The 230,686-nt window shown below is 31.3% G+C and carries 248 protein-coding genes, 1 pseudogene, 4 riboswitches and 2 other annotated features (2 of these 255 running past the window's edge); of the genes and pseudogenes, 30 read left to right on the plus strand and 219 right to left on the minus strand.

Annotation, left to right across the window (positions count from 1 at the left end):
• Nucleotides 1-452: the 5' portion of a response regulator transcription factor gene (locus G9F72_RS23385; protein ID WP_164958071.1), read on the minus strand. It extends 229 nt beyond the left edge of the window; 452 of the gene's 681 nt are visible here — the first part of the coding sequence; the start codon lies at nucleotides 450-452; the stop codon falls past the left edge of the window.
• Nucleotides 453-649: 197 nt separating this feature from the next.
• On the opposite strand from G9F72_RS23385, the gene G9F72_RS23390 reads away from it, so the two are divergent.
• Nucleotides 650-868, plus strand: coding sequence for a DUF1450 domain-containing protein (locus G9F72_RS23390; protein WP_164958070.1), 219 nt, complete (start codon nucleotides 650-652; stop codon nucleotides 866-868).
• A gap of 168 nt (nucleotides 869-1,036) precedes the next feature.
• Here G9F72_RS23390 and G9F72_RS23395 read toward each other — a convergent pair whose 3' ends face one another.
• Both G9F72_RS23395 and G9F72_RS23400 read right to left on the minus strand, forming a co-directional pair.
• Entirely contained in the window at nucleotides 1,037-2,119 is a 1,083-nt protein-coding gene (locus G9F72_RS23395) for an NlpC/P60 family protein (RefSeq protein WP_164958069.1), read from the minus strand.
• A 372-nt stretch (nucleotides 2,120-2,491) separates the two neighbouring features.
• Nucleotides 2,492-4,615, minus strand: coding sequence for a putative bifunctional diguanylate cyclase/phosphodiesterase (locus tag G9F72_RS23400; RefSeq protein WP_164958068.1), 2,124 nt, complete (start codon nucleotides 4,613-4,615; stop codon nucleotides 2,492-2,494).
• 388 nt (nucleotides 4,616-5,003) lie between these two features.
• Between G9F72_RS23400 and G9F72_RS23405 the strand changes: the two genes are divergently transcribed.
• The 3 genes from G9F72_RS23405 (at nucleotide 5,004) to thrS (ending at nucleotide 8,630) form a co-directional block, all read left to right on the plus strand.
• Nucleotides 5,004-5,246 (plus strand): hypothetical protein, encoded by a 243-nt coding sequence (locus G9F72_RS23405; protein ID WP_164958067.1) that lies wholly within the window; start codon nucleotides 5,004-5,006, stop codon nucleotides 5,244-5,246.
• A 71-nt stretch (nucleotides 5,247-5,317) separates the two neighbouring features.
• Nucleotides 5,318-6,229, plus strand: coding sequence for a polysaccharide deacetylase family protein (locus G9F72_RS23410; RefSeq protein WP_164958066.1), 912 nt, complete (start codon nucleotides 5,318-5,320; stop codon nucleotides 6,227-6,229).
• Nucleotides 6,230-6,355: 126 nt separating this feature from the next.
• Nucleotides 6,356-6,559: a binding site (T-box leader), on the plus strand.
• A 133-nt stretch (nucleotides 6,560-6,692) separates the two neighbouring features.
• A complete protein-coding gene (gene thrS / locus G9F72_RS23415) occupies nucleotides 6,693-8,630 on the plus strand; it encodes a threonine--tRNA ligase (RefSeq protein WP_164958065.1) in 1,938 nt (645 codons plus the stop codon).
• A 50-nt stretch (nucleotides 8,631-8,680) separates the two neighbouring features.
• Here thrS and G9F72_RS23420 read toward each other — a convergent pair whose 3' ends face one another.
• The 4 genes from G9F72_RS23420 to G9F72_RS23435 form a co-directional block, all read right to left on the minus strand.
• Nucleotides 8,681-10,333 (minus strand): glutamine--tRNA ligase/YqeY domain fusion protein, encoded by a 1,653-nt coding sequence (locus G9F72_RS23420; protein WP_164958064.1) that lies wholly within the window; start codon nucleotides 10,331-10,333, stop codon nucleotides 8,681-8,683.
• 98 nt (nucleotides 10,334-10,431) lie between these two features.
• Nucleotides 10,432-10,788, minus strand: a complete 357-nt coding sequence (locus tag G9F72_RS23425; RefSeq protein WP_164958063.1) for an ASKHA domain-containing protein — start codon at nucleotides 10,786-10,788, stop codon at nucleotides 10,432-10,434.
• Nucleotides 10,763-11,434 carry a corrinoid protein gene (locus tag G9F72_RS23430; protein WP_164958062.1) on the minus strand — a complete coding sequence of 224 codons (672 nt, stop codon included), beginning with the start codon at nucleotides 11,432-11,434 and terminating at the stop codon, nucleotides 10,763-10,765. The genes G9F72_RS23425 and G9F72_RS23430 overlap by 26 nt, the downstream gene beginning before the upstream one ends.
• Nucleotides 11,435-11,562: 128 nt before the next feature.
• Entirely contained in the window at nucleotides 11,563-12,618 is a 1,056-nt protein-coding gene (locus G9F72_RS23435; RefSeq protein WP_224676229.1) for a uroporphyrinogen decarboxylase family protein, read from the minus strand.
• Nucleotides 12,619-12,964: 346 nt separating this feature from the next.
• Here G9F72_RS23435 and G9F72_RS23440 point away from each other — a divergent pair, with 346 nt between their 5' ends.
• From G9F72_RS23440 to G9F72_RS23460, 5 genes are all read left to right on the plus strand, one after another.
• Entirely contained in the window at nucleotides 12,965-14,338 is a 1,374-nt protein-coding gene (locus G9F72_RS23440) for a sodium-dependent transporter (protein WP_164958061.1), read from the plus strand.
• A 1,056-nt stretch (nucleotides 14,339-15,394) separates the two neighbouring features.
• Nucleotides 15,395-15,685, plus strand: a complete 291-nt coding sequence (locus G9F72_RS23445; protein WP_164958060.1) for a CD3324 family protein — start codon at nucleotides 15,395-15,397, stop codon at nucleotides 15,683-15,685.
• Nucleotides 15,686-15,691: 6 nt separating this feature from the next.
• Nucleotides 15,692-16,756, plus strand: coding sequence for a ribosome small subunit-dependent GTPase A (gene rsgA / locus G9F72_RS23450; RefSeq protein WP_164958059.1), 1,065 nt, complete (start codon nucleotides 15,692-15,694; stop codon nucleotides 16,754-16,756).
• Nucleotides 16,757-17,288: 532 nt separating this feature from the next.
• Nucleotides 17,289-17,492: a DUF1648 domain-containing protein gene (locus tag G9F72_RS23455; protein ID WP_164958058.1), complete on the plus strand. Its 204-nt coding sequence runs from the start codon at nucleotides 17,289-17,291 to the stop codon at nucleotides 17,490-17,492.
• 110 nt (nucleotides 17,493-17,602) lie between these two features.
• Entirely contained in the window at nucleotides 17,603-18,214 is a 612-nt protein-coding gene (locus tag G9F72_RS23460) for a type 1 glutamine amidotransferase family protein (protein WP_164958057.1), read from the plus strand.
• 172 nt (nucleotides 18,215-18,386) lie between these two features.
• On the opposite strand, the gene G9F72_RS23465 is transcribed toward G9F72_RS23460, so the two are convergent.
• A complete protein-coding gene (locus tag G9F72_RS23465) occupies nucleotides 18,387-19,148 on the minus strand; it encodes a DeoR/GlpR family DNA-binding transcription regulator (RefSeq protein WP_164958056.1) in 762 nt (253 codons plus the stop codon).
• Nucleotides 19,149-19,468: 320 nt separating this feature from the next.
• On the minus strand, nucleotides 19,469-20,353 hold the full coding sequence (locus tag G9F72_RS23470) for a GGDEF domain-containing protein (RefSeq protein WP_164958055.1): 885 nt from the start codon (nucleotides 20,351-20,353) through the stop codon (nucleotides 19,469-19,471).
• Between the two features lie 315 nt (nucleotides 20,354-20,668).
• On the opposite strand from G9F72_RS23470, the gene G9F72_RS23475 reads away from it, so the two are divergent.
• Nucleotides 20,669-21,949: an MFS transporter gene (locus tag G9F72_RS23475; RefSeq protein WP_164958054.1), complete on the plus strand. Its 1,281-nt coding sequence runs from the start codon at nucleotides 20,669-20,671 to the stop codon at nucleotides 21,947-21,949.
• Nucleotides 21,950-22,089: 140 nt separating this feature from the next.
• Here G9F72_RS23475 and G9F72_RS23480 read toward each other — a convergent pair whose 3' ends face one another.
• The 20 genes from G9F72_RS23480 to G9F72_RS23570 form a co-directional block, all read right to left on the minus strand.
• Nucleotides 22,090-23,292, minus strand: coding sequence for an EAL and HDOD domain-containing protein (locus tag G9F72_RS23480; protein WP_164958053.1), 1,203 nt, complete (start codon nucleotides 23,290-23,292; stop codon nucleotides 22,090-22,092).
• A gap of 100 nt (nucleotides 23,293-23,392) precedes the next feature.
• Nucleotides 23,393-23,578: a Spo0E family sporulation regulatory protein-aspartic acid phosphatase gene (locus G9F72_RS23485; RefSeq protein ID WP_164958052.1), complete on the minus strand. Its 186-nt coding sequence runs from the start codon at nucleotides 23,576-23,578 to the stop codon at nucleotides 23,393-23,395.
• Nucleotides 23,579-23,886: 308 nt separating this feature from the next.
• The gene (locus tag G9F72_RS23490; protein ID WP_164958051.1) at nucleotides 23,887-25,578 is read right to left on the minus strand and encodes a ribonuclease J; all 1,692 of its coding nucleotides are present in this window, start codon (nucleotides 25,576-25,578) and stop codon (nucleotides 23,887-23,889) included.
• A 441-nt stretch (nucleotides 25,579-26,019) separates the two neighbouring features.
• The gene (locus G9F72_RS23495) at nucleotides 26,020-26,163 is read right to left on the minus strand and encodes a helix-turn-helix domain-containing protein (RefSeq protein ID WP_164958050.1); all 144 of its coding nucleotides are present in this window, start codon (nucleotides 26,161-26,163) and stop codon (nucleotides 26,020-26,022) included.
• A gap of 339 nt (nucleotides 26,164-26,502) precedes the next feature.
• Nucleotides 26,503-26,616: an ArsA family ATPase gene (locus G9F72_RS27695; protein ID WP_164958049.1), complete on the minus strand. Its 114-nt coding sequence runs from the start codon at nucleotides 26,614-26,616 to the stop codon at nucleotides 26,503-26,505.
• A 51-nt stretch (nucleotides 26,617-26,667) separates the two neighbouring features.
• Nucleotides 26,668-26,793 carry a hypothetical protein gene (locus G9F72_RS27235; protein WP_263487047.1) on the minus strand — a complete coding sequence of 42 codons (126 nt, stop codon included), beginning with the start codon at nucleotides 26,791-26,793 and terminating at the stop codon, nucleotides 26,668-26,670.
• A 164-nt stretch (nucleotides 26,794-26,957) separates the two neighbouring features.
• A complete protein-coding gene (locus G9F72_RS23505; RefSeq protein ID WP_164958048.1) occupies nucleotides 26,958-27,203 on the minus strand; it encodes a hypothetical protein in 246 nt (81 codons plus the stop codon).
• Between the two features lie 336 nt (nucleotides 27,204-27,539).
• Nucleotides 27,540-27,893, minus strand: coding sequence for a fluoride efflux transporter CrcB (gene crcB / locus G9F72_RS23510; RefSeq protein WP_164958047.1), 354 nt, complete (start codon nucleotides 27,891-27,893; stop codon nucleotides 27,540-27,542).
• Nucleotides 27,894-27,897: 4 nt separating this feature from the next.
• Nucleotides 27,898-28,338 carry a fluoride efflux transporter CrcB gene (gene crcB, locus G9F72_RS23515; protein ID WP_164958046.1) on the minus strand — a complete coding sequence of 147 codons (441 nt, stop codon included), beginning with the start codon at nucleotides 28,336-28,338 and terminating at the stop codon, nucleotides 27,898-27,900.
• A 100-nt stretch (nucleotides 28,339-28,438) separates the two neighbouring features.
• A riboswitch (Fluoride riboswitch) is annotated at nucleotides 28,439-28,504 on the minus strand.
• Between the two features lie 101 nt (nucleotides 28,505-28,605).
• Nucleotides 28,606-29,685, minus strand: coding sequence for a C40 family peptidase (locus G9F72_RS23520; protein ID WP_164958045.1), 1,080 nt, complete (start codon nucleotides 29,683-29,685; stop codon nucleotides 28,606-28,608).
• 375 nt (nucleotides 29,686-30,060) lie between these two features.
• Nucleotides 30,061-31,803: an arsenical pump-driving ATPase gene (arsA, locus tag G9F72_RS23525; RefSeq protein WP_164958044.1), complete on the minus strand. Its 1,743-nt coding sequence runs from the start codon at nucleotides 31,801-31,803 to the stop codon at nucleotides 30,061-30,063.
• Between the two features lies 1 nt (nucleotide 31,804).
• On the minus strand, nucleotides 31,805-32,173 hold the full coding sequence (gene arsD, locus G9F72_RS23530) for an arsenite efflux transporter metallochaperone ArsD (protein WP_164958043.1): 369 nt from the start codon (nucleotides 32,171-32,173) through the stop codon (nucleotides 31,805-31,807).
• Between the two features lie 70 nt (nucleotides 32,174-32,243).
• On the minus strand, nucleotides 32,244-33,311 hold the full coding sequence (gene arsB / locus G9F72_RS23535) for an ACR3 family arsenite efflux transporter (protein WP_164958042.1): 1,068 nt from the start codon (nucleotides 33,309-33,311) through the stop codon (nucleotides 32,244-32,246).
• A gap of 37 nt (nucleotides 33,312-33,348) precedes the next feature.
• A complete protein-coding gene (locus G9F72_RS23540) occupies nucleotides 33,349-33,693 on the minus strand; it encodes an ArsR/SmtB family transcription factor (RefSeq protein ID WP_224676230.1) in 345 nt (114 codons plus the stop codon).
• A gap of 72 nt (nucleotides 33,694-33,765) precedes the next feature.
• Nucleotides 33,766-34,194 (minus strand): arsenate reductase ArsC, encoded by a 429-nt coding sequence (locus G9F72_RS23545; protein ID WP_164958041.1) that lies wholly within the window; start codon nucleotides 34,192-34,194, stop codon nucleotides 33,766-33,768.
• 218 nt (nucleotides 34,195-34,412) lie between these two features.
• Entirely contained in the window at nucleotides 34,413-35,105 is a 693-nt protein-coding gene (locus G9F72_RS23550; protein ID WP_164958040.1) for a cytochrome c biogenesis CcdA family protein, read from the minus strand.
• Nucleotides 35,102-35,638, minus strand: a complete 537-nt coding sequence (locus tag G9F72_RS23555; protein ID WP_164958039.1) for a thioredoxin family protein — start codon at nucleotides 35,636-35,638, stop codon at nucleotides 35,102-35,104. The genes G9F72_RS23550 and G9F72_RS23555 overlap by 4 nt, the downstream gene beginning before the upstream one ends.
• 402 nt (nucleotides 35,639-36,040) lie before the next feature.
• Nucleotides 36,041-36,268, minus strand: a complete 228-nt coding sequence (locus G9F72_RS23560) for a thioredoxin family protein (protein ID WP_164946691.1) — start codon at nucleotides 36,266-36,268, stop codon at nucleotides 36,041-36,043.
• A gap of 27 nt (nucleotides 36,269-36,295) precedes the next feature.
• Nucleotides 36,296-37,312 (minus strand): permease, encoded by a 1,017-nt coding sequence (locus tag G9F72_RS23565; protein WP_164958038.1) that lies wholly within the window; start codon nucleotides 37,310-37,312, stop codon nucleotides 36,296-36,298.
• 91 nt (nucleotides 37,313-37,403) lie between these two features.
• Entirely contained in the window at nucleotides 37,404-37,799 is a 396-nt protein-coding gene (locus tag G9F72_RS23570; RefSeq protein ID WP_224676231.1) for an ArsR/SmtB family transcription factor, read from the minus strand.
• Nucleotides 37,800-38,042: 243 nt separating this feature from the next.
• On the opposite strand from G9F72_RS23570, the gene G9F72_RS23575 reads away from it, so the two are divergent.
• Nucleotides 38,043-38,573 carry a DUF1003 domain-containing protein gene (locus G9F72_RS23575; RefSeq protein WP_164958036.1) on the plus strand — a complete coding sequence of 177 codons (531 nt, stop codon included), beginning with the start codon at nucleotides 38,043-38,045 and terminating at the stop codon, nucleotides 38,571-38,573.
• A gap of 67 nt (nucleotides 38,574-38,640) precedes the next feature.
• On the opposite strand, the gene G9F72_RS23580 is transcribed toward G9F72_RS23575, so the two are convergent.
• Genes G9F72_RS23580 through cbiM form a run of 3 tightly spaced genes read right to left on the minus strand, consistent with a single transcriptional unit; the run spans nucleotide 38,641 to nucleotide 41,165 of the window.
• Nucleotides 38,641-39,369 (minus strand): energy-coupling factor ABC transporter ATP-binding protein, encoded by a 729-nt coding sequence (locus tag G9F72_RS23580; RefSeq protein ID WP_164958035.1) that lies wholly within the window; start codon nucleotides 39,367-39,369, stop codon nucleotides 38,641-38,643.
• 5 nt (nucleotides 39,370-39,374) lie between these two features.
• Nucleotides 39,375-40,169 (minus strand): energy-coupling factor transporter transmembrane component T, encoded by a 795-nt coding sequence (locus G9F72_RS23585; RefSeq protein WP_164958034.1) that lies wholly within the window; start codon nucleotides 40,167-40,169, stop codon nucleotides 39,375-39,377.
• On the minus strand, nucleotides 40,170-41,165 hold the full coding sequence (cbiM, locus tag G9F72_RS23590; RefSeq protein ID WP_164958033.1) for a cobalt transporter CbiM: 996 nt from the start codon (nucleotides 41,163-41,165) through the stop codon (nucleotides 40,170-40,172). It lies immediately after the preceding gene.
• A 373-nt stretch (nucleotides 41,166-41,538) separates the two neighbouring features.
• On the opposite strand from cbiM, the gene G9F72_RS23595 reads away from it, so the two are divergent.
• Nucleotides 41,539-44,094 carry an EAL domain-containing protein gene (locus G9F72_RS23595; protein ID WP_224676232.1) on the plus strand — a complete coding sequence of 852 codons (2,556 nt, stop codon included), beginning with the start codon at nucleotides 41,539-41,541 and terminating at the stop codon, nucleotides 44,092-44,094.
• A 69-nt stretch (nucleotides 44,095-44,163) separates the two neighbouring features.
• Here G9F72_RS23595 and rbr read toward each other — a convergent pair whose 3' ends face one another.
• From rbr to G9F72_RS23660, 13 genes are all read right to left on the minus strand, one after another.
• Nucleotides 44,164-44,748, minus strand: a complete 585-nt coding sequence (gene rbr / locus G9F72_RS23600) for a rubrerythrin (protein ID WP_164958031.1) — start codon at nucleotides 44,746-44,748, stop codon at nucleotides 44,164-44,166.
• 164 nt (nucleotides 44,749-44,912) lie between these two features.
• Nucleotides 44,913-45,734 (minus strand): MetQ/NlpA family ABC transporter substrate-binding protein, encoded by an 822-nt coding sequence (locus G9F72_RS23605; protein ID WP_164958168.1) that lies wholly within the window; start codon nucleotides 45,732-45,734, stop codon nucleotides 44,913-44,915.
• Between the two features lie 72 nt (nucleotides 45,735-45,806).
• Nucleotides 45,807-46,451 (minus strand): methionine ABC transporter permease, encoded by a 645-nt coding sequence (locus G9F72_RS23610; protein WP_164958030.1) that lies wholly within the window; start codon nucleotides 46,449-46,451, stop codon nucleotides 45,807-45,809.
• Complete coding sequence (locus G9F72_RS23615; RefSeq protein WP_164958029.1) at nucleotides 46,441-47,451, minus strand: methionine ABC transporter ATP-binding protein; 1,011 nt, start codon at nucleotides 47,449-47,451, stop codon at nucleotides 46,441-46,443. The genes G9F72_RS23610 and G9F72_RS23615 overlap by 11 nt, the downstream gene beginning before the upstream one ends.
• Before the next feature lie 128 nt (nucleotides 47,452-47,579).
• Nucleotides 47,580-47,684, minus strand: a riboswitch (SAM riboswitch).
• 92 nt (nucleotides 47,685-47,776) lie between these two features.
• Nucleotides 47,777-47,897, minus strand: a riboswitch (SAM riboswitch).
• Between the two features lie 116 nt (nucleotides 47,898-48,013).
• Nucleotides 48,014-50,809 (minus strand): endo-beta-N-acetylglucosaminidase, encoded by a 2,796-nt coding sequence (locus tag G9F72_RS23620; protein WP_224676233.1) that lies wholly within the window; start codon nucleotides 50,807-50,809, stop codon nucleotides 48,014-48,016.
• A 282-nt stretch (nucleotides 50,810-51,091) separates the two neighbouring features.
• On the minus strand, nucleotides 51,092-52,042 hold the full coding sequence (locus G9F72_RS23625; protein ID WP_164958028.1) for an ROK family protein: 951 nt from the start codon (nucleotides 52,040-52,042) through the stop codon (nucleotides 51,092-51,094).
• A gap of 17 nt (nucleotides 52,043-52,059) precedes the next feature.
• A complete protein-coding gene (locus tag G9F72_RS23630) occupies nucleotides 52,060-53,469 on the minus strand; it encodes a glycoside hydrolase family 1 protein (RefSeq protein WP_411955944.1) in 1,410 nt (469 codons plus the stop codon).
• A 74-nt stretch (nucleotides 53,470-53,543) separates the two neighbouring features.
• Nucleotides 53,544-54,995, minus strand: a complete 1,452-nt coding sequence (locus G9F72_RS23635) for an ABC transporter substrate-binding protein (protein WP_187356075.1) — start codon at nucleotides 54,993-54,995, stop codon at nucleotides 53,544-53,546.
• A 183-nt stretch (nucleotides 54,996-55,178) separates the two neighbouring features.
• On the minus strand, nucleotides 55,179-58,310 hold the full coding sequence (locus G9F72_RS23640; protein WP_164958026.1) for an alpha-mannosidase: 3,132 nt from the start codon (nucleotides 58,308-58,310) through the stop codon (nucleotides 55,179-55,181).
• 78 nt (nucleotides 58,311-58,388) lie between these two features.
• Nucleotides 58,389-59,357, minus strand: coding sequence for a carbohydrate ABC transporter permease (locus tag G9F72_RS23645; RefSeq protein ID WP_164958025.1), 969 nt, complete (start codon nucleotides 59,355-59,357; stop codon nucleotides 58,389-58,391).
• A 20-nt stretch (nucleotides 59,358-59,377) separates the two neighbouring features.
• Entirely contained in the window at nucleotides 59,378-60,337 is a 960-nt protein-coding gene (locus tag G9F72_RS23650) for an ABC transporter permease (RefSeq protein ID WP_164958024.1), read from the minus strand.
• Between the two features lie 186 nt (nucleotides 60,338-60,523).
• Entirely contained in the window at nucleotides 60,524-62,041 is a 1,518-nt protein-coding gene (locus G9F72_RS23655) for a response regulator transcription factor (RefSeq protein ID WP_164958023.1), read from the minus strand.
• Nucleotides 62,034-63,776, minus strand: coding sequence for a sensor histidine kinase (locus G9F72_RS23660; RefSeq protein ID WP_164958022.1), 1,743 nt, complete (start codon nucleotides 63,774-63,776; stop codon nucleotides 62,034-62,036). The genes G9F72_RS23655 and G9F72_RS23660 overlap by 8 nt, the downstream gene beginning before the upstream one ends.
• A 286-nt stretch (nucleotides 63,777-64,062) precedes the next feature.
• Here G9F72_RS23660 and G9F72_RS23665 point away from each other — a divergent pair.
• Nucleotides 64,063-64,263, plus strand: a pseudogene (locus G9F72_RS23665) (DUF624 domain-containing protein); the annotation flags it as partial.
• A 50-nt stretch (nucleotides 64,264-64,313) separates the two neighbouring features.
• On the opposite strand, the gene G9F72_RS23670 reads toward G9F72_RS23665, so the two are convergent.
• A complete protein-coding gene (locus G9F72_RS23670; RefSeq protein WP_224676326.1) occupies nucleotides 64,314-64,526 on the minus strand; it encodes a hypothetical protein in 213 nt (70 codons plus the stop codon).
• Nucleotides 64,527-64,757: 231 nt separating this feature from the next.
• Here G9F72_RS23670 and G9F72_RS23675 point away from each other — a divergent pair, with 231 nt between their 5' ends.
• Entirely contained in the window at nucleotides 64,758-66,062 is a 1,305-nt protein-coding gene (locus G9F72_RS23675) for a glycoside hydrolase family 125 protein (protein ID WP_164958020.1), read from the plus strand.
• A gap of 92 nt (nucleotides 66,063-66,154) precedes the next feature.
• Here the strand turns inward: G9F72_RS23675 and G9F72_RS23680 are convergent, their stop codons facing one another.
• The 4 genes from G9F72_RS23680 to G9F72_RS23695 form a co-directional block, all read right to left on the minus strand.
• Nucleotides 66,155-67,048: an ROK family protein gene (locus G9F72_RS23680; RefSeq protein ID WP_164958019.1), complete on the minus strand. Its 894-nt coding sequence runs from the start codon at nucleotides 67,046-67,048 to the stop codon at nucleotides 66,155-66,157.
• A 335-nt stretch (nucleotides 67,049-67,383) separates the two neighbouring features.
• On the minus strand, nucleotides 67,384-67,653 hold the full coding sequence (locus tag G9F72_RS23685) for a MazG nucleotide pyrophosphohydrolase domain-containing protein (RefSeq protein WP_164958018.1): 270 nt from the start codon (nucleotides 67,651-67,653) through the stop codon (nucleotides 67,384-67,386).
• A 251-nt stretch (nucleotides 67,654-67,904) separates the two neighbouring features.
• Complete coding sequence (gene hcp, locus G9F72_RS23690; RefSeq protein WP_164958017.1) at nucleotides 67,905-69,551, minus strand: hydroxylamine reductase; 1,647 nt, start codon at nucleotides 69,549-69,551, stop codon at nucleotides 67,905-67,907.
• A gap of 153 nt (nucleotides 69,552-69,704) precedes the next feature.
• Nucleotides 69,705-70,205 (minus strand): GNAT family N-acetyltransferase, encoded by a 501-nt coding sequence (locus G9F72_RS23695; RefSeq protein WP_164958016.1) that lies wholly within the window; start codon nucleotides 70,203-70,205, stop codon nucleotides 69,705-69,707.
• Between the two features lie 287 nt (nucleotides 70,206-70,492).
• On the opposite strand from G9F72_RS23695, the gene G9F72_RS23700 reads away from it, so the two are divergent.
• Nucleotides 70,493-71,503: a L,D-transpeptidase family protein gene (locus G9F72_RS23700; RefSeq protein WP_164958015.1), complete on the plus strand. Its 1,011-nt coding sequence runs from the start codon at nucleotides 70,493-70,495 to the stop codon at nucleotides 71,501-71,503.
• Here the strand turns inward: G9F72_RS23700 and G9F72_RS23705 are convergent.
• Genes G9F72_RS23705 through G9F72_RS23715 form a run of 3 tightly spaced genes read right to left on the minus strand, consistent with a single transcriptional unit; the run spans nucleotide 71,470 to nucleotide 72,942 of the window.
• Nucleotides 71,470-71,703, minus strand: coding sequence for a hypothetical protein (locus tag G9F72_RS23705; RefSeq protein WP_164958014.1), 234 nt, complete (start codon nucleotides 71,701-71,703; stop codon nucleotides 71,470-71,472). The two genes, G9F72_RS23700 and G9F72_RS23705, sit on opposite strands and share 34 nt — an antisense overlap.
• 59 nt (nucleotides 71,704-71,762) lie before the next feature.
• Nucleotides 71,763-72,368 (minus strand): histidine phosphatase family protein, encoded by a 606-nt coding sequence (locus tag G9F72_RS23710; RefSeq protein ID WP_164958013.1) that lies wholly within the window; start codon nucleotides 72,366-72,368, stop codon nucleotides 71,763-71,765.
• A gap of 49 nt (nucleotides 72,369-72,417) precedes the next feature.
• Nucleotides 72,418-72,942, minus strand: a complete 525-nt coding sequence (locus G9F72_RS23715) for an NUDIX domain-containing protein (protein WP_164958012.1) — start codon at nucleotides 72,940-72,942, stop codon at nucleotides 72,418-72,420.
• A gap of 304 nt (nucleotides 72,943-73,246) precedes the next feature.
• Here G9F72_RS23715 and G9F72_RS23720 point away from each other — a divergent pair, with 304 nt between their 5' ends.
• A complete protein-coding gene (locus G9F72_RS23720) occupies nucleotides 73,247-73,810 on the plus strand; it encodes a signal peptidase II (protein WP_164958011.1) in 564 nt (187 codons plus the stop codon).
• On the opposite strand, the gene G9F72_RS23725 is transcribed toward G9F72_RS23720, so the two are convergent.
• The 8 genes from G9F72_RS23725 to G9F72_RS23765 all read right to left on the minus strand — a co-directional run bounded on the left by G9F72_RS23725 (nucleotide 73,784) and on the right by G9F72_RS23765 (nucleotide 78,271).
• Nucleotides 73,784-74,320, minus strand: coding sequence for a DNA topology modulation protein (locus tag G9F72_RS23725; protein WP_164958010.1), 537 nt, complete (start codon nucleotides 74,318-74,320; stop codon nucleotides 73,784-73,786). The two genes, G9F72_RS23720 and G9F72_RS23725, sit on opposite strands and share 27 nt — an antisense overlap.
• 54 nt (nucleotides 74,321-74,374) lie before the next feature.
• Nucleotides 74,375-74,932 (minus strand): histidine phosphatase family protein, encoded by a 558-nt coding sequence (locus G9F72_RS23730; RefSeq protein WP_164958009.1) that lies wholly within the window; start codon nucleotides 74,930-74,932, stop codon nucleotides 74,375-74,377.
• A gap of 8 nt (nucleotides 74,933-74,940) precedes the next feature.
• Nucleotides 74,941-75,432: an NUDIX hydrolase gene (locus G9F72_RS23735; protein WP_164958008.1), complete on the minus strand. Its 492-nt coding sequence runs from the start codon at nucleotides 75,430-75,432 to the stop codon at nucleotides 74,941-74,943.
• Nucleotides 75,433-75,445: 13 nt separating this feature from the next.
• Entirely contained in the window at nucleotides 75,446-75,808 is a 363-nt protein-coding gene (locus G9F72_RS23740; protein ID WP_164958007.1) for a VOC family protein, read from the minus strand.
• 5 nt (nucleotides 75,809-75,813) lie between these two features.
• A complete protein-coding gene (locus G9F72_RS27490) occupies nucleotides 75,814-76,809 on the minus strand; it encodes an HD domain-containing protein (RefSeq protein ID WP_164958006.1) in 996 nt (331 codons plus the stop codon).
• Nucleotides 76,810-77,046: 237 nt separating this feature from the next.
• Complete coding sequence (locus tag G9F72_RS23755) at nucleotides 77,047-77,496, minus strand: GNAT family N-acetyltransferase (RefSeq protein ID WP_224676234.1); 450 nt, start codon at nucleotides 77,494-77,496, stop codon at nucleotides 77,047-77,049.
• Between the two features lie 116 nt (nucleotides 77,497-77,612).
• Nucleotides 77,613-77,750: a hypothetical protein gene (locus G9F72_RS23760; protein ID WP_224676235.1), complete on the minus strand. Its 138-nt coding sequence runs from the start codon at nucleotides 77,748-77,750 to the stop codon at nucleotides 77,613-77,615.
• Nucleotides 77,747-78,271, minus strand: coding sequence for a 2'-5' RNA ligase family protein (locus tag G9F72_RS23765; protein WP_164958005.1), 525 nt, complete (start codon nucleotides 78,269-78,271; stop codon nucleotides 77,747-77,749). Before G9F72_RS23765 ends, G9F72_RS23760 begins: the two co-directional genes overlap by 4 nt.
• Nucleotides 78,272-78,588: 317 nt before the next feature.
• Here G9F72_RS23765 and G9F72_RS23770 point away from each other — a divergent pair, with 317 nt between their 5' ends.
• Nucleotides 78,589-79,032, plus strand: coding sequence for a GGDEF domain-containing protein (locus G9F72_RS23770; RefSeq protein ID WP_224676319.1), 444 nt, complete (start codon nucleotides 78,589-78,591; stop codon nucleotides 79,030-79,032).
• Between the two features lie 44 nt (nucleotides 79,033-79,076).
• Here G9F72_RS23770 and G9F72_RS23775 read toward each other — a convergent pair whose 3' ends face one another.
• From G9F72_RS23775 to G9F72_RS23805, 8 genes are all read right to left on the minus strand, one after another.
• The gene (locus tag G9F72_RS23775; protein WP_164958004.1) at nucleotides 79,077-80,288 is read right to left on the minus strand and encodes a nuclear transport factor 2 family protein; all 1,212 of its coding nucleotides are present in this window, start codon (nucleotides 80,286-80,288) and stop codon (nucleotides 79,077-79,079) included.
• A 540-nt stretch (nucleotides 80,289-80,828) separates the two neighbouring features.
• Nucleotides 80,829-81,299 carry an HIT family protein gene (locus tag G9F72_RS23780; RefSeq protein ID WP_164958003.1) on the minus strand — a complete coding sequence of 157 codons (471 nt, stop codon included), beginning with the start codon at nucleotides 81,297-81,299 and terminating at the stop codon, nucleotides 80,829-80,831.
• 39 nt (nucleotides 81,300-81,338) lie between these two features.
• On the minus strand, nucleotides 81,339-81,695 hold the full coding sequence (locus G9F72_RS23785; RefSeq protein ID WP_164958002.1) for an inorganic pyrophosphatase: 357 nt from the start codon (nucleotides 81,693-81,695) through the stop codon (nucleotides 81,339-81,341).
• Nucleotides 81,696-81,922: 227 nt separating this feature from the next.
• Nucleotides 81,923-82,381 (minus strand): NUDIX hydrolase, encoded by a 459-nt coding sequence (locus G9F72_RS23790; RefSeq protein ID WP_164958001.1) that lies wholly within the window; start codon nucleotides 82,379-82,381, stop codon nucleotides 81,923-81,925.
• 319 nt (nucleotides 82,382-82,700) lie between these two features.
• Nucleotides 82,701-82,823: a hypothetical protein gene (locus tag G9F72_RS27240; protein ID WP_263487058.1), complete on the minus strand. Its 123-nt coding sequence runs from the start codon at nucleotides 82,821-82,823 to the stop codon at nucleotides 82,701-82,703.
• Between the two features lie 364 nt (nucleotides 82,824-83,187).
• Nucleotides 83,188-84,300, minus strand: coding sequence for a stage II sporulation protein P (locus G9F72_RS23795; protein WP_164958000.1), 1,113 nt, complete (start codon nucleotides 84,298-84,300; stop codon nucleotides 83,188-83,190).
• A gap of 91 nt (nucleotides 84,301-84,391) precedes the next feature.
• Nucleotides 84,392-86,149, minus strand: coding sequence for a M56 family metallopeptidase (locus G9F72_RS23800; protein WP_164957999.1), 1,758 nt, complete (start codon nucleotides 86,147-86,149; stop codon nucleotides 84,392-84,394).
• Nucleotides 86,150-86,154: 5 nt separating this feature from the next.
• Nucleotides 86,155-86,538, minus strand: coding sequence for a BlaI/MecI/CopY family transcriptional regulator (locus G9F72_RS23805; protein ID WP_164957998.1), 384 nt, complete (start codon nucleotides 86,536-86,538; stop codon nucleotides 86,155-86,157).
• 597 nt (nucleotides 86,539-87,135) lie between these two features.
• Between G9F72_RS23805 and G9F72_RS23810 the strand changes: the two genes are divergently transcribed.
• On the plus strand, nucleotides 87,136-87,525 hold the full coding sequence (locus G9F72_RS23810; protein ID WP_164957997.1) for a VOC family protein: 390 nt from the start codon (nucleotides 87,136-87,138) through the stop codon (nucleotides 87,523-87,525).
• Between the two features lie 65 nt (nucleotides 87,526-87,590).
• Here the strand turns inward: G9F72_RS23810 and G9F72_RS23815 are convergent, their stop codons facing one another.
• The 9 genes from G9F72_RS23815 to G9F72_RS23855 all read right to left on the minus strand — a co-directional run bounded on the left by G9F72_RS23815 (nucleotide 87,591) and on the right by G9F72_RS23855 (nucleotide 95,527).
• Nucleotides 87,591-88,094: a tyrosine-type recombinase/integrase gene (locus tag G9F72_RS23815; protein WP_164957996.1), complete on the minus strand. Its 504-nt coding sequence runs from the start codon at nucleotides 88,092-88,094 to the stop codon at nucleotides 87,591-87,593.
• A 75-nt stretch (nucleotides 88,095-88,169) separates the two neighbouring features.
• Entirely contained in the window at nucleotides 88,170-88,346 is a 177-nt protein-coding gene (locus tag G9F72_RS23820; RefSeq protein WP_224676236.1) for a hypothetical protein, read from the minus strand.
• A gap of 265 nt (nucleotides 88,347-88,611) precedes the next feature.
• A complete protein-coding gene (locus G9F72_RS23825; protein WP_224676237.1) occupies nucleotides 88,612-89,049 on the minus strand; it encodes a tyrosine-type recombinase/integrase in 438 nt (145 codons plus the stop codon).
• A 135-nt stretch (nucleotides 89,050-89,184) separates the two neighbouring features.
• Complete coding sequence (locus G9F72_RS23830; RefSeq protein WP_164957995.1) at nucleotides 89,185-90,213, minus strand: hypothetical protein; 1,029 nt, start codon at nucleotides 90,211-90,213, stop codon at nucleotides 89,185-89,187.
• 47 nt (nucleotides 90,214-90,260) lie between these two features.
• Nucleotides 90,261-91,271: a phosphodiester glycosidase family protein gene (locus G9F72_RS23835; RefSeq protein ID WP_164957994.1), complete on the minus strand. Its 1,011-nt coding sequence runs from the start codon at nucleotides 91,269-91,271 to the stop codon at nucleotides 90,261-90,263.
• A 99-nt stretch (nucleotides 91,272-91,370) separates the two neighbouring features.
• Nucleotides 91,371-93,224: a M56 family metallopeptidase gene (locus G9F72_RS23840; RefSeq protein ID WP_224676238.1), complete on the minus strand. Its 1,854-nt coding sequence runs from the start codon at nucleotides 93,222-93,224 to the stop codon at nucleotides 91,371-91,373.
• 13 nt (nucleotides 93,225-93,237) lie between these two features.
• The gene (locus G9F72_RS23845; RefSeq protein ID WP_164957993.1) at nucleotides 93,238-93,621 is read right to left on the minus strand and encodes a BlaI/MecI/CopY family transcriptional regulator; all 384 of its coding nucleotides are present in this window, start codon (nucleotides 93,619-93,621) and stop codon (nucleotides 93,238-93,240) included.
• Nucleotides 93,622-94,249: 628 nt separating this feature from the next.
• Nucleotides 94,250-94,975 carry a CD3324 family protein gene (locus G9F72_RS23850; protein ID WP_164957992.1) on the minus strand — a complete coding sequence of 242 codons (726 nt, stop codon included), beginning with the start codon at nucleotides 94,973-94,975 and terminating at the stop codon, nucleotides 94,250-94,252.
• A 381-nt stretch (nucleotides 94,976-95,356) separates the two neighbouring features.
• Nucleotides 95,357-95,527, minus strand: a complete 171-nt coding sequence (locus G9F72_RS23855; RefSeq protein WP_164957991.1) for a hypothetical protein — start codon at nucleotides 95,525-95,527, stop codon at nucleotides 95,357-95,359.
• Nucleotides 95,528-96,034: 507 nt separating this feature from the next.
• Here G9F72_RS23855 and G9F72_RS27245 point away from each other — a divergent pair.
• Nucleotides 96,035-96,169: a hypothetical protein gene (locus tag G9F72_RS27245; protein ID WP_263487059.1), complete on the plus strand. Its 135-nt coding sequence runs from the start codon at nucleotides 96,035-96,037 to the stop codon at nucleotides 96,167-96,169.
• A gap of 520 nt (nucleotides 96,170-96,689) precedes the next feature.
• Here the strand turns inward: G9F72_RS27245 and G9F72_RS23860 are convergent.
• The 32 genes from G9F72_RS23860 to G9F72_RS24015 form a co-directional block, all read right to left on the minus strand.
• Nucleotides 96,690-98,075 (minus strand): hypothetical protein, encoded by a 1,386-nt coding sequence (locus G9F72_RS23860; RefSeq protein ID WP_164959876.1) that lies wholly within the window; start codon nucleotides 98,073-98,075, stop codon nucleotides 96,690-96,692.
• An 18-nt stretch (nucleotides 98,076-98,093) separates the two neighbouring features.
• Entirely contained in the window at nucleotides 98,094-99,653 is a 1,560-nt protein-coding gene (locus G9F72_RS23865; RefSeq protein ID WP_164959875.1) for an AAA family ATPase, read from the minus strand.
• Between the two features lie 19 nt (nucleotides 99,654-99,672).
• A complete protein-coding gene (locus G9F72_RS23870; RefSeq protein WP_164959874.1) occupies nucleotides 99,673-100,986 on the minus strand; it encodes a hypothetical protein in 1,314 nt (437 codons plus the stop codon).
• A 180-nt stretch (nucleotides 100,987-101,166) separates the two neighbouring features.
• Complete coding sequence (locus tag G9F72_RS23875; protein ID WP_164959873.1) at nucleotides 101,167-103,050, minus strand: TnsD family Tn7-like transposition protein; 1,884 nt, start codon at nucleotides 103,048-103,050, stop codon at nucleotides 101,167-101,169.
• Between the two features lie 6 nt (nucleotides 103,051-103,056).
• Nucleotides 103,057-104,724 carry an AAA family ATPase gene (locus G9F72_RS23880; RefSeq protein ID WP_164959872.1) on the minus strand — a complete coding sequence of 556 codons (1,668 nt, stop codon included), beginning with the start codon at nucleotides 104,722-104,724 and terminating at the stop codon, nucleotides 103,057-103,059.
• Nucleotides 104,708-106,870 carry a Mu transposase C-terminal domain-containing protein gene (locus tag G9F72_RS23885; protein WP_224676239.1) on the minus strand — a complete coding sequence of 721 codons (2,163 nt, stop codon included), beginning with the start codon at nucleotides 106,868-106,870 and terminating at the stop codon, nucleotides 104,708-104,710. The genes G9F72_RS23880 and G9F72_RS23885 overlap by 17 nt, the downstream gene beginning before the upstream one ends.
• Nucleotides 106,848-107,696: a TnsA endonuclease C-terminal domain-containing protein gene (locus G9F72_RS23890; protein WP_164959871.1), complete on the minus strand. Its 849-nt coding sequence runs from the start codon at nucleotides 107,694-107,696 to the stop codon at nucleotides 106,848-106,850. The genes G9F72_RS23885 and G9F72_RS23890 overlap by 23 nt, the downstream gene beginning before the upstream one ends.
• A 135-nt stretch (nucleotides 107,697-107,831) precedes the next feature.
• Complete coding sequence (locus tag G9F72_RS23895; protein WP_164959870.1) at nucleotides 107,832-109,163, minus strand: protein kinase domain-containing protein; 1,332 nt, start codon at nucleotides 109,161-109,163, stop codon at nucleotides 107,832-107,834.
• A gap of 54 nt (nucleotides 109,164-109,217) precedes the next feature.
• Entirely contained in the window at nucleotides 109,218-109,784 is a 567-nt protein-coding gene (locus tag G9F72_RS23900; RefSeq protein ID WP_164959869.1) for a site-specific integrase, read from the minus strand.
• A gap of 31 nt (nucleotides 109,785-109,815) precedes the next feature.
• Nucleotides 109,816-109,965 carry a hypothetical protein gene (locus G9F72_RS23905; protein WP_164959868.1) on the minus strand — a complete coding sequence of 50 codons (150 nt, stop codon included), beginning with the start codon at nucleotides 109,963-109,965 and terminating at the stop codon, nucleotides 109,816-109,818.
• Nucleotides 109,966-110,217: 252 nt separating this feature from the next.
• Nucleotides 110,218-112,170, minus strand: coding sequence for a P-loop NTPase fold protein (locus G9F72_RS23910; RefSeq protein WP_164959867.1), 1,953 nt, complete (start codon nucleotides 112,168-112,170; stop codon nucleotides 110,218-110,220).
• Between the two features lie 1,165 nt (nucleotides 112,171-113,335).
• Nucleotides 113,336-113,944, minus strand: coding sequence for an HD domain-containing protein (locus G9F72_RS23915; RefSeq protein WP_164959866.1), 609 nt, complete (start codon nucleotides 113,942-113,944; stop codon nucleotides 113,336-113,338).
• Nucleotides 113,945-114,096: 152 nt separating this feature from the next.
• A complete protein-coding gene (locus G9F72_RS23920) occupies nucleotides 114,097-114,759 on the minus strand; it encodes a hypothetical protein (protein WP_164959865.1) in 663 nt (220 codons plus the stop codon).
• 49 nt (nucleotides 114,760-114,808) lie between these two features.
• On the minus strand, nucleotides 114,809-114,976 hold the full coding sequence (locus tag G9F72_RS23925) for a hypothetical protein (RefSeq protein WP_164959864.1): 168 nt from the start codon (nucleotides 114,974-114,976) through the stop codon (nucleotides 114,809-114,811).
• A 138-nt stretch (nucleotides 114,977-115,114) separates the two neighbouring features.
• Entirely contained in the window at nucleotides 115,115-115,561 is a 447-nt protein-coding gene (locus tag G9F72_RS23930; protein ID WP_224676240.1) for a dihydrofolate reductase family protein, read from the minus strand.
• 192 nt (nucleotides 115,562-115,753) lie between these two features.
• On the minus strand, nucleotides 115,754-116,035 hold the full coding sequence (locus G9F72_RS23935) for a hypothetical protein (RefSeq protein ID WP_164959863.1): 282 nt from the start codon (nucleotides 116,033-116,035) through the stop codon (nucleotides 115,754-115,756).
• A gap of 69 nt (nucleotides 116,036-116,104) precedes the next feature.
• Nucleotides 116,105-116,680 carry a GNAT family N-acetyltransferase gene (locus tag G9F72_RS23940; RefSeq protein ID WP_164959862.1) on the minus strand — a complete coding sequence of 192 codons (576 nt, stop codon included), beginning with the start codon at nucleotides 116,678-116,680 and terminating at the stop codon, nucleotides 116,105-116,107.
• A gap of 56 nt (nucleotides 116,681-116,736) precedes the next feature.
• A complete protein-coding gene (locus G9F72_RS23945; protein WP_224676241.1) occupies nucleotides 116,737-116,901 on the minus strand; it encodes a hypothetical protein in 165 nt (54 codons plus the stop codon).
• 260 nt (nucleotides 116,902-117,161) lie between these two features.
• Nucleotides 117,162-117,572 carry an HIT family protein gene (locus tag G9F72_RS23950; RefSeq protein WP_164959861.1) on the minus strand — a complete coding sequence of 137 codons (411 nt, stop codon included), beginning with the start codon at nucleotides 117,570-117,572 and terminating at the stop codon, nucleotides 117,162-117,164.
• A gap of 123 nt (nucleotides 117,573-117,695) precedes the next feature.
• Nucleotides 117,696-118,196: an NAD(+) diphosphatase gene (locus tag G9F72_RS23955; RefSeq protein ID WP_164959860.1), complete on the minus strand. Its 501-nt coding sequence runs from the start codon at nucleotides 118,194-118,196 to the stop codon at nucleotides 117,696-117,698.
• Between the two features lie 112 nt (nucleotides 118,197-118,308).
• Complete coding sequence (locus G9F72_RS23960; RefSeq protein WP_164959859.1) at nucleotides 118,309-118,974, minus strand: nucleotidyltransferase domain-containing protein; 666 nt, start codon at nucleotides 118,972-118,974, stop codon at nucleotides 118,309-118,311.
• Between the two features lie 97 nt (nucleotides 118,975-119,071).
• Nucleotides 119,072-120,232 carry a MerR family transcriptional regulator gene (locus G9F72_RS23965; RefSeq protein WP_164959858.1) on the minus strand — a complete coding sequence of 387 codons (1,161 nt, stop codon included), beginning with the start codon at nucleotides 120,230-120,232 and terminating at the stop codon, nucleotides 119,072-119,074.
• 104 nt (nucleotides 120,233-120,336) lie between these two features.
• Nucleotides 120,337-121,125 carry a sugar phosphate isomerase/epimerase family protein gene (locus G9F72_RS23970; protein ID WP_164959857.1) on the minus strand — a complete coding sequence of 263 codons (789 nt, stop codon included), beginning with the start codon at nucleotides 121,123-121,125 and terminating at the stop codon, nucleotides 120,337-120,339.
• Nucleotides 121,126-121,142: 17 nt separating this feature from the next.
• A complete protein-coding gene (locus G9F72_RS23975) occupies nucleotides 121,143-121,502 on the minus strand; it encodes an inorganic pyrophosphatase (RefSeq protein ID WP_318010966.1) in 360 nt (119 codons plus the stop codon).
• A gap of 103 nt (nucleotides 121,503-121,605) precedes the next feature.
• Nucleotides 121,606-122,547 carry an adenosine deaminase gene (locus G9F72_RS23980; RefSeq protein WP_164959856.1) on the minus strand — a complete coding sequence of 314 codons (942 nt, stop codon included), beginning with the start codon at nucleotides 122,545-122,547 and terminating at the stop codon, nucleotides 121,606-121,608.
• A gap of 43 nt (nucleotides 122,548-122,590) precedes the next feature.
• Nucleotides 122,591-123,049, minus strand: coding sequence for an NUDIX hydrolase (locus G9F72_RS23985; protein WP_164959855.1), 459 nt, complete (start codon nucleotides 123,047-123,049; stop codon nucleotides 122,591-122,593).
• A 272-nt stretch (nucleotides 123,050-123,321) separates the two neighbouring features.
• Nucleotides 123,322-123,534, minus strand: coding sequence for a hypothetical protein (locus G9F72_RS23990; RefSeq protein ID WP_164959854.1), 213 nt, complete (start codon nucleotides 123,532-123,534; stop codon nucleotides 123,322-123,324).
• Nucleotides 123,535-123,612: 78 nt separating this feature from the next.
• Entirely contained in the window at nucleotides 123,613-123,945 is a 333-nt protein-coding gene (locus G9F72_RS23995; RefSeq protein WP_164959853.1) for a hypothetical protein, read from the minus strand.
• A 26-nt stretch (nucleotides 123,946-123,971) separates the two neighbouring features.
• Nucleotides 123,972-124,256 (minus strand): DUF2442 domain-containing protein, encoded by a 285-nt coding sequence (locus G9F72_RS24000; protein WP_164959852.1) that lies wholly within the window; start codon nucleotides 124,254-124,256, stop codon nucleotides 123,972-123,974.
• A gap of 14 nt (nucleotides 124,257-124,270) precedes the next feature.
• The gene (locus G9F72_RS24005; protein ID WP_164959851.1) at nucleotides 124,271-124,552 is read right to left on the minus strand and encodes a DUF4160 domain-containing protein; all 282 of its coding nucleotides are present in this window, start codon (nucleotides 124,550-124,552) and stop codon (nucleotides 124,271-124,273) included.
• 85 nt (nucleotides 124,553-124,637) lie between these two features.
• Complete coding sequence (locus G9F72_RS24010) at nucleotides 124,638-124,847, minus strand: hypothetical protein (protein WP_164959850.1); 210 nt, start codon at nucleotides 124,845-124,847, stop codon at nucleotides 124,638-124,640.
• A gap of 22 nt (nucleotides 124,848-124,869) precedes the next feature.
• Nucleotides 124,870-125,253: a hypothetical protein gene (locus tag G9F72_RS24015; RefSeq protein ID WP_164959849.1), complete on the minus strand. Its 384-nt coding sequence runs from the start codon at nucleotides 125,251-125,253 to the stop codon at nucleotides 124,870-124,872.
• A gap of 499 nt (nucleotides 125,254-125,752) precedes the next feature.
• Between G9F72_RS24015 and G9F72_RS24020 the strand changes: the two genes are divergently transcribed.
• From G9F72_RS24020 to G9F72_RS24030, 3 genes are all read left to right on the plus strand, one after another.
• Nucleotides 125,753-126,736: a ParM/StbA family protein gene (locus G9F72_RS24020; RefSeq protein ID WP_164959848.1), complete on the plus strand. Its 984-nt coding sequence runs from the start codon at nucleotides 125,753-125,755 to the stop codon at nucleotides 126,734-126,736.
• Nucleotides 126,723-127,004 (plus strand): hypothetical protein, encoded by a 282-nt coding sequence (locus G9F72_RS24025; protein ID WP_164959847.1) that lies wholly within the window; start codon nucleotides 126,723-126,725, stop codon nucleotides 127,002-127,004. The genes G9F72_RS24020 and G9F72_RS24025 overlap by 14 nt, the downstream gene beginning before the upstream one ends.
• Nucleotides 127,005-127,268: 264 nt before the next feature.
• Nucleotides 127,269-127,964, plus strand: a complete 696-nt coding sequence (locus tag G9F72_RS24030; protein WP_164959846.1) for a class I SAM-dependent methyltransferase — start codon at nucleotides 127,269-127,271, stop codon at nucleotides 127,962-127,964.
• Between the two features lie 177 nt (nucleotides 127,965-128,141).
• Here G9F72_RS24030 and G9F72_RS24035 read toward each other — a convergent pair whose 3' ends face one another.
• From G9F72_RS24035 to G9F72_RS24095, 13 genes are all read right to left on the minus strand, one after another.
• Nucleotides 128,142-129,113, minus strand: a complete 972-nt coding sequence (locus G9F72_RS24035) for a hypothetical protein (RefSeq protein ID WP_164959845.1) — start codon at nucleotides 129,111-129,113, stop codon at nucleotides 128,142-128,144.
• A gap of 28 nt (nucleotides 129,114-129,141) precedes the next feature.
• Nucleotides 129,142-130,065 carry a restriction endonuclease gene (locus tag G9F72_RS24040; RefSeq protein ID WP_164959844.1) on the minus strand — a complete coding sequence of 308 codons (924 nt, stop codon included), beginning with the start codon at nucleotides 130,063-130,065 and terminating at the stop codon, nucleotides 129,142-129,144.
• A 314-nt stretch (nucleotides 130,066-130,379) separates the two neighbouring features.
• Entirely contained in the window at nucleotides 130,380-130,697 is a 318-nt protein-coding gene (locus G9F72_RS24045; RefSeq protein WP_164959843.1) for a hypothetical protein, read from the minus strand.
• Between the two features lie 132 nt (nucleotides 130,698-130,829).
• Nucleotides 130,830-131,582, minus strand: a complete 753-nt coding sequence (locus tag G9F72_RS24050) for a hypothetical protein (RefSeq protein WP_164959842.1) — start codon at nucleotides 131,580-131,582, stop codon at nucleotides 130,830-130,832.
• 69 nt (nucleotides 131,583-131,651) lie between these two features.
• Nucleotides 131,652-131,930, minus strand: coding sequence for a hypothetical protein (locus tag G9F72_RS24055; RefSeq protein WP_164959841.1), 279 nt, complete (start codon nucleotides 131,928-131,930; stop codon nucleotides 131,652-131,654).
• Between the two features lie 140 nt (nucleotides 131,931-132,070).
• The gene (locus G9F72_RS24060) at nucleotides 132,071-132,580 is read right to left on the minus strand and encodes a hypothetical protein (RefSeq protein ID WP_164959840.1); all 510 of its coding nucleotides are present in this window, start codon (nucleotides 132,578-132,580) and stop codon (nucleotides 132,071-132,073) included.
• A gap of 183 nt (nucleotides 132,581-132,763) precedes the next feature.
• Nucleotides 132,764-133,318 (minus strand): hypothetical protein, encoded by a 555-nt coding sequence (locus tag G9F72_RS24065; protein WP_164959839.1) that lies wholly within the window; start codon nucleotides 133,316-133,318, stop codon nucleotides 132,764-132,766.
• Nucleotides 133,319-133,769: 451 nt separating this feature from the next.
• Nucleotides 133,770-134,585, minus strand: a complete 816-nt coding sequence (locus G9F72_RS24070) for a four helix bundle protein (protein ID WP_164959838.1) — start codon at nucleotides 134,583-134,585, stop codon at nucleotides 133,770-133,772.
• A gap of 93 nt (nucleotides 134,586-134,678) precedes the next feature.
• A complete protein-coding gene (locus G9F72_RS24075) occupies nucleotides 134,679-136,445 on the minus strand; it encodes an ATP-dependent RecD-like DNA helicase (protein WP_164959837.1) in 1,767 nt (588 codons plus the stop codon).
• A gap of 119 nt (nucleotides 136,446-136,564) precedes the next feature.
• Nucleotides 136,565-137,761 carry a hypothetical protein gene (locus G9F72_RS24080; RefSeq protein WP_164959836.1) on the minus strand — a complete coding sequence of 399 codons (1,197 nt, stop codon included), beginning with the start codon at nucleotides 137,759-137,761 and terminating at the stop codon, nucleotides 136,565-136,567.
• A 540-nt stretch (nucleotides 137,762-138,301) separates the two neighbouring features.
• Nucleotides 138,302-139,237 (minus strand): DUF3991 and TOPRIM domain-containing protein, encoded by a 936-nt coding sequence (locus G9F72_RS24085; protein WP_164959835.1) that lies wholly within the window; start codon nucleotides 139,235-139,237, stop codon nucleotides 138,302-138,304.
• Between the two features lie 999 nt (nucleotides 139,238-140,236).
• Nucleotides 140,237-140,431: a hypothetical protein gene (locus G9F72_RS24090; RefSeq protein ID WP_164959834.1), complete on the minus strand. Its 195-nt coding sequence runs from the start codon at nucleotides 140,429-140,431 to the stop codon at nucleotides 140,237-140,239.
• A 28-nt stretch (nucleotides 140,432-140,459) separates the two neighbouring features.
• On the minus strand, nucleotides 140,460-140,630 hold the full coding sequence (locus G9F72_RS24095; protein ID WP_224676242.1) for a hypothetical protein: 171 nt from the start codon (nucleotides 140,628-140,630) through the stop codon (nucleotides 140,460-140,462).
• A 306-nt stretch (nucleotides 140,631-140,936) separates the two neighbouring features.
• On the opposite strand from G9F72_RS24095, the gene G9F72_RS24100 reads away from it, so the two are divergent.
• Nucleotides 140,937-141,230 carry a hypothetical protein gene (locus G9F72_RS24100; protein ID WP_164959832.1) on the plus strand — a complete coding sequence of 98 codons (294 nt, stop codon included), beginning with the start codon at nucleotides 140,937-140,939 and terminating at the stop codon, nucleotides 141,228-141,230.
• 283 nt (nucleotides 141,231-141,513) lie between these two features.
• On the opposite strand, the gene G9F72_RS24105 is transcribed toward G9F72_RS24100, so the two are convergent.
• From G9F72_RS24105 to G9F72_RS24140, 8 genes are all read right to left on the minus strand, one after another.
• The gene (locus tag G9F72_RS24105) at nucleotides 141,514-142,500 is read right to left on the minus strand and encodes a hypothetical protein (RefSeq protein WP_164959831.1); all 987 of its coding nucleotides are present in this window, start codon (nucleotides 142,498-142,500) and stop codon (nucleotides 141,514-141,516) included.
• Between the two features lie 53 nt (nucleotides 142,501-142,553).
• Nucleotides 142,554-142,991: a helix-turn-helix domain-containing protein gene (locus G9F72_RS24110; protein WP_164959830.1), complete on the minus strand. Its 438-nt coding sequence runs from the start codon at nucleotides 142,989-142,991 to the stop codon at nucleotides 142,554-142,556.
• Nucleotides 142,992-143,240: 249 nt separating this feature from the next.
• A complete protein-coding gene (locus tag G9F72_RS24115; protein WP_164959829.1) occupies nucleotides 143,241-143,705 on the minus strand; it encodes a hypothetical protein in 465 nt (154 codons plus the stop codon).
• Nucleotides 143,706-143,730: 25 nt separating this feature from the next.
• Nucleotides 143,731-144,114, minus strand: coding sequence for a hypothetical protein (locus G9F72_RS24120; RefSeq protein ID WP_164959828.1), 384 nt, complete (start codon nucleotides 144,112-144,114; stop codon nucleotides 143,731-143,733).
• A gap of 177 nt (nucleotides 144,115-144,291) precedes the next feature.
• Complete coding sequence (locus tag G9F72_RS24125) at nucleotides 144,292-146,226, minus strand: DUF4041 domain-containing protein (RefSeq protein WP_164959827.1); 1,935 nt, start codon at nucleotides 146,224-146,226, stop codon at nucleotides 144,292-144,294.
• 635 nt (nucleotides 146,227-146,861) lie between these two features.
• On the minus strand, nucleotides 146,862-147,038 hold the full coding sequence (locus tag G9F72_RS24130; protein ID WP_164959826.1) for a hypothetical protein: 177 nt from the start codon (nucleotides 147,036-147,038) through the stop codon (nucleotides 146,862-146,864).
• Between the two features lie 12 nt (nucleotides 147,039-147,050).
• Nucleotides 147,051-147,326 (minus strand): hypothetical protein, encoded by a 276-nt coding sequence (locus tag G9F72_RS24135; RefSeq protein WP_164959825.1) that lies wholly within the window; start codon nucleotides 147,324-147,326, stop codon nucleotides 147,051-147,053.
• 29 nt (nucleotides 147,327-147,355) lie between these two features.
• Complete coding sequence (locus G9F72_RS24140) at nucleotides 147,356-147,907, minus strand: hypothetical protein (RefSeq protein WP_164959824.1); 552 nt, start codon at nucleotides 147,905-147,907, stop codon at nucleotides 147,356-147,358.
• A gap of 855 nt (nucleotides 147,908-148,762) precedes the next feature.
• Here G9F72_RS24140 and G9F72_RS27250 point away from each other — a divergent pair.
• A complete protein-coding gene (locus G9F72_RS27250; RefSeq protein ID WP_263487059.1) occupies nucleotides 148,763-148,897 on the plus strand; it encodes a hypothetical protein in 135 nt (44 codons plus the stop codon).
• 453 nt (nucleotides 148,898-149,350) lie between these two features.
• On the opposite strand, the gene glmS (G9F72_RS24145) is transcribed toward G9F72_RS27250, so the two are convergent.
• The 8 genes from glmS (G9F72_RS24145) to G9F72_RS24180 all read right to left on the minus strand — a co-directional run bounded on the left by glmS (G9F72_RS24145) (nucleotide 149,351) and on the right by G9F72_RS24180 (nucleotide 157,705).
• Nucleotides 149,351-151,177: a glutamine--fructose-6-phosphate transaminase (isomerizing) gene (gene glmS, locus G9F72_RS24145; protein WP_164959190.1), complete on the minus strand. Its 1,827-nt coding sequence runs from the start codon at nucleotides 151,175-151,177 to the stop codon at nucleotides 149,351-149,353.
• 520 nt (nucleotides 151,178-151,697) lie between these two features.
• The gene (gene glmM, locus G9F72_RS24150; RefSeq protein ID WP_164959191.1) at nucleotides 151,698-153,047 is read right to left on the minus strand and encodes a phosphoglucosamine mutase; all 1,350 of its coding nucleotides are present in this window, start codon (nucleotides 153,045-153,047) and stop codon (nucleotides 151,698-151,700) included.
• A 465-nt stretch (nucleotides 153,048-153,512) separates the two neighbouring features.
• Complete coding sequence (locus tag G9F72_RS24155) at nucleotides 153,513-154,859, minus strand: MFS transporter (protein WP_164959192.1); 1,347 nt, start codon at nucleotides 154,857-154,859, stop codon at nucleotides 153,513-153,515.
• A 171-nt stretch (nucleotides 154,860-155,030) separates the two neighbouring features.
• Nucleotides 155,031-155,285 carry a hypothetical protein gene (locus tag G9F72_RS24160; RefSeq protein WP_164959193.1) on the minus strand — a complete coding sequence of 85 codons (255 nt, stop codon included), beginning with the start codon at nucleotides 155,283-155,285 and terminating at the stop codon, nucleotides 155,031-155,033.
• Nucleotides 155,286-155,308: 23 nt separating this feature from the next.
• Nucleotides 155,309-155,722: an SHOCT-like domain-containing protein gene (locus tag G9F72_RS24165; protein WP_164959194.1), complete on the minus strand. Its 414-nt coding sequence runs from the start codon at nucleotides 155,720-155,722 to the stop codon at nucleotides 155,309-155,311.
• Between the two features lie 47 nt (nucleotides 155,723-155,769).
• Nucleotides 155,770-156,138 carry a DUF2089 domain-containing protein gene (locus tag G9F72_RS24170; RefSeq protein ID WP_164959195.1) on the minus strand — a complete coding sequence of 123 codons (369 nt, stop codon included), beginning with the start codon at nucleotides 156,136-156,138 and terminating at the stop codon, nucleotides 155,770-155,772.
• Between the two features lie 171 nt (nucleotides 156,139-156,309).
• Nucleotides 156,310-157,044: a polymer-forming cytoskeletal protein gene (locus G9F72_RS24175; protein ID WP_164959196.1), complete on the minus strand. Its 735-nt coding sequence runs from the start codon at nucleotides 157,042-157,044 to the stop codon at nucleotides 156,310-156,312.
• 40 nt (nucleotides 157,045-157,084) lie between these two features.
• Entirely contained in the window at nucleotides 157,085-157,705 is a 621-nt protein-coding gene (locus tag G9F72_RS24180; protein WP_164959197.1) for a YhbD family protein, read from the minus strand.
• A 320-nt stretch (nucleotides 157,706-158,025) separates the two neighbouring features.
• Here G9F72_RS24180 and G9F72_RS24185 point away from each other — a divergent pair, with 320 nt between their 5' ends.
• On the plus strand, nucleotides 158,026-158,349 hold the full coding sequence (locus G9F72_RS24185; RefSeq protein WP_164959198.1) for a PadR family transcriptional regulator: 324 nt from the start codon (nucleotides 158,026-158,028) through the stop codon (nucleotides 158,347-158,349).
• Nucleotides 158,349-158,888, plus strand: a complete 540-nt coding sequence (locus tag G9F72_RS24190; RefSeq protein WP_164959199.1) for a DUF2812 domain-containing protein — start codon at nucleotides 158,349-158,351, stop codon at nucleotides 158,886-158,888. Before G9F72_RS24185 ends, G9F72_RS24190 begins: the two co-directional genes overlap by 1 nt.
• Nucleotides 158,889-159,241: 353 nt before the next feature.
• On the opposite strand, the gene G9F72_RS24195 is transcribed toward G9F72_RS24190, so the two are convergent.
• The 11 genes from G9F72_RS24195 to cdaA all read right to left on the minus strand — a co-directional run bounded on the left by G9F72_RS24195 (nucleotide 159,242) and on the right by cdaA (nucleotide 169,638).
• On the minus strand, nucleotides 159,242-159,772 hold the full coding sequence (locus G9F72_RS24195; RefSeq protein WP_164959200.1) for a 2-oxoacid:acceptor oxidoreductase family protein: 531 nt from the start codon (nucleotides 159,770-159,772) through the stop codon (nucleotides 159,242-159,244).
• Between the two features lies 1 nt (nucleotide 159,773).
• Nucleotides 159,774-160,523 carry a thiamine pyrophosphate-dependent enzyme gene (locus tag G9F72_RS24200; protein ID WP_164959201.1) on the minus strand — a complete coding sequence of 250 codons (750 nt, stop codon included), beginning with the start codon at nucleotides 160,521-160,523 and terminating at the stop codon, nucleotides 159,774-159,776.
• Nucleotides 160,523-161,593 carry a 3-methyl-2-oxobutanoate dehydrogenase subunit VorB gene (locus tag G9F72_RS24205; protein ID WP_164959202.1) on the minus strand — a complete coding sequence of 357 codons (1,071 nt, stop codon included), beginning with the start codon at nucleotides 161,591-161,593 and terminating at the stop codon, nucleotides 160,523-160,525. Before G9F72_RS24205 ends, G9F72_RS24200 begins: the two co-directional genes overlap by 1 nt.
• Before the next feature lie 19 nt (nucleotides 161,594-161,612).
• Nucleotides 161,613-161,822, minus strand: a complete 210-nt coding sequence (locus tag G9F72_RS24210) for a 4Fe-4S dicluster domain-containing protein (RefSeq protein WP_164959203.1) — start codon at nucleotides 161,820-161,822, stop codon at nucleotides 161,613-161,615.
• 109 nt (nucleotides 161,823-161,931) lie between these two features.
• The gene (locus G9F72_RS24215; RefSeq protein WP_164959204.1) at nucleotides 161,932-162,594 is read right to left on the minus strand and encodes a MinD/ParA family protein; all 663 of its coding nucleotides are present in this window, start codon (nucleotides 162,592-162,594) and stop codon (nucleotides 161,932-161,934) included.
• A gap of 140 nt (nucleotides 162,595-162,734) precedes the next feature.
• The gene (gene buk / locus G9F72_RS24220) at nucleotides 162,735-163,805 is read right to left on the minus strand and encodes a butyrate kinase (protein ID WP_164959205.1); all 1,071 of its coding nucleotides are present in this window, start codon (nucleotides 163,803-163,805) and stop codon (nucleotides 162,735-162,737) included.
• A 25-nt stretch (nucleotides 163,806-163,830) separates the two neighbouring features.
• A complete protein-coding gene (gene ptb, locus G9F72_RS24225; protein ID WP_164959206.1) occupies nucleotides 163,831-164,739 on the minus strand; it encodes a phosphate butyryltransferase in 909 nt (302 codons plus the stop codon).
• A gap of 27 nt (nucleotides 164,740-164,766) precedes the next feature.
• The gene (gene buk / locus G9F72_RS24230; RefSeq protein ID WP_164959207.1) at nucleotides 164,767-165,852 is read right to left on the minus strand and encodes a butyrate kinase; all 1,086 of its coding nucleotides are present in this window, start codon (nucleotides 165,850-165,852) and stop codon (nucleotides 164,767-164,769) included.
• 132 nt (nucleotides 165,853-165,984) lie between these two features.
• Nucleotides 165,985-167,583 (minus strand): NAD(P)/FAD-dependent oxidoreductase, encoded by a 1,599-nt coding sequence (locus G9F72_RS24235; RefSeq protein WP_164959208.1) that lies wholly within the window; start codon nucleotides 167,581-167,583, stop codon nucleotides 165,985-165,987.
• A complete protein-coding gene (locus tag G9F72_RS24240) occupies nucleotides 167,573-168,820 on the minus strand; it encodes a YbbR-like domain-containing protein (protein ID WP_164959209.1) in 1,248 nt (415 codons plus the stop codon). The genes G9F72_RS24235 and G9F72_RS24240 overlap by 11 nt, the downstream gene beginning before the upstream one ends.
• Nucleotides 168,793-169,638, minus strand: coding sequence for a diadenylate cyclase CdaA (cdaA, locus tag G9F72_RS24245; RefSeq protein WP_164959210.1), 846 nt, complete (start codon nucleotides 169,636-169,638; stop codon nucleotides 168,793-168,795). The genes G9F72_RS24240 and cdaA overlap by 28 nt, the downstream gene beginning before the upstream one ends.
• A gap of 265 nt (nucleotides 169,639-169,903) precedes the next feature.
• On the opposite strand from cdaA, the gene G9F72_RS24250 reads away from it, so the two are divergent.
• Both G9F72_RS24250 and G9F72_RS24255 read left to right on the plus strand, forming a co-directional pair.
• The gene (locus G9F72_RS24250) at nucleotides 169,904-170,929 is read left to right on the plus strand and encodes a hypothetical protein (protein WP_164959211.1); all 1,026 of its coding nucleotides are present in this window, start codon (nucleotides 169,904-169,906) and stop codon (nucleotides 170,927-170,929) included.
• 30 nt (nucleotides 170,930-170,959) lie between these two features.
• A riboswitch (cyclic di-AMP (ydaO/yuaA leader) is annotated at nucleotides 170,960-171,082 on the plus strand.
• A gap of 1 nt (nucleotide 171,083) precedes the next feature.
• Nucleotides 171,084-171,638 (plus strand): cell wall hydrolase, encoded by a 555-nt coding sequence (locus G9F72_RS24255; protein ID WP_164959212.1) that lies wholly within the window; start codon nucleotides 171,084-171,086, stop codon nucleotides 171,636-171,638.
• A 72-nt stretch (nucleotides 171,639-171,710) separates the two neighbouring features.
• Here the strand turns inward: G9F72_RS24255 and G9F72_RS24260 are convergent, their stop codons facing one another.
• The 10 genes from G9F72_RS24260 to G9F72_RS24305 form a co-directional block, all read right to left on the minus strand.
• Nucleotides 171,711-172,574, minus strand: a complete 864-nt coding sequence (locus G9F72_RS24260) for an NAD(P)/FAD-dependent oxidoreductase (protein ID WP_164959213.1) — start codon at nucleotides 172,572-172,574, stop codon at nucleotides 171,711-171,713.
• Between the two features lie 99 nt (nucleotides 172,575-172,673).
• Nucleotides 172,674-173,012 carry a thioredoxin gene (gene trxA, locus G9F72_RS24265; RefSeq protein WP_318010985.1) on the minus strand — a complete coding sequence of 113 codons (339 nt, stop codon included), beginning with the start codon at nucleotides 173,010-173,012 and terminating at the stop codon, nucleotides 172,674-172,676.
• A 177-nt stretch (nucleotides 173,013-173,189) separates the two neighbouring features.
• Nucleotides 173,190-174,437, minus strand: a complete 1,248-nt coding sequence (locus tag G9F72_RS24270; RefSeq protein ID WP_164959215.1) for a tetratricopeptide repeat protein — start codon at nucleotides 174,435-174,437, stop codon at nucleotides 173,190-173,192.
• Between the two features lie 455 nt (nucleotides 174,438-174,892).
• Entirely contained in the window at nucleotides 174,893-175,930 is a 1,038-nt protein-coding gene (locus G9F72_RS24275; protein WP_164959292.1) for a DUF4652 domain-containing protein, read from the minus strand.
• Complete coding sequence (locus tag G9F72_RS24280) at nucleotides 175,930-176,481, minus strand: RNA polymerase sigma factor (RefSeq protein ID WP_164959216.1); 552 nt, start codon at nucleotides 176,479-176,481, stop codon at nucleotides 175,930-175,932. Before G9F72_RS24280 ends, G9F72_RS24275 begins: the two co-directional genes overlap by 1 nt.
• 620 nt (nucleotides 176,482-177,101) lie before the next feature.
• On the minus strand, nucleotides 177,102-177,977 hold the full coding sequence (gene citG, locus G9F72_RS24285) for a triphosphoribosyl-dephospho-CoA synthase CitG (RefSeq protein ID WP_164959217.1): 876 nt from the start codon (nucleotides 177,975-177,977) through the stop codon (nucleotides 177,102-177,104).
• Nucleotides 177,967-178,479, minus strand: coding sequence for a citrate lyase holo-[acyl-carrier protein] synthase (gene citX, locus G9F72_RS24290; RefSeq protein WP_224676243.1), 513 nt, complete (start codon nucleotides 178,477-178,479; stop codon nucleotides 177,967-177,969). Before citX ends, citG begins: the two co-directional genes overlap by 11 nt.
• Before the next feature lie 6 nt (nucleotides 178,480-178,485).
• Nucleotides 178,486-179,529 carry a [citrate (pro-3S)-lyase] ligase gene (gene citC, locus G9F72_RS24295; RefSeq protein WP_164959219.1) on the minus strand — a complete coding sequence of 348 codons (1,044 nt, stop codon included), beginning with the start codon at nucleotides 179,527-179,529 and terminating at the stop codon, nucleotides 178,486-178,488.
• 274 nt (nucleotides 179,530-179,803) lie between these two features.
• Complete coding sequence (locus tag G9F72_RS24300; protein ID WP_202054892.1) at nucleotides 179,804-181,570, minus strand: glycoside hydrolase family 36 protein; 1,767 nt, start codon at nucleotides 181,568-181,570, stop codon at nucleotides 179,804-179,806.
• A gap of 125 nt (nucleotides 181,571-181,695) precedes the next feature.
• Entirely contained in the window at nucleotides 181,696-182,994 is a 1,299-nt protein-coding gene (locus tag G9F72_RS24305) for an alpha-glucosidase/alpha-galactosidase (RefSeq protein WP_164959221.1), read from the minus strand.
• A 143-nt stretch (nucleotides 182,995-183,137) separates the two neighbouring features.
• Here G9F72_RS24305 and G9F72_RS24310 point away from each other — a divergent pair, with 143 nt between their 5' ends.
• Complete coding sequence (locus G9F72_RS24310) at nucleotides 183,138-183,971, plus strand: AraC family transcriptional regulator (RefSeq protein ID WP_224676244.1); 834 nt, start codon at nucleotides 183,138-183,140, stop codon at nucleotides 183,969-183,971.
• A gap of 485 nt (nucleotides 183,972-184,456) precedes the next feature.
• On the opposite strand, the gene citF is transcribed toward G9F72_RS24310, so the two are convergent.
• The 10 genes from citF to G9F72_RS24360 form a co-directional block, all read right to left on the minus strand.
• On the minus strand, nucleotides 184,457-185,995 hold the full coding sequence (gene citF / locus G9F72_RS24315) for a citrate lyase subunit alpha (RefSeq protein WP_164959222.1): 1,539 nt from the start codon (nucleotides 185,993-185,995) through the stop codon (nucleotides 184,457-184,459).
• A 62-nt stretch (nucleotides 185,996-186,057) separates the two neighbouring features.
• Nucleotides 186,058-186,930: an HpcH/HpaI aldolase/citrate lyase family protein gene (locus tag G9F72_RS24320; RefSeq protein WP_164959223.1), complete on the minus strand. Its 873-nt coding sequence runs from the start codon at nucleotides 186,928-186,930 to the stop codon at nucleotides 186,058-186,060.
• 12 nt (nucleotides 186,931-186,942) lie between these two features.
• Entirely contained in the window at nucleotides 186,943-187,206 is a 264-nt protein-coding gene (citD, locus tag G9F72_RS24325; RefSeq protein WP_164959224.1) for a citrate lyase acyl carrier protein, read from the minus strand.
• A 31-nt stretch (nucleotides 187,207-187,237) separates the two neighbouring features.
• The gene (locus tag G9F72_RS24330) at nucleotides 187,238-187,795 is read right to left on the minus strand and encodes a Fe-S-containing hydro-lyase (protein ID WP_164959225.1); all 558 of its coding nucleotides are present in this window, start codon (nucleotides 187,793-187,795) and stop codon (nucleotides 187,238-187,240) included.
• A 24-nt stretch (nucleotides 187,796-187,819) separates the two neighbouring features.
• Nucleotides 187,820-188,662, minus strand: coding sequence for a fumarate hydratase (locus tag G9F72_RS24335; protein ID WP_164959226.1), 843 nt, complete (start codon nucleotides 188,660-188,662; stop codon nucleotides 187,820-187,822).
• Nucleotides 188,663-188,804: 142 nt separating this feature from the next.
• A complete protein-coding gene (locus tag G9F72_RS24340) occupies nucleotides 188,805-190,046 on the minus strand; it encodes a methylaspartate ammonia-lyase (protein WP_164959227.1) in 1,242 nt (413 codons plus the stop codon).
• Between the two features lie 48 nt (nucleotides 190,047-190,094).
• Nucleotides 190,095-191,552 (minus strand): methylaspartate mutase subunit E, encoded by a 1,458-nt coding sequence (locus G9F72_RS24345; RefSeq protein WP_164959228.1) that lies wholly within the window; start codon nucleotides 191,550-191,552, stop codon nucleotides 190,095-190,097.
• Nucleotides 191,553-191,571: 19 nt separating this feature from the next.
• Nucleotides 191,572-192,966, minus strand: coding sequence for a methylaspartate mutase accessory protein GlmL (gene glmL, locus G9F72_RS24350; RefSeq protein ID WP_164959229.1), 1,395 nt, complete (start codon nucleotides 192,964-192,966; stop codon nucleotides 191,572-191,574).
• 40 nt (nucleotides 192,967-193,006) lie between these two features.
• A complete protein-coding gene (gene glmS, locus G9F72_RS24355) occupies nucleotides 193,007-193,420 on the minus strand; it encodes a methylaspartate mutase subunit S (protein ID WP_164959230.1) in 414 nt (137 codons plus the stop codon).
• A 34-nt stretch (nucleotides 193,421-193,454) separates the two neighbouring features.
• Nucleotides 193,455-194,438: a GntR family transcriptional regulator gene (locus G9F72_RS24360; protein ID WP_263487066.1), complete on the minus strand. Its 984-nt coding sequence runs from the start codon at nucleotides 194,436-194,438 to the stop codon at nucleotides 193,455-193,457.
• 249 nt (nucleotides 194,439-194,687) lie between these two features.
• On the opposite strand from G9F72_RS24360, the gene G9F72_RS24365 reads away from it, so the two are divergent.
• Nucleotides 194,688-195,464, plus strand: coding sequence for a DUF3048 C-terminal domain-containing protein (locus tag G9F72_RS24365; protein WP_164959232.1), 777 nt, complete (start codon nucleotides 194,688-194,690; stop codon nucleotides 195,462-195,464).
• 101 nt (nucleotides 195,465-195,565) lie between these two features.
• On the opposite strand, the gene cwlD is transcribed toward G9F72_RS24365, so the two are convergent.
• From cwlD to rplA, 49 genes are all read right to left on the minus strand, one after another.
• Nucleotides 195,566-196,288 (minus strand): N-acetylmuramoyl-L-alanine amidase CwlD, encoded by a 723-nt coding sequence (cwlD, locus tag G9F72_RS24370; protein ID WP_164959233.1) that lies wholly within the window; start codon nucleotides 196,286-196,288, stop codon nucleotides 195,566-195,568.
• A gap of 244 nt (nucleotides 196,289-196,532) precedes the next feature.
• Entirely contained in the window at nucleotides 196,533-196,925 is a 393-nt protein-coding gene (gene rpsI / locus G9F72_RS24375; RefSeq protein WP_125002924.1) for a 30S ribosomal protein S9, read from the minus strand.
• A 24-nt stretch (nucleotides 196,926-196,949) separates the two neighbouring features.
• The gene (rplM, locus tag G9F72_RS24380) at nucleotides 196,950-197,390 is read right to left on the minus strand and encodes a 50S ribosomal protein L13 (protein WP_164959234.1); all 441 of its coding nucleotides are present in this window, start codon (nucleotides 197,388-197,390) and stop codon (nucleotides 196,950-196,952) included.
• 164 nt (nucleotides 197,391-197,554) lie between these two features.
• The gene (gene truA, locus G9F72_RS24385) at nucleotides 197,555-198,289 is read right to left on the minus strand and encodes a tRNA pseudouridine(38-40) synthase TruA (protein ID WP_164959235.1); all 735 of its coding nucleotides are present in this window, start codon (nucleotides 198,287-198,289) and stop codon (nucleotides 197,555-197,557) included.
• A gap of 31 nt (nucleotides 198,290-198,320) precedes the next feature.
• On the minus strand, nucleotides 198,321-199,118 hold the full coding sequence (locus G9F72_RS24390) for an energy-coupling factor transporter transmembrane component T family protein (protein ID WP_164959236.1): 798 nt from the start codon (nucleotides 199,116-199,118) through the stop codon (nucleotides 198,321-198,323).
• A gap of 74 nt (nucleotides 199,119-199,192) precedes the next feature.
• On the minus strand, nucleotides 199,193-200,050 hold the full coding sequence (locus G9F72_RS24395) for an energy-coupling factor transporter ATPase (RefSeq protein ID WP_164959237.1): 858 nt from the start codon (nucleotides 200,048-200,050) through the stop codon (nucleotides 199,193-199,195).
• The gene (locus tag G9F72_RS24400; RefSeq protein ID WP_164959238.1) at nucleotides 200,035-200,880 is read right to left on the minus strand and encodes an energy-coupling factor transporter ATPase; all 846 of its coding nucleotides are present in this window, start codon (nucleotides 200,878-200,880) and stop codon (nucleotides 200,035-200,037) included. Before G9F72_RS24400 ends, G9F72_RS24395 begins: the two co-directional genes overlap by 16 nt.
• Nucleotides 200,881-200,960: 80 nt before the next feature.
• A complete protein-coding gene (rplQ, locus tag G9F72_RS24405; RefSeq protein ID WP_071614605.1) occupies nucleotides 200,961-201,302 on the minus strand; it encodes a 50S ribosomal protein L17 in 342 nt (113 codons plus the stop codon).
• Between the two features lie 12 nt (nucleotides 201,303-201,314).
• Complete coding sequence (locus tag G9F72_RS24410; protein WP_164959239.1) at nucleotides 201,315-202,262, minus strand: DNA-directed RNA polymerase subunit alpha; 948 nt, start codon at nucleotides 202,260-202,262, stop codon at nucleotides 201,315-201,317.
• A gap of 63 nt (nucleotides 202,263-202,325) precedes the next feature.
• Nucleotides 202,326-202,946, minus strand: a complete 621-nt coding sequence (rpsD, locus tag G9F72_RS24415; RefSeq protein ID WP_164959240.1) for a 30S ribosomal protein S4 — start codon at nucleotides 202,944-202,946, stop codon at nucleotides 202,326-202,328.
• Nucleotides 202,947-202,967: 21 nt separating this feature from the next.
• Complete coding sequence (gene rpsK, locus G9F72_RS24420) at nucleotides 202,968-203,360, minus strand: 30S ribosomal protein S11 (RefSeq protein ID WP_125002908.1); 393 nt, start codon at nucleotides 203,358-203,360, stop codon at nucleotides 202,968-202,970.
• Between the two features lie 15 nt (nucleotides 203,361-203,375).
• Entirely contained in the window at nucleotides 203,376-203,744 is a 369-nt protein-coding gene (gene rpsM, locus G9F72_RS24425; protein WP_164959241.1) for a 30S ribosomal protein S13, read from the minus strand.
• Nucleotides 203,745-203,884: 140 nt separating this feature from the next.
• Nucleotides 203,885-203,998, minus strand: a complete 114-nt coding sequence (rpmJ, locus tag G9F72_RS24430; protein ID WP_021122033.1) for a 50S ribosomal protein L36 — start codon at nucleotides 203,996-203,998, stop codon at nucleotides 203,885-203,887.
• Nucleotides 203,999-204,013: 15 nt separating this feature from the next.
• Nucleotides 204,014-204,232, minus strand: a complete 219-nt coding sequence (gene infA, locus G9F72_RS24435; protein ID WP_125002904.1) for a translation initiation factor IF-1 — start codon at nucleotides 204,230-204,232, stop codon at nucleotides 204,014-204,016.
• Nucleotides 204,233-204,239: 7 nt separating this feature from the next.
• A complete protein-coding gene (locus tag G9F72_RS24440; protein WP_224676245.1) occupies nucleotides 204,240-204,521 on the minus strand; it encodes a KOW domain-containing RNA-binding protein in 282 nt (93 codons plus the stop codon).
• Nucleotides 204,522-204,535: 14 nt separating this feature from the next.
• The gene (gene map, locus G9F72_RS24445) at nucleotides 204,536-205,282 is read right to left on the minus strand and encodes a type I methionyl aminopeptidase (RefSeq protein WP_164959242.1); all 747 of its coding nucleotides are present in this window, start codon (nucleotides 205,280-205,282) and stop codon (nucleotides 204,536-204,538) included.
• Between the two features lie 2 nt (nucleotides 205,283-205,284).
• The gene (locus G9F72_RS24450) at nucleotides 205,285-205,932 is read right to left on the minus strand and encodes an adenylate kinase (protein WP_164959243.1); all 648 of its coding nucleotides are present in this window, start codon (nucleotides 205,930-205,932) and stop codon (nucleotides 205,285-205,287) included.
• Between the two features lie 22 nt (nucleotides 205,933-205,954).
• Nucleotides 205,955-207,235 carry a preprotein translocase subunit SecY gene (gene secY, locus G9F72_RS24455; protein WP_164959244.1) on the minus strand — a complete coding sequence of 427 codons (1,281 nt, stop codon included), beginning with the start codon at nucleotides 207,233-207,235 and terminating at the stop codon, nucleotides 205,955-205,957.
• Nucleotides 207,236-207,676 (minus strand): 50S ribosomal protein L15, encoded by a 441-nt coding sequence (gene rplO / locus G9F72_RS24460; RefSeq protein WP_164959245.1) that lies wholly within the window; start codon nucleotides 207,674-207,676, stop codon nucleotides 207,236-207,238. It lies immediately after the preceding gene.
• 18 nt (nucleotides 207,677-207,694) lie between these two features.
• Nucleotides 207,695-207,874 carry a 50S ribosomal protein L30 gene (gene rpmD / locus G9F72_RS24465; RefSeq protein ID WP_164959246.1) on the minus strand — a complete coding sequence of 60 codons (180 nt, stop codon included), beginning with the start codon at nucleotides 207,872-207,874 and terminating at the stop codon, nucleotides 207,695-207,697.
• Between the two features lie 12 nt (nucleotides 207,875-207,886).
• Nucleotides 207,887-208,384 (minus strand): 30S ribosomal protein S5, encoded by a 498-nt coding sequence (gene rpsE, locus G9F72_RS24470; RefSeq protein WP_164959247.1) that lies wholly within the window; start codon nucleotides 208,382-208,384, stop codon nucleotides 207,887-207,889.
• 17 nt (nucleotides 208,385-208,401) lie between these two features.
• Nucleotides 208,402-208,764: a 50S ribosomal protein L18 gene (rplR, locus tag G9F72_RS24475; protein WP_164959248.1), complete on the minus strand. Its 363-nt coding sequence runs from the start codon at nucleotides 208,762-208,764 to the stop codon at nucleotides 208,402-208,404.
• Between the two features lie 19 nt (nucleotides 208,765-208,783).
• Complete coding sequence (gene rplF, locus G9F72_RS24480; protein ID WP_164959249.1) at nucleotides 208,784-209,323, minus strand: 50S ribosomal protein L6; 540 nt, start codon at nucleotides 209,321-209,323, stop codon at nucleotides 208,784-208,786.
• Nucleotides 209,324-209,524: 201 nt separating this feature from the next.
• Nucleotides 209,525-209,923 (minus strand): 30S ribosomal protein S8, encoded by a 399-nt coding sequence (gene rpsH / locus G9F72_RS24485; RefSeq protein ID WP_164959250.1) that lies wholly within the window; start codon nucleotides 209,921-209,923, stop codon nucleotides 209,525-209,527.
• A 32-nt stretch (nucleotides 209,924-209,955) separates the two neighbouring features.
• Nucleotides 209,956-210,141: a type Z 30S ribosomal protein S14 gene (locus G9F72_RS24490; protein ID WP_125002882.1), complete on the minus strand. Its 186-nt coding sequence runs from the start codon at nucleotides 210,139-210,141 to the stop codon at nucleotides 209,956-209,958.
• Nucleotides 210,142-210,156: 15 nt separating this feature from the next.
• Nucleotides 210,157-210,699 (minus strand): 50S ribosomal protein L5, encoded by a 543-nt coding sequence (rplE, locus tag G9F72_RS24495; protein ID WP_164959251.1) that lies wholly within the window; start codon nucleotides 210,697-210,699, stop codon nucleotides 210,157-210,159.
• 22 nt (nucleotides 210,700-210,721) lie between these two features.
• Nucleotides 210,722-211,045, minus strand: a complete 324-nt coding sequence (gene rplX, locus G9F72_RS24500) for a 50S ribosomal protein L24 (RefSeq protein ID WP_216300933.1) — start codon at nucleotides 211,043-211,045, stop codon at nucleotides 210,722-210,724.
• 17 nt (nucleotides 211,046-211,062) lie between these two features.
• Nucleotides 211,063-211,431 carry a 50S ribosomal protein L14 gene (rplN, locus tag G9F72_RS24505; protein ID WP_164959252.1) on the minus strand — a complete coding sequence of 123 codons (369 nt, stop codon included), beginning with the start codon at nucleotides 211,429-211,431 and terminating at the stop codon, nucleotides 211,063-211,065.
• Nucleotides 211,432-211,467: 36 nt separating this feature from the next.
• Nucleotides 211,468-211,722, minus strand: a complete 255-nt coding sequence (rpsQ, locus tag G9F72_RS24510) for a 30S ribosomal protein S17 (RefSeq protein ID WP_125002874.1) — start codon at nucleotides 211,720-211,722, stop codon at nucleotides 211,468-211,470.
• Nucleotides 211,723-211,743: 21 nt separating this feature from the next.
• Nucleotides 211,744-211,956, minus strand: coding sequence for a 50S ribosomal protein L29 (gene rpmC, locus G9F72_RS24515; RefSeq protein ID WP_164951487.1), 213 nt, complete (start codon nucleotides 211,954-211,956; stop codon nucleotides 211,744-211,746).
• The gene (gene rplP, locus G9F72_RS24520) at nucleotides 211,946-212,389 is read right to left on the minus strand and encodes a 50S ribosomal protein L16 (protein ID WP_164946781.1); all 444 of its coding nucleotides are present in this window, start codon (nucleotides 212,387-212,389) and stop codon (nucleotides 211,946-211,948) included. Before rplP ends, rpmC begins: the two co-directional genes overlap by 11 nt.
• A 25-nt stretch (nucleotides 212,390-212,414) precedes the next feature.
• Nucleotides 212,415-213,080, minus strand: a complete 666-nt coding sequence (gene rpsC, locus G9F72_RS24525; RefSeq protein WP_164959253.1) for a 30S ribosomal protein S3 — start codon at nucleotides 213,078-213,080, stop codon at nucleotides 212,415-212,417.
• A 16-nt stretch (nucleotides 213,081-213,096) separates the two neighbouring features.
• Complete coding sequence (gene rplV / locus G9F72_RS24530; RefSeq protein ID WP_164959254.1) at nucleotides 213,097-213,432, minus strand: 50S ribosomal protein L22; 336 nt, start codon at nucleotides 213,430-213,432, stop codon at nucleotides 213,097-213,099.
• Between the two features lie 21 nt (nucleotides 213,433-213,453).
• The gene (gene rpsS, locus G9F72_RS24535; RefSeq protein WP_164959255.1) at nucleotides 213,454-213,735 is read right to left on the minus strand and encodes a 30S ribosomal protein S19; all 282 of its coding nucleotides are present in this window, start codon (nucleotides 213,733-213,735) and stop codon (nucleotides 213,454-213,456) included.
• 63 nt (nucleotides 213,736-213,798) lie between these two features.
• Nucleotides 213,799-214,632 carry a 50S ribosomal protein L2 gene (gene rplB / locus G9F72_RS24540; protein WP_164959256.1) on the minus strand — a complete coding sequence of 278 codons (834 nt, stop codon included), beginning with the start codon at nucleotides 214,630-214,632 and terminating at the stop codon, nucleotides 213,799-213,801.
• Between the two features lie 56 nt (nucleotides 214,633-214,688).
• The gene (rplW, locus tag G9F72_RS24545; protein WP_164959257.1) at nucleotides 214,689-214,982 is read right to left on the minus strand and encodes a 50S ribosomal protein L23; all 294 of its coding nucleotides are present in this window, start codon (nucleotides 214,980-214,982) and stop codon (nucleotides 214,689-214,691) included.
• Complete coding sequence (rplD, locus tag G9F72_RS24550; RefSeq protein WP_164959258.1) at nucleotides 214,982-215,602, minus strand: 50S ribosomal protein L4; 621 nt, start codon at nucleotides 215,600-215,602, stop codon at nucleotides 214,982-214,984. Before rplD ends, rplW begins: the two co-directional genes overlap by 1 nt.
• A gap of 24 nt (nucleotides 215,603-215,626) precedes the next feature.
• Nucleotides 215,627-216,256: a 50S ribosomal protein L3 gene (gene rplC / locus G9F72_RS24555; RefSeq protein ID WP_164959259.1), complete on the minus strand. Its 630-nt coding sequence runs from the start codon at nucleotides 216,254-216,256 to the stop codon at nucleotides 215,627-215,629.
• A 119-nt stretch (nucleotides 216,257-216,375) separates the two neighbouring features.
• The gene (gene rpsJ, locus G9F72_RS24560) at nucleotides 216,376-216,684 is read right to left on the minus strand and encodes a 30S ribosomal protein S10 (protein WP_071614633.1); all 309 of its coding nucleotides are present in this window, start codon (nucleotides 216,682-216,684) and stop codon (nucleotides 216,376-216,378) included.
• A gap of 409 nt (nucleotides 216,685-217,093) precedes the next feature.
• Nucleotides 217,094-218,287, minus strand: a complete 1,194-nt coding sequence (gene tuf, locus G9F72_RS24565; RefSeq protein WP_164959260.1) for an elongation factor Tu — start codon at nucleotides 218,285-218,287, stop codon at nucleotides 217,094-217,096.
• Between the two features lie 46 nt (nucleotides 218,288-218,333).
• The gene (gene fusA, locus G9F72_RS24570) at nucleotides 218,334-220,397 is read right to left on the minus strand and encodes an elongation factor G (RefSeq protein ID WP_164959261.1); all 2,064 of its coding nucleotides are present in this window, start codon (nucleotides 220,395-220,397) and stop codon (nucleotides 218,334-218,336) included.
• A 75-nt stretch (nucleotides 220,398-220,472) separates the two neighbouring features.
• Nucleotides 220,473-220,943, minus strand: a complete 471-nt coding sequence (gene rpsG / locus G9F72_RS24575; protein WP_164959262.1) for a 30S ribosomal protein S7 — start codon at nucleotides 220,941-220,943, stop codon at nucleotides 220,473-220,475.
• Nucleotides 220,944-221,087: 144 nt separating this feature from the next.
• Complete coding sequence (gene rpsL, locus G9F72_RS24580; RefSeq protein ID WP_164959263.1) at nucleotides 221,088-221,468, minus strand: 30S ribosomal protein S12; 381 nt, start codon at nucleotides 221,466-221,468, stop codon at nucleotides 221,088-221,090.
• A gap of 98 nt (nucleotides 221,469-221,566) precedes the next feature.
• Nucleotides 221,567-221,827 carry a ribosomal L7Ae/L30e/S12e/Gadd45 family protein gene (locus G9F72_RS24585; protein WP_164959264.1) on the minus strand — a complete coding sequence of 87 codons (261 nt, stop codon included), beginning with the start codon at nucleotides 221,825-221,827 and terminating at the stop codon, nucleotides 221,567-221,569.
• A gap of 121 nt (nucleotides 221,828-221,948) precedes the next feature.
• On the minus strand, nucleotides 221,949-225,482 hold the full coding sequence (gene rpoC, locus G9F72_RS24590; protein WP_164959265.1) for a DNA-directed RNA polymerase subunit beta': 3,534 nt from the start codon (nucleotides 225,480-225,482) through the stop codon (nucleotides 221,949-221,951).
• Nucleotides 225,483-225,502: 20 nt separating this feature from the next.
• Complete coding sequence (rpoB, locus tag G9F72_RS24595; RefSeq protein WP_164959266.1) at nucleotides 225,503-229,216, minus strand: DNA-directed RNA polymerase subunit beta; 3,714 nt, start codon at nucleotides 229,214-229,216, stop codon at nucleotides 225,503-225,505.
• 264 nt (nucleotides 229,217-229,480) lie between these two features.
• On the minus strand, nucleotides 229,481-229,840 hold the full coding sequence (rplL, locus tag G9F72_RS24600) for a 50S ribosomal protein L7/L12 (RefSeq protein ID WP_164959267.1): 360 nt from the start codon (nucleotides 229,838-229,840) through the stop codon (nucleotides 229,481-229,483).
• 95 nt (nucleotides 229,841-229,935) lie between these two features.
• Complete coding sequence (gene rplJ, locus G9F72_RS24605) at nucleotides 229,936-230,436, minus strand: 50S ribosomal protein L10 (RefSeq protein WP_164959268.1); 501 nt, start codon at nucleotides 230,434-230,436, stop codon at nucleotides 229,936-229,938.
• A gap of 33 nt (nucleotides 230,437-230,469) precedes the next feature.
• Nucleotides 230,470-230,606, minus strand: a sequence feature (ribosomal protein L10 leader region).
• 37 nt (nucleotides 230,607-230,643) lie between these two features.
• Nucleotides 230,644-230,686, minus strand: the final stretch of a protein-coding gene (rplA, locus tag G9F72_RS24610; RefSeq protein WP_164959269.1) for a 50S ribosomal protein L1. 647 nt of this gene lie beyond the right edge of the window; 43 of the gene's 690 nt are visible here — the last part of the coding sequence; its start codon lies off the right edge, out of view — the gene reads right to left on this strand; its stop codon occupies nucleotides 230,644-230,646.

A 230,686-nucleotide genomic window follows, 5' to 3' on the forward strand; every position in this document is an offset into this window, starting at 1 on the left:
GGTATCTCTGCGCCGTGTACCTTAACTATTCTTTTCTCATAATTGATTTCCAAATCGCCATTATTATACACTCTTGTTTCAGACTCATGTATATTAAGCCTTCTAAATAGTGCATTTACTCTTGCAGTTAGTTCTCGTGGGCTAAAAGGCTTAACTAAATACTCATCTGCCCCAAGATTTAATCCTTCTATCCTATTTTCTAAGGTACTCTTTGCTGTAAGCATAAATATGTGGACCTCAGAAATTTTTCTTATAATGCTACATACTTCTTCACCAGATATGTCCGGTAACATTAGGTCTAATATAACTAAGCTGAATGGTATTTTCTCGAAAAGCTTTATTCCTTCCATACCCTTGGTAGTGCAATAAACACTATATCCTGCTTTTTCAAGATATGCTTTTTGTATTTCTGAAACCTTTTCTTCATCCTCAATAATTAAAATATTATCCATGTTTAATTTACTCCTCTTAAAATTAAGTTTACAATTATAAGTTTTCATGAAAATAGAAGCGAATTAATTGTTAACCGTCCCTACTTATTTTAGTTGTCTAATTTACTCTCAGGATTATATTCCCCAAAAATCTAGCATAGAATATAGATATGTATTCTTTTCATCTTATAATCGCTATATTTTAAGGAGTTGATAATATGAAGGTTAAATTCTGTAAGCATAATCAATGGAATGATGCTGTTATTACTATGATAACTGAAACACACCCTAATATAAAGATATCCATGAAAAAATGTTTTGGAAAGTGTCATAAATGTAAGTCTCATCCGATAGCCATGGTTGGCAAGGAACTATTAGTGGGTACGGATGAAGAAAATCTATATAATAATATAATCAGCAAATTATTAATCCCTTAGGCGCCTCAAAATAAATAACAAGTCAAAATTCTAAGGACAGTGACTTTTTGTTTGTTTAGGGTAGGGGACGGTTAACAACTATTTGATATTTAGAATTTTAAAAGTATATTAATTGTTAACTGTCCCCGCTATTTAAAAGTGTATTAATTGTTAACCGTCCCTGCTATTTTATTTTACTCGTCTACCCGTTATATAATCTCCTCTTGTCATAGCTGAAACTTTAATTACATCTCCTGTACGAGGAGAATGAATATAATTATTATTCCCAGCGTATATACCTGTATGCTGAGGATTATTCCCGCTTCCAAAAAACACCAAATCCCCTGGTTGAAGATCATTTTTAGCTACTCGTATACCATCATTTATCTGATCATATGTGGCTCTTCCTATTGATATTCCAAAATGGCTATATACATATTGAGTAAATCCTGAGCAGTCAAACCCTGTAGAAGGCGATGCTCCACCCCATGAATATGGTGTGCCAAGGAAGTTAGAAGCAAAGGCTATTATAGAATCTTGTGATAAATTAGTTGAGCCTCTTGAAGGAGTATATTTAGCTACTAAATTTTGCACTCCACTTGCTTTTATCGCGCTTTTATTGACTGATGCTTGTGGGTTACTTATTCCAGCTATAAGAAGGTTTTCCTTGATGTCTAACTGAGTTATTAATTTGTTTTGTGCTTCTTTAGCCAGGATTATCTTTTCTAACTTTAGCTTGTTATCTGCCTGCAAATTAAGTAATGCAACCTTCGTATTATTTAAACTATCCTGTTTTTCATTTAATTTATTTTGGATGGCTGCAAAGTCACCCATTATTTTTTCATCAAACTGCATTATGATTCTTATGTTTTCTACTCTTGATATAAAATCTCCGAAGCTCTCTGAATTTAGTAAAATGCTGGTATACCCATCAAACCCATTTATGTACATGGTTCGCATTCTACTATCAAATAATTCTTGTTCCTTTTGTGCTTCATTTTCAACCTTATTTATCTCTTCTGCTGCGCTTTTAATTGCCTTTTCTGTTTGTAATATTTTAATTTTATTCTCCTGGGTTTTAGCCATATTTTTTTCAATTTCATTATCAAATTGTTCTATTTTTCTTTCAATTGCTTGACTTTCAGTTTGAATTCTAGTTAATGAATCCTTCTGCGGTTGTAATTTACCATTTGCTTTAACCGCCAATGCAGTTACATTTAAAGTAAAAATTAAGGTTGTCACAACTGCCATATTTCTCAAAACATGCTTCATTTTTACATCCCCCCGTTATTTTAGGATTTTAAAATAAACCATAAGCAAAATGTATCAAAAACTTATGTAGTTTATGTGAAGATTATTTTCTATGAAAATTAATATATTACTTAATTATACATTTATGTATTATTGTAGCATAAATATTTTCTATTGAACATACCCTATTAATATTAATTATTTTTTTTAACACAAAGAGCTGTGATTTCAAAAATCACAGCTCTTTGTGTTAGCGACATTTCAGAAGGATGTGTCTACTCCCATTGTGGTAATCAATATTAAAATAAAAAAACTCCAGTAGGAGCGTACACGCCTTCTGAAGTCTTTCATATTGCAGCATGGTCTAAGATGAACAACTGCGAAGGTGATGATTTAATTATAAGGCTCAATCCAATTAGTTTTTAAGAATTTCTCTTCAATTTCATCTGGTGGAAGAGGTTTACTGAAATAATAGCCTTGTATCTGATTGCATCCCATGCCTTGAAGTAGTTTAATTTGTTCCTTTGTTTCTACTCCTTCTGCAATAACGTCTAAGTCAATTTTTTGTGCAAGTTGTATTATTCCATCTACTATGGCTTTTTCTCTTTCATTTGTAACAATATTATCTATAAAGGACTTATCTATTTTCAATGTATTTATAGGTAGCTGTTTTAAATAACTAAGCGAAGAGTATCCTGTACCAAAGTCATCTAAGGCAATATTTATCCCCAAGTTTCTAATCTCCGTAAGTAGCTTAACACTCTTTTCGAAATCCTTCATTAGAATACTTTCCGTAATTTCCAGCTCCACAAACCTCGGATTAACCTCTGTTTCAGTTATAATCCTTTTTAGATTTTCTTCAAATTTGTCATTTTGCAGTTGAACTGCAGATAAGTTTATTGCAATAGTATCATATATATATCCTTTGCTTTTCCACAAATTATTTTGTAGGAATGTAGTTTTTATAATCCAATCACCCATAGGAATTATTAATCCACTTTTCTCTGCCACAGGTATGAACTCTGCGGGTGATATTCTTCCTAGCTCGGAATTGTTCCACCTTAAAAGTGCTTCAAAACCTTTTATTTTATTGTTTATAATGTCTATCTGTGGTTGATAATAGATTTCAAACTCATCATTTTCAAGTGCATGCCTTAAGCCTTTTTCTATTTCAACTCTTCTTACCACTATATCACTCATATTCTTATTAAAGTAAGAATATTTAGCTTTACCATTGTATTTTGCACTGTACATTGCAGTATCGGCATTTTTTAATAGTATATTAGTTTCATTACCATCATCTGGGAAAACAGTAATTCCAATACTTGCTGAAGTATATACTTGTTTACCAGCTACATTTATTTCACAGTTTAGTATGCATAATAATTTTTCACACAAGTTACTAATGACTGTGTAATCCTCAATATTTTTCATTAAAATAAAAAATTCGTCTCCACCTACTCTTGAAACAATATCACCTTGTCTAATAGAAGCCTTTAGAGATATTGCAACATTTTTCAGTAATTCATCACCATAATCATGACCTAGTGTATCATTAATTTCTTTAAAATTATCTAAATCAATAAACAATACAGCATGCTTAACGACTTTATCCATCCCCTTAATAATCTCGTTCTCCAGGGTATTAATAAACAGTCTCCTGTTAGGTATGTCCGTTAATATATCATAGTACTTCAATTTATTAATTTTATCTTCAAAATGCTTTTTTCCAGTAATGTCTGTAACAGAGCCAGAAACTTTAGTTGCTACGCCCTTTTTATTTCTCAGACACTTCCCTCTGACTAAAACCCATTTGTCTCCGCCTCCATTAAACATAATTTTAAGACTGCTTTGATAATATAATGTTCTACCACTAATATGATCATTAAAATCATCTAATGCAATTTTTCTATCTTCCTTCGCAACTAGGTTTATCAAATCATTTAATGAGGTTATAGCATCTTTATCATACCCCGTAATATCACTAATTTTATCTGAAGAAAAAAATTCTTTAGTTATAAGGTCAATTTCAAATATAGCGTCATTTGAACCTTCCAAAGCCAATTTATATCTTTCTTCACTTTTTTCAATTATTGCTTGTTTTTCATTTAATTCATCAAATTGTGCCCGAAGCTCCTCTTCTGCAGCTATTAATTGCTCATAGGTAGCTTGAATTTCTTGATAATTTTCTTTTATTGTATGAGACCAAGCCTTACTTTTCTTAGTAAATTCACTAATTAAATAATATATTATAAAAGATGATATTAAAACATAAGCCCATCCTTTGATGGTTTGTATCCGTACCATTAAAGATTTACTTTCAATTAGAAGGTTTAAAATTCTATCTGAAAATAATATCCAAAGTCCACCAATTAAGGCATAAACCAAAGTTACTTTAAGTGGCATCTTTTTAAGTCCAAAATCATCTTGAAATAACCAATCAATATTAATCCCCTCAGCATTAATCTTTAATTCTTTTTTTGCGAATTTATTTAAGTCAATTTTTTTTCCATTCACCTAGATTCCTCCCATTAATATTTACAAAATAATTCATCCGTTTTATATTATATTTTCACTTTAAGATTAACCTTTATAATTATCGTCAAATTATGATTTTTACAAATAGTTTTTCTCAATTTATATTTAAAATTTTCATATTTTTTTGTCGCATTTTTATAATTTGAAAATTTTGAATTTTACCATTAATTATAACAAATATAATTATACAATATAAACCATAATCCTGTATATATTTATATAATAAATTATTTTTTTTTAAAATACATCCTATATCTTAGTTAATATTGTTAAAATTTATGTTTGTAACTTTATCGTAATATATTATAATGTATTATAGCGTATTATATTATATATAGATAAATTTTTTAATAAAGGAGCCTTTAAAATGAAAAAAAACAATATAATTGTCACTATGCTTTTTAGCATCTTATTTTTAAGTTCCATATGTTTTCATTTTATAAATAATAATAAAATTAAAAATACTACAATAAAAAATAATAGTTTAAAAATTGAATTTCAGTCACTAAAATCAGAAAATCAGTCTTTAAGAGAACTGAATAATCAGCTTCTTGAAACAAATTCAAATGTTGCAGAAAAGGTTAGTAAATTAAAAATTACTATAAATTAATATAAATAATTTAACCATATAAATTAAATAATTTATTGGAATAAAAATAAATAAAAGAGGAAGGTCGTACTATGAGAAACACAAGAAAAAAGAAAAAGCGCTCATTAGCACTTCTATTAGTAAAAATTTTCATTCTTACTTTGTTTGTTTCTTCAATTGTGAAAGCAGCCGTTGGAGAAGCAACCGTTGTAAGAAGTGAAAATGAAAGTACAATATTACAACAGGAAATAACGCAAATGCATTACCATAATGAGAAGTTAAAATCAGAAAATACAAATCTTCAAAGCAAAATTAAAAAAAGTGAAATATCCTATAAACAAATCTCAACTAGATCAAAAACAGCTAAAATTAAAATAGCTTATTTAACCTTTGATGATGGTCCATCAAAAAACACTTTAGACATATTAAGAATCTTAAAACAATATGATATTAAAGCTACTTTTTTCGTAAATGGTCATCCTGCTTTAAGTGACTTGTATAAACAGATTTCTGATGATGGACATGTTTTGGCAAATCATACTTACAGTCATGATTATAAAAATATCTATTCATCAGCCGATAATTTTAAAAAAGATGTTGAAAAATTGGATACCTTCCTTACTGAAATAACTGGAAAGGAACCTGCTCATATTTTAAGATACCCAGGTGGATCTAATAATAATATCTCAGTTCAATATGGTGGTATGGAAATAATGAACTCTATAATTAAAGAAATGAATGCATCAGGCTATAAATACTTTGATTGGAATGTTGATTCTAGTGATGCATCCACATATCGCCAAAACAAAGATGTTATTGTACAAGCAGTTTTGAATCAAAGTAGTCAAATTAAGCATCCCATTATATTAATGCATGATTTAGACCCAAAAACCACAACCGTACAAGCCTTACCGGAAATCATTGTGGGTCTCAAGAAACAAGGATTTATCTTTGACGTATTGTCTAACGATATTTATGCACCACAATTTAAAGTAATTAAATAGCAAACATAATTTTTACTTTGTACTTTGAAGGCTTAGAACCATCAACGTCGTATTACACTATATAATAATATTATTAGTACCTTGACATTTTTATTGTAGGTGCTATAATTATGGATAATTAAATAATTTAATACTACGAAGAGAAAAGTATGCCATGTCCCATTTACAGAGAGAAAATACAATAGCTGAAAGTATTTTTAAATGGAAGTAGCTGAAGACTACCTCTGAGTGACTCCAATAAAGTCCGGTAATTCCGTTATAATTAGTAAGTGGTTTATTTTTATAAACAATTTGGGTGGAACCGCGGGAAATTATAATCTCGTCCCTTTTCTATAGTTAGAATTGAGATGAGGTTTTTTTTGTTTTATAAAAAAATATGTTTTTATAAACTTGTGCATAATATTGTGTGCTGGTTATTTTTTAATATACCTTGAATAGAGAAAAAGAGAGGGGAGTAATATATATGATAAATATTAAATTAAAAGATGGTTCAATGAAATCTTATGAATCTGGAATGACTGTAATCGAAATTGCGAAAGATATTAGCGAGGGACTTGCGAGAGTTGCTTGTGCTGGCACAGTCAATGGTAAAACTGTAGATTTACGTTTCATAATTACTGAGGACTCTGAACTTAGTATATTAACTTTTGATGATGAGGAAGGTAAAAGAGCCTTTAGACATACTGCTACTCACATTTTAGCTCAAGCAGTAAAAAGATTATTCCCTGATACAAAACTTGCCATAGGACCTGCTATAGATGGAGGTTTCTACTACGATTTTGATAAACAAAATTCTTTCTCTGCTGAGGAAATTAAACAAATAGAAGAAGAAATGAAGAAAATTGTTAAAGAAGATTTGCCAATAGAAAGATTTGAACTTTCAAGAGTTGAAGCTATAGCTTTAATGGAAGCGCAAGATGAAAATTTCAAAGTTCAATTAATTGAAGATCTACCAGAGGATGCAATTTTATCCTTCTACAAACATGGTGAATTTACAGATCTTTGTGCAGGTCCCCATTTAATGTCTACAAGATACGTAAAAGCCTTCAAACTTACTCAAGTTGCAGGAGCATACTGGAGAGGTAGCGAGAAAAATAAAATGCTTAGTCGTATATATGGAACTGCCTTCACAAAGAAATCTGATTTAGATGCTCATATAGAAAGAGTGGAAGAAGCTAAAAAAAGAGACCATAACAAGCTTGGACGTGAACTAAAAATGTTTACAACTTCTGATGTTATAGGTCAAGGTTTACCTCTACTTATGCCAAATGGTGCAAGGGTAATCCAGTTATTACAACGTTTTGTTGAAGACGAGGAAGAAAGAAGAGGCTATGTTATAACTAAAACTCCTCTTATGGCTAAGAGCGATTTATATAAAATGTCTGGCCACTGGGACCATTATAAAGAAGGAATGTTTGTCCTTGGAGATGAATCTAAAGATGAGGAAGTTTTGGCACTTCGCCCAATGACATGCCCATTCCAATTTACAATTTATAATAATGATCAAAAGAGTTATCGTGATCTTCCAATTAGATATGCAGAAACTTCAACATTGTTTAGAAATGAGTCTTCAGGTGAAATGCATGGTCTTATGAGAGTACGTCAATTTACTATTTCAGAGGGTCATTTGGTTGTTAGACCTGATCAATTAGAAGATGAATTTAAAGGAGTTATAAACTTAATTAATTATATAATGGTTACACTTGGAATCGAAAATGATATCACTTACAGATTCTCTAAAGGTGATCCTAATGATAAGGAAAAATATATTGACAACCCAGAAGCTTGGGCGGATACTGAAACTAAGATGAAGGATATACTAGACCACTTAGGAATAAACTATAAAACAGCTGTTGGCGAAGCTGCTTTCTACGGCCCTAAGCTTGACCTTCAATTCAAAAATGTTCATGGTAAAGAAGATACTATAATTACTGTACAAATTGACTTCGCACTACCAGAAAGATTTGACATGACTTATGTTGATAAAGATGGCTCTAAAAAACGCCCATATGTTATCCATAGAACTTCTATTGGTTGCTACGAGAGAACACTTGCAATGCTTATAGAAAAATATGCGGGAGCTTTCCCAACTTGGCTTGCACCGCTACAAGTTAAGGTATTACCTATTTCTGAAAAGTATCATGATTATGCAGATATGGTAGTAGCTAAGCTAAAGGCAGCTAACATTAGAGTCGAGGGAGACTTTAGAGCAGAAAAAATCGGATACAAAATCCGTGAAGCTCGTAATGAAAGAGCACCTTTCATGCTAATAGTTGGTGAAAAAGAAGCTGAGCTAAATGAAGTTTCTGTTAGAAGTAGAAGAAATGATGATGAAGGTGCAATTGCACTTGATTCCTTTATTGCACGAATTAAAAATGAAATAGAAACTAGACTATTATAATAAAAAAATCCAGTACAAGATTTAATCTTGTACTGGATTTTTTATACTTTTTAAATTTTGAAAGAACTTTTTAAAGACACTATTCTGTTAAACACTAATTTTTCTTCTGTAGTGTATCTAGAATCCACATTGAAATATCCATGTCTGAAAAATTGGAATTTATCCTGTGGTTTTGAACCTTCCATATTTGGTTCTACAAATCCTTGAAGGATTTCTATAGAATTTGGATTTATTTGATTTAAGAAAGTTTTTCCTTCTTCTTGCTCTTCATCTAAAATCAGTGGTTCAAATAATCTAAATTCTGCTGGCACTGCATTTGTTGAATCTACAAAGTGGATTGTTCCTTTAACTTTTCTTCCTTCAAATCCACTACCGCTCTTAGTTTCAATATCATAAGTACAATGTATTTCGGTTATATTTCCCTCAGCATCTTTAACAAAATCATTACATTTTATAAAATATGCTCCCTTGAGTCTTACTTCATTTCCAGGAAACAATCTAAAATATTTCTTTGGTGGATTTTCCATAAAATCTTCTTGTTCTATATATATTTCTTTTGAGAAAGACACTTGGCGAGTTCCCATAGATGCATCATCTTGATTATTCTCAATTTCTAGCACTTCCACTTGAGCTTCTGGGTAGTTTGTAATAACCACTTTTAATGGTTTTAAAATTGCCATAGTTCTAAGTGTTTTAGGACTTAAATCTTCTCTTATAAAATGCTCAAGCATTTGGCCATCTACTGTACTGTTAGCTTTTGCAACTCCAATTTCTCTGCAAAAATTACGTATAGCGTTTGCAGTGTATCCACGACGCCTAAGTCCAGCTATAGTTGGCATACGAGGATCATCCCAAGCATCTACAATTCCCTCGTCTACTAATTGCTTAAGATTTCTTTTACTCATTACAGTATTTGTTATATTTAATCTTGCGAACTCAATTTGTCTTGGTTTATTTTCCATTTCACAATTATTTATAACCCAATCATATAGTGGACGATGATCTTCAAATTCTAAGGTGCAAATTGAATGTGTAATTCCTTCAATTGCATCTTCAATTGGATGAGCATAATCGTACATAGGATAAATACACCATTTATCTCCTGTGTTGTGATGAACCGCATGAGACATACGATAAATTATTGGATCTCTCATGTTTATATTAGGAGAGCTCATATCGATTTTAGCTCTTAGAACCTTTTCTCCGTCCGCGAATTCACCTTTTCTCATACGATCAAATAGGTCTAAGTTTTCCTCTACGGTTCTATTTTTGTATGGGCTTTCTTTACCTGGTTCTCTTAGTGTTCCTCTGTATTCTTTCATTTGCTCAGCTGTTAAATCACAAACATAAGCTTTATTATTTTTTATTAATAATACAGCTCGGTCATACATTTCATCAAAATAGTTTGATGCAAAAAATAGTTCATCCCACTTATATCCAAGCCATTTTATGTCCTCTTCTATGGAATTAACGTACTCTTTATCTTCCTTTGCTGGGTTAGTATCATCAAAACGTAAGTTTGTCTTACCTTTAAATTCATCTGCCAGTTCAAAATTTAATATAATTGATTTTGCATGCCCAATGTGCAAATATCCATTTGGTTCTGGTGGAAAACGAGTTATGATTTCACCGTGTTTTCCGCTTTCTAAATCTTCCATAACAATATTTCTTATAAAATTTGATGAAGTAGTTTTGTTTTCCATATTTGTCACCTTCCTTAAGTTCGCGTTTACTAACGTAAGCTAGCTTATGTTAGTAAACGCACTTGCTTGTAAATTTTCTCTATATTCTAATAAATATATCACAAAAACAGATTTTTTTCTAGGATTTTTTTGACAGATACCACCCACGTGGCAAAGCCGCTGGTATGATAACATATAACCGCTCCAGATTTAGAGGAGTTACCCACATATGTTACTTTCGTTCTTAAAGCATCCGGAATTACACCTATATGGATTAAACTGTCCACATTTAAATATTTGCCAAATTGTCCTATAATAATCACTCTTTGTAAATCTAATATATCTATTTTCATTAAAGTCAGTAACACATAAAAGCCAGATGAAATAGCACCTTCTACTAGTTTCACCTGACGAGTATCCTTTTGTGTTATTCTTATTTCCTTTGGGTAATCATATTTTAAGGTCTTCCTTTGCACTATTAACCAATTCCTTTGCCGTTTTAGCTGCTCTAGATGCATCAGAAGTATATACATCTGCCCCTATTTTTTCAGCAAAGCTAGATGATACTGGGCCCCCACCTATCATAACTATAATTTTATCTCTTAAATTTTCATTTTTTAATATTTTAATAACTTCTTCCATACCACACATAGTTGTAGTCATAAGAGTAGATAAGCATATAATATCCGCATTTATTTCCACTGCTTTTTCTACAAATTTTATAGCAGGCACATCTCTTCCTAAATCTTCTACATAAAAGCCCTCAGTTTCCATCATGATTTTAACCAAGTTTTTACCTATATCATGGGTATCCCCTTCTACTACTCCTATAACTACCTTATGTTTTTTATCCCCATCCTTACTTTTTAAATGAGGTTTTAATATTTCCAGCCCCCCGTACATAGCATCTGAACAAATTAATAATTCCGGAATATAATATTCTTCCTCATCGTATAACTGTCCTGCTCTACGCATTCCATGAGCAAGTCCCTTATCAATACCCTCATAAGCATCAAAATTATTTTCAATGAATTGTTTAGTAATTTCTATAGTTTTTTCCTCTTCCATGTCTACAACAGAATCAGAAATTGCTTGTAATAATTTTTCTTTTAAATCTGACATATATTATTACTGGTTTCTTAAATCTAAGTATATGTGAACATTTAAATTTAAAAACCAGTATTCACCTCGCCTTCTATTTTTAACATTTATGAAAAACCTACAACTTGCCACTTGCCACGTGGATGGCACTAGCTCTTTTGACCATATATTCTTGCTGAATCCATAAGTGCTATTATTTTATCTGGATGGGTTCCAATAGGTATATCACAACCTGAGCTTAAAACAAATCCTTTTGGACTGTCATATGCTTTGCTTATACATAGCTTACCTGCATTATGTATTTCTTCTATAGTTCCTCTAAGTATAGTCTCAACTGGAGCTACATTTCCTATTAAACAAACTTTATCCCCAAATTGCTTCTTAAGTTCTCCTATGTCGTCTATATTATCCAAGCTTAAATTTGCAATACCTACTTCTACCATATCACCCCATATCTTTTTAGTTGTTCCACAGATGTGTAGGGTGCTTCCACTTCCTCGCCTTTCAATAATTCTATCCATACATTTTTTCAAATATGGCTTTGCAAATTCTCTGAAGGTTTTAGCACTAATCATAGTACCAGAAGCAACAGGTTCAGCAATACTTGGACTTAACCCTAAATCGCATACTGCATCAATATAGTTAATAACACTTTGGGTGGATATTTCTAGCAGCCTATGTACCATTTCAGGGTTTCTAGTTATATCCTTAAGAAAATCCTCTGTACCTCTTAAAAAAGCAGCCGTGGTAAATGGTCCTCCCATAGAACTTCCTACAAATACTTCATGCCCAATTCTTCCACTCGTTACTTTAAGTGCTTCAAGAAAATATGATATTCTCCCATCTTTATAAGGATCTAAAGGTGATAGTTTGCCTATATCCTTATAGTCCTTTAATATAGCTTTACTAAAGTAAGGTGTACCATTTTCTGGGAACTTAAATTCACTTCCCATAGCCTCAGGTATTCCCTGAAGTCCTGGACCAACACCTATGCTATCTGGTCTGATTGTTTCAAAGCTTTTCACTGCTACATCTATAATTACTTCTGTTGAAAAATTATGTTCTTTAATTGTATGTCCAAAAAGTGGTGCACAGGCTTCCCCTAAAAATGGACTACAAGGAATTCTATCAATTTGTTTTCCTGCTGAAAAAGCTTCCATTCTTTCTCTTGGTGTCATTTGGTCTGGCTTTATAATTTGATTCATCTTAATTCCTCCTTAGAAAATTGGGATTAAATATTTTTGGGCATAGAAAAAAATAACATATTAAATTGCTATTTTCTCAAAAATCCTTATACGATTACATAATTATTATAGTATTTTAATCATTAAAAAGGTTAACTATACCTTTTACGAATACTTGATTTAGTACACATAAAGTTTACACTCTACTTTAATCTTATGCAAATCAGTTTTTCAAATAGGTTTTACCTTACCTATAGCTATTGTGCATCTTCGTTGACTTAATAATATATACATGATATTTTGTTAAAGGCATGAAATACATGTCTATTTTTTTGTATTTAATTAAATATATAGGGGAGTGATTTATGTGTCGGAGAAAAAAAAGAGAGAGACCTTTTCATCAGGATTTGCAGTTTTTTTCGCAACATTAGGTTCAGCAGTAGGTTTAGGTAATATATGGAAAGTTCCTTATCTAACAGGAGCTAATGGCGGAGGAGCTTTTCTCTTAATATATATTTTATGTGTTGCATTAGTTGGTATTCCAATTATGGTGTGTGAATTTTACATTGGTAGAAAATCAAGAAAAAATGCAGTGGGAGCTTTTGAAGAGTTAAAGGCTGCTAAAGGTTGGAAAAGCATTGGATTTATAGGGGTAGTTTCAGCATTTCTAATTATGTTTTTTTATAGTTGTGTTGCCGGTTGGGTTTATTCTTATGTCTTCAAAGCAATAAAAGGCGATTTCACGGGGGTTACCTCAGCTACATCTTCAGCAAAATTCATGTCAACACTGGTTGGACCAATGCCTCCACTTGTATGGCAGTTTATAGTTCTTGCCATAGTTTCGCTAGTCTTACTTGCAGGAGTTAAAAATGGAATTGAAAGAATAACAAAAACACTTATGCCTGTATTATTCATACTAATTCTTATATGTGATGTAACGGCATTAACACTTCCAGAGGCATCACAAGGATTAAAGTTTTTATTCCATGTGGACTTTTCACAGATAAATGGAGCTGTTATATTAACTGCTCTTGGTTTGGCATTTTTCAAATTATCATTGGGAATGGGAATAATGATTACCTATGGAAGTTATTTTACACAAAATAATAATATGATAGCAACTTCAGCAAGGGTTGCAATGTCTGACACACTAGTTTCAATACTAGCCGGAATTGCAATATTCCCAGCTGTATTCTCTTTTGGTATGAAACCTAGTGAAGGTGCTGGGCTATTATTTAAAACAATCCCGCTTGTATTCTCAAAAATGCCTTTTGGAAATATATTATTAGTAGCATTTTTCTTATTAACTGCTATTGCAGCTACAACAGCAATGATATCAAATGTCCAAGTTCCAGTTGCGTATTTTACGGAAGAAAAGGGTATGGGGAGAAAGAGTGCAGTGTTACTTACAACAGGTATAATGATGTCCATTGGAATACTAGCAACATTATCCGCTCATCCCTCAAGTGTCCTTGGTAATATTCATATATTAGGACAGAAGGGATTTTTCGATTCATTTGATTACGTATCGTCAAATATATTACTTCCAGTAGGCGGACTTTTAACAGCAATTTTCGTTGGATACTTTGTTAAAAAGGAAGATTTTAAATTAGAGCTTTCAAATCAAGGAACTTTAAATAATGGTGCTGCAATAAATGTTTTGTACATATTTATTAAATTTATAACACCTATTCTACTTGTAATTGTTTTCTTGAATTCAATAGGGATAATTAAATTATAAATAAAGAAGAACAGTAAACCTTATAAGTTACGCTAGTCTCTAAACTATTTCGCCTTATTAAGCTACAATAATCAATTATTAAAAAGTTAAATCTCAGTTCCACCCTTAACAAGCTTTATATCTGAATTCATAGCTTCAGTAGTTAGATAAGTTATACCCTGCAGATAATCTTTATCGCCATCTTCTGATAGCATAATTTTAGAGATTATATTATTCGCTGCGTAAGTCTACCATTCCCATTTCTATAAATACAACTGTTTAATTATTTATTGCTCATATTTGATTGTATATACCCTTATAGGAAAAAACAATTATAATAATTCTTTAACTTGAGAATACAATACACAATATGTAATAATATAACTAACCAGTAATCTAGTGAAAGGAGATGGTAATATTGATCATAACTAGGAGGTGGCTTTTGGCCTAAAAAGGTTAAAAGTTTACCATTAAATATGAAGTAGCTCGCAATTAATAATTGTTAGCTACTTCATATGAATATTAGGAGGCACACTGCCTCCTTTTATATTAACTTGCCACGAGGATGGCACCACTTGTTATTGACATAAAAAGGTTTTTATAATAAAATGAAATTGTGTGAATAATCAATTTAAATAAAAATAATTCAGATGAAGGAGATGTTGATATATGATGAATTTAATTGTAGCTTTTGAGGTGCTTGTTCAATAACTAAATATTATTCGAAGGCAGTATAAAATTTTGTAGTGTGTTTTTTATATTATATCTATAAAATGTGAAATTGGGTTTATTGACCCTTTATTTTGTGTGCTTTCGAAATGTAATTAATAACCGTCATCTGAAACGTTAAAATGAATTTAAAGTTTGGCAGAATGCACGAAGTTATCGTGTTTTTTTTATTGCCTTTTTTAATATTCCCGTGGATGGTTTTTATATCCACGGGATTTTTCTATAGAAAAACAAATAGGGCATGCAATCATAATTGTTATCCCTACAAATAAATACAGGAGGTGGTTTCAATGAAAATTTCTAATACTTTATTAAATATCAGTGAAAATAAAGAGGAGGAATTTTATATTGTGTTACAAGAATGGGAAGGATGTATTGCCAGCAGCGCTTTTAAAGGAGCTGCAAAAGTATATTCAAGGAGAAATTATATATATTCCAAAAGAGGATAATGTGCGAAAGGCTTGGGGTGAAAATAATGGTACCCGAAAGCTACTGCGAAAGCGGAATCTGGAAATATATAAATTTTATAAAGATGGAACTACAATTATTAAACTTACAGAATCTTATAATCTGTCAGAGGATAGCATCAGAAAGATAATTTTTAATATGAATAATGAAAAGTTAAAATTAAATGCATAGGAGAGGATGTTTATTTATAGTTTAAAACAATTAGGTTGGGACGAATTCTATAAAGAAGAATTTGACACTTTTATAGAAGATGGTTATACCATAGCAAGAGTTTTCGCAGAGCATAAGCATATTTATAAACTTTATACAGAATACGGGGAGATGCTTTCCGAGATCTCAGGCAAACTACGACATGAGGCAATGAATGATGAAGAATTCCCAACAGTTGGAGACTTTGTAGTAGCAAGTCTTAGAACTTCTGAAATGAAAGCTACTATTCACAAGGTGCTTCCTAGAAAAAGCAAGTTCTCCAGAAAGGTTGCTGGCATCAATACTAAGGAACAAATAGTGGCTTCAAATATAGATACAATTTTTCTTGTCAATTCCTTAAATAAGGATTTTAACGTGAGAAGAATAGAGAGATATTTAATTATGGCCTGGGAAAGCGGCGCAAGTCCAGTTATCCTGCTTAGCAAAGCTGATTTGTGTGAAGATTTAGCCGAAAAACTAAGTCAAACAGAAAGAGCGGCCGCTTTCGTGCCAATTCATATAATAAGTGCCATTGATAAGAGAGGTATGGATGATTTAAATCAGTATTTACAGCCCGGTAAAACCATTGCATTACTAGGTTCCTCAGGGGTTGGGAAATCCACCTTGCTCAATTACCTAGCAGGAGAAGTGGTTCAAGAAACAAAGGAAGTACGCGAGTATGATGATAGGGGCAGACATACTTCAACCTCTAGGGAGATGTTTATTTTAGACAGTGGAGCTATTATGATAGATACTCCAGGAATGAGAGAGCTACAGCTATGGGGTGGCACCGAAGGTATAAGTGAAGCCTTTGAAGATATAGAAGCATTAGCAACCCAATGTAGGTTCTCTGATTGCATGCATAAAAAAGAGCCAGGGTGCGCCATAAAGCAAGCTATTGAAGATGGCATTATTGATGAAAAAAGATTTAAAAGCTATTCTACTCTGCAAAAGGAAGCCAAAATGCTTGAAAGAAAACAGAATGATATAAATAGAATAGCTGGGAATAAAAAGAGTAAAGAATATATAGACCATAAGTATCGGGGGCTTTAATTTCATTGCTATATATAAAAAATAGTGAAAGTATCAAATTTCACCTACGTGCCTTGCAAACGAACTTGAAACTGGAAATTCGATTAAGAAATTCTAATCTTTTGCTCCTATAAAATTCTCTAACGCTCACATTCGGCGTCCTGCCTCAGGTTCGCTAGCCTGGCGTCCTGGCAGGCTTACGAGAATTTTATATCCGCAAAAGAAGAATTTCTAAATCAAATTTCAATAGCTTCATCGTCTCGTATTGCAAGTCACTTCGGAGAAATTTCATACTTTTTAATCTTATCTAATCATGCAACTCCCACTTATAGAAGTATGAGTCTGATAGATAGTAGAGCATTCTTTACAGCCTCTAAGTTTATCCCTTAAAAAATTCCTCTTATAGTCGTTAGGCTGCGAGTTTTACCTGTCATTCCCTTGAAGATAAATATATATAAGTATATGAACTATTGGTATTAACATAAATCTCATATATACTAATAAGTACATACTTGTATTTATTATGTAGTTTTATAAAAATGGGGGCTATTAAATGAAAATCAATATAAAAGACATATTAATCTTAATAATACCAGTGGTTATTTCCATTTTACTCATACCTGTTCTACCGGATAAAATTCCTATGCAATGGAGTTTAAACGGTACTGTGAATTGGTATTTAGATAAGAAATTTTCTTTTATTATTGGAATTTTTCCATTTGTAGTATATGAATTAATAAAACTCCGCCATAAATAATATAATTGTTTACTTTAGAGGTTCAAAAGAAAAAAATACAATAAATTTATAGCGAACACCTGTAGAATAATGTAAAATAAACATAATTTATTTTCGAGGAGGAAAAGATAATGAAAAAGACAGTATTATTATTTTTATTAAGCAATTACGCCGATTGGGAAGCCGGTTATGTCGCTGCTGAATTGAATTCTGACGAGGATAGCAATCCTTACTGCATTAAAACCATCAGTATATCCAATGAGCCGGTACATTCAATGGGAGGATTGAGGGTCTTGACGGATTATTCTTTGGAGACGGTACCTGAAGAGTATGAAGCTCTGATACTAATTGGCGGTACGGGCTGGAGGGCATCTGAGTCTAAACAAATTGTCCCTTTGGTCAAAGCTACATTACAAAAGAACAAGCTTGTTTCTGGAATTTGTGACGGTTCTGTTTTTCTGGCAAAGCATGGGTTCCTTAATGATGTTAGGCATACTTCAAACAGTTTGGAGGACTTAAAAAAATACGCTACCAATGAATATACCAATGCACAAGATTATGTAAATGAACCCGCTGTGGCGGATGGGAACATTATAACAGCTAATGGAACATCACCTCTTGAATTCGCCAGACTCGTTTTTACCAAGCTCCATCTGGATTCTGAGCAAGTGATAAAGCAGTGGTATGATTTTCATAAACTCGGTGAAATTGAGGCCAACAAAATATATGGTACTGATTTGTAGGAGATTTGAATATTAGCCTAAGCAAACTTATTATAGATTAGTTATGACACAATATTCATATATGTTTCATTGATGCTTAAATAATCAAATGTAAAAAACTATGCTAAACTTATAAATTAGCATAGTTTTTTTGTTGCAAAAGTACACATAGGAGAAATTTCATACTTCCCTCCTAAATCAGTTCTACTCTAACTTTTTCCAGTTCTTCACAAATTTTTTCATCTGGCTTTTCATCTACAATAATTGCATCTACATCATAAATATCTGCAAATTTATATGTTCCATCATATTGAAATTTCTTATTTTCCATCACTAGATAAACTTTTTTACCTGAGTGAATAATGGCTTTCTTTGTATTACCATCTTCCAAATCAAAAGTTGTAACACTTTTATCAAACATGTTCACTCCACAGCTGCCTATAAAAGCTCTATTTACTTTGTGCCTAGAAATACTCTCTATAGCTGTGGATCCTACAAATCCATTTAATTCTTTGTTAAACACTCCACCAGTACCTATTACGTCTACATGGTTACATTTTGAAAAGGTTCTAAAAATATCAATCATATTAGTTATAACTATGAGCTTTTTATTTCCTTTTGCAATTTTTTCTGCAATTAGTATATTTATGGACGATATATCTAAAAAAATTGTTTCTCTTGCCTTTATAAGTTCAAAAGCCTTTTCTGCAATTTTTATTTTACCTTGTGAATTAATATTCACTCTGCTTAAAATATCATTATGTGGGGCGGACTGCCTAATTAATACTCCTCCTCCATAAGTTCTTTTAATAATTCCTCGTTTTTCTAAGGTTTTTAAATCCTTTCTTATACAATCCTCTGTTACATTAAAGGTTTTACTAAGGTCCTTTACAATTACCTTTTCATTTTCATTTAATAGCTGAATGATTTTTTCTGCTCTTTCCTCTGCAAACATATTATCTCCACCTTATTTTATAGAATATATACATATATGATGTAGGACAAAATATTATTTTTTATATGACTTTTCTTACATTTAGAATAAACTTACGTGAGCCAGTTGCTAGAATGTATTAAAATACGTTCATTAGAATACATATTTAAATTTATAAACATAAAGTCCCCTTATTTTTAGTATTTATCTTATTTCAATTATATAACAAGATAAAACAATAAACAATGATAATCAACAATAAATATAATTACTTGTTTGGAATAGTAAAAATCCTCTATAAAAAAAGTAACATAACCCTTTTAAAGTTTATGTTACTTTTTTTATAAATTAATAATTGTTTTGTTTCTACCGCTATTTTTCGCCAAATATAAATTTTTATCTGCTTCATTTATAAGTTCATCAATAGTAATCTTCTCGCTTATAATGCTATATCCACCAAAACTTGCTGTTATTTTAATTTTTATATCCTTATAGTCAAAAATATTTTCTTGTAAAAATTTTCTGATTTTCTCTATTACTTTAAATGCATTAGCGCCATCAGTATTCCTTAGCACTATTAGAAATTCTTCCCCACCATATCTACCAACCCAATCTGAGTCACTTCTTACAGAAGTTGAAAGAATCTTTGCAAAATCCTTTAACACAGAGTCTCCTACAACATGTCCATAATTATCATTTACATCTTTAAAAAAATCTAAATCTGCCATAACTACGCATAGTGGCTTATTACTAATCACGCTGTCATTTATATCTGATTGAAGTCTTTCATTTATATATCTTCTATTATACATTCCCGTAAGTTCGTCTTTAATGGCAGCATCATTCATCTCTTTTATTAAGCTCTCAATATTAATTATGCTTTTTTCATTATTAATTATGCTTCCCGTTTGTGTTACATCCTTTAATATTTCTACAATATATACTTTATTTTCTATAGTAACAGGAGATGAAATAACAAGAAAAACTTTCCCTCCAGTAACCTCCATTTTTATAAAAGTATCATTTTCAAGGTAAGCTCTCATGGAAATGCAGTTTTTGCAATATCCCTCTGTTTTCCAAAACCTAAAACATGATTCTTCTACTACTTCAGTTTCATCTTCTTCAAATTTCATAACTTTCTTATTAATTGGATCTATGATTCTTACTGTATCATATAAATTTTTAAATATTGACAATTTTTCTTTGATTATTTCGATAATTTCCATAGCAAGACTCCTTTATAGCTCCTCGTGTATAGTCAAAAATTTCTCATTGTTTGTCCAATTTTTTATCATTTATCAAGGATTATTCATAATTTTCAATTATATGCGAATGAGCTGTACGCTATTCTATATAAGACTAATCATATATATTATACAATATTTTTAGTTTAATGCAATGTATTTTGTTTCTATAATATAGAAAATATTCAAAATAATATTTTTAAATAAGTATTGCATTTATGAACGTTGTTCATTATACTATATATATAGATAAAATTTCTTAGTTAATAATAAATATTTTATAAAGGAGTGATTAATTTGAAAAATAAAAAATTCACCATACTGCCCATATTTTTTACTGTATTTTTAGATTTGCTAGGTCTTGGTATTGTAATTCCCATATTACCCGCGGTTCTAATCGATCCACGCTCTGCAGTATTACCTTTTAGTTATGATTTCGCGACAAGGACATTGATATACGGGTTTTTGATAGCCTCTTACCCCTTGGCTCAATTTTTTGGGGCACCTATATTAGGTACCTTAGCTGATCAAAAAGGAAGAAAAAAACTATTAACTATTTCATTACTAGGAACGCTTTTGGGCTATATTTTATTTGCTCTTGGAATAATATATAATAATATATATCTTTTATTTATTGGTAGAATCTTAGATGGCTTTACTGGTGGTAACATCTCCATTGCACAATCTGCTATAGCTGATATTAGTACACCGGAAACAAAATCTAGAAATTTCGGACTTATTGGTATGGCTTTTGGGTTAGGTTTTATTATTGGACCGTACATTGGTGGGAAGCTTGCAGATCCTTCTATTGTAAGCTGGTTTACTTATGCTACACCATTTTGGCTTTCCGTTATTTTAACTTCTATAAACATATTGTTAGTATTGTTGTATTTCCCAGAAACTTTAGTTAATGCAGCAAAGGCAACTAAAGTTAGTGCCTTTACAGGTTTTAGGAATATTAAAAAAGCTTTCACTTATAAAGATCTAAGAACTATGTTTTTAGTTACCTTCCTTTTAACTGTAGGCTTTAATTTTTTCACCCAGTTTTTTCAAGTATTTCTAATAGGTAAATTTCAATTTAATCAGTCAAAAATAGGTGATTTATTTGCTTATATGGGTCTTTGGATTGCAGTAACTCAAGGTGCAATTTTACGTCCCTTATCTAAAAAATATAAGCCCATAAGCATCTTAAGTGTTTCCATAATATTATTAGCTTTAACACTCCCTTTGTTGTTAATACCTACTAAAGCTATTTGGATTTATGTAATAATTCCTTTTATAGCTATATTCCAAGGACTTACTCAACCAAACAGTACTGCCATTATTTCTAATTTGGCAAACAAGGATAAACAAGGAGAAATCTTAGGCATAAACCAATCTATTTTATCCCTTGCTCAAGCTATACCTCCAATTATTGCAGGTTTTATAACTTCTATAAGTATAAATCTCCCTACAATATTTGCAGCTGGTAGTACTTTACTTGCATGGATTGTCTTTAGGGTATTCTTTATTAAAGAACAAAAACTTAAATATTCAAAGGTTCAAGATGTTGCTATGGATAGTGTCACTAAAGAATAGATTTTTCTACAATAAAAAAAAGGAATGGTTTGTAAATACAAACCATTCCTTTTTTTTATTAATTTAAACTTCATAACTTGCCACTTAATATGGCACTTGCCACTTAATGTGGCCCTTGCTACTTACTACCTGGATGGAACCTAAATTTTCGTAAAGAAAATAGCTTCATAGTATGCATTTGGCAGACAATTCTCATCTAAATTAAGTTCTTTTGAGGTTTTTGATACCTGATCCCATTGTCCATTTTCATAAGCCATAATTAAATCAAGTAATTTACTGTAGCTATTATCATTAATCCCATTTAAAGCATCCTTTACTTCAATTGGTATTAATAATTCTTGGAGAATTTCCTCTAATGGCCTATCTAAAAGCAAATCTATCATAGATAGCATTCCTAGCAAATAAGCATTAAAAGGGTTAAGCTTTTTCGCCATTTTACTAGCAATTGATTCTGAAAATCTTGCCCTTGTTAAGGAATTAATTATTAAAATTTCCGGTTTATCCTCTCCCATATTACGAAAAGCCATTAAATATAACCATTTTTTTATTTCTTTTTCTCCAAGAAGTGCCAATGCTTGTTTCATTGACTTTATTTCACTTACGAAACTATAATTTGCTGAATTTATAAGTTTTAATAGTTTAAAAGATAATGATACGTCTTTTTTTATTAAATTTTCTATACTATCTATGGCGAAATTGTTACTACTGATTTCATGCAATAATTTCATATAAACAGCCTTATTTTCTGGTATTCTTTTTCCTGAAAGTATTGTTGGTTTACTAAAATAGTAACCTTGAAAATATGTATATCCGAGTGATACCGCTTCATTAAAATCTTCCATAGTTTCAACTTTTTCCGCAAGAAACTTTATATGTTCTGAGTTTACCTGTTCCATTACTTTTTTTCTTTGGGCCCCTTTAGTCACTTGAAAATCCACCTTAATAATATCTGCTATCTCGATAAGCTTTCTATATTTATTAGAATAAACAAAATCATCTAAAGCTAAGGTATAACCTAGTACTTTCAATTTTTTACATAGTTCTAATACTTCCTCTGTAGGTTGTATATCCTCCAATATCTCAACTATAACTGATTGAGGGGGCAAAACCTCAAAAATATCGGATTTTAATATATTTTCGGTGAAGTTAATAAAAGCCTTTTTACCACCTGTTACTTTATCCATTCCTATATTTACAAAGCTATTTTTTATAACCGCAATAGTTGCTCTATCCCCATCATCACCTTGGTATATATTTTTTTCACTATCTCTAAATAGTAATTCATATCCAAATAATTTATCATCTCTATCAAGGATAGGTTGTCTCGCAAGAAAAATATCCATGTTTATCCTCCTAGTGAATCTATTATTTAATTCAATTTTCATCTTTATGACTTGCTCTTATAACTTGACACCAAGGTGTCACTTGACACCAAGGTGTCACCTATCTCTCAATTCTCATCATATATTTAACAATTAATTCATCTAAGTTTCTGCTTGTAATAAGCCTTTCCTCTTCCACTTCGGTATTTTGGTCTGTACAGCATATTTCGTTTAAGGTATCTCTTAATTCATTTATTCTTTTATTTAATTCTTCCATTGTAATATTATCAAGAGTTAGATTACTCATACACACCTCACCTCCAAAATAGTTTCAGTTATTGTTAACTCGATTATATATTTATTTAAATGTATAATACTAATAGTATACATTTATTTACACCTTTTTACAATATCTTATAGCAATTCGATATTTTCTTTATTTTTTTATATATTAAAGCCAAAATACAACATGGAGGGAATTCAAATTATTACCTTCTGCGCTATTGTAATATTTTGATAAAAAAATAAAAGCATGTATTAGTAAAATTGAATTGCTAATGCAATTTTACTAATACACACTTCTTTATATCTTATAGTATAAAAAATTAGTTTTTATTATATTTCCATTATTATTGGTATAATTATAGGTCTTCTCTTAGTTTTTATATATAAAAATTGGCCTAATGCATTTCTTATACATGATTTTATTACTGCCCATTCTTTAATTTTATTGTCTAAACATTGCTCTAACTCTTTTCTAACAATGTCCCTAGCTTCATTAATAAGTTCATTGGATTCTTTCATGTATACAAATCCTCTAGTTATTATATCCGGTCCAGCTAGAATACTATAAGTTTCTCTTTCTATAGTAACTACCACAGTAAGGATACCTTCTTCAGCTAAGTGTTTTCTATCTCTAAGTACGATATTCCCAACGTCTCCAACGCCAAGTCCATCTACCATTATAGCTCCGGTTTGTACTCTTCCAGCAAATTTACATTCATTTTGTGATACTTCTAATATTTGTCCTGTTTCTCCGATGAAAATATTATCAGGATTCATTCCTATCTTTTCTGCCAATTGTGCGTGTTGTTTTAAATGTCTATACTCACCATGTACTGGCATAAAAAATTTAGGGCGAACCAATGTGTGAATTAATTTTAATTCCTCTTGGCAAGCATGCCCAGATACATGAATTTCTTCAGTAGTATTATATATTACATTAGCACCCTTTTTGAATAATTCATTTATAACATTGTATATGAATTTTTCATTTCCAGGAATAGGTGATGCAGATATAATGATTAAATCACCCTTTTGTATTTCAATACTCCTATGTGTTGATGATGCCATTCTTGTTAATGCAGCAAGAGGCTCACCTTGGCTACCAGTAGTTACTATTGTTACCTTCTCATCAGGGTAATTATGAATCTCTGCCACAGTGATTATAGCTTCTGGTGGTATATGCAAATATCCTAGTTCAATAGCTACTTGTGATATTCTCTCCATACTTCTACCACTAAAGGCTATTTTTCTTCCAACTAAAATTGAAGCATTGGCAATTTGTTGTATTCTATGGATATTTGATGCAAAGGAAGCTACTATTATTCTACCATCTGCTTTTTGGAATAGTTTATTTAATGATTCTCCAATTACTTTCTCAGATATAGTAAATCCAGGACGTTCAACATTAGTACTATCAGCCATTAAAAGTAGTACTCCTTGACCACCTAATTTTGCAAATCGCTCTAAATCTATAACTTCTCCATCAATTGGAGTGTAATCAATTTTAAAGTCTCCTGTGTGTATAATCCTCCCGATAGGAGTATGTATACAAATAGAGCAGGCGTCTGCTATGCTATGACTAACTCTTATAAACTCTACACTGAGCTTTTCTAGCTTAACAATATCACCAGGTTTTACTACATTTAGCGTACAGTCTGCTATTATCCCATGTTCTTGCAATTTATTTTCTACAAGTCCTAGGGTTAAACGTGTCCCATATACTGGAATTTTGATTTGTTTTAGGATATAAGGTAACGCGCCTATGTGATCCTCATGACCGTGGGTTAGAAAAATTCCTTTTACCTTATCTCTATTCTCTAGAAGATATGTTACATCAGGAATAACTAAATCCACTCCATACATATCTGCATCTGGAAAGGAAATCCCACAATCTATTATAACAATTTCATCTTTATATTCTATTGCAGTAATATTCTTTCCAATTTCTCCAAGTCCACCTAGTGGAATGATTCTAATTTTGTTTTTAACTTTACTTTTATAATTATTATTATTATTATTCAATGTTTTCCCGATTTCTAAATATTAAGCAATCTATTCATCCAATATTTTCGTTCTGTCGACTAAACAGCATGGTGTATTACAGGATTCAGCTACTTAGGTTCGCTCTGTTATAATAGACCGTTTTGTTATACAAATAAGTCTATTATAATAGCACACTATTCCAAGTATTTTTTTCCTATTAACTAACCATAAATCAGGATTTTCACCTACCTTTTTTTTATATTTTTTATTAATTTAATGCTATTTTGCGAGAGAATAGTTTGTGTTCCCGATTCCATCGTCGGTTTCCGTTGTCAGCATTGCTTTCATTGTTATCTTGACTATTTTTTCCCTTGCATTGATAATTCTTTATCCATTTTTCAATGTTTAGCGAATTTGTTAAGATAATTATATCAAAATCTAGCCGGCCTATCTCTTTTAAACTCGTTTACCTTGCTTTAACTACTCAATGAAATCAGCTATATCACTTTTCTTTATTCTATAATGTTCTCCAATTCTAAAAGATGGAATTTCTCCGTCTTTTACCAATTTAATGATAATTTGTTCACTGATTTTAAGATATGCTGCGACTTCACCTATTGTCATAATTTCATCATCTTTAATGTTTTCAATCTTTTAAACTTCTACAGTTTCTTTCGTCTTTCCGACCATTTTCTCTCCTTTCTTAACATATTTAAATAAACCTATATTTCAAAGTGTTGCTTTTTAAGTAAACATCACTCTCTTTATCTATCTATATATTTTGTAATACTTTAATTATCTAACTAAATGTATTTAACTTCATTAACTTTATAAAGACTTCAATTATACTAATTAAATATAATTATACCATATTACATTTGATTATATTCGATTATAATATAATAAAGGTTGAGAAATAATTTCTCAACCTGAAAATTACACTTTTTACAGTGTTAAATATGCTTAAAAGATGCTCTCACCAATTTCTTTTAACATCTTTAAGCCCTTGACTTCCCTATCATACATTGGTACTTTTACTATTTTCGCCTTGTTAAAGATATTTTTTATTTCCATCATATATTTTTCTTACATATTTCTTATTTTTGAAGAAAGGTGTTGTAGCTTGCTCTAATTTACTGGTAGCTTTAAAAGTCTTATAGTATGCCCTGTTAGTGCTTCATCAAATAATTCTTTCATAGGCGCAGGTAGGCCTTTTTTATAATCCTGCGTAGACTTATCTGGATCACTCTCCATAGCATGTAAATTCTCTATACCCTTTATGTTAACAATGCTACTAAAATGTTTTCAAGCCATAGGAATAATTGTCTTTTCCATGACGCAAAAAAAGCAACTTGAAAGAAATATGGCACTTAATACTAGTGTGCATTATTTTCCCTGCAAATTGCATTTTATGTTATTTATTTCTCTATAATAAATTGCTTTTTGAATAGTCCACCTTGCTTAGTATAGTGCAAAATATACTCACTGTCGTAAACATTATGTATTTCTAAATTTGTAATTCCTTTTGTTTTTAAAACTAATTTCACTTTATTAAATTCATCAATTTCTTCTTTGTCAGTTAGCATTGTGGAGAAAAGCTTTTTTGAATAGGTAACCCAAGTCTCTAAAAGGTAGTCAATTGGTGTGTTTACATCTATATTCATTTATCTTCCTCCTTGTATAATATGGATAATATTATTATATAAACTGCATGTTTTTTCTTGTGCACTTCTATTATATATAATACATGATATATAATCAACTTACATTATAATTTATATTGATTTATGATATTTAGTTTGTTATAATATGTATATTTTAGAAACATGTAAAAAATATTACAGTCTTTTATAAGTATTAACCCGTTTACAAATTTTAATACATGAAGGAATAAATATTGAATATCCCATTGAAAGAATTATTCTTTTCCATATTTTACAACATCAATATCTGTAGTTATAATCAAGCATTCGTTTACCTCTTTTATCAAAGGAATCGCCTTAAATGCTACCTATTTTGGTTCCCAAAGCATATCCTATTACACCTAATATTAATGAACATAAAATATATATATAAGCATTGAGCTTTTCTCTTTCTTGAAAAAGATTAAATCCCTCATACATAAAGGTCGAAAAAGTTGTGTAAGCACCGAAAAAGCCATCCCCTAGAAGTAGCATCATATCATTGCTTACTCCAATTGTGCTTACAACACCGAGCATTATTGCCCCTGTAATATTTATTATAAAAGTTCCTATTGGAAATTCAGTACTTGACTTTTCACTTATAAATTTACCAAGGCTATATCGGACCAAGCTTCCAGCTGCTCCACCAACTGCAACTAGCACGTATGTCATTTAATCAACCCTCCTTTCCATCTTCCATTTGTACATCATCTGAGTCATTCTTATGGTGTACAAACTTCGAAACTACTTCCCTTGCTACTACCACGCCAAAGTAAGCTGCAGCAAGCCCTAAAATTGTTGTAAGCCCCATATAAGTTATAGCAGAGTAATAATCTCCTTGCACCATAAGATTTACAATTTCTTTGCATAATGTGGAAAAAGTTGTGTATGCCCCCAAAAATCCTGTGGCTATACCTAGTCTTAGGTCAGCATCAAATTGATAAATCTCAAATGAAACGGTTAGTATTAGTGCTAAGAGGAAGCTACCAGAAACATTAATTAACAAAGTGCTTATTGGTATAACTTCTTTATAATTATAAATATGTATATTCTTTATAAAATATCTTAATATAGCTCCTAGCATTCCACCTATGGCTATAAGTGTGTACTTTTTCATATGTGTTTGTCACTCCTTTTTCCAAAGTATATTGCTTATTTTGCCATGAAACACGATAAATATATCATGATAAAATAAAAAACTCCTACTCAAAGCCTAGCTCTAAGTAGGAGTCATTAATTGCAAAATCACAATAGTTAAGGTGAACTCCATCACCTATTTTATAAATTTATTATACTATATTTATAATTAAAATCAACAGTTATCCCAGAATATATAATATATATTCCTAATGACCAACTTTAATTAGTTTGTCCATACTTAACTTTACTTAACTCTTCTTGCAGTAAGGTAATCACTTCTTGTAAGTGCTGATATTTTAACCACATCCCCAGTACTAGGCGAGTGAATATATGAGTTGTTTCCTACATACATTCCAACATGATGCGGATTCGAGGATGATCCAAAGAAAATCAAATCCCCTGGCTCTAAATTTTCTCTTGATACATAGGACCCTTCATTTACCTGTGTTGAGGTAGATCTACTCATTGAGACTCCAAAATGAGCATATACATATTTCACAAAACCAGAACAATCAAAATTGCTAGGACCATTCGCACCCCAAGCATATGGTGTTCCTAAAAAATTACTTGCATAAGCAACTATGGCACTCGCGCTAAGCAATGATGCCCCTCTAGATGGTGTATACTTAGGCGCCCTATCTTTAATTTGATTTATTTGAGCCATAGCAACATTTACAATAGCTTGTCCATCACTAGTCTGGCTAGCGTATAATTGCTTTTGCACTTTAGCTTCAGCAATTAGTATTTTTTGTTCTTTCTTCTTATCTTCAAGCACTACTATTTTGCTTTTATTATCAGTTGTCAAAAGCACTAGCTTAGTTTTTTCAGCTTCTAGGGCTTGCCTTTGCTCCTCAATTCCATTTTTCTTATCTGTTAATTCTCCAATAATTTTATTATCATATTCTACAATCTTTTTGATGTTTTCAATTCTTGAAATAAGGTCTTCTATTCCATTTGAGTCTAATAAAATTTCTAAATAGCTATCCATACCATTCATATACATGCTTCGCATTCTCTTATTAAAAAGATCTTCTTCATCTTTAATATTATCTTCCGCAATTACTATATCTTTTGTTGTTGTGTCGATTTTTTTCTGAGTTTCTGCCATTTTAATTTTTGCTTCATCCATTTGCGCATAAATTTGTTCTATATTTGAATCTAATTTTTCAATAGAAATTTGTATATCCTCTACCTTGCTTTGTGCTCTATCATAAGAGTCCTTCTCATTTCCAGAATTATCTGATAATGGCTTTGCTAATATAGGCATACTTATCGTAGTAACTAGTCCAATTGTTACTATCAATGATATTATACTTTTACGCAACCAAATCCCCCCTAATCAATATATGTAAATATTTATAAAATGTAAACGTTCTTAAACCAATATTTTTATTGTATCACTATGTTATACCAGGCTTCAACAAAAAAACATAAATTAATTTGTAAAAATTATATATGTTCATATTGTAAATGAAAAATATAGGGTACTATACTATCAAAACAGAAATATGATTATACCATAAAAGAGGTTGAGAAATAATTATTTCTCAACCTCTTTTTTAATTTAGTATTTGCTCATATTTATACTTAAATAATAAAAATAATTAAGATTAAAATATACAAATCCTCCTCCAAGTGTTGTAGTATCGCCGATTGTTAAAATATTTCATAGTAGATTGGTCCATCATGTAATAAATTTTTATACTAGTAAATCTTTTAACTTATCTCCTTTTATTTCATCAGAGCTCCAAGGGATTACCGCAAATTTACCCTCTGCATGTGCGCAAACCTTGTTAATCCATTCAATTTCATTGCTTGCCTTTGCAGACAGCAATTTATTGGTAGTAGATGTGGCCTGCAGTGATGAATTGATAACCCACCATTTAGTGGCAATCTTTGCACGTTTTAAATCTTCCTCAAGTCGCATAGCTTCATATACAGGTGTAGGTTCAGCAAGAGTTACAATTATTACTTCAGTTTCATCGGTATTGCGGAGCCTTGGCAACAGTTTTTTCACAGATTCTGGGATATCTCCCTGTGAGCGCTTGATTTCTTGGTTATAACTTTGGGTTGAATCAAGTAGCAAGAGAGTATGACCAGTTGGAGCGGTGTCTATAACCACAATTTGATCTTCAGCACTATCTACTATTTGCGCAAAGGCTCTAAAAACTGCAATCTCCTGGGTACATGGAGAGCGCAAATCTTCCTCTACATAGGCAATATCCTCATCTGCCATAGTTTCTCTTGCCTTGGATAGCACTTCTTCCTTATATTCTTCTAGTTCAGCCTGCTCATCAATGTGACTCATAGTGATGTTGCTGCTTTCACTGATAACAAATTTTAGATGAGCTGCTGGGTCAGTTGTGGTAAGGTGTACCCTTTTGCCCTTTGCAGATAGTCCTAGTGCAATGGCCGCCGCAATTGTAGTTTTACCTACTCCACCCTTGCCCATGGTGAAGATTACTTTTTTATTGCTTTTGTACAAATCCTCAATAACATCTTTAAGCTGTGGAATGGTTTTCGCATTTATCTTTTCACTACTGACACTATAATTATCTTTGGTAAGCAATGCCCGCACATTTTCCATACCCGTTATATTGTAAGCTCTAAGTGGTACCATATAGGTGGTAATACCCTGTAACCCCTGCGGCATTTCATTAAGTGATTTTTGTTGTTTTTTATATAGGCTTTCTGATACGCTATCATCATAAGAACTCATCAAACCATTGATTATCATGGTTTGATTGTTTACCCCGATTTCAGAAAGTTCTTTTGATGCTCTTTCTGCTTCTTTAAGTGGTGTCATTTCAGGACGAGAAATAAGCATAATCGTTGTTAAAGCTCCATTACCTAAGGTTTCTACTGCTTTTTTATAGATTCCTCTTTTACTCTCCAGTCCAGATAGCTGACCTAAACAGGATGCGCCATGTGTGTTTTCGCTTATAAAATTACTCCAGGCTGATGGTAACTGAAGCATTCTAAGAGTATGACCAGTTGGTGCGGTATCAAATATAATATGGTCATATTCTTCCTGCACCCTTTCATCGGTTATGAATTTTGAAAATTCATTGAAGGCTGCAATCTCAACGGTACAAGATCCAGAAAGCTGCTCTTCCATATTATTAAGCACTGCCTCAGGCAATTTCCCACGGTAAGGGGCAATGACGCTCTCTCTATGTTCTGCCGCTGCCTTTATTGGGTCAAGATTAGCAACGAAAAGATTTGGCACCTCCACAATTGCAATACCGCAATTGGTAAGTTCTGTGTTAAAAACGTCCTGCAGATTTGATGCAGGATCTGTACTTATAAGAATCACTTTTTTCCCTCTATCAGCAAGGTTAACTGCTGTAGCGCAAGCTGTTGAAGTTTTACCTACGCCGCCCTTACCTGTATAAAATAAATATTTTGTAAGTTTAATATTTTGTGGATTAAAAATTTCCATGTTAATTACCTGATTTAGGGGCTGCTTTTATTTTAAAACTTTTAGGTTTTTCCCCTAAAAAGCTCATTGGAACATTTAAAAGCTTCATTAATTCTTTATTTGTTGGATATCTACCTATAAGCACTATTTCACCATCTAAGATAGTAATCGGCATCTCATCAATACCTTTTTCGTTAATGAACTTATTAATTACTTTATTATCCACAAACTCCTGCGGTGAACCTGAAAGGTTAAATCTGTCCACCTCAACACCATTCTTCTTTAATGCATTAAGAACAGTTGAAACCCTAAGAAGTTCAGGGTCAACCCCTACTCCACAAAGTCCTGTTGAGCAACACATTGCAGCTTCAAATATTTGCATTTTTTTCATAAATAATCTCTCCAATCATCTTTTATTACTTTAATACTCTTAGCATTTCTAATATTTTTAATACCCTTAATTATTTTTTGTTATTGTTTACTGTTTGTGGAAACCAATTAGATGTATTGTTTGCTATTTTTACAAGTATCAGCATTACTGGCACTTCAGTTAATACGCCTACAACTGTAGCTAGAGCTGCTGGAGAATCCATACCAAACAAAGCAATTGCAACAGCAACTGATAGTTCAAAGAAGTTTGATGCTCCAATCATTCCAGCAGGTGCAGCAATATCATGTGTTAGCTTTAACTTTCTACCAGCTAAATAAGCAATAAAGAAAATTAAGAAAGTTTGAATAGTTAGTGGCACCGCAATGAGTAAAATATGCAATGGATTGTTTAAAATGGTTTCACCTTGGAATGAGAATAACAATACTAACATTAGTAATAATCCAATAGTAGTTACATTATTAAATTTTTGGAGAAAAGTATTTTCAAAGTACTCGAGGCCTCTTTTCTTTGTCATCATGGTTCTAGTCAAAATGCCCGCTGCCAGAGGAATAACAACAAATAAAACCACTGATAAAATCAGCGTACTCCAAGGAACAGCAATGTTGCTAACACCGAGTAGAAGTTTAACTATAGGGATAAATGCAACCAATATAATTAAATCATTGGTGGCTACTTGTACAACAGTATAAGCAGGATTGCCTTTTGTAAGGGTGCTCCAAACAAATACCATAGCAGTACAGGGCGCAGCTCCTAGCAATATGGTTCCTGCAAGATATTGGGTAGCTAGCTCAGGCGCAATAAATGCTTTGAATACAACAAAAAAGAAAAATGAAGATATTGCATACATAGTAAATGGTTTTATAAGCCAATTTGTTACCCATGTTATATACAAGCCCTTTGGCTCCTTCCTAACATTCTTAATGCTTTGGAAGTCTACCTTCATCATCATAGGATAAATCATTACCCAAATAAGCATAGCTGTAGGTATGGAAACCTTCGCATACTCAAATTGATTTAAGAATTCAGGAATTCCTGGAATAAACTTGCCAATAAGGACGCCTACTACCATACAAGCTGCTACCCAAATCGTTAAGTACCTCGCGAAGAATCCAATCTCAGGTGTTTTAACTTCACTCATAATTGATCACTCCTTAATTTCTCTAAAATTACTTAAACTATAATTTCATTTTCACATCACATAAACATTGAAGTTTAGATTTAGCCAGTTTTTCACAATCACTTTTATAGGAAGATAATTGTTTCAGTTCTTTTGTTAAATAAGCAAATAGATCAGGGTTTTTTTCTATAAAGTTATTATCTATTTTGTAATACACCCATTGTGCTTTTTTGTAAGCCTTAAGTATTCCAGACTTTTTAAGTGCCGTTAGATGCCTAGAAACATTTGACTGGTTCATATCTAGACAATCCTCAATTTCACATACGCACATTTCACCTTCTATAAGCAGTGCCAATATGCGAAGTCTATTCTCTTCTGCTAATGCTTTAAATATATCAACCACTATTATCGACTCCTATCATATTTTTATATACTCATGTACTCATATAGTATGCCTTTAAAAATATCTTTGTTACTATATTTCCATTTCTCCACTTAAATCAATTTCATTATTTTCAATTCTTTTCTTTAAATCCTTTATTTTTTCTTCAATTATTTTTGCTGTCTTTATAAATTCATCATCTGATTTTCCAGTTGGGTCATCTAGTCCCCAATCTTCCTCATGCCTATTAGCCATTATTGGACAAATTACATTACATCCCATTTTTATTACAATATCAGCTTCTGGTATATCGTCAATTAATTTGGATGTATGAGTTTCATTCATGTCTATTTTATATAAATCCTTTATTATTCTCACCGCATCTTGGTTTATTTGAGGCTTAATTTCTGTACCTGCTGAATAAGATTCAAACACCTCTGACCCAAATATCACTCCCAGTGCTTCTGCCATCTGTGATCTACAAGAATTATGAACACATATAAATGCTACCTTTGGTTTCATAAAATAATCCTCCTTTTGTTTTATGTATTATTTTTAGTTTTAAAACATAAATCTTATATTCGTATATTCACTTATACTCATATTGTAATATTGACTACATGTTTTGTCAATATATTATTCTTATATTTTTTTAATTATTTGGAATCTGTCTTTTACATTAACGACCTTATATTCTCATTCCATAAATTATAATCACTCCTTCGTTATTTTATAGACTTCTAAAATCCCAAGTAAAACATATAAAAAGCAATAAGCAAAATAGCACTGCCCATAAGATATTTTAGAACTTTACTAAAAGCGCTGTATTTATCGTTTGAGGTAAGCCTTGTTACAAAAGCTACCGATGTTCCTGCTACTATAACTAGAAAGCTATGTCCTATTGAATATAATAGTAAAAGCAGTAATCCCCTTGCGATATCGCCTTCCTTTGCTACTATTGAAAGTAACACTACAAGTACTGGGGTTGCACAGGGTGATGAAAATATTCCTCCTAGGACTCCTGCTACAAAGGCCCCTATAAAACCTTTTTTAGGTTTATTGCTCCCTAAAGAGGTTGATGGTATAAAATTATATACCTCCCACACTTGAAGTGCCATAAGTACCATCAAAACACCTAGTGCGATATACCATAAAGAGCTTGATGTTCCCATAAGTTTACCTAGAATGGCCGCCATGGTGCCGAGAATTGTGAAAGTAACTGCCATCCCACTAGCAAAAACTATGGATAGCTTAAATGCTCTTTTTATATCATTATTTCCAGAGCCTCCTACATACCCAATTACAAGGGGCACACTTGTAATTGCACAGGGGGTAACTGAGGTTAAAACCCCTGCAAGTAGTGCAATAAATGGTGCAAGCCAAAAACTATCAGATATAAGCTTTGATAATATATCTAGCCATTCATTAATCATTCCACACCCATCTCCTTAAATACACTGAGGATTTGCTCCTTAGTCATCCCCCCCTCATGAGTAGTAAATGCATGCTCTTTTGTATCTTTTGAAGAATACATTTGCATTTGTGAGGCTTCTGGGTCTTTCGGGGTATAAGGTTTGCCATCCTTATCAAAAAAAATCTGTGTTGGGATTACACTGATGGGATAACCCTCTGCTAAACTTTGATATTTCCAGACATCAACAAATTTTATAATTACTTTCCCACGAAGCTCCTGGTTAAGCTGCTTTAAAACAGGAGCCATTTCCGTGCAGGGTATACAGGTATCAGCACCAAAATCAATCATAATGGGTAGTCCATAAGCTTTAAGCTTTTCAATATCTAAGCTATCCGTTACGTATAGATCAAAAGAGTGATTATCATCTATAACAATTGGTGTTTTATTAGAGCTTTTCAAATACCATATTGCTCCTATAGCTACAGCTATAAGTAAAGGTATTAATATTTTCGCCATATTCTTAGAAAACTTTACACCCTTTATTTTATCCATTATAAGCACACCCCTTAAATTTTCATCTATATCAATCTATGTATCATGTGATATGTTTATACATAGATTGTTTGTCAATGTGCTATTCCAAAAATGAAAATATAAAGGAGCTAATTGTATGTCAACTCCACCCATGAAACAGAATGCGTCCTCTAAATATTGCTAAATTAGTTAATGAAGTGATACTACCCAGTTATCTGCCATAACAATAAACCCTGCTAGTCCTAATGTAAAACAATACTATTTTTATTTAGACTTTTCTTTTCCATCTTAACCCTCCCATTTTTAATCGTTATATCTAAATATTAAGATATGTAATATATGTAATAAGGGCCTTATTTTTAGGCCCTTATTACAATTTTGTAGATTTGTAAATGTATCTTAATATACTAACTTACTTAATTATAAATATTTCTTAATTTCCTCAGCTGATGGTACTCTTCCCATTATCTTCACTTTCTCATCTACCACTAAAGCAGGTGTTTTCATAACTCCATAAGCCATGATTTGTTTAAAATCTTCAACCTTTTCTATAGTTGCCTCAATGCCTAACTCCTCTACTGCCTTTCTTGTGTTTTCCTCTAATTTCTTGCAACTTGAACATCCTGAACCCAAAACTTTTATTATCATAATAATTCCTCCTTTAAACTTATATTTTTAAACTAATAAAAATGAAAATGCATTAAATAAATATCCTATTATAACTATGCCTGTTGCAACTATAGCTACAAATATAGTTAATAATTTAGGTTTAACAACTTTACTAAGCATAATTATGGATGGAAGTGAAAGAGCAGTTACTGCCATCATAAAGGATAATACTGTACCAATTCCTACACCTTTACCAAATAGCGCTTCTGCTATTGGTAGCGTGCCGAATATGTCAGCATACATTGGTATACCTACAGCAGTAGCTAGTAATACTGCAAATGGATTGTTATTTCCAACTACGGTTTCTATTATTGATTGAGGTATCCAATTGTGAATGGCAGCGCCAACACCAACCCCGATTAAAACATATATCCAAACCTTATGAAATACGTCTTTGACCTGCTGCTTTGAATAAGATATTCGCTCGCCCTTTGTCATTTCAACTATCTCTGCGTCCACATTTTCTATTTCTTTAACATAACCTTCTACATACTCTTCAAGCCCTAATTTATCAATAATGGATCCACCGATAACTGCTAAAATTAGTCCTACAACAACATAGGCAATAGCAATCTTAGCACCAAAGAAAGACATTAAAATTAATAATGATGCCAAATCTACAAGTGGTGAAGATATAAGGAAGGAAAAGGTTATTCCAAGGGGTAGTCCCGCTGCGTTAAATCCTATAAATATTGGAATACTGGAGCAACTACAAAAAGGTGTAATAGTTCCAAGTAGCGCCCCTAATATATTTCCCTTAATGCCCTTTATATTCCCAAGAAGTTTTTTTGTTCTTTCTGGTGGAAAATAACTTTGAATATAGGATATAAGAAAAATCAGCACAGATAACAGTATAAATATTTTTATAGTGTCATAAATGAAAAAATGTATGCTGCCACCTAATCTTTCTTTGATTGATAATCCAAATAGATTTTCCACAAGACCCTTAATAAGATTCGAAAGCCAAGTCATTTTTAAAATCTCATTATTGATCCAACTAAATATTTGTGATATTACATTCATTCTTGTCACCTACCTGTATAATATTTTTTAAGTTCAAATTGTAAAATTAAATCATCACTTTTAGCTGTTCTTCATTTTCCATGCTATGTGGTTAATTACTAGGATTGCATCTATTTTTAAGCAGTTCCGTATACTCATCACCCTTTTGAAGGGTTTTCAAATCTTTACTTATGGTATCGTAATTTTCTGAACTTGCGATTATTTTCTCTAGTATGCCCCGAAGAAGCTCATTATCCTTATCTATGTAATAGTAAATAAATTGTTCTTGCCTTTCATCTTTTACAAAGCCCATGTCGCGAAGTTTACCTAAGTGCTTTGAAATTTTAGGCTGACCTTCTTCTAGTATTCCTTGAATCTGGCATACACAAAGTTTTTTGTGATATAGTAGCACTAAAATCCTCATCCGAGTTTCGTCAGATAGCACTTTAAATAAATTCAATAGTTTTTCCATCATCTCACTTCCTTTAAATAAAATAATACTATGCATATATATCCATATGGGTATATATGCATAGTATGCCTAAGTGGTGCTTTTGTCAACTCTTTTTTTAAAAAAGTGCCACCCACGTGGCAAGTGGCATGTGTGTGGTAATAAACATATAGAATAAAAAATTAGCCACCTATTTATAAGATGAAAAGTATAGTATAATTACTTAAATAAAGTCATGGATAACCAGGATTTTTTATGTAAAATTAAATTATAAACTAGTTATATAAGGAGGTCATTAATTTGGCTAATAAAATATCAGATACCGAAAAAATTGTAAATGAAATATTAGAACAAGGAGAGATTTTTAACGATATTGAAGAAGATTTATTGCATGAACTATTAGGAAATAAGATATCCAAAGATAACGTAATCACTCATGCACAGACCCTTACTTTCGGGAATAAAATGGCGGATAAAATAGCCGCATCAGTAGGAAGCTGGAGTTTTATAATAATTGCATTATCAATTATAGCAATATGGATAGTGGTTAATTCTATTTTTAAAAATTTATTCGATCCATTTCCATTTATACTTCTTAATCTAGTGCTATCTTGTACTGCCGCTATACAAGCTCCTGTAATTATGATGAGCCAGAATAGACAGGAAGATAAAGATAGAATAAAATCAACAAACGATTATAAAATAAATCTTAAATCAGAATTAATAATTCAAGATTTGCATAAGAAAATGGATACATTAATTGAAAATCAAAAGATATTAGTAGAAAATCAATCTAAAATGGTGAAATATATTGATAGTTTACCAAAATAAAGTGCCATCCACGTGGCAAGTGGCAAGTTTAAAACTTGCCACTTGCCACGTGGATGGCACCATTTGTTTAAATTATATTGTTGTTAAACAAAAACTCATTGTCTTCCATTATTTCCTTATAGCTACCATCTCTTATAATTGTATGATCCTTTGAAAATACAACAACTCTCTTAAATACACCTTTTACATATTCAAAATCATGAGTTGAACACAAAATTGTTTTTCCAGCATCATTTAATAAAATCATGAGTTCCCTTAAAAACCTTTTTGACTCAGGATCAAGTCCATTCATAGGTTCATCAAAAACAAGCACCTCTGGGTTCATGACAAGTACAGAGGCTATAGCTATTTTTCTTTTTTCTCCTCCACTTAGGTGATAAGGTTGTCTATGTTTTAAGTCTTCAACCTTTAAGAGTTTTAAAATATCTTCAACCCTTTTCTGAACCTCTTCTTCAGGCATTCCCATTTGTCTTATACCAAATGCTATTTCTTCATATACATTTGAGCAAAAAAGCTGTACCTCTGAATTTTGAAATACAAAACCGATTTTTTTATGAAAGCTCTTTAAAAACGAATCATTTTGGAGGTGTTTTGAAGTTATTTCTACCCCCTCAAAGCTATAGCTTCCACTACTAGGACTCACTAGTCCATTAATCAATTTCATAAGTGTAGATTTTCCACTTCCATTTGGGCCTATAAAAGCCACAGATTCACCTGCATTAATTTGTAAACTAACATCTTTAAGTGCGGTATCACCACTATCATATGAGTAATAAATATTTTCCATTTTGATCAATAAAATCACGCCCTAACAAAATAAAAATATGAAGCTATAAAACCTATGTTTATTATAATACAAAAGATATCATTTAGTCTAAATTTGTACTTGCTATGTAATTTATATTCTCCAGTGAACCCTCTGCATTCCATTGCTCCATACATTTCCTCAGCCATTTCCTTTGACTTTATAAACATAGTACCTATGATTCCTGATAGCGAGGTTGTTTTGTTTTTGTTTTTTCCTACAGACCTTAGTTTAAGAGCGTATAACATATTCAGTGAAAACTCTCCAAAAATAACAATATACTTTATAGTAATATCCAAAACTAAGATAAAAATATCTGGTATAAAGAATAGTTTTAATGTCTTAGTTATATCGTTCCATTGTGTAATTGCGGATGTGATATTAACCGCTGTTACCGTAGTTAGTGTTTTAATTACAATCAGTATACTATTATTTGTATTTCCCATAAGAAAAGAGGGAAGTAGAATAATAAGCGTAAAAATTGTTACTACTACCGCCAATTTGATTATGTGTTTTATTTCATCTGCTTTAAGTATGCTAATGATAAGTAGTAAATACACGTCTACTATTATAATAAAATTTAAACTTCTTGATAATGCTACAAGCATTATTAATAAAACTGCTGATATAAATTTAGTTATGGTATTTATTCCAAATCTATTAGATTTATACTTTGCGTTATATTTTAATTTTGTTAACATCTCTAAAATAGATAGAATGCTCTTGTTAATAAAGGTATTCTTTTCAGTGGAAGGAACATAATCATCTTTTTTCAAAAGCCATTCTGGCATTTAAAACTCCCTCTTTTCATGGCTTGCTTTACTATTAATTAGCTTAAAAATTATAATCACAATAGCAATTCCACCTATTGCTGAGAGTATATAACCCATAATTTCTGAGATTCCATTAACTGAATAATCCGGCATTAGTGCCTTAAAACTAAACCCCTTTTGCATTCCTTTTGGAATAAAACCTAATGTTTTACCCTTAGTTAATACATTATTAATTTCCTCTGGTGCCCACTCTCCCCATGCCGTTCCAGTTGCTAGTAGTCCAAGTGGAGAAAGGCAGACCATTCCAATAATGAGTCCATAAATCGGTTTCATCTTTATTTTTAAACCTTCATAAATAATTCCTGGTGAAGCCTGCTTAATAAATCCATATACACCAGCTGTAATAATTCCTTCTAGAACCCCTACAATAAGTAAATGGGGGATAAGCATTGCAGGAATTGAAACGTTTAATGGATATGGAGAATAAATTGGAAGTCCTGCTCCATCCACAAATAAAAGAGGTTGAATTCCAAATTCAATAGCTGTAAACATTGCAGCGGCATTAAGTGCTAAGTATGCTGAAATAAAAATTGCGGTGTAATTACCTTTATCTGTTTTAATTCTTTGCTTTATTAAATTGTAAGAATAATACCCTATAAAAGGTGCTATAAATGCCATATTAAAGCAATTTGCTCCAAATGCTAAAATACCACCATCTCCAAAGATAACCGCCTGCACGAGCAGTGCAATAGTTATTGATATGCAGGCTGCCCATGGTCCTAGCAGAAGTGCTATCAAAGTTGCTCCCACTGCATGTCCAGTAGTTCCTCCTGGAAGTGGGATATTAAACATCATAACCATAAAGGCAAACGCTGCTCCTATGCCCATGAGAGGTATTCTTTTTTTTGTTAATTCATTTTTAACCTTTTTTACAGCGATTTTCCATATTGGCACCATAACTGCACCCATAACTGCGCAGGTTGTTGGACTTAAATAATTATCTGGAATATGCATGAAAAACCTCCCTAGGCCTGCTCTAGTCTTTTAATTCTATATGCTATGTATTTTACACTGATTATTTATATATTACAACTTCTTGCTTATTAATAAATATCTTATCTTCTCTCAGTAATTGCTCGAATTCTAGTCTTATTTAATAATTTTATCATAATTTATCAGAATAGTACATATTTTGTCTAAGGTCATTTATGTCTTTGACTCAATTTTTCAAGTACTCTGACATTAAATTGTAACAACTCATAGTAGCAATATATTTACATTATAATGTATAATAATATTGTTAAATAATATTATTAAGTCTAAATTTATACAATTAAGTAGGAATAACAGTTTTTTGGGGAGAAAAATCATGCTGAAAATCTTTAAAATGAATAAAATTAGAAATAAGATACTTGTATCCATTATTGGCTGTGTTCTTATTATGAGTTTGGTAGTGGGAAGTGTTATTATTGCTCAAAGTACTATTAGCATCAGGCAAGAAGATATGCTAAGTACTAAAGCGCAAGCCATAATTAATGGTAAAAAATTAAATAGTACCTTTATTAGGGCTGAAACTATTGTAGGAGGATTAAATTCAACTATTAATCAATTGGTTGATCTTAATACATTAAGCACAAATCCTTCAAAATATGAAGAAACTTTAACACCTATAATTAATAAGCTAAATAGTACAAATAGAGATTTTATGGGTATATATGTTGCTTTTAATCCAGACATAACCAAGAATGTACATGAAATTTTTTTTGAAGATACATATGATTGTGGTATATATAAACGAATAGAAAATGACACATTAAGCAATTTTAATACAAATAACCCTGCAATGGAATGGTATTATAATGCCATTAAACAGAATAAAGGAGTATGGAGTAAGCCTTACTTTGATGAGCTAGATGGAAATATAAGAGTTGAGATGATATCTTACAGTGAACCAGTGTATAAAGACGGAATTTTAATAGGAGTAGTTGGAATAGATCTAAATTTTAATAAATATGTTGAAATGATAAATACTATTCAATCAATTAAAGGTAACGATGGATATGCATTTTTATTAAATGATAATTATAACTATATAGTCCATAAAAATTTTACCTCACAAGATAATCTTAAAGAAATCCAAGGTGGAAAATACAAGTACATTGCCGATGCAATGTTCAATAACGAATCTGGGTGTTTGGATATTGAGTTTGAAGGTCAAAAAAAACTTATAGGATATACTCACCTCATAAATCAATGGATTTTAGTAACAGTCATACCACAGAAAATGATTTTTAAAGATATGCAGTCTGGAATTTTTTATGCTCTAATTGCTATTATAATAGGATTAATATCATCTTCAAGAATAGCTATACAAATAAGCAGAAAAATATCTGAACCTGTTATCCTCGCAACCCACTTTGCTGAAGAACTTGCAATGGGAAATTTAGATGGAAAGATTTATATAACCTCTAGCGATGAAACAGCAATGCTTGGAAAGTCTTTAAATAAGGCTGCAGAAAATATTAGTATCCTAGTTGGGGATCTTAAATCAACTGAAGAGAAATTGATTTACCAAATAGGAGAATTACGAAAATCAGAGGAGACTATTAGTATATTGGCATATAAGCACCCTATTACAGGCATTAGAAATAGGAACTATTTATTAAAGAACATGCCCGGAGTTTTAAAGAACCTTAAAGATAATAATCATGAAGGTGCCTTGTTTCGTTTAAATATTGATAATTTCAAGATTATAAATGATACTTTAGGTCATAGTGTAGGTGATGAATTCCTAAGAAAAGTGTCTGAGATTTTAATGAGCCTTTTAAAAGGTCATGAATTATTATGCCATTTAGGCGCAGATGAATTCACTTTATTTCTTCCTAATATAAGTGGTCTTAATGAAATAGAAGCACTATCCGAAAAATTACTTAATGTTTTTAGACATCCTATTACAGCTAATGGATATGAAATACTTTATACTACAATTAGTTTAGGAATTTCACTATATCCATCACATGGTAATGATATTGAATCACTATTTAAAAATGCAGATATTGCATTAAATCACGTTAAAAACCTCGGCAAAAATACTTATAAAATCTTTGATGAAGCCATGAATTTGAAGATATCTGAAAAATTACAACTTGAAAATAGCTTAAGACTGGCAGTTGATAATAATGAATTCGAAGTATATTATCAGCCTAAAGTAAATGTTAAAACTGGTAAAACAACATCAATGGAAGCCTTAGTTAGATGGATAAGCCCCACACTTGGCATTGTTTCACCGGTAATATTCATACCACTAGCAGAAGAAATTGGCCTTATAGATTCTATAGGTGAATTTGTGTTAAGAGAGGCTTGTAGACAAAATAAAATTTGGCATGATAAGGGATTTACTACCCTTAAAGTTGCAGTTAACTTATCCGGTAAGCAATTGAAACAGGAGAATTTAATTCCAATCATAAACAATATACTTATGGAAACTTCATTAGCTCCAGAATGGCTAGGACTTGAGATAACAGAAAGCATTTTGATGGACAACTTCCAGAAGAATATTAAGATATTAAATGAACTAAAGAACATGGGTATTAGCATATACTTAGATGACTTTGGAACAGGTTATTCATCTTTAAATTATTTAAGAAAGTTACCTATAGACTTTATAAAAATTGATAAATCCTTTATTGATGAAATAACCATTAATTCAAAAGATAGTTTTATTGCATCATCTTTAATATCTCTAGCTCATGGTATAAATTTAAATGTTATAGCAGAGGGCGTTGAAACTTTAGAACAACTCAATTTATTAAAAAGCTATGACTGTGATGAAATCCAAGGATATTATTTTAGTAAACCATTAAACGCAAGCGACTTTGGGAGGTTTTTAAATACTAATGGCTTGTGTGACCCATTCAACCTCTTGAAAAGTAATAATCATTAAGGTAACAAAATAATGGGAAATGGATTGTTTTCACACTAATCCATTTCCCATTCCTATATCTACCTTTTATTAATAATTTTCAGCTAATATCTCAAAATATGCTTTTGGATGTGCACAGGCTGGGCATATTTCTGGAGCACTTTTTCCTTCAAAAATATAACCACAATTAGTACATTTCCAGTTAACTAAAGTATCTTTTTGGAATACTGTATTATTTTCTATATTGCTTAGTAATTTTCTGTATCTTTCATCATGACGCTTTTCAACCTCAACAATTTTTCTATAAACAAAAGCAACATCTGGAAAACCTTCTTCTTCAGCAACTCTTGCAAATTCTGGATAAAGTTCTGTCCATTCTTCTTTTTCGCCGTTTGCTGCCCATAATAGATTTGCTTTTGTATCCGATAAACCTACAGGATATGTAGCATTAATTTCTACAACTTCTCCATTTAAACTTGCGCTTAAAAATTTAAAAAATCTTTCTGCATGTTCTTTCTCATTTCCTGCAGTTTCTGTGAATATATTAGATATTTGTATATATCCCTCTTTTTTCGCTACAGACGCATAATAAGTATATCTATTTCTAGCTTGTGATTCACCCGCGAATGATTTCATAAGATTTTCAGCTGTCTTTGTACCTTTTAATATTTTCATAAAATGCCTCCTTTTATCTCCGAAGAGAAAATAATTGTATATATTAATGTATTCTCTAAATACAATAATTTTCCTCTTTTAAATCCTGTTGTTTTCAAAAAATTCATCCCTTGCAAGGTGGTTTCACCTTATACCAAAATTATTACTTGCCACGTGGATGGCACCTAAAAGGCGGGAATTACATTTCCTTTATATTTTTCCTCAATAAATTTTTTAACTTCTGGAGAATTTAAAGCCTTTGAAAGTGCCTCTATATAAGGTTTAGTTTTATCTTCACTTCTAACAGCAAGTACATTTGCATATGGAGAATCTTTTGATTCAATGGCTAATGAATCCGTTGTTGGATTTAATTTAGCTTCTATAGCGAAATTTGAATTTATAACTGCTGCATCTACATCTTTTAAAATTCTTGGAAGTTGAGGCGCATCAAGTTCAGTTATTTTAAATTTCTTTGGATTTTCCGTAATATCAAGCTTAGAAATAAGCTCTCCACTCTTTAATTTTAATAATCCAGCATTTTCAAGTACCCTAAGCGCCCTTGCTCCATTTGTAGGATCACTTGGAATAGCTATTTCAGCTCCATTTTTTAAATCGCTGAGTTTTTTGTATTTACTAGAGTACACTCCCATAGGTTCTAGATGAACCTTTACAGTATAATCAAGTTTAAGATTTTTTTCTTTACTGAAGGATTGCAAATAAGGTACATGTTGAAAGAAATTGGCATCTAGTTGCCCTTCGGCTAGTGCGGTGTTTGGTGTTACATAATCAGTAAATTCTACTATTTCAAGGGTATATCCCTCTTTTGCGAGCAACGGCTTTACCGCCTCTAATATTTCACTATGAGGCACGGGTGAGGCACCTACTTTAATTATTTTTTTCTCTGGCACAGCCTTTGCAGTTGTAGCCACATCTTTTTTTGATCCACAGCCACTTACTGTTAAAATCACAACTATTGTTAATAATACGCTTAATATTTTTTTCATTATTAATTTTCCCCCTTGTATTCCTAATTTGTACTTAATATTTATCAACTAATAAGCTACTTGTATTTTAAAAATCTATCTAATCATTTTTCTATATAATAAATTTCCTAAGGCTTGAATGATTTGCACAACTACAATTAAAATAATTACTGTGTATATCATGATGTCTGTTTTAAATCTATAGTAGCCATATTTCACTGCTACATCTCCAAGGCCACCTCCACCAATTGTTCCAGCCATAGCTGAGTAACCTATAATGTTTATTATGGTTAAAGTAACTCCAAGAACTATAGATGGCATTGCCTCTTTTACCATTACCCCAAATATAATTTGATAGGTTTTTGCACCGAAAGATTTAGCTGCCTCAATAATTCCATAATCCACCTCAAGTAGTGCAGTTTCAATTATTCTTGCAGCAAAAGGAGCTGCTCCTAGGGTTAATGGGACTATAGCTGCATTAGTACCTATGGTTGTCCCAGCAATAATCTTAGTTAATGGGAATATAGATATCATCAATATAATAAAAGGAAATGACCGAAGTATATTTACAACTAAATTTAAACTTTTATATATTAAAGCGTTTGGCCTTAGACCTTTAGGAGTGGTTATAATAAGCCCCACTGCTGTAATAAACCCTAAAATAATTGTAAAAATTGTGGATACTGATACCATATATATGGTGTCTATTAGTGCAGGTAGTAAAACATCTTTAAATAGCATTTATAATCCCCCCTTTCGTATACTGCTCATACTTAACTAAATAATTAATGAGTTCCCAGTCTATAGATTTTTTATTTAAATAGTTTAATATCTTTTCCTTATTCTCCTCACTTGCATTTATTATAAGACTGCCCATTACGTTATCTCTGAATTTTTCAAGCCTCCCCCATACTATTGAAAAATCTATATTTAATTCCCTGGCTATGGAAGTTATGACGCAACTCTGGCTAATTTCTTTCGGAAAAAATATTTTAATGTTATAGCCCGTGCTAGGTAATAATTCCTCCTCTCCCATAAGTGTTTTCATTTCACTTGTTGGCCTAATAAATAATTCATCTGTAATACCGCTACTTTTAATTTCACCCCCTTCTAAAAGAATAAATTTATTACAAATCTCTTTTACCACCTCCATTTGATGAGTAACTACAATAATTGTTATATTAAATTTATTATTGATATCTCTTAAAAGCTCCAATATGGACTTTGTAGTTTTAGGATCTAGTGCAGAAGTAGCTTCATCACAAAGTAATATTTTCGGATTTAAGGCCAAGGCCCTTGCTATTCCAACTCTTTGCTTTTGGCCTCCGCTAAGCTCGCATATATTGCTACTTACTTTGTCATTAAGTCCAACTAAATCTATTAAGCTATCTACTCTTTCTTTTATAGAATTTTTATCGGTGCCCCATACTTCCAGTGGAAAGGCTATATTTTCAAAAACATTTTTTCTATTAATCAAATTAAAACTTTGAAAAATAATACCTACATTTTTTCTAAATTCGCGGAGCTCTTTGGGGTTTAACTGCTTTACTTCACTACCCATTATATTAATGCTACCTGTATCATAGGATTCAAGCCCGTTAAAGCATCTAAGCAATGTGGATTTACCTGCACCGCTGTGACCAATAACACCATAAATATCGCCTTTATCCACTGTAAAAGAAACATTATTTAATACCTTCTCGCTGGAAAAACTTTTACTTACGTCACTAACTTTAATCATAATATTCCTTCTCCTTTTTATTACTTATTTTTTTTCATTGTTAATATTGTTGATATTGATATTAACAATTATTTTTTCTAAAAAAAAATAGAACCCAAGAATAAACTTGGGCTCTAATGCCAAACTTATTCTTATCTCGCAGCAATGCTGCAGGATTTAACACCATGTATCATAGATATGATACTGGTTGTCGGGTTTCATAGGGCCATTCCCTCCACCTCTCTTGATAAGACAATATTAAATTTTACTTTCAATCTATATCAAAACAAAAAACCTCTCCCATCAATATAAATGATGAAAGAGGTATGATATTACAAGGTCACCTCTCTCATCTTCCGCTAAATTCTAAGGAACTTAGCGCAGGAATTAGCACCTTTTCAGACAAATGATATCTGACGGTTGCCGAGGTGTCATAGGGCCAGTCCCTCTACCTCTCTTGATGAGAATTAATTGCTTTATTAAATTAAAGTTATGATATCACTATCTAGATGAAAAGTAAAGAATTTTTTAAAATAATAAAAACTTGCCACCTGGGGACCAAGTGGCAAGTTTCTATTATTATTTAAAGAGGACCATCTATTCCAAGAACATCTATTTCATATATTCTTGCCGCAGAATCTGCTCCTTGAGTTGGTTTTAACACAATGATTTTTACATATTTAGCTTGAGTTGCTTTAAATGTGTCAATAGTATTTGCAAGTGGATTTTTAAGAACTTCTAGCAATGGTGTAAATTTTACTCCATCTAAACTAGTTTCCACTGAATACCTTTGAGTATTCATATCAGGATTTTCGCCACCAGCCTCAGCGTGAGCCATCCGAATTTCACTTATTGTTTTAACACCACCAAGGTCTATTGTAATATCATGAGGTGCAGGACCTACTGCGCACCATTTTGTTTTCGTTTTTCCGTCTACAGCGAATTTAGGTGCTTCATTATCATTTGTAAAACCTGAAGCCGTAACTGTTTTGTTTTGTGAAAGGTTTGCAAGTTCTTTTTTAGCTTTACCAGTTACTGTTATAAGGTCTTTAATAACCTTAACATCTTTTCCTTCTTTATTCTTAGCTGTTAATGTAACTGAGTATACCCCTTCTTTAGCATAGCTAACAGTTGCTTTATTAGCTGTACCTTTTTCAACGCTTGCACCAGGTAGACTCCATTCTACACTTTCAGTAATTGCAGAGCTAAGACTTTCAAATGTTATTTCTTCACCAGGTGAAACTAATGTTTTTGATACTTTAAATTTTGCTTTAGGAATATTGTTTGCAGGCCATTTCATATCTACTTGACCTGATTTTCCTGAAATGTAATTTTTATTAATAGCAACTACTTCAAAGGTTGTTTTATCTAATTTATCATCTCTCTTAAGAGCGTTTACAAAGAACATATTATTTGGAGTGGCCCCCAAGAATGATTTTGTTTTATCATCATTAATTCTGTAAACTTCGTAATGATTAACATCTGCTTCGCTTCCTTTGTCCCAAGAAAGTCTTGCACCTACATACATATCATCTTCTTCAAATTTAGCATCATCAAGTTTTAAGTTACTAACAGAAACTTTTTTGCTAGATTTAGGGTCTTGTATTGTTATATTTCCTAAATTAAAAACTAAATTACTAATATCCTTTTCTGAAGACATTTTGTAAGATATTGTTTTAATTGATTTATCCGTAAACTTAGAAACATCATAATTTACAGTTGTCCATTCGGCTGTTATGCTCTTATCAGCTTTTATATTTGCAGTGGTTCCATCATGGAATTCTAAAACCAAATCAAGATTTACTTCTGCGCTTGATTTTGCTGAAGTAGTGAATTTTATACCTTTTTCAAGTTTAAGGTCAGCACTATAAAGTTTTACCGTAGAAGCTTTAGCAGCTTCTAATTTTCCCATGAATTTTATAGAATTTCCACCATAGAAGGCAGAAGCAAAATCTATAGAAGTATTTAATTTATTCTTACCTTCATTTTTAATTATCCATCTATAAGTTGGCATTATATCTTCAAGACTTCTATTATTCCAGTCACGTGAAGATACTTTTTCTCCATTAATAAAGAAGTTATATCCATTGCCTATATTGAAATTAGTTGTGAAAGGCAATGTATTTACAACTGATTTTTCAATAGCATAAGTTGAAATACCTTTCCACTCAGTTCCTTTAACCTCTGTAGGGATAGACGGATTTTTAAATTCATTTACCCACAGTCTATTTTCCTTATTTTCAAACTCTTCTATAGAATTTGAGGAGAAGAATGTCCAACTAGGAGCATAAAGTCCAAGAGATGTGAAGTTACTTTTAGCATCCTTTTCAAATAAGTCCCAACGAACCGGAGTACTTACACCATTAGCTTGAACATCTACTCCAGCATATATATCATATGGATTTACACCAACTTCTTCCGCTCTTTTATTTGAAGCCTTAAGCAATTCTTTCTCAACAAGTTTTTTATTAGTCCACCAGAAGTTTAGGAACATGCTATCAGCAACAGGCTTCTTATCTGCATCAACTAAGAAATAATCATTTTTCTCATTAAGCGCATTTTGCCAATCTACCTCACCGTCCTTTGTCATAGAGTCATACCACATTATCTCCGACTTGTCCTTAGCTTTGCTCTTATATTGTTTTATAAATTCTTGCATAAGAACGGCATGCTCCTTAGATACAGGTGCTTCTTTTGTACCTTCAGTTTCTTGGTTTATGAACCAACCATCGAAATTGTAAGTTTTAGAAACTTCTATAAGTTTATCAACCATAATGAAGTTACCGCTAGCATCTTTTTCTAGAAAATCATTAAGCCATTCTAACTTTCCGCCATAAGCTGCAGGAGGGAAGTATATTGTTCCTAAAACTGGAACACCATTTCTATGAGCCGAATCAGTAACATCAGCAGTTGGTGGAACTATTAACCCTTCACCTGAAGAACCGCCCCAATATACAAGTTTATCGATATATTGCCAATAAGAAAATGTATTAGATGCGAATTTGTTAGACCCCTGAGATGCATTCCCACTAGTACTAGCGTTCATTATTGAAATAGCAACAACCTTCATATCCTTGTTTTGTGATGCATTAACAGGATATAATTTGTTCTTATCCACTCTTTTAGCCAGCGGTACCGTACTCTTATTAAAATTAGCATTCTTGTCCTCTGTTGCTTTCCACTTTGAAAGTTCTTTTGGGAACCATTGAGATGATATAGGTTGATTTGCTATAACAAATTCACTAGCCTCCTCTGTTATACGATAGCTACTGCTTCCCGCACGCTCATTGCAAGAAACAAGACTAAAGCTAAATGTGATAGCTAAAAGTGCAGGAGCTAAAAGTTTTAGTTTTTTCATGTGTTTATTTTTTAAGTTCATATACTTACCCCCCCTAATTTTAAGAAGCCACCTGATAATTTTAAGACTTCTTTTTTATCTTAATTTAAGAGTGCTACATTTACTGCATACTCTTAAAATATAGATCAAATTTATTCATGCTAATCAACTAGTAAAACGATTACAATTAAACTTTAACACATCTAAAGTTCTAGGAACAAGTGTAGTAATTTTAGAAAAAGTGAATAAAATATACATATTATCCCCCACTTGTAGAAGTGGGGGACTTTCCTTCTGAAATGTCGTTAAACTTATCAAATAAAATTAGCTTTGTAGTATTGCTAAGGCAACTGCGCCTATAACTCCCGCATCTGTTCCTAGCTTTGCTGGTACTATTTCACAACCAGCAGTCATTGTTTTAAGTCCCCTTTCATTAACAACTTCTTTAACTTTATCAAAGATTATTTCACCAGCTTTTGAAACTCCCCCACCTATTACTACAATGTCTGGGTCAAAGGTATTAATAATATTTGTTACTCCAATACCTAAATATCTTAAAGCATTATCTCTTATAGAAATTGCAACTTTATCTCCATTTTCTGCTTCTTTAAACACTTCATATGCTGTTATTATTTCATATCCCTTTAAGCTTGTATTAATATTGCTTGACGCAGCATCTTTTGCCCTTTTAGCTATTGCTGTCCCTGACGCTAGAGCTTCTAAACAACCTAAATTACCACAATTGCATCTTGCACTACTAAATGGTTCTACAGTTGTATGGCCAATTTCTAGAGCATTTGTTGTTCTTCCCCTGTATACTTGTCCATTAAGAATAGCTCCCCCACCAATTCCAGTACTTACAGTTATGTAAATCATATTTTCTGTACCTTTTGCAGCACCAAACATAAACTCTCCAATGGCTGCTACACTGGCATCATTATCTAAGTAAACAGGAATATTAAACTTATCCACTATTGGCGTTACTAAATCAAAGTTTTTAAATGGAAGGTTTGCAGGCTCTACTATAATTCCTTTTCTAGCATCTAGCGGGCCTGGTGCACCTATCCCAATAGCCTTAATATCTTCTTTACTAGTATTTTTATTTAGCATGACTTTATCAATTACACTTATAATTCTATTTAATACTGCAATTTCACCTTCACTTGCATTAGTAGCAACTACTTGTATCTCAATTACTTTACCCGATAAATCTGCCAATGCACAACTTATTTTAGTTCCACCTAGATCTACCCCAATTACATACTTCATATTCATACCACTCCATTTCGATATTAGAAACCGTTATTTTTTGAAATTTCTTTCATCCAGTATCCTGATTTTTTAATAGTTTTCACTTGTGCTTCTAAATCTAAAGATATGAAACCATATCTATTTTTGTATGCATTATTCCATGACCAACAATCAATTGGCGTCCATAAATGATATCCAAAGCAGTTTGTCCCATCCTCAATTCCACTATGCAACCACTGTAAATGTTCTCTAATAAACTCTATTCTGTAATCATCTTCTATGATGCCTTCAGCATTCTTAAATCTAGATTCTCCTTCCACACCCATCCCATTTTCTGAAACATACCAAGGTATATTTTTATAATTATCCCTTATATTAATTGCCACATCATACATAGCCTCGGGGTATATTTCCCATCCTCTATAAGGATTCATTCTTTTTCCTGGCATATCATACCTTTCAAAGTATTTTTCTGGCATCCATCCATTACTTGTGTCAAATTCAGTTTCTCTTGCCATTATACGTGATGGTTGATAGTAGTTAACGCCTAGGTAATCTACTGTATTTTCTTTTATTATATTATTTTCCTCTTCTGTACATTTCCACATAATTTCATCATTTTTAAATATCTCCACTAATTCTTCTGGGAAAGTTCCATGTACAGCTGGGTCTAAAAACATTCTATTAAAGAACATATCTGCAATATTTGATGCTTTTAAATCTTCATCAGAATTACTTCTTGGATATGATGGTGTAAGATTTAATATTGTACATATTTTTCCACCATGCTTATGACATCCAAGCTCTTTAAATTCTTTAATTGCCTTAGCTGAAGCTAAAGCTAAATTATAAGAAGCTTGTACTGCTCTTCTGCCATCCACAACTTGTGGGTAATGGTGCTTATATAAATATTGTCCTTCAATTATAACTATAGGTTCGTTGAATGTTGCCCAATGCTTAACTCTATCACTAAACAGTTCAAATGCTTTTCTTGCAAACTTAGCAAATAAATCTACAACATGTTTTGATTCCCATCCACTATATTTTTCATATAATTCTACAGGTAAATCAAAATGATGTAAGTTCATAATGGGCGTAATTCCAAGACTTAAACACTTGTCTATTACATCATTATAGAATCTAACTCCATCCTCATCTACTTCACAAGTTTCTAAATCTTTTATAAGTCTTGTCCACTGGATTGAAGTTCTAAAAGAGTTTAATCCTATTTGTTTTAACATTTCTAAATCTGATCCGTAACTATTATAAAAGTTTGATGCTACATTTGGTCCAACCTTCTCAAAAAATTTATCTGGTGCTATATCAAACCAATAATCAAATACATTCTTATGTGCTTTATTAAATCTACCTTCTGACTGTGGACCTGATGTTGCAGCGCCCCACCAAAAATCCTTGGGGAAAATATTATTCATAGCTTTTAATTGTTTCATATGCATAGCCACTCCTATTTCATAAAAACAAACTCTATGTAAATACATAGAGTTTGTTTTCTGTTCCTATATTTTTACTTAGTTTTCTTCCATTCATCTATTTGTTTTTGCATTTCTTTTATAATTTTATCTATGCCTTGTTCTTTTAACTTGCTGTTTAATTTTGGTAAGTATTCATCAATATCAACTGAACCACTATATAGTGTTGCTTTAAATTCTTCTAAAACATTATTTACAGCTGCTATTTCATTACTTACTCCTGATCTATCAAATTTAAATCCTAAAGCTGGTGAACTTTTTGCTGCATCATTAAATTTTCTAAATATATCCCATTTGTCTTTTGGCTCATTACTTAAAACGTCTGTAATAAATAGGTTTCCTACTGTGTAATATCCAATTTCGTATTTTTTTCTGTTTGCTTCTATTATTTTAATTTGGCCTTCGCCCATTTTTGTATAGTGAGTACCTTCAATACCATAATTTATTAAGTTTCTTAAATATTTATCAGTATTTAAAAGGTTTAAGAATTCAACTGATTTTTCTTTGTTTTTAGAATTACTTGATACAGCTATCATTGATCCTGTTGTTGATCCATTTGTTATATATGAATCCATTATTGGTGTAGCTACTACTTCATAATTTAAGTCCTTAGACCAAAGTTTTTCTGCAAAAGGTTGCCCATCCCCTTTTGTTGTAAATCTCTTAACTGCTTTATCATCTTGCGCTGTAGCTGAATCTGCGTTTATATATCCTAATTTATAGTATTTTCTTAAAGTTTCTAAGTCACTCTTCATTTTATCTGTTTCAAACATATTCTTTATAGTTAAACTACTATCTCCATATTCCACTCCAACTGGGTCAACTAATTGATCAAAGTATTGTGGCCCTGAGAACCCTTTAGTTATATATAATGGCACTACATCTGGTTCCTTTTCTTTTATAATTTTTAACCAAGGTTCTAAATCTTGTAATGTATGAAGTTTTTCATAAGGTATCTTGTACTTATCTATATATTCTTTAGTAAATACCCACATTGGTGCTGTTGATATTTCCTTTTGGTTAGGTACTCCGTATATTTTACCATTAATAGTTGCTCCATCCCAAAATCTTTTGTCTATAGCATCATTCATACCCTTACCTGTTGTTTTTAAATAATCGTTTAATTCTAAGAAGCCACCCTTTACAGCATTACCTGAATAATCTCCAGCCCAGGAGCATGTAAATGCTAAATCAAAGTTTTCCCCTGAGTTTATTGTAACTCCTAATTTTTGAGTGTAATCTCCGTAATCTATAAACTGCATGTCAATAGTTGCATTCATCTTCTTCAATAAATATTTATTTGCCTCAGCTTCTACTAATTTTATATCCTTAGGCTCTGAACCAATTGTATACCACTTCAGTTTAACAGGTTCATTATTTTTACTTTGTGAAGAAGATCCACTACAACCAGCAAATATACTTGTTGATAGTATTGCACAAGCTGCTAAAGCTAATATTTTTTTCATTTTCATTTTTAGTCCCCCCATTCATTTTTGATGTTAAAAAACGTTTACAAGATGATTATAAGCCATATTTTTATGTTTTTATAGTGAACTTTTTCAATGTTTAGTTGACTTATTCTAATTAGTTCGCTCATTAATTTCATATTATCTTAATAATTATAAAAATATTATTAAGACAATATGAACTACCTACTAGTTGTTATATTTTTACTTTAGCTTAACTTTGAATGTCTTTATTTCATATGGCTTAATTGTAAAGTCAATTTTATTTCCGGTTTCAGAAATAGTTTCTAAATCTCTTTCCATTAAATTGCATTCACATATTTCTTCAATATCTTTAAAGAATTCTAATGTAGCATTTGTTCTTTTGTTATGAAATTCGTACAGTCTTACTATTAAGTGATCTGTATCTTCAGCCTTTTTAACAACTTCTATAATAATATTGCTTTTATTTACATTAACTAAGCTTACTTTTTCTTCTAATTTCCCTGCATGAGCTTCTTCAACCACCGTATATAGTGGTATATTTAATTCGTATGCTCTTTGAGCTGTATCTGCCTCTTTCCAAGTTCCAACATGAGTGTATAGTGAATAAGTGAAGTAATGTTCTTCTTTATCAGCGGCTGGGTTTGGATCTGAACTTGATTTAAGTAATGTCAATCTCATATTACCATCTTTAATATCGTGTCCATATTTACTATTGTTAAGTATTGATACTCCAAAATCACCTTCTGAAATGTCTGCCCATTTGTGTCCGCAAACTTCAAAGCTGGCAATTTCCCATGAAGTATTGTTATGCGTTGGTCTAGTAACATTTCCATATTGTATTTCATAAGTTGCTTCTGCAGCATTTGTATCAATTGGGAATGCTGCCTTTAACAATATATCTTGTTCTTTCCAATCAATGTATGTGTCAAAATCTATTCTTCCAAGGTCACTATAGACATAAATCTTCTGTATAATAATTGATTCTAAGAACTTTCTTTTAATTTGCAAAGTACTCCTTACTGGTCCTTCTTCTATAATCTCAATACCTTGAACATCATCTATTTTCCACATTTTTTCTTTATAATATATATCTATATCCCAGTTATCAAAGCACATAGGTTTATCTTCAAATGCTTGAATTTCATTTCCTATAGCTCCATTCTTTAATATTTCTCTTTTTGCTGCTTTATCAATGAAGGATATTATTTGTCCCTTATCATCAAATTTAATTGTAAAGAACTTGTTTTCTCCTTCACTAATACTTAGGCTCACTTTTTCTTCGTAAGCTATAGTAGCTTCAACTATTTTGAATGTTTTATGTCCATTAGCTGGAATACTGTTTGCAAAGAATATTGCCTTGTTATCTTCTATTCTTTGGCATACTATTTCTACTCCATTATTATCTACTATCGCGGGCCTAGTTATATCTTCTGGTACATCAAATGTAGCTATATCATTTCTTTCAAATCCTAAGGTATTTGCTACTACCACACTTCTATCTTTTATATTTATTTTAGAAGCTATATATTTTAAACCTTCATTAATTAATTTATTACCATTTTTAAGCAAAGTTTTATATTCAACTTCAGTTACATCATAAACTTCCTTAATTGAAGAACCCGGTATTATATCATGGAATTGATTTAATAAAACTGTTTCCCATGAATCTCTTATGCTATTATACGGATAATTCTTTCCAAGTAACATTGCTAATGAATTCACCTTTTCTGCTGCTGTATATATATTTTCACAAGCTCTATTATCTCTCTTGTTTCTAGCCATTGAAGTATATGTTCCTCTATGGTATTCAAGATATAATTCTCCAACCCACTTTGGTAACTTCTTGTTATCGCAAGCTTTTTCTTCTAATCTCTTAAAATAATCCAATGATGTTCCCATTTTAACTCTTGGAGCTCCAGGAATACCTTTAGCGAGTCTTCTTCCGTTTTCTAGCATTTCCAAAGTGGCACCACCACCACCATCTCCCCATCCAAATGAAACTAAAACATCATTATTTATGTTTTTGTTTTGGTATCTTCTCCAAGATCCCATTATTGCATCTGGTTGAATATGTCCATTATAAGTTGTGAAGTGAGATTCTTTATCTTGCCCAGGTCCAGTTGTAGTTATGAAATGAGTTAATACCTCTGTTCCATCAATTCCCTGCCACATAAATGTGTCATTTGGAATTTTATTAAATTGATTCCAAGCTATTTTTGTTGTCATAAAGTAGTTTACATCCGATTTCTTTAATATTTGAGGTAGTGCTGCTGAATAACCAAACACATCTGGTAACCAAAGCACTTCACTATCAACATTAAACTCTTCTTTAAAGAATCTTTTGCCATGTAATATTTGTCTTACTAACGACTCTCCTGATGTTACATTACAATCAGCTTCAAGCCACATAGCACCTTCTGGTTCCCAAACTCCCTGCGTAATTTTTGCTTTAACTTTTTCATAAAGTTTTGGATGATCTTCTTTTAAAAATTTATAAAGTTGTGGTTGTGATGACATAAACACATACTCTGGATACTCTTCCATTAATTTAAGAACTGTTGAAAAACTCCTTTCAACCTTTTCTCTTGTTTGTGCAACTGTCCATAACCAAGCAACATCTATATGAGTATGTCCAACACAGGTAGCAATTACATCCTCATGCCCACATAATGCACCGTAAAACTTTTCATTTAAATAATCATTAACAACTGTTACACTTTCATCATATTCCTTTGATTTTGGTCTTCTCAAATCAAGTAAATTTATAGCATCATTTAAAACTGTTATCATATCTATTCTATTTTTATCTTCTTTATCTAACTCCCTGCAAACTCCTACAGGTACTTTTAAGTTAAAGTATAGTTCTCTTGCAGCCATATCTACTACTACTAATTTACCATATAATGTAGCTTTCTTATCTGCAAGCATTCCTGCATATGCATATAAATCTATTTCATACACTGTTCCAGAAATTGCATTGTGAGTTAATATAACTTCTCTATGATTTATATCAAGCCCTTGTATTTGTTCTCCATTAACATATATACTAAATTGTGGGTTTGTTGCATCCCATCCTTCATCAAAAGTATGAAAGTTTAATGCTATAGTTTCTCCATGAAAGTTTTCTGGAACTTCTACTTGACATTTAAACCAACCATGACAATCCTTCCCACCCCAAAGATCCTCTGTTTTAAATTCTCTCCATCCATCTACTGGTGCCTTTTTAATTCCATCTATATCATGATAATTTCCATCTATATACATATAGTTTTCAAGATTAACGCTATCTCTATATACATGCTTTGCTATTTCTCCACAAGTCTTTTCTATTCTTTCTAATAAATAATACATATTATGCACCTCTTATACTGTTATTATTTTTACTGTTTTTACTATTTTTATAATTTAGTTTGCTATTATTAATTTATACTACTCTTTTACCGCTCCGATAGTTAATCCACCAACAAAATATTTTTGGAAGAAAGGATAGGCAAATAGAATTGGTAATGTGGTTATTACTACTATAGCCATTTTAGCTGTTTCTTTTGGCATTCTACTAGCTGCTTCTATTGCTCCTGTCCCCATAGTGGCTGCATTATTAGTTAAAAATTCCATTGAAGTTTCAATTCTTACAAGCAGATACTGTAGTGGTATTAAGCTATTGCTGTCAATGTATAACATAGCATTAAACCAGTCATTCCAAAACCCAAGTGTTAAGAATAATCCTATAGTTGCTATACCAGGTATAGATATAGGTAAAACTACTTTTAAAAATGTTACCCACTCCGAGGCTCCATCAATTTTTGCTGCTTCTATAATTGCATCTGGAACTGTTGTTTTGAAAAATGTTCTAAGCACTATTATATTAAATGAACTTACACATATAGGAAGTATAAGCGCTAATATATTGTCCTTTAATCCTAAACATTTTGTAACTACCAAGTAAGACGCAACCATACCACCTGAGAATAACATTGGTATGAATATTAACTTTGTAAAGAATTTTCTATAAATAAAACTCTTTCTTGATAGTGCATATGCATATGTTGACATTATTGCAAGGCCCAGTAATGTTCCTGCTACAGTTACTATTATAGTTATTCCATATGCTCTAGTTATTTGATTACCTGATGTGAAAATATATTTATAAGCATCTAAACTCCACTCCTTTGGCCAAAACTGATACCCGTGCATTTTAAGTGACTGCTCACTTGTTAATGAAATTATTAAAACAAATACAAACGGTATTATAGCCATAGCTGCTAATATAGAAAAGAATATATTAAATCCTATATTTGTCTTTTTTGATATACAATTAAATCTATTTATCTCTTCTAATGGCTCTTTATCTTTTCTTTTATTTATGAATAATGTTTTTTTATTTGATATCTTTAACATCCCATGCGCCACCTTTCATTCTAGAAGAATGCATTGTCATTATCAACCTTTCTAACTATACCGTTTGTTACTAGTATTAATATTAATCCTACTACTGATTGATATAATCCTGCTGCTGAACTCATTCCTATGTTACCTAAGTTCATTAAACCTCTATATACGTAAGTATCTATAACATTTGTTACAGGGAATAAGGCCCCTGAATTTTTAGGCAGTTGATAGAATAATCCCATATCCCCTCTAAACATTCCTCCAATTGAAGTTATAAACATTATTATTAATATTGGTTTTAATAATGGAACTGTTATAAACTTTATTTGTTGCCACTTAGTAGCGCCATCGATCATAGCTGCTTCGTAATATGTTTTATCTATACCACATATTGCTGCTAGATAAATAACTGTTCCATAACCTACAGCCTTCCATTGACTCATAAATATTATTATTGGTGGCCAATATTTGGATTGGGTGTACCATGATACTGGGTTCAGTCCTAAACTTTTTAATATTCCATTTGCTAGCCCTTGTCTTGGGCTTAAGAATGTATATAAGAAATAACTTACTACAACCCATGATAAGAAGTAAGGTAGGAACATTGCACTTTGATAAAACTTTGCTGCTCTTTTATTTAAAACTTCTTTTAATAATATAGCTAATGTTACTGGAAGTGCTAGTCCAAGTATTATGAATACAAGGTTATATGCAACTGTATTCCTGGTTATAAGCCATGCATCACTACTTTGGAATAAGAATTTGAAGTTATCAAATCCTACCCACTTACTAGTTAGTAAGCTTTGTAAAAATCCGCCATTTATTTTCCAATTCTTAAAAGCTACCACAACCCCAAACATTGGTAAATATGCAAATATTAAAAACCAAAGTGCTCCTGGAATTATTAAAATTAGAAGTTCCTTATTTTCTTTTAATTTCTTAAATCTTAACCTTCGATTATTCTTATTTATATTTACATCCTTATTCATGCTATCGCACACTCCCTTGTAAACGTTTGTTTCCATGTATAAACTATATCATATTTACTAGTTGATTTTAAAGTTGATTTTCTTTAGTTTTAGTGTATAAATTAGATATTTATTATTTTTCATTCTATAAATGCTTAAAACTCTTCACAATTAAAGTTATAATTCTTTAATTGTGGAGAGTTTTATTTAGTAATTTTTTATTTCTCTTAAAGTTGATGGGCACACCCCATAATACTTCTTGAATTTTCTATAAAAATAACTTGTATCCGAGAACCCTACAGCTTTAGCAATATCATTTATTTTCATATTAGTATTTAATATTAGCTCTTTAGCCTTCATGTTCTTAGTCCTATTTAAATATTCCGAGAAAGAAACCCCTATCTCTTTTGTAAATATTTGGCCTAAATATGAACTGTTTATATTATATTGATAAGCAAGTGTTTTTAAACTAAGCTCCTCGTAATATTTTTCATTAACACTGTTTATAATTTGCTGAATAACCGGGCTATATTTAATTGTGTTTATATTCATTAACCTTCCAAGCTCTTCAAGTTCACGAATTAGAAACGCCTTTACATTATCTCTAGTACTTTCATTACAAAGTTCTACTATAGTATTGCTGAGGCTATCTTTACTATATTTGGTATCAATTTCAAACTCTTCTGATATCTTATCTGTAAGGAATATTATCTTTATTGATAGATCATATATATTTTTAGGCGTTAATCTACAATCATCAAATAACTCTATTATATAATCTTGTAATTTCCCATTGTTTTTTTCTATTATTAACTTATTTATTAGTTCTATTTCTTTGGTAAAACTTCTTTTATTATCTTTTATTTTACTAATATCTTCCTTACATAAGCATATATTAAAACCTTCGGTTAAAATATACTTTTTAAGCTTATTTGCAACATTATAACTTTCTTTTAATTTATCTATACTATCCACTAAATCTCCTACTCCAATAAAAATATCAGTATCAAGTTCTTCCAATAATTTATCCTTTATACAATAAAAATAATTCATAACATCTTCCTTGGTACTATTTTCATTCCATGGATTTATTATTATTACTTGTCCATCGTAGTTTCGTATAATTTCACATTTACCATAAGTATTTCTCTCAATGATATCATTTATGTTACTACTTTCTTTATTACCCTTTTGAGCAATAGTTATGCTACTTACTGTATATCTTTTTTCATTTAATCCTATATTTATAACCTGCTGTATTTTACACAATTCACTCTTATCTATCTTACCATTTATAAATTGAATTAGTTTTCTATTTTTAGAGAGTAGCCTACTTTGTTTTTCTTTTTCTCTATGCATAGTATCTACAATTTTTATTAATGCTTGTTGTAACTCATCTTCATTAATTGGTTTTAATATATAATTTTCTACCCCATACTCTATAGCCGTCTTAGCATATGAAAATTCATCATATCCGCTTAGTATTATAAACTTAACCTGTTCATCTATGGATCTAATTTTCTTTATAAGCTCAAGCCCTGTTACTTTAGGCATATTTATATCCGTAATTACAATATTAACAGGTTTTTTTTCAAACATTTCTATTGCACTTATTGCATTATCGGCAGTTTCTGTCACTTCTAATCCGAGCTTATCCCATTCAATTATATTTAATAAACCTTGTACTATTAAATTCTCATCATCTACCAACATAACCTTATACATCTTTATCTGCCTCCTTGCATGGAAGTTTTACAACAACCATTATCCCTTTATCTTTATTTTCAATTAATTTTATTCCATAATTTTTTCCGTATTTTATTGTAATTCTTTCATGTGCATTTAAAAGTCCTATAGATTCGTCTAAATTAATTCTTTTTTCTAACATATCATTTAAACTTTTAATTCTTTCTTTTGATATCCCATTACCGTTATCCACTATATATATAATCATATCTTCATTTTCTCTTCTTACTTGTATGCTTAGCTTGTTGTCATTATTCTCAAGACTTATTCCATGAAAAAAATAATTCTCTATAAGTGGCTGAAGAGTAAATTTAATTATTTCTTTATCTAAAAGTTCCTCCTCACAATCCACACTATACTCAAATTTATCGTCAAACCTAAATTTAAATATTTCTAAGTATTTCTCACAATATTCTAATTCACTTTTAACAGTTATAATATTTTTTTCTTTTACTTGCTTTCTAAATAAAAATGCTAATGTATATATCATTTTGCCCACTTCTTTATCTCCATTACAAATAGCTTTCATTCTTATAGATTCTAATGTGTTATATAAAAAATGTGGATTAATCTGATTTTGAAGTGCTACCATTTCAGCATTTTTTTGATTTAGCTCTGCTAAATAGCTTTTTTCAATATATTGGTTTAGACTTTTACACATGTCATTAAAATTCTGGGAAATATAATTGATTTCATCATTTTCCTTAGTTATAGGAATTGAAATATCCAGTTCTCCATTCTTAACTTTTCCCATTGCCATTAGTATGGCATCCATTCTATCACTAAGTTTGTTAAGCTTTATATGAAGAACCCTTTCTACTATTATAAAAAGTAAAATGTTTATTAAAAATAAGGAGCTAAAAAATTTGCCTGGTAAGTCTGTGATTTTCACTTTTGGAGTTTTCACTATAGTTACTAATGTTGATGCATTCAAAGCTTTATTTATATAATAATTCTTATCTAATTGAACCTCTTGTCCATCTTTCATTACTTTCGAAAAGTAAGGATACTTTCGATATTCATATTCATTATTGGAATCGTACACAACATATCCACTATTATCTAAAACCATAACTTGATATTTTTCTTCATACTTATTAACAATATTTTTCAATCTATCTAAATCATATGTACATATTATTTCACCTTTAGACTGAAGAGTTTCCGGATCTCTTATCTCTCTAATATAACTTATAATATTTTTTTCACATACAATACTAGAAAAATTATAATTTTCGCCTAACTTATCCATTTTATTTTTTTTTACTTTTATTTGATTTAGCCTATTAAATGAGCTTGTTTCTGCTCTACTATAACTAACAAATGAAATATTACTCAAAGAGTCATTTATATTAAATGAAGACCTGGTAAAGCTTTCAACACCTTTATAAAAATAGTCCTTGCTACTCGAAAACCTATCTAATTTATATTTTAAATACGATACTCCATCCATATTTAAAAAGTTTACTACATCATTAATAATATAATTATCATTATACATATTTTTTATTATTGAATTTGTACTGTTATTTATGTTATTTATTTCTTCATTTACATCATAGGCGACTTTTGCATTTATATATAAACTATTTTCTTTAATATTAGATACTTCTTTTTTTATAAAATATATATCTAAGCTTGCTAGTAAAAAAAATATCATTAGCATGTTAATACTAAATATTCTTTTATATATCATTGATTTTTTTATACGCATTTACTCAGTCCCCTCATCCTTATGTATTTATGCTCACAGGTATATTTAAACATACTTTTAATTTTATGAAAAGTTTTCTGCACTTGATATTTTATTGTTTTACTGAACTTATTCTAGAATACTATGCAGTTCTACTACAAAACTTTGAATCTTCATACTATTTATATTATAATAAAAACAAACCTTTACAGAGGAGGATTTATTTATGTGGGAAATTTTCAGCTTAGACAGAATTTTAGATATATTTAATTATATATTTTGGTTCTTTTTATTAAATCTATTTTTTATGATCCTCAACATACCAATTGTTTCATTCCTTTTGTTTATAGGCATAAGCAATACTTTTTCATCCTTCCCTTTATTTTTAATATGCCTTATTCCCGTTGGTCCAGCATTAACAACATTATTATACTGCATGGGTAAATTAATTAGAAATAAGGATCTACATATTATAAAAGATTTTATTAAAGGTTTAAAATTAAACTTTAGACAATCCGCTTTTTTATGGTGTTGTGAATTAATAGTAGTATTTATACTTTATTCTAATATGAAATTCTTTTCTACTGCAAAGTATAGCTTAGTGTTAACATGCTTATTTGCATCACTAACAATTCTTACTTTATTAATAACACCATATATATACATATTAATAAGTAGATTTTCCATGAAAAATATGGATATTATTAGAGCTTCACTTATTCTAGCATTTACAAGACCAATCCTTACTCTATCCAATACATTAATATTCATAGTTTTACTTGCTTTATTTGAAATTGCTCCCAGTACAATAATATTATTTATTTCAAGTTTATTTGCATTTTCACTTAGCTTCGCTAATAAATCATTACTTCTTGAACTTGAAACATCTTACTCAAAATAGTAAGTCTAGATTATGATTAATTTTAAATATCATAATCCAGGCTTTTAATTTTATAATCTAATAAACAAACTTATAGAAACTATTATTTTAGGAGGACTTTTATGAATACTATAGCAAACACTGAATTAGAGGTTATTAAATCTACAGTAAGGAAAATAGGACAAGACTTATCTAGGTATATCGAAAATGAAAATCTTAGAACAATTTTTTTAAATTGTTTTATTAATACAATAGAAACTACAGTTGATGTTGCAGGCGATGATGCATTTGTAATAACAGGGGACATTCCTGCTATGTGGCTTCGTGATTCCACATCTCAAGTAGAACACTATCTACCTTTTGTTAAGGAGCACGCCGAACTTAAATGTATCTTTACAGGATTAATAAAAAGACAAATGAAATATATTCTTATAGATCCTTATGCAAATGCTTTTAACAAAGAAGCTAACGGTAAAAAGTGGGATAATGATTTAACAAAGGACAGTCCTTGGGTTTGGGAAAGAAAATATGAAATAGATTCATTATGTTACCCAGTTAGACTTATACACAAATATTGGAAACAATCGGGGGATGCCTCTTTCTTTGATAATAAAATAAAAAATGTTTTCAATATCATTATTGATTTATGGAAAACTGAGCAAAACCACTTTGAAAAATCTGATTACTCATTCCAAAGACTAAATTGCTCTCCAACTGATACTCTATGCAATAGCGGCCTGGGAAACCCTGTTGGATTTACTGGTATGACTTGGTCTGGTTTTAGGCCTAGTGATGATGCTTGCCAATATGGATACTTAGTTCCAGCAAACATGTTCGCTACTGTAGCCTTAAGATATATAGAAGAAATTTCTGAAGTTATATATAGTGATTCTATGCTTAAAGAAAGAGCTACCACACTAAGACTTCAAATTGAAGAAGGTATAGAAAAATTTGGTATAGTTCACAATGAAGAATTTGGAGATATCTACGCTTACGAAGTTGATGGCTTAGGTAGCTTTAACTTTATGGATGATGCTAATGTTCCAAGTCTTTTGTCAATTCCGTACTTAGAATTTAGAGGAATTGATGATGAAATTTATCAAAACACAAGAAAGTTCATATTAAGTAAAAACAATCCATTCTACTATGAAGGTACAGCTGCCCAAGGCATAGGTAGTCCACACACTCCCCCTGAATATATATGGCATATAGCTCTTTCAATGAGTGGGCTTACAACTAATAACACTGATGAAATAAAAGATTTAATAAGCACTTTAATATGCACTGATGCAGGAACTGGTTTCATGCATGAAGGATTCCACTGTAATGATCCAAAAAAATTCACAAGAGATTGGTTTGCTTGGTCTAACTCACTATTTGCTCACTTCATATACGATGCTATAATAGAGAAAAAAATAAAACTATAAGCCATATAAAAATAAATATGGACTAATTTAAAATGCTCTTATATAATTAAAAGCTAGATTGGATAAAATTTATCCAATCTAGCTTTTAACAATTAGTTTATAAAGTTATATACTGCACCTATTAAATTAGCATCATTTGAATAAACACATTTTTTAACATTTGGCATTATCTTAGTAATTTCTGCTTGCTTTAGTATAATTTCTAATTTTGTGTTTATACAATGGACCAAGTCTTCTCTAGCACTTATAGCTCCGCCAATAACAATTACTTCTGGGTCATATACGTATTGTAAATTAAATATTCCCAGTGCTAATTTATAATAGAATTTATCAATTGCTCTTAGACAATCTTTATCCCCTTCTTTTGCCATATCAAATATCTTCTTTCCATCAATTTTACTAGTAGCTATATTTTTGTATTCAGCCACTCTTCTAACAATAGAGAATGTAGATGCAACTTCACTATAATTTCTAACAGTTCCCTTTTCCATATCGCTTTCCATTATCATATATCCAAACTCTCCACCATGTAGGTTAACTCCTAAATGCAATTTCCTATCTTTTATAATTGCCCCCCCAATGCCTGTCCCACATATTAAAAATAGTACATTGTGGTTATCCTTTGCGGCGCCCTTCCAAACTTCTGCTAAAGCCGCACAGTTAGCGTCATTTTCCATAGCAACATCTAAATCTGTAGCTGCTTTTAATATGTTTCTAAAATTAGGCCCATGAATATATGGTACTGCTGATGCTCCGTATATTACACCTTCTTCATTATTAACAGCTCCTGGGCAACTTAATGCTATCCCCTCTAATTTCATATACTTTTTGTATGTATCTACAACCTCAACCATTTTTGTAAAAATCATATCCAATTCTTCTTTTGGTGTTTCAAATGCTCCTTTATCTAATATTTCTCCTTGTTCATTTATAATTCCAAATTTAACAGAAGATCCTCCGATATCAAAAGCAATATAATTTTTCATTTTGATTTCCCCTCATATCTTTTAAATATTTATTATGCCATTTTGTCTATTCACATATTTTTGATAAATATATTTAACTATTTATCACACATATCGTTTACATTATCTATTATAGGTTTTATTTTATTTAGTTTGTAGTGTATAAATTATACTTTCATTGTACAAACTCTACACTTATAAAGTAAGCACAACTACCCAGACATTATGAAGATAGTAGCTCCGGCCCAAGCGCGGGAGCTACTATCCTACTTTTTCTTATACTGTCCTTCATAATCTCTCTCCATATTACTCTCAAATTTTTTAATGTATGTACTTGAAAATTCTTCCGGAGTAATTTAAAATCTGTTTAATGTATCTGAATAATACATTAACACATCGCCTAGTTCTTCAATAAATCTTTCTCTTATCTTTGGGTCATTCATAATTCCATCTTCTGTTTTCTTCTTTATTATTGCAATTGCTTCTCCAATTTCTTCAATCATATAAAGAATGGAAATTTTGCCATGCGTAGGTTCCATTGGACTCCAGGTATCTTTGTGTTTTTCCCATAACTTATGGGACATCTCTAACATTTCTGATATTGATAAATCTACTTTACCAGCCATTCAACACTCTCCTTTTGCATTTTAAATTACAATTTTTATAATAAGTTTAATTCATGTTGATCATAAAGCATAATGCCTTCTATATTTTACCACATCATCACCAATAGCTCCAAAATCCTAGTATAAAAATCTGTGAATTAACTTTAGAAATAGTCCAAATCAGACAAAAAAAAAGAAGATATTAATCTATATTAAGAAAGGGCAATATAGCTTCATTAAAAGCTATATTGCCCTAGTTTAAATTTTCCATATTACCCCAATATCGTTTTTAAATCTTCATCTGGTGTAGATATTGGTTTAATATTGAACTTATCAATCAATACTTGAAGAACTTCTGGTGATATAAAAGCAGGTAGAGTTGGTCCAAGATAAATATCTTTTATTCCAAGTGATAATAAAGTAATTAATACACATACTGCTTTCTGTTCATACCAGGATAATATTATTGAAAGCGGTAGGTCATTTACCCCACATTTAAAGGCATCTGCAAGAGCCAATGCAATTTTAATTGCTCCATAAGAATCATTACATTGCCCAACGTCAAGTAATCTTGGAAATTCTCCGATCTTACCAAACTCCTTCTTATTAAATCTATATTTACCACAAGCAAGTGTTAAAATAATAGTATCCTTTGGAGTTTTTTCAGCAAATTCAGTAAAATAGTTTCTTCCTGGCCTTGCACCATCACAGCCTCCAATTAAGAAAAAGTGTTTTATCGCTCCATTTTTAACAGCCTCCACAATCTTACCCGCATTACTTAAAACTGCATCATGCCCAAACCCAACGATAATCTTCTTTTCTGCTTCATCTTCTGGAAAACCACCTAGTTGTAATGCTTTATTTATAATTAGTGAGAAATCCTTCTTACCATTCACTTCGTGAATGTGTGTTATCTCAGGCCAACCAACGATACTTGTTGTATATATTCTATCGTCGTAAGATTCTCTTGGTTTCTGCAAACAGTTTGTGGTCATTAGTATTGTGCCTGGTATCTTATCAAACTCCTGTTGTTGGTCTTGCCATGCCCCGCCAAAATTTCCCACTAAGTGCTTATATTTCTTTAACTGAGGATATCCATGTGCAGGAAGCATTTCACCATGAGTATAAATATTTACTCCTTTTCCTTCAGACTGTTCTAAAAGTTCTTTTAAATCTTTTAAATCATGTCCTGAGACAACTATGAATGGGCCTTTTTTCTTGGTGATACTAACTTCAGTTGGTGTTGGATTTCCATATGTTTCTGTATTTGCTTTATCAAGTAATTCAATGCATTTGAAATTTACTTGGCCAAACTCCATATTAAGGTTAATTAAGTCATCTACTGTTAGTTCATCATCTATTACTGCTGCGAACCCCTTATAAAAGAACTTACTTACCACCTCATCCTTATATCCTAATACATGAGCATGATGAGCGTATGCGGCCATACCTTTCATTCCAAAAATCAGCATTTGTCTTAATGAACGTATATTTGCATCCAAATTCTTATTATACATTATACCTGTTTTTTCTGCTTCTATGAGCATATCCTCCATTGATTCTGGCAATATGTATTGAGCTTCTTCTGGAATTTCATTTGAAGATTTTCCGAGCATTACTTTTAATAGATCTTTAATTTCTTGGGATTTTTTTAGATATTCAACAAATCGTTCATCATCAAAATTTGTATTTGTTAGTGTTGAAAATGATGCATCCATTACAAATTTATCTATTTCATCATCAATGTGAATACCTTTTTCAATTAGTTTTACTCCAAAATAACCTATTCCTTTTAGTTGATAAACCAACAAATCCTGAAGTCCAGCAATATCTGCATTTTTACCACAATTACCAGCCTTGGTACATCCTTTTCCTCCTATTGTTTGTTCACATTGATAGCAAAACATTTTATCTTCCATTAAAAACGCCTCCAATTTATTATAAATTACTATTTTCAGGCACTAGGTTATGTCTAATTTTACTTTTTAATATACTAAATCAGTAATAAAATGCCCTATTTAGTTTTATTTTATACAAATATTCAATTTTAGGCGTTCTGTGAAAATGGCAAATTAATCTATACCTACTACTTTACTTCTACGTTCCATTAAAACTACATCTAGCCAATTTTCATTATTCATTTTAGCAACCTTTTCTCTTATACCAATTTCTCTGAACCCACATTTTTTATGTAATGCTATACTCCAAGCATTTTCTCTAATAATTCCAGACTGCAAAGTCCAAAAACCATTTTCTTCGGATACTTTAATTAACTTTGTTAAAAGAACCTTTCCTATTCCTTGTCCTTTATATTTTTCACCAATATATAGGCTTACTTCTGCTACCCCCTTATAAACACATCTACTTGAGGTGGCACTCAGCACTCCCCACCCTAGAACATTATCACCTGAGCGAGCAACTAATCTGCATGAACTTATGTGATTATTATTCCAGTTTTCATAGGTAGGGACTTCACTCTGAAATGTTGCAATTCCTGTTTTAATACCTTGTAGATAAATATTTGCTACCTGCTGCCAATCTGCTGGTGTCATTTCTTCAATTTTATATTCCATTTTTTTCTCCCCCTATCAACGCTTATTTTTCTATACTCACTTCATCATATATAAATATCTTTGATCCATTATCACTGGACCACATGGTTATATAAAGCTACCATTATACATTTTAATACATTTTTATGCATTTATATAATCACCGTGTATTTTGTCGAAATTTCTGCTAAATAAACTTTAATGTATGCTATAATATCGACAATGGATAATTGCAGTTATATAAATTATCTATTTTATTAATATTATCACGTTTTTTCTATTAAAATCCATATTTTTAGGAGATGACTATGAAATTATCAAGAAAATCATATATAATTATATCTATATTGATATTGCTCGCAATTATTGCAATTGCAGTCTATGCTAAATCAAATTCTATTCCCAAAAAAAACCAGTTGAAAATTTCCACTGAAATTGCAGAAAATAAAAATACTAAACTACTTGAAGAGCAGCATAGACTAGAGAAAGAGAAAAGATTGGAGGAACAACAAAAATTGGAAAATGTTAAGAAATTGGCAGACCAAAAGAAATTAGAAAAACAAAAAAATCTAGCTGAACAAAAAAATAAAGAAGAAAAAGCCAAACAAAAGGCTATTGCTTTAAAGAAAGAAGAAACTTCATTAAAAAATCAGACAAGCTCTATTAATCAAGCTAAATTAGTAGCCTCTACTGCTGCAGCTATCTCAAAACCTAAATTATTGATAGATAGGATAAAAGGAAAAGGAAATGCAAAGCAGGCTATAGTTGTTACCACTAATGGCTTTAGCAGCGTAAATGCCACCATTACAGCCTTTGAAAATAACAATGGAAATTGGGAACAAGTTTATTCTTTTGCTGGTAATATAGGCAGAACAGGTTTTGCTTATAATAAAGTGGAGGGTGACGGACGTTCACCAATAGGAGTTTTTTCAATGGGCACAGCCTTTGGTAGATATTCAAATCCTGGAACTGCAATGAACTATAGACAATCTACGACTAATGATTTTTGGGTAGATGATGTTAATTCATCATTGTACAATACATGGCAACAAGGTCCTGTGAGTGGCAGATGGAATTCTGCTGAAAAGATGTACATTCCCCAATATAATTATGGTTTTGTAATAAACTATAATACTTCTAAAAGAATACCGGGAAGCGGTTCTGCTATATTCTTTCATGTATGGTCAGGTCCAGGTCAAGGAACAGCGGGATGTACTTCCACAGACCAGGGTAATGCATTAACCATTTTAAAATGGTTAAATCCTTCTAAAAGTCCTGTAATAATTCAAGGACCAATGTCTGAAGTACTAAAGATGTAGCGTTTCGTTACAAGTCCTAAGAATGGAGGTACCATACATAATAGGGGCTCTGCTGTTGATGGAGAAATCAACTTATCAATTGGTATATTAATATCTTCTTCATAGGATGCCCCAAAGGCTTCTGGGTTTCTCTTTAATCCTCTAAACCTTAAAACCCAAAATTGCTTTGCATCTACCTCTGTTAGTACCCTTATTAACATACCTATCCCTCCCACTTGATAACACTCAAGAGATTTACTTGGTGTCTTATTAACAAAAACTAATCTAAATGTGAAATATCCGCCTCTAAAATAATTTCAATTTTCTTATCTCCCACTTCTAGCACAGTTAAACATGTATCATACATAAAAGGTTTACTCCAAAAATCCTCAATAGAATAATTCTTGATTATTGAATAGATTGCCTTTATTACAGCAGTATGGGTTACTATTAAAATATTTTCACCAGTAGTATTATTTATAATATTATATAATACCTTTTTTACCCTGTGAATTAATTCATCAAAGCTCTCCCCTTCTACAGATTCATACAAATGAGGCTTATTCCAAAAATTAAACTGTTGCGTCGGATATAGTTCTTTTACTTTTTCATGATCCATGCCTTCCCATATACCAAATCCCATTTCCTTTAAATCTTCAATTTGAATTATTTCCGTATCTTTATTTCCTCTGATGTATTTTGCTGTATCAAAAGCTCTCCCCAGTGGACTGCAATAAATATAATCAAAATCTATATGCTGCAAACTCTCACCTAGCTTTTTAGCGTTATCAACACCTATTTCAGTTAAATTGGAATCTTGCCAGCCCTGCATCCTACCTTCACTATTCCACTGCGTTGCTCCATGTCTTGTTATGTATATTTTCAATTTTCATCCATCCCCTGACTATAGTAAAATAATATCTAATATCTAATATTTATATATTGCTGCTATTTAAAAGACATTCTGCACTTTTTAGAAACATCAAATCTCTACTCTGAATGAATTTTCCAAGATAATTATCCGGTTTATCATTTTCAAGAATTGATATAGCTTCATCTAAGGTCACCCATTTTAATTGAAAACCATTATTTATTTCTTCATCTGTATATGATGGCTCTTTAATAGCTCCCTTTACCTCAGAATAATAGCAATATGATATTTGTAATAGCTCATGCCTATTTCTATATTCTATAATCGTACCAATTTCGCCCAAAACATCAATGTTAACCCCAACTTCTTCCATAACTTCACGATTTAAAGCAATTTTAATATCCTCACCTGCCTCAATACCTCCGCCTGGTAGCTTGTGATAGTTATTCTTTGATACAAATAACAAGGCTATCTTTTGTGAATCATTTAGTACAATTGATCTTGATGCCTTCCTAAGCTTATATGAAATATCTATATTTTCATGCTTGTACCCAATATCTTTTTCATATATTTCACTTATTAAATCCATTGCATTTTGTCCCCTTATTTATATTTATTTTATATGAGTCATTAATAATTTCCTGGTCTATATTCCCTATTTTAACACACTTTCCTGTTCAAATATATGTCAAAAATTTTTCTTGCATTCATAATTCTTGCATCGATATTTAAATGCAAGTTGGTGATATAAAATTTGAAGCTATTTCATAATATTTATATGTAAACAGTCATCAAATTCTTTCCCACCTCTTGATAATAAATGGTATAATGTGTATGTTAGTTGTTTGAAGCGCTAAAATTATGGAAAGATTATTTATATTAGGTGGTGCAGAATGATAATGAAAATCCAAAATAAAAAAATGTGGTTAGCTGTGTTTATTTTAATAACATTGGACCAGGTTATTAAAATAGTAATCAATACTAATTTTCTTGATAAAAGATTTCCTATATTACCTGGGTTATTATCCTTTGAGCCTATGTTCAATAGGCATTATTCATGGTTAAATTCTATGTTAGAATTAGGCGTCAGTAAGTGGATACATATCTCGATTGTAACAATTATTATTATATTGATGTATTTGTTTTATAAGTATCTAAATGAACAGTTCGAGACAAATAAAATTATTAATATTATGTATGCTTTTATATTTTCAGGTTCTATGTGTTCGTTAATTGATAAGATTTTTTGGAATGGTAGTTTAGATTACATATATGTAAATGGATTTTTTATATTTGATTTAAAAGATGTATATATTAACATTTTTATTGGACTACTTGCATTATCATTATTTCTAAAGGGCAAAGCCTTAAAACAATTTGATGATAATAATATAGTAAAGGATTTTACATCATATCTTTTACAAAACATATTAAAATGTATGAGGGCCAGATTTTGAAAATTCTATAATGAATTTCTTTGCTTGTCTTCTATTTTTAAACACTATTATTTGTTTATCCTTAACTTTTTCAAGCCTATTAATATTTCCTTGGCCTGATGTCTTAGGAAAGTTCCAAATATATTTCATAAATTTGAAGTCAAACTTCTCAGGGCAACCCTCTGGCATATCTGGTCTTACTTTACCTATATTTGTTATAACTCGTTTAAAGTAACTCATCAAACATACTGTTCTACTTAATTTAAAGCAAATTACTGTATCAGCTTTTTCAAGACGTATATCCATAGTCCCACCATAATTACCATCTATTATCCATTCAACACCTTCTAATAAACACTTTTGCTTTTTCACCCATGCTTCTCTCGGGGTCTCAATCCATCCATTATTCCAAAACTCTTTATCAAGATGAATAAGTGGGATTCTCGATATCTCTGCGAGTTTTGTTGAAAATGTACTCTTACCACTACCTGGTGAACCTACTACCATTATTCTTTTACCTATTTTATTCATCTATATCCCCTCATCATTTTCATTATATAATATATAAACACATGTTTAAAATATTTAATCTTTAAATATTCTTTTAGCTCCTGAAAGTTTATTATCATCAAAACTCAACTTATAAATATCAGGCATACTAAGCTCTTTCCAAAATTCATAATCGTAGTTACTATCAAAATAATTCATTATTAAAACCATAATATTTCCATGAGTACCAATAACAATATTTTTACCATTATACCTTTTCAGCACTTCATTTAATGAATGAATCCCCCTGTTTTTAGCTTCTAAATTTGACTCCCCACCCTCAAAAGCATAAGTGGGGTTTGTCCACAGTTTAATTATATCCCTTTCAAAATTTTTGATTAAACCTTCTGCTATTTTTCTTTCCTTAAATCCATCCTCAATTATTACCTCAGCACCAATATGTTTTGCTATACCTTCAACTGTTTGAATTGAACGTTTATATGGACTTGATAAAACAGTATCTATATTTTCAGTCCATAAACTTTCCGTTACCTTTTCTGCATCTCTATATCCATTTTCTGATAAGGGTCGATTTAGTTCATCTGAAGTATATATTGAATGGGCATGTCTTACTAAATATATATTTGTATTCACTTTTTTTTTCACCTCTCACCTATAAATTTTTTTAATGTAGCTACATGCATTGGATAAAATCCATTTTCGTTATTACCCAACATCTCTTTTAATTCTTTTATCGAAACCCATCTGATATTTTTAGTTTCATTTGTTTTATCTAATACTTGTCCAATAGCTTTACATATAAAAGTCTGGACCATGATAGGATAGTTACCCTCTATATTTTGAGAACAAGCATAAGGAATATAATTTATAACCTTGTACCCATTTGCTTTAAAAGTTACTGCTTTTCCTTCTCCTATAATTTCAATAACCTTAAGCCCTGTTTCTTCAAGAATCTCCCTTCTTAAGCAATCAAATATACTTTCAAACTCTCTAATTTTACCTGCTGGAATTTCTATTAATCCATTCTCTGCCCCACCATTCTCCTTGCATCTCTCTTGGATCAAAATATAGTCAATACCTTTTTCACTTTTAATTATAATTCCGCCAACTCCTGGTTTTGCAAACACTTCCATTTTAAAATCCCCTCTATAAAATTCTACAATATACTTCTATGTCATTTCCTTCAGTATCTTTAAACTCTAATACCAAGTTATTATTGATTTTCGTTACTGGAAATACTATTTTAGCATTTAATATTTCTAATCTTCCAATTAGTTTATTCATATTATTAACCTGAAAACTTGGTATGCAGTTATCTCCAAAGTTAACCTTTTCTTGAACTTTACTATTATTAAATAGGCAAAATCTAAAACCATCAATATTAAAAACACTAAATATCTCATCCCTTTTTTCAACAGATTGCTCAAGCAATCTCTCATAAAAATCAATTGCTCTATCCATGTCTTTAACACAAATATATAGTGAATTCAACGTAAAATTTAATCCCATCTTAATCACCCTTCCAAAACCACTTTAGCACATTCATATTTTTTCATCATAATCTCTTTTGCTTCCGGGCACAATTTATTCCAACTTCTTTCAATTTTTCTTCCTACCCACTCAGCACCTTCTTTTACATCCATTTTTCTATTATAATAAGCAAGATGTAATAATGATGGAACTTGATCTATATGAGCCATGGCATCTGCACTTGCTACACATATTGCTTCTTTGGTCTTTTGCTGCATCCTTACGCTTCCCCTGTGACATAGGATACAATCCTTAATAATTTCTATTTTTTCCCTTGGGTAATCTAACCCTTTAAGAATTTTCTCTGCTTCTATAGCCCCATATATGTGATGTTCCTCATACATGCTTTTGTCTTTTACACTTGCATAATCATGTAGCAATGCCGCTATCTCAACTATTTCTTCATTAGCACCTAACCGTTTTGATAAAATCTTAGCATATTTAACTACACTAACAATATGGCATGACCAGCCTTCATAACCAAATATATTATCCTCGCTTTTACACTGCTGCTCTACTATTTTTGAAATTGTGTTTATTAATTCTGTCTTATTCATTTTTTCTAATACCCAATCAAGTAAGATAGGTTGAATTCGTGGATATGTTAGCTTCTCTGGCATATTATCAAATAATGCAATTTCTCCAATTTCAAAATTAGGTAGTTCTCCTAACTCCTCAATTTCTGCATAATATACTCTTCCATAGCTTTTATGAGCATTTTCTCCTTCTAAAGAATAATCGCATAAATAATCACATACAGGCTTCATATTGAATTTCACAGCTCCTGTTTCTTCTTTTAATTCCCTTGCTGCAGCATCATTAATATCTTCGTCTATTTCCCTGTGCCCTCCTGGGACTTCCCATGTATCTCTTTTCTTATGCCTACAATAGACGAATTTACCATTATATTTTGAAACTATAACGGCAAATTTCAAATCTTCATCATTAACTGTTCCTAAATCATATACTTTGGTTTTCATATAATCCCTCCCTAAACAATCCTATAGTTCTTTTTTCTAAGTCTAGCTCAATTGCATTAATCTTTTTTTATTCACAGCCATGCGCACCTTTCAATTCGATAAACCTTTCCTTTGTCATTTTAAATAAAATCTCACTATCAGATCTTGATACTATGTCAAACCCAAAACTTTGTAGAGCCCTCTTATAATCAAATCTTCCACGTGTTTCACCTCAATTTTTGTCATTAGAAATAGTATTTATAATAACCACTCATATCTACATTTTTCCCTATCCCCTAATTGATACATTTCATTATCTGAGGGTAACTGAACTATCTCAACTAATCTTGCACCTACATTTTCACATGTCTTTCTTGATGCTGTGTTATATGGGTTACAAGTTATTATAATCTTGTCCATTTCATGTGCTAGAGCAACTTGTTTTATTAACCTGCAGGCTTTTGCAGCATAATGATTCCCTCTATACGCTTCTTCAATCTCATATCCAATATTTCCACCATAATGAGTATTCTTATTATAACCAATTCTAAGATCTATTCTACCTATTCTAACATCATCATTATGTAGCTTCACTTCATATTTGTATGCTGGAACATACCCTTTAGACTCATATGGAGGAACCTTTACCTCAATAATAAGGTCAATTCCTTCATCAGTTAAATAATCATAATTCATGAATTCATACAAAACCCATATCCCCTTTCTTATTTCTCAATACTATTATCCCTAGCCATAAAGTATTCCCTATTGTTTACATTGCTTGCGGACTAATTAAAATCATTATGAATTAATCCTTATTACAGTTATAGTTGATATTTGCTTCCTACTGCAATTTCTTCAGATTTAATTTTAAAGCCTAAACCTTTTGCTAAAGCAATTGAAGGTAATTTTTGTGCAGTTATTAAGAAAAGCATGAAATTATTTTCATCAAAATTGTTCACTCCAAAGGAATATTAAGCTCTATTATTGAATCTTCATTTTCATCAATAATTTCTACACTTATTTCATTAACAGTGGTTTTAAATGAATCAATGATATTTCTGGTTTCATTAATTGCCACTATAAAATCTTCTTCATTATCAAAGTTGCCAACAGTCATATGTGGCAAGAAAACTTTTCCTTTTAGCCACTCTGGATAATAATCTTGTAAAATGCCTGTATATAGTCTTTTATGCATTTCAATAATTTCGTTCCCACCCTTTTGTATATTAAGAAATAGATACTTCCCAAAAGCATTAGTGGGTGTAATTCCATTTAGAATAACTTCAAAGGGACTACTTTTATATAAAACGGTTGAAATGTGGTCTTTTAATTCACTAGTTTCTATTCCACTATCAAATGGAAAAACAAGAGTAATATGTGGTTTTACATGATTTTCAAGAGGGTCATATCTCTCTCTTACACTATCAATTATTTGTCCATTATCAAATCTAAGAAAAATCATAATACATCTTTTTAACAATATTAGTTCCCCCTTTCTAATTTCCCGACTCTATTTCCCTTATACCAAATACATCTTTTGATATAAGAGTTAGTTCCCCATAAGAATTTTGTATACCAGCTACCTTTTGGCTTTACTATATGTAACATTGTACCATATTTTACATATAGCCCATATATTACTTTTATAATAACCCACTATTTTTTTGTAACTTAACTCGATAGCATGTACTATCTTTTTCATATGATATATAATAAAAAAGCAATATCATAATAAGTACTTTAAAACTATATTTTAGCAATTCTACAAAGAAGAAATTAAATGGGCTTGAAAAGGAAATATATATTTTAAATACTGAGAAAGATCTTCCCATAGGTATTATATTTTGTGATTTAGATAATTTGAAAGTAACTAATGATACTATGGGACACGAGTTTGGAGATAAATTAATAGTAAATGCTTTTAATATATTAAAAGACACCTTTACTGAAAACTCAGTTATCGCTAGGACAGGTGGCGATGAGTTTGTAGTAATAATTAAAGATACCTCTCTTATCAAAGTAAAGCTACTGTTCTTATCGCTATGTGAATCAATAAAGCAACAAAATACATATAACCCTAAACAGAAAGTTGAAGTTTCTATAGGATATTCTTTTTCTGATACCTCCATAGGCATAACTAGAAAATTTATTAATATCGCTGATAAAAGCATGTATAAAGATAAACATACAAAAAAGCTAGGTACTTCTAATCATTCTCAGATTAAAACACCTAGCTTTTAAGATTACTTTTTAAACATGCCACTTGCCACGTGGGTGGCACCTTCCTATTTTAAGATTGAAGATGCCTCTGTTTTCCCTTCAAGCATCCAATTAAATGGAAGAGAAAATTGAAGATATTTGAATACCCAACTTCCCTTTTCTCGAATAAGTACTGCTTCAAACCTAAATGGCCAAATATATTCTTCTCCTCTAGCATTTTCCCTGAGAGTTTCCGCAATTCTCCTTCTAACATTAAAAAGCTTACCTTTATCGTCTAAATCACTTGTAAAAATATTCTTGATTATGTCTACTGTATTCTCAAAGGCACTGTTTTCGGAAATTACTTTTTTCATAGTACCGTGAGTGACTATCCAAACCACATCTTCATTTGAATTAATTAAGCAATTTTGATAATCTAATTTCATTTCATCGTAACATTTTCTATGATCTTCTATCAATTTCATGATTTCTTCTTGGTTACCATAAACAGTTTTGTCTGTATTAACAATTAATGAATCATAAGCAGTGAAATATTTACTAGCCATTATGTCTATCCTTTTATCTTCTTGCAAGTATTCATTATTAAAAGCATGAAGAAGGTTTAATATTTCATCTTCATATTGTAACGTATTGTTTATGGAATAATTCTTCATTTTATTTTCTTCTGCATTAAAACCCTCTATATCATAACCAATATTCTCAATTCGTACATCTGGCATATATCCAACTACAGGAAGTGAAAATTGCATTTGTCTTATAATCCATCTTGATCCTTTTTTTACTAGCACAAAGGAAATACGCAAATCCCATAAATAATGTCTTTCCTCACCATCCCATTTATTTAACAAATGACATAACTTCCAATTGATTTCAGTTAACTTTACTTTATCAGGCTTTTGGCTATCAAAAGAAACTCCATCAAAATATTGCTTAATATAACCTAAATGACGTGTATAAGTATCATCATTACTATAAAAAGAATATTTAATTGAACCTGTAGTGTGGATTAGAGCTGTGTTTCCAAGTGGTATTATAGTAGCCTCATCAGCATTAATTCTCAAGTCTCCCCAATATTCCCAATCACTTGAAAATATATCTTTAACTTCTTCATAGCCCAAACACAATTCACCACAGCTTGTACCAACCACAATTACATTTTCATCTTTATCAAATAATGCATCCATGAAACTATCAACTTTGCTTACATCTCTTTGTATATAAGCCTCTTCAAATATATTTAATACTTCTCTTAATTCATTTTTCATCTCGTTTTTCATATATTTACACCCCTTATCCCTATTGTATTTATTCCTTCAGTTTATTAGCCTAATCCAATAATCTTAAATGATGAATTTACTTCTCTACATAAACTAAAAAGACTATAATAAAGCACAGCCTTATTACAGTCTAAAAAACATCTACAATATTTTACATAGCAAAGTAAGCATGTACTAAATAAAATGTAAAATAGTGAATTAAATTTTAGTCCTATAAGTTTGACAGTCTCTACTTGCAAATCTTAAAAAAAGTAAAACAAATAAACCTAATGAATTAGGCAATTTAAAACTCTTTTAATTTTAATTTTCTATTTTGAAAATTAATTAGCAAGTAGTAATCATCATTTTATAGCACCTCCTGTGTATTTATATGTAAATTGTACCTATTTGAGGATATAAAGTCAAGGTATTTATCAGTTTTAATAGTAATATGCTCAAATAATTACATTTATTTAATATGCTGCGTCCATATATACAATAGGATAAATATTATCCAGTGTTCTATTTGCCAAAGTAGTTTTTCCTGACCCAGATGAACTGTTAAATGTTTTTATTATTAAAATAATTTCTTAATTTTTCTGCATATTCTATACGTTCTTGTGGTTTTGATAGTTCCCTGTCTGTTAGATATAAATTATCATCTTTATATCTTGGATATACATGGAGATGATAATGCCATACATCTTGATTTCCACAAGGTTCATTATGCTGTCTTGATGATATTCCATCGCATTTATAAACAGTTTTAAGTGCAATAGCAATTTTCTTTTCTAATTCATGTATTTTAATAGAAAATTCACTAGGTAAATCATAAATATTCTCAAAATGACTGTTGGGAATAATAATGATATGCCCTTTGTTATTTTTCCACCAACCAGCACCAATAAAAGCAGTCACATAGTCATCTTTATATACTATATCGCCCTGTTTAGTATACAAATGTTCATTTTCAATTCTATTGACTATTAAGCAAAAGGGGCAAATATAGTCCTTTGGGGCATGATTATACATATTTATCACTCCTGTTTGTTTCGCATTTTCTTACAATTATTATCCTAACCTTGATATTAAAATCCCCTTCATAAACTCGTAATTATTATGAACTCTATATATCATTTCTTTTTCATTATTAGTACAACCAATCAGTATTTTAATTTCAGAATCTTTTTTTAATAAATCTACAATACATATAATAGAATCAATTTCATGTTTTTCATCTGTTCCTCGCCATATGTCAATTCCGTCACCATCCATAGAAGTTGTATTTTTTAAATATCCATAATCAACTTCATATATCATATCAGGATATTTAGGGTCTCTTGAACCTTTTGGTCTATCTATTACTATTTCAGAATCACTTACTAAATCGTCTAACATACTCCAAAATTGTTGATTATTATAATTCATTATCTATCCTCCACCCATTGTAATTAATCTTCACTATTTTCTACAATGTTGTAATAACCATAAAATCACGATTGTCACAAACTTGCATAATAAAATTCAAATTTTCCCTATGTAAGTATTCTAAAAAATGATTCAGTAACGTCTTTCTTCCAAATCAGATTGTTCCATCAAAATACTATCAATATTCTTGCGAATTTCTTCTATTCTATCCATAAATTTATTCCCCCTTAAATTTTAGACCTTAAAGCCTCTGAAACCGCCCAAGCCTGATGTTTCAAAAACAACCCCTTAACACACTCACCTGCTTCAATCCATAATAGCTCATGGTCATCTTCAATCTTATAGCTTGTCTTACATTTTAAATTTACAACATAAAAATATCCTATTCCATGTAAATATTGATTTATCTTTGATATATGATACAGTGAAGCCTTACCAATATATCTTCCTATCACAACCTCATATCCTGTTTCTTCTATAAATTCTCTTTCAAGACATTCTTTATGAGTTTCTCCCTTCTCAATACCACCACCAGGTAAAAAGTATCCTGTTGGTGTTTTTATCGTAGCAATTTTACCTTCTTCATTAATCACTATTCCATATACACCACCTCTATCAATGTAGTTTACACCATTAAGTTTTTCACCAAATACTTTTTTATCATCATTAACAACATTTTCAGCCATATTCATCCCTCCTATTTAAATGCCAAATCATTTTATTCAATTTATAACATCAATTCCAAATCATTTAATTATTATATCATTTATTCCAATTAAGCTCTATATTTACATATAACTTATATTTAACTATATGTAATTCCTTTTATATTAATTTTAAAATTACAGCGAGAAGCTTTGGATAACTCCAAAGCCTTTTCGCCCTTTTCCTCTACTAAAATACTCCTAATTCACACGAAACACGAATATTAAAGTCTGTCCTTCTCCTTGCATTTTATCAATCTCTCCCTCATATTTTCAATCTCTCTATTTCAATTCAAGGAGCTTATTCCTCCCTTAAATCTACTACTCTGTCATGCTCTAACACTATCTTCTTTAGTTCTATTCCCTCCTTAACCCTATCCTCTTTTCGTCCCTTAAAGCTAATCATTCCAAGACTTCGTTTCATTTTCTATCACGCTTTTTTCTATCATTTATTAGGGAAAATTATCAGGCTTTTAATCTTATATTGGGGAGTTTGGTTCAAACTGGAATCTGGGATTGGTGTGGCAGAATGATAAAAAAAATGAAGGAGTGCAGGTTAGTGTACCTGCATTCCTTCATGGTGCAGCTTTGTTATAAACAGTTAAACTTTTTTATAAACGATCAATCTTTTTTATAAACTTACACATGCTGTAGTTTTATAATAAAGATTGATTATAACACATCGTATAAATGAGTTAATCCTGTAAAGTTAATTATTTTTTTATAATAAAGTTTGATCAAAACTAAACACATACTCAGGACCTTATAAATTAACATTTTTCATGATGTTATTTCTTTCCATTTAACTGTTCTGCAATGATTCTTGATAAATACTTACCAGTATTTTTTGCTTGTTCAATAGTAGTATTATTATTTCCTACCTCAATTAACATAGCATTATCACTTCTATCTTGGCTATAGAAATCATAGCCCCAATGATAAAGATAAACTTGTCTGTTGTCCATAAGACCTGGATATAATTTATTTGATATTCCTATCATGGAGGTTACTAACTTTTTCTGTTTGGCATACCTAGGGTTTTCATCTGTCATTACAAACATAACCTTAGCAACATCTACTCCATTTATTTTAGTTTTTTCATTTTTATGAGTTAATAGAACACCATCTCTATGTAAATCAATAATTATATCAAAATTACCATATTCCTTTAAATACTTATTTAAAGTAATTCTAGATTTTTTGTAAGAACCATTATAATCTCCTACATTATGAATAGTATTATCATTTATAGCAGCAATTCCATAATCTTCTTCTAAATCCTTGGCTATTTCATCTCCTACTTCACAGACACCTTGTGTTAGGTCCATATTAAAAGTATCTGTAGATTTATCATTGTCAGAGGCAAGATAAGATTCGGTCGTATGAGAATGGTAAATAAGCACTCGTGGCTTAGCCTTATTTAGGGTTTGTTTCAACTTTGGGTTATATATGCCTAAAATAGAAGTGTCAATTACTTTATCTCCTACTTTACTTACCTGCTTATCACCTAAGTTAAAAGGATTAAGAATAAATACTTTTCTTTTTTCACCATTGCTCTCGTTATCTATGCTTACATTAGCACTTCCTTTATTATTATCCAAATATGCAATTTCTTTTGTTACTATTGAAAGGGGATTCAAAATATCCATTCCTAAAAATGATAAAGCTGAAACTTTTATATTATTTTTACTGTTAGTACTCTGCTGTTCAGTATTTGATGACTTTATTACGGCTAATACATTATTAATAGCCATAACATAAAAGTAATTTAAATATTTTTCTCCATTGTCTGCCTTAGCACTTTTGGGTAAGATTAAGCCTAGTAAAAAAATAATAATAAACACTAAAACACTAAAAAGTTTCTTTCCATTACTATCTTTTTTAACACCATTCCGCATCATATTCATCCCCCCATACTGCAATAATTTAGTTAAATTCAGCTTATGGTAATTTTATAAATAATTTATATCCTATTATATTTGAACATTTATATTAGTTAGCTGAAACCTTTTGGGTAATCTTTAATGCTGAAACTAGTTCATTTACACAAGCTTCAATATCACTGTCGCTTGACATATTATTTCCAATCTCAATAACTGATGCTTTGTTAGATAAGTCTTCATTGTAAAAAGATATTCCATATTGATAAAAGTATATTTCTGATTCAACTCCATTTAAATTTTTAATATTTCCTATTAGACTGTCAACGAATCTTTTATTTGATTCATAACGCGGATTTTTTTCAGTAAGTACAAATTGAATTTTTTTCGTATCAGATTTTTCCTTTACTGTAATATCCCGATGTATGTCTAATAAAATAGTATTTGAATATTGCTTTACATTTTTTGTTATCATATCCCGTGTTGCTTGATATGATTTTGTATAATCTGTTGGTGGGTCACACTTTATAAGATGACTATTAAAACCTTCTTTAACAAGCTTATCACTTATTGTAGCGCCCACATCAGTTACTTTCTTTCCAGAAGAATAGGTTTCATCAGGATGACTATTGTATATTACTATGTCAGTTGAAAATGGTACTATATGATTAGTACTATTACTTACAGATTTTTTTATATTAGGTGATGCGGATACGCTTGATGTAACTAAACTTTTAGGAGTTTTGACCAATGAGTCTATTTGTAATGTCGTAGCTTTAGAAATATTTTTATCTGAACTTATGCTTGAAGTGTTTATTGCAATTCCAAAGCCACCTATAATAAATACAACGACAGCTCCAAGTATTATACCTTTAATATTTATTTTATTATATTTAGAAATCATAATAACTCTCCTTTTCATTTCCAGTCTATTTAAAACCATTGTTGTAGTTCCCATAATTCTATTGCATTTACCACCTAACTCCAATACCTTTATTATTGTATTTCCATATTCTATGTTTTTACCTTCGCCTAGATAGGAAATAACTTGACCATCACAGGAAATTTCACAATCTTGTCTCATTTTATGAAAACCATAGAGCAAAATTGGATTAAACCAATAAATCATGGACAATAAATTAATAGCCCAATTTATAGCTATATCCTTGCTTTTCAAATGGGTTAATTCATGCATTATAATATATTTAAATTCTTCATCACAAATATTGGCTGCTATACTGACTGGAATTAATATCTTTGGTTTAAAGAGCCCACATAAAGAAGGGCTACCTATCCTCTTAGAATATGATAATTCTACCTCAGTTCTTATATTCATATCTTTCATGCATTTTTTTAAAATTTCACTATGTTTGCCGTTTATATTTTTTATAGAAGCACTAACGATATTCTTTAATTTTTTATATCCTATACCTAATATCCCTATTGATAATGCAACACCTAATATCCAAATAAAACAAAATATTTTTCCAAAATTAAATATGTTGTTTAAACGTATGCTGATGGCGTTACTAATTACAGTATTATTCGAAGGATGTACCTCACTTATTAATTTTGAATCTACTAAGTCTGAATTTGTAAGTTCTTTTGAAGAGTTAGTTTCTGTGTTTTGTGTGATTTTATTTGTAGTACTTTGTACATAAAAATTTTTATATAAATCAGATATATTTAAAGGGTTTTGTGGTCCAAAAGGAATTATCAATTTAATGATTAAAATTAACCATATATAATATTTAAAAGTAAAATTTAGTTTATTTCTAAATATCCCTTTAGTAATTAATATCATAAATACAATTATGCTACCAATTAAGGATGAACGTACAATTATCTCAAAAATATTTAGTAAATTCATACACATCAACCTTTCGTTTTACTTGACTGCTCTAGTATGTTTTTTAATTCTGCTATATCCGTTTCAGATATTTCTTCCGACTGGGCGAAGGTTAAAAGCATAGATTTGATTGACCCATTAAATACCCTCTTAATAAAGGATTGGCTTTCTAATTTAATACATTCATCTTCTGAAACCAAAGGAAAATATAAATATTCATAACCCAATTTGTTAAATCCGATTGCATCTTTAGTTAATAATCTGTTTATTAGTGTTTTAACTGTAGCTGGCTTCCAATCGGTTTTATCCTTTAATTTCTGTATAATATTAATTGATGAAATTTCAGGATTAATCCATATTATCTTCATTATTTCCCATTCAGCATTTGATATTTTAGGAATTTCATACATTTTATAACGCCTCATTTCAATTACAACTGAAATCGCTTAATTTACAACCGTAATTTGTATTATTTTATAATATATTCTTTAAAATAATAATTATTACGATTTAACTACAAAAAAACTTCCAAGGTTTTTTTGTAAAAGCGCTGGCTTTGTAAATGAGTATAATTTGCAATATTAAAATATTGCACTCCACTTTGCTTGAATAAGTAATATAAAAATCATTAATAAATCTACACTCTGATCCTTAGGAGATTTCCTATATTTATTTACCCAGCCCTGCATTGTTTAAAAGACTATCTATTTAAATAAAAAAGCAACCCTATTAATTTAGGGTTGCTTTTTTATAATACAATCACGATGTAGATTGTTATATTGATTCATACATGGGGTAGCGCCAACATATCCGACTTATCTATACTACACAACATAGAAATGGCGTAGACAATTGATTTTAATGTTGTTTATATATAAACAATGTAGGTTCTCTGTTTATGGGAGAATTGTTCCAAAGTGTGGTAAATCATGATAATATTACATAGAAAGTTACGACACAGTTGCAAAATATTATGTATTGAAAATTAAGATTAAGGATGTGCTAATATGAAAATCGAACATGTAGCAATATGGACTAAAGATATTGAAAAACTAAAGAAATTTTATGTAGATTATTCTGATGGCATTGCTGGGGATAAATATATTAATATCAAAAAAAAATTCGAATCATATTTTATTAAATTTGAATCAGGTTCTAGACTTGAAATTATGCAGATGACGACAATTCCTCCAAATTTAAATGATGCTATTAATCAATATATTGGCTTAATTCACATTGCTTTCTCTGTAGGGGGTATTGAAAAGGTTAATAGACTTACTGATACATTAAGAAAAGCAGGTTACATGGTAGTAAGTGAACCGCGTTATACTGGAGATGGTTACTATGAGAGTTGCATTTTGGACCATGATGGAAATCGAATAGAGATAACAGCATAAGTCTGATAATTCACAGTATTTGTTCGTGTTTTAAAATTAAATAGTTACTTCGCATGTTTCTTATTTTACGCAGCAACTAGTTTCAAAACCTTTACTGAAAATGCCTCCATAAAACTATGGAGGCTAACCTTTGTCATAAACTTTTCCTTGTAAGTACATAAGCTGTTGCTTTGTTTTGTGGCCTCTTCCCAAGACTTTCTCATAGTTGTATCAAGTATTTTTGCATATGTAAGTGTCATCTCAGGCGATGCATGAGCCATCCCCTTTTGAACATGCAATAGATTCATTCCATTATTAATAAGTTCTATTCCCTTTGTATGTCTAAAAGCGTGGTTCTTAAAATGAAATGTATTGCCACTTTCATCAACTATTCTTCTTTTTTCAGCTAAACTATTAAGGCTTTCGCTTACATTCTTGGCACCACAAGGATGACCCTTACGTTTACCTGAAAATTTAACAAAGAGAACCTTTTTAGGATTATTATCAAGAGTACTTTTACTTTTAACCATCTCAATGGCTGTATTTACTGTACTAGCAACTTCATCAGTGATAGGTACTCTATGATTCAAAATTCTTGTTTTTAAAATATCATCACATAAATATCATCCTTGCGATGTTTTTTCTAAGCAATTGTCATATTTAAGCTATAGAATATCTGATATTCTCCATCCTGACGCACGAAGAAGAATTATTACTGGTATATATTCAGAAGGTGTTAGGTATTCTAAATTATTTTCTAGTTGCTGTAAAACATCTTCAGGTATATATTTTACATTATTTTGTACCCATCTATTATGGTGAGGAAAGTCTTCCTTAAACATTAACGTAGAGATAGGCTAATATCATTATCCCAATATCCAGAAACACTGGAGCTAACCTCAAGTAATTTAGTTTCATTTTGTATAGGCTTAAAAACTATATTCATAAGTTACTGTCATCTCTTTTCTCTTGCTCAAATTTCATTCTTTTTTCTGCATGTTCCCAATCTTTTCGTATTTCTTCATCCGAAGGATGGATATACATTTGCATTGTAGTTTGGATGTGTGCATGGCCTGCGCGTTTCATAAGGTGTTCATCTTTCCAGCCTTATCTACGAAGCTCTGTTAATGATGTATGCCTTAAAATATGTGGTGTAACATCAATTCCTGTTTTTTTCTTTAGTCTTTCAAATAGAGAAACAATATCTTGATACTCCAATGGTTTATATCTGTTATCATCAGAAATCTTTATAAACACATGATTGGTATCAACCTCATCTGTGTGATAGTCTGCTATATATTCCAGATAAAAATTCATTAGATCTGCAGATACATCTACACTTCTAGGGCTACATACAGTTTTTATTTCTGCATGATTTTCAAGTTCTCCACGGTCTCTAATCTGAATCTTCCTAGCATCAATCTCAAAGTCTTCAAGCCATAATGCAAGTGCTTCTCCTATACGCATTGAACTCTCCCATAACAATTGAATTAGGAACTTACCTCTAATATTTGAGCAACCATCCAATAAGAGTAGAAGCTTCATAGTTTACTATGAGTTCTATCTCTTTTTCTAGTATAGTTAATCCGACTCTGTTGGCTCCACCCCATATATAAACTTCATTTTAAAATTTCTTAGTAAATAAAAAACTATGCCAAAGGCATAGTCTGTATCCACTTATTACTTGAAAAGCACAAAAAATATTTTGTTATTTACAATAGATACTACTCCCTTATTATATAATTGGACAAATTTACCTTTATAGCTAGTTTGAGTTCCAGAATTTATATCTTTTATTACACCTTTTAGCGGATCATTTTGATATATTTTACCATTACCTAATACAAATAAATTTTCTTTAGCGCAAGGTGTTTGTAATTCAATAGTTTTCCATGTACTAGTATCTTGTGACGTTTTACCATAATAAACTTTACTTATTAAATTGTCTTTTAATTGTGCAAGATATATATCATCATCATCATCAGCCCCAATTAAGGTAAGTTTATCAACATCACCCACACTTATAGCATTGCTTTTACCAGTAACATATATTTTATTATACACTGAGCCTTCATAGAACAATTTATCTTCATGGTGAATCAATACGATATTGCCCACGAGTTTAGGTATTGTATCGATTTTTGACATGTCTGGATTTCTATCGATTCTATAAATGCTGCTTTTATTAGCATTGTTTGATACTTTCACGTAAATAAGTCCTGTTAATGTCGCCGTTTGAACATCTTCTACTTTAGGGTTAGTGCCATCACACTCAAATTTTATCGTTTCTACTTTTTCATCTTTTACTACATCGTAAGAATATAATATTAAGTTACTAGATTCATCATCACTTTCTTTTTCTACTAAAATCATTCTATTTCTACCGGGAACCCATGAAGCAAAAGAAATGTTACACCCATCTTCCGACTTTATGTTTTTAGTTTTCCCAGTCAAACAATTAACAATTACCAATTTTTCATCATGGTAATAAGATATATATTTGGCATCATAAGATGCTAATATATTTTCTGCATTCGTTGGTATAGTAATATCAACATCTTTGGCTTTGGTACTTACCTCTTCCACAACTTTTTTGGAAACTGCCTTTGAATCGGTAGCTAAAAAATAATGATCAATGTAAAAGAGACCTAAACATTGCAAAGATAAAGATACTACTATCCATATGCTTATTCTTTTCGTCCAACTCATATTTTTTCTCCTTTAACTTCAAAGTATCATATACTTAAATTTCATTCTTATTTTCTACTCTCTATATACATAATTGAAGGTACTGACCTTTCTCCCAAACTATCTGATGGACTATTTATAACTTCATCATCATAAAATAACGTTGAAGAAGAACCTCCATCTAAGTTAGTAGCGTTAACAGCACCATAATCATATAATACATCCTGTGCTTCCCTTAAATTAGCCCCTAAACTCCCTAACTTCCTACCGTCAATCACTAAAAATATTATTGCTCCATCTTTTCTTTGAGCTACACACGTTCTAGGTGCAATACCCCAACCACCATCACCTTTAGTAATAGTTTTTTGTCCATTAACTATAAGTGCTGGTCCAAAAGATACTGCATCAGTTACTCCAACTGTTTTCATATCAGAAAGACTATGAGGACCAACTAATAAATTCCCTGATTTAGTCATTGCTACAACTTCTGTTTTTTTATTTACATCCGTTATATCATTAGCAACGATTTTTCCATTGGCCATTATAATTCCAACTGGATTTGCTCCTGTACCTGTCCATTTAGTTCCATTATCTAGATCTTTAAATCCACCACCATTGATTGCCGCAATTGCATTGTTATCCTTTGCAATATCACTAGTTAGCTGCCCTTCCGTACCAAGCAAACTTGTGTAACCTACTTTTAACCTAGTTGGATCATTAATTATTAATATGTAACCTTCAAATTTATTTCCTTTTACATCATATCTTTCTATACTATCATCATCTTTATTTTCTACTTTTACACCATCTAAGTTATTTTGGACTAAGGCATCCACCTTTTGTGTGCTCATGATTTTTGCTATTGCCGCTTTTGATAAAAATGTGGTTGCAAGCCATTGTAATGAATAAGTAGTCATTGCCGCACCTACTACTGTTGTCTTCGCATTTTTAAATGGACCATAATAAAGCATAAATGGGCCAGTAATTGTTGTGAACGTCAATTCAAATATTACAAATAATAAAACAAGTTTCATTTTTATTTTTCGTTTTGTTTTTCGTTTTCTTTCATTTTTTTTCATATTTACCATCCCTTTAGTTTTTTAAGCAACAAAGGTGTACTAAGGCGTAACCACTGCTAATTAATTTGCATCAAAAAAACATATCAAAATATTAGCTTATTAAGGCAATACCATAAAAGTAGATACTACTTTTATTTCTCCTTTATTGTCTGGATCATTAGCTATTACATCTCCACTTTCAATTAGTCCTCCGCAGGGGTTATTAATTACTTTTCCGTTATAGTACATAGTTGATGAACTTCCTCCATCAAGATTAGATGCATTTATAGCGCCATACTGTAAAAGTATATTTTGTACATCGAGTAATGTAGCGCCTATAGATTTAACACTTCTACCATCAATGGTTAATAAAATTACTGAACCATCGTTTTTCTGTCCTATAGCTGTTCTTGGAGCAATGCCCCATCCCCCATCACCTTGTGTAATTGTGGGTTTGCCATTAACTATAAGTGCAGGTGCAGGTCCAGAACTAACGGCTTCTGTTGCATTAAGCTTATTTAATTCATTTAATGAATATTTACCAACTAGAAGGACCCCTTTGTTTGTAAACGCAACTATATCTGTTTTACTATTATTGTCTGCTATATCATTAAAAATAAGCTTTCCATCCCGCATTATAAGTCCTAATGGGGATGCTTTTTTGTTAAACTGATCAAAATCTCCTGCGTTAACAGCTGCTATAGCACCATTATCTTGGGCTATCTGACTTGTTAGTTCCCCCTGCTCTCCTAGTTTATTACTATATCCAACTTTAACTCTTGTTGGGTCTTTAATGATAAGTAGATTTCCTGTGAACGTTTTTCCATTTGAAGTATTATACCTTTCAATGCTTATTTTACTAACGTTACTTAAAGTTGTGATAGCTTTTGAAACCTGTTTATATTTATTATCCGCAAGCACTGGTTTATTTTTAGCATTAGTAAGCATTACTCCACCGAATAAGGTTAATGTTACAATAGGAATGATTGTCCACTTATAAGAATTTTTCTTAAATAAAGAAATCATAGTAATTCTCCTTTTAATTTGAGATTTATCACTTATAATAGATGACATCCCATAAACCTGCGGAGTCTTTTTATAACTTTCTAACAACTTTATAATAGTTTTACCGTAATTTATATAGTCACCGCATTTAACATGAGATAAGACTAATGCATCACAAGCGAGTTCCTTGTCATTACGCATTCTATAAAATGAATACCATATGATAGGATTAAACCAGTGTATTATTTGGAGTATTCCTGATAAGCAGCTTACTATTATATCGAGCCGTTTTACATGGGCTAATTCATGTAAGATTATAAATTCTAATTCGTTTTTATCAACATAGTTCTCAATACCACTTGGTAGTAGCAAATTAGGCTTTATAAACCCATAAATGCAGGGTGTTTTAATTTCGTTAGTATTTATGATTTTTATATGAGATTTTATATTTAACTTTTTTTTGCACTGTAATAAAAGAAGTAAAACGTCCTCATTAATACACACGTGACCCTTCTTAAACCTGGCCTTTAACTTCAACGTCATTACAATTGTATAAGAACCAATTAGAATAACGACCAGTAACCACAGACAACTTATCAATTGTAAATATACCGGACTCTGATTAGTATTAGATGTATTTGTTTGTATATTTGACGTAATAAGATTGGGAGCTACATTTATATCTTTCTCTTTATTATTAAACATTTTGATTGCCTTGTTATTTATTGAATAAGGTACTTGTGTAATAGTTGTGCTTTTTAAATTTATAATATTAAAAACACTTAATGAACTTTCTAGTCCATATGGAATTAATAATCTAATTACAACAATTAGCCAAATAGCATAATGCCACCTCACGCCTAACTTGTCTTTAATAAGGAACTTAAAGGCAAGAATTATTAAGCTTAAAAGACTTGCCAAAGCAGTTGAATATAATACCCATTTAAAAATAGATATAACCAACACCATAAATACCACCCATTTACCCTTTCTTCTTATCAAGAATGTTTTTTAATTCTTTAATTTCTGCGTCAGATAACTTGGATTCATTTAAGAAATTAGCTATCATACCATTTAATGAACCATTAAACACACGGTTTATAAACGATTCACTCTCTGCTTTTATGCATTCATTCTCTGATAACAAAGGGAAGTAATAATATGTTTTTTTATCTTTTTTATCTATTGTGTAACCTAGGACTTCTTTTTTTACTAAACGGTTTATTAAAGTTCTAATAGTATTTGCCTTCCAATCAGTATTTTTACTTAAAGCATCGACGATCCCATTTGCAGTGCAGATATTATTTCCCCAAACACATTTCATAACTTCCCATTCTGAATTTGATATTTTAGATGCATTAATCATTTCATCATCCCTTTTCTAATAAATTGTATTTTACGATTTGTAACTTCATAATATATATATTACATGTGTAATATATATTTGTCAATATAAGTTATAATACATAAGCCTTATGATTTTCTGTATAATTTTCAACTATATAAGCACTATATTTATATATAAATATAGAAAACTTAAGAAGCTTTTAAAGAAAATATTTGTAGCCACACTTGTGACTGATTTAGGAATGTTGGGTTTTTTAAAATATTGGGGCCATAAATCTGTAACAAACACATTAATATACTTTCAGTTTACAACAGAATAGCAAGAAACTATGTATGCCAAATTTCAAAAGAATAATCAAATGGTTTAAATATTGTTAAAAAGTTTAATCAAAGTTGATCATGTAATAAGCCATAATCATTGGATAATATAAGTTCCATTGATTATTGACTTTAAATAAAATTTTCTTTTTTATAATACATTCAAAGTAATAGGTCAACACTTTATGTTACATTCAGAATATCAATACCCGCATAATAAAGTACCCACCTATCTAATGATAGGCGGGTACTTGCTACGAAATATAGGAATATTGCGAAATAAATTTATTACAGATGATGTCTTTTGTGTATTATCGAGTTTGTTCAATCTAGGCCAAATATTCGGAGTATTTAGACAAAAACAGGTCATACTCATGCTTTTCAGTTATCCAAACAATTACATAATACTCTTTTACACCTAATCGTGAGTATGCTTCAAATCTATGGTTTCCATCGTTCAACTCAAATTGTCCATCCACAAAATGAACTATAAGTGGTGGCATATCTTTTTCGCTTTGAATAACACTTTCCAGTTTTGTAACATGCTGTTCAAACCAATCTGCATTTACTCTGTATTTCATATATGCTTCTGGACCACAACAACGAGAAAAAAGTGATAAAGGCATTTTTATTGGTCCTAAAAAATACCTATCAAAAAGTTTTAGTCCATCTGAAAATCCTTTATTATGTCCATCTGATAGCAGATAGGTGTGGAGCCACTCCTCAAGTTTTCCTTTTTTTGCATAGTTCTGAGATGATGATAACGTACACTTGTATTCCATAATGAATCCCTCCTTTTTTGAATAAACAATTTTCTTAATTGAATCGCAGGAAAGATAGTATTCATCGGATAATTGTTCAATACTGATTCCATCATTGAATTTATTTAGGATATTACGATTGCGTTCAAGTAAATACTGTTTATATCCAGAAGTCTCCCCCCATTCACGTCTTTTGGCACCTGATGGAATATAGACGAGTTTTCCTGATACATATTTTTGTATTTGTCTGAGCAATTGTTCAGGGAAAATATCCTCACCGTTTTCATATTTCATAGCTATCCCTCCTTTATAGTAAAGTGTACTATACCATTAACAAAGTAAATATATTAAGAACTTATATAAATGTTTTTGACATACAGCATTATTAAAAACACAAATTTCATTAACCTCGTAATTTTTTACGGTTACGAAATAATTCTTGTAAATAGACTATACCATTATATACAATATTTAACTACTGTTTAACATGTGTTTTATGAAAGTATAGCTTCTTCAATAATCTTCTTAACCTCTCGAAATCCTGTAAACTGATGAACCTTATAAATACTTATTCCAATTGCCTTCTCATTAATTTCTTCGATAGCCATTTTATTTTCCTTTTCCCGTAACCCTTTAACAAATTATAAAATTTGATCTCTACTTTGTACACAAATATTAAAGTCTGTCTTTTTTCTTGCATTTTATCAAGCTATCCCTCATATTTTCAATCTCTCTGTTTAAGTTCAAAGAGCTTATTCCTTCCTTAAATCTATCCCTGTGACACACTCCAACTCTATCACCCTTAGTGTAAACAAACATTAAAGTCTGTCCCAACTCCACCACCACTCCAACACCCCCTCAGCCCTTCACCCATCTACCATCCTACCCATTCCAACACCCAACGCAATTTTTACCACAAATATTAAAGTCTGTCCCAAAATCACTCCTTTCCCCCTCTTCATTCTCCTAAAATACTCCTAAATCATACTCAAAAAAGAATATTAGAGTCTGTCTTTTTTCTTGCATTTTTTCTACCCATCCTTCATATTTTCATCCCAATAATTAAATAAGGACTCCACTTTTCCATCCTTAAATCTATTATTCTATCCCTCATTAGCTCCCTCAAAAGGTCTAACGACCATTTCATCAATCCCTCTCATATCAGGCTTGTCATCGGTTTTATCCTATTTAAAATCATTATTTTATCAATCCTTATTCAATCCTTATTCAATCCTTATTCAATCTTTTCCGTCAATCCTTCAATCCTCTGGTCAATCTTTTTTCTCAATTTAGAGGCTTAGGCAAAGAAGGAACGATGATAAGAGAAGGGGCGGTAAACCGCCCCAATACCTTATGTTATGGGATATGGAGAGATTTAGGCCTGGACAAATTAAAAGAAAAATTGTCCACAGTAGCACTCAACTTTATGAGTCTGATGTGGACAATTCTGTTGATAATTCTATTTGTAATTTCAAGGTTTTAATATAAATATACCTCACACTTTAATCTATCAATCCATCCAAGGCGTAGCCTTCGGCTCATTCTCTCATGCTTTTTTCTTAAATTTATTCGGATAAATCATCGGGAGGGTTGGTAGTGCAGGAATCTGCGATTAGGGGGCGGGGGGAATAAAAAAATGAAGGAAGGCAGGTTGGTGTTCCTGCGTTTCCTTCATTTTTTGAGACAGACTGTATTGTTTGTGGACAGACTTTAATATTCGGGGACAATGTTTGATGTTTGTGTACAAAGTAGGATGAAGGGTTTAAGTATCTAATTTTCATGTATTATAGTTTTGCCCATTTTTTAGAAAGGCATTTCTTGCATAATAATATTAGATTTATTCCTTATATAAAGTTCCTATAATCTTTTATCTAAGTATTGCACATGATTACATTTATAAATTGTATTCTGTTCCTAATACTTAATCCTATCTAAAATTTAAACAACTAAAGCTGTGTTTATATCATTATTATCATATATACATTAATTTATCCGATTACACTCATGTTTACATATTGACCACATTAAAATATTTGTAGTGGCAATCTTTCTTAACTTTATTACTTATAAATCTATAAGAAGAATAAAAATATAAAAATATGAATATATCAAAAGGAAGAACCTTACTATAAATATCAAAATGTATGATTATATTTCCTATGTTATATAAAAATAAAACAATAACAAAAATAACCTTTAAATTTCTAAACTTATGTGGTCTTGATACCAATATTATATATCCAAAAATCGCCAACCAAATTAGTAGTGTTCCCCACGCAATTAAAATATTAGAATCAATAGGATTTCCTGTTTTATATAATAAATATATTCCTCTCTGGTTAAACAAGACACCAATTAACAAATATGTACTTCTAAATACTCTTGCGTAACGCACATTCCAATTGAGCGTTATATTATACATTCTGAATAATGGATTTGATATAAATTCATTATTTACCATCATTTCTGTGCTATCAGGTTCTTTTCTTTTATACAATTTATTTGATAATCTGGTCCAATCTAAATTAATATCAAAATTGTTAAAATTGTTAATCACATTATATCTTGTATACTTTGGAACGGGAAAAAAAGTACCTCCTATTCCTTCTTTAAGTATTTGCTTTACCTCACCTCTAACATGCTTATACCGATACAAGGTTGACCCAATAGTTATTTCTCTCCAATTTTTTATTTTTGTTGTTTTTAAAAGTGTAAGTATTAGTATTATAATATTTCCTACTAAATTCAATGTAGTAAAAATGAAAATGCTTACTTTAGTAATTGTAAATTTAAAATATATATATTCATATAGTGAAAGATTTAAAAACAATGTAATTAGTATGCAAGTCTGTATCAACACACACACTAAAACACAAGTAACAGAAATCCAGAAAGTCTTTTTTGAAAGTCCATTATACGAATTATATGAGATTGATATACTTGTAAGAAATTTAAATCCTATATAATTAATTACTGGTATTATAAATAACACCTTAGTATCTAATGGTTTAAATGCCATTGTTAGGATAGTTAGTATAGTAGGAAGCATTAAATAACATAATATTAATTTCACTATGTTAATCATCAACTGATAAGATTTAGCATATTTTGAAGAATCCAGTACAGTTATAAATTTATTTTTTAATCCAAATATTAATACATATGAAATGCAAACCCAAACAATTGGTGAGTCAACTCTCTTAACAATAACAAATCCAGCAACGCCTATTATAAACATTAGAATTAACATGATTACAGGAAACCATGCTACTAATATTCCGTACTTATCATATATTTTAGTTAAATATTGAATCACGTTCCTTATACTTCCATTAGTTGTTTGTACTACATTATGTTTAACTTTTCTTTTTCGTTTTTTCTTCTTTTTATTCATAACACTCCCACCATAAAATCAAACCTCAACTAATTCAATAAATTTATTTGTTAATCTTATATCTATATCTCTCAAATTATTTAAATCCGAAATATTGATATTTAATAGCATATTTTTTACTGTATTATCAAATTCATTATTAAATTCTTCATTATACTCATTAATCAAATGCTCGGTTCTATATATAACAAAGTTCTGTTTATCTTCGCAATTTAAAGGAATGAATTCATACCTCATACTTAATCTTGAAAACAACGGTTCGGGGATTACATTTTTATAATTACTTGCATTTAAGTTTGATGTAAATATTATAATATATCCATTTAAATCAATTTCATTTTCATCAAGGTCAGTAAACTTTCCATCTTCTAAAAGTTCATAGAAAAAGCTAAAGATGGACTTATCTGCTCTATCAAATTCATCAATTAATATTATTTTAGAATTACTATTACGAATCTTATTAGTAAGTTCCCCGCCCTTTTCACTACCAAGGTATCCTTTGGGTGAACCTATTAAACTCCATAAAGAACCCCTTTCAGAATAGTTTCCGAAGTTAATCTTAATCTCTTTACTATTAGGATAGAGATTTCTATGTAAAATTCTTGCAACTTCGGTTTTCCCTATTCCTGAATCACCACATAAAAATACGGAAAAAATTTTAATTTCTTTCATTTTATTAAGAATTATATATTTTTTTATTTGTTTCTTAAAATCCTCTTTAAAATCACTATGACCAAATAGTTCTTCATCAAATTTGTCAAGAAATTTATCAATTTCTCCTTTGCTCATATCAACTACTTTAATTTCTTTAGTTTCCATATTATTATCTCCTACAGAGGGTAACTTAATATATTCATGGAAACTGTATTTGAACAACTGCTTACAGTTCTCTTTATCATCCATATCAACAATAAAGTCTACATTTGCTAATTTTGATAACTCACTTAAAATTATTTCAAATGACAATAATAAGTCACTCCTCATATTAACCATCTTCACCATAGCTGTTATATCAAAAATGTATTTTTCATTATCATCTAATTTACTTTTATCTACAGTATAATCTATGTAATTGGTTTTTTTTATAACTTTTATTATTGATAATACTTGTACATCATCTATCTTTTTTCTATTTAAAAATTCATCAAAGTTATTTTTGTTATACACCGTTATATTTTTTATAGAAGTTGTTTTCTCGTTAAGAATATTTTCCTCATTCCCATCATTATCATTACTTTCTCGCTCTGTTAAATACTCCTTTCCAGAAAAGTATTGTGGAAATATTTCAAAAGCTCTATCAGCATAACTGTGTTCAACCACTATGTCAACATTTCCCAGTCTATACAAATGGCTAATTATCACTTCATAAAACATTGTTATATCTTCTCTTGCCACCACTAATTTTAGCATTGTAGTTATATCTACTAATAGTTCTTCATCGTTCAAATAATCTTCTTCAAATTGCGAAGATATATTTAAAAGTGATGATATTGATATAATATTATACTTCTCGGATAATTCTTCATAGAAATCATCAAATTTTTCTTTATGATATACAAATATTTTCTTCCTATCCATTTTATCACCACATTTCTTTTTACTTTATATTTAATTCTTTTATAATAGCTATTATATCTACGTAATCACTATTTTGATTATTTATAACACCTACCGCTACTTCTTGATTTATAGACTCTGATTCAGGTGTTGCAGACCTTGTTAGTCCTGAATACAGTGGCGTGGTACTTGTATTTTGAGTGTCTGTAAAAAATTGAAAGGCATTTTTGTATTTCTGTTTTGAATCCTTGCCTCTGTATATACCCACCAATGTCATTTTACCTATAAGAATATCGTAAATATTATAATCACTTTCAAAATCATTTTCAAATGACATGGGTATTTTAATATAAAAAACAAAATCATCTACTGAACATTTCAATTCATAGCTACAATCCTTTAGCATAGAATTCATTAATGATGACATATTCAAATCCATTTTCATATCATCTGATGTACTACTGACATTAGAACCATTAAATGCTCCATTTAACAACATTTTTGTTGTTTGCATAGCCTGTTCTTCATTGATAAGTTCAATTTCAACCTCATTAAATAAAAACAAATCACCTGGACTTATCTCACAATCCTTATTATATTCTTTAGATTTTTTTATAATAGTATCTAATAAATTTGATTTTGTAGTTTTTACTTCAAAATTCTCCAACACTTTGTTTTTGGAACTATTTGATTTAGCATATTCCTCTTGAAAAGAAATTCCACTTTTAATAAAATTTAAATAATCTATATTTATATTTGTGCTTAAATTTTCATTAAAGCTTTCACTATTTTCGATTGTTTTTTCATTTTCGACACTAATTACAACTTTATTATTAATTAACATCGCAATTTCAAACACTTTTGATATATTGATATAATAATTATTAAAAAGTCTACTTTCATTTATATTTTCAACATCTAAACTTAAATTAGGTCTGGAATGTGGTCTTTCTTTTAAAAATACAAGTGATAAATATATTACTCCAAAGCAAATTAGAAGTATAATTATTTTATCAGTTTTACTGTTTATATTGAATTTCATTAGAATAGCAATCATATATAGGAATACTGTTACAACGAATGAATTCTTAAAACATACCAATTTCTTTTGATAATCATGTGCTTGTATTTTGAAAATGCTTTTACTACTTGTCCACCAAATAACTAATGCAAATAATATAGGAACTGCCACTATGTACAAATCAATATTTTTAAAATAGGATTCAAGATAATTGTTTATTGAAATAAATATCAGTGTCTCGACTATTGATAATGCTATAATTAGTAATGTTGGCCATATTATATATATCCTTTTACCTATAGCTTTACTTTTTTCTTTTATAAAATTAACCATATATAACTCCTCCCCTCCTAACTCATAATATTCCCCATTAATTTTAAATATTATGAAGATACTTCTTATATAAACAACGATGTCACATACTAATATTATATCATTATCTTACATTAACTAAACATTATATTTGTCCAATTATTGTTCATTTACAAAAATAACCATGATTTTGCACTTACATTAAATGTTTTTGTCATATAAAATACTATTCACTAATAATTCAACCCCATTATCTGTCCTTAATCCTGCTTTTTTAACTACTTTCCAAACCTTAACATCTTCCCCTTCTCTATTCAGGATATTTATTGCCCAGCTAATCCTTCTATTTCTAAATTCATCGTTACTCTCAATGTTTGCATTAATGCAATCCTTTGTTAACCATAATTTATCAAGATGTTTTTCTATTAAATCTAACTTATCTATCTTTTTTCCAATGCTACTAATTGTAATTCTTTCTGGCTTTCCTTGTGAATTTGACATAATTTCTATAGCATTTTTAACTTCAATTAATATCTCTTCATCTCTCTTAGCCCAATCCACTCTGTTGTTTACTACAAATTTTTTAATTACTTTAGGAGAACTTTCATTTAACCATTTTCTATCATTTCTATAAAGCCATATATATACTCCCTTATTCATATTTCTCAATTCTGTTTTTGACTTTTTAGGAAACTTCCCAATTAACGTTCTCCACTCATTACGATAATGTTGCTTATCCTTTTTGTTATCATTAAAGATTTCTATTGCTAAGTCTGCCACTTTTTCAACTGTTTCAGTTCTCCAATATAGCTCTAACCCTAATATATCAGCATATTTTTCTACAGTTTTTGCGTCAACTCTTAATTCTCTGGCAATAGCTCGTAACCTTAACCTTTTATCAAACAGTTCTTTAAGTCTTTCTTCCCACACTGAACCAAAATTTTTAATTCTACCTATTTTATATCTATCAAGTTTGTCCACATCGGGACCGCCCCTACTATAAATAAATCCACAGGAGCATATAAATGTTCCAATTACTTTCTTGCCCTTGCAGTCATAAGTTATTTCTAATTTTTCAACTATAGGCTTTAAATAATGCTCTGCTCCCCCATTAAGGCATGGCCATGGTCCATCTCCAAATGGCTTATATTCTTGCTTAATCTTAAATAACTCTTTCAAATCCAATCCTAAATACTGCATTAAAAGCAAATGCCTTATAGTATGAAAAGTTTTTCTATGTTTCCTCACAATCATACTTATCCAGTTGCTTTCATCTTCCACAGAAACAGTAGATTGTACCGCAGTCAAAAACTCTTCTCCATAATAATCTATGAAGCTCTTCACTAATTCATTTTGTTTAATTTGCCCATTAACATTGGCTATTCCTAAATGAATTAACTTTATAGTATACTGCTCCTCAAACCACGCCATAGGCATGTTAGAAAACTTAGCATTGAATAGTTTTTCAATATCTTTAGCTAATATAGAAACTCTATCTAATGTTTCATTAGGATAAAAAACTGTATTATACATACAACAATTTTCTTCTGTAGCACATATAAATTCATGTTTATTCTGAGAGTGAATTAAAACCTTGCTATTTAATAACAAGGTTTCATGTTTGAGACATATTGTTATACTCGGTATCTGGTGAATTCTGTTCCAAAAGAATTCACCCCACCGCAGTTTATTTTCTTTATTGCATTGGGGGCAAAACTTGAAATAAGTATTTTCTTTAACTGAACTTGCCATAATTCCTGCACTATTATATATATCTCCACCATTATCTCCTTTCATAAGTTGATATATATTCTCCGCTCTTTGTGGAGATAAAAATGCTGTGTAAAAAGGAAACAAAGTATGTTTATATATTATTTCCTCAGAGGTATATTTGCAGTTAATAGGCATATTTTTTATAAAATTATCAATATTAGAAGGCAATGCCATAACTGCGGATACCGTCCTTGAACCAACCACATCCTCTAAAGTTGCCTTTGGACTAATATTTCCGCTTCTAATGTTGTACCTGGCTATTGCACTATATAAAATTTCGCCTTCATATATCATCGGGAAAAAGCTTACCATAATTCATCACCCTACCTTAAAAGTTTCTTTATCAAAATGCTTTATATATCTATTTTCATTTAGTGCTTCATAGGCAGTTATTCCTTTTCTCTTCCCTTCCGCTACAATAAATCTTAAATCATTAACATTATCTATATCTTGTTTCCTTTTAGAAGTTCTTGTTTCTTTCTTAACTATATCCATCTCTAAGCTTAATTTATATGATTCCTTAACAAGCTCTTTAATTTCTATATTCCTCCCTTTGTTTAATATACTTTCCTCAACATACTTTTTTGCCTTAATAGACTCAACATCAAGGTCTATTAGCTTTAGGATAGCCTGTTCTTTAATATTGTCTTTATTTAAGTTCTCATTTAATTTCTTATTATTTTGCAGTTCCCTGATTTTATTATTTAAAGATATTTTTGAGCTTTCTTGACCTAAAAAATTATCTATATTAACTGAATATAAATCCTCATATTGAGCAATTGCCTTTATAGACCCCGATTTAAGTGCCTCAATCATGGGTCTAACAAGTTGTAAATTCTCTTTAGCAACACTTCTTATAATGTTAGCAGTAATTTCTTCCTTCCCCGATGAAATAGCCCTTATTTGAGCCATAGCAAAAAGTTTAATTGCTATATCTGTGATTCCCTGACTAAATTCGTAGAGTGTATCCTTGATTTCTCTTGAAATAATAATGGGTTTTCTTGTCCATTGGTAATCAGCCATTCCTTCAATAATTAAATCCCAGTTTTCATCGTTTTTAAGCCTGTCTACCAAAAAATCTCCCTGGCCGCTCCCTCTCCTTGCCTGACGAAATTGAGATTGTAAAATTGACATAGCTTTATTTGTGCCGATTAAAATAATTGGAATCCCTATATTTACCAAAGTCACGAAAAAATTCAACATCTTATCAGCCCCACCTGATTTTGCCAGTGATAGGTGTTGAATTTCATCAATCACCAATACTCCCAATCCTATGTTCTTTGCAATCTGACCCATTATTGGCATTAACACATTTACAGCCTGTCTCCCACTTCCATATTTCTTATGATAATTGGTTCCAAGTAACCCGTCAATCTTCAAGAAAAAATCTATGCACAATCCCTTTATAGACCCCTCGTGTCCACAATCTAATTTTAGCCATGCAACTTGATACATGCTAAATTTAAACCCTTTATATTCATTATGGACAATGATTTGTGGATACATTGATAGAATTAATTTAATTGCTGTACTCTTTCCGATTCCCGAAATACCAATAATTGTAAATCCAGATGATGTTGTTCTGAATGACTTATTATTAGTCATTTCCATATTTGCATTTAAAATCATTTTGTGTCCTCTCCCAAAGCTTTCTGCATATTCTGCTATAAAAGGATTTCTTGCAATATATCCTTGTCTTATTACCCTTGAAACTCTACTCTCCAAGTCTAATTCCCAATTTAAAGGCTGAAAATACTGAAACAGCCTTTGTATAAGATGATACCTAATATGTGATTCAAGGTTTCTCTCTTCCTCGCTAAAGTATGGATATACAGCAAGTTTATCAATTGCCTCTTCGCTTGAAATTATATTAGGAAGACACTCAATCAGCGGGTTATCATGGTACTCTTTAATAATTTGTTCCTTATAGTTTGCAATTTCAGCTTCTCCTCCATTATTAATTAAAATCTTATTTACGTACTCCATTTAATTTCTCCTTTTGTTTTTTTCTTAATAATTCAATACTGCTAAAGTTTCCATCAGCCTTACCTGCCTTAGCACACTCCATAGAAACTACTTCTGAATTCCCCATATAAGTTTTCTTTCCAAGTTCAAAAGCTTCATTGTTACGATTTAGTGTTTTTTCTATTTTTCTATTTATTCTTATACCTTTAATCTTACTTCTATCACTTTCCATTGAAGAAACTACATTATTATTAGCTTTTTCAGATTTCTTTACTATTGCTTGAATTTCTGATATTAAGTCTATCTTTGATTGCAATATACTCTCTTGATTTAACGTTTCCTTTTCCTGTTCCATTTTAAAGAGATGTTGAATTTCATCTAAACTTTTATTTTTATATTTCTGTTGATTATCAAGTAAAAAACACTTTTCAAATGTATTTATATCTTTATTTTTAATATAGATATAGCTCATGTTTCTTATATCGTAACTAACAGTAATGGACCAACTACATTGTCTTGCCTTCTCAAACCATTTTTCAACTAATGCCAAATTACAACTATAATATATTCCTTTAAACTTTATTCCTCTAAATGTAATTTGGGCTATAGCAGATGGCATTAGGTATAATTTAATTGTATCCTCTGAAACTGAACGCAATTTCCCCGCTCTATTTCTTACACCCCACTCCCATAATTTATTTGGTATACAATCTACATCATCCTCTATCATCATCTCTTCTCTGTTGTAACTTTTTAGCCAATGTGAGTTATGATATAACACTAACTTAATTACAATTTGTGTAAATTCAAACAAATTAAGTCTCCCCTCAATTCGATAATCCTTTCCCGTCCTCTGTCGATGGTCTTCATTTATATAACCAGGAACAAAGGGTTTGATAGCCATAGTCATACTTAGGAAGAATCGTTCAATTTTTGCTTTTAGGTCGCCCCTATAAGAACTTGTATTTTTCACATTAATATGTAATCCATTAATAAGATTTTCGACTGCATAACCTTCAAACTCACCTCTATCAGCCAACAATGAATCGCATAATTGGTCGCAATTCCATTCTTCATTATTTATTGAAATACCATATTCCCTACAAAACTCTACTTTATCTCTTGCACAATTAGCAAGTGCTGTCATAGCTCCACTCCAAGATGGGCCTTCCAAACCAATGTAAATGCCAACGATTTTCGTGGAAAATAAATCCATAACGCAGTAAATAATTGGCCGCCCTATTATCCAATTTCTGTTAAACATTGAGGTCAAGAATACATCCCCTATTGTTGCGTCCACCATAAATACAGAACCTGGACCCTGTGCTTCTTCTGTAGAACTTCCTATCACAGCTCTACTTTCAAGTTCATATTTTTTTGCACTTTTTCTTAATGTAACTTCTTTTTTTATATTTCTTTCCTGTTTATACCAATACTTAAACTGATTTATCGTTGGTAATTCGCTATTTGACTTAATTAAAGGAATTTTAATTCCTTTTTGTATCTTAAAATCATCAAAAAAGAACTCCTTTAACATTAATTCATAGGCTACGGTGAACGAATTTTGTTTACTTGTATAATAGTATTTATCAATAGCAATTCTAAATATTCTTTTAATCTCATCATCTATATTGATTCCAACACCAATTATATCTTTATATTTTTTAGGTCTTCCAATTTTTGATAATCCATTATTATTGCGTTCTTTGCCTGGATTTCCGCAATTGCAAAAGTCTGGAAGGAGTGCATTTATATTTTTAGACCTTTGCCAATATCTTATTAAATACCTATTTATACTCTTACTACTAATATCAAATTGTTCACTTGCTTTTAAAATAATTTCCTTTCTTTTCTTTGTTTCAAATATTTGTGGTTCTGTATTAATCGAACTAATGATATTCCATCTTTTATTCCTTATTTTCTTGTATTCATCGCTTAAATCCTCTTCACTTATTAACTTAAAAACTGGGTCATCATCCAATATTATAATATTGCCCTCTTTTAACCCCTCATGGATGTCTTCTATATTTCTCACAAATGGAATACATGTATTTGCAAATATATCTATAATGAACGCAATTGTATATTCATTATTTATCCACAGAATTCTCTCCACTTTTTCTTTTGAGTATTCTAAAAGTGTATTAACTGCCAACAACTTTGTCATTTATAACTTCTCCTTTATTCCTATTTAGTATGACTTTGCTAATAGGTTGGTTAATATTAATTTCTTCATCCATATTAATTAACAATTGTTTAGTTGCAATTAGATACTTGAAAAATAATAATCCCGTCCCACTTTCAAAGTTCATTTCATAATCAAATTTAGTAGTAACCTCTCTAATTACGTTAGGGCTTCCATCTAATCTCCTCATTAGTAAGTCACATAAACATTCCCTTTCACTTTCTTTAAATCTTTCATCATTATTTATCTCTAACGAAGGATATACCCATGAAATATTTTTAGCTCTTACAACTGGAATATCTTTTTGAGTTACAATTCCCCAATTTATTTTTTTAGCTTCATAGTATCTCCGTTGAATTTCATACCTATCAATAATATTCTTTTTGTCAAGCTCCAATGATGACTTCACACTTCTTGCATAATAATTAATCTTCCCATCAATATTTTTAACTGTTATAAGAAATGTTGTGGTCAATACATGTGGAGCATTATCACCATCATTTCTATACTTTTCATACAATGAATCTTCATCTAAATTAAGAACTCTATTTAAGTCGAGCAATGGATAATGTTCTCTGACATCTATTACAGCCTCTTGCCATATAATCGAATAAAAATATCTTAATTCATTATCAGTAAAAAAATGATATATTCTACCTGCTTCGTAGATTCTTGTTACCCTTCCCCTTGAAGGCATGTCTTGAATAGTTAGCCAGGGTTTATAATCTCTACCCTCTCCTTTTCCACGCCCTTCTTTTATAAATCTATTATATTTTTCAAGTGTCCAATCTAAATTCCGTTTTGTCATATGTACGTCCTCCCATTTTGACTAAATTAAATAATACAAAAAACCATATACAATAGGCAACTTAGCTGATTTTTTTTATCAGCTAAGTTGCCTATTGTATATGGTTAAAATTAATATTATTATTGTACAGTTTACTTATTTAGCTACCGACCTTTTTTCAATATAATCTACTATCTCATTTAAGTGTAAATCATTTTCATACTTAGTTGTTGCACTTATAGACCCTATAATATCTATAACAATTTCATCTTCTTTTTCTTTATCTTTGTAACATAGTAAATTACACATTTTTTTAACATATTCGGGTGAATAATTTATATATACTGCAATATTCAACATAGCTTCATTTCTTGTATGACGAAATATAGGAGATACAATGAATTTTTTCTCAATAGATAACTTGTATGTTATCATCTTTAATATTCTAACTTCTTCATCATAACCTAATTTTATAAAACCTTTCTCGTTATGGTACATATGTAAAAATAATTCTTCCATTACTCTCTTCTTTTCATGTAAAACATTGTGCTGTATATGAAAAACAAAATCACCTATTCCATTCTTTTTATTATCTTCCAATTCCTTTTGTAAATCTAATTCAGTATATACTCTGCTCATATTACTAATATCATAGATGTAATCCTGCAACTGTTCTATAAATTCATTGATTTTAATTCTTTCATTGGGTTCTTGCTGAGTAGCATTTTCTAATAGCTTCTCTAATGGGCTAAGATAAATATGAAAATCAATGAAATCATTTAATCTAATTCCTTTTGTATCATTATTATATACACCGTCAAACGCATACTTACTATTTGTAATTAGAATCCACAATGTTTTTGCTAAAGAATATACATCCGCTATTTTACCATCAGCCATTTTTGCATTTAGTCTCATTTCGGGAGCAATTGTAGCTTTAGGACCTAAATAATTCCTCGTAATATTATCCTTTTTAGGATAGTCAACTAATCCAAAATCACTCAATACCCATTTATCATTATAAAAGTATATATTCTCAGGTTTTATATCTCTATGTGCAATTCCAGCTTTATGAAAATACTCTATTGTTTTTGCTAATTCAATAAAATTTAGCAACATTTTTATAGATTCCTCTTTACTACTTGAAACCTTTTTGTTTATTACTTCCCTGATAGGTTTAGCTAATGGCATAGTATACCACGCTGGTACTCCATTTCCAAAATCTTTAATTTCGGGAATGTTCATATCTATTATAGGTAATATCCCATCATTTTGTTCCTGATGTTCTCTTACTATCTTAATTTCATCTTTAAATCTTGCATATCTTTCTTTAAAGTCATTTTTATTAGTTAATATTTTCATTGCAAATTTATTATTACTTCTATTTTTTACTTCATATACCTCTCCATTCCCTCCTTTTCCTAAGGTATTAGTTATTGTATAATTACAAATTTTCGTCCCTTTATTATATTTATACCCATATCCCATATATAGCACCCCTTAAAAATATTAACCTTGTGTATGTTTTATAACTAATAATATTTATAAATTTAATGACATATAAACATTATCTAAGTCATTCTGAGTAATCCCCAGATACTTCCTTGTATTTGCCATACTACTATGATTTAAAGCTTCCATTATAAGAGCTAACGACACACCTGATTTATAGGCCCAATAACCCCAAGTTTTTCGCATAGAGTGTGTTGATATTGGTTCTTTAATACCTACATAATCTGCTGTTTGGCTTAATATGAAGGCCGCATGTTGACGGGTAATCGGTTTTCCATTTCCTTTCCTTGATTGGAAGACATAATCATCCTGTTCTAAATCATACTCCTGCATGAACAATATTATACTCTTGCTCAAATTCTTAGTAATCGGAAATCTCTTAGCCTTGCCAGTTTTCTTTTCATTTAGCATTATAAATTCTGTTGGCTTTCTTCCACTCCAAATATCCTTAGCCCTCATACATAATATGTCAGAAATTCTCAATGCACTGGAAATTCCCACCATAAACATTAAGTAATCTCGTACATCTTTTCCCTTTAAAAAAGTTTTCATTGCTTCCAATTGTTTCTTATCTCGGATTGGACTTACTGTATTCATCATATCCCCCCATCTTACATAATATTAGTTTTTAAGCTATTATGTCATATTCAAAGTCTGCTTTTCTATCGAAATGCTTGAAAGTCTCTGAAATAGCCATTCTTAATCTTACTCCGTAGCTTTCTGTCAGATTCAAATATTCTAATAAATAAATGCAGATATTTATTAGAATTATCTGCATTTATTTGAGCTACTACATATATAAGTAACTATTTCTACCTTGTAATATAATTATACCTTTTAGAATAATTGTATTCAATCAAATAGCTATATTATAACTGTTGAAGATAGTCAATGAATTAGAAGCAATGTATAATTTAGTCATAGTAAGGTAGGTAATTGATTAATACTTGTTATAAGTAATTCCATCTATCAAAACATTTTAAAGCTCCATTTTTAAATTATTATATTTAAAAGCACATTTCAAATTTTACTAATTTTTAATATTGATTGTTTTTTCTATTGTTTTAGATAACTGATTTAATATCATTTTACTTAAAGAACCGTCTTTTTCTTTAATATTGTTTTCAATAAGTTCTTGAAGTATTTTTAAATTGCTAACATCCCCTTCTAAAGTAATATAATTATATTTATATCTTTCAATAACAATATTTCTAAAAAGAATCAAATTCTTATTACTTAATAAAATTAATTTATTATACAATTCATTAATATCACATATGCTAAATATTGATATATCACAATAATTGTATACCATCTGTTTTTGAAATTCACTTATATTACCTGGCAGCATATTAAATAAAACATTAACATCATTAATACTCATTTTATTTTTTAATTTATCATTTAAACTATATATATGTTTTCTTATTTCAATTAAATCTTCATCATTAGAAAAATCAATCCCTTTATATGCCATATCTATATTTTCGTAATATTCTGCATTCACTTCTGACTTTTTTAAGCCTTCCTTAATAATATCTTTAATTTGCTTCATATCTAATTTAATTATATTTTCTTTTAAAAAATGCCTCAGTATAAAAAATGCATTTAGGTAACATGAAAAATGCACTTCACCTTCTTGCAAGTTTTTTAGAGTTTCACTTAATGCATTGTTAAATTCGACATCGTCCATGTTCCAATATCTACCAAAAATTATCTTTTTATAACTCGGTTCTTCTTTATCGCCTAAGTTGTCTTGTAAAACTTTCATTTCTACTTTAATTAAATCGGTGTTAATTATGCTTGTCCTGATATATTCCTCAGCAAATTTAAAGAATAAGCAGTCTATTTCTGTTCCAGGATAATATCTTCTTCTAAATTCAGTAAAATACTTTTCTCCCTTTTTAACCATATTCTCCATCACTATTTCCGATTGAATAGCGTAATAATCTTTAAAATCTTTGAATTTATCTTTATCAACTTTTGAAGATTTAATTTCAAAAGAGACTGACAGTACAAAAACCAATAAGGGTTTTTGAATAATTTCCTTCAACTCTTTGTCATAACTAATTATATGTTTATAAAGTATACCAAAATCATTTAGAGCCTGTTTTAATATCCTGATATTTTTTGTTTTACTTCTTATAAAAACATCGATAACTATTTCTTTTTGTGATTTCAAAAATATACCCAATGAATCATTTATTGAATAAGCTTCTAATATGTTTTCTATTATTTTAATATTGTTAGGAACATAATCAAATGTCTTTCCTATTAATTTCTCCTTAATCTTTGCATATTCATTAGTCTTTCCGAAAATTTCAGCATTATTATCATTAATTAAATCTGTTAAAGTTTTTTCGTTTTCTTTATTATTTATTATTTGTAGTGCTTCAGTATTATTCATTACTATATATGCTGAGGCTAAAGTTTTTAATTCAATATTTCTATTTATTATTTTACTTTCAAGTTCTTTTTCATAACAAATTATTATAGTCTTTATTTTGTCATGTTCCACAAGATTATTTATATATCCTAATATATCTGTTATATTAACATTTGCCCTTTCTAAATCATCAAAACACAAAACCTTATTTTTCAAAGAACTTAATTTTGAATAATCAATTTCCATTTTATCTAATGAAAATCCAAAGAAACTTGCTCCTGTTATGGCTACTTTAACAATTTCAGGTACTACATCGCCACCTTTGCTATTAAATATCTTTCCCATAAATTTCTTTGAAGATGATAAAACCTCAATAAAAATTTTCTTTGATATTTCTTCCAAACTATTTATTCCATACAATGATATATAAATTGATTTTAGCTTAATCCCATTTTTCTCAATATCATCTATTTTCTTTTGTAAACCATTCTCCCATAAGTAAGTCTTTCCACTTCCCCACTCTCCATTAATCATTACAGCATAGTCTGCATTATCATTTTTTACATATTCAATAATACCTCTTTGTAATTCCTCCATAAGTCCCCCTTTTAAAAAGTAAGTTATTAATCCAAAAACTTGTTGTGTTTAACTATACTTTTATATTTCATATTTCTAAAATAGTATAATAAAAAAGCACCATAACGGTGCTTAACTTTTGATTTCGGCTCTATGCTGATTTAACTTTATCACATGCTCTACCCTTGAGCTAACTCCCCGCAAATACCGCATAGAGCTATAGTTAAAAATATAATATTTATAACACACCACATCCTTCCGCATTTTTCCTTGATAGTTCCAATTAAGTTTCCAACAGTAACTTTAATTGTAGCTTCTCCAAGTTGCTTAAAAGCACAAATACTTATGGTTGAATTATAGGGAGTGCAGGACTCGAACCTACGACCTGGGCAAACGATTTAGTTTTCAACATATTATACCATAAATAGATTAAATATGAAATTACAGTATTTATTCATGCCATATATATAAGTTCCATATATCATAACTATTTAGTCTGTATCTAATTGTGTTCCACTTACTTTTCAACACTTTTGCGTATTTATGTTTCACCTATTAATAATAGCTTAATAATAACAATTAATAAAACTGCTTATTACAACATAATTACTATTATGTTGCAGTGTTCATAGTCAACAGTCAGACCCTATCCTATATAAACTAAAATTGTTATTACCCTTAAAATCTTACTTTTCATATTCATCTGCAAAATAGAAATCTACTTATTGCCAATAGTGTTCATTCTACTTGATTTATGACTATGGTATGAATTACATTTTATATACTTTCTGGTATACTAAATACATGAATCTATATTTTTTTAAAATTATATAAAATCTCTAAGGATTATTATTATAAAATTTCTTCCCCTTGTGCCTGTTTGAATTTCTATATGTTATAGGAAACTCCAATTTCTTAAAATATATAATAGTGGTAAGTGTACAAAGTATAAACCCCTTGCTTATTTATCAAATTAAATAAGCAAGGGGTCTTATTTTAGTAATTTAAATTTGTTGAATATATTTAAAACTATGCTACGTCTAAGTTAGTTTTGATAATATGACATTTTTTAAAGAAAACCCAAGGCCATCCGTAACTTACATTTTTGGTGCATATTAATTTATATCACCAAAATCATCACCCAGTTAAAATTTCAGTTGTATTACTAATAATATTTTGCAAAATATTAGTCTATCTTATAGTCTTCATTGAAATATTCATATGCTTCTTTAGAATCTAAATGATATACTTTTAGCTTTTCTCTATTGTTGTATAAATCGCTTAAATAACAAAATATTGCACTTTCTTTTGAAAGTTTCATCACCTCTTTCATCTCCTGTATTAATTTTTTATATTCAAATTCTTTCCAACTCAATTTATCAGCTAAAAAAACTTCTATTTCCGTCATACTCGGATTCTTTCTTGAAGTCGTATGATACTTAATTGCCTCTAATACCGTTTTATCATTTATGCCAAATACTCTTTCCGCTATTAAACATGATATTTTTTGATGTAAAATCGAAGGGAGTTGCCTTTCTTCATCTAAAACCTCTATATTGTGTTCTATACAAAAATCTATAATTTCATCATTCCCAACAACTCTTCCTAAGTCGTGACAATAACAGGCCCTCAAACTTCCAGTTTCAATACGACCAAATTGTTTCTCAATACTATACAATTCATTAACAACATCTAATGTGTGTTCGTATGTGTCATGTTTGCCATATTTAAAAAAGTAACCTTTTACATCTTTTATTAAGTCACCTGTTGCAAGAAAATCAAAGTAATTTTTCATAACAGAATTCACTCCTACTATATTTTATTATGATTTGAAAAAACTATAATTTGTAATACTAAATAGACACATTTTCAAAAACACTGTTGTAACACAATTTATGAAGAATGCGAAGTAACTTAAATTAAATTTTATTTCTTTAATAGAATACCTCACATTAATAAATTCTGTGATGGGTTATTATCAACTGTAGAATAAACAATAAATTTAGGCTCTTCGGACAGGCAGTTGAATAAATATTCAACAGAACAGTCTTGCCTTTTAATACCGAGATTATCTGCAATGGTTTGTTGAATCTCATAGAAATTAGGCATATCTTCCACTATTTCTTTTATACACAATTCTATTATCTTTTGTATATCCCCATTATAGTGCTTTAATAATATTAATAAAGCTATCCAAAATGGATAAAAAATAATTAAAGATAATAACTCCTTCAAGTTATTTGCTATTTTACCCGATTGCCCATCTGAACTCACATAAGCAATAGGAACGTTTTCATCTTCTATATTACCAATACCGCCAATAAATCCATATACACCGCCCCCTTTATCCTTAGCAAATATGTTAAATTGTTCTTTTGAGTAGAATAAGTAATCTTCTTCATGTTCTTCATTTTCACACATTATAAAATCACAGTATTGTTCTAACAAAGAGTAAACAAGTCTTTCCTGCTTGGAGAGGGGTTTTTCTGTAAGTGTGATTGGAAGTAAATTCTCTTGTTTCAACTCTTTGTTTTGACCATTTGCTCCACCGATAAAGTATGCAGTTGGGCCATCTGTCATCTTATCTAAATTATCAAATCTATTAGCCATTTTATTAATTCCTCCTATTATGAAGTTTAAGTCCATCATACTCATATCTTTAATCTATTTTTATTGTTTTCCTGAACAGCCCTTTGCCTATTACTATTTTTGTCTTTCCTTTTCTCACTATCTTTCTAATTTTTTTCCAAGTTTTTAGGAATTTAAGGGTTGTTTCGTCTGGATTACCTATTATTCCAATTGATGAAGCGTTTTTTCTTCTAATCATTATTTCACCTCAATTAATTAAAATGAACATTCCCCATAATAAATAAAGTTATGTCAGACTGTTTTACAAGTGTTTATTAATCGTAGTTTTTCGATAGTTGTACAATAAAAGAAAATTGTGAACTAAATATCAATTGTTTTATTTCATCTCGTAATGGAGTTCAACAAATTGATTGAATCTCCTTATCCCCTTTAACTTTAGTTCTAACTCAAAATCATTTTTTTTAAATAAAGGTATTCCATGACCTATTAGTGTAGGTGATATAGTAATAATAAATTCGTCAACTAACCTTTCTTTAATAAAAGAATTTAGAAGAACACCACCGCCAACAAGCCATATGTTTCCTCCATCCAGTCTTTTGATTTTATTTGTAAATTCCACTACATCTTGATTAATAAATTCTACATTTTCATTCTTACCTTTTTCTGATTTAGAAAATACATAACACTTTTTATTCTTATAAGGAAATTCACCTTTTTCTTTTTCAATAATCCGGTCATAAGTTCTTCTACCAATTAGAATAGTATCAACTGTATTGTAGAATTCAGAATATCCATTATCTCCTTCGCCTTCAGTTTTAAACAACCATTCCAAATTCCAAGGAATCATCTTCTGTCGCTATGTAACCATCTAAACTTGTTGCAATATATAGAACTAATTTTCTATTGTTGTACATCTATAAACCTCCATATTTATGAATTTCAATCTAATTTAAAAACATAATTAGTGAACAATATTTTACCAGTGTGACACACTTTATGAATACTGTGAATTAACTCACTTGGAGATTTTTGCAAGAGGTTGCATGAAAGCAAAACCCAATGCTATCACAATAAAATTGACACTTCTATAATTCACACCAATAATCCCACAGAAAGAAATTACTATCACGTCAAAAATAATGAATAAAATAATATTGAAAGCAATAGTATGTTTTATCTTAATATTTCTTTCCAAAGCAGACCATAATGCTCTACTCCATCCAAATTTTATTGAGATTATCATTAACAAAGGAATAGTCAAAAAATAAAGCATAAATCGAATTACTAACCAGAGCATTACTCACTCCCCCTTTTATCTTGCACCGCAATAGAATACTATTGTTCACCAATTTTGGATGTAAATGACTTAATATTGATTGTAGATAATGTCCTTAGTTTTAACCCAATCATTTTTTAATAAATCCATATATACAACATCTTGAAATTCACCTGTCCTACAATCAAAATACCCTTGTCTAATTACCCCTATTTCTTCAAATCCTAATGTTTTGTATAGGCCCTGTGCTTTCTTATTGTCTAACATTGTTGTGAGTTCAATTTTATTCAAATTCAAAAACCTAAACATAAAGTCTACAAAATGATATAGTGCGTCCTTTCCATAGCCTTTCCCTTGTTCATCACTTTCACAAATCTTTATTCCAAATTCACATTTTTGATTTCTTGCGTCCCAGTCACAATAATTCATCTCTCCAATAGGTTTATTTCCTTCTCTTTTATATATTATAAATCTTTTTCTATCTGGAAACATATTAGAATTTTCAATTTCTTTCAGGATATTGATACGTATTGCTTCTTTGCTTTGTAATGTTCCAAAGGCATGGGTGGCATGTCCCATCATATCCCCATCGTTCCACCACTTATATAAATACTCTTCATCCCCTAATTCAAGTTGTCTTATAAAAACATTTTTCCCCTCAATCATACTCTCCCTCCTAACCATAGTCGTTGCAAAATTCAAGAAAATTATGAAGTAAACAATTACCTTTTTTTAAAATCAAGACATATTTCCTTAGCATATGGAAATGGCCTAACCTTATCAGCTTCAAGATTCTTTTCGTAAGATGAAAACTTTTCAATAAATTCGTCACTCAAAGGATAAGTTTTCTTAAAGTGATTTATTGCATTTGTTACAAAAACTTTCATATACTTTAAAATTTCATTTTCACTTACCTCTAAGCCATTATCACTAATGCCATTTTAAAGGCATATCTCATTCCTGAGTATGTATCACATCAAATGCACTAATTAAATTTATAAATAGCCCACACATTAAAGCACCAACTATTTTCCCACCATCTGTACATGCTACAGAACTGAATTTAAGATTTATATTTAGGTACTTAATGCTTCTTTTAATAATCTGCCAATTGTTTATGACAGCTTCAAAGAATTTTCCAAACTAATTAATCTTCACAATTTAGTGTTATGGCTGTGTCCCTTTTGTTTTGTGACTGTTTCAGCCAATATCTAATGCCTTTACCTGCAAATGGTTCATCCTCATATCTTGGAATAACATGTAAATGTGCATGAAATATTTCTTGACCACCTACGCTTCCAACATTCCATCCGATATTATAGCCTGTAGGTTTACACTTATTATCTATATACACCTTAACTTCTTGGAGCAACTCAAATGTTGCAGTCCATTCATCTTCCGATAAATCAAATAAAGTTTCTCTATGTTTCTTAGGCACTATCACACCTGAACCAATTAATATTTCCTGTGGCTTCTGCAAAAACATGCAATGCTCGTTACTAAGTATAATCTTTTGCTCTAAATCATTTGCAATTGAACAAAATAAACAGTTTTTCATTATCTATATCTCCTAAGCTCCTATTATTACGTTATATTTTTACCTTGTGACACTTATTCTAATATAATAAATGGATATTACTACTTAATGATAGAACTTACCCACTTGTAACCCTCATTACTATTATAAATTTAGAAATCTCATTGAATTATCAAAGTGAATACCAGACATATTATCTACTCTTGCAATATATTGATTAACGTCCTCAATCTCGCACCACATAATGTCATCGACTTCATTAGAATCTACGAAAGGCTTGGTCTTAACGAAAGCAATAAACCCAGGCATGATTAATTGCTTTGGTTTAAAATAATAGCTTTCAACATATTTCATTCTTTCAACATTTTGACCTGTTTCTTCCATGACCTCTCTTATTACTGTTTCTTCTAACGTATCCCCGTTTTTAACATACCCAGAAACTACTCCCCAATGAGTTTTAGATATATAATTTTGTTTCAGTAACAATATCTGATTATGTTCATTGATAACCAATACTTCAACACAACTTGCAGGGCCATCAAAATACGGTCTATTGCAGGTGACACAGTATTTTACTACCCCTTCATCACCAATAATTTTTTCAGTAAGTTCTTCACCACATATAGGACAATAATTGAATCTCATATATTATTTCCTCCACTTCATTCTAATTTTCCCCATTATGACTTGGTAATAAAATATAAGTACCTAATAATCGTAAAATTATAATTATATAAACATTAAGAAAAATGTATCTCTAAAATTCTTTAAAGAGGTTATTAAATAGAATCTTTATTTGTGTATTAAGGTTGAATTTTTTACAAAGCTCTTCAAAAATACATTGTATATCAGTTTCAAAATTATTATCAAAATTCAAATTATATATTTTAAGAACTTTAAGGTTTTCTTTAATTTCTGATAGAAAATCATACGCACTGTCAGTTTTATTTGACAGGTACTTAATAATTCCTTTATGCAATAACCTTAATGTCTTATACCAGATAGGTCTATTAGGTATATAATTTGATATTATTTGTTTTCTAATAATATTATTAGTTATAATAAAATTTGTATTATATTTTAAAAGAACTTTACTATTTACCAAATCTTCTTGTGTAATTGTATCTCTTATGTCTAAATCTATAGAAATGCCATCTTGATAAACCAGAATTAATATACCTTTAGGTTTTTCAGTAAAATTAGTCATTACTGGGTTACCATAAAGTGTAATGATTTCATTAATTTTAGTGTCATTAATCTCCCCTAAGATTATCAAGTCAATATCTGAATATTTTGTTGCAGTACCTTTTGCTAAAGAACCTTTTAAAATCATTGAAAATCTGTTATCTTTACAGAATTCATAAACACACTCAATATAATTTTTATGATTTAATAAAGTATATTTAATATCGCAATCAACCATAATATTTTCCTTTCTGAACTAATATTCACTTTGCCTTAATCTATGATTTAGCTATTATATTACATGTGACGTTTAACAAAGGATAGCAAATATAAATTTATTTTTTTGCTTTAAAAATACAGGCTTTTGTTGTTATTGATATATTTCCTTTCTCTTTAATATAATCTTCTACATACTTTATAAACTCCTGCTTTTTCTCTCTTACAAGTAAAGAACTTCCTTTTATAGTAGAAGCTTTATAAGATACTACATGCTCAGCATTATCTACTACTATCTTACCTTCAAGAATATCCACGTTGACCTCACCGAAATATTCTTTTAGCAATGGCTGTCCACCCTCTAAATCAAACCTATCGCACATTCCATTATTATGCAATCCCAGACCACAATCAAAGTTTTTTAGAAGTTCATTTAGTTCAGCCATAGATTCACGTGAGTTAGTAGTTGCATAAAATAAGCCACCTTTAACAAGAACTCTTTTTATTTCAGATATGGCCTTTCTAATGTCTGGTACAAAATAAAGCATATGTCGTGCAATGACTACATCAAAGCTTTCATCTTCATAAGGAATATCTTGTGCATTAATCTCCTCATATAAAAAATTATTACCTATTTGTTCTAATTTGTTTTTTGTACCAATTAACATACCTTTAGAAAAATCTGATAAAGTTATTGTCCATCCATCATTTATATTATGACTATTTTTACTCCACAACTCCCCTGTTCCACATCCGAGTTCCAGTATCCTTGATTTAGTTGGAAATTGCATTTGATTAAAGCACCAGGTATTCCAATCTGTCTTGTTAATATTACAGCTATGGAGATTACCCCTTAAATTAAAATTTTCATCAGTCTTATACTGCTCTATTACCTTATTTTCCATATTAGTTATCTTGATAATATCAATGAGTTTATCAACCTCTAAGAATCCATTTTTTTTTATTTGGTTCTCGGCTTTATTAAAGACAGTTATAACTGATTCTATATGTTTTTTCTTTTCTTCTAAAGCTTTCTTTTGAATACTAATCATACTTTCTAAATTTGATTCTGTTTTATATAAAATATGACTTATCTCAATTAATGGTAGACCAATAAATTTTAAAGTAGTAATTTGTTGCAGTCTCAGAAAATCATCTTCACAATAAATTCTATATCCGCAATCAGTTTTTTGTGACGGTTTCAGTAATCCAATTTTATCATAATGTAGTAACGTCTTTACAGTTACCCCTGCTCTTTTAGCAAACTCGCTGATTTTCAAGATATTACCTCCCTTCAAGGGTATTATAATCTCTAACCTTAGGGTGGAGTCAATATTAGTTTTTGATATTTTGGCAATTATTTTAGATAAAGATATTATTCATACTATAAATAGTCTTTAAGCTTATCTACTGACTGTTTAAGCCCCTTAATAGTCTTTACTTCAAGAACTACACGACACTTATGTTCTCTCGCAAGAAAAATTCTTTCCCTTATATTAATTTCTCCTATTCCTAAAGGAAGATGATTTTCTCCACCATTTCCATCGTGAACGTGCATGTGATAAAGCCTATCTATATGCCTATTTATAAATGGTTCATCAATACCATTAACACTATGACTATGACCAATATCAAAGGTTAATGCAAACACATTGCTTTTTAACAAAAGGTCTATACCTTCGATTGCAAATTCTTTATACCCATTACAATTTTCAACACATATTTTGATATTGCTGTCACCTATGGCTTTTTTACACATATTCCTAAACTCTTTTAACTTAGTCAAGTAAATATCTTTGTATTGATTAAATAAAAATATCTTTTCATTTGGCAAAGTAAAATAAACTCCATTTGACATGTGCATATTAAGAACAGGAATTTTCAATTGTTTAGAAATATCAATAGTATCCAAGACAGTTTTTACATATGCTTTTGCTATCCCATTGTTAAAATCACAAATACTAATGTTTTCATCAAGATGAATTGTAAAATAAATATTCTCCTTTTCACAAATTGATTTGAGCTTTTGAACATCTATATTTTCAATTTGATATTGAGGTAAATTCATATTTAATTCGATGAAATCTAAACCAAGCTCTTTGCATAATTTAACACAGCTTTCAATGCTGTTAGTCTCAATAAGTGTTGGCATACCAAAATCAATTGTTTTCATAGTATCTCCTCCAAAGATTATGCTCCTAACCTTGATATATAAATTCCCTTCATAAACTTGTAATTATTATGAACTCTATATATCATTTCTTTTTCATTATCAGTACAACCAATCAGTATTTTGATTTCAGAATCTTTTTTCAACAAATCCACGATACATATAATCCCATCAATTTCATGTTTTTTATCTGTTCCACGCCATATGTCAATTCCACCACCATCCATAGACGTTGTATTCTTTAAATATCCATAATCAACTTCATATATCATATCAGGCCATTTAGGGTCTCTTGAACCTTTTGGTCTATCTATTACTATTTCAGAATCACCTACTAAATCATCTAACATACTCCAAAATTCTTTATTATTATAATCCAATATCTATCCTCCATCCATTGTAATTAATCTTGACCACATTCTGTAAGGTTGTAACAATCTCCAAATCATGTTTATTTGCCCTTTATGAAGAATGGGGATTAATTTATGTATTAAAAACTACTGATAGCCCATTTTCTCTTATTTCATTTAGTTCAGTTGCATTAAACAAACCTGCATTATAAAGGTTAAAAAATTCCTGAGAAACACTCTGGTCAAAAATAAGCATATCATCAGTATTTATAGTTACTTTAATACCATTATCATATAGTTTTCTAATAGGATGAACCTTATAACTTTCAACCCTGCTAAGTAAGATATTACTTGTGGGACATATATTAAGCTGTATTTTATTATCACATAACCATCTCATAATGCTCTGAGAATTTGCGGCCGCTATTCCATGCTGTATCTGGTCAAGTTCTAATTCTTCTACAGCCTCTCTGACTAATTCAGCAGTCCCAAATTCACCCACGTGTGCTTTTAAAATTAATCCTTTTTCTTTAGCTTTTCTAAATACTTTTTTTAAAGTAGGGACTGCAAATTCATCTCCATACATGTCAATTGATTTAAAGTAATCCTGAGCCAAAAATTGTTCTAACCCCTCATTCATTTCACCAATAGGTGTAAATGTACTCAATGCGATTTCTGGCATAAAAATAACATCAGGAGCAAAACTTTGGTGAATTCTTTTTAAAGCTTGTACCATATTCTCCACAGAGTTTCCATATTCAGAAGCTTCACCAATACCGAAACTCATATTAAGTACCTTAACACCATCCATCTTTGCCTGTACAAAAGTTGCTTCTATTAGCTTTTCATAACCTAACGTTCCTTTTATCAAGAATTTAATATTTTGTCTAAACCACTGTTGCATATCATTAAGTGTTTTAAACTTAGGTGGCTTAGCTATACTTATATCCGCCCATTCTTCAATGTATCTTTTGTTGCCTCCTATTGAGCCATGATTGTGTAAATCCCCTTTTGGTATTTTTCTCATTTCATCTAAATCGTTACTCTCTAACGCTTTAATGAATTTTTCTTTCATGTTACACCCCCTAACATTAACTATATTAAAATACTATACTAAACTAACCTTTAAACTTTAGAGCCTCTGAAACTGCCCATGCTTGATGTTCTAAAAATAAGCACTTAATACAATTACCACTTTCAATCCATAATAGCTGATGGTCTTCTTCAATTTTATTGCTTGTCTTGCTTTCCAAATTCACAAAATAAAAGTAACCTATACCATGTAAATACTGATTTATCTTAGATAAATGATACAAGGAAGCCTTCCCAATATTTCTCCCTATTTTAATTTTATATCCTGTCTCTTCGATAAACTCTCTTTCAAGACATTCTCTATGTGTTTCTTCATCCTCAATTCCACCGCCAGGTAAAAAATACCCTGTTGGTGTTTTTATCGTAGCAATTTTACCTTCATCATTAATCACTATCCCATATACAGCCCCTCTATCAATGTAATTTACATCATTAAGTTTTTCACCAAATACTTTTTCATCATCATTATCAACATTTTTAGGCATATTTATCCCTCCTATTTAAAAAACAAATTGTTTTATTCAATTTATAACATCAATTCCAAATCTTTTAATTATTATACCATTTATTCCAATTAAGCTCTATATTTACATAAAACATATATTTAACTATATATAATTATGTTTTTTTTCGTTTATTTCTAACTAATAGCGATAAAAAAATACCCTGGATTGTCCAGAGTACGAATCATTCTTCTTTTTACGTTCTTTATAATATCAACCTTTTATATATAGTAGTTTTCACCTGTACCCATTATTTAATCTAAATACTTTTTAAAGTGCTTTCCTAATAGCAATGAACACAGAAAAAAGCTAAACATCTCAACTGGAAATATAATCATATCAGTTTGTTTAGACATAATCCCTTTAAAAACTAATAAACAACATAAAAACAATGCTATATTTGATATAATTACAAATATAAATCCTATCCACCCAATAATCTTTAATAATATCTCCCTCTTATTCATCTTAATCTCCTACTACCACCTTAGTTTTGTGACTAATTAAACTTTCCTACATTATTACCATTCATTAATCTTGTCCTTTTAGTCCGCTCTTTTACCTTCCTCAAATTTCTTCCTGAATTCTGAAATATAGCCTTTCCATTTTTCTTCCGCAAATCCGACTATGCTATATATCTCGTCATTTGTAAGATTCGTATTTGAAAACAGTTTACTGCAAATTCTTGCCTTTACAATAAGACTTTCATCACTTCTGCCATACATTTCTCCTTTTTCATATCCTTTTTTGAAAGAACTTGTGATTATATCCGTAAAATTATCGTTAACAATTTCCATAACTTTTGAAATCTGCTTTTGCAAGTTGTAGCTGTTCTCTTTGTTATAGTTCCAAACATCATAAACACTGTTGTCATCCATATTCTTATTTTCTCCTTTCAACTTTGCTACCCATTAGTCCTAATAATGGATTTGATAGTATCGTCCTTTTCTCCTTTAATATAAAGGGTATCTGCACCAATTCCTGACCCATTTTGCCATACAATTTCATCCATTGCATCCACGTATACCTTGTCAAATTTCTCTTTACTTTTCAATTCTTTAAATAATCCATATTTTAAATAAGGTTTCATGTCGAATCTTTTGACCTCTCCATCTGTAAAATAAATCAATAACATATAATTTTCTTCTACTACAGCACATTCAACACTAACAATTTTTAATTTTCTCATTTTTATTCCTCGCTTTACAATCTGAATTTTGGATTTATACTATATATTTCTTTTCCAATTACAGCCCTGTTCCAGTTTGCAATTAGCTCTTCCTGATGAATCATAATCCATGTTTGTATTAGTTTTAGAGTATATTGGTCAATATTCCCTGCTATAATCGTTTTGCTTAAAATAGAAATTGATGCCTTTTGGTCTGTGTTTAAAATTTTGACATGAAAATGCGGGTCTATATGCCTATCTGTATCAAAATGTTTCATATAAATAACTGTATAATCAATTGCGAATAGTTTTCCCATAAATTTCTCCCATCCTAATTTTTTCTTTAATTAAATATAATCTTCTTATTAGCCCTCTATTATGTAGCATAACCTTATTTACACCTTAGCTATTATATATTTGATAGTATCCCCGAAGAAGTCTTAGGACTAACTCATGTGATTTTAGAAGTCCATTTGGGCATGTGGTTTTCTTTCTTTTTTCTGCAAATTTTATCTTATCCTTATCTCTTATGTCTACCATAATTATTATCCACCTTCCGTTAAACTTAGAACTCTGTGTATTGTATATTTCCGCTTCTTCATCATTAATCAAGTCACAGTTATAGCCCTCCTATCTAATCTACAAATACCTCTTCATTTATTTCATATTTAATTCTATTATCTGACAGGGCATTTAAATACCCTTCAACAAAAGCATTAAAAAGGTCTTTATTTTCTTTATATTTTGCAATCAACTTATTTTTATGATTATAAATTTCCCTTTCTCTATAATCACCGCTGTAGCAACTTTCTTTATCTTTATAAATCGAGGTAATTGTTAAGATTAAGGGTTCATTATTATTATTATTATTATTATTATTATTATTAAGCCCAAGCAATTTAAGTAGTTCCTTATTCCTTATTATTTCGTTTTCAAACATTTCTGGTGGCATTGTAGTCTTCTTTCTTGCAGGTAGTACAGTCTCACAATTACTATTCTTTTCTATTAAACTTGCCATTTTACTATCCCCTTCTTTTTATAATTTTTTATTAAATTAGTTTAACTCCCTATTAATACTGTTCTTGCCTACCTTCCTTCTTAGACCTTATTTAATCTCAACACAATATTTATATATAATGTTGACTACATAACAATAAGAAAAATGCACAGATAGCTTTTAATTGCTATCTGTGCATTTTTTATATTTATACATATTTAGTTTTCCATTTAAATGTTTCTTTTGTATTCCTAAAGTAATACTTAGGGTTTTAATCATCTTAACCATGATTGCCTCCTAAAAGTTATTAATGGTATTTATATATCTTTCCACAATTTATTATAGCACATCAATCATCTAAAAAGATTACATCTAATCAATATAATGTATTTTTGTCATAGTCGCACCTATTTGCCCTTTATAGCACTTTCTTCAACAGGGTTAGTGCTATAAAGGGCTATATAATAGCACCTGACTGTATATTATAAATAAAATAAACTAATGGAGGAAGAAGTAAATTATGAATGATATATTAGTATCAATAGATACAGGGAAAAGCAGTACAAAGTCTGTAATTAAGGTGAATGGAGTTATAGTAAAGGATATATTTAGAACGAAAGTACAAGAAATAAATAATATGGGTGTCGAGCTTACTAAAAACTCTTACTACATAGAATTCGGAGGTAAATCATACTTAATTGGAGACATGCTTAGCGAGGATAAATGTGACTATAATATCAGCAAGACATCAATCAATCACCAACTTTGTATCTATTTAGCAATAGCAAAGATTATTGACCAAAGTGGAGCTATGGCTCTTGGTGTTCCTAATGTTTATTTAGCATTAAACGTACCTATAAATATTTATAAGAATAAAACACTTAAACAGGAGTACACTGAACTAATACAACGAGCAGGTCAAGTAATTCCAATGAAAGTAAATGGTAGGTCATACGTATTTAAAATAAATTTAGTATTACCTCTCCCAGAAGCTACAGCTTCAATATATTCAAATATATCTAACTTTAGAGATAAAAAAGCTACTATTATAGATTGTGGTTCATTAAATACAAGTTATTGCACATTTAATAGCTTAGTTCCATTACTTGAATCAATGGTTATAGCTAACTCTGGTATCAATGTTTTAAGGTCAACAATCGCTGAAAGACTAACTACATTTTGCGGTACATTGGTATCTAATGATGATACAGAAGAAACCCTTAAAAATGGCTATTTATACGTTGATGGAGCTAAAGTAGAAGAAAGTAAGGCAATACTTGAAGGATTAATTAGAGAACATGTTCTTGAAATATTCAACTATGCTAAGAGTAGAGGTATAAGTTTCAATAATACAACAGTGATTTTTACTGGTGGCGGTACTATTCTCTTGAAAAAATACATACTCGAAATTTATCCAAATGCTATTTTTGAGAAAGACCCTCAGTATGCTAACGTCCTTAGTTATTTTAGTGTATTGGAGATTAAATATAATGGCAAAAAATAAAATATCCGTTAGTTTTTCTAAGAGGAATTCGGATTTATACACACTTCTTAAAAATAAAGATAATGGTAGTAATTATATATGCAACTTGATAAGAAGCGATATGGATAAATATTGTGATGATATTGATTTTGAATCTAAAATAGAACAGACGCTTGAAAAACTCTTGAAAGACAAGCAGTTAATCTATAATAGTTCAGATAAGCTCTCTGGGAATATGGAAAACAAGCCTACGAGTGAAGATGTGGATTTAATACTGAATCTTTTCTAACCTAAACTTAAATAAGCAAATTGCATTTATTATATTTGCAATTTGCTTGTTTTTTATGTATACCCATTTACCTAAATTCGCTATAACTTCTCTACATAGACACTTCTACTTTATAGATACCAAAATTGCTACATACAACGGTAGAGAATCAATTTTAAGATGATTTTATACCAAATACTTGAACCTTATGTTATATATAATATATAATTAAACTATAATTTAAGCCACAATTGTAAATTATTACGGTGCATGGAGGGATAAGACATGGGTATGGACTGGTACAATATGATAGCATTAAGAAATGGTGGTTATAAAAATAATGCTACTTACATTGTTGAAGGGGTATCTGGTGAGGATGTTTTTGAAGAAAGACTAATTAAAATGCTGGGTAATTGCAAATCTGTTTTAGATTCTGGATGTGGCCATGGTGAATTCACTATTAAAATGGGAAGATATGCAAATAATATTATAGGTTTTGACAACTCAAAAGAATTGATTAAAATTGCAGATGAAATTCTAAAAGAGAGTAAGATTGAGAATGTTAGATTTGTTTACGCATGGACAAGGGATAATAAACCTCTTCCTTTTGAAGATGAGCAATTTGATTTAATTTACAGTAGAAGAGGTCCAACCTCAATTGCTTACCATAGTCGAGTTCTTCGTTCTGGAGGAACAATCTATGGTATTTGCCCTGAATATCCTAATATTATTGACATTGTTTCAGAAAGACTGTCGCATAATGGTTTTGTTAATATTGAGATAAATGTTTTTGATAGTGCAATATTAGTTTTTCCTAATGCTAAAGAATTTGCAAAGTTTTTAACAGCATTTCCTGGCAATCCAGATTATACATTGCCTGAAAGTAAGCAGATGTTAGATGGAAAAGTTAAGGAAAACATGATAAATGGGCGACTATGTTATAAACAATGGCGATTTATTTGGAGGGCTTTTAAAGCATAAAGATATTTGTTCACAATCTTCATGTATTGTGCTACCTAACCATCAAAAATAAAATTGAGTTGTCCTAAGTAAACAACTCAATTTTATACATAATAATCCTCAATATAGTCTAACATAGCATTATATTAAATTGAAAAATTATAATATATCAATCCCATTTCAAATTTTGACAATCACCTAATCTCCTTGTTTAAAAAAACTATCTAAGCTATACCCTGTCGTTTTATTTATAGTTGGTTCTTTCATAAGGGGATTTATCTGAATATCTTCTTTAATAACGTTATAAACTTCATCATAAAGTTCAATTATTTTGTTTCTATATTCTCTCATTTCATTTAATAAATCATCTATACTATATAAAATATCATTATTTAGTAAATCTTTACCTTGAAATTTTTCACCAGATACATACTCTATGTCTACCATTAAATCATCTTTATAATTTAGAACTATTTCCCCGCAAACCTTCTTAGAAGTCTCCTCGTAGAATTTAGTCTTCAATTCTACTTCCAAGTCACTCTTCTTTACATCTACAACAATCCCATTAGCGTCTTCAACATTAAAATCGTAAGGTACATTAAACTCTTTTAATTTTATATTATGTTTATGTTTAAGTTGGTTTGCTATTTCTCTTACTACAATATTCTTACCTAAATTAAACCTAAAGTCCTTATTAAATAACCCATATCTATCGCCAAGTATATTAAGATTTGTTTCATTAGAACCTTTAAGATACTCTATTGTTTTATTATAATTACAACTGTTTTCAGCCTTATTTATCCACTTATTATCGTTTCTTATGATGTCATCTTTAGGTTTATGTCTTTTAAAATTACAATAAAGCCCCCCAGTATTATATTCATTCCATATCCTGTAATGAAACCATGGAACTTGAAGTAAAATATCAAAACAGTTATTCAAATCAATAATTGCATGTCTTATATGTGTTCTTCTAATTATATTTAAGAGCATTGTATCTGTAGTATTGGGGTGTTCCTTTTCATCACAATATATTAATGATAATGAAGCGTCTCCTAATGTTTCAATGAAATCATTAACCTTACTAACTCCTAATCTAATATCTTTTGATTCATATTCCATATAATATTCAGGTCCCAACAATCTCTTTGGTACATCCTTTTGACTCATTCTTTATTCACCCCCTTACACATTTCCCCTATTCGTCCATAAAATAATCACTATCTATCTTCTTAATCTCATAAACAGTTTCAACCGATACACCTACGTTAAAATCTATCATATATTCAGCTAACTGATGTCCAGCAATTAATACTATCTTCTTAGTAGCTATTCTGTTCACATACTCAATAGCCTCATTTGAAAATGTAGATGTAGTTATAAAAATCCCCTTGTTCGCTCCTGGCGTATCTAACGCCCCTGAAAACTTTTGTATTTCTGGCCTTCCTACCACTGTATCCTTCCATCTCTTAGCTTGAATATAAATTCTATCAAGCCCAAGTCTATCTTCATTTATTATCCCATCTATACCTTCATCACCTGTCTTTTTAGTTGCCATTTTAGCCTCTATTCTTGACCCACCATAGCCCATCTTAACAAGTAAATCTAATACAATTTCCTCAAACTTAAAAAAATCTACCTCTTTTAGTTTTTCTAATAATTCATCAGCTAACAAAATCTTAATCTTTTTATATGATTCATCTATATTTTCAAAAGGGGTCTTATCTTTGCTTTCGTCACTAATAATCTCTACCTTTTCACCAATTGCATCTACTTTCTTACTTCTATTTAAATATTCTTTAAAATCTTCATACCTTAACAAATATTTTGAATTTAAACTACTGATATTCTCTTTAAGAAGACCTTGTCCGCTCACACTGATTCTAAACAACCCTCTTTTGGGAACTTCAATCAGTCCTGCATTTTTAAGGTATGTCTTAGCCCAATTTAATCTATCATAAAATATCTTCTTACCACTTTGAAGCTTTTGATTTATTTCTTCATCAGATAAGTTAAATTCTCTTGCTAAATCCTCTACACATTGTTTATTGTTGTATAAATTTCCATCAGATATGAGTTTTAAAAGAGGAAGCATAACTTCCTCATACGTTGGAATAGCCATTTCTATGCCTCCTTACAATATTCTCTTACTTAAATTTTCCCTGTAACGATTTAAGCGACCCACCTCTTAACAATAATTATATTTCATCCTTGATACTATTTTATTCTTAGTTTTTAGTAAAATCAATACAAATGGAAAAACCCTGTAATATATCCTCATATTACAGAGCCTCTATTATTATACAATACTTTACTTCCATTCACTTTAACTTATCTAATCTATTAAATAGAATTCCTATTTAGTTCATGGGTTATAATTTTAGATAATGAAGTTATCCCAACGTATATTTGTAATTTTTGTACTTCATTATTTTATCAATTTCCTTTGCTATGTTCTTCATACTTCTTAAATTCATCATTTCCAATACACATACAGAATGCTCTTCTTAATATCCGTATTTCCAAATTAACATCAAGCTCTATTAATTCATCAATATCATAAGCTTGATTTATTGAAATCCCTTCATCTTCAATGGTGATAACATACTCTTCTTTACTAATTTCACATTCACAGTGTAATGAATATTTATATTCCAATACATCTGAAATATGACTAATCTTTTCACGAACTAATTCCTCCTTTAACTTTTTTTGTATTATATCACTTATTTTATTAACTCTGTTCATTACCAATACAACCATCTCCCTAATTTCTATTTATTTGTTTTAAACTAAAGTTCCCTCTACTACCACCAACCAACATATCTATTCTTCTTTACTTAAAAATTACATATTTACCTTGTGCATTTACAATCTAAGTAATCATTATTGTTGATTATCTATCTTAGTAAGATATAACTTTGCATTTTCTATTTCGATATTTAATTGCTCAATACTTCCACCACGAAACAAAACCCATCTGATAGCTTCCTTTTGGCTCATTGGAAGAACATCACCTTTCTTATCTTCGCCTTCTTCTTTATTTTTTAAGTAGCGATTTGAATTGACCGTTCTAACTGAATACTCCAATACATATAAAAAATATTCACCTTCTGAATTGATGAACAGCTCTTCATACTCACTTTTAATTTGACCATATCTAATATACTCATTCGTATGAATCTTCAAGGCATAAGATTTGTTAATATCAAATACCCTTCTATTTTTAACAAAACATAATGTCGGCTTATCAATTTTATATTTTTTCCATTTTAGACTTTCTGAAAAAAACTCTATAATTACAGTAGAGGCCCCTCTATATTCAAGATAATCTATTGCTTGTTCCTCATTGAATACAGCTATACACTCATTCGCATTTATTATCACATTTATTTGTGATAGGTATGAGTCTCTCGGCACTCCAACGTACAAATAGAATTTATTGTTAGTCCCAATATATAACATTTCCCACTCTTCCGTTCCCCAGAGACCAATTTTATGAATAGCTTTATAGAAATCATCATATATACAAATTACTTCTCTCTTCTCTATCAAATCATCTATAATTCCTCTTGTATTTTCAGTGTATATTTTAAAATTTTCACCATATATCATTTCATCACTTACTAAGTTTTTCATATTTTTTCACTCCTATCATTTCACTTATTAGCTTTATTTAACTTGCAGGAATATCAGTTACACTACTTTCTAATGACCGCTGTTTTCTCTTATAGTTAGTAACTCAAAGATTTCTTCTTTAATATTTAAGACCATTAATTCTTTAAAGGAATATGATTTCAGACAGTATTTTTCACAACAGCAAGAACATTCTAATAATATTCCATATTCCCTTATCTTTTTATTAGTAGCAGATACATTAGATACACCTACCCTCTCCAACATGGACGAAAGTATATTTAATTTATTAACACCCATTTCATTAGGGAAGTTATCTATTTTTATATTATTTATTTTATTTTTTTTCATATTAACAATCTCCTTTTCATCTTTTATTTTTTATAAAACAATTAGTTTATTGATATTTTCTCTAAAGTAATATATAATTTATTTGATTATTTTAATTTAGAGCTTGGGTAACACTTCAATGTTAGCCCAAGCATTTTTACTTATTTTATTCCAAAAATGTCTTTAAGTAATTTATCACCTCCAAAAATGTCTCTTTTTCTTTTCCAGAACTCAAATGCCATTCTAATTACGACAAAGCAATCAAATGAATTTAACTTATGTATCTTTTGAAACAGCTTGTCTTTATCAACATCATAAATATCACCAGAACAATATTCATAATTAATTACATCTTCAACCATTCTCAAAAGGACTCCTTTATCATCATTCCAGGGCGTGTACATAAAACCATTAAATGCCGAAATTAGCAGATTAGCCTCACCTAATGTAAATAATCCTTTTAATTGTCCTTTTTGATTCTGATACAAGCGATTTAAACTTAGAACCATTTGCTCATTTTTATAATCACAATCAGAACCTACCTCAGCAGGGAACTGGCTTAATGCTTCCCCCACATCAGTGTTGCTCCCATCTTTATACTGTAACTTTAGAAAGCAACCACCTACATTATTATTATTTTCAACGTTACAACTTAATACTTTATCATTCATTTTCTTTTTCCTCCTCTATTTATCTTTTATAGTCATCTTTTAAACCTCTCATTGACTATGATTTTATTGCATACCCCTTGTTGCCATTTGTCAATTTTATTTTTTAAAATATTTTATTGTCAATGGATTGTATAAAAAAAAGATACAACTTATTAAGTTGTATCATATATATATAACAATATTTTATTTTAACTTTCTTATACTCTTCCTGTAATCATCCAATTCCTCAATTATCTTTTTAAGTACATACATTGTATTCTCCTCATTTGCTGTACCAAAATCAAAGACATCATTTATCAACCTAATTAATATTTCTTTTTCAATACTGTTTAATAATTGTTTTTCACTTCCATTTTCTATTTTTGCTGGAACTTCTATATCATTTATACGTATCATCGCTTCTATACTACTCTGGCGTGAATTAGAACTTAATATGTTCTCATGCCCAAAGCTCTTTAAAACTTCATTAAAATCTAAATTAAATTTTTCTATTAGCACACATACAAGAGAAAATGATACGTTTTCTCTGTTACCATTTTCTATACGGTTCATGTATGAAGCTGTAATCAAGGCTTTATCTTTTTTAACTAAAGCTCCATCTTCTATTTCCTCAACCTCCACAGTTAACTCACCTTCAATGTCCTTCAAAGATTTATTGAGTTTTTTTCTTTCTCTTTGAATTATTTTCCCAAACGTTAAAACTTCATTATTAACATCCTCAATATAATCAATTTTCATTATAATACTCACTCCTTTGTACTTAAAATCTTATCATTTCCATTTCTTATTGTCAATAAATTAATATTAAATAAACTTTTGACAACGGAATGTTTCAAAAATATGTAAATACTTCAGTTCTTTGAGGATGTCTAAGTAACATGATGCTAAATTTCACACAAAATAAAACACGTTTAATATTAATTTATTTACTATGTATATTGTTTTATACGCTTCTATTAATAAAACTGGCTTATTACTGTAATATTAGCAATAAATGTCCCAATTGATGTTATTGCTTTGATAACCACATACATAATAGATGTTATATTGTTGCCTTCCCATATTTATCTCCACATTTTATCCTAATCACTATGTTTAAAGGCTTTATAGCACTTTTATCATATTAATGAGTATAATGTTGTAGCTATAACCTTAAATAAGAAAAAAATAGGGGAGCTATACTCTCCTATCATGCCACCTCTCCTATAAGTCTTTTAATATACGAAATAAGGAGTTTTTTTATCTGTTCCAGTAAGTTATCCATTTGATAATGCTCTTGCAAGTCTATATACCCCTTTAGCTTTAGCACATCAAGCCAACATTGTGTCTCTGTACAAGAGCCGAAACTTATAGAATAGAAGTTTGCTTCGACCTTTTTATAGCCAAATGCCCCTCGTCCATTACCTTCTGCAATATTAGCGACTATACTCTCCGAAGCTCTTTGTGTCTGTGAAAAGACTGAGTATTGCTCATACTCTGGCAACTTCGCAAGTATTGGGTATAGTATTTTAAAGAAGTCCATGATTATTTTATAAGCACTCAAATCTCTAAAATCTTTTATTTTATCTAATTCCATTTGGATATTCTTTATATCCAGTTTATCTCCAACATCAACTGTTTTCATTATTTCATTCTCCTTAATTCTTAAATTTTTTCTGTATGTTCTTAACAGCTTAATTACTTCCAGAGCCTTGTTCAAAATTTCTTTTACATTTTCATATTTATATTCCTTAGTTGTACCCATATCTTCTATATCCTTCATAAATTCATATGTAAGGCGAATTGCCAGTTTATAATGAAAGTCTCTTCTTGTCTCCGATAAAATGCTTCCAATAGCTTGTGCTGTCTCAGTAGCAATTTTAATAGCTTTCTTTTGTACTATTCTATTTTTTTCAGTATTGCATTTTTCTACAATTTCATTAATTTTCTCTATTAATTCCAGTGTTTTAACATATGCAAACTTTTTCCTGAAATTCTCGTAATAAATTTTTTCATAAGTATTCATATTTTATCTCCTCTTTTGATTTGAATTATATTTTCTTCTATTACATATATTTTACAGGACAAAACATACTAATATATTTTAGTCTAATTCTACTTAACTGGCTATTCTTAACCCTATCAATCTCTCCGCTAACAATGAGTGTCTTTCCCTACTTACTCTATTAACAGCTTTATTAAAAGCTTCCTTACTCCCTATTATAGTGACACTTTCTATCCCTCTTGTTACTGCAACATAAAGCAACTCTCTATTCAACATTCGCTCATGGTCTTTATCTATCACCACTATTACATTCTTTGCTTCACTACCTTGCATTTTGTGAACCGTTGAAACATATGCAAGTTCTATATTTTCAATCTCCTTTCCTTTAAATGTTACTACTCTACTACCAAAATCTACTGTAATAAGTTCAAGCCTGTTAAGATTGCTCTCTACCCAAATTATAAATCCCTTCTGACCATTAAATACGTTTAAAATGTTCTTTGTTAAAATTACAGAGTCTAATATGCCAAATTTGTAAACCTCTCTTTCTTGAATACTGTTAAGTCTGTCTGCTATCTCTCTATTCAATTCAACGACCCCACTTCTACCGTTCTTGATTGGCGAAATGACTTGAATATCATAAATACTTGTACCATTGCTAAGTAGCTTATCTACTTTTTTACTTACTTGTTGTTTGATTTTTTCACTATCAGTTTCTATAAATTCAAATTCATTTTTTTTAAACCATATTCCTGTCTTTTTCCCAGTTATTTCAGTACCTTCAAGTATCTTGTGTGCAGTAGTTATTATTAAACTATGTTTTTCTTGCCTAACAACATCTATTAAATTTACTACTGGAATAATTCCACTCTTTAGAAGCCCATCTAAAACGTTTCCTGGTGAAATTGAAGGTAACTGGAATTTATCGCCTACAATTACTATCTTAGTATTGCTATTATTATTTTGTAAACATTCAAAGAGCATTTTAAATATCTCCAACCCCACAGTACCAGCTTCGTCAATTATTAAAACATCAGCTTTAACTCCACTCACTTTGTTCCTATCTTCTAACCCTATTCCAAGCAATCTATGTATCGTAGAGCCTTGCATACCTGTAACAGAACTCATTCTTTGTACAGCCTTACCAGTAAATGCAACAAGTTGAATATTTTCATAGTTTAAATATTTAAAGCCCCCTATAATAGCCTTAATTGCTGTTGTTTTACCTCCTCCTGCAACTCCTGTAATAACACTTAGTCTATTACTTAAAGCCATTTCTACTGCTTCCTTCTGTAACTTATTTAATTTAATATCTGCTGAATCATAACCATTTATGAATTCACTAATTTTATTTGAATCGCAGGTGTGTTTTCTATTTTCTCCCACAAAATATGTTATATGATTAGCCAATTCTACCTCTGCCTTGTACATCCTAATAAGATATATACATTCCCGTCCTTCCTTATCTCGTTCTCGTACAATTTCACATTCAGTTTCTAAAAGTTCTAATGCCTCTTCTAACTCTTCCTTAATCACTACTTCAACTAACTCTAAAATTTTCTTCTTTAATTCACTTACAAATATAAATGTATCTCCCTTAATCTCTGTCAAATACTCAATTACATGAATTATCGTGGCCGCACTAATATCCCTATTTTTATGATTTTCATTTTTGTTAAGACTATTCTTCTCTATAATATCTTTAACTATTTTTAGCTCAATATGGTAATGACATAGTATATATGGCTTATGTATAATTACATCTATAACATCAATTCCGTAATCATTAATTAATTTATCAGCTACCTCTTCATCAATCTTAAATTCCTCTATGAGACTTCCCTTAATCTCTAATCTCTTATCTCTAATCTCTTTCTTCATCCATACACTCTCCTTTTTCTTTAGTAACAAGTTAATTTTCTCACATAGTCAACATTCCTGATATAGATAAAGTGTTCTACCTGGTTCGAGCTTTTTAGGTATAAAAAAAGACAGAAGCACTAACTCGCTTTTGCCTTTGTCACCTTGTCTCTAAATATTGAATTTGCAATCACTTCACCGAATTTTTTAATACATTTTGAGTATGAAAAAGCACTTGCAGTAATACGTTCCTCACCATATAGCATTACTTTTGCTAATTCCTCCGCCTTTTGAAATAGCTCTTCTGTATATTCAGGAATGTAAAAATAAGTTATTTCATTCCTATTGAACTTTAAATATTCACTACTAAGACTTTCATCCTTTGTAAGTAATCCCAATAATACCAAAGTGTTTATAATTGGATTAATGGTACTCTTGCTTTTGTTCATCATTCCTGCAAGATATTCCATAGATGAAGATAACACCCACTTATTGTTGGTCTGCTTGTGGTAATAAAGTTTGTCAATCGCCACCTCTAATACTGTTTGCAATTTAGGTATATGCTCCCAAATAAGTTCACATAATACAGGAAACTTATCCTTCGTTAAGTAAGTATTAATTAGTACCTTATTCCTAATATATTTAATTCTAATTTCATCAAGTTCCTTAACCCTAATATCCAATAGTTCAGATAATTCCTGCACTGCCTTCTTAAAATCACAGCCTATAAACATCTGGTACAAATCTAACAAATCCAGTGTGTGCGTGACAGCATAATTATTATTATCTTTGTTTCCAACAATATATAAATACCTTTTGTTACTGTCGCTATAGCTTATCCATGCTTCGGTTTCCCAACCTTTTATTATAAGTTCCCTAACATACATTCCGAATCTCTCAAAGCCTGATATAGTTATTTCTTTGTTTGGATACTTCTCAATTTCTTTATCTACTGCTTCCTCAGCTTCTTTTCCAGTTTTAAAAGCAAAAGAAATCCTTTGTTCTTCATTAATAAATTCACATGCAAAAGCCTTTTCCATTAACACATCCAAGCCAAAAATATATCTGAAATCTACCTGCTTAATAAGAATTATTGCCTCTGATATGGTTGATACCTCTTTATTAATAGCTAATTGTTCTCTTATATTCTCCCTATTATTAGTTACATATTCCTTATACCTATTCTTCTCTCCAAGAACTTGTTGTGCCTTTTTAATACTACCCTTAATAATATTATTTAGAGATTTGTTAGCCTTAGCTATTATCCTCTTATCACCATCTGCAACAGCTACCTCTTTTATATTAACTATATCCTTAATTATATCAATTCTATCCATAACACTCCTTCTCGCCAAACCGAACGATTAGTATTTAAATATTACTTATCAAATATTTCTTAATTTTAATTTTGGCATGTATCTACTATTTTTAAAAAATAATTAAAGTAAATCTAATACTCTAAGTTAAATATATAAAAAAATTGCTTTATATTAAAGATTTAAAGTGCCTTATAATGTTTAACTGTATTTACTTGTTATAGAGAGAATGTAGCTATGAGTAAAAAAGGTTAAAGGTAAAAATCATAATTTAAATGTTCAACATACTTCTACATAAATAAAAGATGAAGTCATTTCAACATGATGAAAGTTAAACTCTTATTTAAAAAATCATAATGGTATAAATTGAAAACTCTTAATTATTCTATTTAGAAAAACTTATTTAGCAATCAGTAGAACTATACATTCTATTACTTATACATTATATTTAGTGATTTACGTAACGCTTATATTAACAAGAATATCTTATGATATATTTAATATTTATTGGAAATAAATAAAAAAGCACCCTGAATAAAAAATCCAGTAGTGCCATTTTATTTATAAATTAATTATTTGTTTTTCATTTTTTAACATGTCATTGAAATCTTTTATATTATTTTGCATTAGAATGTTCCGCCCATCACGTATTATATAATTGCTATATTCATTTTTAATTTTTCTAAATGATGTGTTTCCAGAATCATCATTATCCTCACATACTATTATTGTATCTATAGTTTTATGAAGTTTTAGATAAGTATTAATCTTTTTGATTTTTGTACATCCACCGAGGCTTAAAAGAATACTATCATACAGTTCAGATTTATATAGCTCATAGTAACTAATCAAATCTATAGAAGCCTCAAAAACAAAAATATTCTTACATTTATCTCCAACTACTATTGTAAATCCATAAGTTTCATCAGTTGCAGTTACCATACTACTATAAGATTTATCACTATACGTACCTTTTTCCTCACCACCGACAAATTTTCCATTTTCATCAATATACTTAAATATTATATTATGTTTTTTATCTTCAACTATTTTGCCCTGTTTTACTAATTCATTTACTACATTAAAATTTATTTTCCTGTTTTTAATTAAATATCCAAATGTTCGCCTCATATTATCATTTGTTTCAATTTTAACATTACCCTTTAAAACTATTTTTTCCTTTTCATTGCTAATTATTTCATCTTTATTACAATAGGGGATACATTCAGAATTCAGTATGAATGCTATAGCCTTTCTAAAGTCACCACTTGTAATATGGTTTTGAACATATGATATTATATTACCCTTTTCATGCTGAGAGTACCAATTATACCACAAGAAATCTCCTTTTTCATTAAGCACAAATGAATTATGTTCAACACATTCGTAGCAATGCGTACCAGATTTCTTAAAATGCCAACCCTCTTGATGTTCTAAAAAAGCCATAAAATCAACTTTTCTTGCTTCCTCAACTAATTTTTCTTCTATTCTCGCCATATTTATTTTCTCCTTTATATCTTGTATCATCTATAATTCTACAAGGTTATAGAGAATATATATATGGCTATAATGCCTTAGTGTGTTCGAGTACGTTATCTCAATATTATAGCTCTATGTGACTTTAAAATACGAAGAAGTTACATAAGTTTCCATCTCATTTACATCTTGTGTATTTATTTCATATTCAATCGTATTTAGATGTCTGATTTTGTTTTAGTATTTACAATTTCAGACGAAACTCGCCTTCTAATGGCAGTTGGTTGTATAACTTTATTCAAAACTCATATCATTGCCATCAAATGATATGAGTATAAAAATACAAATATCATTATAAGCTTTTTAAGCATTGAAGAAATAGGCCTCTAAAAACATTAAGAATGATTATCCATTTATTATTTTAACTATTTATAATACTTTCTTTAAAAAATAGACACTCTAACTTAGCACTATAAAAAAAATAGTAACGTCCTTGGTTAGATTATATTAGTCTAAGGCAAGTCGTTTAGGTTCAAGAATATATTTTGTTAATAATCTTGCTATTTAAATATGCTGTTACAGCCCCTCTGTTTGCTCTTGTGTACTTTTTAATACAATTATAACTAAACTACAAATACTATTCATAAGGTCAAACATAAGTTGATTTGGTATATTGTTAAATTACAAGTTAAAAGTACCATTTAGAAATATTCTTAAACTATAAGAGTAGTATTTTAAATAATCATTTATAAGTTATTTATATTATATTGATTTTTATTTAAATTTTAAAAGAGATAATGAATTCTATTTTTAATTACATATAGGTTTATGATTCGATGGTAGTTGTGAATATTCTGATAATTTATAATTATACTTTTATTAACTCTATTTATACATGTAAAATATACTAAAAAGAGCTATATGTTTTTAGAATTTATCCACCTGAATGAATCAATTCTAAAAATATATAGCTCTTGTAAATCATCATTGTAATCATTTTTATTTTCCAGTGAACTTCTTTCATTTCATTGCCATAATATCCTTAACTGTAAGTCCTGTAATTTCGCTTATCTGCCATTCATTAAAGAATCCAGTCGAGATTAATTCCAATCCAATTCTAATTCGTTCCTTTATAATTGCAAACACTATATCAGTTGCAATCCTATCCTTATCAATATACTCTTCCTCAAAAATCTCTTCTTCAAATTCTTTCATCGTCTTTCCCCTCCCTAATTCCATCTTTTCAATCCATATCTTCTCTATTTTTCATATACTTCACTTCTTCTATAGTTAATCCTGTCTCCAATTCAATTACCTCTAACATCGCCAATATTTCGTGTGCAATTTCTAATCCAAGCCTTGAATTACCTAAACTCTTTCCTTTCAAAAATCCTTCTTTGAACTGAATCTTCACCTCGCAGTTTTTCTGTGTTCTTTCATTAAAAACCTGCGTTATGGTTAATCCATCTATTTCTAAATAGCTTCTAATATTGTTATTTATAGCTATTATAATATCGCCCCCTTCTATCCATTTATCTTTATTTTACAGAAAACAAAAGCATATTTCCATGCTATTGCCAATGGTATTTGCATATCTTGTAAATTTAATTTAGGCAAATGTATGTATCAGACCATATACGACCATTTCTCTATTTTTATATGCTCTGACAGAAGATATAATTAATGTATAAATAACAATTAAAAGGGAGTAAATTTAATTATGGAAGAAGCACTATTTTTAATACAAAATAGACTATATACAAAATACTTAAATAAGAGTTTAGGCATGGATGAATATAAATTTGATTTGCTATCACGATATGTTGGTGGTTTAATTACCACCTACCTATCCAACACCAAACTTTCTAAAGAACCCTTATTTTTAGAATTTGATGAAAAGTCCGTAAATATTTATACTACCTTAAATCTGCATATTGTTCCTGGGAATCTCCACGTTTACTTAGAGATTAAAAATAATATTATAATTAAAATAGAAGCTTCTATTGTGGCGTAATCTCCATTTTAAAAGCTTCCTTTTTATCATTTTTCAATTCATCTATCCACCTACTCACCCATCATTGCCCTCAAATAATTCAGTAATTCTTCACACACTTTCTCTTGTTTATATTTAATATTTACAGTTGTTTTATTCCTTTTTTCTACTTGATTTTTTTTTTATAATTGGCCCCATAATGTTATATCCCCTTTCATATCTATACTTTATATTATACGTATTTATAGCATTCTTTTATAAACTCCAAAAAGTAAAAGCCAGTATCTCAATTGGCTTTTGTCTTTTAATCTATACCTTTATGCCCTTTAACTGCTCGGTTTAAATAGGAATCTAAAGTAAATAAGTATTTCTTAATGACTCTACACATTGCTTTTATCATCGTCTCTTTATCTGTATAATTTCTTTCAGAAAAATATGTTACTATTCTTTGCATTTTCCATAAGATAATGTAATCCATCTTGTCGTCAATTTCATCTCTCATATTAAGTAATTCACAAAATATAGGTTTAGCGTTTATCTGAAACACCAGTTGTATGCCAAGCCTACCAGCTCTATCGAAAAGCACTTGGTAATTTATGTCGGTTGTTGAACTGCCTATCTCAAAAGAATTACTGTTTAACTCTTTATATTTATAAACATTAGCATATTCGCATTCATTTCTAAGCCTTTTCAAAATCAAAAGGAGTGTCGTCTTTTTGTTGCTATATTTTTCAGAATCATTAACTTGTACTGATATTGTTTCAATATTATTGTAACACTTTACCCCTTTAACACTCTTATAATGCTCCTCAACCTCATTATCAAGCCTTTTGAGGATTGGAACTTGTTCCAAGTGATGTAACTTATTTATCTCTTCCAATATAGGTACTATTTGTTCCGTATTCAACCTAATAAACATGAATTCAATATTTTTATTAGAACTTAATGAAACAATTCTCCCCAATTCATCAAAATATCTTTTATTAATAGATGTTGCACATGATATTACAACTGTTTTCTGTATCTTTTTCGCCATATATATTAGTTTTTTAAGCTGAATAAAATGAGATTCATCTATACTTTTCAATGAAAATTCAATAAAATATCTTCGTGTACCTGCTTTGTCGGTAGCACACATATCAACCCTTCTTTGCTTACCATCTACCCCAATAAAGTTTCTTTCTAATTGGATACTGTATAATCTTGTTCCAATTGCTTTTTCAATTCTTCCAGGATTATGCTTAGTGAATATTCCAAATAAAAGCTCTTTCCTGCTATTACCTTTACTCATTTTACACCCCTTTTAAAAAAGAATCAGCCTAAGCTAATTCTTTTTACTTAATTTTATGCAGTTAGTAACTTTTCTCTCACCTTTACTGCTATATCTATTATTTTTGCTTCATCTTGCCTGGATATTGAAGCTTTCGTAGAGTAGTTTTCTAACTCTTTAATCAAATCCCTAAGTATCATTTTAAAATCAAGGTCTGCCTCCAAGTTGGCAAACATATAGCTTTGATTTAACAAGATAAAATCTAAGTTTTTCACTTCTCCCTCCAAGCTATTTCCACAATCACAGAATTCTTCCATGGATGAAAACGGTATTTCAAAATATTTAACCAATCTGGATATACTATCTAATGTCGGATTTTGGCGAGTTTTGTTCTCAAGCCGATTTATGTAACTTGCAGAAAGTCCTGTTTTATCCTGAATTTCGGCTAAACTGACACCCCTCTGTTCACGAAGTCGCTTTATGAACGGCCCTAAATTTTCCTTGCTCTGCATACAATATCATCCTCCCTGTTTTTACTTTACTATCTTAGATAGTTCCTTTTTTTAACTTGCTACACATTAATAGCTCCTTTTCTTTATTTTTACTGTTGCTATATTATAGTTGTTAACTCCTATTTTTATAATTCTGCTACCCCTTTTAAAGCTCATTTAAATCATTAATAATTTACGTGCAAAAAAATACCCAACCTCTCGGTTGAGTTTTATCTGACCTTATTAGTAGGGTATCTCTATAAGGCTAAATTAATAACTTGTTATTTGTGCCACTTCAATACCATATATTATCGCACATATAATCATAATTATTACTGTAATTAAAATTAGATTACTATTTTTTTGTTCCTGTTCTTCTACTTGTTTTTGTTTATTATTAAATTCTTCACTTATCTTAGTATCTTTATCATTAATCAAAACATCTATATTAGTTTCATAAGTATAGTCTTTAACAGTAATATTTCCAGGTTGACTTACCAACATAGGTGAAGAATACTTAACAAGAAACTTTTCATTATTTTTTATATTAATATCAACTTCTGCAATTCCTATAACCGTATCATATGTATGGGTTTTATACATTTTAAGTTTATATAGACCCTCAACAAGTGGCATTTCCAAATTTGAATTATCTAAAACCGCTATATTTTTACCATTAATATCAATGAAAACTTCGCCTCCAAATATCTCAATTTCTTTTGGAGTACGTTTCATAAAAATTAAACCCGTTTCCATCGAGTTACTCAACTACTTGTAAACTATCAGCCATTTCTTTTAACTCAGTTATTGGAAATTCCTTACCTTGGTATAGTTTTGTCACCTGCATATTCCCAACATCGTCAATTTTCATATAAATAACACTCATTTTCTTACCACTAAGTGCTTTAGCAATTCCTAATGTAGTCAATGGACTTCTTCCAAATCCAGTAACATCTGGAACTGAAGAAGATATTATTGCTTCACATTTTGAACACTTAAACAAATATCTGTTTACCCACCCCATCTTTTGTTCCAAAGTCCAATATGGTTCTACTGTTCCGCACATAGGACAACTATTAAAATTTTTATCAATAAATTTTTGTGGAATAGAACCTGTAAAGCCATCAAATCTTTTAAATGACATTTTAATCACTCCCCCCATTAAAAGTATTTATAACCAAATAATAACATTATAAGGGTTTCCAGTCAATTAAAAGAATACACTTATATCAAAGGAGTTGGCGAAAATTTTTTTTATAATTTTATCATGTTACACCACTTGGTTACAGAAGAATCTCAGATATAATTAATTTTCACTATATTAAATCAAAAATTCTTTCTTTATTGCTAACGATTGTCTATATTGTTTGGCTTCATTGGTGTAAGTAAATTTTACATCTTTTATTCCAAACTCATTAATTATGCTTTCAATTTCTTCAAGCGTAACTTCAAAAAATTCTTTTCTTAAATTTATCCTATTTAGTTTTCTCTCAGATAACTTTTTATGAATCTTCCATTCAAGTTCAGGTGCATTCTTCGTAAAAATCTTAGCATGTACATCAAATGGAAATGGAACTGATGGTCCACTTAATTCATATATTCTTTCATCTGGGTTAATTCTTCTTGTCATACCTATTTTATAAACATTTTCCCCAAAAGAACCAATGTTACTAATTATATATATGTGTCCAGATTTTGTGATTTGTGCTTGTGAAATAGCTCTTTTATTATCTTCTGCCTCCTGTAACTTACTTTCCAATTCAATAACTAATTTTTGGAGTTTTATAACATTACTGCCTGTAGTATTTGCAAGTTCTGCTCTTGCCTGTTCTAAAGCCTTACCATACCTTATTGACTCATTTTCTGATTCGATAAGTGCCTTTTCAAATTCCTTTTGTGCCTTTTCTTCATCTACCATTTGCTCTCTTATAATTCTTTGTTCTTCTTTTTCTTGATATAATTTTTCTTGGTACTCAAAAACAAGATATAATTCTTTTTTCTTAAATTGAAAATATTCATAAGTAACCCGACACTTTATTGCGTCTCCTGCTTCGTTTATAAAATCATAAGCTTTATCAATTTTATTATCCATTAAATTAATATTCTTATAACTTACATTTGCAATAATGCTATAGCAGTCATCATTAAATGTTCTTAACATAAGTTGTATATACCTATAAATCATACTTTTTCCCATCGCAGTGGTATGAATTACTGACAATACATCATTGCATATACATGCTTTTTCATGTAAAACTAACTCCTTTTCATCTTTTCTTATAACTTCAAGCTTTTCTTGATATAATGTTGAATTCTCAAAGGTATACTTTGTCTCATAAAATCCTACTTTATCTAAACTAATATCTCTTCTTATCTCGTTTAATTCATATTCTAATTTGATTGTATCCTTATTTAACTGTAATAATTCCATTTTCCCATTTGCAATTTTGTCACAGTAATATTTAAGATTTGATTCTTTAATTTTTATTTCAATTCCCTTTGAATTTAAATTGTTTATATCCAAATTAACCTTTTGGTATAATATTTTAATTAAAATATATAAAAAATTATATCTCTGATATTCTTTTTTAACTCTTTCATATACCTCTTTCATAAGGTAATTCTCTTTTGTTTTAGTATCCGCTTCAATTTTTAGACAAAAGATTTTATATTGTTGATTTTTTTCTTCGATAGTTATATTTAAATCAGTTAATTCATTTAGCCTTCTGACTTTTGTTACTTCAATATCTGCAAATACATTTCTTCTATATTCATTGAATTTTATTTCTTCTTCGTTTTTCAAATTATTAATATCATCTTTAACCTTTTGGCACACAATTTCATATTCTTGATTCTTTTCTTCAATACTTACATTTAAAGCATTTGACAAAGATACCTTTTCTACTTCAATAGCTTTAATCATCTTTGTTCTGTATTCGTCAAGATTTGATTTTTCCTCTTTTTTTAGACTATCAATGTTATCTTGAATTTTTTGATACATTATTTTATATAATGATAATAAAAATTTGTATTGCTGATTCTTTTTTTGAATAATTATATTTGAATTGTTTAACAATAAAACCCTTTCAACTTCAATATTCTCAAATATCTTACTTCGATATTTATCAAATTTTGCCTTTTCATATTCTATGCTTTTATTTGACTCTCTTTTTGCTATTTCAAGTTTTCTGTCTATTCCTTCATTAATACTGCTCTCTGTTTCTTCAATGTTTATTTCATTTTTTTTAGTTCTCATATGCTTTTTCCAACAAATCAATGTATATGAGCATAATATAATTATAATAACCATTTCAACAATTGAAACAAATATCCACATACATATCAACCTTTCTATTAGCCCTTAATCGCTGTTATATCAAGCTTCATACCATTTTGTTCCTATTATTTGTTAATTACTTATTCTACCATATAATCAAACATTATTCAATCTATACTGTCATCCCTCTTATCCTAATTTTAGCTTTGTAAAAATAAGGTTTAAATTCTCGTATATCCTATCAACTCTTTACTCCTTAACCCTAATATATTTATGGTAGAAAAAAATAAAGGCATGAATTGGTACAAGGGATAAATCCTGTACTCTATTCAGGCTTTGAGGGTGGAATGGTGTGTCGGGTGGATGGTTTGATATTAGTTATAGGCGAAAATAAAAGCCCCGCATTTAGCCGATAAAAGCTAAATACAGGGCTTGATATTTGGTTAGATTCCGAAACTATTTTATTAGTTTATGGAACTTTATTATAAGTTTTGGAACTTTATTATGATTGAACAAAAGTCCACCGAATTTCAAATAGCCTCTACTATAGCAACTGCCACTGCAACAGAAACTACAACTAATATCGCTCTTGACATACGTACATATCTAACCCTTTACTTGCTGAGAAAGTCATCCCATTCGCACTTTATTTCCAAAGCTTCATCATAGGTTTTATTTTCACCTATAACCTTATCAAATTTACCTGAACTGTAAACTTTAACATTATATCTATCAGGAATATTACTATGATGTTCTATTTTCACTACATTTATCGTTATAATCTTACACATTTACGTTTCCTCCTATAATTCCCATTCCGAACAAGATGTTCTATTGTTATTATCGTCTTTCGTGTTTACATCTTTTCTAATTTCTTGAATTCTAAGCGAACTTGCATTATCCTTTAAGAACTTTCCAAATTTGGAGTTCCAAGATTTTTGTGGTGATGTTTGAGCATTATAATAATTGCCTTGATTTCTCCTTATTATGTCAGTTGTAAGGATTTTAGTTAAACCATTTGTTCTACAATGGTTTAAAATGTCATTAATGTCCCTTAACAGTTCAGTTTCATTTAACATTATAATTACCTCCTATATTTTTAATATTATTAGTTCTCTTGAATTTTTTCATCAAGAATTATTGTCTTCTTTCTTAGTGAAATTTTCTCTATTATATTTTCTAAAAGCAAAATTAATTTATCTGCTGTTTCTTCGAGTTTTATGTCATCCACCCTATTCGATAATACTCTTGCAACCTCTAACACACCTGAATCTGTTGGTACAAGTGTATTCATAACTAAAATACCATTTTCCTTTTCATCTTTATAAATTTTTTCTAATTTTTCCTTAACTTTATCTGCTAACTGCTTTTTATGTTCATTACTAAATTCTATCTTCCCTGTAAATAACTCATAAGGTAAATCTGAGAACTCACAGAGCTTATTTACGGTATACTTAGATACCCTCCCTCTTTGAGTGCCTTTTGAAATATAGTTATACCAAGTTCCGACTTTCACACCTCCCACCATTTCAATTGCGTCTTTAAATAACATACTTGTGTTCTCTTGAATTATCTTCTTGATTTCTTTATACCTCTCCGCTACTATCTCTTCATGCCCTTCTGTAACCCACACTGCTTGGTCTCTGCCCTTATTCGCCACTTAAACCATCCTCTCATATTTTATATTATATATTATATAAAGCAAATTTTTTTATCTTTATATACATAATACTATTAAAACCAATTGGTGTCAATAGTGTATTATAAACTATTTTAGTTTTAATATGAACATTATTATTTAAACATAATTCTAATAGTCTCTAATAAAAGCTATCCTCATTCAATTATACTAAATAAAATTATGTCTTATTTAATTGTACCGATGGACTCACCAATTTCTGTTCATTTCATTTTTATCTCTGTTTATTAAAGCTTAATTATAAATCATTAGATTTATAATTCCTACTTTGTAAACAAACATTAAAGTCTGTCCCAACTCCACCACCACTCCAACACCCCCTCAGCCCTTCACCCATCTACCATCCTACCCATTCCAACACCCAACGCAATTTTTACCACAAATATTAAAGTCTGTCCCAAAATCACTCCTTTCCCCCTCTTCATTCTCCTAAAATACTCCTAAATCATACTCAAAAAAGAATATTAGAGTCTGTCTTTTTTCTTGCATTTTTTCTACCCATCCTTCATATTTTCATCCCAATAATTAAATAAGGACTCCACTTTTCCATCCTTAAATCTATTATTCTATCCCTCATTAGCTCCCTCAAAAGGTCTAACGACCATTTCATCAATCCCTCTCATATCAGGCTTGTCATCGGTTTTATCCTATTTAAAATCATTATTTTATCAATCCTTATTCAATCCTTATTCAATCCTTATTCAATCTTTTCCGTCAATCCTTCAATCCTCTGGTCAATCTTTTTTCTCAATTTAGAGGCTTAGGCAAAGAAGGAACGATGATAAGAGAAGGGGCGGTAAACCGCCCCAATACCTTATGTTATGGGATATGGAGAGATTTAGGCCTGGACAAATTAAAAGAAAAATTGTCCACAGTAGCACTCAACTTTATGAGTCTGATGTGGACAATTCTGTTGATAATTCTATTTGTAATTTCAAGGTTTTAATATAAATATACCTCACACTTTAATCTATCAATCCATCCAAGGCGTAGCCTTCGGCTCATTCTCTCATGCTTTTTTCTTAAATTTATTCGGATAAATCATCGGGAGGGTTGGTAGTGCAGGAATCTGCGATTAGGGGGCGGGGGGAATAAAAAAATGAAGGAAGGCAGGTTGGTGTTCCTGCGTTTCCTTCATTTTTTGAGACAGACTGTATTGTTTGTGGACAGACTTTAATATTCGGGGACAATGTTTGATGTTTGTGTACATTTTTTGACAATTACATAAAAAACATTCACAAAAAACCATCAGAATTAAAAATCTGATGGTTTTTCATCTTTAAAATATACTGCAAGAATTTATTCATAATCGATCAAAATCATGCAAGTTCACTTAAAAACTTTCTTAGGTACTTAAAGACATTCTTAGAACATACACACATGCCACATGAGTGGCTCCTTTTTCTATTCTACAGTAACTGATTTTGCTAAATTTCTTGGCTTATCAACATCGCAACCTTTTTGAATCGCCATGTAATAAGACAATAATTGTAGTGGAATTACTGAAATTACTGGTGCTAATATATCCATTACTTTTGGTATATAAGTTACTGAAAAAACTGATTTTGAAATTTCCGTGTGACCGACTGGCGCGAAAGCAAATACTTTTGCTCCTCTAGTAGTTATTTCTTTTATATTACTTACCATCTTGTCAAAAATTTCTTCTTGAGTAGCTAGTGCTATAACTATAGTACCTTCTTCCATAAGTGCTATTGGACCATGTTTTAACTCTCCCGCTGGATAAGCCTCTGAATGAATATAAGATATTTCTTTAAGCTTTAATGAACCTTCTAATGCAACTGCATAGTCAAGTCCACGTCCTATGAAGAACATATCTTTATGCATATAATTTTTTGCAGTGAATTTTTGCACAGTTTCTTTATTTTCCAAAACCTTCTCTGCCTTTTCTGGTAATTCCATCATAGCTGTTTTAATTTCTTCAATTTCTTCATTGCTTATTGTTTCTTTGTTCTGAGCAAAGAATAATGCTATTATATACATTGCTATAAGCTGAGTTACATACGCTTTAGTAGATGCAACTGCTATTTCTGGTCCTGCCCAAGTATATAGTACATCGTCTGCTTCTCTTGAGGCCGCACTACCTACAACGTTAGTTACTGCAATAACTCTTGCACCTTTTGACTTTGCAAGTCTTAAAGCTGACATGGTGTCTGCAGTTTCTCCTGATTGACTAATAACTATCATCAAGGTGTTTTTGTCCATTATTGGATCTCTATATTTAAACTCAGAAGCTATATCTAGTTCTACTGGTATTCTTGCAAGTTTTTCTATAACATATTTACCTACAACTCCTGCATGATATGCAGTTCCGCAAGCTACTATATATATTTTATTTAAATTTTTAATTTGTTCTTTAGTTATATTTATATCATCTAGTGTAATTGGTTGACCTAGAACTATTCTTGAAGTCATAGTGTCTCTAATTGCCTTTGGCTGCTCATGGATTTCTTTTAGCATAAAGTGCTCATATCCACCTTTTTCAGCTGCTTCAGCATCCCAAGTTACATGAAAAACTTCTTTATTTATAATTTCGCCTTCTGCATCAAGAAGTTTTATTCCCTCATTAGAAATTACAACAAATTCCTTATCTTCTAATAAATATACCTCTCTTGTATGGTTTAATACTGCTGGTATATCTGAAGCTACAAAAAATTCACCTTTGCCAAGTCCTACTATTAATGGACTGTCTTTTCTTACTGCTACTAATTTATCTGGTTCATTGCTTGTTATTACTGCTATAGCATAGCTACCTTCCATTTTAGTAACAGTCTTCATTACAGCTTCAACTATATTTCCATCATAGTAGAAATCTATTAGATGTGGTATTACTTCTGAATCAGTTTCTGATGTGAATTTATATCCTTTTGCCATTAACCATTCTCTTAAATGCATATAATTTTCTATAATACCATTGTGTACAACACTAATAGTTTCTTTTTCATTAGTATGTGGGTGTGAATTTTCATCTGATGGCTTACCATGAGTAGCCCATCTAGTGTGTCCAATTCCCATGTTTCCCTTAAGTGGATTTTCTAATAATTGAGCTTCTAAATTTGCAAGTCTTCCCTTGCATTTAGTTACTTTTAATTGTCCTTCATTTATAACTGCGATCCCTGCTGAATCGTATCCTCTATATTCTAATTTACTAAGACCTGCTACCAATATTGGTGAAGCCTGTTTACTTCCAAAATAACCAACTATTCCGCACATATTCATCTTCCTCTCAAATTTAAAATTTTGCACAACTAATTAAGCATACTTATCATCATTGTTTTTTAGTAATCATTATAAAGATAGTATTCACAGTTATCACACATATGATTTTTTATGTTGAATAACTGAAAATCTACGTTCTTAATAATCCAATGAAATATGCTAATTAATACATATTTAAAGGTTTTAACACCAGATTGATGTTGTTACGAAAATCACTTTTCGCGTTTATCAACCATTAACGGTAGTGCGCTACCGCGGGGCATCCGCCGAAGATTCGATACTCCCCATCCTCGTCAACTCATAGTGCATCATAACTATTAATGCTCCTTATGAGTCCTGGCGCTTTAAAATCATTCAATTTCTCTATCCTCCTTTACTATAATATCAAACAAACTGAAAGCTTATGAACCTTTTCCATAAGCTTTCAGTTCATTATATTCATTTTATACCCTAAACGTCAATGCTTTTAACAATAAATTCATTGAATTGTAACTTTATTTTTACTAGTTTTTTTCTATTTATTTGCTTTTTCTTCTATCAATTTTGCAAGAGAATGTGCCATTTCATTTAATTCACTTTGCACTTTACCCTCCAGCATTACTCGAACTAGTGGTTCTGTACCAGATGGTCTAATAAGCACTCTTCCACAACCATTTAATTTTTTTTCTATTCTTTTAATTTCTTCCACTATTTCACTATCAGTTTCATGAATGTCATTTTTATCATTTGGTACCGTTGCATTTACTAGTACTTGTGGAAGCTCTGTCATCATTGCTGCTAGCTCTGATAGTGTTTTTCCTGATTCTTTAATTACAGTGGCTAGTTGAAGTCCTGATACAAGTCCATCCCCTGTAGTATTGAAATCCAGGAAAATTACATGTCCTGATTGCTCTCCCCCTAGGCTAAAACCTTCTTCTTGCATTTTCTCAAGAACATATCTATCTCCTACTTTAGTTTTCACTGTAGTTATATTTTCTTCCTTCATTGCAATATCAAGTCCCAAATTACTCATAACTGTTACTACTACTGTATCTTTAGTTAATTTTCCCGTGTCTTTTAGGTGCTTCGCGCAAATAGCAATTATAAAGTCTCCATTTATAAGATTTCCTTTTTCATCCACAGCTAAACATCTGTCTGCATCGCCATCAAAGGCTAATCCTAAATCGCAATGATTTTCTTTAACAAAAGCCATTAGGTGCTCAGGATGAGTAGACCCACAGTCCTTATTTATATTTACTCCATCTGGATCATTGTTAATAACTAAAACCTCTGCTCCAAGAGCTCTTGTAGCTTTTACTGAGGTAATAAAGGAAGCCCCATTAGCACAATCTAATGCTATTTTAAGTCCTTTTAAGTCTCCTGAAATAGTGGATTTAGCAAATTCTATATAATCCTCTACGCCACTTAGCTTGACTGTTTTTTTGCCTAAATCCCCAGCTATTGGTGAAGGCACTTCTTTAAAACCATTTTCTATAACTGCCTGTATTGTATCCTCTAATTCGTCGGACAATTTAAACCCCTTGCTATCAAAAAACTTTATTCCATTATATTCTACTGGGTTATGTGAAGCTGAGATAACAACTCCTGCATCTGCTCCATACTTTCTAGTTAAATATGCTACAGCCGGTGTAGGAACCACTCCAAGACATATTGCTTCAGCTCCTACAGATAAAATCCCTGCAACTAATGCTGATTCCAGCATATCTCCTGAAACTCTTGTATCCATTCCTACTATGATTTTAGGTTTATGAGCTCCATCTGTTAGTACAAATGCTCCTGATCTTCCTAAATTATATGCAAGTTCGCTAGTTAATTCTGTATTTGCTATCCCACGTACTCCGTCTGTTCCGAATATTCTACTCATATTTTTCTACCTCTTTCTCAATATATTATAGGTTTACTACATGTTTATTACAGTCCATACCAATCAAAACAGCTATTTAGTATGCTACTCCTTTATTTCAGATTCCTATATTCATCTTCTTTTTATTCTCATTAATATATTCAACTAGTTAACTAAAAGCTACTAGTTAAAAATTTATACAATAATAACCATATGTACACTATATAAAAATTTCCTCATTATTGTTTCACTATCTATCTACATATATACTAAAACTATTGTATACAAATACATACGCCTTAATTATAATACAGATTTTATTATACTACAATAATAAGTCCTTGTAAAAAAGTCCTAAAATTTTCAAACCTCTTCATTAAAAAAAATAATCCAACCGGATTATTTTTTTTGGCTTTAATTATTTATAAAAAATTGCTATTTAATAAAATTGTAGTCAATAAGCATTTACAAATATAAAATACTAATTTATATTATATCCTCTAAAGTTTGGCAATCAGGATTGAAATTAATGAAATGCTTAAATTTTTTAACAAATCCAAGTGGTACTATCACTATTCCTGATAGTAAAAAGCAAGTTAGAATAATATATTTTATTGCTATAAATTCTGCAAGTATACCTCCTATCGCCATAGCTATTGGAACTAATCCTCCACATACGGTGTTCATAATTGAAAGAACCTTTCCTCTCATTTCCTGTGGTACTGTTAGCTGAAGCGTTGCACCTATAAGTGTATTTACAATTGCGTTAAAAAAACCTGCTATGAATAGTAGTACTAACATGTACTTGAAATTAACCATAGGAAATACTGCAAACCCTATAGAAAATATTACACCTGAAATCATAAAAATACACAGTCTCTTTTCATAAGGTATTTTAACCATTGAAGTGAAAGCCATCCCAGAAAACATACCTCCAGTTAATAGTGCAATTGCAACTCCATATTTGCCTGCTCCAAGTGCTTGTGCTCTTTGAAATAAAGGCACAACTAAAATAATTGCCATACTAGAAAAGAAGTTTAGAAAAGCTGCTACAATTATAAGATACCTAAGGCCTTTAAAATTCCATACAAATTTAAACCCTTGTTTCAAATCTTGTTTAAAACTGTCCCTAGCACTCTGCATAGCACCTTCTGCACTAACTTTTCTCTCTATTTTAGGCACCTTTATAAATATTTCAGTAAAGGCCGAAACAAGATAGGATATACCATTTGTTAAGAACATTATTGGAGCTCCTAATATCTGATACATAAATCCTCCTAGAGGGTTAGCTAAAATATTCATTCCGGCTCCCACCATGCTTAGAGCTGAGTTTGCCTGAATAAGCTTATCACTTGGAACAATATCTGGTACCGTAGAACCTACAGTAGGATTAAAAAAGGCTGCGCATATACCTAGAATAACACCTGCTGAAAAAACCATCCAAATTTGCACAAAACCTAGTATTGCAGCGATTCCTACCGCTGTAATTACAATCCCTCTTACCAAATCCATTAGCACTATCATATTCCTTCTATTGCATCTATCTACTATAACTCCTGCAAATGGAGATATTAATATTCTGGGCAAGGCAGATGCTGCCATAAGTGTTCCCATGAGTCCTGTTGAACCTGTCACTGCAAGTACCCAAAACCCTAATGCTATCTCATAGAAAACATCTCCTATCGCTGAAACCATCTGACCTTGCCATAGCAAAAAGAAATTCATGGTCCATAATCTACCGGTAGATTTATTCTTTTCAGTAATTTGTGGTTCATTATTTTTAAATTCTATTTCAACACTTTCTTCATTTATATTTTTTTCCACTGCTTCCATTGGCTTCCCCCCCTTTGAAATTAATTTTCATACAAAATCATTGCCTATGGCGCTTCTGTATTAACGACTTCAAAAATGTCGTTAAGGAATCCGAAAAAAATAACTAGTTACACGCTAGTTATTTTTTTCGGATAGTTAGTAAAATCACGAAATACCCCCTCTTAAAGAACCCTAAATTCGTATTTGCACCTCTGTGCCATCATTAGCTCTTATATCTACTAAGTTTAGTCCTTTATAATCACTTAGTGAAATAATTAAATTTCTCATTTCGTTCCAGTCTATTATTTCTAAATACTTAGCATCCTTTTCCTTCATGTGTTTTCTTACAATTCTCTCTATGGGAAGTCTTGTGACCAGTCTTATTGCCCACATTGGTACTGGAATTCTTAGTTTTCTACCTTCCTCTGTTTTAATATAAATTCTCATATAACACCTCAAAAATTCTAGATTTATTCTATAACAACCTCGACTACATCTCCATCTGCAGTTTGTATGTCCACGATTTTTCCACCTATACCACCATCTATGGCATCTAATATAGTTTGAGTCATGGCATCCATGTCTACATCGTTCATGCCATTTACATTTATATTTGGAATTTTTCCAAAGGTTTTTATCATACCACTTACAAACGCCAGTGGAAGGTTAATATTCACAATGTCATTCTCTTTCGATCTTACTTTTATTCTCAGCATTTTAACTTTGAATTTACTATTACCTTGGCTATTATTTGATGGTGATTTGTCTAAAATAACAGCCTCTTTACTTTCTCCCTTTAGAGCTTCTATAAGTTGCATAGCTTTTTCTGAATCAATTTTACCTTCTTCAACCATTTTTAATATTCTTGAGATTTCTTCATTCATTATATTTCCCCCTTTTTTAGCTCGGAATTTCAAATTCACAGCCCTATTTACTTACCATTTAACATAATTAATGCTTCATCAGCAGTGATTTCACCTTTTTCTAACATATCAATTACATCTTTTTTATCAACAGAAGGCTTTTGCTTTATAACAGTATATCCAAGTGAAGTAATAACCTCATCTAGCTTTGCCCTAACTGTTGGGTATGATATGCCAAGTTCCTTTTCCACATCCTTGATGTTTCCTCTAGATTTTAAGAATACTTCAATGAAATACAACTGCTCATTATTTAAATAATCAAATTTTGACAATTCAAATTGATTTTCAACCACAGTGCCGCATTCATCACATTTAAGTCTAGTTACTTTTAGTTTAGAACTACAGACTGGACATTTACACAATATTTTATAGGTCACTTTTCCCACCTTCTTCCTTTATATTCATTATATTACCATTAATTAAAATAATCAATATATAAATTGATTATTTTAATATTTTTTCAATATATATTTATTATCTTAATATATATATTGATAATGTTAATATATATATATGAATTTCCTGAAGTTTTGTGATTAAAAAGTGGCTTATACCTTCTTTTGTTCTCCAACTATTGAGTCGCTTGATATAATAATCTCCCCGCTATATTCTACAAGTCCTATATTACAACCTTCGCCTATAGTAATATTATTTCCTCTTACTATTTTTGCATTGGTGTTTTGAAGATATATCTCATCTCCTTCAATTAATGCCGTAGTTAACTCCCCCTTAGAATTAAACATTTTGTCAATTACTTTTTTAAAGAAGGAATTGTCTAAAGGACTAACTCTTATTTCAATGTGCTCTCCACCAATTTCTTGTACATTACAGTTACCACCAATTCTTATATTTATTTCTCCTGCATTTAATAAGCCTTGTATTTTAAAATTGCCACTAGCCTTAAAACTTTCTACTTCACAATTTTTTTCTATATGCGCGCAGCCAGCTATAATAACTTCTTCTCCATATAGGTTTCCCGCTATATGGGTAGACCCATTTATTTTTATACTTTGGCTTTTAACATTGCCTATGACATGAGCAGAACCGCTTACCTTTATATCTTCTGCTTCTACATTCCCTTCAATCCTTGTAGATCCACTAATTTTTATAGTCTCAGCTTTTAAATTTCCTATAACTTTTGATGAACCACTAGTTTTAAAGTCTATACATTGTAAATCGCCCCTTATTTTTCCTGATCCACTTATACTTACATCATTATACTTTCCGCCACCAGCGCTGCCTGACCCTGATATTTTTATATCTCCATAATTAATCTTTTCCATATTAAACCTCCTCATATTTATCTATAACCCAGAATGATCATTAAATCACTATTTTTAATTCTTGAATACATTGTGATATATTAAGCCTTAATACTATTTTTGCACCTTTTTCTATATAGAACTCATTAGGCAACGTAATTAAAAAACATAGTGCTAATCCAAATTTTCTTAAAAAAACTATCTCACAGCTTTTACCTTCTAAGGATTTATAATTTTCTTCTAAAGTCTCTATTATAAGTTTCCCTTCCTCTAATGAAACATTCCCAGATAGCAAGCTCTTCTCTAGTAAAGAAATATATAGAATTCTCTCAAAAGAAAAGGTCTTTATTTCTCCATATATATCTTTATGCAATGTTAGTGTTTGTTTCGCAACAATGTTCTTTTTTAACAACTCTTCCTCACTTAAAAATACCTCCCCTAGCTGTGGAGAAAACATCTGTGCTAAGCTGTCTAAGGATACATCATCCTTCATATCTTTAATTCTTTCTATTCTGTCTAATATTTTTTCTCTAGGAAAATAGGTTTCTTGACCGGTGTAGCTAGACTTCTTTATAAACCAATCTTCCGGTATTAGCTTCTTTCTTTTCCACCTATACAGCTGACCATATGAAACATTAGTTATTTCTAGTAATTCTTTTTTAGATATTAAATCTTCATCCATATTACCCCTCCTTGTATACTTTCTTCTAACCATCTGGAGTAGATCCTAATTATTAACTCCTATCTACTTATATATGTAGTGTAACATAACATTGTTACGTTGTAAATAGCAAAACTCTAAATATACCAAATTTTCTAACAACTAAATAATCTAATAATTTATAACAAACAGTCCGTTATAGAAAGTGAAATCAAAATCATTAACCATATAATATTTGTTTACAGTTCTCATTAATATGAACTATTTTTTTAAATTTCCTTGACAACTATATCGGTGGGCGTCATAATATATTGTAAGACGATATAACGGAGGTGGATATAGTGTCAAATAACGAAAACATTGCATTGACCGAAGCGGTATATTATATTCTATTGTCCCTATATGAGCCGTTACACGGATATGGGGTTATGCAGAAGGTTGAAGGACTAAGTTCGGGGAGAGTAAAACTTGCTGCCGGTACACTTTACGGTGCAATTAGTACATTACTTGAAAAAGGTTGGATTTGTGCTCTGCCTGGCGAAGCGAACAGTAGAAAAAAAGAGTATGAAATAAACGATATAGGAAAAAATGCCATCAATAATGAGATTAGCCGATTGCGAGAGCTTTTATTAAACGGAGAACAAATAGTGGGAGGTGCCTTATAATGAGACGTACGATGCATAAACTATTTTTTGCCTGGGATTTTGAAAAAGAAGAAAAATGGCTGAACAAAATGTCGGCCAGGGGTATGCAGCTTGTGGGTGTCGGTTTCTGTAAATATATTTTTGAAGATGGTACATCTGGCGAATATAGCTATCGCTTAGAATTGCTGAAACAATTCCCTACACATTCAGAAAGTGCGTCATATATTCATTTTCTGGAGGAAACTGGCGTTGAGCATATTGGTTCATTTATGCGGTGGGTGTATTTAAGAAGGAAGTCTGATGACGGTGAATTTGATTTGTTTAGCGATATAGATTCTGTTATCAATCATTTGAAACGAATACTTACTCTCTTGTTATGTTTACTTCCTCTCGAAATTAGTTCGCTGGGAACGAATATCTCCACTGCTATAATGGGTTCCACCATCAACTTGGTCTGTGCTTGCCTCCTTGCTTCAATATTAGTACTCCTTTCCATTGGCATTTTAAATCTCTGTAGAAAAATACGCAAACTTAAGAAAGAACGCATCCTGCGTGAATAGTGAGAAATGATCATAATCCATATTAACAGCTAGTTCTATTTATATAGCCCGGCTTAATCGCATAAAAAAAGCTACTGATTTATCAGTAGCCTTTTCTCGATGTCTATAATGTCTTAGATGTCTTAAATGTCTTCCATGTCCAAATGTTTCAACGCGTATAAAAAAGTATATATTACGTAAACTTCATGTGAGCAAGCTTAGGAATTCTTAACTAATTTTAATGAAAGATGCGTTAAGAAAAGTGCATGTTTGAGCGTACGCGAGTTTGCACTTTTTAGCATCTTTCATTAAAATTTGTTTAGAATTCCTTAGCACAGCGAACTGAAGTTGTAGTAATATATACTTTTTTCTGTTTATTTGATGTATGAAGCTCCTATTTCAAGTGCTTTTTTGTTTATTTCAAAGAATTTTTCTTTACCGTGAGCTTTTAAAGCTCCTATTATTTCTTCCATAGATACTATTCCTGTTCTTTTCACTAATGCTCCTAGAAGTACCATGTTAGCAATTTGTTTACTACCAATGTTCATAGCTTCTGTTTGAGCTGGAATGCATATTACTTCGATATCTTCTCTGATTGGCATTCTATCTACAAGATCAGAATCCATTATTAATAGTCCACCTTTAACTAAGGTATCTTCAAACTTATCAAGAGAAGGTCTATTCATAACTATAAGTGTGTTTGGATCATTAATTATTGGTGAACCAACTAGCTCATCAGAAAGTATAACAGAGCAGTTAGCAGTACCTCCACGCATTTCTGGTCCATAAGATGGCAACCATGAAACGTTCATATTAGCATCCATTCCTGCATATGCCAAAAATTTTCCCATTGAAAGCGTACCTTGACCACCAAATCCTGCAAATATAATTTCTTGTGCAGCCATACTATTCAACCTCCCCAGTTGTGTCTTTTTTAACTCCTAGAGTATAGAATGGTATCATATTATCTCTAAGCCATCCCATGGACTCATTAGGTGATAATCCCCAGTTAGTTGGGCATATTGATAATACTTCTACCATTGAGAATCCTTTTCCATCAATTGCATTTTGGAAAGCTTTTTTTATAGCTTTTTTAGCTTTATTAACATTAGGCACATTATCTACAGCTACTCTTTCTACATAACAAGCACCTGTGAGTGTTGCTATCATTTCTGATACTCTGATAGGGTGTCCTTGCACCTTTACATCTCTTCCATAAGGGGTTGTTTCTGTTACTTGACCTGCAAGTGTAGTTGGTGCCATTTGTCCACCTGTCATACCGTAAATACAGTTGTTTACGAATATAGTAACAATGTTTTCGCCACGAGTTGCAGCATGAACTATTTCAGCCGTTCCTATTGCTGCAAGATCTCCATCTCCTTGATATGTAAATACTACTGCATCTGGATTAGTTCTTTTAATTCCTGTAGCAACTGCTGGTGCTCTTCCATGTGCTGCTTCAAACATATCACATGCAAAATAATCATATGCTAAAACAGAACATCCAACTGGAGCTACTCCTATAGTTTTATCTATTACATCTAATTCTTCAAGTACTTCTCCTACTAATCTATGAATTAGTCCATGAGTACAGCCTGGACAATAATGTGTAGGAACGTCTAATAATGCTTTAGTTGGTTCAAATACGATTGCCATTATTTTGCACCCCCTACTATTTCTCTAACTTTATTTAATATATCCTCAGGGTGAGGAACCATTCCACCTGTTCTTCCGTAGAAGTGTACTGGTTTTCTTCCTTCAACTGAAAGTCTAACATCTTCAACCATTTGACCACAGCTCATTTCTACTGATATATATCCATGTTTCGTGGTTTTTATGGTCTTCTCGAAAGCTTCGATTGGGTAAGGCCAAAGTGTGATTGGTCTTATTAATCCTAATTTTATGCCTTCTTTTTCTGCCATTTTAACAACGTTTTTGCATATTCTTGATGTAGTTCCATATGCAACCATTATTAAATCAACTTCGCCATCACAATTATACATTTCATATCTTGTTTCATTTTTCTTTATTTCAGCATATTTCGCTTGTAATTTTAAATTATGTCTTTCTAAATCTTCTGATTTTAAATAAAGAGAATTTATAACATTATGTTTTTTTCTACCTTTTAGTCCATTTGCTGCCCAAGTTTTTTCTGGAAGTAACTTTGCCGTTCTTTCCTTAAATTCTACTGGCTCCATCATTTGTCCAAGCATTCCATCTCCCATTACCATTACAGGAGTTCTATACATATCTGCAGTGTCAAAAGCATCTTGAACTAAGTCAACCATTTCTTGTACTGATGCAGGTGCATATACAGGCATACTGAAATCGCCATGTGCTCCACCTTTTGTTGCTTGGAAGTAATCTGATTGGGCTGGTTGAATACTACCAAGTCCTGGGCCACCTCTAACTATATTTACAATAACACATGGAAGCTCTGCTCCTGCTATATATGATATTCCTTCAGCTTTTAAACTTATTCCTGGTGAACTTGAAGATGTCATAGTTCTAACTCCTGTACCTGCTGCTCCATAAACCATGTTTATAGCTGCAACTTCACTCTCTGCTTGCAAGAATACTCTGTTAATCTTAATCATTTTTCTTGATAGATATGCACCTATCTCTGTTTGAGGTGTTATTGGATACCCAAAGAAACCTTGGCAGTTGGCTCTAATAGCTGCTTCTCCTATAGCTTCATTACCTTTCATTAACACTTTTTCTCCCATAAGTTCATCCTCCTATTCTTTACTTTTCAACTGTTATTACTAAATCAGGGCACATTTTTCCGCAAGATGCACATCCAATACATTCTTTCATCTTTTCTTCTGTTACTGTAGCTGGATGATATCCTTTTATGTTTAATTTATCAGAAAAACTTATGATTTTCTTAGGGCACACTGTTACACAAAGTCCACACCCTTTACACCTGGCTTCTCTAAAAGTTACTCTTGGCATGTTTAAACCTCCTTAAAATCCTATTTTATAAAATTTAAACGTTTACTAGTTAATTTTACCCCCTGAAGTCCAAACTGTCAACAAGGCTTATTCATTGATTATTTTCTTGCTATCTCCAAGGTGGCAACATATGTATATCAATACCAAATATGTCACCTTGCAATTTTCCTGTCATTTCTTCGACTAAATCATTACTGCAAACAGTGTAGGCATGCGGTATATTTAATTCTTTGGAAAGCTTAGCTACTGCTTTGTCTCCATCTATTATATGTTGCGTCACAGTTTCATAAGATAAATTAGTATTGGAGATTAAGTGTGTTATCTTTAGTCTTGAAGCTCTTTCTATTGCTTTAAAGTATTCTACAATATCTGAAGAAATTGATGTAAATGGCCTATTTGTATTTATAACAAAAAACATATCGTAGGGTTCCTCCACAAAAAACCTATTGTACTGACCAAGTGCTATTGAGCCTGAGTCATCGCCACCTACATCTATTACCACTTCGTAACTTTTATCATTAAATATAGCTATTATCTCTGCTGGAACCACCATGAGTTCTGCATTAACTAGTTCTGGATTGGATGCTATGACTCTTATTCCATACTCCTCTAATTGCTTTCTCACGTCTCTTACACAGAAATAAGGATTTACTATATCTAAGTCAGCTATTGCAACCTTTTTCCCTTGTTTTGCAAGATTTATTGCATAATTTATTGCTATTTCTGTCTTTCCACTGCCAAAATGGCCTGTAAATACTCTTATTCTACTCATTATATCACTGTCTCCCTTCCGAAATTTCAATAAAATAAGTTGCTTTGATATTTAATAAATTATCAAAACAACTTAGGCACATGGAATGAACAGCTTACTTACTTGTTATTTATTCCAATGTGCCTTATTGTTATAGTTTATTATTTATACTCTTTAGCCTTTTCTTGGTGGTTTAATACTCTTAACCCGCCTTCAGCTAGTGCTAACAATTCATCTTCACCTGGATAAACTACTACTTTTGTTATGAATTCTACTCTTTCTTTTATATAATTAACTATAGGCTTGCCATAAGCTATGCCTCCAGTTAAAATTATAGCATCTACTTTTCCTGATAAGACTGCTGCACATTTTCCAATTTCCTTAGCTACTTGATATCCCATAGCTTCAAAAATCAATTTGCATTTTTCATCCCCAGCTTGTGCTTTATCTATTACTTCTTTAGCATCGTTTGTATTAAGATAAGCAACGAAGCCACCTTTTCCATTTATCTTTTTCTTTATGTCCTCTATTGTGTATTTTCCACTAAAGCACATTTTAACTAAATCGCCTACAGGCAATCCTCCAGATCTTTCTGGTGAAAATGGGCCATCTCCATCTAATGCATTATTAACATCAACAACTTTTCCAGCCATGTGAGCTCCTACTGAGATCCCACCGCCCATGTGTGCTACTATTAAATTAAGTTCTTCGTATTTTTTTCCAATTTCTTTTGCATATCTTTTAGCTACTGCCTTTTGATTTAGTGCATGAAAAAGACTCTTTCTTTCTATTTCTGGAAGTCCTGATATTCTTGCTACATCCATCATTTCATCCACAACTACTGGATCAACAATAAACGCCGGTATATCTAAAGTTTTTGCAATTTCATTTGCAATTATTCCACCTAAATTTGAAGCGTGCTGCCCTTGTACTCCGATTTTTAAATCATTAAGTATAGCATCGTTTACAGCATATGTACCACCTTCCATAGGTTTTAGAAGTCCCCCTCTACCTACTATGGCATCTAGTGTACTTATATCAAAGTTTTTTTCTTTAAGTACGTTTAATATAACATCTTTTCTGAAATTAAACTGTTCATATATACCTTCAAATTTACCTATTTCTTCTGATGAATGTCTTAGGGTTTCTACCAATACTTCCTTTTCATCTTCATATACACCTATTTTAGTTGATGTTGAACCTGGATTAATCATTAACAATTTATGTGTCATATTGTTCCTCCTCTGTACTTAAAAATTATTTATTATATTCTGCAACTAAAGCTGCAAGTGCTATAGAATTTAATTTTGTTTCCGGAGTATCTGCTCTAGAAGTTAGTATAACTGGTGCAGAAGTACCTACTAAAAGCCCACCATTTTTAGCTTCAGTTGTGTAAGTTAAACACTTGTACATTGCATTTCCAGCTTCAATATTAGCCATTAAAAGAATATCTGCTTTACCTGCTACTGGACCTTCTAGTTTTTTATGTTTTGCAGCTGATTCTGACAACGCATTATCAAGACCTAGAGGTCCATCAATAATACATCCTTTTATCTGACCTCTCTCATTCATTTTTGAAAGCATTGCTGCATCTAGTGTTGCTGGCATACTAGTGTTTACTACTTCTACTGCGCAAACTGCTGCAACTTTAGGAAGCTCAACACCGCAAGCTTTTGCAACTACTACTGAATTGTTTACTATATCTATTTTTTCTTTTAACTCTGGATACATATTGAAGGCAGCATCTGTTAAAAATATTAATCTATCATAGGCTGGTATTTCAAAGACTGCTATGTGAGACATTTGCTTTCCAGTTCGTAGACCTACTTCTTTATTTAATACAGCTCTTAAGAAGGTAGCCGTATCTACTAGACCCTTCATAAGCATATCCGCTTTTCCTGAGGATACAAGCTCAACTGCAACCATGGAAGCTTTTTTATCGTTTTTCTCGTCTATAATTTCAAACTCTTCTATATTCATACCTATCGTAGTGGCTATAGAAATTATTTTTTCCTTATCGCCTACTAATATTGCATTAGCTATGCCATTTTTCTTAGCATCTTGAATTGCCTCAAGAACTGGTTCATCCTGTGCTACAGCTACTGCTACAGTTTTCATTCCTTGTGCTTTCGCGGTATTTAATACTTCATTAAAAGTTTTAATCATAAGATTACACTCCTTCTACTCTATTTTCTATTTTGTTTGTTCTTCGTAAATTTTAGCCTTTTCTTCTCCATTTAATATTCTTAGAGCTCCCTGCGCTAGCGCTAACATTTCATCTTCTCCTGGTACCAATTCAACGGTGGCAATAAAACTCACCATTTCGCTTATCCAAGTAGTAAGTCTCTTGTTATGAGCAAGTCCTCCTGTAAGGATTATTGCATCAATTTTTCCAGAAACTACTGTTGCCATGGCTCCAATTTCTTTAGCAATTTGATATGCCATAGCTTTAAAAATAAGTTCTGAACTTTTATCGCCACTATCTATCATTTTATCAACAATTCTTCCATCGTTGGTATTTAGATAAGCCACAAGCCCCCCTTCACCTGTTAATTTTTTCTTTAACTGTTGAAGAGTATATTCTCCACTGAATGCCAACTTTGCTAAATCTCCTACTGGAAGTCCTCCTGTTCGTTCTGGCGAAAAAGGACCTTCTTCATTGGCATTGTTCACATCTAAAATTCTTCCATTTTTAACTGGAGACACAGAAATTCCTCCACCTATGTGTGCAACAATGTAAGTGCTATTTTCAAAATCCTTATGTAATTTAGCGCAAACCCGTCTTGTTACTGCTTTAATATTTAAGGCATGGACTAGTGAACGCCTTGGTATCTCTGGAAGTCCAGAGATTCTTGCCACATCCAATATCTCATCTACTGCTACAGGATCTACTATAAATGATGGTATGTTAATTTTTCTTGCAATTTCAAAGGCTATTACCCCGCCTAGATTAGAAGCGTGCTCTGCCTGATATCCTATTTTTAAATCCTCTAACATTTTCGGCGTTATTTCATATGTACCACCTGGCATTGGTCTCAATAATCCACCTCTGCCAACTACTGCAATTAAATCTTCAAGGGCTATACCTTCTTTTTCTAGCCACTGTAGAATCAAAGCAGTTCTCATGTCTTTTTGGTCGTAAATCTTCTCAAATTTTTTGATTTCATCAGAGCTATGGGTCAAATTAGATGTAATTACACAATGTTCATCTTTGAATATTGATAATTTAGTTGATGTTGAACCAGGATTTATTACTAAAATATATCCTTTGTTACTCATTTAAACACCTCTCCCTTATTTGCCTCTGTAATAATAGCAACTATTTATTACTAGCTATATAAATATGTATTTCTGTTGCCATTATCATTTTAACAAATTTCATATAGGAAATTCAAGGGTTTAAAAAATTTATTATATATGTTTCCATTCTTTCATTATATTTTCTGCAACTTTTAGTCCGTCCACTGCTGCAGAAATTATTCCACCTGCATATCCCGCTCCCTCTCCTGCTGGGTATAGGCCTTCTAGGGATATGCTTTGGAGTTTATCATTTCTATCAATCCTTACTGGTGCTGAGGTTCTTGTTTCAATACCAGTCATAATTGCATCTTCCCTTGCAAACCCATTTATTTTATATTCAAATTTAGGCAAAGCCTCTTTTATAGCATCTGTTACATAGCTAGGCAAACATGTAGTAAGATCAGCAAACTTATATCCAGGTGTATAGCTTGGTTTTACACTTCCTATGGCATTACTAACTTTATCTTTAAGGAAATCTCCAACTAATTGTACCGGGGCATTAAAGTTTGCTCCTCCTGCCATGTAAGCTAGAGCTTCATAATGCCTTTGGAACTCTATACCAGCCAGCGGGCTATCCCCTGCGAAGTCCTTAGGTCCTACAGCTACTACTATGGCAGAGTTTGCATTGGCCTTATTTCTCTTATATTTGCTCATCCCATTTATCACCAAGTGACCCTGCTCCGATGCGGCCGCTACTACTTCTCCGCCTGGGCACATACAAAAACTATAGACTGCTCTTCCAGATCTTTCACTGGTATAAGTAAGCTTGTAATCGGCAGCTTTTAATCTTTCATGACTAGCATATTTCCCATATTGATTTTCATTAATCATATCTTGTGGATGCTCTATTCGAACTCCCACTGCAAAAGGCTTGCTAGACATAAATACTCCTTTTTTATATAACATTTCATAGGTGTCGCGAGAACTATGTCCTGGGGCTAAAATCAAGCTATCACAGGGTATTTCTTCTCCATTTACTATTATGCTTTTCACTTTTTTATCTTTAATTTTTATATCTTCAAGTTTACTATTAAATCTTACTTCTCCACCAAGACTTATAATGGTTTCTCTAATGTTCTTCACAACTGATTTAAGTATATCTGTACCTATGTGAGGCTTACCCATATATAATATTTCTTCTGGGGCACCAGCTTTCACAAATTCCTCTAATATGTAATCACACCTAGTGTCTTTTATTCTTGTGGTTAACTTTCCATCTGAAAAGGTTCCCGCTCCACCTTCACCAAATTGCACATTAGATTCTGTATTAAGCACTGCTCTTGTCCAAAACTTAACTATACTATTTGTCCTACGCTCTACATTTTCTCCTCTTTCTATAATCAGTGGTTTATAACCCTTTTGCGCCATAAGAAGACCAGCAAACATTCCTGCTGGTCCCATTCCTACTATTATTGGTCTATGATTCATGGCAGTAGTTCCAAATTCAAACTCAGAATCGTACTTAACCTCTTCAATTTTAACATCTTTATCATTTGCTCCGGCCACCACTTTTATTTCGTTATCCATTTCAATAATAGCAGCATAATTAAATTTTATATTATTTTTTTTCCTTGCATCTATAGATTCTTTAGCTATTCTAAAAACTTTTATTTCACTTTCAGAAACTCTCATTTTTCTTGCTGCCTTTATTTTTACATCTTCCATATTTTCATCTATATCTAGAACTATGTTATTTACTTTAATTGCCATTAGTTGTAGTTACCCCCGTTTGTTTTTTCGTAATAGTTACTAATATTTTATCTGGAACTTCGGATATTAAATTTACGCCGTCTGGCATTGTTACCTTTACATTCAAAGTGTGCTGGCCTTCTACTAAATTAACTAAGTCTACTGCTGCAGTAATTTTTTTTAAATCCAAGGAATTTATAACTGCTTCAGTTCCAGAAATAACTATGGTGCTTTTAGCTTTTTCTAACTTTGCATCATAATTTTGATCCAAATTATTATATTTTATGTCAAGGCTTAGACTCTTTTGCACAACTTTATTTAAATTAATTTCAACTTTAACAGTACCTGTACCACTAGTGCTAACTAAACTTAATCCATCAGGAATTAATACCTTTGCATCCATTGTAGTGCTCTTATTTATCTTACTTAAATCAATGGCTTCCGTGTTCAAGCTTTCTAGTTGATTAAGATCCGCTGCGCTTCCGGTTACATCAAAGTGTTCTGGCAATACTCTTATACTTGCTAATGTAAAATTAGGGTCCAAATTTCCTATAGTTTTTACTTTTACTCCTACAGATTTAGTCTTCCTTATAGGAATCTTAACATCTATTTGGGATGGATTTACCGTAACTTCTTTTATTTCTTTTCCTTCTGCATCTACTGGCTTAAGTTTGTAGGTTCTTATAAGATCAGATTCTAGTCCTTGTATATCCGTTTCTATTATTAGCTCTTTTACTATATTTACAAACTTTGATGCTCCTACCACCATTGCAGAGTTTTGTGATATTTTTGCTGCAGATGCGTAAAATCCTTCTTTTGGCTTACCATTAACATTTACGCTTACAGGTAGCTTAGCTTCAGTCAGTTCATCTAAGTTTATGGTTATAAAAAGACTGTCACTATTTAGCACATTTATATTATCAGGACTTTTTCTTATTTCAATTGGAATCTTTTGTTCTCCTCTTTTAAGAGCATACAAACTTAAATCTGCCACTACTGTAAAATCCTCTGCTTTAGTATTTAGTAGCATGCTAGTATTAGCTCCTTTTATATTTAGGGACGTGGTTAAATCTTGCCCCGGTACTATAATGAGCTTTGATTGAGTTAATATATCTGTATTTAAGAGCTGAACAGGTATGCTTTTAAGCTTATAAGCAGTCAGTGGACTTTCTGTACTTGTAATAAAAAGCCATAGTATAAAGGCAGCTATTACACAGCAAATTTTAATTATTAATTGTTGTTTCCCTTCTTTATCCATGACTTTACTCTCTCCTTTAAAGTTATTTTTTTACTTTGCCTGTTCTTTATTATTTGAACAAGTATTTTCTTAAGCTTATCTCGGTCATAGTTCCTTACCAATCTCCCATTAACCGCTAGAGATATATTCCCTGTTTCTTCTGATACTATTATTGTTAGCGCATCTGAAGTTTCAGTTATTCCTATGGCCGCTCTATGCCGCGTTCCTAGTTTCTTGCTTATTTTATCATTGTTCGTTAAAGGCAGAAAACATCCTGCCGCTATTATTCTATCATTTCTAATTACTGTAGCCCCATCATGAAGTGGAGTATTAACCACAAATATATTTTCTAGTAGTGCAGCAGATATTACTGCATCCATTGTGGTTCCAGTTTTAATTACTTCTCCGATACCTGTTTTTTGTTCTATTACTATTAGTGCTCCTGTTCTACTTTTAGATAAGTTTTCAACAGCATTAACAACTTCAGTTATAACTATCTCCACGGTCTCTTCATTTTCAAATATGTGTTTATCTGTAAAAGCGGTCCTTCCAAGGTGCTCTAAGGCGCTTCTTATTTCCGGTTGAAAAATTATAACAATAGTCAAAACACCGATTGTTATAGTCTTATTTAAAATCCAATTTAACACAGTTAAATTAAGCAATTGGCTTATCGGGATAAGTACGAAAATAAGAACTATTCCTTTTAATAGTTGTTCAGCTCTTGTTTCTTTAATTAATATATACCCTTTATAAAATATATACGCCACCACTAATATATCTAAAACTGAAAAGAAACTTATATTTTTAATTGTGCTTAACATTAATTTAAGTACATCCATAAAGCTCACGCCCCCTTACTATAACTCCTATATATAATTATACACCATGCTATGGCTTATTAATATAAATTATAAGTTAATTTTATTTTAATAATTAGCCTTATATTTTCAAATTACTTTATCTTATTTAATAGTTTCAAATACTAATGGTCGGAATTTTATAATTTAACTAGAATAATTTATAAATTATAATAATATAAGAATATAAATTAGGATAATATAACAATATAAGAATATAAACCAAAAAATAAAGGAGTGAGTTTATTTGAGCGAAAAGAAAGATACTGTAGATGCTAATAAGAAAAGAAAAATATTTAAAATTATACTTTTTCTATCTATTATAATGACCTCCATAGGGATTTTCTTTGCCAGCTACTATTCATCTATAAATAAGGTATATGACTCCTATGAAGCCACCATAGTAAGTGACATTAACAGTATTAACGAAATTAATAAAAATATAGAGCAATTTTTTAATACTAGCGGAACAATAGATATTGAATATACAAAAAAACAATTACCAAGTATCATTATTGATTTAACTAAGTTGAGAGATAATTTGGCAAATTCTCAGCCTACTACAAAATATAAAAAAGATCATGAAAATCTAAAATTAGGTTTAGATAATAACCTATTAATATATAGGCAGTCACTGGCAATTTTAAAAGATCCATCTGGGCCTTCTGTAGACGGATTTAGTGCTGCCCTTAAAACTTATAGAAATGACTGCATGAATTTTTACTCTTTAATAGATATTCATAATATTAAAATTGAACTTCCAAAAACTTCATTAACCTTCATTGATAATGTGCTTAATGACAGTTATATGGCCATAAGATTACAAAAGGAAGAAGATATTAAATCTAAGCAAACGGAGGAGTTCATTAGTAATATTGACACTATATCTAAGAACTTTTCAGATATTAAAATTAATTATTACTCCAATGTGCTAAAGGTAAGAAAAAAAGATATGTCATATGATGAACTTTTGTTATTATTGGATGATAATATTACAAAATTAAGCAATATAAAAACTACTTTTAAAAGCTTATCTATACCACCTTCTACTCTTCCAACTTATGAAGCTTTTAAACCATTATTGGATATGTATGAAAGTTATTTAAGGGATTTTAAACTTTCACTTACTAGTGAAAAAATTCAAGCCTTAAATCCTGCTGTAGGCACATCGGTATCAGATGATTTATATACTTCTTCTAATGTAAAATTTGGCGAATTAGAAAATTCCTGTAATGTGTTTATTAAAATCTTACTTGAGCTAAAAAATAAATAAAATTAATGTATTATCTTCATACTCTTGGGCACACTACTATTGCCTAAGTAAAAAAACACGGAGGAACCAAGCATTTGGGGTGAATCACGAATTGTGTAGGTTAAACCTTTTCCGAACCCGTCAGCTAACTCCGTAGGCAAAAGGAGAGGATAGTATGAAAAAATTAGCTTTTTTGGCTTGTATTTTAACATTATTCACATTATTACCTAGTTTAAACGTAAAGGGAGAATATTTATATTCACAAGGTTCAGAAATTAAAGATTTATATAATGAGAAAATAGAAGCAGTAGCTGTGTTTAATGGATCCAATGACTCAATTTATGTTACTGATGAGGATATTTATTTAATGTCTCAAGTTGTATATGCTGAGAGTTGTGGTGAACCTGCTAATGGTAAACTTGCAGTAGCATCCGTTATATTAAATCGTGCTAGAGCTGGTGGTTTTCCAAAATCTATTTCTGGTGTTATTAACCAAAAGAATGCCTTTTCTTGTGTTAAAGGCGGAAAGGTAGTTCATAAAGGTAAACCGGATGTTATTCCAGATTCCGCTAGTTACGTAGCTGTATTAGATGCATTAAAAGGTAAAGATCCTACGGATAAGGCAGTTTTCTTTTATAATCCTGTAATATCAACTTCTCAGTGGATGAAGGATATAAAAAAGGCCAATATAAAGACTATAGGAAATCATGTATTTTTTCTAGTTAAATAAAAAAACTGTAGTGTATAACTACAGTCTAGGTAGTTAAAGTAGTTAGAACTAACTACAGTTAACTACCTATATTTATTTCTTAAGCAAATCCAAATAAGCAACTGCACCTAATGCAGCTACCAGGCCTTCACCTGCTGACTTCATATACTGATATGGCTTTCCTGTACAGTCTCCTGCAGCATAGCAGCCTTCTATGTTTGTTTGCATATTTCTATCTACTTTTATATGACCTTCCTCTATGTCTAGCCCTGGAACCAATTGGCCTGGTGATAAACTATCTCTTAGCATGAAAATCCCATCTGTAATTATTTCACCATGATCTAAAATAAGCTTAGTGACTCTATCAACACCTACTATTTCTACAGGTTTATGACTTATTATATCTACATTAGGGTTTAGTTTATATTCCCCTCTATACATAGGAATAAAATATGTTTTGCCACACAATTCACTGACAAAATTAGTTTCTTCTTCACTTTCTTTGTTATAGCCTACTACAACAACTGTTTTCCCTTTGTATAATGGAGCATCACAGGTAGCGCAGTAGCCTACTCCTTTTCCTAATAACTTTTCTTCGCCTTTTAATGGCTTAGTGTATTCTATGCCTGTGGCTATAATTAATGCTTTGGCCTCATATATTTTATCATTTACCATTAGTGCAAAGTAATCACCCATAGCGTAAACATTATTTATTCTCTCATTTACAATACCTATGCCCATGGCTTCAATATGTGCTGCAAAATGGTTTTTAAGCTCTTTTCCGGTAAGATTATAAAACCCTAAAAAATTATTTACTTTTGGTGCTTTTACTAATTTAGGACTTAATTCCTTACTACCGAAAAGTATTATGTTTTTATTTCTAATTTTAGCATTAATAGCTGCTTCAAGCCCAGCTGGTCCCGTTCCAATTATAGCTATATCATATCTTTCTCCCATTATTTTCCTCCTCATAAGGTCTGTAATCCATAAAATGGAGATATTTATTTAAATTATAAAAATTTAAATAACCTATCTCCAAAATATTCCTATATAATTTTATAAGTGTCTTTCAATTATTTTCTTTATGTCCGCTTTAGGTCTAAATCCTACCATAGTATCTTTAACTGTATCTTTACTAAATACCATAACCGTTGGAATACTTGCAATTCTATACTTGGATGAGATCATAGGGTTTTCATCTACGTTAACTTTTGCAAATTTAACTTCTTTTCCCATTTCTTTTGCTAATTCTTCAATTACTGGACTTAACATTCTACAAGGTCCACACCAAGGTGCCCAAAAATCAACTACAACTATATTTTCTGAATTCCCAATTTCCTCATCAAAATTCTTATCATTAACTTCTTTAATCATATTATTACCTCCAGTTGTTATACCCCGTTAGGGTATATTCTATAATATTATTGTATACCTTATTATGTGACTAGTCAATAATATTTTAATTTATTTGTTAAAATTAGGTTTTTACTTAACTATCAAACTTAATTATTCAAGTTGAAACTATTGCATATTTCAGAATTAGTATGCCCAAACTAAAATACAAAAATGTCTCTAACTACTTAATATATTTTTCACTATAGTGTTATTATATTGTGAATCCGGAAATTGTTTTATTAATTTTTCTGCATAACCCTTTGCTTTCGCTATATCTATATCTTTATTTATAACAATTAAATTATATAAAATTTCCTGAGTGTAACTTCCCTTGGGAAATTGTTTTAAACAAAGTTCATAGTATACAACCGCATTTTGAAAATCAGAACCAGATTTGTAACTAAGAGCTAACATATAAATTATATGTTCATTTAAATAATTATCTTTAGAATATGGTAATGCAAATAAAAAACATTTTTCAGCTTCAATGAACTTTTTATCTTCCATATACTTTAGGCCACTTTCATAAAAATAAACTATTCCATCACTCTTAATAAGTTCTTGGGCTTTTACCATAAGTAATTTATCATTCATTTCCACATCAGCATTCTTCCACTGATTAACATACTCAACAATTTGCTCCATATTCTTAGTCTTTATAGCCTCTGCAAATTTTTCTTGTGGGAATTGCAGCTTTTCTTTGGGTTTATTTACTATAGGTTTATTTGCTATAGTTTTTTCTTCACTAACGCTTTTACTTTCCTTGACTAACTGAGTATTTTCTTCAACCTTTTTTATGCCCATTATTGAAGGATTTCTTAGCTTATACATATATGCCTTGCTTAGTAACAGCACAGAAATAGCTAAAACTATACTAGCAGTTACTATAGTTATCTTTTTATAATTTATTTGTCGTTTTAAGTTACCATATTCTATTAGGGTTTTTTTATTCATAATAGCTGCAGTATTTTTTTTATCTGTTTTTAAAACATCCATTATGTAAGGTAGCGCTTTATCATATTCCCCTTGCTTAATATAACAAAGGCTAACAAGATTATTAACATTTATAAAATTAAAGTGGCTGTTTTCACATTGCTTAAGAATTTCTAGAGCACCAGATATATTAAAACGCTTTATTAAATCCAAGGCATCAACATACAATTGTAATTTTTCCTTATCCCTTGTACTATCTTTTAGATATTTTTTTGATACTTTATCATTATTTCTTTTATAATTTATATTCCACATTTTTTTAGCACTTTCTAAGTCACCTTTTAAATAATATAAAATGCCCTTCAAATTTAAAGCTGCAGCATTTGTAATATTTAGAGCAATGCTTTTTTCACAAAGAGATAATGCTTTGTCTATATATCCATCATTATATTTATTCATTGCTTTTACATACAATTTTCCTGATTTATCCATAGTTTCACCTTTATTTCACATATTTATGAGTGATTTTATTATATCATATGAAAAAGGAGAAAAGTATATATTACTACAGCTTCTTATATAGTGTATGAATCCGAGGATAGTTATAAATATTGAAAATGAATTTTATTTGCCATTACATTTAGTTCATTATTCATAACAATGAACCGATATTATAAAAACCCATATCAGATTGATATGGGTTTATTGTGACTACATATATGAACATTGTGAAGAATCATAATTTAGAATCAATCGTACATAATAAAAACACCGTAAAATTCAATTTTCAGAATAATAGGGTATTTTTATAAATAATTCATTTATAACTTTTCTATTTTTGTTGCATATATAAGGTATTAGGATAAAATCCAAGCTTCTTATAAAAACATATCGTTGATTCATTCTCCTGGGACACAGTTACTCCACTTTGAATCTTATTTTAAACTTTATTTTTTCCCGTCACTTATAATTTGAATATCCGAGGATTTGTCTAATTGTGACAACGTCATCTTACCAGAACCTTTATGATAATCATTATAGGTATCATCATCATAGATTAATAATTGAAATATTAAATCCTTCCCAACTACTTTAAAATCCACTATTTGCTGTTTTTTATCTTTTCTCTGGTATAAGGTAGAAAGTTCAGCAGTATTAACATTTAAACTATACACCTCTGAACCATACTCTATGGTACCATATCCATAACCAGCCACAATTATTAAATGCTCATTGTCCCACCATTCTATATTTCTTGGTGTGAATTGCCTTTCATTATTAACAACTTCATACTTTACTATTTCATTGGTACTTAAATTTTTAATATAAATTATGTGTATCCCAAAATCTACATCTCCTCCAATGACTGTATCTATAGCCGCAGACCTTTTCCCATCTATAGAGTTTTTCCATTTAAGCTCATAACTTAGGATAGGTAGCTTTGCTATTATGCTCTTTTGAAATTGCAATGGCCCATTCTGTAGTGGAACATTCTTTTGATCGGTTTTTTCCATTGCTATGCTACTTTCTGGGCTAACCGCACCAACTTTCGCACTGCTATTAGAGCTATCTTTTGAACTTGAATCCGCCATAGTTGTGGGTTTATTTGCGGCTGTTTTATAGTTCCCTCCAGCAAAGCCCTTTAACATAATTGGAAGGATTACTATCATAGCCATAACAGCTACTGCATATGATAAATATCTGTTTTTATATCTTTTAAAATTGTATAAAATTTTATTTGAAGTCTTTTTACTATATCTATTTTTATCTATAGAGTTGATTATACCAGCCCTTGAGCTATTAAATTCTATACCGCCTATTGATAAAACCTGCTTAAAATCTTTATCTATTTTAACCTCTTCCTCATATAGCCTTCTGCAGCTTTCGCATCCATCCATGTGTTTTTCTAATGCAATTTTTAAATCATTTGAAGTGTTTCCTAGTACATAATCATCTAACCCATTTTTAAATATATTACAATTCATTATTTACACCCCTTTACCTTTTGAGATATAAAAGTTTTAAAATTTTGTCTACTCCTATAGTATCTCCGTTTTACATTAGATTCTGTCATTTCTAAAATTTGTGACAAATCATAAAATGAAAGGTTTTGTGAATATCTTATAATTAGTATCTGCCTATCTACTTCATTTAAGCTATTTAAATAAGTTTCTACATTTTGTTTAGTCTCCATGAATTCTGCAGACTGTTCTGGTGACATTTCTTTTGATGTAATGTTTGGTATATCCTCTATGTTTGATTCATATACCCTTTTATATTTTCGTATATAGTCAATAGATTTATTTTTAGAAATTTGAAGTAGCCAATTTAAAAACTTATGGGTTTTATCATAAAGATAAAGTTTATTGTAAACTGTAATGAAAACCTCTTGAGTTATGTCCTCTGAAGCTTCTTTATCTTTTATCATGTTATAGATAAACCTTAAAACTATACCTTCATATTTGTTAACTAATATATTAAAACTATCAACATTTCCGTCTAATATGCTTTGGATTAAATTCGAATCTTCCCCCACTTGCATTTCCCCCCTTCGGATGGACTTTGTTTCTATCTTATATACGTTTTAAAACATTAATAGTGACAAAAAAAAGTATATATTACTACAATTGCATCTCACTTTGCTAAGTAATTCTAAACTAATTTTACTGAGAGATACTAAAAAGTGCAAACTCGCTAGCGCTCAAACATGCACTTTTCTTAACGCATCTCCCATTAAAATTAGCTAAGAATTACTAAAGCTTGTTCGAATGCAATTTACGTAATATATACTTTTCTATGAGCGTTGAAACATTTGGAGGTTGAAGGCATCGAAGATATAAAGACATCGAGAAAAGGCTGCCGATAAATCAGTAGCTTTTTTTAATGGATTAAAAAGAATATTAAACATCATTAATACAACATTTTCTTTTAGCCCGACTTAGTCGCATAAAAAAGCCTCTATATTTAAAACTAATATAGAGGCTTTTTTATGCGATTCGATATGTGATTACAATCCTTGAATGTTCATGAAGACACTTTTATATCATAATAACATTATATTAATTGATTCTCCCTGAAGTTACCCACAATTTAATTTTTAAAACTAGTTTATCCACAAAAATCATAAACAGTTGTTATAAAGTATTAAATTATCCCCTAAGTTGCTGAAATGTGGTTAAAATAATCCTCTACAGAATTAAAAAATACAGTTACGGCTAGTATGTCTGCGGATCCTCCCGGGCTTATGTTGCGTTTTATAAATTCGCTATCCAATGCTACTATTGATGCTTCCCCAATTTCCGTAGTCATTCCTCCCAGTGAAATTATATGTTTTGCCTTTTGCTTTACCTCGCCTAATGTGTCCATTGAATGTCTGTGAAGAACATTTGAATCCTCACAAAATTGCATAATGGATATGAGCGTGTGTATTAATCTATTATTCAATTTTAAATCACTATTTTCACTATATACTTTAAGTGAATAATCAAATACTAGGGGAATCCCTCGCTCTACTTGGCCTCTTATTCCTTCAACCTTATATTTCAGAAATAACTTTTCCCCGTAGCTTTTGACTTTATCCTTATTCATATAGCATAGTTCATTCACAACAAGGCCTTTAGTCATTTGTTTTATTATATCTTGAATGCCCTCAAAATTTTTCTTGTCATGCATTGCTTTGGTGACAGCTGCACAACTTATCCCTAAAAGAAAAATCATACCTTTATGAGTGTTGACGCCCTTAGTGCCTTTAAACATTTCACTCTCCGCTTCTATTCCTATATGTCGTATAGCCGCAAATATTTCTTTAGGAGTTCTGTTTGAGTACCCCTCCTGCGCAAATAACACCATATACTTACTCAGGATAGATGTGCTTTTAATAAAAGAATAGTGGTCCATATCTACATGAGACCCTTTTGATATGGATGACACTAGCCCAGGTGATGGATATGAAGCCACTTCACATAACATCGCTTCAATTGCATAAGATGCTATAACAAAAGCTTCACTACATATTACATATTTATTTTCCATAAAATTTCTCCATATATTCCGCAAATTTTCTTTTAATAAATCCCTCAACTTCATCGAAACTGTGTTTTTTACTTCTTACACAATTATGAGCTATGTCATCGCAAATATAGCATTTCCTCATACCTAATCCAAACTCTTCTCGACTTATGCCTCTGCCATTTTCATCATATACATCTATATCTACACATCTTCCTAAAAGATGCTTATCTTCTATATCAAGTGTAGTTGATTTGATATCTCTCGCATTTTTGTTTATACACATAATAACAAGTGGACCTTCTGCAGTTGTGGTCATTATTTTATACTGAATAGCATAAGAAAACATTTCGCTTATCATTTGCTCTATGATCACAGTTATTTCTTGTGAAAAACGATTATCTTTGTTAAGACCCGGATAGTTTACTCTTATAACTAGTATTGGCATCTTATATTTTTGGACTAGTTTCTCTTGAAACTCAATTCTTCTTTCTCTACCTTGCAATATATCTTCTGCTGTATACATATCATGTTAATGGGGAGAATCGCTAAACTTGATCCGCTCCATTATCTCCTTTCCTACCACAGTATTTAAAAATTCCCAAGTTGAACTAGGGACTATATTCTGAATATCTGCTATTTTTCCTTCTACAATCAATTTTCTAACCTTTGAAGCACTTATAATATCCCCCATAAGAACCTTTCTTTTTACCTCTACAACTTCTACTCCATAGGTAGAGAGAATCTCTTTTAAAGCGTCATTATAAGCATTTGTAACTTCGCAGTATGGTTCTTCTCCTATAAATCTTTTAGTTATATTTAGAGTTTTACAAAAATATCTTCCGAAAATTGATGCATCCAGGGTTGTATAGGCCTTTAGTATTTCATCTTTTCTTCTTAAGAAATATGTTGGGAATGTAGCCTCTGATATGATGTATTCCCCGCCTTTAATAACCCGTACATTATGTAAATGGGAAACACCCTCTTTGACCATATTATATCTATAAATAAACGGGAATGAGGATTTATCTTCTTCAACTATAAATACTAGTACCTCTGCAGATTGCCTCGCGGCCTCTTCTATCAAATACCTGTGCCCTAAAGTAAAGGGATTGCAATTCATAACTATTGCTGACTTGCTTTTGGCTCCCTCTATATTATATTCCACTTGAAGATCCCCTAAATATTTTTTTATATCATATATTCCACTCTCAAGAAGAGCTACATTTTCTATTTTGTGTATAAGTTTGTACCCAAGAGAGGTGAATATATCTATGTTCGCTACCTTAGTAAATATAAAACTATGATAAATACCTTCCTCAAAAAGTTTATCCGCTACTGCTCCCATAAGTATAGCTGATACCCCGGTTCCTCTTAAATCATCTGAGACTGCGAAACATTTAAATACGTTTTTAGACTTAGAACAAGTGGCTTTAATCTCTCCATTTTGCCTAATAACTATAGTATAGTCCACGTTATCATCAAGTAGTAGTTGAAAGGTTTGTAGAAATTTTTTTACTTCTTTTACTTTCTCTTCATCCTTCAGATTAATTTTCTCAACATTAAATCCATACATACAAATCCCCCTTATGTAAGTGCCCAATATATTACCTTTACAATCTATTATATATTTATTAAGCAACAAAAGCTAATATATATAGTTAGGCTAGATATTTCAAGTGAAAGATCAGATTATCTTACCCTTATTCCATTTTTATAAAAAGTCAAATGAAAATCCACAAAAAAAATTTATCTCGACCAAAACAAAAAGAGCCTAAATCCCAGTAAATAACTATCTGGCTTTTAGGCTTTTTTAAGAGTGCACCTAGAATAGGCAACCTCTTTATTAATTAAGAGGTTAAATATGCTACTCCAGAAGCTGGTATGTCAATACTCAAAAGTCCTTTATTTAAACTTATTTTTTCTCTTCTAACTAACTCACCACAGCAGTTTAGCACTTCAATATCTCTTTCTCCAAAATTATCTTCTATTTCAAGATAAACTTTACCCTTTAGTGTTCCATTTACTAATATAACATTTCTAATTGTCTCTTCACTTAAATGCACAACAAGTTCTGAATATACAACCACTATATATTCTTTTTCTGTACTTGAAGCAATTAATGGATAGTTTAATTCAGGATAGTAAGGAGTTAGTTTTCCGTCTATAAGCACATCTCTATGCTTCTTCCAGAAGTTAAGCCAAAATCTACTCATTTTAAAATGTTCTTCAGTTAAATTTTCAAATCTCATAGACAATTGAGGTACAGAAAATAATATGTTTATAAACTGTAATGCTGCACTTTCCACATTATCTTCAGTGCTCCACATTATCATATCTGAATGAGCAGCAGTATTTCCACAAAGCAATCTAATATCCATTGATCCTATTCTATTAGTTATTGCATCATTAGGACAGTCTGAAACTCTGAATATATTACCATACGTCCTCATACAGGGACCTATATATCTTTGTCTAAATTCAATCATAAAATCAGGCTTAATAGCTCTAAGCTTTTCAATTACAGTACTTAATAAACAATCTACAGCTTCTTGAACTGATTCAAAATCCATAAACTCATTATAATTATCTAGCCCATTAACTGTTAGATCAAACTCATCTACAAAATCTAGCTTTAGTCCATCTAAGTCCCACTCTATAACCGCATTTTCATATATCGAAATTAAATACTCTCTAACCTCAGGATATCTTGGGTCAAGCACCCCTGTCTTTAAATGTTCATCGTAGGACAATATATTGTCCTTAAATCTATTCCAAGCCTCTGAATGTATTCCAACAAAAGGGACACTATACCAAAGCATATATTTTAGACCTATATCATGTACTCTCTTTACATGCTCTCTCATGTTAGAAATTCTCTCTTTTGCAACCTTCCAATCCCCACAATAAGCATATCCTCTATTGTTATCAGATGTTTGCCATCCATCATCTACGATAATAGTTTCACATCCTAACCCTTTAGCTATGCTGCATTGTTTTTCCACTTCACCCTCTATGAGTTCTTGATGGAAGCTATACCAAGTTGAATACATTGGCTGCTTTGCAAATTCTGGCACAAATGCGGGCTTGTACTGTTTAAATGTTTCCCACCATTTTGAAACATCCTTTAAGCTTTCGTAGTAAGGAATGTTTCTTGTGTCTAATCTCAGCTCCCCTTCATATGTTAATACTTTTTTTGAAGGTTCAGTAAAAAGTACAATTTTACATTCAAAGGTACCATCTTCTTCATGTATTCCCATATTCATATTTACCGTATTCAATGCATCTGAAAATGCACAAGTAAGCCTGTTTTTCCCACTCATATTATATAAACATGAGACCGGTGCCGAACTTGTTGCCTTAGAAAAGAACCCTCTCGCCCAATCAGCATGAAAAGCTTTGTTTTTGAAGGCAGTAGGATACCAATAGGAGTGTATATCAATAATGGGATGCTTCCATGAGATTGTAATTTTAGGCATATGGATTGGCACCAGTGAGCTAAATCTTAGTTTTACAATTTCCAATCCTTTCTCAGATTCTTCACTGGTAAGGCTTAGACTCAGACCTTCATCACCATCTACATTAATAATATGTTTACTTGTTTTTATCTCTTTCACTTTCTTACCTCCCAATTTAAAACCATCGCAATATTTAATGCTATAATTATATATAGTATAAAAGGAGATGTAAATCCATCTCCTTTTATTAAATTAATGCCTGTACTCAAAAGACAATCAATAGTTTACAAAAATTTAGGCAACCAATCACCATGAGCTTCAATTAAATCATCACATAAAGAAATAATATCATCTATTGATAACTCTGATGAAGTATGAGGATCAAGCAGCGCAGCATGATAAATATATTCCTTCTTACCTGTCATTGCAGCTTCTATTGTTAATAACTGTGAATTAATACTGTTTCTATTCAGTGCTGCTAATTGAGGTGGAAGTTCACCAACATAACATGGTGTTACCCCACTTCTATCAACTAAGCAAGGGACTTCTACTATTGCATCTTTAGGTAGATTGGTTATTAATCCATCGTTTAATACATTTCCACCAATTTTATATGGTATATCAGTTTCCATAGCTTCCATTATATATGAAGCATACTCAGTTGTTCTTTTGTGCTCAACGTTTTTATTACTTACCAAATCCTTACCCATTTGCTCCCATGCTTTTATTTGAGCTATACATCTTCTTGGGTATTCATCTAATGGTATATTAAATTTTTCAATTAACTCTGGATACTTATCTTTTATAAAATAAGGCATGTACTCTGCATTATGTTCACTTGACTCAGTTACGTAATATCCAAATTGTTTCATTATTTCATAACGTACCATATCTCCATGAGGTGTTTCTCTTTGTAATGCCCTTTTCTTAATTTCTGGGTATAAACTTTCTCCATTTCTTGTAACCTCTAATAGCCAAGCCATATGATTAATCCCTGCTATTTTACATTGAACATTGTCGCCTTCCATTTCCAATCCCTTCAATAGATGCTCTGCGCATACTTGGACACTATGACATAATCCAACGGTTTTGATATTTGTCCCTCTGAGCATAGCTCCTGTTAATATTGACATTGGATTTGTGTAATTTAAAAACCATGCATCCGGACAAACTTCCTCCATATCTTTTGCAAAATCAAGTAGTACAGGAATTGTTCTTAGCGCCCTAAAAATTCCACCAATCCCCAAAGTATCACCAATAGTTTGACGCAGACCATACTTTTTCGCAATTTCAAAGTCAGTTACAGTACATGGCTCATATCCACCCACTTGAATTGCATTTACTACATATTTTGCTCCTCGTAAAGCTTCTTTTCTATCTGAATAAGCTATAATCTTAGCCCGATTGCTATTTGAATTTTTATTAATACTGTTTAATATTACTTCTGACTCTTTTAACCTCTTGTAATCTATGTCATAAAGTGCAATTTCTGAATCTCTAAGTGCTGGAGTTAGCATAACATCCCCTAATACATTTTTTGCGAAAATTGTGCTCCCAGCTCCCATAAAGGCTATTTTTATCATAATTATTCCTCCAATTGATTTTTCTATTTTTTTCTTTATTCTTAATCTCATTTATAATTATAAATAGTATGTAAGTTAATATATATGGTATTATGTTATTAGTATATAGTTCAATGTTAGAGTAAACTCACTAGGAGGTTCATATGAACGATTTTCTTATGGAAGAGTTAATCCTACAAATTACAAACAAATATGACTCGAATTTAATTGTTTATCAGTGTGGCTGGGAAAACTGTAGACCCAAGCATTCTTATGGGCCTGCAATTAGGGATCACTACTTAATTCACTTTGTTACAGAGGGCTGTGGAACGCTCTCCATAGATAATCTCACTTTCGAAATAAAAGAAAATCAAGGATTTTTGATATGTCCTGGGGATATTACCTATTATGAAGCTGACAAAAATACTCCTTGGAACTATATATGGGTAGGTTTTAATGGAATAAAAGCTCCCGAGTACATTAGGCAAATTGGATTAAGCAAACATAATCCAATAATAAATACAAAGAGTTCAGGCCTTATTTTTGAATACTTAAATGAAATTTTTGAAAGTACAAAACTTGAACATGCTCGTGAAATTAGAATGCTCGGATATTTGTATCTATTATTATCAATACTAATCGGAGAGTCTGACGTTAAAGAAACAACAAATTATAAGCATGAATATATTCTAAAGGCTATAGAATATATAGAAATGAATTACTCGAGAAGTATGTCCGTAAAAAATATTGCCGAACATATTGGTTTAAATAGAAGTTATTTTAGTAGCCTCTTCAAAACTTCATTAGATATATCTCCTGAAAGCTTTTTAATTCAATATAGAGTTAATAAGGCTTGTGAACTTTTGAAACAAAATAATAAATTGAGAATAAGCGATGTATCTCGTTCAGTTGGTTATCCCGATCAGCTAGCCTTTTCAAAAACCTTCAAAAAAGTAAAGGGCTACCCCCCAAGTGAATATTTAATTAAAAATAAATAAACATATTATAAAATAGGACTGTTTTCAAAGTAAAACACTCCTGTCTTTATAATAGATCTATTAGATTTCATATGTAATTAATCTCTTTTTCAGCATCTTTTTTACAACCTATAAGCGTTGAAGTGATAAAAACACATGTTATTAGCGCAATGATACGGTTTTTCCTCATAATATTTCCCCCTTTTATTAATATAAAGACTTCTTGCAAAATTGAGTATTATCCCGCGGAATTTTGAGATTCTCTTTGTTCTACATATAAATTATATTATAGTAAGGTCCCTCCTTAAAATGAATTAATGCTAGAAGTATATGTTTAAATGTTAGTTTTAAAAAATTCATTGTTTAATATTCTATATGGTCTGAAGCGTACATTGATAATTATAAAACTTAATTTTTTTGAAATTAAAACTATAAATAAGTAAAAAAAAGATATTGATCTAACTTTGTAGTTAGACCAATATCTTAAAAATCACTTAATTTATATTTTATAGTGGCTTTCTAACCACATCTATTACTGTACCATCTCTATATTCTATAACTGCAACTATTTGATCTGTTACCGCAATTGCCTTTGGTTTACCTGTCATTTTTTCAGCTATTGCTTTTAGCTCTTCAATTGTCATTATAGGAAGATTAGTTTTCTTTAATTTTTCAATTATATCTAATCTCTTTGGATTAACAGCTATTCCTCTTTCTGTTACAATAACATCAATGCACTCCCCTGGAGTAGTTATTGTTGTTACCTTATCTTTTATAATTGGAAGTCTTGCCTTCATTAATTGCGTAACAATTATTGTAAGTTTAGCTCCTGCTGCTGTATCACTATGGCCTCCAGAGCCACCCATGATGGCACCATCTGAACCAGTGGTTACATTAACATTAAAGTTTGTGTCTATTTCTGTAGCACCTAAGATAACTATGTCTAGATTATTTACAACCGCGCCTTTGTTATCTGGATTTCCGTACATGGAAGCAGACATTCTTTGATGTTTATGCGTACTTACATAGGACTGTACTGCTTGCAAATCAAAACACTGTACATCAAATAAGGATCTAAATAACCCTTCTTTAAACATATCTACAATATATCCAGTTATTCCACCTGAGGCAAAACTTCCAACTATACCGTGTAGCTTCATATATTTTCTTAGCTCTGCAGCTACAGCGAGTGATATTCCACCTGCACCGGTTTGAAAGGACATTTCGTCTTTAACAAGACCTGTTGCCACCATAACGTCACTGGCCATTTTAGCTATTTTAAGTCCTACTGGGTCATTAGTAATTTGTGTTGTTCCAGATACTATTCCAGCTGGATCACCAATAGAATCTACCTTTAGAACATAGTCTACATATATCTGACTAATTTCTATGGGGCAAGTTGGATAAGGCACCAAATTATCTGTTATTGCTACTACCCTATCTGCACACTCGGCATCTGATACTGCATAGCCTAGCGCTCCACAAGCTGATTTTCCATATAATCCATTAACGTTTCCATAAGTGTCTGCTGTAGGGGCTGCAATGAAAGCTACATCTATATGTAAATCTCCACTTTCTATTGCTCTAGCACGTCCACCATGGGTATGCATTATCACTGGCGTTTTTAATATCCCTCTGGAAATCTCTTGAGCCACAGGACCTGACATATAGTTAGTCACTATTTTTGTAACTACGCCATTTTTGATATGCTCGATTAAAGGGGAATGGTTTGGGAAAATAGAGCTTACTGCAAGAGTAATATTTTTTATACCCTTACTTTCAATAGCTGCTAAAACTGTGTTTAGGACGTAGTCCCCATTTCTTAAATGATGATGAAAAGAGATGGTCATACCATCCGCAAGTTCAACCTTTTCCAAAACTTCCTCTATACTATTTAAAACTTTTTCTTCATTTGGAGTTACTGAGTTTACTTTTACTTCTTTTTTTATTTTAATGCCAACATGCTTAAATGCACCTTCAAAAGGAGTAACTTTTCCATAGCCCTCTATATATTCAGGCATTTCTCTCCCTAATATATTCTTCATTATTATCACCTCAATTAACTAATCCACTAAAGTAAATTTTCGAAAAGCTTTAAACCATATTTTTATATAAGGCCTAAAATCTTTGCTAGTTCTACTGTGTTTTTAGCTCTATTTATAACTGGAGCATCTACCATTTTTCCGTCTAAGGAAAATACTCCTTTTCCTTCACTTTCTGCTTCTTCCATAGCGCCCAGGACTCTTTTAGCGTACTTTATTTCGCCCTCATTTGGAGCATATACAGAATGAATAGTATCAATATGTTTTGGGCTTATTGCAGCTTTTCCTGTAAGTCCTAAACTTTTAGCTTTCCTTGTGTCCTTTTCTAAGCCTTCAAAATCACTAGTATCTGTAAATGGAGTATCTATAGAATCCACCTTCATTGTCCTACAGGCAATTGCTACTTGATTTCTTGCATAGAAGATTTCTTCTCCTTCTTTGGTTCTTTTTATACCTAAATCTGAAGTTAAATCTTCTCCTCCAAGTAAAACAGCCACTATTCTATCACAAGATTTTATTATATTATAAACATTTTGAAGACCATAAGCTGTTTCTACTATGGGAATTAATTTTATACTTCCCGCATCAAAACCTTCTTCCGCTTCTATGTTTATAAGCATTTCATCTATAGTTTTAAGCTCTTCTTCTGTAGCTTTTGGTATCATTAATGCATCTGGTTTAACTCTTCCAATTACATCGATATCCTTTAGTGCAAATTCCGTGGTAATTGGGTTTACCCTTACTACAAGTTCTACATTACTATAATCTACATTTTTTATTGCTTCTCTTACCAAAATTCTAGCACTGTCCTTTTCTGTTAGACTTACAGCATCCTCTAAGTCTAATATAATTGAGTCGGCACCTAAAATTCCTGCATTCTGAAGCATGCCTGGATTATTTCCTGGCATAAAAAGCATAGTTCTTCTCAACCTTTTCATACAAATCACCTCTTACTCCGCTCTTTTGGTAGCCGTTTCTATTCTAGATTTTATTGTATAGTTTAATGCACCTTTATCTTGAGCATTTACAATAATGTTTTTAACCCCTAATTCCTTAAGAGTATCTTTTATTACGCTTTCTATTTCTTCTCCAAATTGTTTCATAACAATACTTTGAAGATTTATTTCAATACCGCCCTTAGGGTTTGGCATAATCATTACATATATATCGTTAGATTCCATTGTACCCGCTTTGGCTGGTTTATTGATTTCCATAGTATCACCTCTCACAAACTTTAAGTTAATTTTATTTTACACTTTCTAAATAAGCATTTTGTCCTTGCTCGTATAGATTGTTACCCATGCTATCTATTACCACAACTATAGGTAAGTCCTCTACTTCAAGTCTTCTTATAGCTTCAGAGCCTAAATCCTCATAGGTAACTATTTCTGCCTTCTTTACACATTTACCTATTAGTGCTCCTGCTCCACCAATGGCTGCAAAATATACAGCACCATTTTTAATCATAGAGTCCACAACCTCTTGAGATCTGAGACCCTTACCTATCATCCCTTTCAGGCCTTTATCTAAAAGCTTTGGAGCGTAGGCATCCATTCTATAGCTTGTAGTTGGCCCAGCTGATCCAAGAGCCATTCCGGGCTTTGCTGGAGTTGGTCCAACATAATATATAACTGCATCCTTAACATCTATTGGGAGCTTCTCTCCCTTATCTATAAGGTCCACTAGTCTTTTATGCGCTGCATCTCTAGCTGTATATATTACACCAGATAATAGCACACTATCTCCTGCTTTTAAATCTTTAACTACATCTTTTGTAAGTGGCGTAGTTATTCTCTTCTCCATAACATTCTCCTCCCCTTATCCTTATTATAACTCAGCTTCTGCATGTCTTGCAGCATGACAGTTTATATTTACCGCCACTGGTAGACCTGCTATATGAGTTGGATAAGTTTCAATATTAACAGCTAAGGCTGTAGTTCTTCCACCAAAACCTTGAGGTCCTATACCTAGCTTATTTATTTCCTGCGTAAGTTCTTTTTCAAGTTCTGCATAGAAAGGATTTGAGTTTGCCTGCTCTGTTGGTCTAACTGCTGCTCTTTTAGCAAGGTTCGCCGCCTTATCAAAAGTCCCACCTATGCCTACGCCTACAACTATAGGTGGACATGGATTAGGACCAGCTTCCTTTACTACTTTTAAAATAAATTCCTTAACCCCGTCCAGTCCATCTGAAGGTTTAAGCATTTTAATCTGACTCATGTTTTCTGAACCAAACCCCTTTGGAGCTACAGTTATTTTCAATTTATCTCCTGGCACTATATCATAATATATAACCGCTGGAGTGTTATTTTTTGTATTTACTCTGTTAATTGCATCTTTAACTACTGACTTTCTTAAAAATCCCTCTTCATATCCTGCTGCTACGCCCTTATTAATAGCTTCTTCTAGACTTCCACCTACTATATGAACCTCTTGGCCAAGCTCTATAAATACACAAGTCATACCTGTATCTTGACACATTGGCATTTTTTCATTTTTAGCTATATCTGCATTTATTAAAATCTTATCTAAAATACCTTTAGCTATATCCCAAGTTTCCTTTTCTCTAGCCTTTTTTAATTGGTTTCTTATATCATCAGAAAGATAGTAATTAGCATCTATACATAAATTTTTTATTGTTTTTGTTATTTCAGATACATTTATTTCTTTCATTTCATTCTCCTTTTAATCATCTTCTTCTAAGCTGAAATATCGTTAAAATTATTTTTCAAATATGGGAAAAGGCAGTTTAAATAAACCGCCTCTATAAGTATTCTTCAAAAGGATACTTACCATCCCAAATTAATTGTTTATCTTATTTTTTTCTATTAACTAGAGCTACAACTCTATTCATTTCGTTATTAACTATCATGTATCCTTCATCTACACCCATACCTGGTTTTGCTAAGCATTGATCTGCTCCACAACCCATAGCTATGTTTGTGCACACTTCTGCAGATCTGTTAGTTTCATTACATGTTCCACCACAGTATGCTCCACGTCCATGTTTTTTGCAGTATAGTATAGCTTCAATTATGTTGTTAACTCCACCTAAGTCTGGTGTTTTTATTTGAAGCATGTGTCCTGCTTTATTATCTGCAAATAATACTACGTCTTCGTAAGTATTACACCATTCGTCTGCAACAAGTTCAACATTAATCTTTCTATTGTCTAGTTCTGCTGTTAAATCTCTTAGTGCTTCCATTTGTCTTTCTCTATGCTCAACATCCATTGGTCCTTCAATTCTCAAAGCGAATGGCTTTGCAGCTTCTTCAAGTGTTGCTATATAATCAGCCATAGCTTTTGTATCGTTATTAAAGGCAACTCCGATTGTTCCATATACATCTATGTGAAATATTGGATTATAGTTTTTATCAGTTCTTAATTTTAATACTCTAGCGCTTAACCACTGAACATAAGCAAGTAGCTTTTCGCCCTTAAGTCCTAATTTTTCTTCTACATTGTTTATTAGTGCGTGAGGCATTACGTCTGCACCTTTAATTATCATTTTATCTGAACTATTATATCTATCATCACCTGATTGTGTGAAAATAGCTATTCTCTTAATATCTACTCCAGTTTTGTATTCATCACGTACAATTTCTGCCATAGTTACTTTTTTAGCTTTTGCTACAGCATCTAGAATAGCTTGAGTTATTCCATATCTTATTGCTGTATGAAGTCTTTTACCATTAAGTAACATGTGGTCAAATTCTTCTGCCAGTTTTTTAAAGTTTGTGAGTTCTCTACCTATTAATTTTGGTGCTATTTCATTTTCTATGATTGGTATAAAATCTTTTGCAAGGAATAATGGGTCACGTCCACCTGCTCCAGAATATTGTACTGCTGCGCAATCTCCATAAGCTACTTGGCCATCTTCAAGTATAAGCATTACTGATATTGATTCTCCTGCTTGTCTAATTGATGTAAAGCCTTCTGTTACAGGTTCTCCTACATATGTAAAACCATCATGTTCTGCACCTTTTTTTATAGCTCTTTGGTCGTCAAAATAAAATCCTGTTCTTCCTGTTGAACATAATACATCAATAATTTTCATAATATACACCTATCCTTCTATAATTTTTTTAATGCAATTTTAGTAAATTTATTTTTTCTCTGGTCTTCCTATAAGTACACCTTTTCCTACTGCAAATATATCATCTATTGTCATTTGGAAGCTTACATCTCTATTTTCAAACTTCGCTCTATCTTCCAATTTTTTCATATTGAAATTTATTAATTCCTTTGTAAATGGAATATTACCAAATTTAAGGTATCTTATTGCTCCATTGTTATCTCTTGCAGGCATCATTTTACCAGCATTAAATTTACTTGGTGCAAATGGCACATCAATGATTCCCATAGCAAAGCCTTTAACTGATCCTATAGCAAGATCTCCTTTTCCTATTTCATATATCTTGTCTATCATGCACTTTGTTTCAGCTTTTATTACTTCTATCTCTGTTTTCAATTCTTGAGACATAGGCAATCTTTGACCTCTTAATAAGTTCAAAGTCATCTTTGTAGCTTTTATTCCCTGTGCATTAGCTTCTTTAGTAGGAATTCCTATAGCTTCATGAGTAGTTTTAACTATTACTTTTGTTGCTCCTGCAAGTGCCGCTGTTGCCGCTCCTGTAGATATAACTCCAAAAGCTTTTGCTTCATCTGCGGGGAAGCCTCCCATCCATTGATGTAAAACTGTTGTTAAATATATATCTTTATAACCATTAGCTTTTAAGTATTCGTCGCATTGCTCTTCTAAAGCTCTTATAGCTGCTACGTCTTGTATTAAATTTCCACACTGACCATATCCAACTGTTAGATTTTTAACTCCTTGCTCTGCTGCAAGTAGTGACTCTATTATTGCAATTGCATTTGAGGTACTAGGTGGAACTAAGGTTCCTGTTAATGGTCCAAAAGGTTCTCTATTTATTGATACTCCTTGTTCTTCATAAAAGCCAACAAGTCTATCACAATACTGCCAATCTAAAATTGTTTTTCCAAGTGTTGCATTTTTAGCATATGGAATATTATAAGAAATACCGCCGCCTTCATTTGAAGTCCAACCTGAAGCATGTGTTATTTCAGCGAGGAGCCTTCCATCTGGAGTACCATGTCTTGCTTCTAATGGATTATTTATTGCTTCAAAAACTTGTCTACAGCCTTTTACTCCATGATTAACTCCTGGAAATCCGTTTAACAGAGACCTTCCTTCACTTATACTTTCTTTTATTCCAATTTCACATTCATCATATCTATTTTGTCTTGTATAACTATCTATTGTTGATGGTAGCAAATCTGCTCCACCTTCTGTCTCTAAAAAGTTTAGGAGTTCGATATGCCTGTCAATTAATGCAACACCAGCTCTTGGTTGTGCAAGGGTTATTCCTTCTTCTTTAGCTTTAATTAATTTTTTTGCAAAGTTTTTGTGATCAGGAACTCTCTTATTGTATTCTATAGCTTCTTCTAAATTTACTTCTTTGCCTGTTGGCCATTGGTTTAATACTTCTTTTCTAACCTCAAAGAACTCTTCATTAGTCCATTTTTTATTTCTTAATTCCACTAAAATTCCCTCCTAATAATTATACTTGCACTAAATATTTTTTCATAATTCTAACAGCTTTATCTGGATAATCCTGAGATAATAATCCCATAGCCGATAATATATAAGCTTTATCAAGCAAATAAGCAGCATGACGCGGCTTTAAGTACATTGTATCTTCTGTATTAAAAGCTCCTGCTTTTAAAATGTCTTGCGGATTATCACTGTGTATTAATACTCCACCTGTACCTATCATGTACTTTACTTCCATAAGATCTTTTCCTATTTGAGTATACATAGCACCCATAGGTGTGAGTGTGTGTTCGATAGTGCCTACATGTCTCTCCATTGATAACTCTGTGGCTACTTTTGCCATAGCCTCATCAAAATCTATTTCTTCCTTGGTTATTGGAACCATCTTTATATGTTCTATTCTATATTTACAATTCGCATCAATATCAATTTTTCGATCTGTGTCCCCTAGATACTTTCTCATTTTTCTGCTACCAGCTGCTTCTCTTAGTGAAACTGCAGAATATCTCATACCAAGGTCACCTTCAACAGTTCTTTTAGCAAATGGCTCCTCGAGGCCACGTACAGTAACCCCTGCTTTTGTAGGTTCTCCATCCGCTATAGAATGGACATCTGTGGTTGCCCCTCCAATGTCAATAACTATTAAATCTCCCAGGCCACTTTCTTCATCGCTGCCTTCACTTAGTATCCTTGCAGCCTTTAGGACTGCTGCTGGTGTTGGCATTAAAATACCACTTACTAAATCTTCTGCGTTGCTGAGTCCCTTAGCATCTACTATTTTTTCCATAAATACTTTTCTGATTTCTTCGCGAGCGGGCTCTACATTTAGTTTACTTAACTGTGGCATAACATTACTTGTAATGGTAAAATACATTTTTGCCTTTGTGAATATTTCTCTTATATCATCAGTTGCTACCTTATTTCCAGCTACAACTATTGGTAATTTAACCTCATTATCAGCTAACATCTTGGCATTGTGTATAATACATTCCTTGTTACCACCATCAGTTCCACCTGCAAGAAGTATTATATCTAATTCCGAATTTTTGATTTCTTCAATCTCAGTAAGTGTCAATTCATAGCTATATACTTTCAGCACCCTAGCCCCAGCTCCAAGTGCCGCTCTTTTGGCAGCTTCTGCAGTTAACTCTGGCACTAGACCAATAGCTATCATTTTAAGACCTCCTGCAGCTGAGGAGCATGCTAATTTATTAATAAAGTTAACATTTTTTTCTTTTAATATATGTTCTATTTTTGAATAAGCCTTGTCATAGCCTATCATTATATTATCTTCAATTGTGGTTATGTCTTTAGCTGCAGCAATTATTTCTTCTTTTTCTATATCTACAACAGTTAGTTTAGTGTATGTACTTCCAAAATCTACAAGTAAATATGCATCCACTTATATCACTCCTATTGATTTTATAATAGTCCTACATATTTTATAATAGGCCTAATGCTTCTTTTAAGTCATGTATTGTGGTTTCCAGTGTTGTTCCTGGTGGATATACCTTATTAAATCCCATTGTGGTAAATCTACTGTGTACATCATCCCAATTTTGTTTTCCTACAACAATGTTACCACCTACAAATAGCAATATACCCTTAAGTCCTGCTTCATCACATTTTTCTCTCATGCCTCTGCAATCGATTTCTCCATGTCCGTATAGTGAAGATACTATTATTACATCTGCATTGGTTTCAACAGCTGCATTTATAAAATCTTCTTGTGGAGAAAGAACTCCTATGTTTATAACATTAAACCCAGCTTCCGTTAGCGCATAATCTAAAATTTTATTACCAACAGCGTGACAATCTGATCCTATTACTCCTAGAATTAAAGTCTTTTTTTCCATTTTTTGAAAGCCTCCTAAATAATTTTTTATATCATTATTTTTTGAACTTTATTTCAATAATCTTTGACCTAAGCGCTTTTACTGAGCCATCATCTAGACTATATAGAAATTCTATTATTTCCTTATTGCTAAAATTTGCATTTTTAACATCTTTGTATCTACCCGGGGATACTATCATAACATCTGATTTTTGCATTATATCCAAAAGCTCATTATTATCAGTAGTATTGGAGTATGTTATATCTACTTCAGATAATCCGGCCTTTTCTAAAGCCCCTCTTATTTTGAACATAAATTCTTCCGAGATACATATAAATGCAAATTTTGTATTTGAAGCATATCTAGCGATCTTAACTATTGGTTCTAAATTTGGAGTAATAGCAACTCCTAAAATCTCCTTATTAATCCCCTTAGTCAAATCTGTAACTTCATTAATGTGATTAAAAGTGGTTATTATAAACTCAGCCGCTTCAATCTTGTCTTTAGTCTCCTTGTCCATCTTTTGCAATTCATTTATTGTTAAATTCGTTACATTCATATTACTATTTTTACTAAGTTGACTACTAAACATTTTAGCTTGTTCAATATTACACTCTACGTATACTGCTACGATTTTATCCATTATTTGTTTTTTTTCATTTACTCTTTGATTTACTATGTCTAAAAATTCTTCTGGTTTCATTCCAATTTCCAAAGCTTCCTCTAGTCCTAAATCAACAAATTTCATTATCTTTTTTTTAATATCTAGACTTTCCCAAGATACTGCTTCTTCCACTACAAAAGTTCCCTTTCCTTGATAGGATTTTAATGCCCCATCTTGTTCCAAATCGTTATATGCAGTACTTATAGTGTTTCTGCTTACATTAATTCTCTGGGATAATTCTCTTTCTGTAGGCATTTTTGTTCCAACCTTGAGAGATCCTTTTTTTATTTCATCCATAATTTGATTTTTAACTTGAATATAAAGTGGTACTCCATTTTTTTTGTTTATCTCGATGTTAATAAAAATCCCTCCCAAAGCATATTGGATTAATGGACTAATCCACTACCACGTTTATAATACCATGTGGACTAGTCCATTTCAATGATTGTATTATTAGCATTTTAGGTTATTTTTACTGTTATAAAGAATTTAACCCCCATTATCTAGCTTAGTCTTACGTTTAATACTGTTTTCAAATAAACTTGGTAAGGTTTTCATTCATATGGTTATATTTTCTAACTAAGATTATTAAAATAGTATATATAAATACTTAGTGGGCCCCTTATGATAAAGAAACATTTTTCTATTGTTATATATTTTTTAAGTACAATTTTGGTATTAATTCTTTCAATATTTATTTATAGGATTATTACACATACTTCTTATGTTTATGTACAAGATCAAATAAACATCTCTAAATATACTGGTGAAAGAATCTCTAATCCTTATGTTGAAAAATCTTCAAAAATTGCAACTTATATTAATACTAGTAAGGGTGGTCCACTTATAGGACTTAGTAGTGCAGATGTGGTTCTTGAGTTCCTTAGCGGTTCTTCTGGCATAACTTATAAGGCTATATTTAATCAGGCGGTAGCTAAAAACATTAGTGGAATTAACCTAAAAAAGTATTCTAATTCATATCTACCAAAATTTAATTTTTCTAATAATATTGCACTGTCTGACATTAACAGTAAAAACGCAACAAATATTTTTGTAACTTTTGATGAAGGTTCATCCTCAAATTTTTTATATCAAAATGGAGAATACTATCATTATAGAGGTTTAAAAATAGACAAAGACAATGATTCTCCTGTAAAGCTTTCTAATGTTGTTATACAATTTATTCATGGTACTATTACTAACGATGATAACCTAACTTCATCTGAAAATTATGGCACTGGACTGCTCTTTTGCGGTGGAATGGCTCAAAATATTAAATGGATCAAAAAAGTGAATTCTCCAATAAAAATTAATGATGAAAAAGGTGGGGAGGTTTCGCTAATGCCTGGAACAACTTGGTGGATTTTTATTGATGCGGACTCTTCTGTAGCCTACGATTAACACTTAAATATAAATTGGCACTATTGTTTAAGTCCAATTCAAGCCAAAAGACATATTACTAGGATAATATGTCTTTTTGGCTTATCTATTATTATATTTATTTACTCCTTTGCCGCACTAATAAAATATTCCCCTACAGATTTGCTTATGGAACTTGCAATTTTTTCTTGATATTCATTAGACTTTAATTTTTGTTCTTCTTCATAATTTGATAAAAATCCACATTCTACAATAACACTTGGCATAATGTCATTTTCCCTTAATATCTTATAAGCATTTTTGGCAGGCTTTTGTACTCTTTTATTATTGGTATCTAAGTCCGCTCTAAGATTATGCTGAATTGCCCCGGCAAGGGCTGCACTATCTTTATAATCTGAATACCATACTTGTGCTCCAGAATATTTACTCTGGGTAAAATAATTTAAATGAATGCTAATAAACATATCACAATTGCTAGATTTCTTTAAATCACATCTTTTTTTCAAATCTTCAGTGTATCTTCCCCTTATAGTTCCACCGCTTGAATAAAGTCCTGCATCATCTTCTCTTGTCATAACTACCTCATATCCTAATTTCTGTAGACTCTCTTTAAGCTTTAATGCTATGCTTAAATTAATGTTTTTTTCTACAGTTCCATCTTTTGAACTTGTTCCACCATCCATTCCCCCATGACCTGCATCAATGAGTATTTTTTTACCCCCTATTTGTAATTTTTCATTATTCATAGTTTCTTTGACCAAGCTTAAATTTACTACTATAAAGCTTACCATTGCTACAAAGATTACTATTACAATAGAAATTAATTTATAGTTTCTGTATTTCAATGCACCCACCCTTTTATTTATTCTTATCGTTCATTTTATTCACCTTGTAGCACATTTAGTATTATTTCTATATCGCATAGTGAATAGACGTAAAAAAGCACCCACCAAATTCTAGCAGATGCTTCTCTTTCTATACGTATTTTAAAATAAATATTGAGTCAGAATGTTATCTATTTCTTATAAAATAAAAAAAGGGAATATACACTTATTAATAAGTGTATATTCCCTCTTATGTACAAAAATATTATCTCTTTGAGAACTGAGATGCTTTTCTTGCTTTTTTAAGACCGTATTTCTTTCTTTCTTTCATTCTTGGATCTCTTGTTAAAAATCCTGCTTTTTTAAGTTCTGGTCTTAAAGTTTCATCAGCTTTAAGAAGTGATCTTGAAATACCATGTCTTATTGCACCGGCTTGACCTGTATATCCGCCACCGTGAACATTAACTAATATATCGAATTTATCTTTAGTTCCAGTTAACACTAGTGGTTGGTTAACTATAAGCATTAAAGTTTCTAATCCGAAATAATTTTCTATTGCTCTTTTATTTATAACAATTTTACCTTCTCCAGGTATAAGTCTAACTCTCGCAACTGATTTCTTTCTTCTTCCTGTTCCTATATATTGAACTTTTGCCATTATATTTACTCCCTCCTAACCTGATTAGTATTTAAGCACTAATGTTTCTGGATTTTGTGCCTGGTGCTTATGTTCTGGTCCTCTGTAAACAGTCATTTTTTTAGCTGTTTGACGACCTAGTGGTCCTTTTGGAAGCATTCTTCTTACTGCCTCTTCAAAAATAAACTCAGGTTTTTTAACCATTGCTACTCTATATGGAACTTCTTTTAATCCACCTGGATAAAAAGAGTGATGTCTTAACATTTTTTGGTCTAATTTCTTACCAGTTAAAACGATCTTATCAGCGTTTATTACGATTACAAAGTCACCAGTATCCACAGATGGTGTAAATGTTGGTTTATGTTTTCCTCTTAATATTGAAGCTATTTGGCTTGCTGCTCTTCCTAAAACTTTTCCTTCTACGTCAACAACGAACCATTTTCTTTCTATTTCTAGTGGTTTTGCTATAAATGATTTTGATTTCATTATTTTCCCTCCCTGAACTTTTAACAATTTAATTTCTATGCTAAAGATCCGGGGCTAGTGGATCTCATTACACGATAATATATTCAAACATTAATAAGTATAATACATTCTACCGGGTGTGTCAATGTTTTTACACAAGATATTGCAATTATTAGAGTTTTATTTTAATAAAAAACTTCTTCTAAGCATAATCCACCGGGTGGAACGGATTTTCCAGCCCTTTCTCGCTCTTTTGATAGAATTATATCTTTTATTTCGCTAGGTTTAATCTTGCCTTCACCAACACGAACTAGTGATCCAACTATTATTCTAACCATATTATAAAGAAAACCGTCAGCTGCAATATATATTTTTATGATATCTCCATTCTTTGTGATATCTAGCTTTGTGATAGTTCTCACAGAAGTTTTTACAGAACTACCTAAATTTTTAAATGCAGAAAAGTCATGGGTACCTATAAAATACTCAGCAGCTACTTTCATAGCCTCTACATCTAATACTTGTTTATGATGATAGATATAATTGCGACCTACAGCAGCAGCTTCATACCTATTAAGTATAGTATAACTATACATCTTCCCAGTACTATTATACCTTGAATGAAACTCAGAAGGAACCTCAAAGCAATGTAAAATTACAATATCTAAGGGAAGTTTACTATTAATAGCTCCTGCGAACTTTTCCACAGATATTTTACTATTAGTATAAAAATTACCTGTATACCCTTTTGCATGAACTCCAGCATCTGTTCTACTAGACCCAGTAATTTGAGCTTTTTCACCTGTAATCTCTTCAATAGCACTCTCTACTTTTTCTTGAATAGTCATTATATTCTTTTGCCTTTGCCATCCTGCATAATTTGTTCCATCATATTCTATTAGAAGCTTTATATTTCTCACCGCTTCACATCCTTTTCGCTCTACAAGAAGATTATGTTCTGAAAGCTATAGTAATAACAAATAACAGTGTAAACGCAAAGCTTGCAATATAGTCTTTGTTTGTTATCTTTAGCTGTTTCATCCTCGTTCTTCCTTCTCCACCTTTATAACATCTTGATTCCATAGCCATTGCGAGTTCATCAGCACGTCTAAAAGAACTTATAAACAATGGTACTAAAATAGGAATTAAACTTTTAGCCCTACTTATCAAATTACCAGACTCAAAGTCTGCACCCCTTGCCATTTGTGCTTTCATGATCTTATCCGTCTCATCCATTAACGTCGGAATGAATCTTAGTGCAATAGTCATCATCATTGCGAGTTCATGAGCTGGCACTCCTATTCTTTTAAAGGGCTTTAGCAGGTTTTCTATCCCATCAGTTAGCTCTATTGGAGAGGTTGTAAGTGTAAGTATAGATGTACCCATAATTAAGAACACTAATCTAATTATCATAAAGGCTGCAATTATTAACCCTTCTTTATATACACTTATAAATCCCCAGTGCCAAATTAACTCTTTTCCTGTAGTCATAAAGATGTTTAATACTGCTGTAATAATTAATAATACTAATATTGGCTTTAATCCCTTGTAAATATACTTAAAAGACAAATTAGATATTAATATTGTGATTAAAATAAATATAACTACAAATAAATAGCCTTTAAAATTATTTACTAAAAATAGATCAACAATAAATAGCAGAGATATCAATATCTTTAATCTTGGATCTAATTTATGTACAAAAGACTCCCCCGGTATATATTGACCTATTGTAATATCTTTGATCATACGAATTCCTCCAATGTGTTATAAGAATCACACATTACTGTTTTCTATATAATATCTTATTAGACAAAAAAATTTTACTGCTTATTTTTTAATATTTTAAGCAATTCTTGCTTAGCTTTTTCTATGGTAAATATATCCTCAGATATATCAAACCCTTTATTACGTAGTTCCCTAATTAAATATGTTACCTGCGGTACGGCAAGTCCTACACTTTCTAATATTTCTATTTGTTTAAATATTTCCGCTGGTGTTCCATCTAAGATACACTTTCCACTATCCATTACTATAATTCTATTTGCAACTTTCGCAACGTCTTCCATACTATGAGATACGAGTATTATGGTCATATCGTTCTCTTTGTACAGCTCAACAATTTTACTTAATATATCGTCTCTTCCTTTTGGATCCAGTCCCGCTGTTGGCTCATCTAGAATTAAGACCTTTGGCTCCATAGCCACAACCCCGGCTATGGCAACTCTTCTCTTTTGACCACCACTTATTTCAAAAGGTGATTTGTCCTTATACTGCTCATAGTCCAGTCCAACAATTCTCATTGCCCTTCGAACTCTTTTATTTATCTCATCATTATCTAGACCCAAATTATGTGGTCCAAAAGCAATGTCTTTTTCAATAGTTTCTTCAAAAAGTTGATATTCAGGATATTGAAATACTAGTCCAACTTTTTTTCTTATGTTTGTCAATTTTGCTTTTTTCACTGTTATATCTATGTCGTCTATTAATAGACTACCTGAAGTTGGTTTTAAAAGTCCATTTATATGTTGTATTAGAGTTGATTTTCCTGAGCCTGTATGCCCAATTAGTGCAACAAATTCTCCTTGCTTTATTTCTATAGATACATCATCTATAGCTTTTTTTTCAAAAGGAGTCTTTGGCATATATATATGTGTTAAATTCTCTATTTTAATTGACATAATGCATTCACCATCTCATTTATAGTTAATATATCTGATTCTATATTAATACCATTTTGTTTAAGTTCGTATGCCAGTTCTGTTACTTGTGGAACATCTAGACCTATTTTTTTCATAAGGGAAACGTTCCTAAATATTTCTCTCGGTTTTCCATTCATTACAATTTTACCATTATCCATAACTACAATTCTATCTGCTTCAACTGCTTCTTCCATATTATGAGTTATTAGAATTATCGTTATACCATACTTTTTATTTATTTCTTTAATAGTTCGAATAACTTCTTTTCTACCAAATGGATCAAGCATAGCCGTAGGCTCATCAAATACAATACACTTTGGCCTCATGGCAAGAATACCTGCAATAGCTACTCTTTGTTTTTGACCACCTGAAAGTAAATGTGGAGCATGTTTTTTATATTCGTACATTTGTACATTTTTTAATGAATCATCTACTCTTTTCCTAATTTCACTGGGATCTATGCCTAAATTTTCTGGACCAAACGCTACATCTTCCTCTACGATGGTTGCAACAATTTGGTTATCCGGATTTTGAAATACCATTCCAGCTACATTCCTAATGTTCCATAAATTGCTTTCCTGCGAAGTTTGTAGTCCATCTACATAGACTTCCCCTTCAGTAGGTATTAATAGAGCATTTATATGTTTAGCAAAAGTAGATTTTCCTGAGCCATTATGGCCGAGTACTACTAAAAATTCACCCTTATTAACCTCTAAATTTAATCCATCTATGGCTACTTTAGGCTCTTCATCTTCACTTTGAGGGTATCTGTAAACAAGATTACTACATATAACCATTTTTTCACCCATAAGTGTCACTCCCTACATCTATAAATATTTATAAGAAAATGGGGACTAAGTTTGATTTCACTTAATCCCCTTTGTTCAAACTATACTAATTCTATTATGCTCATTTCTGCCGCGTCGCCTCTTCTTGGACCCATTTTCATTATTCTAGTATATCCGCCGTTTCTTTCAGCATACTTGGGTGCAATATTGTCAAATAAATCTTTAACTACACTTTCTTCTGTAATGAATGCAAGTGCTTGTCTTCTAGCATGAAGATCTCCTCTTTTTCCAAGAGTTATCATTCTTTCAGCAAATTTTCTAGTTTCTTTTGCTCTAGTGACAGTAGTTTCAATTTTTCCGTACTTCAACAAATTAGTTGCAAGACTTCTAAACATTGCAATTCTTTGATCAGTTGAGCGTCCTAGTTTACGATACATTGCCATGTGTCTACCTCCTTACTCTTCACTTAGCTTTAAGTTCAAGCTTAGTGCTTGAAGTTTTTGTTCAACTTCTTCAAGTGATTTTTTACCTAAATTCCTGACCTTCATCATATCGTCCATTGATCTCTCTGTTAATTCTTGAACTGTATTGATTCCAGCTCTTTTTAAGCAATTATAACTTCTAACAGAAAGATCTAATTCTTCAATAGTCATTTCAAGAACTTTTTCTTTCTTATCTTCTTCTTTTTCAACCATTATTTCAACATTATCAGCATGATCTGTTAATGTCATAAACAGCTTAAAGTGTTCAATAAGTATTTTAGCTGATAAACCAATAGCTTCGTCTGGTCTAATGGTTCCATTAGTCCAAATTTCAATAGTTAATTTATCATAATCTGTAATCTGGCCTACTCTAGTGTTCTCTACAGCAAAATTCACTCTCTTAACTGGAGTATAGATAGAATCTACTGGTATAGTAGCTATCGGTAATTCATCTGTCTTATTTTTAGCCTGAGACACATATCCTCTACCTTTGTTAACAGTTAGTTCCATATATAGTTTAGCACCATCATCTAATGTTGCTATATGTAAATCATCGTTAACAACTTCTATATCTCCATCAGTTTTAATGTCTGCTCCAGTAACTACTCCAGGTCCTTTAGCATCAATATAAACAGTTCTTGGACCCTCTCCATTCATTTTTAATGCTAAGCTTTTGATGTTCAGAATTAATTCTGTAACATCTTCTTTAACACCTTTAACTGTGGAAAATTCATGAAGTACTGTATCAATTTTAACTGCACTTGTAGCAACTCCAGGTAATGAAGAAAGAAGAATCCTTCTTAAAGCATTACCTAGTGTTATACCATAACCTCTTTCTAATGGTTCAATTATGAATTTACCATATGAATCATCTTCAGCGGTTTCTACACATTCTATTTTTGGCTTTTCTATTTCTAACATACTAAACCCTCCTCTTTTTTAATTGGCAACTTATAATGAGGGCAACTGATTCTATACTAATGACTATTTGCTGTATAACTCGACGATTAGCGTCTCATTAACAGGAACATCTATATCTTCCCTAGTTGGTATTGAAATAACTGTTCCTTCAAATTTCTCTAAGTTAGCTGATAACCAATTTGGTAAAGTCTTAGGATTTTCAACGAAAACCTTAAACTTCTCAGTAGCTCTGCTCTTTGGACATGCAGATACCACTTGATTTGCTACTAAACTGTAAGAAGGAATATCTACCTTTTTACCGTCAACTAAGAAATGTCCGTGAGTTACTAGTTGCCTAGCTTCTTGTCTTGAATTTCCGTAACCTAATCTGTAAACTACGTTATCAAGTCTCACTTCTAGAAGTTTTAATAGGTTTTCACCAGTTATTCCTCTTAACTTGTCAGCTTTATCATAGTATCTTCTAAATTGGCTTTCAAGTATTCCATAAATCCTCTTAGCCTTTTGTTTTTCTCTTAATTGTAATCCATAGTTAGACATTTTTTTCTTGCTTTGACCGTGTTGTCCCGGTGCATAGCCTCTTCTTGAAAATGCACATTTATCTGTGAAGCATCTATCACCCTTAAGGTTTAGCTTCATACCTTCTCTTCTGCAAAGCCTACAAGTAGCTCCAGTATATCTTGCCATTCAAATTACACCTCCTGTTTACTATACTCTTCTTCTTTTTGGTGGTCTACATCCGTTATGTGGAATTGGAGTAACGTCTTTGATTAATGTAATTTCTAATCCAGCCGCTTGAAGTGATCTAATCGCCGCTTCTCTACCTGCTCCAGGTCCTTTAACGAATACGTCAACACTCTTTAAACCGTGCTCCATTGCTGCTTTTGTAGCAGCTTCTGCTGCCATTTGAGCTGCAAAAGGAGTACTCTTTCTTGAACCTCTAAAACCTAATCCACCTGCACTAGACCAAGATAAAGCATTTCCAGCTGCATCTGTAAGTGTAACGATGGAATTATTAAAAGTAGACTTTATGTGAGCACAACCGTGCTCAATATTTTTTTTCTCTTTTTTTCTTCTACTTCTTTTAACTTTCTGAGCCATTTTATTCCCTCCTTACTATTTCTTTTTGCCCGCCATTGTTTTCTTAGGGCCTTTTCTTGTTCTTGCATTAGTTTTAGTTTTTTGTCCTCTTACTGGAAGACCTTTTCTATGTCTAATTCCTCTATAACATCCAACTTCCATTAATCTTTTAATATCTAATGCAACTTTTCTTCTTAAGTCACCTTCAATTATAAAGTTCTTGGTGATGTATGTTCTTAATTCATTAACTTCTTCTTCAGTTAAGTCCTTAACTCTTGTGTCAGGATTTACTCCTGTTGCTTTAAGAATTCCTTGTGATTTTGGTAATCCAATACCAAATATATATGTTAGGCCTATTTCAACCCTTTTTTCTCTTGGTAGGTCAATACCCGCTATTCTTGCCATTTACTGTTTACACCTCCTAGATACTTGTTGTTCTAATTTTATCACATCTGTAAGCTATAAAACGACTTAATGTGATTTATTATTAATATATTAATTTTTACATTTAATACTTAACTAAACCCATCTGTAAATAAAACTTATTAACCTTGCTTTTGTTTATGCTTAGGATTTTCACAGATAACCATTACTCTTCCTTTTCGTTTAATAACCTTACATTTTTCACACATAGGTTTAACTGATGGCCTTACTTTCATAGCTAACCCTCCTTATTACTTATCTCTCCAAGTAATTCTCCCACGAGTGAGATCATATGGAGAAAGTTCTACTGTAACCTTATCGCCTGGTAGTATTCTTATAAAATTCATTCTTAACTTACCTGAAATATGAGCTAATATTTTATGCCCACTCTCAAGCTCAACTTGAAATATTGCATTGGGCAAAGTTTCTAATACCACACCTTGCATTTCAATTATATCATCTTTTGACATAAGGTAATCAAACCTCCTTACGAATATCTGCAAACCGCAAAAATATTTTAATTTTAGAATTAGTAACCTCTTCTTTAGATAAAATTAAATCTTTAACTTCCTCAGCTACAATGCCTGTAAAATCCAGATGTCTAACCTTCTTTTTTTTAGGTTTTTCAATCTTTCTTAAATCTCCATCAGCGATATACACATACTCACTATTTAGTATTCCTACCACAATAAATTTTCTGTGCATATCTCTTCCCGCTTTAGAATTTACAACTTTACCTATAAGGGTATTTTCGTCCAAACCATTCACCTCTATTAGTTCAAAGTTAATATTTCAGGACCACTTTTTAGGATAGCAACAGTGTTTTCATAATGTGCAGATAAACTGCCATCTCTAGTTACTACCGTCCATCTATTGGCCTTTACTTTGACATAATGCTTTCCTATATTTATCATAGGTTCAATTGCAAGTACCATACCATGAACTAATTTAGGACCTCTACCTGGAGTACCATAATTAGGAACCTCTGGATCTTCATGCATTGATGTTCCAATTCCATGACCTACGAAATCCCTAACCACAGCGTATCCATGCTCCTCAGCATAACACTGAATTGCAACAGATATGTCTGATAATCTATTGCCGATTATAGCTTTTTCAACGCCCTTGAAAAAACTATTTTTAGTGATCTCAATGAGCATTGCGGCAACATTCGATACTTTTCCTACTGGAAAAGTTCTAGCAGCATCTCCATGATAGCCATTTAATATGGCACCACAATCTATGCTAATTATATCTCCTTCAAGCAAAATCCGATTAGTTGGAATTCCATGAACCACTTCATCATTAACAGATGTACATATGGAAGCTGGAAATCCACAATAACCTTTAAAAGATGGTTTAGCACCCTGTTTTATTATGAACTCTTCAGCTAATTTATCTATTTCTGCAGTGGTTATTCCCGGTTTTATTACTTCTTCAATTAATGCAAGGGCTACAGCAACCACTTTACCTGCACTTCTCATATATTGAATTTCCATATCACTTTTTATGTTTATCACTTTTATATCTCTCCTAAGATACTACAGATACTTTCAAATACACTATTAATCGCTTGTGTTCCATCAACTACTGATAATAAGTTTTTGTCACCATAGTACTTTATCAATGGTTGCGTTTGGGCATCATATATGTCTAACCGTTCACTAACGGTTTCTTCACTGTCATCAGCTCTTTGTACAAGAGATGATCCACATAGATTACATTTCCCGTCCATTTCTGGTGGATTAAATGTAATATGATAGCTAGCACCACAGTTAAGACAAACTCTTCTACCAGTCATTCGATTGAGAATAAATTCTCTAGGAACTTTTATTAATAATGCAGTATCAAGACGGTTACCTTTTTCTTCCAATATAGTTTCTAAGGCTTCAGCTTGCTTGACAGTCCTCGGGTAGCCATCTAATAAAAATCCATTTATGCAATCTTCATTATCTAACCTATCCACGATTATATCTATAGTCAATCCATCAGGAACTAAGTGTCCCTTATCAATATGTTTCTTAGCTTCGATTCCAAGAGGGGTTTTTTCTGAAATATTCTTTCTGAATATATCCCCTGTTGATACATGTGGTATGGAGAATTTATTGCTTATGGATTTTGCTTGCGTTCCTTTTCCGGCTCCCGGAGGACCTAACAAGATTATTCTCATAGTATCATCTCCTGGTAATAATTTATCTAAGGAATCCTTGGTAATGACGCATTACTAATTGTGACTCAAGTTGCCTTAACGTCTCAAGACAAACATTTACCATGATTAGTAACATTGTCCCTCCAAAGTATATTCCCTTAAAGTGAGTATATCCCTCTATGATAATAGGGAATATAGCTATAACAGCCGCAAAAGTTCCTCCAAGTATTGAAATCTTAGTCAATACCATATCGATATAAGTTGCGGTATTCCCACCTGGTCTAATACCTGGTATAAAGCCTGATGATTTATGCATATTCTCAGCCATTTCATCTGGTTTAAATGTAACCTGAGTATAAAACCATGTAAAGAATACTACTAAAACAAAATATACCACGATATATTTCCAACTATTCTTTTCAAAAATGCTCCACGGACTTCCTGTAATGAATTTTGCAATTGCAGATGTCGGTTTAATTTGCGCTATTGTTTCTGGGAATGTCATTACTGACATTGCGAAAATTATACCGATAACTCCAGATCCATTTACATTGATTGGAATATGTGTTGATTGTCCTTTGAAAGTTTTGTTTCCAACTGACTTTCCAGCATATTGAACAGGAATTCTTCTTTCAGCTAAACTTGCTATTACTACTGCTACTAATAATGCTATAGCTACTACAATAAACATTATAACCTCTACAAAATTTACAGTTCCTGCCGTCTGGAGTCCAGCGATTTTATACGCTAGATTAGGTAACCCTGATATAATATTAATAAATATTATTAATGAAACACCATTTCCTATACCTTTACCAGTGATTTGTTCCCCTATCCACACCAAAAATGTTGATGCAGTTGTCATCGTTAGTATCACTAAAAATATGGTTAAACTAGAATTACTTGAGAATGCACCAGTACCTGAAATAATTGCATACATACCAAAGGCTTGTAGCGCTCCAAGTACTATTGAAGCATATCTTGTATAATCCTGTATCTTCTTGCGTCCTTCAAGACCCTCTTTAGAAAGTTGCTCTAAGTAAGGAATTGCTATTACAAGTAATTGCATTATGATTGATGCATTTATGTATGGACCAACACCCATAGCAAAAATACTAAACTTACCAAATGCACCACCTGAAAGCATATCATAAAAACTAAATAATGTACCTCCATTAGTAGTTAAAGCTAGAAGTTTGCTAGCGTCTACACCAGGAACAGGAATGAAAATACCCATCCTAATAATTGCAACCATAAGTAGTGTGAATATCATACGTTTTCTTAAATCCGGGATTTTCCAGGCATTACGTAGGGTTGATAACATTTATATCACCTCAACTTTTCCTCCAGCTGCCTCAATTTTCTCAGCTGCTGCTTTAGAGAATTTTGTTGCACTTACAGTTAAACTCTTTTCTAAGTTACCATTTCCAAGTATCTTAACTCCGTCATATACTTTTCTTATGACTCTTCTCTCTAATAGCAATTCTGGTGTAATTTCAGTACCATTTTCGAATATATTCAGTCTATCTACATTTATACATGCATATTCTTTTGCAAAAATATTAGTGAAACCTCTTTTAGGTATTCTTCTGTATAAAGGCATTTGACCACCTTCGAAACCTGGTCTTGTTCCTCCACCTGATCTAGAGTTTTGTCCTTTCATACCTTTTCCCGCAGATTTTCCCCATCCTGATCCGGTACCTCTACCGATTCTCTTAGGAGATTGTTTTGAACCTTCTGCAGGTCTTAGCTCATGAAGCTTCATGTCAACACCTCCTCGTTTTTATACTTGTTCTATTTTTAATAGATAACTAACTTTGTTAATCATACCTTTGATTTGAGGAGTTTCCTCGTGCTCTATTTCTTTTCTTATTTTTCTTAATCCTAAAGCATTAACAGTAGCAATATGTTCTTTTTTTCTACCTATTAAGCTTTTAACCAATGTTAGTTTAACTTTAGCCAAGGTTTTCCCCTCCTATCTTAATATTTCTTCTACAGTCTTGCCTCTTAATTTAGCTACTTCTTCTGCTGTTCTTAATCTTGACAAGCCATCGATAGTAGCATTAACTACATTTCTTGCATTACTAGAGCCTAAAGATTTAGCTCTAACATCTTTTAATCCTGATAATTCTAGAACTGCTCTAACTGGTCCACCGGCTAAAACTCCTGTACCTTCAGCACCAGGCATTATGTGTATAACTGCAGTACCGAATTTACCATCAATAATATGAGGAATTGTTGTTCCAACCATAGATACTGTTACTAAATTCTTCTTAGCATCTTCTATTCCTTTTCTAATTGCTTCAGGAATTTCTACAGATTTACCCATTCCAACGCCAACGTGTCCGTTTTCGTCTCCAACGACAACTAGTGCGCTGAATCTGAAGTTTCTTCCACCTTTAACAACCTTAGCAACTCTGTTTATATTAACTACTTTTTCTTTAAGATCTAATGTGCTAGGATCTATTTTCATGTGTTTCCCTCCTTCTCTTAGAATTTAAGCCCTGCTTCTCTTGCTCCTTCAGCTAGGTTTTGTACTCTACCGTGGTATACATATCCACCTCTGTCGAATACTACTTCATCTATTCCTTTTTCAAGTGCTCTTTCAGCAATCATTTTTCCTACTAATTTTGCTGCTTCTTTATTGCTTCCTATTTTTTCTTCGAAAGCTTTATCTATGCTTGAAGCAGAAACTAATGTGATTTGAGCAACATCATCTATTATTTGAGCATATATATTTTTTTCACTTCTATATACAGCAAGTCTTGGTCTTAGTGCTGTACCAGAAATCTTTTTACGTACTCTAAGATGACGCTTAACTCTTGACTTTTGTCTATCTTCTTTCTTGAACACATCATTCACTCCTTCCTACTTATTTACCTGTTTTACCTTCCTTACGTCTAACAACTTCATCAGAATATCTGATTCCTTTGCCTTTGTAAGGTTCTGGTTTTCTCCAAGTTCTAATGTCTGCTGCAACAGCTCCAACTAATTGTTTATCGATACCTTTTACTATTATTTTGTTAGCATCAGGTAGTTCAAATTGGATTCCTGCAACTGCATCTATTTCAACTGGATGTGAATATCCAAGATTTAATGTTATTTTAGCTCCTTTTAACTGAGCTCTGTAACCAACACCAACTAACTCAAGTGTTTTCTGGTATCCTTCTGTAACTCCAATAACCATATTATTAATTAATGATCTTGTAAGTCCATGAAGAGCTCTATGCTCTTTTACATCGCTTGGTCTTGTAACTACCAAAGTATTGTCTTCTATAGCTATAATCATTTTTGGACTCATGTTTTGAGTTAACTCACCTTTCGGTCCTTTTACATTAACAACATTAGTTGCTGAAACTGTAACAGTTACTCCATTAGGTATAGCTACTGGAAGCCTTCCGATTCTTGACATACTTACACCTCCTGTATTGTTTTTCAGGCACATAACAATTACTAACTGCTATGTTTCCTATATTCCTTTTAAGTACTAACCAATTCTCAATTGTTTATTCTCTATATTACTCTGAGCACATAACAATTTTGATTTTCCCTAAATTATCTATTATTACTATGTACATAACAAACCATTTCGTTATGCCTTAGAATTATCGTACTACCAAATGTAACAAATAACTTCTCCGCCAAGTCCTAATTTTCTAGCATCTCTATCTGCTACTAATCCTTTTGAAGTTGATATTATAGCAACTCCGAGTCCATTCAATACTTTTGGTATATCCTCATTTTTAGAATATACTCTAAGTCCTGGTTTAGATATTCTCTTAAGACCAGTGATAACTCTTTCCTTGTTTTGACCATATTTCATTGCAAGTCTCATCATTGGAACAACGCCATCATTATATTCTTCAATGTTTTTAAGATATCCTTCTTGAAGCATTATATTTGCAATTTCCTTCTTTATAGTTGATGAAGGTACTTCTACTATTTCGTGTCTTACAACATTTGCGTTTCTTATACGTGTTAGCAAATCTGCGATTGGGTCAGTCATAACCATTTTTTGTGCCTCCTTTCATTAGAATGTTCTAATTACCAACTTGCTTTTCTGCAACCAGGAATTTCTCCCTTGTGTGCAAGTTCTCTAAAACAGATACGGCATATACCAAATTTTTGTAATACAGAATGCGGTCTCCCACAAAGTCTACATCTTGTATAAGCTCTAGTTGAAAATTTAGGTTCTTTTTTCCACTTTTCTATTAATGCCTTACGTGCCATATGTTTCCCTCCTTATTATTGAGCAAATGGCATTCCAAGGAATCTTAATAGCTCTCTTGCTTCCTCGTCTGTCTTTGCAGTAGTAACGAATATTATATCCATTCCTCTTATCTTATCAATTTTATCATAGTCTATTTCAGGGAATATAAGTTGTTCTTTAACACCTATAGCATAATTACCTCTTCCGTCAAATGCTTTAGAAGAAGCTCCTCTAAAATCTCTAACTCTAGGTAATGCAACGTTCATTAATTTGTCAGCAAATTCGAACATTTGAGTTTTTCTTAATGTAACTTTACAGCCAATTGGCATGTTTTCTCTTAGTTTGAAATTAGCTATTGATTTCTTTGCTCTTGTTATAACTGGCTTTTGACCTGCTATAAGTTGCATATCACTAACAGCTGCATCTAAAACTTTAGAATTATCTTTTGCTTCTCCGACTCCCATATTTAAAACTATTTTTTCAAGTTTTGGTACTTCCATTATGTTTTTATACCCGAATTTTTCCATTAAAGCTTGAACTACTTCATTTTCGTATTTTTCTTGTAGTCTTGAACTCATATGTTAAACCTCCTTTCAGAAATTAAAATGTTTCTCCACACTTCTTGCAAACTCTAACCTTAGTTCCATCATCTAAAATTTTGCTATTTATTCTTGTTACATTTTTGCATTTTGTGCAATATAGCATAACTTTAGAAGAATTTATAGCTGCTTCTCTGTGAACTATTCCGCCTTGCATGTTTTGTTTGCTAGGTTTTTGATGTTTTGTAACTACACTAACATCTTTCACTAAAACTTTTCCAGTTTTAGGATATACAGCTAAGACTTCGCTTATTTTGCCTTTGTCTTTACCTGAAATAACCATTACTGAATCTTTTTTTCTCACGTGCATTTTTTTAACTGCCATATTAGACACCTCCTATCTTATAGAACTTCAGGCGCTAGTGATAAGATCTTACTGAAGTCCTTATCTCTTAACTCTCTTGCAACAGGTCCGAATATACGAGTACCTTTTGGGGTTTTGTCATCTTTAATAATAACAGCTGCATTATCATCAAATTTCACGTATGTTCCGTCTGCTCTTCTTACACCTTTTGCTGATCTAACTATAACTGCCTTAACTACTTCACCTTTTTTAACAACTCCACCTGGTGTTGCACTTTTTACGCTGGCAACTATTGTGTCACTGATGTTTCCCCATTTTCTTTTGGAACCACCTAATACTCTAATACACATTATTTCTTTTGCACCAGAATTATCTGCAACTTTCAATCTAGTTTGCTGTTGTATCATATCAAATACCCTCCTTCCAGTTCTTAAACTGAAATACTATTTAGCTTTTTCAACTATCCCAGTAATTCTCCATCTTTTATCCTTGGATAATGGTCTAGTTTCCATAATTGAAACTTTATCGTTAATTTGAGCTTCATTATTTTCATCATGAGCTTTAAATTTTGTTGTTTTATTAATTATTTTTCCGTATAATGGATGACGAACTTTTGTTTCAATTGCGACAACTATTGTCTTATCCATTTTATCAGAAACTACTCTACCGATTCTTGTTTTTCTGTTATTTCTTTCCACAAGAGCAACCTCCTTTCAGTTTTACTGTTCTAAAGACCTTATTTCTTCCTGTCTAAGGATGGTCTTAATTTGGGCTATAGATTTTTTAACCTGTTTGATTCTCATAGGATTTTCTAGTTGGCCAGTAGCTAACTGAAATCTAAGGTTAAATAATTCTGCCTTTAAATCAGACATTTTCACTTGCAAATCTTGAGGATTACTTTGTCTTAATTCATTTAATTCATTAGCCTTCATTGAGTTCACCACCCATTTCCTCAAAATCTTTTCTAGATACAAACTTAGTTTTGATTGGAAGTTTGTGTGAAGCAAGTCTCATTGCTTCTCTAGCTGCTTCTTCTGTTACTCCTGCAATTTCAAATAATACTCTGCCTGGCTTAACAACTGCTACCCAATATTCTACCGATCCTTTACCGGAACCCATACGAGTTTCAGCTGGTTTTTCAGTTACTGGCTTGTCAGGGAAGATTTTTATCCAAACCTGACCTCCTCTTTTTACATATCTATTGATAGCAACTCTGGCAGATTCTATTTGGTTACTTTTAACCCAACCACATTCTGTAGCTTGCAATGCATAATCACCGTATGCAATAAAGTTTCCTCTTGTAGCCTTTCCTCGCATTTTACCGCGATGAACCTTACGATGTTTAGTTCTCTTAGGCATTAACATGTTTTATTCCTCCTTCCTTACACTTCTACGCGTTTACTTCTTCCTTAACGATTTTCTTTGTAGGAAGAACCTCACCTCTATACACCCAAACTTTAACGCCGATTTTTCCGTATACAGTATTTGCTTCTGCAAATCCATAATCTATATCAGCTCTCAATGTTTGGCATGGAATTGTACCTTCATGATAGTGTTCTGTTCTAGCTATTTCTGCTCCACCAAGTCTTCCTGCACATGCAGTTTTAACTCCCTTTACACCAGTTCTCATAGCTCTTTGAATTGTTTGTTTCATTGCTCTTCTAAAAGAAATTCTTTTTTCTAATTGAGAAGCAACACTTTCTGCCATTAATTGAGCATTGTTTTCTGCTTGTTTTACTTCTACTATATTAATTAAAACATTTTTATCTTCTACAAGTTTTTTCATATCTTGTTTTATAACTTCAATTCCTGAACCACCTCTACCAATAACCATTCCTGGTTTAGCAGTGTGTATATTGATTTTAACCCTTTTAGCAGCTCTTTCGATTTCGATCTTAGAAATTCCAGCTGTATAGAGTTTGCTTTTTAAGAATTCTCTAATCTTAAAATCTTCAACAAGATTATCTGAAAAATTCTTTTTATCTGCGTACCATTTAGAATTCCAATCTTTTATTACACCAACTCTAAAGCCGTGTGGATTTACTTTTTGTCCCAAGTTATATCCCTCCTTCTTATAATCTTTCTGTAACTGTTATAGTTACATGGCTAGATCTTTTTCTTATTCTATAAGCTCTTCCTTGTGCACGTGGTCTAAATCTCTTAAGTGTTGGACCTTGGCATGCATAGGCATTATTAACATATAATCTACTAACATCTAGATTTAAATTATTTTCTGCATTTGCAACAGCTGATTTTAGTACTTTAGTTATTACTTCAGCTGCATTTTTGGAAGTGTATTGTAATATAGCAAAAGCTTCATTTACATTTTTACCTCTTATTAAATCAAGAACAATTCCCATTTTCATTGAGGATGTTCTGACATATTTAGCTATAGCTTTAGCCTCCATTGATTGTTTCCTCCTTCCACACTATCTTACTTTACTTGTTTTTTCCTTATTAATATGTCCTTTGAACGTTCTAGTTAGAGCGAATTCTCCTAATTTATGTCCTACCATATCTTCTAGTACATAAACTGGTACATGTTTTCTTCCATCATGTACAGCAATAGTATGCCCTATCATTTGAGGAAAAATAGTAGAAGCTCTTGACCAAGTTTTTATAACTTTTTTCTCGCCAGTTTTGTTCATTTCATTTATTCTGCTAAGCAGAATTTCTTGTACAAATGGTCCTTTTTTAACTGATCTACTCACTTTTGTGGCCTCCCTTCATAAAACTTAACCATAGATTCGAAGAGAAATAAAATTCTCCCCAAACTATTTCTTATTTTTTCCCTTAACAATGAACTTGTCAGAGTATTTTTTAGTTTTTCTAGTTTTATATCCCAGTGCCGGTTTACCCCAAGGAGTCATCGGACTAGCGTGACCTACTGGTGATTTACCTTCTCCACCACCATGTGGATGATCGTTAGGATTCATTACAGAACCTCTGACTGTAGGTCTGAAACCTAGATGTCTCTTTCTTCCTGCTTTACCTATGTTAACAATGTCATGAGTTACATTAGAAACTGTTCCTATAGTAGCTCTACAGTTTAATCTAATATATCTTACTTCACCACTTGGAAGTCTTACCTGAGCATATTCTCCTTCTTTAGCCATAAGCTGTGCAGAAGAACCTGCAGATCTAACAAGTTGAGCACCTTTTCCAACCTGTAGTTCTATATTATGAATTGTAGAACCTAAAGGTATATTACTTATTGGAAGAGTGTTTCCAACTTTTATGTCAGAATCAGCACCTGATACAATTACATCTCCAACTTTTAATCCTACTGGAGCGATTATGTATCTTTTTTCACCATCAGCATATACAACAAGAGCTATGTAAGCAGATCTATTTGGATCATACTCAATTGTAGAAACTTTTGCTGGAATACCATCTTTAGTTCTTTTGAAATCTATTAGTCTGTATGCTTGTTTTGCTCCACCACCACGGTGACGAACAGTTATTTTACCTTGATTATTTCTACCACCTGACCTTTTTGTGCTTACAAGAAGTGATTTTAGTGGCTTATCTGTTGTTATTTCTGCAAAATCAGACATAGTCATATTTCTTCTTGAAGGTGTGGTTGGTCTAAATTTCTTAATCGCCATTTGATTTCCCTCCTTTTTCTTCGCTTATCTGGCCTCTGCCAATACCTGCTTAATAATTACATTCCGTCAAAAAACTCAATTGTTTTGCTTTCTGTTGTTAAAGTAACAATAGCTTTTTTGAAGTCAGCTCTTTTTCCAACGTGAACTCCAACTCTCTTAGTTTTACCCATGTTTCTTAGAGTTCTTACGTTTTCAACTTTGACTCCGAATACTTCTTCTACTGCTTTTTTAACTTGAGTTTTATTGGCATGAATGTCAACTATAAAGGTGTATTTTTTTTCAGCCATTACAGCCATACTTTTTTCTGTAATTACAGGTTTTCTTATAATATCATGGCTAGTTAGCTTCATTATATATACACCTCCTCAATTTTAGATACAGCATCCTTTGTAACTATGAATTTTTCATACTTTAATATGTCATAAACATTTAAGTTATTTACTGGGGATACTTGCACTCCAGGTATGTTTCTTGCTGATTTATAGATGTTTTCATTTGATTTTTCAACAACTATTAGTGTTTTTTTAGCTCCAAAAGCGCTTAAAATTTCTAACATTGCTTTAGTTTTTGGTGAATCAAAATCTAAACTATCTATAACTATCATTTCATTTTCAGCTACTTTAGCCGATAAAGCTGATTTGAAAGCAACTCTTCTCATTGACTTTGGTACTGAAACACGGTAATCTCTTGGCTTTGGAGCAAATACTATACCACCATGTATCCATTGTGGCGCTCTAATAGAACCTTGTCTTGCTCTACCAGTTCCCTTTTGTCTCCAAGGCTTAATTCCACCGCCTCGAACTTCAGCTCTTGTTTTAGCTGATTGAGTTCCTTGTCTTTTATTTGCAAGTTGTGCTACTACAACTTGGTGCATAGCATTTGTGTTGATTTCAACTCCAAATATATTTTCATTCAGTTGAATATCTCCAACCTTTTCTGCTTTTTTGTTAAATAAATCTAATGTAAGCATTCTGCATCCTCCTTTCCTTTAAAGTTACGCTTTAACAGCATTTCTTATAACAACTGTACCTTTGTTTGGACCTGGTATACCACCTTTAACTAATATAATGTTCTTATCAGCCATTACTTTAACTATTTCAAGGTTTATTACCGTTGTATTAACATTACCCATGTGACCTGGCATATGTTTGTTTTTAAATGTTTTTGATGGATCGGAAGATGCTCCCATTGATCCAACTGCTCTATGGAATTTAGAACCGTGACTCATTGGTCCTCTTGATGCATTCCATCTCTTAATTACACCTTGGAATCCTTTTCCCTTTGAAATTCCTGATACGTCAATTTTATCTCCAGCAGCAAATATATCTGCTTTAAATTCTTGACCTACTACATAAGCACTTGTATCTTCCATTCTAAATTCTTTTACGAATCTTTTTAAAGATGTTCCTGCTTTAGTAAATTGTCCTTGCATTGGTTTGTTAACTAATTTTTCTCTTATGTCTCCAAAACCAACTTTAATCGCATTATAACCATCATTTTCGATAGTTTTAATTTGAATAACAACACATGGACCTGCTTCAACAACTGTTACTGGAACAACTCTTCTATTCTCATCAAATATTTGAGTCATACCAAGTTTTTTACCCATTATTGCTTTTTTCATGAAAATACACCTCCTACTTATTAGCGGACCACAAAAGTGATCATAATAGTTAGTAATAGTTATCTATTACTTGCGCACAGTGAATTACACTTATACGCTTATCGCACTTGTATGTACGCTTATAGTTTTATTTCGATATCAACACCGGCTGGCAAGTCGAGTCTCATTAGAGCATCAACGGTTTTAGGTGATGGACTAATTATGTCTATTAGTCTTTTATGAGTTCTTATTTCAAATTGCTCTCTTGAATCTTTGTATTTGTGTGGAGCTCTTAATACTGTAATGACATCTTTTTCTGTAGGTAGTGGTACTGGACCAGCTACTTTAGCTCCTGTACTTTTTGCTGTCTGAACAATTTTCTCAGCTGATTGATCTAAGATATTGTGATCAAAAGCCTTTAATCTGATTCTAATTTTTTGTTTAATCATTAATATTCCCTCCTTTTCATCGCACGCTCTACTTCTTACGTGCAACAGCGGATGTTCTGTAAACTGTTCCGGGTGTTGCATGCAAAAAAATGCATGGAACAATCACAGGAACCCCGTCGCCCGATTCAAGATCAGGACATGCTCGGTGAAGAATAACCCGGAAGTCCGGCAACCTCTTACCTCATCGCTGTTACCACAATACAACCTCATAAGTATACAACATAATATTTGCTTTGACAAGTATTTTTTCACTATTATTTTATAATTTTTACTTTGGTAATTTCTATTTATATTTATACATGTATTTTATGGTATTTAAAAGGAGAAGAGCGTCCTCTTCTCCTTAATAATAAAAGCTTTTATTATTATAGATCTTCATCAATTGATGTTTATAAATATTTTGAAATTACTATTTAACTATTGAAGTAACAACGCCTGAACCTACTGTTCTTCCGCCTTCTCTTATAGCAAATCTTAATCCTTCATCCATTGCTACTTGAGTTATTAATTCAACGTTCATGTCAATGTGGTCTCCTGGCATTACCATTTCCATTCCGTCTGGTAATTTGATTGATCCAGTTACATCAGTTGTTCTAAAGTAAAATTGTGGTCTGTATCCGTCGAAGAATGGAGTATGTCTTCCGCCTTCTTCTTTTTTAAGTACATATACTTGACCTACAAATTTATCATGTGGGTGTATTGAACCTGGTTTTGAAAGTACTTGACCTCTTTGAATGTCAGTTCTTTGTACTCCTCTTAATAATGCTCCGATGTTGTCTCCTGCCATTGCTTGGTCTAGAAGCTTTCTAAACATCTCAACTCCAGTACATACAACTTTTCTTTTATCTTCGCTGAGTCCAACGATTTCTACTTCTTCTCCAACTTTAAGTATCCCAGTTTCAACTCTTCCTGTAGCAACTGTTCCTCTACCTGTGATTGTGAATACGTCCTCTACTGGCATTAAGAATGGTTTATCTGTTAATCTTGTTGGTGTTGGAATGTAAGTATCAACAGCTTCCATTAATTCCATTATGCATTTTGACGCTTCTTCGTCTGTTGCATTTTCTAATGCTTTTAAAGCTGATCCTGTTATGATTGGAATATCATCACCTGGGAAGTCATACTCACTTAATAATTCTCTAACTTCCATTTCAACTAATTCTAATAATTCTGGATCATCTACCATATCTGCTTTGTTTAAGAATACTACTATATATCCTACTCCAACTCTGCTTGCTAATAGTATATGCTCTCTTGTTTGAGGCATTGGACCATCTGCTGCACTAACTACTAGGATTGCTCCATCCATTTGTGCTGCTCCTGTGATCATGTTCTTTACATAATCTGCATGTCCTGGGCAATCAACGTGTGCATAATGTCTATTTTCTGTTTCATACTCAACATGTGCAGTGTTAATTGTAATTCCTCTTTCTCTTTCCTCTGGTGCCTTGTCAATTTGGTCAAACCTAGATGCTTGTGCTAAACCTTTAGTTGCAAGTACAGCAGTTATTGCAGCTGTTAATGTTGTCTTGCCGTGATCTACATGTCCTATTGTTCCAATATTTACGTGTGGTTTAGTTCTTTCAAACTTTGCTTTTGCCATTTTGTATTCCTCCTTATATTTGCATATTATCTTATATTTTTAATTATTATTTAACACCTATAACTTGCTCTTGAATACTCTTTGGAACTGCTTCGTATGCAGCAAATTCCATACTGTATACTCCTCTACCTTGAGTTCTTGATCTAAGTGTTGTAGAATATCCAAACATTTCTGATAATGGAACCATTGCTCTAATTACTTGAGCGCCTGATTGAGCTTCCATTCCTTCTATTCTACCTCTTCTTGAGTTAAGGTCTCCCATAACGTCTCCCATGTACTCTTCTGGTACTGTTACTTCAACTTTCATTATTGGTTCAAGCAGTACTGGGTCTGCTTTTGCCATAGCGTTTTTGAATGCCATAGAACCAGCAACCTTAAATGCCATTTCATTTGAGTCAACATCATGGTATGACCCATCAACTACTTTAACTTTAAAGTTAAGAACTGGGTATCCACCAAGAATACCATTTTTTGATGCTTCTTTAATTCCGTTCTCAATTGGTCCTATAAATTCTTTTGGAATAGATCCACCAACCGTAGCATTTTCAAAAGAATAAGGTTCAGTAGTTGGTATTAATTCTATCCAACAATGGCCGTATTGTCCACGTCCACCGGATTGTTTAATATATTTACCTTCTGCTTTAACTTCTTTACGTATTGTTTCTTTATATGCAACTTGTGGCTTACCTACATTACATTCAACTTTAAATTCTCTTGTTAATCTATCAACAATAATTTCAAGATGAAGCTCACCCATACCAGCAATTATTGTTTGACCTGTTTCTTGATCAGTATAAGTTTTAAAAGTTGGATCTTCTTCAGAAAGCTTTGCAAGAGACATACCCATTCTTTCTTGACCAGTTTTTGTTTTTGGCTCAATAGCTACAGAAATAACTGGCTCTGGGAATTCCATAAGTTCTAGTAATATTGGATGATCTTCATCACATAGTGTTTCTCCAGTAGTTGTATTTTTAAGTCCAATTATTGCACCTAGTTCTCCTGAACGTAATTCTTCAACTTCTTCTCTGTGATTAGCATGCATTTTAACTAGTCTACCAATTCTTTCTTTTTTACCTTTGTTAGCATTTAATACATATGTACCAGTCTTCATTACGCCTGAGTAAACTCTTGCAAAACAAAGTCTTCCAACAAAAGGATCTGTAGCTATTTTGAATGCTAATGCTGCCATTGGATCTTCATCATTTGGGTGTCTTTCTATTTCTGTCCCATCATCAACATCCTGCCCTTTAATAGCTGGTATGTCAAGTGGTGACGGCATATAATCTATAACCGCATCTATCATCATTTGAACACCTTTATTTTTGTACGAAGACCCACAAATTACAGGTACTATTTCATTATTAATTACACCTTTTCGAAGTGTAGTTTTTAATTCTTCTTCACTTATTTCATTACCATCAAGATACTTCATCATAAGGTCTTCATCTAATTCAGCAATTGCTTCAACCATAGCTGCTCTATATTCTTGTGTTAATTCCTTCATATCTTCTGGAATTTCTACTTCTTGTATTTCTTTTCCTAAATCATCTTTATAAACTTCTGCAACATTTCTAATTAAATCTATAATACCTAGGAATTCATCTTCTTTTCCTATTGGAAGTTGAATAGGAACTGCATTAGCCTGAAGCCTATCTCTCATCATTCCTACAACTCTATAGAAATCTGCACCCATTATATCCATTTTATTAACGTATGCCATTCTTGGAACTTTATACTTAGTAGCTTGCCTCCACACTGTCTCAGATTGTGGTTCAACTCCACCTTTTGCACAGAATACGGAAACTGCTCCATCAAGAACTCTTAAAGATCTTTCAACTTCAACTGTAAAATCTACGTGCCCTGGTGTATCAATAATATTTATATTATGACCCTTCCAAAAACAAGTTGTAGCAGCAGATGTTATTGTTATTCCTCTTTCTTGCTCTTGAACCATCCAATCCATGGTAGCTCCACCATCATGAACTTCACCAATCTTGTGTGTTTTTCCTGTATAGAATAATATACGCTCAGTTGTTGTTGTTTTACCAGCATCAATATGAGCCATAATACCTATATTACGATATTTATCTAAAGAATATTCTCTACCCACTTATTTGTTCCTCCTCTCAACCAGTGATTTTAAATTTGACAAAACTGTCTTGGCAAAGCCAAAACAGTTTTGATATTAATATCTGTAATGAGCAAAAGCCTTGTTAGCTTCAGCCATTTTATGTGTATCTTCTCTTTTCTTAACTGCTGCTCCAGTATTGTTTGAAGCTTCGATTAATTCGTTAGCAAGTTTTTCTCTTGCATACTTCTCGCCTCTTTTATCTGTAGCAATAAGTAACCATCTTAATCCCAATGTTTGTCTTCTCTCAGGTCTAACTTCGATAGGTACTTGATAATTAGCTCCACCTATTCTTCTAGCTTTTACTTCGAGTAATGGCATAATGTTAGTTAATGCCGTTTCAAACACCTCTAATGGATCTTTACCTGTTTTTTCTTTAATTATGTCAAAAGCCTCATAGCATATTTTTTGTGCTACTCCTCTTTTTCCATCTTCCATTACATTGTTTATTAACTTTGTAACGACTTTGCTATTGTACATAGGATCTGGTAAAACATCTCTTTTCGCAATATATCCTTTTCTTGGCACTTTTCTTCCCTCCTTAACAATTTAAATTAGCTCATAGGTACTCAGTATCTCTACCGCAAAGCGCTCTGTACTTCGCAAATGTATGTAAATATATTAATTATCATATATATAAATGCTGAAGACATTGCACCCCAACTCAAAACATTATTTCTTTTGTTTTGGTCTTTTAGTCCCGTATTTAGATCTACTTTGTAGTCTGCCCGCAACTCCAGCTGAATCCAATGTCCCTCTGATGATGTGATATCTAACTCCTGGTAAATCTTTAACTTTTCCACCTCTTATAAGTACAACACTATGCTCTTGTAAGTTGTGGCCTACACCTGGTATATAAGCAGTAACTTCGTATCCGTTTGTAAGTCTAACTCTTGCTACTTTTCTTAATGCAGAGTTTGGTTTTTTAGGTGTTGTTGTTTTAACTACTGTACAAACGCCTCTTTTTTGTGGACACTCTTTTAATGCTGGTGAAGCTGACTTTGTTATTAATGTCTTTCTGCCTTTTCTTACTAATTGGTTAATAGTTGGCATGTTTTCACCTCCTTATTTTTATAAGCTCATGTTCATTTATATCAATGCACTGTAACATAACTAAAAGTTATGTTACCGCATGGATATATCTATATTATTTAGTTACTGGCATTAATTTGATCTTCTAGAAGCAATGCTGTTGCTGATGCAACATCTATGTCACAAAGATTCCCTAGTTCTTTCATTGTGTCTACAAATATTATTTGCAAGGAATTAACTTTGGCTAGTTTTAAAATAGGATCAGTAATATTAACATCCGCATCTTTGGCTATATATAAAACTGTGCCCTGATTATTCTTTAACGCTTTTAGGGTTTGTTTAATTCCAACGACCTTCTGACCTACAAGTTTACCTACCATGTCTATCCCCCCTCATAATTTAAATCGCAAGATTTATCTAATTGTGATATATCTACCCGATTAAAGTCACACACAAGGTGTATTTTATCATTTTACCGTCACCCTGTCAACTAGTTATAGCTTATACTTCTAAATCATTTTCGATTTCTACCTTCTCATCATCTTCAGTATTGATTTTTATGGTTCTATATCTAGTCATTCCTGTACCAGCAGGTATTAACTTACCAATTATTACATTTTCCTTTAATCCTAGCAATGGATCAATTTTACCTTTAATTGCTGCATCAGTAAGTACTCTTGTAGTTTCTTGGAATGAAGCCGCTGATAAGAATGATTCTGTTGCAAGGGCTGCTTTAGTTATACCTAATAGAGAAATTTTTCCCTCTGCAGGTACTCCACCCTCTGCTTCAATCTTAGCATTAGCATCTTCAAATGCGAAGATATCTACTAAATTTCCTGGAAGTAGTTCAGTATCGCCAGATTCCTCGACTTTTACTTTTCTTGTCATCTGTCTTACAACAACCTCTAAATGCTTATCATTAATGTCAACACCTTGAAGTCTATAAACTTTCTGAACTTCAGATGAAAGATAATTTTTAACTCCATTAACGCCTTTAATTCTTAAGATATCATGTGGGTTAACTGATCCCTCAATTATCTCATCTCCAGCTTCAATTGTATCACCATTTGCAACTTTTAGTCTTGATCCAAATGGTATATCATAACTAAACTCTTCTCCTGAGTCAGAAATTACAATGACAACTCTCTTTTTCTTAGTATCTTCCATTTTAACTGACCCGTTAACATCACTTACTATTGCCAAACCTTTTGGTTTTCTAGCTTCAAATAATTCCTCAACTCTTGGAAGACCTTGAGTTATATCTGATCCCGCTACTCCACCTGTATGGAATGTTCTCATTGTAAGCTGCGTTCCCGGCTCCCCTATGGATTGAGCTGCTATTATACCTACTGCTTCTCCAATATTGATCTTTTGTGAAGTTGCCATGTTCATTCCATAACAGTGTGCACAAACACCAATTTTAGCTTTGCATGTAAATACTGATCTAATCATAACTTTTTTTACACCAGACTTTTGAACTGCTTCCGCTAAGTGAATATCCATATATTCACCCTTAGGAACTATTATCTCGCCTGTTTTTGGATGAATAATGTCTTCTGCAGTATATCTTCCAGTAAGTCTCTCAACTAACTGTTCAATTACTTCACTTCCATCACAAATTTCTGAAACTTCAAAACCTTCAGTAGTTCCACAATCCTCATGTCTAACAATAACATCTTGACATACATCAACAAGTCTTCTTGTTAAATACCCTGAATCCGCTGTCTTAAGTGCTGTATCCGCGTTACCTTTTCTAGCTCCATGAGTTGAGATAAAGTATTCTAATACATCTAGCCCATCTCTAAAAGATGCTCTAATCGGTAACTCAATGATCTTACCAGAAGGATTAGCCATAAGGCCTCTCATACCTGCTAATTGTTTGATCTGACTCTTAGATCCTCTGGCACCTGAATCTGCCATCATGAATATCGGATTAAATTTATCCAAACTATCCATTAGTGCATTTGCTACGTCTTCTGTAGTCTTAGTCCATTTTTCTATTACTCTTTCATATCTTTCATCCCAGGATATAAATCCCCTTCGATACATTTTCTCAATTTTTTCAACAGTTGCATCTGCATCTGCAAGCAATGCCTTTTTAGCCTCTGGAACCACCATGTCAGATGTAGCAACAGTAATTGCTCCAATTGTTGAATAATGATATCCTGTAGCTTTTATTTTGTCTAGCATCTTAGAAGTTTCTGAAGGACCATATTTTAAGTAGCATTTATCAATAATACTACCAAGATTTTTTTTACTTACCAAGAAGTCTATCTCAAATTTCAATTCATTTCCAGGAATACTCCTATCAATAAATCCTAAATCCTGAGGTATAGTTTCATTAAAAAACAATTTTCCTGGTGTAGTTTCTATAACAGAAGTTATAGAAGATCCATTAACTATTCCAGACATCTTAACTTTAATCTTAGCATGAATATCAATTTCCTTTACTGAATAAGCCATTATTACTTCATCAGGCGATGAGAATGCTCTTCCCTCACCTTTAGCACCATCTTTATCAATAGTTAAGTAGTAAGCACCTAAAACCATATCCTGAGTAGGTACGCAAACTGGTTTACCATCTGATGGTTTCATAATGTTGTGTGCAGCAAGCATTAAGAATCTTGCTTCAGCTTGAGCTTCAACAGACAGAGGTACGTGTACCGCCATTTGATCTCCGTCAAAGTCAGCATTGTATGCAGTACATACTAGTGGATGTAGTTTAATTGCTCTACCTTCTACAAGTACAGGTTGGAAAGCTTGAATTCCTAATCTATGAAGTGTAGGTGCACGATTGAGTAGTACTGGATGATCAGATATTACTTCTTCAAGAACATCCCATACTTGAGGCATAACCCTCTCTACCATTCGCTTAGCGCTCTTAATATTATGAGCTACTCCACTTCCAACTAGTTTTTTCATAACAAAAGGCTTAAATAACTCTAAAGCCATTTCTTTCGGAAGACCACATTGATACATTTGAAGTTCTGGTCCAACAACTATAACTGAACGACCTGAGTAATCAACACGTTTTCCAAGTAAGTTTTGTCTGAATCTTCCTTGCTTTCCTTTTAACATGTCAGATAGAGATTTTAAAGGTCTATTCCCTGGTCCTGTAACTGGCCTTCCTCTTCTTCCATTATCAATTAATGCATCTACAGCTTCCTGAAGCATTCTTTTTTCATTTCTAACAATTATATCTGGAGCTCCTAAATCTAGAAGCTTTTTCAATCTATTGTTTCTGTTTATTACTCTTCTATACAAATCATTTAAATCAGAAGTAGCAAATCTTCCTCCATCTAATTGTACCATTGGTCTTAAATCAGGAGGTATTACTGGAATTACATCAATTATGATCCATTCAGGTTTGTTTTTAGACTTTCTGAAGGATTCTGACACATCCAGTCTTCTTATACTTCTAATTCTCTTTTGTCCTGTGCTTGTTTTCAAGTCTTCCTTAAGTTCCTTTGATAACTCTTCTAAGTTTATATCTTGTAGCAGTACTTTTACAGATTCTGCACCCATACCAGCTACAAAACTATCATTGCCAAACTTATCAATAGCTTCTCTATATTCTTTTTCACTAAGGATTTGTTTCTTTAGTAGTGATGTTTCTTTTGGATCCAATACTACATATGAAGCAAAATAAAGAATCTTTTCTAGAGATCTAGGTGACATATCTAAAATAAGTCCCATACGAGATGGTATTCCTTTAAAATACCAAATGTGAGAAACTGGAGCAGCAAGTTCAATATGCCCCATTCTTTCACGTCTTACTTTTGATTTTGTAACTTCAACACCACATCTATCACAAACAATTCCCTTATATCTTACTCTCTTATACTTACCACAGTGACATTCCCAATCTTTAATTGGTCCAAATATTCTTTCACAAAAAAGTCCATCTCTTTCAGGCTTTAAAGTTCTATAGTTTATAGTCTCAGGTTTTTTAACTTCACCTTTTGACCATTCTCTGATTTGCTCCGGTGATGCTAATCCTATTTGAATAGCATCGAAATTATTAAATTCAAACAAGGGTACATCCTCCCTTCATATTAATGTTCATCATTAAAATCATTTAATTCTAAGTCCTCACCAAATTCTTCTAAGGGTATTTCATCATAATTTATATCAATGTCTACTTCTTCGTCATCATCGATAAGTTCAATGTACTCTTCCGTTGGTGCCTCAGGAATTATATCTTCTGATCCTTCTATGTTAACATTTAAATTTAATTCTTCAATTTCATCATCAACTGATTCTTTCAGTTTGATTTCTTCTAATTCGTCTGTAAGAACTTTAACATTCAAACATAACGCCTGTAGTTCTTTTATAAGAACCTTAAAGGATTCAGGCACACCAGGTTCTGGAATATTCTCGCCTTTAACTATTGCTTCATAAGTTTTAACTCTACCTACAACATCATCAGATTTAACTGTTAAAATTTCTTGCAATGTATGAGCTGAACCATAAGCTTCTAGTGCCCAAACTTCCATTTCTCCAAATCTTTGGCCACCAAACTGTGCTTTACCACCCAATGGTTGCTGAGTTACTAGAGAATATGGTCCTGTAGACCTTGCATGTATTTTATCATCAACCAAATGATGTAGCTTTAAGATATACATATATCCAACAGTAACTCTGTTATCAAATGCTTCTCCTGTTCTTCCATCATATAAGTCAGTTTTTCCATCTGCATGGTATCCTGCTTTTTCCAAACATGCTTCAATTTCTTCCTCAAGTGCACCATCAAATACTGGTGTTGCAATATGCCAACCAAGTTCACTAGCTGCCCATCCTAAATGTACCTCTAATACCTGGCCTATATTCATACGAGAAGGAACTCCAAGTGGATTTAAGCATATTTGAAGTGGTCTTCCATCAGGTAAAAATGGCATATCTTCTACTGGTAATACTCTAGAGATAACCCCTTTATTACCGTGTCTTCCTGCCATCTTATCTCCTACAGATATCTTTCTCTTTTGAGCTATATAACATCTAACTAGTTCATTTACACCTGGTGGAAGTTCATCACCGTTTTCTCTAGTGAACACTTTAACATCAACTATTATTCCAGCTTCGCCATGTGGCACTCTAAGTGATGTATCTCTTACTTCTCTTGCCTTTTCACCAAATATGGCTCTTAATAATCTTTCCTCTGCAGTAAGTTCTGTTTCTCCTTTAGGAGTTACTTTTCCAACTAGGATATCTCCAGATCTTACTTCAGCACCAATTCTTATTATTCCGCCCTCATCTATGTCTTTAAGTGCATCTTCTCCGACATTAGGAATGTCTCTAGTTATTTCTTCTGGTCCAAGCTTTGTGTCTCTTGCTTCTGATTCATATTCTTCAATGTGAACAGAAGTAAATATATCATCACGAACAAGTTCTTCAGATATTAACATTGCATCCTCATAGTTATAGCCTTCCCAAGTTACAAATCCAATACGGATGTTCTTACCTAAAGCTATTTCCCCTAGGTCCGTTGAAGGTCCATCTGCAAGTACTGTATTTATTTCAACTTTTTCACCTTTATTAACTATAGGTCTTTGATTTATACATGTACCTTGATTGGATCTTTTAAACTTAAGAATTTTATAAGTATCAACTTCATTATCTGAGTCTCTTCTTACTCTAATTTCATTTGCACTTACATATTCAACTACACCTGCATTTTTAGCTTTCGGAAGAACCCCAGAGTCTACTGCTGCTCTGTATTCTATTCCTGTACCAACAATTGGTGCTTGTGATTTGAGTAGTGGTACTGCTTGACGTTGCATGTTAGAACCCATTAGTGCACGGCTGGCATCGTCATTTTCAAGGAATGGGATCATTGCTGTTGCAACGGAAACTATTTGCCTTGGTGATATATCCATAAGATCTACGTCTTCTTTTGGAACAACCATTACTTCTTGCTTAGCTCTTACAGTTACTTTTTTATCAATAAAAGTACCATCTTCACTAATTGGCTCACTTGCCTGTGCTACTAGGTATGCATCTTCTTCATCTGCAGTCATATACATAATTTTATTTGTTACTACTGATGTTTTCTTATCTACAACCCTATATGGTGTTTCAATAAACCCATATTCATTTACTTTAGCATAACTAGCAAGAGAGTTAATAAGTCCAATGTTTGGTCCTTCTGGAGTTTCTATAGGGCACATTCTACCATAATGTGAGTAATGAACGTCTCTAACTTCAAACCCAGCTCTCTCCCTTGAAAGTCCACCTGGTCCTAGTGCAGATAATCTTCTTTTATTTGTAAGTTCTGATAATGGATTTGTTTGATCCATGAATTGAGAAAGTTGTGAACTACCAAAAAATTCTTTTATTGCTGCAGCTACTGGCCTTATGTTTATAAGAGCTTGAGGCGTTATTCCTTCTTGGTCTTGAATTGTCATTCTTTCTTTTACAACTCTTTCCATTCTAGATAAGCCTATTCTAAATTGATTCTGCAGAAGTTCTCCTACAGATCTAATTCTTCTATTTCCTAAATGATCAATATCATCAATATAACCGATATCATAAGTTAGTCCTAACTCGTAGCTCACTGTAGCATACATATCATCTTTAATTATATGTTTTGGTATTAATCTGCTTTTATTGAGTTTAATTTGTTCTTTAATTGATTCTTCATCGCTGTAATTATCTAATATTCCTTTTAGAGTTGGATAGTGAACCATTTCCCTAATATTAAGATCAGATATATCAAATTTAACTACTTTATTAATGTTGACAAAGTTATTTCCTATAACTCTTATCACTTTATCCTCTACTTGAAGATCTACTACATTGATTCCCAAGTTTTGAATGTCTAGAGCAGTTTCTCTGTCTATTTTTTCATCTTTTTCAACTATAACTTCACCAGTTATAGGATTAACAATATTCTCAGCAGCAATTTGGTTTGCAATTCTGTGATTAATTGATAACTTCTTATTAAATTTGTATCTACCAACTCTTGACAAATCATATCTTTTTGCATCAAAGAATAATGAATCAATAAGAGATACCGCACTATCCACTGTAGGTGGTTCGCCTGGTCTTAATCTCTTGTATATTTCTATCAACGCTTCTTCTCTTGTTTTTGTATTGTCTTTTTCTATGGTGGCTGTTAGTCTTTCTTCCTCACCTAATAATTCATGTAAGTCTAAATCGCTACCATTATCCATCATAGCTCTAGCCAATATACTTATAGGCAGTTTTCTTGTCTTGTCAATTCTAATATAAACAATATCATTAGAATCTGTTTCATACTCAAGCCATGCTCCCCTATTTGGAATTACTGTTGAGGAGTAAAGTTTTTTCCCTGTTTTATCAACAGAATAATTGTAGTAAACCCCTGGGGATCTGACTAACTGACTTACTATAACTCTTTCTGCTCCATTAATAACAAATGTCCCTTGAGGTGTCATCAGTGGGAAATCTCCCATAAAGACTTCTTGTTCCTTGATTTCACCAGTTTCATTGTTACGCAATCTAACTTTAACTTTTAGAGGAGCTGCGTATGTTGTGTCTCTTTCTTTACATTGTTCTTCAGAATACTTAATGTTATCTGTATCAAGTTTGTATCCTACAAACTCTAGAACAAGATTACCTGTATAATCCTGGATAGGATTTATATCGTCAAAAACCTCTTGAAGTCCTTCTTTTAAAAACCAATTATAAGAGTCTAACTGTATTTCAATTAAATTTGGCATATCAGTTACTTCTCTTATTTTTGAAAAACTCATTCTTGTTCTTTTACCTAATTGGACAGGATGTACCATCAGCTTTCACCCCTTGCATAAACTAAAATAACCAAAAACACACCTTCCCCTAGGACTTTGTGTTTCTGGATTCACACATTTTTATCATATTCTAACCATTTTTATTAATTTAATACACATCTATGAGTAATTACATTTTTTTTACTGATAAACTACTAATTTTCAGTGCATTATGCTATATTATCACAATTACATTTCTATGTCAACATAACATTTCAAAAAAAGGGCACTCTTAATAAAAAGTACCCCCATTTTGTAATAAAATTATTTTATTTCTACTCCGCCGCCAACTTCTTCAAGTTTAACTTTTATAGATTCAGCGTCTTCTTTGTTTACAGCTTCCTTAATAGTTTTAGGAGCTCCATCAACTATATCTTTAGCTTCTTTTAATCCAAGTCCTGTTAATTCTCTAACAATTTTAATAACTTTAATCTTGTTAGGGCCAGCACTAGTTAAAACTACATCAAATTCAGTTTTTTCTTCAACAGCAGCTGTAGCAGCTCCTGCAGCTGCAACTGGTGCTGCAGCACTTACGCCAAATTCCTCTTCGCAAGCTTTTACTAATTCATTTAATTCTAAAACACTCATATCTTTTACAGCTTGAATAATTTCTTCTCTTGTCATTATAAATGCACCTCCGAATTTTTTTCATATATATATTTTTTAATTTGAATCAATTAAAATTGTTTGCTATGTACCTCAGCTTAATAATTAAAATATTACTCAGCTAATTCTTTTTGCTCTTTAATTGAGTTCAATACGTATGCAAGATTTGATATTGGAGCTTTGAAGCTTCCAAGTAATTTTGCAAGTAAAACATTTCTTGGTGGTATTGATGCCAATTGATTAACTTGGGCAGCATCAAATATTTTTCCTTGGATTATTGCTGCTTTAAGCTCTAATTTTTTATGAGTTTTTGCAAATTCATTTAAAACTCTAGCTGCAACTGTTGGTTCTTCATATCCAAAAGCTATTGAAATGGAACCTTTTAGGTGCGTTACTATACCTTCAATTCCTAATTCTCTAGCTGCAAGAATAACTAGTGTGTTTTTATAAACTTTATATTCCACTCCAGCTTCTCTAAGGTTTTTTCTAAGTAGTGTATCATCTTCTACATTTAGACCTTGATACTGACTAAGTACTACACCTTGAGCTTTTTGTAATTTTTCTTTTATTTCTGCTACTTTTGCTTCTTTTAATTGTCTATTATTGCTTAACACTGTGTATCCACCTCCTCACAGTTTTTAACTGCTTTATAAAAAATAAGATCTCTCCGCAGACGCGAAGAGACCAAATATCCGTACAAAAGTACATTTATTGGAATCCTCGGTAGGTATGTTGTCTTTTACGCTTTCGCACCTACTATCTACGGAATATTATCTATTTTACTTTGTGAATTGTATCATGCTTAAGTCTAATTGTCAATACTAATCTAATACTTTAGATTGATTGATTTTTACTCCAGGTCCC

This window comes from Clostridium estertheticum, from assembly GCF_011065935.2.
In the GTDB taxonomy this organism is placed as follows: domain Bacteria; phylum Bacillota; class Clostridia; order Clostridiales; family Clostridiaceae; genus Clostridium_AD; species Clostridium_AD estertheticum_A.

What these genes read in the sequence shown, in the direction of transcription:
- G9F72_RS23885 (WP_224676239.1), bottom strand. Translation starts at nt 106,870, where the DNA reads ATGACAAAGTTGTTGGCAGTTAATACACTTTTAGAATACTCAAAAGAA.
- G9F72_RS24215 (WP_164959204.1), bottom strand. Translation starts at nt 162,594, where the DNA reads ATGAGTAGAATAAGAGTATTTACAGGCCATTTTGGCAGTGGAAAGACA.
- G9F72_RS23620 (WP_224676233.1), bottom strand. Translation starts at nt 50,809, where the DNA reads ATGAACTTAAAAAATAAACACATGAAAAAACTAAAACTTTTAGCTCCT.
- G9F72_RS23985 (WP_164959855.1), bottom strand. Translation starts at nt 123,049, where the DNA reads ATGCCTAAAAATGTTGATAATGATGATGAAAAAGTATTTGGTGAAAAA.
- G9F72_RS23890 (WP_164959871.1), bottom strand. Translation starts at nt 107,696, where the DNA reads ATGACAAAACGGAATTTAGATTGGACACTTGAAAAATATAATAGATTT.
- G9F72_RS24085 (WP_164959835.1), bottom strand. Translation starts at nt 139,237, where the DNA reads ATGGCGAGAATAGAAGAAAAATTAGTTGAGGAAGCAAGAAAAGTTGAT.
- G9F72_RS24585 (WP_164959264.1), bottom strand. Translation starts at nt 221,827, where the DNA reads ATGGTAGGTAAACTTGTAGGTCAGAAGGTCGTTGGAATTAAACAAACC.
- G9F72_RS23920 (WP_164959865.1), bottom strand. Translation starts at nt 114,759, where the DNA reads ATGGCTAATAGATTTGATAATTTAGATAAGATGACAGATGGCCCAACT.
- G9F72_RS23555 (WP_164958039.1), bottom strand. Translation starts at nt 35,638, where the DNA reads ATGGATAAAATAAAGGGTGTAAAGTTTTCTAAGAATATGGCGAAAATA.
- G9F72_RS23485 (WP_164958052.1), bottom strand. Translation starts at nt 23,578, where the DNA reads ATGAGTAATCTAACTCTTGATAATATTACAATGGAAGAATTAAATAAA.
- G9F72_RS24065 (WP_164959839.1), bottom strand. Translation starts at nt 133,318, where the DNA reads ATGAAAATTGATTATATTGAGGATGTTAATAATGAAGTTTTAACGTTT.
- G9F72_RS23585 (WP_164958034.1), bottom strand. Translation starts at nt 40,169, where the DNA reads ATGCCAGAATGGCTTTTGAAAAAAGATGATTATGTTCCTTCCACTGAA.
- G9F72_RS23495 (WP_164958050.1), bottom strand. Translation starts at nt 26,163, where the DNA reads ATGACAATAGGTGAAGTCGCAGCATATCTTAAAATCAGTGAACAAATT.
- G9F72_RS24000 (WP_164959852.1), bottom strand. Translation starts at nt 124,256, where the DNA reads ATGAGAAAATTAAAAATTGTTAGTGTTGAATGTGCTGTAGTAGAAGAA.
- G9F72_RS23805 (WP_164957998.1), bottom strand. Translation starts at nt 86,538, where the DNA reads ATGTATGAAATTCCTAAAATATCAAATGCTGAATGGGAAATAATGAAG.
- G9F72_RS24165 (WP_164959194.1), bottom strand. Translation starts at nt 155,722, where the DNA reads ATGAATGAAGAAATCTCAAGAATATTAAAAATGGTTGAAGAAGGTAAA.
- G9F72_RS23680 (WP_164958019.1), bottom strand. Translation starts at nt 67,048, where the DNA reads ATGAAAAATTATATTGCTTTTGATATCGGAGGATCTTCTGTTAAATTT.
- G9F72_RS24005 (WP_164959851.1), bottom strand. Translation starts at nt 124,552, where the DNA reads ATGGGAAAACTATTCGCAATTGATTATACAGTTATTTATATGAAACAT.
- rpsE (WP_164959247.1), bottom strand. Translation starts at nt 208,384, where the DNA reads ATGAAAATAGATCCTAGCACATTAGATCTTAAAGAAAAAGTAGTTAAT.
- rplE (WP_164959251.1), bottom strand. Translation starts at nt 210,699, where the DNA reads ATGAGTTCAAGACTACAAGAAAAATACGAAAATGAAGTAGTTCAAGCT.
- G9F72_RS24125 (WP_164959827.1), bottom strand. Translation starts at nt 146,226, where the DNA reads ATGAGAACTAAAAAAAATGAAATAAACATTGAAGAAACAGAGAGCAGT.
- rplO (WP_164959245.1), bottom strand. Translation starts at nt 207,676, where the DNA reads ATGAAGCTTCATGAGCTAAGACCTGCAGAAGGTTCAAAACAATCTCCT.
- G9F72_RS23950 (WP_164959861.1), bottom strand. Translation starts at nt 117,572, where the DNA reads ATGAAAAACTGTTTATTTTGTTCAATTGCAAATGATTTAGAGCAAAAG.
- G9F72_RS23715 (WP_164958012.1), bottom strand. Translation starts at nt 72,942, where the DNA reads ATGGATTTAATAAGTGAAATATATGAAAAAGATATTGGGTACAAGCAT.
- rpsK (WP_125002908.1), bottom strand. Translation starts at nt 203,360, where the DNA reads ATGGCTCAGAAAGTTAAAAGAAGTAGAAGAAAAAAAGAGAAAAAAAAT.
- G9F72_RS24060 (WP_164959840.1), bottom strand. Translation starts at nt 132,580, where the DNA reads ATGAATGATAAAGTATTAAGTTGTAACGTTGAAAATAATAATAATGTA.
- G9F72_RS23935 (WP_164959863.1), bottom strand. Translation starts at nt 116,035, where the DNA reads ATGCTCTGGTTAGTAATTCGATTTATGCTTTATTTTTTGACTATTCCT.
- infA (WP_125002904.1), bottom strand. Translation starts at nt 204,232, where the DNA reads ATGTCAAAAGATGATATAATTGAAATGCAAGGTGTGGTATTAGAAACT.
- crcB (WP_164958047.1), bottom strand. Translation starts at nt 27,893, where the DNA reads ATGACATACGTGCTAGTTGCAGTTGGTGGAGCAGCTGGAAGCTTGGTC.
- G9F72_RS23390 (WP_164958070.1), top strand. Translation starts at nt 650, where the DNA reads ATGAAGGTTAAATTCTGTAAGCATAATCAATGGAATGATGCTGTTATT.
- G9F72_RS23830 (WP_164957995.1), bottom strand. Translation starts at nt 90,213, where the DNA reads ATGAGTTGGACGAAAAGAATAAGCATATGGATAGTAGTATCTTTATCT.
- G9F72_RS24450 (WP_164959243.1), bottom strand. Translation starts at nt 205,932, where the DNA reads ATGAGAATAATCTTGTTAGGTCCTCCGGGAGCCGGAAAAGGAACGCAA.
- G9F72_RS24100 (WP_164959832.1), top strand. Translation starts at nt 140,937, where the DNA reads ATGGAAGAAGCACTATTTTTAATACAAAATAGACTATATACAAAATAC.
- rpsL (WP_164959263.1), bottom strand. Translation starts at nt 221,468, where the DNA reads ATGCCAACTATTAACCAATTAGTAAGAAAAGGCAGAAAGACATTAATA.
- hcp (WP_164958017.1), bottom strand. Translation starts at nt 69,551, where the DNA reads ATGGAAGATAAAATGTTTTGCTATCAATGTGAACAAACAATAGGAGGA.
- G9F72_RS24175 (WP_164959196.1), bottom strand. Translation starts at nt 157,044, where the DNA reads ATGGAAAAGATTAATTATGGAGATATAAAAATATCAGGGTCAGGCAGC.
- G9F72_RS24240 (WP_164959209.1), bottom strand. Translation starts at nt 168,820, where the DNA reads ATGGATAAAGAAGGGAAACAACAATTAATAATTAAAATTTGCTGTGTA.
- G9F72_RS24320 (WP_164959223.1), bottom strand. Translation starts at nt 186,930, where the DNA reads ATGAAAAGGTTGAGAAGAACTATGCTTTTTATGCCAGGAAATAATCCA.
- G9F72_RS23645 (WP_164958025.1), bottom strand. Translation starts at nt 59,357, where the DNA reads ATGTTAAAGATATCAAATAAAAAAACATTATTCATAAATAAAAGAAAA.
- G9F72_RS24180 (WP_164959197.1), bottom strand. Translation starts at nt 157,705, where the DNA reads ATGGATGAAGATTTAATATCTAAAAAAGAATTACTAGAAATAACTAAT.
- G9F72_RS24155 (WP_164959192.1), bottom strand. Translation starts at nt 154,859, where the DNA reads ATGGAAGCAGTGGAAAAAAATATAAATGAAGAAAGTGTTGAAATAGAA.
- citX (WP_224676243.1), bottom strand. Translation starts at nt 178,479, where the DNA reads ATGTATACAGCAGAAGATATATTGCAAGGTAGAGAAAGAAGAATTGAG.
- G9F72_RS23825 (WP_224676237.1), bottom strand. Translation starts at nt 89,049, where the DNA reads ATGAAGCTTCTACTCTTATTGGATGGTTGCTCAAATATTAGAGGTAAG.
- G9F72_RS23725 (WP_164958010.1), bottom strand. Translation starts at nt 74,320, where the DNA reads ATGAATAAAATAGGTAAAAGAATAATGGTAGTAGGTTCACCAGGTAGT.
- rplQ (WP_071614605.1), bottom strand. Translation starts at nt 201,302, where the DNA reads ATGGCAATGTATCGTAAACTAGGACGCTCAACTGATCAAAGAATTGCA.
- G9F72_RS23780 (WP_164958003.1), bottom strand. Translation starts at nt 81,299, where the DNA reads ATGTATAATCATGCCCCAAAGGACTATATTTGCCCCTTTTGCTTAATA.
- G9F72_RS23705 (WP_164958014.1), bottom strand. Translation starts at nt 71,703, where the DNA reads ATGTTAATAAGGGTACTAACAGAGGTAGATGCAAAGCAATTTTGGGTT.
- G9F72_RS23610 (WP_164958030.1), bottom strand. Translation starts at nt 46,451, where the DNA reads ATGCTATTTAAAGATGTTTTACTACCTGCACTAATAGACACCATATAT.
- G9F72_RS27240 (WP_263487058.1), bottom strand. Translation starts at nt 82,823, where the DNA reads ATGAAACGAAGTCTTGGAATGATTAGCTTTAAGGGACGAAAAGAGGAT.
- G9F72_RS24390 (WP_164959236.1), bottom strand. Translation starts at nt 199,118, where the DNA reads ATGATCAAAGATATTACAATAGGTCAATATATACCGGGGGAGTCTTTT.
- G9F72_RS23465 (WP_164958056.1), bottom strand. Translation starts at nt 19,148, where the DNA reads ATGTTTGCAGAGGAAAGAGCAGAAAAAATCATTCAGCTATTAAATGAA.
- G9F72_RS27250 (WP_263487059.1), top strand. Translation starts at nt 148,763, where the DNA reads ATGTTATGGGATATGGAGAGATTTAGGCCTGGACAAATTAAAAGAAAA.
- glmS (WP_164959190.1), bottom strand. Translation starts at nt 151,177, where the DNA reads ATGTGCGGAATAGTTGGTTATTTTGGAAGTAAACAGGCTTCACCAATA.
- G9F72_RS23800 (WP_164957999.1), bottom strand. Translation starts at nt 86,149, where the DNA reads ATGAATTTACTAAATATTTTTGAGATAATTGTACGTTCATCCTTAATT.
- G9F72_RS23670 (WP_224676326.1), bottom strand. Translation starts at nt 64,526, where the DNA reads ATGAATATTAATGTATTGGATAGAGTAAGGATTGGTCTTGTAAATGCT.
- G9F72_RS23955 (WP_164959860.1), bottom strand. Translation starts at nt 118,196, where the DNA reads ATGAGATTCAATTATTGTCCTATATGTGGTGAAGAACTTACTGAAAAA.
- G9F72_RS24160 (WP_164959193.1), bottom strand. Translation starts at nt 155,285, where the DNA reads ATGAGAATTTATATTAAAACAGAGGAAGGTAGAAAACTAAGAATTCCA.
- G9F72_RS23685 (WP_164958018.1), bottom strand. Translation starts at nt 67,653, where the DNA reads ATGGCTGGTAAAGTAGATTTATCAATATCAGAAATGTTAGAGATGTCC.
- G9F72_RS23995 (WP_164959853.1), bottom strand. Translation starts at nt 123,945, where the DNA reads ATGGATGACAACAGTGTTTATGATGTTTGGAACTATAACAAAGAGAAC.
- G9F72_RS24135 (WP_164959825.1), bottom strand. Translation starts at nt 147,326, where the DNA reads ATGTTAAATGAAACTGAACTGTTAAGGGACATTAATGACATTTTAAAC.
- rplB (WP_164959256.1), bottom strand. Translation starts at nt 214,632, where the DNA reads ATGGCGATTAAGAAATTTAGACCAACCACACCTTCAAGAAGAAATATG.
- rplW (WP_164959257.1), bottom strand. Translation starts at nt 214,982, where the DNA reads ATGAAGCTAACTAGCCATGATATTATAAGAAAACCTGTAATTACAGAA.
- G9F72_RS24055 (WP_164959841.1), bottom strand. Translation starts at nt 131,930, where the DNA reads ATGAAAAAAAATAAAATAAATAATATAAAAATAGATAACTTCCCTAAT.
- cbiM (WP_164958033.1), bottom strand. Translation starts at nt 41,165, where the DNA reads ATGCATATTCCAGATAATTATTTAAGTCCAACAACCTGCGCAGTTATG.
- G9F72_RS23900 (WP_164959869.1), bottom strand. Translation starts at nt 109,784, where the DNA reads ATGAATACAGTAAGTCCAATCCGAGATAAGAAACAATTGGAAGCAATG.
- G9F72_RS23550 (WP_164958040.1), bottom strand. Translation starts at nt 35,105, where the DNA reads ATGATTAATGAATGGCTAGATATATTATCAAAGCTTATATCTGATAGT.
- G9F72_RS24200 (WP_164959201.1), bottom strand. Translation starts at nt 160,523, where the DNA reads ATGGCAATCGTATTTGAACCAACTAAAGCATTATTAGACGTTCCTACA.
- rpmJ (WP_021122033.1), bottom strand. Translation starts at nt 203,998, where the DNA reads ATGAAAGTAAGGCCATCAGTTAAACCTATGTGTGAAAAATGTAAGGTT.
- G9F72_RS23940 (WP_164959862.1), bottom strand. Translation starts at nt 116,680, where the DNA reads ATGATTGAGGGGAAAAATGTTTTTATAAGACAACTTGAATTAGGGGAT.
- G9F72_RS23615 (WP_164958029.1), bottom strand. Translation starts at nt 47,451, where the DNA reads ATGATTAAAGTTAGTGACGTAAGTAAAAGTTTTTCCAGCGAGAAGGTA.
- G9F72_RS23470 (WP_164958055.1), bottom strand. Translation starts at nt 20,353, where the DNA reads ATGGAAATTATCGAAATAATCAAAGAAAAATTGTCAATATTTAAAAAT.
- G9F72_RS23740 (WP_164958007.1), bottom strand. Translation starts at nt 75,808, where the DNA reads ATGGGATTAAATTTTACGTTGAATTCACTATATATTTGTGTTAAAGAC.
- crcB (WP_164958046.1), bottom strand. Translation starts at nt 28,338, where the DNA reads ATGAAAAAGTACACACTTATAGCCATAGGTGGAATGCTAGGAGCTATA.
- G9F72_RS24090 (WP_164959834.1), bottom strand. Translation starts at nt 140,431, where the DNA reads ATGAAAGAATTTGAAGAAGAGATTTTTGAGGAAGAGTATATTGATAAG.
- citC (WP_164959219.1), bottom strand. Translation starts at nt 179,529, where the DNA reads ATGTATGGATTTAATGTTGAGAAAATTAATCTGAAGGATGAAGAGAAA.
- rpsD (WP_164959240.1), bottom strand. Translation starts at nt 202,946, where the DNA reads ATGGCAAGATATACTGGAGCTACTTGTAGGCTTTGCAGAAGAGAAGGT.
- G9F72_RS23835 (WP_164957994.1), bottom strand. Translation starts at nt 91,271, where the DNA reads ATGAAAAAAAATGAAAGAAAACGAAAAACAAAACGAAAAATAAAAATG.
- G9F72_RS24115 (WP_164959829.1), bottom strand. Translation starts at nt 143,705, where the DNA reads ATGAAACGTACTCCAAAAGAAATTGAGATATTTGGAGGCGAAGTTTTC.
- G9F72_RS23435 (WP_224676229.1), bottom strand. Translation starts at nt 12,618, where the DNA reads ATGAATCAAATTATAAAGCCAGACCAAATGACACCAAGAGAAAGAATG.
- glmS (WP_164959230.1), bottom strand. Translation starts at nt 193,420, where the DNA reads ATGGAAAAAAAGACTTTAATTCTAGGAGTAATAGGATCAGATTGTCAC.
- G9F72_RS23480 (WP_164958053.1), bottom strand. Translation starts at nt 23,292, where the DNA reads ATGGATATTTTTCTTGCGAGACAACCTATCCTTGATAGAGATGATAAA.
- G9F72_RS23910 (WP_164959867.1), bottom strand. Translation starts at nt 112,170, where the DNA reads ATGGAGGAATTACAAAGAGGTATTATTGAATATGTAAAAAATGATAAT.
- G9F72_RS24275 (WP_164959292.1), bottom strand. Translation starts at nt 175,930, where the DNA reads ATGAATTGTAATATATTTAAAAATGGGTTAGATGATTATGTACTAGGA.
- rpsI (WP_125002924.1), bottom strand. Translation starts at nt 196,925, where the DNA reads ATGGCAAAAGTTCAATATATAGGAACAGGAAGAAGAAAGAAATCAGTT.
- G9F72_RS24305 (WP_164959221.1), bottom strand. Translation starts at nt 182,994, where the DNA reads ATGATAAAAATAGCCTTTATGGGAGCTGGGAGCACAATTTTCGCAAAA.
- rplP (WP_164946781.1), bottom strand. Translation starts at nt 212,389, where the DNA reads ATGTTAATGCCTAAGAGAACTAAACATCGTAAGGTTCATCGCGGTAAA.
- G9F72_RS24020 (WP_164959848.1), top strand. Translation starts at nt 125,753, where the DNA reads ATGAATGATATATTAGTATCAATAGATACAGGGAAAAGCAGTACAAAG.
- G9F72_RS24015 (WP_164959849.1), bottom strand. Translation starts at nt 125,253, where the DNA reads ATGGCAAGTTTAATAGAAAAGAATAGTAATTGTGAGACTGTACTACCT.
- G9F72_RS23405 (WP_164958067.1), top strand. Translation starts at nt 5,004, where the DNA reads ATGAAAAAAAACAATATAATTGTCACTATGCTTTTTAGCATCTTATTT.
- G9F72_RS23810 (WP_164957997.1), top strand. Translation starts at nt 87,136, where the DNA reads ATGAAAATCGAACATGTAGCAATATGGACTAAAGATATTGAAAAACTA.
- G9F72_RS23845 (WP_164957993.1), bottom strand. Translation starts at nt 93,621, where the DNA reads ATGATTAATGCATCTAAAATATCAAATTCAGAATGGGAAGTTATGAAA.
- G9F72_RS23545 (WP_164958041.1), bottom strand. Translation starts at nt 34,194, where the DNA reads ATGAAACCAAAGGTAGCATTTATATGTGTTCATAATTCTTGTAGATCA.
- G9F72_RS23635 (WP_187356075.1), bottom strand. Translation starts at nt 54,995, where the DNA reads ATGGGGGGACTAAAAATGAAAATGAAAAAAATATTAGCTTTAGCAGCT.
- G9F72_RS23875 (WP_164959873.1), bottom strand. Translation starts at nt 103,050, where the DNA reads ATGGTAAGCTTTTTCCCGATGATATATGAAGGCGAAATTTTATATAGT.
- G9F72_RS23505 (WP_164958048.1), bottom strand. Translation starts at nt 27,203, where the DNA reads ATGAATATAGATGTAAACACACCAATTGACTACCTTTTAGAGACTTGG.
- G9F72_RS23915 (WP_164959866.1), bottom strand. Translation starts at nt 113,944, where the DNA reads ATGAAAAATTACTTTGATTTTCTTGCAACAGGTGACTTAATAAAAGAT.
- G9F72_RS23785 (WP_164958002.1), bottom strand. Translation starts at nt 81,695, where the DNA reads ATGAATTATAATAATCAACAATTTTGGAGTATGTTAGACGATTTAGTA.
- G9F72_RS27490 (WP_164958006.1), bottom strand. Translation starts at nt 76,809, where the DNA reads ATGAAAACCAAAGTATATGATTTAGGAACAGTTAATGATGAAGATTTG.
- G9F72_RS24395 (WP_164959237.1), bottom strand. Translation starts at nt 200,050, where the DNA reads ATGTCAATTAAAATAGAGAATTTAACACATATATATATGCCAAAGACT.
- G9F72_RS23880 (WP_164959872.1), bottom strand. Translation starts at nt 104,724, where the DNA reads ATGGAGTACGTAAATAAGATTTTAATTAATAATGGAGGAGAAGCTGAA.
- rpsH (WP_164959250.1), bottom strand. Translation starts at nt 209,923, where the DNA reads ATGGTTATGACTGACCCAATCGCAGATTTGCTAACACGTATAAGAAAC.
- G9F72_RS23735 (WP_164958008.1), bottom strand. Translation starts at nt 75,432, where the DNA reads ATGGAAGTGTTTGCAAAACCAGGAGTTGGCGGAATTATAATTAAAAGT.
- G9F72_RS23570 (WP_224676231.1), bottom strand. Translation starts at nt 37,799, where the DNA reads ATGCATAGTATTATTTTATTTAAAGGAAGTGAGATGATGGAAAAACTA.
- rplL (WP_164959267.1), bottom strand. Translation starts at nt 229,840, where the DNA reads ATGACAAGAGAAGAAATTATTCAAGCTGTAAAAGATATGAGTGTTTTA.
- G9F72_RS23840 (WP_224676238.1), bottom strand. Translation starts at nt 93,224, where the DNA reads ATGGTGTTGGTTATATCTATTTTTAAATGGGTATTATATTCAACTGCT.
- G9F72_RS24260 (WP_164959213.1), bottom strand. Translation starts at nt 172,574, where the DNA reads ATGGGAGAAAGATATGATATAGCTATAATTGGAACGGGACCAGCTGGG.
- rpoB (WP_164959266.1), bottom strand. Translation starts at nt 229,216, where the DNA reads ATGGTACATCCTGTCCAATTAGGTAAAAGAACAAGAATGAGTTTTTCA.
- rplC (WP_164959259.1), bottom strand. Translation starts at nt 216,256, where the DNA reads ATGAAAAAAGCAATAATGGGTAAAAAACTTGGTATGACTCAAATATTT.
- glmM (WP_164959191.1), bottom strand. Translation starts at nt 153,047, where the DNA reads ATGAGTAGAATATTCGGAACAGACGGAGTACGTGGGATAGCAAATACA.
- rpsM (WP_164959241.1), bottom strand. Translation starts at nt 203,744, where the DNA reads ATGGCAAGAATAGCGGGTATTGACCTACCAAGAGAAAAAAGGGTTGAA.
- G9F72_RS23455 (WP_164958058.1), top strand. Translation starts at nt 17,289, where the DNA reads ATGAAAATCAATATAAAAGACATATTAATCTTAATAATACCAGTGGTT.
- G9F72_RS24050 (WP_164959842.1), bottom strand. Translation starts at nt 131,582, where the DNA reads ATGAAAAACTTAGTAAGTGATGAAATGATATATGGTGAAAATTTTAAA.
- G9F72_RS23925 (WP_164959864.1), bottom strand. Translation starts at nt 114,976, where the DNA reads ATGATTAGAAGAAAAAACGCTTCATCAATTGGAATAATAGGTAATCCA.
- arsB (WP_164958042.1), bottom strand. Translation starts at nt 33,311, where the DNA reads ATGAGTGAAGTTAAAACACCTGAGATTGGATTCTTCGCGAGGTACTTA.
- G9F72_RS23630 (WP_411955944.1), bottom strand. Translation starts at nt 53,469, where the DNA reads ATGAAACAATTAAAAGCTATGAATAATATTTTCCCCAAGGATTTTTGG.
- G9F72_RS23790 (WP_164958001.1), bottom strand. Translation starts at nt 82,381, where the DNA reads ATGGCTGAAAATGTTGTTAATGATGATAAAAAAGTATTTGGTGAAAAA.
- G9F72_RS27245 (WP_263487059.1), top strand. Translation starts at nt 96,035, where the DNA reads ATGTTATGGGATATGGAGAGATTTAGGCCTGGACAAATTAAAAGAAAA.
- G9F72_RS24040 (WP_164959844.1), bottom strand. Translation starts at nt 130,065, where the DNA reads ATGGCTATTCCAACGTATGAGGAAGTTATGCTTCCTCTTTTAAAACTC.
- G9F72_RS23640 (WP_164958026.1), bottom strand. Translation starts at nt 58,310, where the DNA reads ATGTATTATTTATTAGAAAGAATAGAAAAGACTTGTGGAGAAATAGCA.
- thrS (WP_164958065.1), top strand. Translation starts at nt 6,693, where the DNA reads ATGATAAATATTAAATTAAAAGATGGTTCAATGAAATCTTATGAATCT.
- G9F72_RS24335 (WP_164959226.1), bottom strand. Translation starts at nt 188,662, where the DNA reads ATGAAAGAAATAAATGTATCTGAAATAACAAAAACAATAAAAAATTTA.
- G9F72_RS23430 (WP_164958062.1), bottom strand. Translation starts at nt 11,434, where the DNA reads ATGTCAGATTTAAAAGAAAAATTATTACAAGCAATTTCTGATTCTGTT.
- G9F72_RS24330 (WP_164959225.1), bottom strand. Translation starts at nt 187,795, where the DNA reads ATGGAGAAGAGAATAACTACGCCACTTACAAAAGATGTAGTTAAAGAT.
- G9F72_RS23460 (WP_164958057.1), top strand. Translation starts at nt 17,603, where the DNA reads ATGAAAAAGACAGTATTATTATTTTTATTAAGCAATTACGCCGATTGG.
- G9F72_RS23970 (WP_164959857.1), bottom strand. Translation starts at nt 121,125, where the DNA reads ATGAAAACAATTGATTTTGGTATGCCAACACTTATTGAGACTAACAGC.
- arsA (WP_164958044.1), bottom strand. Translation starts at nt 31,803, where the DNA reads ATGGAAATTTTTAATCCACAAAATATTAAACTTACAAAATATTTATTT.
- buk (WP_164959207.1), bottom strand. Translation starts at nt 165,852, where the DNA reads ATGAGTAACAAAGGATATATTTTAGTAATAAATCCTGGTTCAACATCA.
- citD (WP_164959224.1), bottom strand. Translation starts at nt 187,206, where the DNA reads ATGGAAATCAATAAACCAGCCAAAGCGGGTACAATGGAATCTAACGAT.
- G9F72_RS23660 (WP_164958022.1), bottom strand. Translation starts at nt 63,776, where the DNA reads ATGCGTATAAAAAAATCAATGATATATAAAAGAATATTTAGTATTAAC.
- G9F72_RS23820 (WP_224676236.1), bottom strand. Translation starts at nt 88,346, where the DNA reads ATGTTTAAGGAAGACTTTCCTCACCATAATAGATGGGTACAAAATAAT.
- G9F72_RS24255 (WP_164959212.1), top strand. Translation starts at nt 171,084, where the DNA reads ATGAAAAAATTAGCTTTTTTGGCTTGTATTTTAACATTATTCACATTA.
- G9F72_RS23865 (WP_164959875.1), bottom strand. Translation starts at nt 99,653, where the DNA reads ATGGATAGGAAGAAAATATTTGTATATCATAAAGAAAAATTTGATGAT.
- G9F72_RS23775 (WP_164958004.1), bottom strand. Translation starts at nt 80,288, where the DNA reads ATGAAAAACGAGATGAAAAATGAATTAAGAGAAGTATTAAATATATTT.
- G9F72_RS23860 (WP_164959876.1), bottom strand. Translation starts at nt 98,075, where the DNA reads ATGAATAAAAAGAAGAAAAAACGAAAAAGAAAAGTTAAACATAATGTA.
- G9F72_RS23395 (WP_164958069.1), bottom strand. Translation starts at nt 2,119, where the DNA reads ATGAAGCATGTTTTGAGAAATATGGCAGTTGTGACAACCTTAATTTTT.
- rpmC (WP_164951487.1), bottom strand. Translation starts at nt 211,956, where the DNA reads ATGAAGGCTAATGAATTAAATGAATTAAGACAAAGTAATCCTCAAGAT.
- G9F72_RS24205 (WP_164959202.1), bottom strand. Translation starts at nt 161,593, where the DNA reads ATGGGAGAAAAAGTGTTAATGAAAGGTAATGAAGCTATAGGAGAAGCA.
- G9F72_RS24130 (WP_164959826.1), bottom strand. Translation starts at nt 147,038, where the DNA reads ATGTGTAAGATTATAACGATAAATGTAGTGAAAATAGAACATCATAGT.
- G9F72_RS24410 (WP_164959239.1), bottom strand. Translation starts at nt 202,262, where the DNA reads ATGTTAGAAATAGAAAAGCCAAAAATAGAATGTGTAGAAACCGCTGAA.
- rplV (WP_164959254.1), bottom strand. Translation starts at nt 213,432, where the DNA reads ATGGAGGCTAAAGCTATAGCTAAATATGTCAGAACATCCTCAATGAAA.
- G9F72_RS23420 (WP_164958064.1), bottom strand. Translation starts at nt 10,333, where the DNA reads ATGGAAAACAAAACTACTTCATCAAATTTTATAAGAAATATTGTTATG.
- rplF (WP_164959249.1), bottom strand. Translation starts at nt 209,323, where the DNA reads ATGTCAAGAATCGGAAGGCTTCCAGTAGCTATACCTAATGGAGTAACT.
- G9F72_RS23905 (WP_164959868.1), bottom strand. Translation starts at nt 109,965, where the DNA reads ATGCAGATAATTCTAATAAATATCTGCATTTATTTATTAGAATATTTG.
- rplX (WP_216300933.1), bottom strand. Translation starts at nt 211,045, where the DNA reads ATGGCAGTTAAAAAAATGCACGTGAGAAAAAAAGATTCAGTAATGGTT.
- G9F72_RS27235 (WP_263487047.1), bottom strand. Translation starts at nt 26,793, where the DNA reads ATGGAGAGTGATCCAGATAAGTCTACGCAGGATTATAAAAAAGGCCTA.
- G9F72_RS23565 (WP_164958038.1), bottom strand. Translation starts at nt 37,312, where the DNA reads ATGAATGTAATATCACAAATATTTAGTTGGATCAATAATGAGATTTTA.
- G9F72_RS23410 (WP_164958066.1), top strand. Translation starts at nt 5,318, where the DNA reads ATGAGAAACACAAGAAAAAAGAAAAAGCGCTCATTAGCACTTCTATTA.
- G9F72_RS24195 (WP_164959200.1), bottom strand. Translation starts at nt 159,772, where the DNA reads ATGGCTGCACAAGAAATTATATTTGCAGGATTTGGTGGTCAAGGTACG.
- buk (WP_164959205.1), bottom strand. Translation starts at nt 163,805, where the DNA reads ATGACACATAAATTGTTAATGATTAATCCAGGTTCAACATCAACTAAA.
- G9F72_RS23650 (WP_164958024.1), bottom strand. Translation starts at nt 60,337, where the DNA reads ATGAATAAGGATGTAAATATAAATAAGAATAATCGAAGGTTAAGATTT.
- citF (WP_164959222.1), bottom strand. Translation starts at nt 185,995, where the DNA reads ATGAAGAATATATTAGGGAGAGAAATGCCTGAATATATAGAGGGCTAT.
- G9F72_RS24190 (WP_164959199.1), top strand. Translation starts at nt 158,349, where the DNA reads ATGAGACGTACGATGCATAAACTATTTTTTGCCTGGGATTTTGAAAAA.
- secY (WP_164959244.1), bottom strand. Translation starts at nt 207,235, where the DNA reads ATGTTATCAACCCTACGTAATGCCTGGAAAATCCCGGATTTAAGAAAA.
- G9F72_RS24340 (WP_164959227.1), bottom strand. Translation starts at nt 190,046, where the DNA reads ATGAAAATTATTGATGTATTATGTTCAACAGGAAGAACAGGATTTTAT.
- G9F72_RS23980 (WP_164959856.1), bottom strand. Translation starts at nt 122,547, where the DNA reads ATGAAAGAAAAATTCATTAAAGCGTTAGAGAGTAACGATTTAGATGAA.
- G9F72_RS23560 (WP_164946691.1), bottom strand. Translation starts at nt 36,268, where the DNA reads ATGATAATAAAAGTTTTGGGTTCAGGATGTTCAAGTTGCAAGAAATTA.
- G9F72_RS24270 (WP_164959215.1), bottom strand. Translation starts at nt 174,437, where the DNA reads ATGGATAAATCAGGAAAATTGTATGTAAAAGCAATGAATAAATATAAT.
- G9F72_RS24365 (WP_164959232.1), top strand. Translation starts at nt 194,688, where the DNA reads ATGATAAAGAAACATTTTTCTATTGTTATATATTTTTTAAGTACAATT.
- G9F72_RS24075 (WP_164959837.1), bottom strand. Translation starts at nt 136,445, where the DNA reads ATGAAGAAAGAGATTAGAGATAAGAGATTAGAGATTAAGGGAAGTCTC.
- G9F72_RS24080 (WP_164959836.1), bottom strand. Translation starts at nt 137,761, where the DNA reads ATGGATAGAATTGATATAATTAAGGATATAGTTAATATAAAAGAGGTA.
- G9F72_RS24400 (WP_164959238.1), bottom strand. Translation starts at nt 200,880, where the DNA reads ATGGGTGAAAAAATGGTTATATGTAGTAATCTTGTTTACAGATACCCT.
- G9F72_RS23625 (WP_164958028.1), bottom strand. Translation starts at nt 52,042, where the DNA reads ATGAATATGAAGTATGTAATTGGGGTAGATCTAGGTGGAACTAAAATA.
- G9F72_RS24025 (WP_164959847.1), top strand. Translation starts at nt 126,723, where the DNA reads ATGGCAAAAAATAAAATATCCGTTAGTTTTTCTAAGAGGAATTCGGAT.
- G9F72_RS24235 (WP_164959208.1), bottom strand. Translation starts at nt 167,583, where the DNA reads ATGGCAATTAAAGTAAATAACATAGTTCTAGATATAGATGAAAATATG.
- G9F72_RS23960 (WP_164959859.1), bottom strand. Translation starts at nt 118,974, where the DNA reads ATGGTTGATTGCGATATTAAATATACTTTATTAAATCATAAAAATTAT.
- ptb (WP_164959206.1), bottom strand. Translation starts at nt 164,739, where the DNA reads ATGATTAAAACTTTTAATGAAGTATTAAATACCGCGAAAGCACAAGGA.
- cdaA (WP_164959210.1), bottom strand. Translation starts at nt 169,638, where the DNA reads ATGGATGTACTTAAATTAATGTTAAGCACAATTAAAAATATAAGTTTC.
- rbr (WP_164958031.1), bottom strand. Translation starts at nt 44,748, where the DNA reads ATGAAAATATTAAAAGGTACAAAGACAGCTGAAAATCTTATGAAATCA.
- rpsJ (WP_071614633.1), bottom strand. Translation starts at nt 216,684, where the DNA reads ATGATTAAACAAAAAATTAGAATCAGATTAAAGGCTTTTGATCACAAT.
- G9F72_RS24310 (WP_224676244.1), top strand. Translation starts at nt 183,138, where the DNA reads ATGAACGATTTTCTTATGGAAGAGTTAATCCTACAAATTACAAACAAA.
- rplD (WP_164959258.1), bottom strand. Translation starts at nt 215,602, where the DNA reads ATGCTTACATTAGATTTATTTAACAAAAAAGCAGAAAAGGTTGGAGAT.
- G9F72_RS23655 (WP_164958023.1), bottom strand. Translation starts at nt 62,041, where the DNA reads ATGTATAAGGTTATGTTGGTAGATGATGAGAATTTAATAGTACAAGGT.
- G9F72_RS24120 (WP_164959828.1), bottom strand. Translation starts at nt 144,114, where the DNA reads ATGTCATTTAAAAGATTTGATGGCTTTACAGGTTCTATTCCACAAAAA.
- G9F72_RS24490 (WP_125002882.1), bottom strand. Translation starts at nt 210,141, where the DNA reads ATGGCACGTAAGGCATTAATAGAAAAGTGGAAAAAAGAACCTAAATTT.
- G9F72_RS24035 (WP_164959845.1), bottom strand. Translation starts at nt 129,113, where the DNA reads ATGAGTCAAAAGGATGTACCAAAGAGATTGTTGGGACCTGAATATTAT.
- G9F72_RS23990 (WP_164959854.1), bottom strand. Translation starts at nt 123,534, where the DNA reads ATGAATAAGAGGGAGATATTATTAAAGATTATTGGGTGGATAGGATTT.
- G9F72_RS24070 (WP_164959838.1), bottom strand. Translation starts at nt 134,585, where the DNA reads ATGAATACTTATGAAAAAATTTATTACGAGAATTTCAGGAAAAAGTTT.
- G9F72_RS24030 (WP_164959846.1), top strand. Translation starts at nt 127,269, where the DNA reads ATGGGTATGGACTGGTACAATATGATAGCATTAAGAAATGGTGGTTAT.
- G9F72_RS23675 (WP_164958020.1), top strand. Translation starts at nt 64,758, where the DNA reads ATGAATACTATAGCAAACACTGAATTAGAGGTTATTAAATCTACAGTA.
- G9F72_RS24210 (WP_164959203.1), bottom strand. Translation starts at nt 161,822, where the DNA reads ATGCCAAGAGTAACTTTTAGAGAAGCCAGGTGTAAAGGGTGTGGACTT.
- G9F72_RS23895 (WP_164959870.1), bottom strand. Translation starts at nt 109,163, where the DNA reads ATGGGATATGGGTATAAATATAATAAAGGGACGAAAATTTGTAATTAT.
- tuf (WP_164959260.1), bottom strand. Translation starts at nt 218,287, where the DNA reads ATGGCAAAAGCAAAGTTTGAAAGAACTAAACCACACGTAAATATTGGA.
- citG (WP_164959217.1), bottom strand. Translation starts at nt 177,977, where the DNA reads ATGGAAAATAAATATGTAATATGTAGTGAAGCTTTTGTTATAGCATCT.
- G9F72_RS23870 (WP_164959874.1), bottom strand. Translation starts at nt 100,986, where the DNA reads ATGGTTAATTTTATAAAAGAAAAAAGTAAAGCTATAGGTAAAAGGATA.
- G9F72_RS23945 (WP_224676241.1), bottom strand. Translation starts at nt 116,901, where the DNA reads ATGAAAGTTTTTGTAACAAATGCAATAAATCACTTTAAGAAAACTTAT.
- G9F72_RS24105 (WP_164959831.1), bottom strand. Translation starts at nt 142,500, where the DNA reads ATGAGTAAAGGTAATAGCAGGAAAGAGCTTTTATTTGGAATATTCACT.
- G9F72_RS27695 (WP_164958049.1), bottom strand. Translation starts at nt 26,616, where the DNA reads ATGATGGAAATAAAAAATATCTTTAACAAGGCGAAAATAGTAAAAGTA.
- arsD (WP_164958043.1), bottom strand. Translation starts at nt 32,173, where the DNA reads ATGAAAAAAATGCAAATATTTGAAGCTGCAATGTGTTGCTCAACAGGA.
- G9F72_RS24110 (WP_164959830.1), bottom strand. Translation starts at nt 142,991, where the DNA reads ATGCAGAGCAAGGAAAATTTAGGGCCGTTCATAAAGCGACTTCGTGAA.
- G9F72_RS23595 (WP_224676232.1), top strand. Translation starts at nt 41,539, where the DNA reads ATGAATAAAATTAGAAATAAGATACTTGTATCCATTATTGGCTGTGTT.
- G9F72_RS23695 (WP_164958016.1), bottom strand. Translation starts at nt 70,205, where the DNA reads ATGGAATATAAAATTGAAGAAATGACACCAGCAGATTGGCAGCAGGTA.
- G9F72_RS23850 (WP_164957992.1), bottom strand. Translation starts at nt 94,975, where the DNA reads ATGAAATATGAAAACGGTGAGGATATTTTCCCTGAACAATTGCTCAGA.
- rplM (WP_164959234.1), bottom strand. Translation starts at nt 197,390, where the DNA reads ATGAAATCAAAATCATTTATAGCAAAACCACTAGAAATAGAAAGAAAA.
- rplN (WP_164959252.1), bottom strand. Translation starts at nt 211,431, where the DNA reads ATGATACAACAGCAAACTAGATTGAAAGTTGCAGATAATTCTGGTGCA.
- G9F72_RS23720 (WP_164958011.1), top strand. Translation starts at nt 73,247, where the DNA reads ATGATAATGAAAATCCAAAATAAAAAAATGTGGTTAGCTGTGTTTATT.
- rsgA (WP_164958059.1), top strand. Translation starts at nt 15,692, where the DNA reads ATGTTTATTTATAGTTTAAAACAATTAGGTTGGGACGAATTCTATAAA.
- G9F72_RS23700 (WP_164958015.1), top strand. Translation starts at nt 70,493, where the DNA reads ATGAAATTATCAAGAAAATCATATATAATTATATCTATATTGATATTG.
- G9F72_RS23795 (WP_164958000.1), bottom strand. Translation starts at nt 84,300, where the DNA reads ATGATGCGGAATGGTGTTAAAAAAGATAGTAATGGAAAGAAACTTTTT.